The 226,673-nt window shown below is 58.2% G+C and carries 207 protein-coding genes, 6 tRNA genes and 5 pseudogenes (1 of these 218 running past the window's edge); 128 read left to right on the top strand and 90 right to left on the bottom strand.

All coding sequences use genetic code 11. The features are described from left to right. Window positions 1-371, bottom strand: partial view of a GNAT family acetyltransferase gene (locus tag ACYVDM_RS05005; RefSeq protein ID WP_009459619.1) — the 5' portion only. 238 nt of this gene lie to the left of the window's left edge; the window shows 371 of its 609 coding nt (coding positions 1-371); the start codon lies at window positions 369-371; the stop codon falls past the left edge of the window. A gap of 1 nt (window position 372) precedes the next feature. Continuing rightward, on the bottom strand, window positions 373-780 hold the full coding sequence (locus ACYVDM_RS05000; protein ID WP_009459611.1) for a ketosteroid isomerase-related protein: 408 nt from the start codon (window positions 778-780) through the stop codon (window positions 373-375). Window positions 781-934: 154 nt separating this feature from the next. Here ACYVDM_RS05000 and ACYVDM_RS04995 point away from each other — a divergent pair, with 154 nt between their 5' ends. Beyond that, window positions 935-1,840, top strand: coding sequence for a LysR family transcriptional regulator (locus tag ACYVDM_RS04995; RefSeq protein ID WP_009459605.1), 906 nt, complete (start codon window positions 935-937; stop codon window positions 1,838-1,840). A 150-nt stretch (window positions 1,841-1,990) separates the two neighbouring features. Here ACYVDM_RS04995 and uvrB read toward each other — a convergent pair whose 3' ends face one another. Both uvrB and ACYVDM_RS04985 read right to left on the bottom strand, forming a co-directional pair. Then, window positions 1,991-3,967, bottom strand: a complete 1,977-nt coding sequence (uvrB, locus tag ACYVDM_RS04990) for an excinuclease ABC subunit UvrB (protein ID WP_009459603.1) — start codon at window positions 3,965-3,967, stop codon at window positions 1,991-1,993. Window positions 3,968-4,341: 374 nt separating this feature from the next. Further along, window positions 4,342-4,803, bottom strand: coding sequence for a DUF488 domain-containing protein (locus tag ACYVDM_RS04985; RefSeq protein ID WP_235484278.1), 462 nt, complete (start codon window positions 4,801-4,803; stop codon window positions 4,342-4,344). Between the two features lie 462 nt (window positions 4,804-5,265). Here ACYVDM_RS04985 and ACYVDM_RS04980 point away from each other — a divergent pair, with 462 nt between their 5' ends. The 3 genes from ACYVDM_RS04980 to ACYVDM_RS04970 all read left to right on the top strand — a co-directional run bounded on the left by ACYVDM_RS04980 (window position 5,266) and on the right by ACYVDM_RS04970 (window position 9,282). After that, entirely contained in the window at window positions 5,266-6,207 is a 942-nt protein-coding gene (locus ACYVDM_RS04980) for a LysR family transcriptional regulator (RefSeq protein ID WP_009459599.1), read from the top strand. A gap of 466 nt (window positions 6,208-6,673) precedes the next feature. Further along, window positions 6,674-7,888, top strand: coding sequence for a glutathione-independent formaldehyde dehydrogenase (locus tag ACYVDM_RS04975; protein ID WP_009459598.1), 1,215 nt, complete (start codon window positions 6,674-6,676; stop codon window positions 7,886-7,888). A gap of 503 nt (window positions 7,889-8,391) precedes the next feature. Next, the gene (locus ACYVDM_RS04970) at window positions 8,392-9,282 is read left to right on the top strand and encodes a LysR family transcriptional regulator (protein WP_019726376.1); all 891 of its coding nucleotides are present in this window, start codon (window positions 8,392-8,394) and stop codon (window positions 9,280-9,282) included. Between the two features lie 22 nt (window positions 9,283-9,304). On the opposite strand, the gene ACYVDM_RS04965 is transcribed toward ACYVDM_RS04970, so the two are convergent. Next, window positions 9,305-9,598 (bottom strand): helix-turn-helix domain-containing protein, encoded by a 294-nt coding sequence (locus ACYVDM_RS04965; protein WP_009459591.1) that lies wholly within the window; start codon window positions 9,596-9,598, stop codon window positions 9,305-9,307. On the opposite strand from ACYVDM_RS04965, the gene ACYVDM_RS04960 reads away from it, so the two are divergent. Both ACYVDM_RS04960 and ACYVDM_RS04955 read left to right on the top strand, forming a co-directional pair. Continuing rightward, window positions 9,556-10,371 carry a substrate-binding domain-containing protein gene (locus tag ACYVDM_RS04960; protein WP_023095485.1) on the top strand — a complete coding sequence of 272 codons (816 nt, stop codon included), beginning with the start codon at window positions 9,556-9,558 and terminating at the stop codon, window positions 10,369-10,371. The two genes, ACYVDM_RS04965 and ACYVDM_RS04960, sit on opposite strands and share 43 nt — an antisense overlap. 118 nt (window positions 10,372-10,489) lie before the next feature. Beyond that, window positions 10,490-11,458 (top strand): Dyp-type peroxidase, encoded by a 969-nt coding sequence (locus ACYVDM_RS04955; protein WP_009459580.1) that lies wholly within the window; start codon window positions 10,490-10,492, stop codon window positions 11,456-11,458. A gap of 37 nt (window positions 11,459-11,495) precedes the next feature. Here the strand turns inward: ACYVDM_RS04955 and ACYVDM_RS04950 are convergent, their stop codons facing one another. From ACYVDM_RS04950 to ACYVDM_RS04940, 3 genes are all read right to left on the bottom strand, one after another. Next, entirely contained in the window at window positions 11,496-13,439 is a 1,944-nt protein-coding gene (locus ACYVDM_RS04950) for a tyrosine-type recombinase/integrase (protein WP_009459572.1), read from the bottom strand. Between the two features lie 226 nt (window positions 13,440-13,665). Beyond that, a tRNA-Gly gene (locus tag ACYVDM_RS04945) sits at window positions 13,666-13,741 on the bottom strand. A 203-nt stretch (window positions 13,742-13,944) separates the two neighbouring features. Continuing rightward, entirely contained in the window at window positions 13,945-15,192 is a 1,248-nt protein-coding gene (locus tag ACYVDM_RS04940; RefSeq protein WP_415789274.1) for an alpha-hydroxy acid oxidase, read from the bottom strand. 97 nt (window positions 15,193-15,289) lie between these two features. Between ACYVDM_RS04940 and ACYVDM_RS04935 the strand changes: the two genes are divergently transcribed. Then, on the top strand, window positions 15,290-16,180 hold the full coding sequence (locus tag ACYVDM_RS04935) for a LysR family transcriptional regulator (protein ID WP_415789272.1): 891 nt from the start codon (window positions 15,290-15,292) through the stop codon (window positions 16,178-16,180). Window positions 16,181-16,203: 23 nt separating this feature from the next. Here ACYVDM_RS04935 and ACYVDM_RS04930 read toward each other — a convergent pair whose 3' ends face one another. The 4 genes from ACYVDM_RS04930 to ACYVDM_RS04915 form a co-directional block, all read right to left on the bottom strand. Continuing rightward, the gene (locus ACYVDM_RS04930; protein WP_415789270.1) at window positions 16,204-16,896 is read right to left on the bottom strand and encodes a response regulator transcription factor; all 693 of its coding nucleotides are present in this window, start codon (window positions 16,894-16,896) and stop codon (window positions 16,204-16,206) included. Beyond that, window positions 16,889-18,463: a sensor histidine kinase gene (locus tag ACYVDM_RS04925; protein WP_415789268.1), complete on the bottom strand. Its 1,575-nt coding sequence runs from the start codon at window positions 18,461-18,463 to the stop codon at window positions 16,889-16,891. The genes ACYVDM_RS04930 and ACYVDM_RS04925 overlap by 8 nt, the downstream gene beginning before the upstream one ends. Before the next feature lie 77 nt (window positions 18,464-18,540). Continuing rightward, window positions 18,541-20,169 (bottom strand): ATP-binding cassette domain-containing protein, encoded by a 1,629-nt coding sequence (locus ACYVDM_RS04920; RefSeq protein ID WP_415789266.1) that lies wholly within the window; start codon window positions 20,167-20,169, stop codon window positions 18,541-18,543. Between the two features lie 50 nt (window positions 20,170-20,219). Continuing rightward, window positions 20,220-21,269 (bottom strand): DUF1611 domain-containing protein, encoded by a 1,050-nt coding sequence (locus ACYVDM_RS04915; RefSeq protein WP_415789264.1) that lies wholly within the window; start codon window positions 21,267-21,269, stop codon window positions 20,220-20,222. A 181-nt stretch (window positions 21,270-21,450) separates the two neighbouring features. On the opposite strand from ACYVDM_RS04915, the gene ACYVDM_RS04910 reads away from it, so the two are divergent. Then, window positions 21,451-22,443, top strand: coding sequence for a hypothetical protein (locus ACYVDM_RS04910; protein ID WP_415789262.1), 993 nt, complete (start codon window positions 21,451-21,453; stop codon window positions 22,441-22,443). A gap of 82 nt (window positions 22,444-22,525) precedes the next feature. Here the strand turns inward: ACYVDM_RS04910 and ACYVDM_RS04905 are convergent, their stop codons facing one another. The 4 genes from ACYVDM_RS04905 to ACYVDM_RS04890 all read right to left on the bottom strand — a co-directional run bounded on the left by ACYVDM_RS04905 (window position 22,526) and on the right by ACYVDM_RS04890 (window position 25,050). Beyond that, complete coding sequence (locus ACYVDM_RS04905) at window positions 22,526-23,446, bottom strand: DMT family transporter (protein ID WP_415789260.1); 921 nt, start codon at window positions 23,444-23,446, stop codon at window positions 22,526-22,528. An 80-nt stretch (window positions 23,447-23,526) separates the two neighbouring features. Then, entirely contained in the window at window positions 23,527-24,135 is a 609-nt protein-coding gene (locus ACYVDM_RS04900; protein ID WP_415789258.1) for an FMN-dependent NADH-azoreductase, read from the bottom strand. Continuing rightward, window positions 24,132-24,563 (bottom strand): carboxymuconolactone decarboxylase family protein, encoded by a 432-nt coding sequence (locus tag ACYVDM_RS04895; RefSeq protein WP_415789256.1) that lies wholly within the window; start codon window positions 24,561-24,563, stop codon window positions 24,132-24,134. Before ACYVDM_RS04895 ends, ACYVDM_RS04900 begins: the two co-directional genes overlap by 4 nt. Window positions 24,564-24,612: 49 nt before the next feature. Next, window positions 24,613-25,050, bottom strand: a complete 438-nt coding sequence (locus ACYVDM_RS04890) for a GNAT family N-acetyltransferase (RefSeq protein ID WP_415789254.1) — start codon at window positions 25,048-25,050, stop codon at window positions 24,613-24,615. Window positions 25,051-25,140: 90 nt separating this feature from the next. On the opposite strand from ACYVDM_RS04890, the gene pdxR reads away from it, so the two are divergent. Then, window positions 25,141-26,562 carry a MocR-like pyridoxine biosynthesis transcription factor PdxR gene (pdxR, locus tag ACYVDM_RS04885; RefSeq protein ID WP_415789252.1) on the top strand — a complete coding sequence of 474 codons (1,422 nt, stop codon included), beginning with the start codon at window positions 25,141-25,143 and terminating at the stop codon, window positions 26,560-26,562. Here the strand turns inward: pdxR and ACYVDM_RS04880 are convergent, their stop codons facing one another. Continuing rightward, on the bottom strand, window positions 26,563-27,315 hold the full coding sequence (locus ACYVDM_RS04880) for an IclR family transcriptional regulator (protein WP_415789250.1): 753 nt from the start codon (window positions 27,313-27,315) through the stop codon (window positions 26,563-26,565). It lies immediately after the preceding gene. Between the two features lie 105 nt (window positions 27,316-27,420). Between ACYVDM_RS04880 and ACYVDM_RS04875 the strand changes: the two genes are divergently transcribed. The 8 genes from ACYVDM_RS04875 to ACYVDM_RS04840 all read left to right on the top strand — a co-directional run bounded on the left by ACYVDM_RS04875 (window position 27,421) and on the right by ACYVDM_RS04840 (window position 36,159). Further along, a complete protein-coding gene (locus ACYVDM_RS04875) occupies window positions 27,421-28,410 on the top strand; it encodes a Bug family tripartite tricarboxylate transporter substrate binding protein (RefSeq protein ID WP_415789248.1) in 990 nt (329 codons plus the stop codon). 18 nt (window positions 28,411-28,428) lie between these two features. Further along, the gene (locus ACYVDM_RS04870) at window positions 28,429-29,934 is read left to right on the top strand and encodes a class I adenylate-forming enzyme family protein (protein ID WP_415789246.1); all 1,506 of its coding nucleotides are present in this window, start codon (window positions 28,429-28,431) and stop codon (window positions 29,932-29,934) included. After that, window positions 29,931-30,716, top strand: coding sequence for a citryl-CoA lyase (locus ACYVDM_RS04865; protein WP_415789244.1), 786 nt, complete (start codon window positions 29,931-29,933; stop codon window positions 30,714-30,716). Before ACYVDM_RS04870 ends, ACYVDM_RS04865 begins: the two co-directional genes overlap by 4 nt. Window positions 30,717-30,718: 2 nt before the next feature. Next, window positions 30,719-31,471, top strand: coding sequence for an SDR family oxidoreductase (locus ACYVDM_RS04860; RefSeq protein WP_415789242.1), 753 nt, complete (start codon window positions 30,719-30,721; stop codon window positions 31,469-31,471). Further along, window positions 31,468-32,310, top strand: coding sequence for an SDR family NAD(P)-dependent oxidoreductase (locus tag ACYVDM_RS04855; protein ID WP_415789240.1), 843 nt, complete (start codon window positions 31,468-31,470; stop codon window positions 32,308-32,310). Before ACYVDM_RS04860 ends, ACYVDM_RS04855 begins: the two co-directional genes overlap by 4 nt. 100 nt (window positions 32,311-32,410) lie before the next feature. Next, window positions 32,411-33,406 (top strand): Bug family tripartite tricarboxylate transporter substrate binding protein, encoded by a 996-nt coding sequence (locus ACYVDM_RS04850; RefSeq protein ID WP_415789238.1) that lies wholly within the window; start codon window positions 32,411-32,413, stop codon window positions 33,404-33,406. Between the two features lie 48 nt (window positions 33,407-33,454). After that, window positions 33,455-35,062 carry an amidase gene (locus tag ACYVDM_RS04845; RefSeq protein ID WP_415789236.1) on the top strand — a complete coding sequence of 536 codons (1,608 nt, stop codon included), beginning with the start codon at window positions 33,455-33,457 and terminating at the stop codon, window positions 35,060-35,062. A 122-nt stretch (window positions 35,063-35,184) separates the two neighbouring features. Continuing rightward, the gene (locus tag ACYVDM_RS04840; RefSeq protein ID WP_415789234.1) at window positions 35,185-36,159 is read left to right on the top strand and encodes a Bug family tripartite tricarboxylate transporter substrate binding protein; all 975 of its coding nucleotides are present in this window, start codon (window positions 35,185-35,187) and stop codon (window positions 36,157-36,159) included. Between the two features lie 51 nt (window positions 36,160-36,210). Here the strand turns inward: ACYVDM_RS04840 and ACYVDM_RS04835 are convergent, their stop codons facing one another. The 3 genes from ACYVDM_RS04835 to ACYVDM_RS04825 form a co-directional block, all read right to left on the bottom strand. Continuing rightward, a complete protein-coding gene (locus ACYVDM_RS04835) occupies window positions 36,211-37,464 on the bottom strand; it encodes a chorismate-binding protein (RefSeq protein ID WP_415789232.1) in 1,254 nt (417 codons plus the stop codon). 97 nt (window positions 37,465-37,561) lie between these two features. Next, window positions 37,562-38,176 carry a hypothetical protein gene (locus ACYVDM_RS04830; RefSeq protein WP_415789230.1) on the bottom strand — a complete coding sequence of 205 codons (615 nt, stop codon included), beginning with the start codon at window positions 38,174-38,176 and terminating at the stop codon, window positions 37,562-37,564. 154 nt (window positions 38,177-38,330) lie between these two features. Further along, window positions 38,331-38,981 carry a glutathione S-transferase family protein gene (locus ACYVDM_RS04825; RefSeq protein WP_415789228.1) on the bottom strand — a complete coding sequence of 217 codons (651 nt, stop codon included), beginning with the start codon at window positions 38,979-38,981 and terminating at the stop codon, window positions 38,331-38,333. Between the two features lie 83 nt (window positions 38,982-39,064). Between ACYVDM_RS04825 and ACYVDM_RS04820 the strand changes: the two genes are divergently transcribed. From ACYVDM_RS04820 to ACYVDM_RS04785, 8 genes are all read left to right on the top strand, one after another. Then, a complete protein-coding gene (locus ACYVDM_RS04820; RefSeq protein ID WP_415789226.1) occupies window positions 39,065-39,985 on the top strand; it encodes a LysR substrate-binding domain-containing protein in 921 nt (306 codons plus the stop codon). A gap of 116 nt (window positions 39,986-40,101) precedes the next feature. Then, a complete protein-coding gene (locus ACYVDM_RS04815) occupies window positions 40,102-41,370 on the top strand; it encodes an MFS transporter (RefSeq protein ID WP_415789648.1) in 1,269 nt (422 codons plus the stop codon). 255 nt (window positions 41,371-41,625) lie between these two features. Then, window positions 41,626-42,609: a Bug family tripartite tricarboxylate transporter substrate binding protein gene (locus tag ACYVDM_RS04810; RefSeq protein WP_415789224.1), complete on the top strand. Its 984-nt coding sequence runs from the start codon at window positions 41,626-41,628 to the stop codon at window positions 42,607-42,609. A 132-nt stretch (window positions 42,610-42,741) separates the two neighbouring features. Further along, window positions 42,742-43,650, top strand: a complete 909-nt coding sequence (locus tag ACYVDM_RS04805) for a LysR family transcriptional regulator (RefSeq protein WP_415789222.1) — start codon at window positions 42,742-42,744, stop codon at window positions 43,648-43,650. 1 nt (window position 43,651) lies between these two features. Beyond that, on the top strand, window positions 43,652-44,581 hold the full coding sequence (locus tag ACYVDM_RS04800; protein ID WP_415789220.1) for a LysR family transcriptional regulator: 930 nt from the start codon (window positions 43,652-43,654) through the stop codon (window positions 44,579-44,581). 194 nt (window positions 44,582-44,775) lie between these two features. Further along, window positions 44,776-45,030: an AbrB/MazE/SpoVT family DNA-binding domain-containing protein gene (locus tag ACYVDM_RS04795; RefSeq protein ID WP_415789218.1), complete on the top strand. Its 255-nt coding sequence runs from the start codon at window positions 44,776-44,778 to the stop codon at window positions 45,028-45,030. Continuing rightward, the gene (locus ACYVDM_RS04790; protein WP_415789216.1) at window positions 45,030-45,392 is read left to right on the top strand and encodes a type II toxin-antitoxin system PemK/MazF family toxin; all 363 of its coding nucleotides are present in this window, start codon (window positions 45,030-45,032) and stop codon (window positions 45,390-45,392) included. Before ACYVDM_RS04795 ends, ACYVDM_RS04790 begins: the two co-directional genes overlap by 1 nt. A gap of 5 nt (window positions 45,393-45,397) precedes the next feature. Further along, window positions 45,398-45,586: a hypothetical protein gene (locus tag ACYVDM_RS04785; protein ID WP_415789214.1), complete on the top strand. Its 189-nt coding sequence runs from the start codon at window positions 45,398-45,400 to the stop codon at window positions 45,584-45,586. 269 nt (window positions 45,587-45,855) lie between these two features. Here ACYVDM_RS04785 and ACYVDM_RS04780 read toward each other — a convergent pair. Further along, a tRNA-Gly gene (locus tag ACYVDM_RS04780) sits at window positions 45,856-45,931 on the bottom strand. Between the two features lie 113 nt (window positions 45,932-46,044). Beyond that, window positions 46,045-46,476, bottom strand: coding sequence for an Rrf2 family transcriptional regulator (locus tag ACYVDM_RS04775; RefSeq protein WP_415789645.1), 432 nt, complete (start codon window positions 46,474-46,476; stop codon window positions 46,045-46,047). Between the two features lie 87 nt (window positions 46,477-46,563). On the opposite strand from ACYVDM_RS04775, the gene ACYVDM_RS04770 reads away from it, so the two are divergent. Continuing rightward, complete coding sequence (locus tag ACYVDM_RS04770) at window positions 46,564-47,343, top strand: class I SAM-dependent methyltransferase (RefSeq protein WP_415789212.1); 780 nt, start codon at window positions 46,564-46,566, stop codon at window positions 47,341-47,343. A 90-nt stretch (window positions 47,344-47,433) separates the two neighbouring features. Here ACYVDM_RS04770 and ACYVDM_RS04765 read toward each other — a convergent pair whose 3' ends face one another. Continuing rightward, window positions 47,434-48,090: a response regulator gene (locus ACYVDM_RS04765; RefSeq protein ID WP_415789210.1), complete on the bottom strand. Its 657-nt coding sequence runs from the start codon at window positions 48,088-48,090 to the stop codon at window positions 47,434-47,436. Window position 48,091: 1 nt separating this feature from the next. Beyond that, entirely contained in the window at window positions 48,092-49,519 is a 1,428-nt protein-coding gene (locus ACYVDM_RS04760) for a cache domain-containing protein (protein ID WP_415789208.1), read from the bottom strand. Between the two features lie 304 nt (window positions 49,520-49,823). Here ACYVDM_RS04760 and ACYVDM_RS04755 point away from each other — a divergent pair, with 304 nt between their 5' ends. The 3 genes from ACYVDM_RS04755 to murB are packed head-to-tail and all read left to right on the top strand — an operon-like array spanning window position 49,824 to window position 53,265. Beyond that, entirely contained in the window at window positions 49,824-51,905 is a 2,082-nt protein-coding gene (locus tag ACYVDM_RS04755) for a carbon starvation CstA family protein (RefSeq protein ID WP_415789206.1), read from the top strand. 16 nt (window positions 51,906-51,921) lie between these two features. Beyond that, complete coding sequence (locus ACYVDM_RS04750; protein WP_415789204.1) at window positions 51,922-52,134, top strand: YbdD/YjiX family protein; 213 nt, start codon at window positions 51,922-51,924, stop codon at window positions 52,132-52,134. 33 nt (window positions 52,135-52,167) lie between these two features. Then, on the top strand, window positions 52,168-53,265 hold the full coding sequence (gene murB / locus ACYVDM_RS04745; protein ID WP_415789202.1) for a UDP-N-acetylmuramate dehydrogenase: 1,098 nt from the start codon (window positions 52,168-52,170) through the stop codon (window positions 53,263-53,265). 56 nt (window positions 53,266-53,321) lie between these two features. Here murB and dapB read toward each other — a convergent pair whose 3' ends face one another. Further along, window positions 53,322-54,113, bottom strand: coding sequence for a 4-hydroxy-tetrahydrodipicolinate reductase (gene dapB / locus ACYVDM_RS04740; RefSeq protein ID WP_415789200.1), 792 nt, complete (start codon window positions 54,111-54,113; stop codon window positions 53,322-53,324). Between the two features lie 383 nt (window positions 54,114-54,496). After that, window positions 54,497-54,889: pseudogene (locus ACYVDM_RS04735) on the bottom strand (outer membrane protein assembly factor BamE); the annotation flags it as partial. 203 nt (window positions 54,890-55,092) lie between these two features. Here ACYVDM_RS04735 and fur point away from each other — a divergent pair. After that, window positions 55,093-55,512, top strand: a complete 420-nt coding sequence (fur, locus tag ACYVDM_RS04730; RefSeq protein WP_415789198.1) for a ferric iron uptake transcriptional regulator — start codon at window positions 55,093-55,095, stop codon at window positions 55,510-55,512. Between the two features lie 70 nt (window positions 55,513-55,582). On the opposite strand, the gene recN is transcribed toward fur, so the two are convergent. Both recN and ACYVDM_RS04720 read right to left on the bottom strand, forming a co-directional pair. Beyond that, window positions 55,583-57,247, bottom strand: a complete 1,665-nt coding sequence (gene recN, locus ACYVDM_RS04725) for a DNA repair protein RecN (RefSeq protein ID WP_460475321.1) — start codon at window positions 57,245-57,247, stop codon at window positions 55,583-55,585. Window positions 57,248-57,258: 11 nt separating this feature from the next. Further along, window positions 57,259-58,158: an NAD kinase gene (locus ACYVDM_RS04720; RefSeq protein ID WP_415789194.1), complete on the bottom strand. Its 900-nt coding sequence runs from the start codon at window positions 58,156-58,158 to the stop codon at window positions 57,259-57,261. A gap of 128 nt (window positions 58,159-58,286) precedes the next feature. On the opposite strand from ACYVDM_RS04720, the gene hrcA reads away from it, so the two are divergent. The 7 genes from hrcA (at window position 58,287) to dnaJ (ending at window position 65,099) form a co-directional block, all read left to right on the top strand. Continuing rightward, window positions 58,287-59,294 (top strand): heat-inducible transcriptional repressor HrcA, encoded by a 1,008-nt coding sequence (hrcA, locus tag ACYVDM_RS04715; RefSeq protein ID WP_415789192.1) that lies wholly within the window; start codon window positions 58,287-58,289, stop codon window positions 59,292-59,294. Window positions 59,295-59,346: 52 nt separating this feature from the next. Continuing rightward, on the top strand, window positions 59,347-60,468 hold the full coding sequence (gene hemH / locus ACYVDM_RS04710; protein ID WP_415789190.1) for a ferrochelatase: 1,122 nt from the start codon (window positions 59,347-59,349) through the stop codon (window positions 60,466-60,468). A gap of 53 nt (window positions 60,469-60,521) precedes the next feature. Then, complete coding sequence (locus ACYVDM_RS04705) at window positions 60,522-60,767, top strand: hypothetical protein (protein ID WP_415789188.1); 246 nt, start codon at window positions 60,522-60,524, stop codon at window positions 60,765-60,767. Between the two features lie 85 nt (window positions 60,768-60,852). Further along, window positions 60,853-61,404 (top strand): nucleotide exchange factor GrpE, encoded by a 552-nt coding sequence (grpE, locus tag ACYVDM_RS04700; protein WP_415789186.1) that lies wholly within the window; start codon window positions 60,853-60,855, stop codon window positions 61,402-61,404. 11 nt (window positions 61,405-61,415) lie between these two features. Then, a complete protein-coding gene (locus tag ACYVDM_RS04695; protein WP_415789184.1) occupies window positions 61,416-61,796 on the top strand; it encodes a thioredoxin family protein in 381 nt (126 codons plus the stop codon). Between the two features lie 89 nt (window positions 61,797-61,885). Next, complete coding sequence (gene dnaK, locus ACYVDM_RS04690; protein WP_415789642.1) at window positions 61,886-63,844, top strand: molecular chaperone DnaK; 1,959 nt, start codon at window positions 61,886-61,888, stop codon at window positions 63,842-63,844. Between the two features lie 118 nt (window positions 63,845-63,962). Further along, window positions 63,963-65,099, top strand: a complete 1,137-nt coding sequence (dnaJ, locus tag ACYVDM_RS04685; RefSeq protein WP_415789182.1) for a molecular chaperone DnaJ — start codon at window positions 63,963-63,965, stop codon at window positions 65,097-65,099. A gap of 98 nt (window positions 65,100-65,197) precedes the next feature. Here dnaJ and ACYVDM_RS04680 read toward each other — a convergent pair whose 3' ends face one another. Continuing rightward, window positions 65,198-67,957, bottom strand: coding sequence for a M16 family metallopeptidase (locus tag ACYVDM_RS04680; RefSeq protein ID WP_415789180.1), 2,760 nt, complete (start codon window positions 67,955-67,957; stop codon window positions 65,198-65,200). 164 nt (window positions 67,958-68,121) lie between these two features. On the opposite strand from ACYVDM_RS04680, the gene ACYVDM_RS04675 reads away from it, so the two are divergent. Continuing rightward, window positions 68,122-68,679: a GNAT family N-acetyltransferase gene (locus tag ACYVDM_RS04675; protein WP_415789640.1), complete on the top strand. Its 558-nt coding sequence runs from the start codon at window positions 68,122-68,124 to the stop codon at window positions 68,677-68,679. Window positions 68,680-68,725: 46 nt separating this feature from the next. Here the strand turns inward: ACYVDM_RS04675 and ACYVDM_RS04670 are convergent, their stop codons facing one another. Beyond that, window positions 68,726-69,898: a vWA domain-containing protein gene (locus ACYVDM_RS04670; protein ID WP_415789178.1), complete on the bottom strand. Its 1,173-nt coding sequence runs from the start codon at window positions 69,896-69,898 to the stop codon at window positions 68,726-68,728. A gap of 1 nt (window position 69,899) precedes the next feature. After that, window positions 69,900-70,772 (bottom strand): AAA family ATPase, encoded by an 873-nt coding sequence (locus tag ACYVDM_RS04665; RefSeq protein ID WP_415789176.1) that lies wholly within the window; start codon window positions 70,770-70,772, stop codon window positions 69,900-69,902. A 154-nt stretch (window positions 70,773-70,926) separates the two neighbouring features. Between ACYVDM_RS04665 and ACYVDM_RS04660 the strand changes: the two genes are divergently transcribed. After that, window positions 70,927-71,268, top strand: coding sequence for a c-type cytochrome (locus tag ACYVDM_RS04660; protein ID WP_415789174.1), 342 nt, complete (start codon window positions 70,927-70,929; stop codon window positions 71,266-71,268). Between the two features lie 14 nt (window positions 71,269-71,282). Beyond that, the gene (locus ACYVDM_RS04655) at window positions 71,283-71,645 is read left to right on the top strand and encodes a c-type cytochrome (protein WP_415789172.1); all 363 of its coding nucleotides are present in this window, start codon (window positions 71,283-71,285) and stop codon (window positions 71,643-71,645) included. A 30-nt stretch (window positions 71,646-71,675) separates the two neighbouring features. Here ACYVDM_RS04655 and ACYVDM_RS04650 read toward each other — a convergent pair whose 3' ends face one another. Then, window positions 71,676-72,101, bottom strand: a complete 426-nt coding sequence (locus tag ACYVDM_RS04650; protein ID WP_415789170.1) for a DUF1841 family protein — start codon at window positions 72,099-72,101, stop codon at window positions 71,676-71,678. A 197-nt stretch (window positions 72,102-72,298) separates the two neighbouring features. Between ACYVDM_RS04650 and icd the strand changes: the two genes are divergently transcribed. From icd to ACYVDM_RS04630, 4 genes are all read left to right on the top strand, one after another. Then, the gene (gene icd, locus ACYVDM_RS04645) at window positions 72,299-73,555 is read left to right on the top strand and encodes an NADP-dependent isocitrate dehydrogenase (protein ID WP_415789168.1); all 1,257 of its coding nucleotides are present in this window, start codon (window positions 72,299-72,301) and stop codon (window positions 73,553-73,555) included. A 378-nt stretch (window positions 73,556-73,933) separates the two neighbouring features. Continuing rightward, a complete protein-coding gene (locus ACYVDM_RS04640; RefSeq protein WP_415789166.1) occupies window positions 73,934-75,070 on the top strand; it encodes a porin in 1,137 nt (378 codons plus the stop codon). A gap of 375 nt (window positions 75,071-75,445) precedes the next feature. Continuing rightward, window positions 75,446-75,724, top strand: coding sequence for a DUF4212 domain-containing protein (locus tag ACYVDM_RS04635; RefSeq protein WP_415789164.1), 279 nt, complete (start codon window positions 75,446-75,448; stop codon window positions 75,722-75,724). Further along, the gene (locus ACYVDM_RS04630) at window positions 75,724-77,805 is read left to right on the top strand and encodes a sodium:solute symporter family protein (RefSeq protein ID WP_415789162.1); all 2,082 of its coding nucleotides are present in this window, start codon (window positions 75,724-75,726) and stop codon (window positions 77,803-77,805) included. Before ACYVDM_RS04635 ends, ACYVDM_RS04630 begins: the two co-directional genes overlap by 1 nt. Window positions 77,806-77,816: 11 nt before the next feature. On the opposite strand, the gene ACYVDM_RS04625 is transcribed toward ACYVDM_RS04630, so the two are convergent. Genes ACYVDM_RS04625 through trxB form a run of 3 tightly spaced genes read right to left on the bottom strand, consistent with a single transcriptional unit; the run spans window position 77,817 to window position 79,820 of the window. Beyond that, window positions 77,817-78,146, bottom strand: coding sequence for a DMT family transporter (locus ACYVDM_RS04625; RefSeq protein ID WP_415789160.1), 330 nt, complete (start codon window positions 78,144-78,146; stop codon window positions 77,817-77,819). Continuing rightward, entirely contained in the window at window positions 78,143-78,874 is a 732-nt protein-coding gene (locus tag ACYVDM_RS04620) for a Smr/MutS family protein (protein ID WP_415789158.1), read from the bottom strand. The genes ACYVDM_RS04625 and ACYVDM_RS04620 overlap by 4 nt, the downstream gene beginning before the upstream one ends. Further along, entirely contained in the window at window positions 78,864-79,820 is a 957-nt protein-coding gene (gene trxB / locus ACYVDM_RS04615; protein ID WP_415789156.1) for a thioredoxin-disulfide reductase, read from the bottom strand. Before trxB ends, ACYVDM_RS04620 begins: the two co-directional genes overlap by 11 nt. Window positions 79,821-79,862: 42 nt before the next feature. Here trxB and ACYVDM_RS04610 point away from each other — a divergent pair, with 42 nt between their 5' ends. The 5 genes from ACYVDM_RS04610 to ACYVDM_RS04590 all read left to right on the top strand — a co-directional run bounded on the left by ACYVDM_RS04610 (window position 79,863) and on the right by ACYVDM_RS04590 (window position 86,192). Further along, entirely contained in the window at window positions 79,863-82,223 is a 2,361-nt protein-coding gene (locus ACYVDM_RS04610; protein WP_415789154.1) for a DNA translocase FtsK, read from the top strand. Beyond that, window positions 82,223-82,870, top strand: a complete 648-nt coding sequence (lolA, locus tag ACYVDM_RS04605; RefSeq protein ID WP_415789152.1) for an outer membrane lipoprotein chaperone LolA — start codon at window positions 82,223-82,225, stop codon at window positions 82,868-82,870. The genes ACYVDM_RS04610 and lolA overlap by 1 nt, the downstream gene beginning before the upstream one ends. A gap of 66 nt (window positions 82,871-82,936) precedes the next feature. Beyond that, a complete protein-coding gene (locus tag ACYVDM_RS04600; RefSeq protein ID WP_415789150.1) occupies window positions 82,937-84,277 on the top strand; it encodes a replication-associated recombination protein A in 1,341 nt (446 codons plus the stop codon). 41 nt (window positions 84,278-84,318) lie between these two features. Beyond that, the gene (serS, locus tag ACYVDM_RS04595) at window positions 84,319-85,668 is read left to right on the top strand and encodes a serine--tRNA ligase (protein WP_415789148.1); all 1,350 of its coding nucleotides are present in this window, start codon (window positions 84,319-84,321) and stop codon (window positions 85,666-85,668) included. A gap of 275 nt (window positions 85,669-85,943) precedes the next feature. Further along, window positions 85,944-86,192: a hypothetical protein gene (locus tag ACYVDM_RS04590; RefSeq protein WP_415789146.1), complete on the top strand. Its 249-nt coding sequence runs from the start codon at window positions 85,944-85,946 to the stop codon at window positions 86,190-86,192. A gap of 205 nt (window positions 86,193-86,397) precedes the next feature. On the opposite strand, the gene ACYVDM_RS04585 is transcribed toward ACYVDM_RS04590, so the two are convergent. Continuing rightward, window positions 86,398-86,715, bottom strand: a complete 318-nt coding sequence (locus tag ACYVDM_RS04585; RefSeq protein ID WP_415789144.1) for a virulence factor — start codon at window positions 86,713-86,715, stop codon at window positions 86,398-86,400. Between the two features lie 278 nt (window positions 86,716-86,993). Here ACYVDM_RS04585 and ACYVDM_RS04580 point away from each other — a divergent pair, with 278 nt between their 5' ends. Beyond that, window positions 86,994-87,191, top strand: coding sequence for a hypothetical protein (locus ACYVDM_RS04580; protein ID WP_415789142.1), 198 nt, complete (start codon window positions 86,994-86,996; stop codon window positions 87,189-87,191). A 42-nt stretch (window positions 87,192-87,233) separates the two neighbouring features. On the opposite strand, the gene ACYVDM_RS04575 is transcribed toward ACYVDM_RS04580, so the two are convergent. From ACYVDM_RS04575 to ACYVDM_RS04565, 3 genes are all read right to left on the bottom strand, one after another. Next, entirely contained in the window at window positions 87,234-87,938 is a 705-nt protein-coding gene (locus tag ACYVDM_RS04575) for a MarC family NAAT transporter (protein WP_415789140.1), read from the bottom strand. 183 nt (window positions 87,939-88,121) lie between these two features. Further along, window positions 88,122-89,522, bottom strand: coding sequence for a sensor histidine kinase (locus ACYVDM_RS04570; RefSeq protein ID WP_415789138.1), 1,401 nt, complete (start codon window positions 89,520-89,522; stop codon window positions 88,122-88,124). Then, on the bottom strand, window positions 89,519-90,232 hold the full coding sequence (locus ACYVDM_RS04565; RefSeq protein ID WP_415789136.1) for a response regulator transcription factor: 714 nt from the start codon (window positions 90,230-90,232) through the stop codon (window positions 89,519-89,521). The genes ACYVDM_RS04570 and ACYVDM_RS04565 overlap by 4 nt, the downstream gene beginning before the upstream one ends. A 157-nt stretch (window positions 90,233-90,389) precedes the next feature. Between ACYVDM_RS04565 and ACYVDM_RS04560 the strand changes: the two genes are divergently transcribed. Further along, window positions 90,390-90,842, top strand: coding sequence for a MarR family transcriptional regulator (locus ACYVDM_RS04560; RefSeq protein ID WP_415789638.1), 453 nt, complete (start codon window positions 90,390-90,392; stop codon window positions 90,840-90,842). A 176-nt stretch (window positions 90,843-91,018) separates the two neighbouring features. Here ACYVDM_RS04560 and ACYVDM_RS04555 read toward each other — a convergent pair whose 3' ends face one another. Beyond that, window positions 91,019-92,260 carry a Hint domain-containing protein gene (locus tag ACYVDM_RS04555; RefSeq protein ID WP_415789134.1) on the bottom strand — a complete coding sequence of 414 codons (1,242 nt, stop codon included), beginning with the start codon at window positions 92,258-92,260 and terminating at the stop codon, window positions 91,019-91,021. 192 nt (window positions 92,261-92,452) lie between these two features. Next, window positions 92,453-93,679 carry a Hint domain-containing protein gene (locus tag ACYVDM_RS04550; protein ID WP_415789132.1) on the bottom strand — a complete coding sequence of 409 codons (1,227 nt, stop codon included), beginning with the start codon at window positions 93,677-93,679 and terminating at the stop codon, window positions 92,453-92,455. 866 nt (window positions 93,680-94,545) lie between these two features. Here ACYVDM_RS04550 and ACYVDM_RS04545 point away from each other — a divergent pair. Continuing rightward, complete coding sequence (locus ACYVDM_RS04545; protein ID WP_415789130.1) at window positions 94,546-95,799, top strand: glycosyltransferase; 1,254 nt, start codon at window positions 94,546-94,548, stop codon at window positions 95,797-95,799. A gap of 14 nt (window positions 95,800-95,813) precedes the next feature. Here the strand turns inward: ACYVDM_RS04545 and ACYVDM_RS04540 are convergent, their stop codons facing one another. Next, window positions 95,814-97,928, bottom strand: a complete 2,115-nt coding sequence (locus ACYVDM_RS04540) for a TonB-dependent receptor (RefSeq protein ID WP_415789128.1) — start codon at window positions 97,926-97,928, stop codon at window positions 95,814-95,816. A 188-nt stretch (window positions 97,929-98,116) separates the two neighbouring features. Next, on the bottom strand, window positions 98,117-98,521 hold the full coding sequence (locus tag ACYVDM_RS04535) for a DUF2946 family protein (protein WP_415789126.1): 405 nt from the start codon (window positions 98,519-98,521) through the stop codon (window positions 98,117-98,119). A 208-nt stretch (window positions 98,522-98,729) separates the two neighbouring features. On the opposite strand from ACYVDM_RS04535, the gene ACYVDM_RS04530 reads away from it, so the two are divergent. From ACYVDM_RS04530 to ACYVDM_RS04515, 4 genes are all read left to right on the top strand, one after another. Next, window positions 98,730-99,275 carry a sigma-70 family RNA polymerase sigma factor gene (locus ACYVDM_RS04530; protein ID WP_415789124.1) on the top strand — a complete coding sequence of 182 codons (546 nt, stop codon included), beginning with the start codon at window positions 98,730-98,732 and terminating at the stop codon, window positions 99,273-99,275. A 2-nt stretch (window positions 99,276-99,277) separates the two neighbouring features. Continuing rightward, the gene (locus ACYVDM_RS04525) at window positions 99,278-100,288 is read left to right on the top strand and encodes a FecR domain-containing protein (protein ID WP_415789122.1); all 1,011 of its coding nucleotides are present in this window, start codon (window positions 99,278-99,280) and stop codon (window positions 100,286-100,288) included. Window positions 100,289-100,477: 189 nt separating this feature from the next. Further along, on the top strand, window positions 100,478-102,934 hold the full coding sequence (locus ACYVDM_RS04520) for a TonB-dependent siderophore receptor (protein ID WP_415789120.1): 2,457 nt from the start codon (window positions 100,478-100,480) through the stop codon (window positions 102,932-102,934). A gap of 29 nt (window positions 102,935-102,963) precedes the next feature. Further along, complete coding sequence (locus ACYVDM_RS04515; protein WP_415789118.1) at window positions 102,964-104,073, top strand: PepSY-associated TM helix domain-containing protein; 1,110 nt, start codon at window positions 102,964-102,966, stop codon at window positions 104,071-104,073. A gap of 184 nt (window positions 104,074-104,257) precedes the next feature. Here the strand turns inward: ACYVDM_RS04515 and ACYVDM_RS04510 are convergent, their stop codons facing one another. After that, window positions 104,258-105,073, bottom strand: a complete 816-nt coding sequence (locus tag ACYVDM_RS04510) for an APH(3')-I family aminoglycoside O-phosphotransferase (RefSeq protein WP_415789116.1) — start codon at window positions 105,071-105,073, stop codon at window positions 104,258-104,260. Window positions 105,074-105,178: 105 nt separating this feature from the next. Here ACYVDM_RS04510 and ACYVDM_RS04505 point away from each other — a divergent pair. Beyond that, window positions 105,179-106,254: pseudogene (locus ACYVDM_RS04505) on the top strand (transposase). 469 nt (window positions 106,255-106,723) lie between these two features. Further along, the gene (locus ACYVDM_RS04500) at window positions 106,724-107,179 is read left to right on the top strand and encodes an ArsR/SmtB family transcription factor (RefSeq protein ID WP_415789114.1); all 456 of its coding nucleotides are present in this window, start codon (window positions 106,724-106,726) and stop codon (window positions 107,177-107,179) included. An 11-nt stretch (window positions 107,180-107,190) separates the two neighbouring features. Here the strand turns inward: ACYVDM_RS04500 and moaA are convergent, their stop codons facing one another. From moaA to ACYVDM_RS04480, 4 genes are all read right to left on the bottom strand, one after another. Beyond that, complete coding sequence (gene moaA, locus ACYVDM_RS04495; RefSeq protein WP_415789636.1) at window positions 107,191-108,285, bottom strand: GTP 3',8-cyclase MoaA; 1,095 nt, start codon at window positions 108,283-108,285, stop codon at window positions 107,191-107,193. A gap of 62 nt (window positions 108,286-108,347) precedes the next feature. Next, window positions 108,348-108,656: a c-type cytochrome gene (locus ACYVDM_RS04490; protein WP_415789112.1), complete on the bottom strand. Its 309-nt coding sequence runs from the start codon at window positions 108,654-108,656 to the stop codon at window positions 108,348-108,350. A gap of 49 nt (window positions 108,657-108,705) precedes the next feature. After that, on the bottom strand, window positions 108,706-111,189 hold the full coding sequence (locus tag ACYVDM_RS04485) for an arsenate reductase (azurin) large subunit (protein ID WP_415789110.1): 2,484 nt from the start codon (window positions 111,187-111,189) through the stop codon (window positions 108,706-108,708). Between the two features lie 13 nt (window positions 111,190-111,202). Then, window positions 111,203-111,733, bottom strand: coding sequence for an arsenate reductase (azurin) small subunit (locus ACYVDM_RS04480; protein WP_415789107.1), 531 nt, complete (start codon window positions 111,731-111,733; stop codon window positions 111,203-111,205). 121 nt (window positions 111,734-111,854) lie between these two features. Here ACYVDM_RS04480 and ACYVDM_RS04475 point away from each other — a divergent pair, with 121 nt between their 5' ends. Genes ACYVDM_RS04475 through ACYVDM_RS04465 form a run of 3 tightly spaced genes read left to right on the top strand, consistent with a single transcriptional unit; the run spans window position 111,855 to window position 115,668 of the window. Next, window positions 111,855-112,784: a substrate-binding domain-containing protein gene (locus ACYVDM_RS04475; RefSeq protein ID WP_415789105.1), complete on the top strand. Its 930-nt coding sequence runs from the start codon at window positions 111,855-111,857 to the stop codon at window positions 112,782-112,784. After that, window positions 112,781-114,286, top strand: coding sequence for a sensor histidine kinase (locus tag ACYVDM_RS04470; protein ID WP_415789103.1), 1,506 nt, complete (start codon window positions 112,781-112,783; stop codon window positions 114,284-114,286). The genes ACYVDM_RS04475 and ACYVDM_RS04470 overlap by 4 nt, the downstream gene beginning before the upstream one ends. Beyond that, window positions 114,283-115,668, top strand: a complete 1,386-nt coding sequence (locus ACYVDM_RS04465; protein ID WP_415789101.1) for a sigma-54-dependent transcriptional regulator — start codon at window positions 114,283-114,285, stop codon at window positions 115,666-115,668. Before ACYVDM_RS04470 ends, ACYVDM_RS04465 begins: the two co-directional genes overlap by 4 nt. Window positions 115,669-115,824: 156 nt before the next feature. On the opposite strand, the gene ACYVDM_RS04460 is transcribed toward ACYVDM_RS04465, so the two are convergent. The 6 genes from ACYVDM_RS04460 to ACYVDM_RS04435 all read right to left on the bottom strand — a co-directional run bounded on the left by ACYVDM_RS04460 (window position 115,825) and on the right by ACYVDM_RS04435 (window position 120,290). After that, a complete protein-coding gene (locus ACYVDM_RS04460; RefSeq protein ID WP_415789099.1) occupies window positions 115,825-116,304 on the bottom strand; it encodes an ArsI/CadI family heavy metal resistance metalloenzyme in 480 nt (159 codons plus the stop codon). Window positions 116,305-116,426: 122 nt separating this feature from the next. Beyond that, on the bottom strand, window positions 116,427-117,176 hold the full coding sequence (arsH, locus tag ACYVDM_RS04455) for an arsenical resistance protein ArsH (RefSeq protein WP_415789097.1): 750 nt from the start codon (window positions 117,174-117,176) through the stop codon (window positions 116,427-116,429). A gap of 11 nt (window positions 117,177-117,187) precedes the next feature. Continuing rightward, on the bottom strand, window positions 117,188-118,444 hold the full coding sequence (locus tag ACYVDM_RS04450; RefSeq protein ID WP_415789095.1) for an MFS transporter: 1,257 nt from the start codon (window positions 118,442-118,444) through the stop codon (window positions 117,188-117,190). A 6-nt stretch (window positions 118,445-118,450) separates the two neighbouring features. After that, the gene (arsC, locus tag ACYVDM_RS04445; protein ID WP_415789093.1) at window positions 118,451-118,876 is read right to left on the bottom strand and encodes an arsenate reductase (glutaredoxin); all 426 of its coding nucleotides are present in this window, start codon (window positions 118,874-118,876) and stop codon (window positions 118,451-118,453) included. A gap of 8 nt (window positions 118,877-118,884) precedes the next feature. Further along, window positions 118,885-119,967 (bottom strand): ArsO family NAD(P)H-dependent flavin-containing monooxygenase, encoded by a 1,083-nt coding sequence (locus ACYVDM_RS04440; RefSeq protein ID WP_415789091.1) that lies wholly within the window; start codon window positions 119,965-119,967, stop codon window positions 118,885-118,887. Then, complete coding sequence (locus tag ACYVDM_RS04435) at window positions 119,964-120,290, bottom strand: ArsR/SmtB family transcription factor (protein ID WP_415789089.1); 327 nt, start codon at window positions 120,288-120,290, stop codon at window positions 119,964-119,966. The genes ACYVDM_RS04440 and ACYVDM_RS04435 overlap by 4 nt, the downstream gene beginning before the upstream one ends. Window positions 120,291-120,402: 112 nt before the next feature. Here ACYVDM_RS04435 and ACYVDM_RS04430 point away from each other — a divergent pair, with 112 nt between their 5' ends. Continuing rightward, window positions 120,403-120,825, top strand: coding sequence for an ArsR/SmtB family transcription factor (locus tag ACYVDM_RS04430; RefSeq protein WP_415789087.1), 423 nt, complete (start codon window positions 120,403-120,405; stop codon window positions 120,823-120,825). 131 nt (window positions 120,826-120,956) lie between these two features. On the opposite strand, the gene pstB is transcribed toward ACYVDM_RS04430, so the two are convergent. The 4 genes from pstB to ACYVDM_RS04410 all read right to left on the bottom strand — a co-directional run bounded on the left by pstB (window position 120,957) and on the right by ACYVDM_RS04410 (window position 124,842). After that, window positions 120,957-121,838: a phosphate ABC transporter ATP-binding protein PstB gene (gene pstB / locus ACYVDM_RS04425; protein ID WP_415789085.1), complete on the bottom strand. Its 882-nt coding sequence runs from the start codon at window positions 121,836-121,838 to the stop codon at window positions 120,957-120,959. A gap of 51 nt (window positions 121,839-121,889) precedes the next feature. Further along, entirely contained in the window at window positions 121,890-122,843 is a 954-nt protein-coding gene (gene pstA / locus ACYVDM_RS04420; protein ID WP_415789083.1) for a phosphate ABC transporter permease PstA, read from the bottom strand. 1 nt (window position 122,844) lies between these two features. Continuing rightward, on the bottom strand, window positions 122,845-123,774 hold the full coding sequence (gene pstC / locus ACYVDM_RS04415; RefSeq protein ID WP_415789081.1) for a phosphate ABC transporter permease subunit PstC: 930 nt from the start codon (window positions 123,772-123,774) through the stop codon (window positions 122,845-122,847). An 81-nt stretch (window positions 123,775-123,855) separates the two neighbouring features. Continuing rightward, window positions 123,856-124,842 carry a PstS family phosphate ABC transporter substrate-binding protein gene (locus ACYVDM_RS04410; RefSeq protein WP_415789079.1) on the bottom strand — a complete coding sequence of 329 codons (987 nt, stop codon included), beginning with the start codon at window positions 124,840-124,842 and terminating at the stop codon, window positions 123,856-123,858. A 370-nt stretch (window positions 124,843-125,212) separates the two neighbouring features. On the opposite strand from ACYVDM_RS04410, the gene ACYVDM_RS04405 reads away from it, so the two are divergent. The 4 genes from ACYVDM_RS04405 to ACYVDM_RS04390 all read left to right on the top strand — a co-directional run bounded on the left by ACYVDM_RS04405 (window position 125,213) and on the right by ACYVDM_RS04390 (window position 129,896). Then, window positions 125,213-127,456 (top strand): PhoX family protein, encoded by a 2,244-nt coding sequence (locus tag ACYVDM_RS04405; RefSeq protein WP_415789077.1) that lies wholly within the window; start codon window positions 125,213-125,215, stop codon window positions 127,454-127,456. 173 nt (window positions 127,457-127,629) lie between these two features. Continuing rightward, entirely contained in the window at window positions 127,630-127,992 is a 363-nt protein-coding gene (locus ACYVDM_RS04400; protein ID WP_415789075.1) for an ArsR/SmtB family transcription factor, read from the top strand. A gap of 11 nt (window positions 127,993-128,003) precedes the next feature. Continuing rightward, window positions 128,004-128,510, top strand: a complete 507-nt coding sequence (locus ACYVDM_RS04395; RefSeq protein WP_415789073.1) for an arsenate reductase ArsC — start codon at window positions 128,004-128,006, stop codon at window positions 128,508-128,510. Between the two features lie 105 nt (window positions 128,511-128,615). Continuing rightward, the gene (locus tag ACYVDM_RS04390) at window positions 128,616-129,896 is read left to right on the top strand and encodes an arsenic transporter (RefSeq protein WP_415789071.1); all 1,281 of its coding nucleotides are present in this window, start codon (window positions 128,616-128,618) and stop codon (window positions 129,894-129,896) included. Between the two features lie 276 nt (window positions 129,897-130,172). On the opposite strand, the gene ACYVDM_RS04385 is transcribed toward ACYVDM_RS04390, so the two are convergent. The 3 genes from ACYVDM_RS04385 to ACYVDM_RS04375 form a co-directional block, all read right to left on the bottom strand. Next, complete coding sequence (locus tag ACYVDM_RS04385; protein ID WP_415789069.1) at window positions 130,173-131,543, bottom strand: heavy metal sensor histidine kinase; 1,371 nt, start codon at window positions 131,541-131,543, stop codon at window positions 130,173-130,175. Then, window positions 131,543-132,232 carry a heavy metal response regulator transcription factor gene (locus tag ACYVDM_RS04380; RefSeq protein WP_415789067.1) on the bottom strand — a complete coding sequence of 230 codons (690 nt, stop codon included), beginning with the start codon at window positions 132,230-132,232 and terminating at the stop codon, window positions 131,543-131,545. Before ACYVDM_RS04380 ends, ACYVDM_RS04385 begins: the two co-directional genes overlap by 1 nt. A gap of 117 nt (window positions 132,233-132,349) precedes the next feature. Continuing rightward, a complete protein-coding gene (locus ACYVDM_RS04375) occupies window positions 132,350-132,691 on the bottom strand; it encodes a DUF4148 domain-containing protein (protein ID WP_415789065.1) in 342 nt (113 codons plus the stop codon). A 288-nt stretch (window positions 132,692-132,979) separates the two neighbouring features. Here ACYVDM_RS04375 and ACYVDM_RS04370 point away from each other — a divergent pair, with 288 nt between their 5' ends. The 6 genes and pseudogenes from ACYVDM_RS04370 to ACYVDM_RS04345 all read left to right on the top strand — a co-directional run bounded on the left by ACYVDM_RS04370 (window position 132,980) and on the right by ACYVDM_RS04345 (window position 141,034). After that, window positions 132,980-134,251 carry a TolC family protein gene (locus tag ACYVDM_RS04370; RefSeq protein WP_415789063.1) on the top strand — a complete coding sequence of 424 codons (1,272 nt, stop codon included), beginning with the start codon at window positions 132,980-132,982 and terminating at the stop codon, window positions 134,249-134,251. 19 nt (window positions 134,252-134,270) lie between these two features. After that, window positions 134,271-135,773, top strand: a complete 1,503-nt coding sequence (locus ACYVDM_RS04365) for an efflux RND transporter periplasmic adaptor subunit (protein ID WP_415789061.1) — start codon at window positions 134,271-134,273, stop codon at window positions 135,771-135,773. A 12-nt stretch (window positions 135,774-135,785) separates the two neighbouring features. Beyond that, complete coding sequence (locus ACYVDM_RS04360; protein WP_415789058.1) at window positions 135,786-138,965, top strand: efflux RND transporter permease subunit; 3,180 nt, start codon at window positions 135,786-135,788, stop codon at window positions 138,963-138,965. Between the two features lie 140 nt (window positions 138,966-139,105). After that, window positions 139,106-139,516, top strand: a pseudogene (locus ACYVDM_RS04355) (disulfide bond formation protein B); the annotation flags it as partial. Window positions 139,517-139,550: 34 nt separating this feature from the next. Next, entirely contained in the window at window positions 139,551-140,216 is a 666-nt protein-coding gene (locus tag ACYVDM_RS04350; RefSeq protein ID WP_460475319.1) for a DsbA family protein, read from the top strand. 185 nt (window positions 140,217-140,401) lie between these two features. Beyond that, window positions 140,402-141,034: a cation transporter gene (locus ACYVDM_RS04345; RefSeq protein WP_415789054.1), complete on the top strand. Its 633-nt coding sequence runs from the start codon at window positions 140,402-140,404 to the stop codon at window positions 141,032-141,034. A gap of 915 nt (window positions 141,035-141,949) precedes the next feature. On the opposite strand, the gene ACYVDM_RS04340 is transcribed toward ACYVDM_RS04345, so the two are convergent. Next, window positions 141,950-142,930 (bottom strand): arsenic resistance protein, encoded by a 981-nt coding sequence (locus tag ACYVDM_RS04340; protein ID WP_415789052.1) that lies wholly within the window; start codon window positions 142,928-142,930, stop codon window positions 141,950-141,952. Window positions 142,931-143,128: 198 nt separating this feature from the next. Between ACYVDM_RS04340 and ACYVDM_RS04335 the strand changes: the two are divergent. Next, window positions 143,129-143,494: pseudogene (locus ACYVDM_RS04335) on the top strand (ArsB/NhaD family transporter); the annotation flags it as partial. Between the two features lie 230 nt (window positions 143,495-143,724). Here the strand turns inward: ACYVDM_RS04335 and ACYVDM_RS04330 are convergent. From ACYVDM_RS04330 to ACYVDM_RS04305, 6 genes are all read right to left on the bottom strand, one after another. Continuing rightward, window positions 143,725-144,588 (bottom strand): phage integrase N-terminal domain-containing protein, encoded by an 864-nt coding sequence (locus ACYVDM_RS04330; protein WP_415789050.1) that lies wholly within the window; start codon window positions 144,586-144,588, stop codon window positions 143,725-143,727. Between the two features lie 504 nt (window positions 144,589-145,092). Further along, on the bottom strand, window positions 145,093-145,290 hold the full coding sequence (locus tag ACYVDM_RS04325; protein ID WP_415789048.1) for a hypothetical protein: 198 nt from the start codon (window positions 145,288-145,290) through the stop codon (window positions 145,093-145,095). Between the two features lie 21 nt (window positions 145,291-145,311). Continuing rightward, window positions 145,312-145,506: a hypothetical protein gene (locus ACYVDM_RS04320; RefSeq protein WP_415789046.1), complete on the bottom strand. Its 195-nt coding sequence runs from the start codon at window positions 145,504-145,506 to the stop codon at window positions 145,312-145,314. A 103-nt stretch (window positions 145,507-145,609) separates the two neighbouring features. Next, complete coding sequence (locus ACYVDM_RS04315) at window positions 145,610-146,779, bottom strand: STY4528 family pathogenicity island replication protein (protein ID WP_415789044.1); 1,170 nt, start codon at window positions 146,777-146,779, stop codon at window positions 145,610-145,612. Between the two features lie 193 nt (window positions 146,780-146,972). Next, window positions 146,973-148,169, bottom strand: coding sequence for a tyrosine-type recombinase/integrase (locus ACYVDM_RS04310; RefSeq protein WP_415789042.1), 1,197 nt, complete (start codon window positions 148,167-148,169; stop codon window positions 146,973-146,975). A 162-nt stretch (window positions 148,170-148,331) separates the two neighbouring features. After that, a tRNA-Ser gene (locus ACYVDM_RS04305) sits at window positions 148,332-148,421 on the bottom strand. A gap of 302 nt (window positions 148,422-148,723) precedes the next feature. Between ACYVDM_RS04305 and yaaA the strand changes: the two genes are divergently transcribed. Beyond that, window positions 148,724-149,494 carry a peroxide stress protein YaaA gene (gene yaaA, locus ACYVDM_RS04300; RefSeq protein WP_415789040.1) on the top strand — a complete coding sequence of 257 codons (771 nt, stop codon included), beginning with the start codon at window positions 148,724-148,726 and terminating at the stop codon, window positions 149,492-149,494. 14 nt (window positions 149,495-149,508) lie between these two features. Next, window positions 149,509-150,720: an MFS transporter gene (locus ACYVDM_RS04295; RefSeq protein WP_415789038.1), complete on the top strand. Its 1,212-nt coding sequence runs from the start codon at window positions 149,509-149,511 to the stop codon at window positions 150,718-150,720. An 80-nt stretch (window positions 150,721-150,800) separates the two neighbouring features. Here ACYVDM_RS04295 and ACYVDM_RS04290 read toward each other — a convergent pair whose 3' ends face one another. Beyond that, window positions 150,801-153,023, bottom strand: coding sequence for an FUSC family protein (locus tag ACYVDM_RS04290; protein ID WP_415789036.1), 2,223 nt, complete (start codon window positions 153,021-153,023; stop codon window positions 150,801-150,803). Window positions 153,024-153,484: 461 nt separating this feature from the next. On the opposite strand from ACYVDM_RS04290, the gene ACYVDM_RS04285 reads away from it, so the two are divergent. The 4 genes from ACYVDM_RS04285 to pssA all read left to right on the top strand — a co-directional run bounded on the left by ACYVDM_RS04285 (window position 153,485) and on the right by pssA (window position 157,718). Further along, window positions 153,485-155,200: an acetolactate synthase 3 catalytic subunit gene (locus tag ACYVDM_RS04285; RefSeq protein WP_415789034.1), complete on the top strand. Its 1,716-nt coding sequence runs from the start codon at window positions 153,485-153,487 to the stop codon at window positions 155,198-155,200. A 10-nt stretch (window positions 155,201-155,210) separates the two neighbouring features. Beyond that, window positions 155,211-155,702 carry an acetolactate synthase small subunit gene (gene ilvN / locus ACYVDM_RS04280; RefSeq protein WP_415789032.1) on the top strand — a complete coding sequence of 164 codons (492 nt, stop codon included), beginning with the start codon at window positions 155,211-155,213 and terminating at the stop codon, window positions 155,700-155,702. Between the two features lie 67 nt (window positions 155,703-155,769). Beyond that, window positions 155,770-156,786: a ketol-acid reductoisomerase gene (gene ilvC, locus ACYVDM_RS04275; RefSeq protein ID WP_415789030.1), complete on the top strand. Its 1,017-nt coding sequence runs from the start codon at window positions 155,770-155,772 to the stop codon at window positions 156,784-156,786. Between the two features lie 158 nt (window positions 156,787-156,944). Next, the gene (gene pssA, locus ACYVDM_RS04270) at window positions 156,945-157,718 is read left to right on the top strand and encodes a CDP-diacylglycerol--serine O-phosphatidyltransferase (protein WP_415789028.1); all 774 of its coding nucleotides are present in this window, start codon (window positions 156,945-156,947) and stop codon (window positions 157,716-157,718) included. Between the two features lie 63 nt (window positions 157,719-157,781). Here the strand turns inward: pssA and ACYVDM_RS04265 are convergent, their stop codons facing one another. Next, on the bottom strand, window positions 157,782-158,300 hold the full coding sequence (locus ACYVDM_RS04265; protein ID WP_415789026.1) for a ParB N-terminal domain-containing protein: 519 nt from the start codon (window positions 158,298-158,300) through the stop codon (window positions 157,782-157,784). A gap of 251 nt (window positions 158,301-158,551) precedes the next feature. On the opposite strand from ACYVDM_RS04265, the gene rpsO reads away from it, so the two are divergent. From rpsO to ACYVDM_RS04245, 4 genes are all read left to right on the top strand, one after another. Then, on the top strand, window positions 158,552-158,821 hold the full coding sequence (gene rpsO / locus ACYVDM_RS04260) for a 30S ribosomal protein S15 (protein WP_415789024.1): 270 nt from the start codon (window positions 158,552-158,554) through the stop codon (window positions 158,819-158,821). 90 nt (window positions 158,822-158,911) lie between these two features. Beyond that, window positions 158,912-161,071, top strand: a complete 2,160-nt coding sequence (gene pnp / locus ACYVDM_RS04255; protein ID WP_415789022.1) for a polyribonucleotide nucleotidyltransferase — start codon at window positions 158,912-158,914, stop codon at window positions 161,069-161,071. Between the two features lie 151 nt (window positions 161,072-161,222). Beyond that, window positions 161,223-161,948 (top strand): hypothetical protein, encoded by a 726-nt coding sequence (locus ACYVDM_RS04250; protein ID WP_415789021.1) that lies wholly within the window; start codon window positions 161,223-161,225, stop codon window positions 161,946-161,948. A 99-nt stretch (window positions 161,949-162,047) separates the two neighbouring features. Next, window positions 162,048-163,265, top strand: a complete 1,218-nt coding sequence (locus tag ACYVDM_RS04245; RefSeq protein WP_415789632.1) for a threonine ammonia-lyase — start codon at window positions 162,048-162,050, stop codon at window positions 163,263-163,265. 76 nt (window positions 163,266-163,341) lie between these two features. On the opposite strand, the gene ACYVDM_RS04240 is transcribed toward ACYVDM_RS04245, so the two are convergent. After that, window positions 163,342-163,890: a PIN domain-containing protein gene (locus ACYVDM_RS04240; RefSeq protein ID WP_415789630.1), complete on the bottom strand. Its 549-nt coding sequence runs from the start codon at window positions 163,888-163,890 to the stop codon at window positions 163,342-163,344. A 384-nt stretch (window positions 163,891-164,274) separates the two neighbouring features. On the opposite strand from ACYVDM_RS04240, the gene ACYVDM_RS04235 reads away from it, so the two are divergent. The 8 genes from ACYVDM_RS04235 to ACYVDM_RS04200 all read left to right on the top strand — a co-directional run bounded on the left by ACYVDM_RS04235 (window position 164,275) and on the right by ACYVDM_RS04200 (window position 173,895). Then, the gene (locus ACYVDM_RS04235) at window positions 164,275-166,155 is read left to right on the top strand and encodes a type VI secretion system Vgr family protein (protein WP_415789019.1); all 1,881 of its coding nucleotides are present in this window, start codon (window positions 164,275-164,277) and stop codon (window positions 166,153-166,155) included. A gap of 27 nt (window positions 166,156-166,182) precedes the next feature. After that, window positions 166,183-167,169 (top strand): hypothetical protein, encoded by a 987-nt coding sequence (locus tag ACYVDM_RS04230; protein ID WP_415789017.1) that lies wholly within the window; start codon window positions 166,183-166,185, stop codon window positions 167,167-167,169. A gap of 25 nt (window positions 167,170-167,194) precedes the next feature. Beyond that, window positions 167,195-168,199, top strand: a complete 1,005-nt coding sequence (locus ACYVDM_RS04225) for a hypothetical protein (protein ID WP_415789015.1) — start codon at window positions 167,195-167,197, stop codon at window positions 168,197-168,199. Between the two features lie 78 nt (window positions 168,200-168,277). Further along, window positions 168,278-169,300, top strand: a complete 1,023-nt coding sequence (locus ACYVDM_RS04220) for a hypothetical protein (protein ID WP_415789012.1) — start codon at window positions 168,278-168,280, stop codon at window positions 169,298-169,300. Between the two features lie 9 nt (window positions 169,301-169,309). Further along, window positions 169,310-171,937, top strand: a complete 2,628-nt coding sequence (locus ACYVDM_RS04215; protein WP_415789011.1) for a DUF2169 domain-containing protein — start codon at window positions 169,310-169,312, stop codon at window positions 171,935-171,937. Between the two features lie 10 nt (window positions 171,938-171,947). Then, window positions 171,948-172,991, top strand: coding sequence for a pentapeptide repeat-containing protein (locus ACYVDM_RS04210; RefSeq protein WP_415789009.1), 1,044 nt, complete (start codon window positions 171,948-171,950; stop codon window positions 172,989-172,991). A 68-nt stretch (window positions 172,992-173,059) separates the two neighbouring features. Then, entirely contained in the window at window positions 173,060-173,374 is a 315-nt protein-coding gene (locus tag ACYVDM_RS04205) for a PAAR-like domain-containing protein (protein WP_415789007.1), read from the top strand. Then, window positions 173,374-173,895 (top strand): hypothetical protein, encoded by a 522-nt coding sequence (locus ACYVDM_RS04200; RefSeq protein WP_415789005.1) that lies wholly within the window; start codon window positions 173,374-173,376, stop codon window positions 173,893-173,895. The genes ACYVDM_RS04205 and ACYVDM_RS04200 overlap by 1 nt, the downstream gene beginning before the upstream one ends. A gap of 83 nt (window positions 173,896-173,978) precedes the next feature. On the opposite strand, the gene ACYVDM_RS04195 is transcribed toward ACYVDM_RS04200, so the two are convergent. Continuing rightward, window positions 173,979-174,827 carry an HAD-IIA family hydrolase gene (locus tag ACYVDM_RS04195; RefSeq protein ID WP_415789003.1) on the bottom strand — a complete coding sequence of 283 codons (849 nt, stop codon included), beginning with the start codon at window positions 174,825-174,827 and terminating at the stop codon, window positions 173,979-173,981. Window positions 174,828-175,096: 269 nt separating this feature from the next. On the opposite strand from ACYVDM_RS04195, the gene ACYVDM_RS04190 reads away from it, so the two are divergent. Further along, window positions 175,097-175,252: a hypothetical protein gene (locus ACYVDM_RS04190; protein ID WP_415789001.1), complete on the top strand. Its 156-nt coding sequence runs from the start codon at window positions 175,097-175,099 to the stop codon at window positions 175,250-175,252. 37 nt (window positions 175,253-175,289) lie between these two features. Further along, window positions 175,290-177,533: a phosphocholine-specific phospholipase C gene (locus ACYVDM_RS04185; protein WP_415788999.1), complete on the top strand. Its 2,244-nt coding sequence runs from the start codon at window positions 175,290-175,292 to the stop codon at window positions 177,531-177,533. A gap of 111 nt (window positions 177,534-177,644) precedes the next feature. Here the strand turns inward: ACYVDM_RS04185 and ACYVDM_RS04180 are convergent, their stop codons facing one another. Then, a complete protein-coding gene (locus ACYVDM_RS04180; protein WP_415788997.1) occupies window positions 177,645-178,313 on the bottom strand; it encodes a GntR family transcriptional regulator in 669 nt (222 codons plus the stop codon). A 156-nt stretch (window positions 178,314-178,469) separates the two neighbouring features. Between ACYVDM_RS04180 and ACYVDM_RS04175 the strand changes: the two genes are divergently transcribed. Genes ACYVDM_RS04175 through ACYVDM_RS04155 form a run of 5 tightly spaced genes read left to right on the top strand, consistent with a single transcriptional unit; the run spans window position 178,470 to window position 183,891 of the window. After that, window positions 178,470-179,252 (top strand): SDR family oxidoreductase, encoded by a 783-nt coding sequence (locus ACYVDM_RS04175; protein WP_415788995.1) that lies wholly within the window; start codon window positions 178,470-178,472, stop codon window positions 179,250-179,252. A gap of 30 nt (window positions 179,253-179,282) precedes the next feature. Continuing rightward, a complete protein-coding gene (locus ACYVDM_RS04170; RefSeq protein WP_415788993.1) occupies window positions 179,283-180,416 on the top strand; it encodes a pyridoxal phosphate-dependent aminotransferase in 1,134 nt (377 codons plus the stop codon). Window positions 180,417-180,427: 11 nt separating this feature from the next. Beyond that, on the top strand, window positions 180,428-181,309 hold the full coding sequence (locus ACYVDM_RS04165; RefSeq protein ID WP_415788991.1) for an alpha/beta fold hydrolase: 882 nt from the start codon (window positions 180,428-180,430) through the stop codon (window positions 181,307-181,309). After that, window positions 181,306-182,550 carry a hydantoinase/carbamoylase family amidase gene (locus ACYVDM_RS04160; RefSeq protein ID WP_415788989.1) on the top strand — a complete coding sequence of 415 codons (1,245 nt, stop codon included), beginning with the start codon at window positions 181,306-181,308 and terminating at the stop codon, window positions 182,548-182,550. The genes ACYVDM_RS04165 and ACYVDM_RS04160 overlap by 4 nt, the downstream gene beginning before the upstream one ends. A 27-nt stretch (window positions 182,551-182,577) precedes the next feature. Continuing rightward, window positions 182,578-183,891: an MFS transporter gene (locus tag ACYVDM_RS04155; RefSeq protein ID WP_415788987.1), complete on the top strand. Its 1,314-nt coding sequence runs from the start codon at window positions 182,578-182,580 to the stop codon at window positions 183,889-183,891. 133 nt (window positions 183,892-184,024) lie between these two features. Here the strand turns inward: ACYVDM_RS04155 and ACYVDM_RS04150 are convergent, their stop codons facing one another. Then, window positions 184,025-184,390, bottom strand: a complete 366-nt coding sequence (locus ACYVDM_RS04150) for a DUF2784 domain-containing protein (protein WP_415788985.1) — start codon at window positions 184,388-184,390, stop codon at window positions 184,025-184,027. A gap of 96 nt (window positions 184,391-184,486) precedes the next feature. Between ACYVDM_RS04150 and ACYVDM_RS04145 the strand changes: the two genes are divergently transcribed. The 8 genes from ACYVDM_RS04145 to ACYVDM_RS04110 all read left to right on the top strand — a co-directional run bounded on the left by ACYVDM_RS04145 (window position 184,487) and on the right by ACYVDM_RS04110 (window position 192,527). Then, window positions 184,487-185,428, top strand: a complete 942-nt coding sequence (locus tag ACYVDM_RS04145; RefSeq protein ID WP_415788983.1) for a LysR family transcriptional regulator — start codon at window positions 184,487-184,489, stop codon at window positions 185,426-185,428. Between the two features lie 171 nt (window positions 185,429-185,599). Next, the gene (locus ACYVDM_RS04140) at window positions 185,600-186,808 is read left to right on the top strand and encodes a CaiB/BaiF CoA transferase family protein (protein WP_415788981.1); all 1,209 of its coding nucleotides are present in this window, start codon (window positions 185,600-185,602) and stop codon (window positions 186,806-186,808) included. Between the two features lie 76 nt (window positions 186,809-186,884). Further along, window positions 186,885-187,841 carry a Bug family tripartite tricarboxylate transporter substrate binding protein gene (locus ACYVDM_RS04135; RefSeq protein ID WP_415788979.1) on the top strand — a complete coding sequence of 319 codons (957 nt, stop codon included), beginning with the start codon at window positions 186,885-186,887 and terminating at the stop codon, window positions 187,839-187,841. Between the two features lie 50 nt (window positions 187,842-187,891). After that, on the top strand, window positions 187,892-188,809 hold the full coding sequence (locus ACYVDM_RS04130) for a hydroxymethylglutaryl-CoA lyase (protein ID WP_415788977.1): 918 nt from the start codon (window positions 187,892-187,894) through the stop codon (window positions 188,807-188,809). 154 nt (window positions 188,810-188,963) lie between these two features. After that, a complete protein-coding gene (locus ACYVDM_RS04125) occupies window positions 188,964-189,929 on the top strand; it encodes a Bug family tripartite tricarboxylate transporter substrate binding protein (RefSeq protein ID WP_415788975.1) in 966 nt (321 codons plus the stop codon). A gap of 23 nt (window positions 189,930-189,952) precedes the next feature. Beyond that, window positions 189,953-190,738, top strand: coding sequence for a GntR family transcriptional regulator (locus ACYVDM_RS04120; RefSeq protein WP_415788973.1), 786 nt, complete (start codon window positions 189,953-189,955; stop codon window positions 190,736-190,738). A 14-nt stretch (window positions 190,739-190,752) separates the two neighbouring features. Next, window positions 190,753-192,015 (top strand): 3-isopropylmalate dehydratase large subunit, encoded by a 1,263-nt coding sequence (locus ACYVDM_RS04115; protein ID WP_415788971.1) that lies wholly within the window; start codon window positions 190,753-190,755, stop codon window positions 192,013-192,015. Beyond that, window positions 192,012-192,527, top strand: a complete 516-nt coding sequence (locus tag ACYVDM_RS04110; RefSeq protein WP_415788969.1) for a LeuD/DmdB family oxidoreductase small subunit — start codon at window positions 192,012-192,014, stop codon at window positions 192,525-192,527. The genes ACYVDM_RS04115 and ACYVDM_RS04110 overlap by 4 nt, the downstream gene beginning before the upstream one ends. A 26-nt stretch (window positions 192,528-192,553) precedes the next feature. Here the strand turns inward: ACYVDM_RS04110 and ACYVDM_RS04105 are convergent, their stop codons facing one another. Next, window positions 192,554-193,552 carry an AraC-like ligand-binding domain-containing protein gene (locus ACYVDM_RS04105; RefSeq protein WP_415788967.1) on the bottom strand — a complete coding sequence of 333 codons (999 nt, stop codon included), beginning with the start codon at window positions 193,550-193,552 and terminating at the stop codon, window positions 192,554-192,556. Window positions 193,553-193,849: 297 nt separating this feature from the next. Between ACYVDM_RS04105 and ACYVDM_RS04100 the strand changes: the two genes are divergently transcribed. Further along, window positions 193,850-194,026, top strand: coding sequence for a 3-isopropylmalate dehydratase small subunit (locus ACYVDM_RS04100; RefSeq protein ID WP_415788965.1), 177 nt, complete (start codon window positions 193,850-193,852; stop codon window positions 194,024-194,026). Window positions 194,027-194,110: 84 nt separating this feature from the next. Here the strand turns inward: ACYVDM_RS04100 and ACYVDM_RS04095 are convergent, their stop codons facing one another. Further along, entirely contained in the window at window positions 194,111-194,752 is a 642-nt protein-coding gene (locus ACYVDM_RS04095; RefSeq protein WP_415788963.1) for a DedA family protein, read from the bottom strand. Window positions 194,753-194,965: 213 nt separating this feature from the next. Between ACYVDM_RS04095 and ACYVDM_RS04090 the strand changes: the two genes are divergently transcribed. Continuing rightward, on the top strand, window positions 194,966-195,121 hold the full coding sequence (locus tag ACYVDM_RS04090) for a hypothetical protein (RefSeq protein WP_415788961.1): 156 nt from the start codon (window positions 194,966-194,968) through the stop codon (window positions 195,119-195,121). 46 nt (window positions 195,122-195,167) lie between these two features. On the opposite strand, the gene ACYVDM_RS04085 is transcribed toward ACYVDM_RS04090, so the two are convergent. Then, window positions 195,168-195,252 (bottom strand) — tRNA-Leu (locus ACYVDM_RS04085). 7 nt (window positions 195,253-195,259) lie between these two features. After that, window positions 195,260-195,349 (bottom strand) — tRNA-Ser (locus ACYVDM_RS04080). Window positions 195,350-195,471: 122 nt separating this feature from the next. On the opposite strand from ACYVDM_RS04080, the gene ACYVDM_RS04075 reads away from it, so the two are divergent. The 6 genes and pseudogenes from ACYVDM_RS04075 (at window position 195,472) to ACYVDM_RS04050 (ending at window position 200,070) form a co-directional block, all read left to right on the top strand. Then, on the top strand, window positions 195,472-196,449 hold the full coding sequence (locus tag ACYVDM_RS04075) for an NAD(P)H-quinone oxidoreductase (protein ID WP_415788959.1): 978 nt from the start codon (window positions 195,472-195,474) through the stop codon (window positions 196,447-196,449). Window positions 196,450-196,550: 101 nt separating this feature from the next. Further along, window positions 196,551-197,297 carry a triose-phosphate isomerase gene (gene tpiA / locus ACYVDM_RS04070; protein WP_415788957.1) on the top strand — a complete coding sequence of 249 codons (747 nt, stop codon included), beginning with the start codon at window positions 196,551-196,553 and terminating at the stop codon, window positions 197,295-197,297. Between the two features lie 19 nt (window positions 197,298-197,316). Beyond that, a pseudogene (secG, locus tag ACYVDM_RS04065) lies at window positions 197,317-197,769 on the top strand (preprotein translocase subunit SecG); the annotation flags it as partial. Between the two features lie 266 nt (window positions 197,770-198,035). Further along, a tRNA-Leu gene (locus ACYVDM_RS04060) sits at window positions 198,036-198,120 on the top strand. An 877-nt stretch (window positions 198,121-198,997) separates the two neighbouring features. Beyond that, window positions 198,998-199,663: a DUF433 domain-containing protein gene (locus tag ACYVDM_RS04055; RefSeq protein ID WP_415788955.1), complete on the top strand. Its 666-nt coding sequence runs from the start codon at window positions 198,998-199,000 to the stop codon at window positions 199,661-199,663. Then, on the top strand, window positions 199,660-200,070 hold the full coding sequence (locus tag ACYVDM_RS04050; protein WP_415788953.1) for a PIN-like domain-containing protein: 411 nt from the start codon (window positions 199,660-199,662) through the stop codon (window positions 200,068-200,070). The genes ACYVDM_RS04055 and ACYVDM_RS04050 overlap by 4 nt, the downstream gene beginning before the upstream one ends. 304 nt (window positions 200,071-200,374) lie before the next feature. Here ACYVDM_RS04050 and ACYVDM_RS04045 read toward each other — a convergent pair whose 3' ends face one another. Both ACYVDM_RS04045 and ACYVDM_RS04040 read right to left on the bottom strand, forming a co-directional pair. After that, complete coding sequence (locus ACYVDM_RS04045) at window positions 200,375-201,352, bottom strand: Bug family tripartite tricarboxylate transporter substrate binding protein (protein WP_415788951.1); 978 nt, start codon at window positions 201,350-201,352, stop codon at window positions 200,375-200,377. A 61-nt stretch (window positions 201,353-201,413) separates the two neighbouring features. Continuing rightward, window positions 201,414-202,295: a beta-keto acid cleavage family enzyme gene (locus ACYVDM_RS04040; RefSeq protein ID WP_415788949.1), complete on the bottom strand. Its 882-nt coding sequence runs from the start codon at window positions 202,293-202,295 to the stop codon at window positions 201,414-201,416. A gap of 186 nt (window positions 202,296-202,481) precedes the next feature. Between ACYVDM_RS04040 and ACYVDM_RS04035 the strand changes: the two genes are divergently transcribed. Beyond that, window positions 202,482-203,243: an AraC family transcriptional regulator gene (locus ACYVDM_RS04035; RefSeq protein ID WP_460475317.1), complete on the top strand. Its 762-nt coding sequence runs from the start codon at window positions 202,482-202,484 to the stop codon at window positions 203,241-203,243. Between the two features lie 50 nt (window positions 203,244-203,293). Here the strand turns inward: ACYVDM_RS04035 and ACYVDM_RS04030 are convergent, their stop codons facing one another. The 3 genes from ACYVDM_RS04030 to ilvD form a co-directional block, all read right to left on the bottom strand. Continuing rightward, window positions 203,294-204,667 (bottom strand): FAD-dependent oxidoreductase, encoded by a 1,374-nt coding sequence (locus ACYVDM_RS04030; protein WP_415788945.1) that lies wholly within the window; start codon window positions 204,665-204,667, stop codon window positions 203,294-203,296. Window positions 204,668-204,717: 50 nt separating this feature from the next. After that, entirely contained in the window at window positions 204,718-206,004 is a 1,287-nt protein-coding gene (locus tag ACYVDM_RS04025; protein WP_415788943.1) for an MFS transporter, read from the bottom strand. Window positions 206,005-206,076: 72 nt separating this feature from the next. Beyond that, window positions 206,077-207,786 carry a dihydroxy-acid dehydratase gene (gene ilvD / locus ACYVDM_RS04020; protein ID WP_460475316.1) on the bottom strand — a complete coding sequence of 570 codons (1,710 nt, stop codon included), beginning with the start codon at window positions 207,784-207,786 and terminating at the stop codon, window positions 206,077-206,079. A gap of 228 nt (window positions 207,787-208,014) precedes the next feature. Here ilvD and ACYVDM_RS04015 point away from each other — a divergent pair, with 228 nt between their 5' ends. Both ACYVDM_RS04015 and ACYVDM_RS04010 read left to right on the top strand, forming a co-directional pair. Beyond that, window positions 208,015-208,722, top strand: coding sequence for a FadR/GntR family transcriptional regulator (locus ACYVDM_RS04015; RefSeq protein ID WP_415788941.1), 708 nt, complete (start codon window positions 208,015-208,017; stop codon window positions 208,720-208,722). A gap of 214 nt (window positions 208,723-208,936) precedes the next feature. Then, window positions 208,937-209,779 (top strand): alpha/beta fold hydrolase, encoded by an 843-nt coding sequence (locus tag ACYVDM_RS04010; protein WP_415788939.1) that lies wholly within the window; start codon window positions 208,937-208,939, stop codon window positions 209,777-209,779. On the opposite strand, the gene ACYVDM_RS04005 is transcribed toward ACYVDM_RS04010, so the two are convergent. Then, entirely contained in the window at window positions 209,756-210,718 is a 963-nt protein-coding gene (locus tag ACYVDM_RS04005) for a LysR family transcriptional regulator (RefSeq protein ID WP_415788937.1), read from the bottom strand. The two genes, ACYVDM_RS04010 and ACYVDM_RS04005, sit on opposite strands and share 24 nt — an antisense overlap. A gap of 147 nt (window positions 210,719-210,865) precedes the next feature. Between ACYVDM_RS04005 and ACYVDM_RS04000 the strand changes: the two genes are divergently transcribed. From ACYVDM_RS04000 to ACYVDM_RS03980, 5 genes are read left to right on the top strand one after another with little or no spacing between them, the layout of a single operon-like run. Next, window positions 210,866-212,224 (top strand): acyclic terpene utilization AtuA family protein, encoded by a 1,359-nt coding sequence (locus ACYVDM_RS04000; RefSeq protein ID WP_415788935.1) that lies wholly within the window; start codon window positions 210,866-210,868, stop codon window positions 212,222-212,224. A gap of 2 nt (window positions 212,225-212,226) precedes the next feature. Further along, complete coding sequence (locus ACYVDM_RS03995; RefSeq protein WP_415788933.1) at window positions 212,227-212,553, top strand: AtuA-related protein; 327 nt, start codon at window positions 212,227-212,229, stop codon at window positions 212,551-212,553. 9 nt (window positions 212,554-212,562) lie between these two features. After that, on the top strand, window positions 212,563-213,480 hold the full coding sequence (locus ACYVDM_RS03990) for an SMP-30/gluconolactonase/LRE family protein (protein ID WP_415788931.1): 918 nt from the start codon (window positions 212,563-212,565) through the stop codon (window positions 213,478-213,480). Window positions 213,481-213,508: 28 nt separating this feature from the next. Continuing rightward, window positions 213,509-214,480, top strand: a complete 972-nt coding sequence (locus ACYVDM_RS03985) for a Bug family tripartite tricarboxylate transporter substrate binding protein (protein ID WP_415788929.1) — start codon at window positions 213,509-213,511, stop codon at window positions 214,478-214,480. Window positions 214,481-214,487: 7 nt separating this feature from the next. Next, window positions 214,488-215,618: an SDR family oxidoreductase gene (locus ACYVDM_RS03980; protein WP_415788927.1), complete on the top strand. Its 1,131-nt coding sequence runs from the start codon at window positions 214,488-214,490 to the stop codon at window positions 215,616-215,618. A gap of 117 nt (window positions 215,619-215,735) precedes the next feature. Here ACYVDM_RS03980 and ACYVDM_RS03975 read toward each other — a convergent pair whose 3' ends face one another. Beyond that, entirely contained in the window at window positions 215,736-216,212 is a 477-nt protein-coding gene (locus ACYVDM_RS03975; protein ID WP_415788925.1) for a hypothetical protein, read from the bottom strand. A gap of 97 nt (window positions 216,213-216,309) precedes the next feature. Here ACYVDM_RS03975 and ACYVDM_RS03970 point away from each other — a divergent pair, with 97 nt between their 5' ends. Beyond that, the gene (locus tag ACYVDM_RS03970) at window positions 216,310-216,603 is read left to right on the top strand and encodes a YciI family protein (RefSeq protein ID WP_415788922.1); all 294 of its coding nucleotides are present in this window, start codon (window positions 216,310-216,312) and stop codon (window positions 216,601-216,603) included. Between the two features lie 108 nt (window positions 216,604-216,711). On the opposite strand, the gene ACYVDM_RS03965 is transcribed toward ACYVDM_RS03970, so the two are convergent. After that, window positions 216,712-217,617 (bottom strand): aldo/keto reductase family oxidoreductase, encoded by a 906-nt coding sequence (locus ACYVDM_RS03965; protein WP_415788920.1) that lies wholly within the window; start codon window positions 217,615-217,617, stop codon window positions 216,712-216,714. A gap of 136 nt (window positions 217,618-217,753) precedes the next feature. Between ACYVDM_RS03965 and ACYVDM_RS03960 the strand changes: the two genes are divergently transcribed. Continuing rightward, window positions 217,754-218,716 (top strand): LysR family transcriptional regulator, encoded by a 963-nt coding sequence (locus ACYVDM_RS03960; protein ID WP_415788918.1) that lies wholly within the window; start codon window positions 217,754-217,756, stop codon window positions 218,714-218,716. A 66-nt stretch (window positions 218,717-218,782) separates the two neighbouring features. Here the strand turns inward: ACYVDM_RS03960 and ACYVDM_RS03955 are convergent, their stop codons facing one another. Together ACYVDM_RS03955 and ACYVDM_RS03950 are read right to left on the bottom strand one after the other, a co-directional pair. Next, window positions 218,783-219,751: a Bug family tripartite tricarboxylate transporter substrate binding protein gene (locus ACYVDM_RS03955; RefSeq protein WP_415788916.1), complete on the bottom strand. Its 969-nt coding sequence runs from the start codon at window positions 219,749-219,751 to the stop codon at window positions 218,783-218,785. A 53-nt stretch (window positions 219,752-219,804) separates the two neighbouring features. Then, entirely contained in the window at window positions 219,805-220,668 is an 864-nt protein-coding gene (locus ACYVDM_RS03950; protein ID WP_415788914.1) for a TauD/TfdA dioxygenase family protein, read from the bottom strand. A gap of 88 nt (window positions 220,669-220,756) precedes the next feature. On the opposite strand from ACYVDM_RS03950, the gene ACYVDM_RS03945 reads away from it, so the two are divergent. Next, a complete protein-coding gene (locus ACYVDM_RS03945) occupies window positions 220,757-221,590 on the top strand; it encodes an IclR family transcriptional regulator (RefSeq protein ID WP_415788912.1) in 834 nt (277 codons plus the stop codon). 7 nt (window positions 221,591-221,597) lie between these two features. Beyond that, on the top strand, window positions 221,598-222,419 hold the full coding sequence (locus ACYVDM_RS03940; protein ID WP_415788910.1) for an arylamine N-acetyltransferase family protein: 822 nt from the start codon (window positions 221,598-221,600) through the stop codon (window positions 222,417-222,419). Between the two features lie 69 nt (window positions 222,420-222,488). Here ACYVDM_RS03940 and ACYVDM_RS03935 read toward each other — a convergent pair whose 3' ends face one another. Then, window positions 222,489-223,442, bottom strand: coding sequence for a LysR family transcriptional regulator (locus tag ACYVDM_RS03935; RefSeq protein ID WP_415788908.1), 954 nt, complete (start codon window positions 223,440-223,442; stop codon window positions 222,489-222,491). A gap of 175 nt (window positions 223,443-223,617) precedes the next feature. Here ACYVDM_RS03935 and ACYVDM_RS03930 point away from each other — a divergent pair, with 175 nt between their 5' ends. Continuing rightward, the gene (locus ACYVDM_RS03930) at window positions 223,618-225,279 is read left to right on the top strand and encodes a GMC family oxidoreductase (protein ID WP_415789626.1); all 1,662 of its coding nucleotides are present in this window, start codon (window positions 223,618-223,620) and stop codon (window positions 225,277-225,279) included. Window positions 225,280-225,320: 41 nt separating this feature from the next. Here ACYVDM_RS03930 and ACYVDM_RS03925 read toward each other — a convergent pair whose 3' ends face one another. After that, entirely contained in the window at window positions 225,321-226,313 is a 993-nt protein-coding gene (locus tag ACYVDM_RS03925) for a Bug family tripartite tricarboxylate transporter substrate binding protein (protein ID WP_415788906.1), read from the bottom strand. 137 nt (window positions 226,314-226,450) lie between these two features. Here ACYVDM_RS03925 and ACYVDM_RS03920 point away from each other — a divergent pair. After that, the coding region (locus ACYVDM_RS03920; protein ID WP_460475315.1) for a helix-turn-helix domain-containing protein at window positions 226,451-226,673 on the top strand (223 nt) is incomplete at its 3' end.

Here is a 226,673-nt window from a genome sequence, read left to right as displayed (position 1 = left end):
TCGCGTTCGTCAAAGAAGCGATGGCCCAGGCCAAGGCCCCGAAAGGCTGGGAGCAGGACTGATTCGCCGCAGTAAAACACTGCCTCCATCGGGATTCCTCGATCGGCGAACGGTACCTGGAAGGCCGGCTCCGTATCGCCGAGCGGCAACCCCGTGGACGCACCCACAACCACGTCATCAGCGAGCACGAGCACCAACAGGCTGTCTGCCGAACGGGCGTACATGGAAAGGTAGTGCTTCTCGTATTCGATGTCGCCCTCGTACAGGTATGGAAAGCTGCGGAAGACCTTCGCCCGCAGATGTGCCACGGTGTCGAACCATTCGGCAATGTCCGGCCCACGACGAACCAGCACCTGCACGTCGCTGGTCATTTCAGGCGTCCCCTCCGACCTGTGCGATCCAGTCGCCGAGGTTGTAGTAGTTGGTGACACGAGCGATCTTGCCATCGCGGATCTCGAAGAACGCGCCACCCGGCAGCACGTAGCGCTGGCCCTGGGCGTCCGGCAGCCCGTCGTCCGTCACCTTGTATTCGCCATGCACCACGTACTCCGCGCCTGCGCGCAGGCCGTCGGCGCTGACCATCACCACGATCCCGCGGAGTTGCTCGCCATAGCAGCGGTCCATGCGCTGCAGGAAGGCGCGGAAGGCTTCGCGACCGACCTCACGAGCGCCCTGGTTCAAATCGTGCGCGACGTCATCGGTCAACATTGACAGCATGGCCTCGCGGTCACCGCGGTTGAAGGCGTCGTAGTAGGCAGTGATGAGAGTCGCAGCGTTCATTCGCGTTCCTTGTTGGGTTGTTCGGAGCGGAGCATTCCGGGGTGCTGTCAGTCTGGGCAACCGCGCCTCCCTTGTATATGGAATTGTTGCGATTTTATAATTCCACCATCTGGAACAATTAACGAGCGGCGAAACCGACCATGAGGCGTGCGTCATGAACAAGGAAATGGAACTACTGCGCATCTTTCGGGTGGCGGCCGAAAGCAGCAGTTTTCGCGATGCAGCCGTCCGGCTGGGGACTTCTCCGCAAGGTGTCACCCGTGCCATCCAGCAACTGGAGCAACACTACGGCGAGGTGTTGTTTCATCGAAGCACGCGCCAGGTGCGCATCACCGCCTTCGGCGAAGGGCTGTTAGACCAGGTGCGCCCGGCATTGGAGCGGTTCGAGGATCTGTGGCGAACGCCTGGCTCCGACCAGCAGGCATCCCTGTCCGGTACGGTTCGCATCACCGCACCGCACAGCTTGGGCACCAGAGCGGTGCTGCCGGCACTGGAGCGCGTGGCCGCGCGTCATCCCGACATCACGCTGGATGTGCGCCTGTCCGATCGCATCAGCAATACGGTTGACGAAGGGATTGACGTCGGAATCAGGGTCGGATTCATGCGTGATAGCCGCTTCGTCGCACGCAAGGCAGCCGACATGAAACTTCCGATCGTTGCCGCTCCGCGCCTGATCAAGAAAGTGGGCGTACCTGAAAACATCGATGCGCTAAGCAGCCTGCCAGCTACCGTGGCCTTGGATATCAATACCGGCCGTCCCTGGCCTTGGCACTTCAAGGCGGGACGCCAGTGGACACCTGCCGCACCCACTCTCGTCGCCGACAATGCCGACATGGAAATGGGAGCGGCGCTGGCCGGGATCGCGTTCGCGCAACTGGCGGACTACATGGCCGCCCCCTACATTGCCAGCGGGAAGCTCGTGCGAGTGTTGGAGAGCGAAGAACCTCCGGCATGGGGGTTGTACGTCTATCGGCCTCAGCGTGGCCCCATTCCGGGAAGGGTTCGAGCGGTATTTGATGAAATGCTGGTCGCCGTTGGATCGTTGCCAGCTTTGCGCTGACACGTCGCAAGACACTGAAAGGCACACGCCCTGGAAAGCGGGGCACTGAGCCTTGGCGGCTCGCCCCTCCGGTTGAATGATGAGCCGACCGTCTGCCCGCTTGCGCCAGGTGCAGATCGGTCGGCCATGCAACCCTATGCCGGCAAACGATTAGATGTAAATGAATTGCCGGTACAAACCATCCAACTGACGACGAATATCTTCGACGCGCTGCTCGTCACCGGTATCGGTAAATTCGAGTAGCTGCTGTTCCTTGGCAGTGATCTGATCGCAAAGGTCGGACAAATTCTCGCAGAAAGCCTCGGAGTGAACGGTGGGCTCCTCCGTATTCGTCTCTTCTCCTGCTAGTTTTCGCACAGACGAGGCCGGAGAAATCCCATTTTCCTCGTTAAAGGCAATTTGAAGCTGCCTGCGCCTATTGGTTTCATCGATCGCCTGTTTCATCGCCGGAGTCACCGCGTCGGCGTACAAGATCGCCTTGCCGTTTTCATTCCGAGCGACTCGACCTATCATCTGAATGAGAGCATGGGCCGAACGCAAGAATCCTGCACGGTCTGCATCGAGAATAGCAACCAATGATGCCTCTGGAATATCCAGCCCTTCGCGCAAAAGACTAATCCCAATCAAAACATCGAACTCTCCTGCGCGCAGGCCATTGATGATCTCAACACGATCCTCCGCTTTTATGTCCGAATGCATGTAGCGCGCTCGAATCCCGTTGTCCGTCAAGAAATCCGTTAGCTCTTCTGCACTGACCTTCGTCAGCGTAGTCACGAGCACGCGATTTTTCTTCTTCACGCACTTCGATATTTCGGCAAGCAGGTCATCTATGTATCCGTCCGCTTTCCGCACCTCAACCTTGGGATCAAGCAGTCCCGTTGGTCTGATAACTTGTTCGACAACCCTGTCTTTCGACACCCTCAGCTCGTAGTCTCCCGGAGTAGCGGAAACAAAGATGGTCTGAGGCTTGACCTTCTCAAATTCACCAAAGTTCAACGGGCGATTGTTCTTAGACGAAGGCAAGCGGAACCCGTAATCTATCAACGTCTCCTTGCGCGCCTGATCCCCCCGGTACATTGCGGATATCTGTGGCACCATGACGTGGGATTCATCGACGAACAGAAGCCCATCTTTCGGCAGGTAATCCAGCAATGTGATCGGAGGCGAGGCCGGGTCCCGTTCGCTGAAGTAGCAGGAATAATTTTCCATGCCCGAACAATAGCCTACCTCGCGCATCATCTCCACGTCATGCGTGATCCGCTCGTACAGCCTGTTTGCCTCGACCAAGCGATTATTCCTGTTCAGCTCGGCAACCCGCTCTTCCATATCAGCGAGTATCTTCTTGGACGCGGAATCTATTTTATTCGTGGGCGGTGCAAAAAGCGTCTTTGGCGAAACCAAGTAATGGTCAATTGCCCCAAGCGTTTTACCTGTAACAGGGTCTAGCCATTGAACAGACGCAACAGAGTCATCCAGCAGTTCCACCCGAACTGCCCTATGCTCGGAATCAGCAGGAAAGATATCGATCACATCACCTTGAGCGCGAAACGTTGCACGTTTGAGAGTGCGCTCAGTGCGATCATATTGCAGCAGAGCCAAACGACGAATCAGCTCTCTCTGGTTTAGTTTGACCCCAGGGGACAGAGCGATCTGCAACGCTCGGTACGCCTCCGGGTCACCCAGGCCGTAGATTGAAGACACCGAAGCGACGACGATCACATCGCGGCGCTCAATCAAGGATTTGGTCGTGGACAGGCGTAGGCGCTCAAGGTGATCGTTGATGGCCGAGTCCTTTGGAATGAAACGATCGGTGCCCGGCATATAAATCTCGGGCTGAAAATAATCGTAGTAGGAAACGAAGTACTCGACAGCATTCTCAGGAAAGAAGTGCTTCATTTCACCATAAAGCTGCGCGGTCAATGTCTTGTTAGGAGCCAAGATCAACGTGGGCCGCTTCAGACGATGAATCACATTGGCCATCGTAAAGGTCTTACCAGAGCCGGTGATACCCTTCAGCGTCTGGTGTGTCGCACCTTCTTCTATGTCCGATAGCAGGCGCGCTATCGCCTCTGGCTGGTCCCCCGCCGGCGTATAGCTGGAGTGCAGAATGAACGTACCGGTTGACATTAGATATCTCCTAATTGAGCTACTTCAATTTGTCCTGATGTATCGGCTATTTCGGAAGACCTATAGCAGTACCAAACTGGGGTGTAAATGACGGCGATCCTGCCACGCCCCACCTGGGCGTAGGCGTCGCCAACATGATAGCCCAACACACGGGCGGGCTTCCCAGTGCATATCCGCCGAGCGCCACGACGTCAGCCAGCGGCCCGTCTGCCAATGCACCTGGAGCTACTCGCCTCGTTCAGCGCCGACATCGAGTCGTGGCGGGCGAGATTGCTCTGTACGCCCCATGTGTGGCGGCGGCTCCCGCCGATGCGCGCCTTTGCCTCTCTCAGCCATCAAGACGAGACGCCGGAGGCGTGGAGCTACGTCACCTGCTAAAGATGCACGATCTCAACATTCGGCCATTTGCCTGCAAGGTACTCGGCCACTAGCCTCCGATGGCAGTGATGGGGCTTGTCTTCGCTGCAAAGCAGGCAACTGTTATCAATCTTTTCTTTATCGATTGACTCAATCTTTCGGGACGACATTAAATCCAGAAACTTCCTCGCGTAGATATCCCAATCTCCCCCTTTTATTTTATATGCCTCGAACATGTCCTTGGTTGGAGCAAGTGCTGGCAGGTGCTCATATTCCATCCCACACAACGCCTCGGAAAAATACCGAAGATCCTCGCGCTTTGCGAAGCCGGCCAATTGCGAAACATTATTCAGACGAACATCGACTAGGCGTTTGGCACCAGAATCACCTAATTTGGTGAAGAAGGATCGCGCGGAGGTCTTAGTGAATCCAATCGTGAATATCTTCATCTGCCTTACTCCACTCGTTCCTTCATCCATAAATGGCTGTTATTGATCTGCCGCCAGGTACGCCCGTCAATCGCAGCCAAGGAAACGCCGGGGGCATGGCGTACTAGCTACTCCACAACGGCCACGGCAGGCTCCATTCTCTGGCCGCTTCAACGACTCGCGGCCACGACCCGAGCAGCTCAAGAGCTTAGCACCGCCTTTTGCGGTTGCGTGCTTCACCACTCCCGCTTCTTCCCTTCCAGAACGCGCCAACTGCTAAGCTACATGAGGACGACTCGCCCTACAGCGCGAAGCACCTGTGTTCGCGCTATTGGCTGTCCCGTGCGTTGTGGTGCTGGCCGCCGATGACGAGCCGAGCCTACTGAATGGGCACTGCGCACAACAGCCTTTCATGCGTGCCACCTGCGTGATCAAGGTTGAACGCAGATCGAAGCGTGCACAGGTTTTTTCATAAAAGTATAAAATTCAATCAACTCTATCAGAAGAAAATCTATGATCGTAAGAAACTTTGAATACTTGCTTGCTTTGCACCGTGAAGGCCATTTTGGCAACGCGGCAAAAAGCTGCAATGTTTCTCAGCCGACACTCTCCGCGGGCATCAAGCAATTGGAGGAAGACATGGGTGTCGAGATCGTGCGTCATGGCCGACGCTACGACGGGCTCACTTCTGAAGGAATGCGCGTACTGTCTTGGGCTCAGCAGATGTATGACGACTGCAAAGGACTGGAGCGAGAAATCTCCGCACTACGGCGGGGTATAGAGGGGAAATTCCGGCTAGGGATACTCCCAGGAACTGCCGGCGTAGCACCCACATTAAGCATCGCCCTTGCCGAAAAAACACCTTTACTTCAACAATCAATTCTGGTCTCCGGCGCTTCTTCCCTGCTGCAGGCGATTCGAGAAAACAATCTGGATATCGCACTCATGCATTTGGAGGATATTCCAGGGGAAGACTTCGATACTCACCTTCTGTACCGTGAACGCATTTTCCTTTTTCACGCCGCTAGAACACAGCAACCCCGAAGCACAACGTGGGACCATGTTCTTAATAGACAACTGTGCCTGCTGAACTCGGCAGTACCTGAATCCATTCAAGATAGACTGACGCAATGTACCGCACAGACTATTCGCACTGATTCAATTGACGTGCTATCGGCACACGTGGCGACAGGAAAATATTCGGCAGTTCTTCCGCAATCTCTCGCCGGCCAACTCGCACACATTCCGAATCTCCACGCAATCGGTATCAGTGGACCAATGTCACACTCAAATGTCGGATTCGTTGCTGGGAAAAATGCGTTCGAGGCACCGTCATCGCACGCATTGCTCGAAATGGTGCACACCCCAGAACTGGCCGCCGCTCTTCAATCCGTTATATCGATCCATCGTCGGTTCCAGCCCAAAGCAGACTCATCCCAAAGCCCCTTGAAATAGCGAGTCTCGAAGAGCAACGCTGTATTGCTTCAACCAGGCAAAGATGGCAGGCACGCCGTGTGCGCCGCTAACAGGCGCCACGTGCTGAGCAACCCATCGAAGGCCACCAGGTCTAGGGGCAACACGGGCGACAGGAGTACCTGCTGCATGCGGCCTCCTCATGTCTCGCTGGGTCAAGCTGACTATTCCTAGATCAAGCTAGGAGGCGCGATGTAGTGATGATCGTTGTCCTCTCCCAGCTAGGAGACGAGCACGGCTCGACGAGCCCGTGTAGATAGATCGTGTCTATCTGCACATAGATTATTCCAGTTTGACCACTTCTGAGCTTGATCCGATGCTGTCAAGACCGCAGAAGGAGACGCGGCCAACGGCTAGGCAGTACCACGATCGTTCTTCTTGACAGCGGTAAGTCTCGTTTCCCACTTCGATTTAGAAGATGGAAACATTAACGCACAGAGGTGACGAAATGACTCCGACCGGTAACCGAATCGTGACTTTCGAGAAGCCCTTGGAAATGAAGGTCAACACCTTCAAATTTCCAGAGCTGATAACCCCTCAAGGGAAAAGTGCACCCCACGGCGCTATCCTCAAAATAGTTACCACAAATATCTGTGGCAGCGACCTTCACATTTATCGCGGTTCGTTTGCTGTTCCCAAGGGAATGACCATGGGCCATGAAATGACCGGCGAAGTGATCGAAGTGGGATCAGACGTCGAAGTCGTGAAGAAGGGCGACATCGTTTCCGTCCCCTTCAATGTGGGTTGTGGGCGTTGCTACAACTGCAAGCATATGCGCTCCGATGTATGCGAGAACACCAACCCCGAAATCGACTGCGGAGCCTACGGGTTCAACCTCGGTGGCTGGACGGGGGGCCAAGGTGATTATCTCTTCGTACCGTATGCGGATTTCAATCTCCTGCGCTTTCCTGACAAGGATGCCGCCATGGAAAAGATCCGCGACCTGACCCTTCTCTCTGACGTACTACCCACAGCTTTCCATGGGTTCGCTGGCCCTGATTGGCCAGCCGCACCGGCCTACGTCGTCGGCGAAAACATCCTGATCTTCGGTGCCGGGCCGGTCGGCAGAGCGGGTGCCGCCTGCGCCAGACTTCTGGGTGCAGGCGCCATCATCGTTGCCGATTACATTCAAGAGCGGCTGGACCTTCTCAAGCCACACGGCGTGGAAACCATCAACCTTTCCGACGGCGTGCCGATCGAGGAACATCTCGAACGCATTACCGGGCACAGGGAGGTGGATCGCGTCATCGACTATGTTGGTGTGGACTGCCGCGGGTTTGGCGCGGAGGCTGACAAGATCGTGGAGAGCGCTGTTACCAACGCAATGCTCAAATATGTCCGCTTCGGCGGAATGACCAGCACGGTCGGTGTGTACTGCGCAAACCCGATCTCGAAAGACCCGAAAGCCAAGAAAGGCCATATGGATCTGGAATGGTCCAACGCCTGGATCAAGTCGCCGCGAATGTCGGCTGGTCAATCCCCGACGGCCAATTACAACCACGCGTTAATGCGGGCGATACTGAACGATCGCATGCCTTACCTTTCGCCGATGATGAACACTAAGTTCATCAAGCTCGAAGACGCGCCCGCCGCGTACAAAGAGTTCGACGCGGGTTCTGCATACAAGTACGTCATCGACCCGCATGGTTCAGTGCGGCAGTAAGTATCCGGCGCGGGCTACGCATCAGGATGTCTCACACTTTCTGGTGAGAGACATTCTGGCTCCTCTAGTCTCCGGCCAGCAACTGAAGCCGGCGAATATTTTCGCCGGCATTTGTCTGCTGCCCCAAGGCGTTGTGATTTTGACGGGGTGCTTGCCTTGGCTCGGGCCAGGAGCAGAACCTCAGCAATCCGCAGGTGATGATCAACCGCAGGCGTGTTCGAGCGCCTGGTTCGCAATCGGTCAAGGGTCGGACGGAGAAGATGCGCGGCATCCATTGATGTGCGTGGCTGAACATAGCCTTCGCCTGATCCTGACCACCCCACGGACTTGATCAGTCTCGCCTGGTGTTGTGCCGGCCTCGGGCCATCGCACGATCAGCCCAGCCCTGGCTCATTTAGCCAGAAGTTTCCAAAGACGTGGCCGAACTCGCCGCCGCCGAAATGGCAGTCACTTCTATAGGGAGATAGCACAGTGTTGGATAAGTCGGAACGGGAGGGTGGCCTATGGAGCTGCGCCATCTTCGCTGCTTCGTAGTTCTTGCTGAGGAGCTACATTTCACGCGGGCGGCTGAGCGCTTGCATATCGAACAACCACCGCTATCACGAGCCATCAAGGAACTTGAGGACGAGTTGGGCGTAGTGCTCTTCGACCGAAACCGACGAGGAACAGTTCTGACGGCGGCGGGTGCGGTCTTCTTGCAAGATGTACGCCGTCTATTCACTGTGCTGGAACAGGCTCGTGAAAATGCCAAGGCTGTGGCATCGGGCTTGCGCGGTAGCCTGCGCATCGCAGTATCAGATGGAGCTATCGATCCACGACTGTCGGCATTTCTGGCTCGTTGTCGCGCCGAGGAGCCGGAGATCGAAATACGCTTGTCAGAAGTGCCTCTGGCAGAGCAAGTGCGCGGTTTGCGCTCGGGCGACTTCATGATCGGGTTCGCGCACACGGCCGATGTCGGCGACGGTATCGCTGCCGAGGCAATCTGGCACGACCCGCTGGTGATTGCTGTGCCAGCTCGGCACTCATTGCTCACCTACAAGGAGGTGCCACTTCAAGAACTCCAAGGCCATCCACTTGTCCTGTGCGACCCGCAGGTATGCGAGGGTTATTGCCGCGAACTCAAGCGGCTGCTCAACACGTTGGAGCACAAGCTGAATGTTGTCGAGGAAGTATCCTCACTGGACATGATGCTCACCTTGGTCGGCGCCGGCTACGGCATCGGCTTCATGACGGCGACCAAGATTCCCATCTCTCAACGGCCGGATGTGGTGATCCGCCCCTTGGCGATGGATTCTGCCGTGATCACGACCTACCTGCTTCGGCCCGACGGCAGCAATTTATCGGCTTCGGTAGAGCGATTTGTCGTTCGCCTACGCGACTCATCGGACGGTTGACGGAGCCTGGCAAGCCAGACACTCAGGGATCGGTGTCGGCACGCAGATTGCGTTCGGTCGCCGTCATCAGGTCAGCCGCGCTTATTCCGAGTGCCGTAGAAATTTTCAGTATGAGCGGAAGCGTGGGCACGTGCTCACCACGCTCGATCTTACCCATGTGAGAACGCGAAATGCTTGCCCGAGATGCGAACTCGTCTTGCGCGACTCCTTGAGCGACGCGCGCAGCGCGCACGGCCTGTCCGAAGGCTAACGCCGACTCGGATTCATACGTCGATGTGCCAGAAGGACGGCCTGGCTGAATTGTTGATTTCTGCATTAGCAGAAGCGTCAAACAATCTGCCACAATTAACCACGTTAAAGATAACGACGTTAAACTTCACTCTTTACTGCGACGCTGGTTTGCCTTTCTGGACAGATCGCTTATTGGGGGCCCTCATGCATGACGCCACCAGCCAGTTTTCCCATTTCAGGCTTGCTATCGCACCTGGAGTGCCATCCTCTTGCCTCATAACGCTTCTTGCCCTTCAGCGCGCAGAGGAGCCTGAAGTCACCATCGCGTTCTTTGAGACCTCGGGCGACGACCTGATGACGGGCCTTGAGGAAGGCCGCTACGACGCCGGAATCTCGCTTCGGAACGCTGGTGCTCCAGCCGTGAAAAGCCAGCCGCTCTGGGTCGAGAACGTGGCCGTTGCAATGCCGCTGGGGTCCCCCTTACTTGCCCAGGCGAAGATCACGCTTGCCGAGCTTCTGGACTATCCGGTGTTTCGCTGGCCGGCGGAGGCATGCCTACTGCTCGATCAGCGACTGTCTTCCCTTCCGTTGAGCCAACAGAGCGTGCAGCATGTGACTTCGTTCGAGATGATGGCGCTTTGGGTCACCGCTGGCTACGGTGTGGGGCTCTCGGCGCAATCGCGCATGGAGCGTGCCCATGCGTGGGGGATCACTATGCGACCGCTTTCAGACGGCCCCTACGAGATCGTGACATACCTGCAGCGGCCCCACGGACGAGCCAATGCTGTTTCTGAGCGGTTCGAGCACAGGGCAATGCTGGTTGCCAGGGATAGGGCGGCTTGCTCGAATATCCCATAGCCCGCTCTCGCCGAGGCTGCGTTCGGGTAATTACCGCGGCACGCACCTGTTAGCGCGCCAGTGATAGCGCTTCCATCTTTGGCAATATGATGAATTAACATGGTCTTTGGAGGCACGAATGGTTGGAAGTGGTTGGGACCGAGTACCAATTGACTCGCAAAGCATCGATGCGCCGCTGTCGCGCGCGGCGGTGTTTCTCACGTTGACGGTCGCCGAGGGCCACGAGGCCCTTCAGGCGGTCGCCGGCATCTTGGACGGGCTGGACGACCTGATCAAAACGGTGGGCTTCCGCGATCTCAACGGCCGGCTGTCGTGCATCACTGCGCTGGGATCGGCGCTATGGGACCGTTTCCAGACCGGGAAGCGCCCGAAGGAACTACGGCCCTTCGTGCCCATCGAGGGTGCCAAGCACACCGCGCCTGCCACGCCCGGCGACCTGTTCTTTCACATCCGTGCCGAACGTGAGGATCTCTGTTTTGAATTCGAGCGCCTGCTGCTGGACCAACTGGGCAGCAGCGTGACGGTGGCCGACGAGGTGGTCGGTTTTCGCTACTTCGACTCCCGCGACCTGCTTGGCTTTGTCGATGGCACGGCCAACCCGACCGGGCACGACATCGGCGCCTCGACGCTGGTCGGCAGTGAAGATCAGGCGTTCGCCGGCGGTAGCTACTTGGTGGTGCAGAAGTATCTGCACCAAATGCAGCCGTGGGCTCGGCTCGCCAAGGACGAGCAAGAGCGGATCATCGGCCGGGAGATCGTCAGCAATGTCGAATTGCCCGACGCGACGAGCGGCCAGAAATCGCACAAGACCCTCGCCACAATCGTGGACGACGACGGCACCGAGCACGACATCCTGCGCGACAACATGCCCTTCGGCCGCCCCGGCCAGGGCGAATATGGCACCTACTTCATCGGCTACTCCAGGCATCTGTGGGTGACGCAGAAGATGCTGGAGCGCATGTTCCTCGGCGATCCGCCAGGCATGCACGACCGCCTGCTCGATTTCTCGACGGCGCACACCGGCGCCGTGTTCTTCGCTCCCGCACCGCGCACGCTGAGCGAACTCGTGGAGGCGGTGCAAGCGTAATGCAGGGGCCACAAGGCCCCTGCAAGGTTTGAGAGCCCTATGCTCCGTCTAGAACTACTGCGCTATCCACCAGCCGACGAACGCTTTGCCGCACATCCTCGGGGATGGGGTAAGGGGCAATGGCCTCGGGCATATCCGCATGGTGCTGGTAGTCGCCCATGATGACCCGGATGATCGCCGGCACGTTGGTCGGCGTGACCGCATCAATGGCCGCGCGGTCCCCCAGGTCAGGGTGCGGCTGGGTCAGCATGCGGTACAGATCCCACGAATCCGCGTGCAGGCACTGGTTCATGAGCACCTGGGCCAGCTTGTGCTTGAGCGGCACCAGTTGCCAATCGGGAACACGCTGCCCCCGATTACCCAAACTGATGGACAGCAACTTGCCCGCTTTCAGTTCGCGGTTGATCTGGTCCTTGGACTTTCCAGCCAGCTTGCCGAACAGCGGGACCGGCAAGCTGCTTGGAGACTCGTAGATGGTCAGCATTTCCTCGCGCTCGCGCTGGATCGCGGACACTTCCGGCTCTGGGGCATGCGTCGGAGGCGGCGGCACCTGAGACAGCCGCTGGAACGTGATCCCGCCGCTGCTCGGGGTTACGACAATAGGCGTGGCCACGACGGGCGGGACGCCGGGAGGAGTGGGCTCGGCCATCGTGAGGGTCGCATCCATCGTTTCCTCCACTTCTGCCATTGCCGGCACCCCGTCGATACGGATGGTCAGGTGCGCGCTCGCGGCTTCCACTTCGCCCTGTTCGAGCAGGTCGAGCCGATCGGCCCAGTCCTGCATCATCCGACGGCGCGGCTCAACGTACTTGGCGTGGTTGTAGGACGAACTCACCTTATTGGGGTCGGAATGGGAAAGCTGCGCGTCCACCCAAATCTTCGGGTAGCCAATCTCGTTGAGCGCCGTCGAGATGGTGCCGCGGATGCCGTGGCCGGTCAGGCGCCCCTCATAGCCCATGAGCTGCACGGCCTTGTTGAGGGTGTTCTCGCTGATGCGCTTCTTGAGTTCGCTGCGGTGTGACAGCAGGTACCTCTGCGCCGGCCGCATCACCCCCAGAAGATAGCGCACGATCTCGATGGCCTGCAGGGATAGCGGCACGATATAGGGGGGCACATCCTGCGGCCGCTTCCCTGCCTTGCGCATTTCATCCTGGAGCTGCTTGACGATCTGCGGCGGGATGATCCACAAGCCCCTGTCGAGGTCGAACTGTTCGGGTTCGGCCAACCGCAGTTCGCCGGTGCGCACCCCGGTCAGGAACAGCAGCCGGACGCCAAGCTGGGTCTGCCAGCCACGGGGGTTGTAGAGCCGGAGCTTCTGGAGGAACTCGGGCATCTCGGGCAGGTGCAAGTAGGGGTTGTGGGCTACCGGGGGCTTGGGTTCGGCTACCACGTCCAGGTCTGCGGCCGGGTTGACCTCCAGCCCCTCGGCGATGACCAGGGCATAACGGAACATCTGGTTGAACCAGGTGCGGACCTTTTCCGCAGTAGTGAACGCCTTGCGCTTCTCGATCGCCGCCAGGACGCCCAGAAGCTGAGGGCGGCGAATGTCATAGATCGACATCTTCCCCAGAGTGGGCAGCACGTCTTTGTTAAAGATGCGCAGGATCTGGGAAAGCGTGCTCTGACGGCCTTCCTTGAGTTCCTTACGGCGATGCTCGACCCAAGCATCGAAGACGGTCTTGAAGGTGTATTCGCCCGCCAGCTTGGCCGCGTGCCGTTTCTGGTCGCGCTCGACCTGGGGATCGATCCCCCTGGCAAGCAGGGCCTGGGCCTTGTCTCGCTCGGTCCGGGCTTCACGCAGGCTGAGGGCAGGATAGCCGCCCAGGCACAGGCGCTTTTGCTTGCCCAGCCAGTAGTAGCGGAATTGCCATGACTTGCCGCCTGCGGCTGAGACCATCAGGCCCAGGCAGTCGTTGTCGGAGAGGGTGTAGCGTTTTCCGGTGGTCTTCGCCTGCCGGACGGTCAGATCAGAGAGCGCCATTTCGAGACTCCTAAGTAATGACTTAGGCCCTATGCTCGTCATGGTTCCCGCTCAGCCCCAGCAACTATCCGGTAGCCGCCCCACCCGTATTCTTGTGCCTTATTTGGTCACTCAAAAACGGTAGCTGTGGGTGGATTTCCGTGGCACTCGCTGGAATGAAAAAAGGAGCCGAAGCTCCTTTTTTCAATGACCTACAGACCCCAGTAGAAGTCTGTGGATCAAAATTTGGAGCGGGAAACGAGTCTCGAACTCGCGACCTCAACCTTGGCAAGGTTGCGCTCTACCAACTGAGCTACTCCCGCATTTTTAGTAAACCAGAGCTGGCCACCAAAGACCAAAATTATAGCAGGCTTTTATGCGATCGTGCAAATTCTCGCGTTGACCATAGAAACTCAGCCTACGAAGGTATCAGGAAAATGTTCTGAAAGTCCGAGGTCGTGAAAGATCGCGGCCTCAGCAGGTCTTGTATGAGACTGGCCTGAATAAGGACCAGCGACTGAGCGGGTTAACTGCCGTGACGTCGCCGCAGATGCTGTGGCCCTAATTCAGACGGGCTAAGTACGCCTAGCAGTGCCATATTGCGCGCCATTTCGGTGGCAAGGATGCCGATGGCATGCGTGATGCCGGCTTGCCCCGCTACCGTGCCTGCATAATTGAAGGGGCGGCCAACGAACACGAATTTCGCGCCTAGCGCGAGCGCCATGAGTACGTCGCTGCCGCGTCGAAAACCCCCGTCTATCATGACGGGATAATCTGGGCCGAGCGCGCGTACCACCTGTGGTAGCGCACGTAGCGGTGCAATGGCGCCATCGAGCTGTCTACCGCCGTGGTTAGACACAATGATGCCGTCGGCGCCATATTGCCGTGCCATTTGAGCGTCCTCTGGGGAGAGAATGCCTTTGATGACCAAGCGGCCTTTCCATCGGTCGCGTATCTGTTGGACATGTGTCCAGTTCAGATGATCCCGGGCACCGAAATCCCGCATCACGCTTGATGCGATGATGGGTGCGCCGCGCGTGGCATGAGAGTTCTCGAAATGCGGAACGCCGTGGCGCACGATGGTTCTAAAAGCCGTGCCGAATAGCCAACGCGGGTGGGTGATGCCATCCCAGGCCAGTCGCAGGCTAGGGCGCAGCGGGGTGGTGAAGCGCGCACGAATATTGTTCTCGCGATTACCCGACACAGGGACGTCGGCTGTGACGACAAGTGTCTTAAACCCTGCGGCAGCGACGCGGTCTACCAAGGCATCGATGCGCTCCGGTTCACCGGGGACATAGGCTTGAAACCAGGCTTTGGGGTTGGCGGCGGCGATATCTTCCAGGCGAATGAGCGACGAGCCGCTCATGATGGCGGGAATCTGTGCCGCCGCGGCGGCCTGGGTCTGGATGAAATCTCCGCGATAAGCCGATAATGCGCTCACCCCCATGGGCGCAATGCCAATGGGAGCCGCCCAGCGTTCGCCGAACAGCGTCGTGGAAAGCGACCGATGCGAGGTGCTGATGAACGCACGAGGAACCCAGTCGTAGTCGGCAAAGGCGTCCTCGCTACTTCGTAGTGCACGATCGGTTTCACATCCACCGCTAATGTACGCAAAGATGGGCGCAGGCAGATGACGACGAGCGGCCTCTTCGAAGTCCGCCAACGACAGTACGCGCTGCAGGCGTTTCGGCACCTGCCATCCCCCCTTGGCGGACTTGCTGGGCAAGGTATGGCTGGCGATGGGATAGTCCTGTAGGCGGAGTGGGTCTTGCATGAAAATTCCGGAAAAAGCGAGGAAGGTCACATGCTAGAGCGATATGCTTAAGTGATGGGCGATAATTCGTCGTTCGATAAGCAAGAGTTTCTTGACAATGAAACTGCAATATTTGGCCACGCTTTCTGCCGTTGTGGCGCATGGCAACCTCACCGCCGCTGCCGAGCAGGTCAATCTGACGCGCAGCGCGGTTAGCCTGCAGATGAAACAGCTAGAGGCGTACTTTGGCCAGCTGTTGTTTGACCGTTCCGGGCGTCATGTGCAGCCCACGGCATTTGCGCGAGAGGTGGTTCGTACCGTCGATCGCGCCATTGCCGATATCGAAGCATTGCGCAGCCACGCGGCGCGTGCCCCAGGTGGGCTGGTCAGGTTGGGTATTACCGACTCTGCACAAACCACGCTTTTGCCGTTGGCTTTTGCGGATTTGCTACGCAATGCACCGCAGGTCGAATTACAAATTGAACGAGGTTCGACACCTATCCTGCTGGATGAATTGAAAGCGGGCAGGATCGATGTAGCGGTATTGATTCGCCCGCCCACCGGGGGATCCAGCCGGCTCATGTGGACCGAGCTACTCAATGATGAGTTGGTGCTGGTCGTGCCAAAGGGCTTGCGAGCTGCGCCGCCAGCGCAGATTCTGCGTGAGCAGCCTTGGCTTCGCTTTGACCGACGCATGGTTGCCGGGCGGATGGCGGCGCAGTTCGTGGAAAAGCTGATACCCCAACGGCATGCATTGATCGATTTGCCGTCAATAGACGCGATTGTCGCCATGGTCGGGGCTGGCGTCGGCGTATCCGTGTTGCCACGGTTGCGTGTCGAGCATTTGCATGCGCATGCCGTGCGCGAAGTAAGCCTGGGGCCGAATGCCCCAGTGCGCACGCTCGCGATGGTACGTCGCAAAGCCGAGTCGGATCATCGGCTGCTGGATATTGTGCAGTCGTCTTTTGTGGAGGCTGCCCGGCAACTGGGCAAATCAGTACCAACGTGAGGGTGCCAAAATGGCATAGTGCCCTAGTCTGGATCTGCACTGATCATGTAGCCAAAGCCGCGTACGGTGCGCACTAGCGGCGCCTCGCCATCATGCTCGATTTTGCGTCGCAGGTAGCGGACGTAGACGTCCACTACTTTTGTACCGGGATCGAAATCCATGCACCAGACATCGCGCAGTAGTTGGGCGCGACTGATGACGGTGCCAGCATGTCCCATCAGGTATGCAAGCAGCGCATATTCCTTAGCGGTCAGGTCAATACGCCGCTCACCGCGATACGCCGTTTTGGCTGCAAAATCGAGCTGCAGATTCCCCACGCTGAGCACCGTGGCAGCGCCACGGCTTTCCTGTTTGCGGCGCAGCAGCGCCTGCATGCGTGCGACTAGCTCGTCAAATGAGAATGGCTTGGTCAGATAGTCGTCTGCCCCGTGCTTCAGGCCTGCGATGCGGTCTTGCAATTCGGCCTTGGCCGTCAGCATCAGAATCAGGCAGCGGCAACCATCGGCACGCAACCGGGTGCATACGTCCAATCCTTCGAGCCGCGGTAGCATGCGGTCCAGGATGACGAGGTCGAAGTCCCCCTCTCGCGCTGTTTCGTACCCGTGTTGGCCATCGCGCGATACCTCAACGTGGTAACCCTCGGCTTGCAGGCCGCGTTGCAAGAAAGAAATGATGCGCGGGTCATCCTCGACCAGCAATACTCTGGCGCTATACACGGTTATCCCTCAAAGGTAATCGGATGGTGAGGGTCGAACCCTGTCCAACACGGCTGCTGAGTCCGATCGTGCCTCTATGTTTGTCGACGATCCAGCGGGCGATGGACAGCCCCAGGCCGGTCCCGGCGGCGTAGCGCTCGCGGGCGACCGCACCGCGGTAAAAGCGGTGGAAAATGTGGGGAAGATCTTCAGGCGCGCATCCAATACCCTGGTCGCGTATGGTGATTTCAGCCATGCCGTTGTTGCGTTGCGCCGAGATTTCGACCGTCGTGCCGGGAGCAGAATATTTGATGGCGTTATCCAATGCGATCATGGCGGCTTGTTTCAGCCGAACCTTGTCACCGTAGGCGGGAACCGTGCCGGTCTGGGGGCCGCCACGCAAGGTCAGTCGCACCTCGTGCTGCTTTGCCAGTACGTCGGTGTCTTGCATCGCCGTTACAACAACCTCGTTGAGATCCATCGGGGCCACCTCGAAGTCGATGTCGTCGCTTTCTGAACGCGCAACGAACAATAGGTCTTCAATCAGGCGACCCATTTCTTCGGCGCGGGCCACGACTGCCGTCAGGGCTTCGCGGTATACGGTTTCCTGGGGGGTCTTGCTGCGCAGCGCGATCTCGGCCTCGCCGCGCAACGCCGTCAAGGGGGTACGCAATTCGTGGCTAATGTCGGCCAAAAATCGTACGCGCTGATGGTCGAGCTGAGTCAAGCGGCGATTGGCCTGTGCTAGGTCTCGGGTGCGTTGCGCGACATCGTCTTCCAGTTCACTCTTGGCGATCATCAGCATGGTGTGCTGTGAGTGTAGTTGCGCGGCCATGGCGTCGAAACTACGTGACAGCACGCCCAGTTCATCGCGCGCCTGACTGCCGATGCGGTGCTGTAACGTGCCTTGCTCGATGGCGCGGGTGCCGGCGGCCAGCGCTCGGATGGGTCGACCGATCGAGTGCGCCAGAAAATAGCCGGAAAAGAACGCCAACGCCAATAATATCGCCAGCAATGCCAGTACGGTGGCGGTCACCATGTGTCGCAATTGTTCAGAGGCTGTTTCCAGTTTCAGGACTTCGCGCTGCTTGGATTTCACATTCTCGGCGACGAGGTGCTCGAACTCGGCGTCCAGGCGGTTCTCGATCTCGGTGCGGAATAAGGAGATGGCTTCATCGCGCTTGCCTGCGGAATAGAGTGTCAATAGACGCTCCACTGAGCGGTCGATACCGTCTATCAAAAGGCGCATGCGGTCATATCGAGACGGTGCAACGTCCTGCGGGCTGGATGATCCGTTGGCGAGATCCCTGCGCTGTATGAGTGCGAACGAGTTGTGCAGGTCCGCGCGGGCGTTTTCGAAATCGGGGAACTCGCTCGGCCCCATCAAGATGAGTTCGGCGATCTGTTCCGAATAACGATTGGCGTCGACGGCCAGGCGCGTTGTCATGGCCAACTCTTTTCGGGCGCCGGTGACCCGGTCGGCATAGTGCTGGGTCATCCTCATGGCGATAATGGAGGTGGCCGCCATCGCGATGACGGCAAAAGCGACGATGGATTGAAAAATCCAGATCCGAGTTTTGATACTCAACTGATCCTCATACACTCGGAAGACATAAACGATCTGTGCACGGGACCGGCCGGTTGTGCATCGCAGTGGGCGTTCTTTTACAGATTTATCACCGAGCACTCATTTCTTGATGCGAGCAGTTGTTTCGTATTTTTATGAATTTGTAGGTTGCCCGATCGCAATTGCCAAACCGCGTCGGCGGTCGCTAGCCATTGCGGATCGCTCGTGACCACCAGGATGGTGGGACCGCCGCGGCGCAGCACCTGTGCCAAAGTGTCGGCGCGCACGGCGTCGAACATGGCGTCGGCGTCATCGATCAGCAGCAGGCGCGGATTGCCCATGATGGCCCGTGCGATGACCAAGCGTTGCCGCAGGGCTGCGGGGAGATCTGCGCCGCGTTCTGCGATCCGGCTGGCTAGACCGCGCGGTAGCGCTGCGATAGTTTCCTGCAGTCCGCATAGTCGCAGAGTGTGGGTGATTTCGGCATCGGTAGCTGAGGGTGCGCGGTAGGTTAGATTGCGCCGGATCGAGCCGCGCAGCAGGGGTAGGTCGGGAGAAATGGTCCCTATCGCCTGTCGGGTGGACGTGAGCTCATGTTTATTCAGAGGCTGTCCATCCAGGCGCACGACGCCTTGATCCGGATCGAACATGCGGGCAGCTAGAGCCAGCAGCGTTGATTTGCCCGACCCGCTGTCGCCTGTGATGGCAATCAGCGCGCCAGCAGGTGCTTCGGCGTTGACGTGTTCAAGCACATGGCCCACTGAGATGTCCTCCAGTTCCAGGCGGCCAGGGCCGGGAGCGAGCGGCGGGAGTTGGGGGTCATGTGCCAGGGTGGGTAGTCGCAAGAAACTGCCGAGGACGTCTCGGGCGGCGCGGTAATTCTGCCAGAAGACAAAGATGCGGCCCAGGTCGCGTAAGGGTGAATCGAGCAGGTTGACCACGAGGATCGCAGCCAACAAGGTACCCGTGCCGGCTCTTTCCGTTTGCAGCAGGCCGGTGATGAGCACCAGGGCAGTCAGCAGGGTAGAAACGGCATCCGGCACCGCGCGCAATAGGGCGGCTAGACGCGTTTGCGATACGGCGGCTTCGGCCAACTGCCGGCTCTGTTTTTTCAACCGAGAGCGCTCGCCTCGCGTGCGTCCAAATACACGCACGGGCGAGAGAGCTCCCAACTTTTCTCCGAGATTGGCGGCCAGGCGACCGCGTATGCGGCGCAATTCGCGCACGCGCCGGTACAGTGGGGCGCCCGTTGCGACCAACAGCGCCAAGGCCGCCGCGACCACCACGCCCACGCAGGCCGCGATGACCCAGTCCAGCCAGGCTAATAATGCCAGTGCCGACACGATAGTGATAGTCGAGACGACGAGTCGGGCCAATCCGCGGCTGGCCCAGTCGTTGAGTGCGTTGAGATCGGCAACGAAACGAACCATCATGATGCCCTGCGCACGCTTTTGAAGGACGCGGCTGGACAGGTTGTTCACGTGATCGAATAGCCGCAGGCGCATCGCTGTCAGGTAGCTTTGGCCCAATCGCTCTGCGGTAGTGCGCTCGGCCGTGCGTAGCCACATCAACGCCAAGCCGAGCGCGGCCACGGCCGCGGCATGAGCCAGTACCCATTGTGACGCGCCGGCGGAGAGCGGCAGACCGTCAAAGCCCCGCCGCGTAGCCAGGGCAATACCCGCCATGGCAGCTGCCTGCACGATCCCGTTGACGAGTAAGCGGGCCATCAGGCCGCGCCGGCTACCTGCCAGGATCGGAGGAAGCGGCGCGCGGGCCGTCACTGATTGACCACCCGTGCCAGTTCCGTGCTGGTTAGCTCCTCCAGCGTGACGGGATCCATGAGTTCGTTGCAACCGAGTACCGGCAGCCCGACCGCTTCGGTGGCTTCTTGGATGGCAAGCGGCGCGATGGTGATGATGCCGCTAAGCGCGACGACCCGCAGTCGCTGGCGGGTCAGCCAGTCTACGCCTGCCTTCGCGCCCAGCGCGTCTCGCGCAGCGAAGAAGACGCCATCGACGAGGTCCTGGAACTCGCGCGATTGCAGCAGTGCCGCGGTTTCTTGTTGATACAGTCCGTCGGCCACTTCTAGCACCAGGACATCAATGCCAGAATTCATGGCGTGACTGGTTAGTGTGGAGAAGATGCGCAGCAACTGATCGCGGTCCACTTTGTACGTCGAGACGACGCCTGCGGACGTGAAGTCCAGTGCTGGTCGCGCGCCAGCGTCCATCATCCGCCAGACGTCGCCGCCCGCTCCTGTACCCGTCACCTTGGCGGAGCCGACACGGTAGCCTGCGGCGATGAAGCCACGAATAAGGCTTACCGCGGTGGTGGTCTTGCCAGCGTTCATCGATGAGCCAATCACTGCGTATACACGGGCGCTTTTGGCTGCGCGTAAAGGGGGTAGGGCGGCGTCAGCCACGTTGAATACTTTCCCCTGGCGGTTCGTCAGTAATCCAATTGGCGCAATGCGCGTGGCGACACCAGTTTTCTCGCTGCGCGAGAGCACGTTGGACGCGAGGCCACCCGCTGCAACCAGGTCGCAAGGCTCGAGGTCGCCGCGTATTTCCGCCTCGAACTGATCCGGGGCATAGCGATGACCGTAGGCCACCACAATCTCGTCCCCGACGAACAGGCTGGCACGTCGGCCATCGCGCAATTCCAGGGCCTTGTGATGGCCGATCTTGCGGACTTCGGCGAGCACGAGATCCCCGGCGCGGGGCGTCGTGGTGGTGTTCAGGTCAGCCGCTTCCGACAAGTCAATGTGACGGGTCGTGTACGCAGTTTTGCAACGCAATAGTCGCTGGTGCAAGTCGAGGTTGTGCATGAAGTTTCTCTGAAAGCACTTGGAGCGTTCTACAGTAGCAACGCGGCGCGCGGCGTAATTGAGAAATAGAAAAGCACAAGATTAAAAGCAGGTAAGTGCACCGATGTCGCGCGTCGCGCGTGTTACAACGACGAGAACTCACGGGCTATCGGACCGCTGCGCCACGATGGGACAACACGATTTGACTCTGCAACATGTTTCTGATGTCGGGCATTTGCGCCGCTTGTGGCTGCGCGACGGCCTGGCTGGTGTATATATCAGCGACAGCTCGCTGGACGAGATTCAGCCCGACGCACGTCGCGCGGTGCTGGTGGTGCATGGCATCGAGCGGGATGGGCATCGATATTGGAAGGCTCTCGCTCGCGCGGCGCGACGGGCGGGGGCGGATGTGCGGGCCGAGACTTATCTGATGGCTCCGCAGTTTTTCACACGCAAGGAAGTTCGCATGCGCGGGCTGGGCGCGGACACGCTCGCCTGGGCGTCACAGGCGTGGAAGCAGGGCGACTTGTCTCGCAATGGTGGTGGGGTGAGCGCATTTGCTGTCGTCGATACCATGATCCAACGGCTCTTGCACCGCGATTGCTTTCCGCGCCTGGCGCAAATCGTCATCGTCGGGCATTCGGCGGGTGCGCAGTTTGTGCAGCGCTACGCTGCGGCTAGCCGCAGCGCTGCACACGCGAGAGCACAAGGCGTCGCGCTGCGCCATATAGTGGTTGGACCGTCTTCTTATTTATACCTGGATGACACGCGGCGCGGTTTCGGGCCGGTCGCCGGGTATGGTCGCCCATGCCGGCACACGGTTTTACGCTGTCCTGGGTATGACCACTATAAGTATGGACTGCGGCAGGCCAATGCCTACGTCAGCGGCATCGGAGCGTTGGAGATTCGCCGTGAGTATGCCGCTAAAGAGGTGGTGTATCTGGTTGGGGAGCATGATAACGACCCCGATGACCAGCACCTGGATCGTAGCCCTGCGGCCATGCTGCAGGGGCGCGACAGACTAGACCGCTGTCTGGCCTATCGTGATCATCTGGCGCGATTGTATGGTGGTGTGCCCTCTACCCATGTATTCCAGGTGGTGCCCGGGATGCGGCATCAGGGTGCTCGCATTCTGCGTTCGCCCATCGGGTTGCGTTGGCTGTTCGACGTGGATTTCCAGTCTACCCGTCTTTAGCCTTTATCGATGCCCTGCCATCGGACGTTCCTATTTAGCGTTGAAAATTCCCCTGGGTTTTGGGGTTGCAATTCACCGGTTACTACTTTGTAGGACTACCGCGACGATCTCGTCGCATCACCAGATAGATCCCTGCCGCGGCCAGGCACATGCCCGGAATCGCCAGCGCGGGGAGTGTTTCCTGCAGTACGACAAAGGCAATGATGGCCGTCATGGGAGGCACCAGGAAAAACAGGGCGGAAACCCGGGAGGCTTCGCCGCGCCGGATCATGGCCAGCAGTAGGGTAATCGCCAGCAGCGAGTTGCATAAGACCAAGTAAGCCAGCGAGCCAAACAGACCCGGACGCCATTCAATGTGCATCGGTTCGAGCCAAAAAGCGAGTGGGGCCGTGACGAGCAGTCCCACGCTGTACTGGACCATGTTCATAGTCAGCACGTCGGCTTTTGTGCCAAAACGTTTTTCCCATAGCGTGCCGCCCGTCAGGCTGAGCAACGCTAGCAAGGCGAATCCCAGCCCTGCCATGGATGTTGTCGCGATCGAGGATGTGGAGGCAATCACGATGATGGCGCCAGTGACGCCCAGGATCAGGCCGATCCATCTGCGTAGCCCCACGCTCTCGTTGGCGACAAAGGGGACGAGCAGTCCGATCAGGATGGGCTGTTGCGAGGTGATCAAGGCAATCGTTCCGGCAGACGCGCCGAGTTTCAGACTGAGGTAGGTAAAGGCGAAATAGCCGGCCTGGATGAGCAACCCGGTGACGATCAGGCTGACCCATTCTTGGCGTTGCAGGCGAAAGCTTGGTCGGCGCCAGAGGCAAGCCAATACGAGAAGCCCGACGACACAGGCGTAGCGCAACGCCAGGAATGTCAGCGGATCGGCGTATTGCAATCCGGCTTTCAGGAATACGAATCCACTCGACCAAAGCAGCAGGAAGAGGGCAGGAGAGATGGCGACCCAAAATGAGGTCGATGACGTTGCCTTGCCCACTTCGGTCTGTTGCACCGCCATCCTCCACCTTGTATGGCTATTCGAGCCGTCGGAGGAGAGTAACAACCTTGCTCTGGAAAGACCACTACGTCTCTTCAAACTCCTGTGCGCAACGTGTCGAGCAGGATTCCTTGCTGCGTGGCCAATTGTGACGGGTCCAGGAATGCCGTGCCTTGCAGCGCCAGGAATTGCAGTTTTTTTATGCCTACGCACCCCAGGATAGCAGCGAGATAAGGCGTCAGAAAATCAGGTTGCTTGGCTTTCTCACCGGTGAAAAAGCCTCCCGAGGCGATGCCGATATAGACGGGCCGGTCTTGCAGCAAGCCGATTTTCTCTCCATTCGGCGACGGCGCAAAGGTACGACCGACTCGTACGATTTGGTCGATCCAGGCCTTGAGTGTCGAGGGGACCGTGAAGTTGTTCATCGGCGTGCCGATGACCAGCGCGTGGGCGCTTTCCAGTTCTTGAATCAATTGCTCTGATCTCTGCGTGGCTCCATTTGCTAGACCGCTGGCCAGCGCATCAGCGGTGGACAGGGCCGTCGCGTAATCCGAGTCGGTATGTGGGACAGGTTCGTGACCGAGGTCCCGACGGGTGATTTGTGCGCCAGGATGATTCGATATCAGCCGCGTCACCATGGCGGCGGAAAGCTGGCGGCTGTAGGACGTTGTCCTGGGACTGCAATCGATATGCAGAACGTTCATTGGCGCATCCCGATGGCCAAGCGATTGAACGCGCTCATGAGTGCAATGGCAAAGGTCAGGTCCGAGATGTCAGCGTCGCTGAAGTGAGCTTTCAGCGGTTCGAAGTCCTCATCCGGCGCGTGGGTTTGGTCGACATGGGTCAGGGCTTCGGTCCATGCCAATGCAGCGCGCTCTCGCTCGGTAAAGCGTTCGCTGACACGCCATCCTGCCAGGCTATCCAGTTTGGCATCAGCGACACCGTCCGTACGCAGCGATTTGGTATGCATTTCCAGGCAAAACGCGCAGCCGTTGATCTGCGACATACGCAGCCAGACCAGATCGATCAATGGTTGTCCCAGGCTGCTTTTTTGTAAGGATTTTTTGGTGGACATGAACCCTTGGTAGGCTTCGGGAGAAAGGCTCCAGTAGGGGAGACGCAGAATGCTCATGATGATTTCCAGTATGAAATGATAAAGACGGTGGCCTGTACGGCCGAGGTCATCGCGATAGGGGCTGACAGAAATGCAGTCCTTTGGACAGCAGCCCCTGACGAAAATAAAAGCGTTGCGCCAAGTCATTGGCCAACCCGGTATCCAGGACGAAGTGCGCGCAGTCGCGCTGCTTTGCGGTGTTGCGTAAGGCCTTGATCAGCGCCTCTCCTACCCCATGGCCCCGTGCCTGGGCAGTGGTGACCAGATCATCGACGTAGAGGAACCGGCCATAAATCAGGTTTTCCTGCAGACGATAACCGGCCAAGCCTAGTGCCTGGTCATCTTGCCATGCGGCCAGCAGGCGATATCCCTGGTCGGCCTGACGGCGCACTTGCGCAATAAAGGTGGTGAGATCGGTGAGATGCGGGCGCAGTTCCTGCATTACCGGAAAGCAGGCTTGCAAGTCCTGTTCGCTGTCGATCGGGCGTAGTTCAAAAGAGGTCATGGGATTTCCTTGTGGCATACCCTGTAATTTAGGAAAATCATGTCCCATGGGGTAGGTGCAAGATTTGTATAAATTAATAGGACATCTCTGATGGACTTGCAACGTCTGAGGCCGAGTCGGGAGCATGGCTCGCCGATTTATTTGCAACTGTATGAGCGCTTTCGAGAGGCCATCGAGGCGGGTCGGATTCTTCCCGGGGGGCGAGTGCCCTCTGTGCGCAGTTTGGCGAGTGAGTTGAATCTGGCGCGCGGTACCGTCGAAGCGGCGTATCAGATGCTGGTCAGCGAGGGCTATTTTGTGGCGCGAGGCGCCGCGGGGACCGTGGTGTCGCCGCATTTGGGCCCATTGACTGGATCGCATGGGTTCGCTGCCGTGCCAACTGTCCCGGTGCAACCTCGCCCGCCCGGTATCACGGGCGATGAGGCGCCGTTCAAGTTGGGGTTGCCCGCATTGGACGCATTCCCGCGTAAAACATGGGCTCGTCTGGCGGGCCGCAGCCTGCGCACGTTGACGACGACGGCCATGACCGCTCCGGACCCCGCCGGCTACGATCCATTGCGGTGCGCGATTGCTACCTATTTGGGTATTTCACGCGGTATTGCTTGTTCGCATGAGCAGGTGTTTGTGACGACGGGCTATCGGGGAGCGCTGGCTCTGGTCTGTCGCACCCTGCTGAACGCCGGGGATGCAGGGTGGTTCGAGGATCCGGGTTATCTCTACGCGCGGCAATTTTTACTGCGTGCCGGTTTGCGCCTCTCGCCTGTACCGGTTGATGAGGAAGGGTTGTGCGTCGATGCCGGCAAGCGGCAGGTCGCCGACGCGCGTTTTGCGGTCGTGACGCCGACCCATCAAAGCCCGATGGGCATGGCGCTGTCGTTGCCCCGCCGACTCGCGCTGCTGGAGTGGGCGAGCGACCGCCAGGCATGGATTATCGAGGACGATTACGACAGCGAGTTTCGCTATCACGGCAAACCCCTGCCCGCCTTGAAAAGCCTGGATCGAGACGATCGGGTGCTGTACACCGGGACCTTCAGCAAGGTCCTGTTTCCAGGATTGCGATTAGCCTATCTCGTGGTGCCGGTGTCGCAGGTGAGGCGCTTTCGGGACAGCGTGGAGCACACGCCGGGCGCGGGTTCGATTTTGCCCCAGGCGATGGTCGCCGATTTTATGGCGCAAGGATATTTTGCCCGGCATCTACGTAAAATGCGTTCGCTCTATGCCGAAAGGCGTGCCTATCTGGTCGATGCGCTGACCCAAACGTTGGGCAGTGAACTGCACGTCGAACCACAGGCGGGCGGCATCCAGGTGTTGGCGCATCTGAAGCGTGCGCAAAACGATAAACGCATCGCCGCGGCGGCCGAGGCCAGCGGGCTCGCGATTGCCGCGCTGAGCGATTGGCGGATACGTCGATCTACGCAAACGGGTTTGCTGATGGGGTTTGCCAACTTTGCGAACGTCGACGCGGCAGGCGACGCCGTTCTGCGTTTGCGAGCGGTACTCGCCGACTGCTAGCTAAGCCGCCTCGCCAATCTCGCGGCGGATGAGATCGGCGATCGAGCGCTGGCGTGCGGCCGGCATCCGGTCAAGAATGCACGAGACGCTGATGGCCAGGCGGGGGTAACCGGAACGATCCCGCAGCGCGACACCCACCCCCAGGGCGCCCGACACGGCAGTGTTGCCTATCGTGGCCCAGCCACGGTCGCGCGAGGCCTCAACGAGCAGTCGCATATGTGCCGCGGTCATGTTGCCATACGATCGGAGCGTCTCCTGATTTTGCCGGATTACTGCCTCCGCCTCGTCGGCTGGCAAGGCGGCCAACAGCGCCAGGCCGGCCGCGCCCACACCCAGCGGTTGGCGATGGCCGATGGTCACGGACAGGACTTGCAGGGGGTAGTTGCCGATTTCCCGGTGCAGGCACAACGAGTCGGACCCGACCCGACAGATTAGAAATGACGAGTCTCCCGTCTGGTCGCTGATACGACGCATGGCCGGTGCCAGTTGTGCGATGGAAAGCGTTTGCTCGTCCGCCAATTCGGGGGAGACCAGGACCGCACGATAAAGACCTGTCTGCGAATCGCGAATGGCATAACCCTCTTCGATCAATACGGAAACGTAGCGGTACACGCTAGTGCGCTGCATCTCCAGTGCACGGGCGATGCCGTTGATATCCAGACCGTCTGGCGCGCGCCGCAGTGCCGCAAAAATATGCAGGCCCCGTCTCAGCGTGCTGGCGCCTTGGCTACTGTTTTTGGGTTTTTTGTTCATTATTCGGACATAGGAGCTTTGCTATATAAGCAGTGATGGTGATCATATACCGCACAGGACAAAATTATATTGTCCAAATAATGAACATACACATTGGAGACTGAAATGCATATTGCTATGCGACGTTTTGCCGGATGTTTGACCATCGGATTGGCAGGGTTTGGCTTGGGATCGACCGCTCAGGCGGCGGACGCCTATCCGACACGCCCGATTACCTTTGTGGTCGGTTACGCGGCAGGGGGGGCGACGGACATCGTGGCTCGTCTGGTTGCCAAGTCTGTGTCGGACTCGTTGGGCCAACCCGTCGTGGTCGAAAACCGTCCGGGCGCCAACGCCAATATTGGCGCCGAGGTGGTTTCCCGCGCCAAGCCCGACGGATACACACTGTATGTGGGATCGATTGCGAATACGATCAATCGTACCTTGTACGAAAAATTGAACTACGACTTCAAGAAAGACTTCACGCCAGTGGTGTTGCTGACCACGATTCCCAATGTCCTGGTGGTGAATCCGGAACTGCCCGTCAAGTCGGTGCAAGAGTACATCGCCTATGCCAAGAGTCACCCCGGCAAGCTGACCTGCGCCTCGTCCGGCAGCGGCTCGTCCATTCACCTGTCATGCGAGCTCTTCAAAATGGATACCGGCACTGACATTTTGCATGTGCCATATCGCGGCAGCGGCCCGGCCGTCGCGGATCTGCTGGGCGGGCAGGTGAACTCGATGTTCGACAACCTGCCGTCTTCTTTGCCGCACATCCAGGCGGGTAAGCTGCGCGCATTGGGCGTGACGTCGCCGGAGCGTGCGCCCTTTCTGCCTGATGCGCCGACGTTAGCCGAATCGGGGCTGGAAGGGTTTTCCGTGCAGTCCTGGTTTGGATTGATGGCGCCTGTTGGCACGCCACCCGCCATTGTCGAAAAGCTGAATGCTGCGATTAACAAGAGCTTGTCTGGCGATGAATTGAAAACGTCCTATGAAAAGGCTGGATTCGTGATGCCCCCCCAGCCCAATACTCCCGCGGCGCTCGGAAAATTCATCGACAGCGAAATCGAAAAATGGGGCAAAGTCGTGACCGCGGCCGGCCTCAAAGTGCAATAACCCAGTCAGGAGTAGTTTGTGTACCCAATAGATTTTTTCCTGCGGGCTGCCGCTCGTTTTCGTGACCGCATTGCGCTCGATACCCCGCAAGGCACATGGACCTATGAGCGGTTGCGACGCGAATCGCTGGCGTTAGCCACTGCATTGCAGGCGTTGGACCCGACGCCACAAAGCCGGGTTGCCATTTGTGCGGGAAATACGGCGCAGCATGTCGTCGCGCTGCTCGCTGTGATCGCCTCAGGAAAAATCTGGGTACCGTTGAACTACCGTAGTACCAAGCCGGAGATCGCGCGTATTCTGGGCGCAACCGAGCCAAGCATCGTAGTGACCGATAGCACCGGAGATGCCTTGATGGATTTCGGGCAGACGACGCATATCCGTTTGGAAGCCCAGACTGGCGAGCACGCGCTTGCCAGTCTGTTGCGCGCCTATGAGGGTCGCAGCCCCGTACGTTGCGAGCCAGGTACGGATGCGACGCAGGCAATTAAATTCACCGGTGGCACGACAGGTCTGCCCAAAGGCGTGATGCAGCCGTACCGCGCCTGGACGGCCGGTATCGTCAATCAGATCCATGCGTGGGGATTGACGAGCGAGGATCGTTACGTGGTCGCCGCACCGATCACGCATGGTACCTCGACGTACCTGATGCCTGTGCTGGCACAGGGCGGCACGCACGTTTTTCTGGATACGTCGTCACCCGCCACGATTACAGAGGCATTTCGCGAGCGTGGCGGGACGCTATCGTTTATGCCACCTACGCTGATCTATATGATCATGGCGCAACCCGGTGTTTCGCGTGCGGATTTTCCCAAACTGCGAAATCTGATTTACGGTGGCGCACCCATGCCCATCGAGAAATTCGAGCAGGTGCGTGCGTTCTTTGGTCCGGTGGTGGGGTCTACCTACGGTCAGACGGAATCGCCGCAGATCGTCACGGCCATCACGCCGGCCGACTTCGAGGATCCGGCGAATCTGGGGTCAGTTGGTTGCGTGACGTGGTTCTCCGAGTTCGCCATCATGGATCGCGATGGTCGGATTCAGCCGGCTGGGCAGGCCGGCGAAGTCGTCGTTCGTGGCGATCTCGTCATGACAGGGTATTGGCGCCTGCCTGAGAAAACCGCCGAAACGCTGGTCGATGGCTGGTTGCATACTGGCGACGTGGGGGTGGTCGATGAGCGCGGCTACTTGTATATCAAAGACCGTTTGCGCGACGTTGTCATCACGGGGGGATTCAATGTCTATCCCATTGATGTCGAGAACGCGCTGGCGCAGCATCCGGCAGTCTACGAGTGCGCCGTGTTTGGCATCCCCGACGACAAGTGGGGAGAGGCCGTGCAGGCCGCTGTGCAGTTGCACCCAGGCGCTACTACCGATGCGCAGGATTTAATGATGTTTGTCCGGGACAGGCTTGGCCCGGTGCAGACACCGAAACGTATTCATTTCATGGACAGTCTGCCGCGTTCGTCGGTGGGCAAGGTCCTTAAAAATGTTGTCCGGGATTCCGTTACCAAGGAGATCGCATGAACCGCCCAGTGACCCGTCTATGTGCCCATCACCTCGAGGGCATGTCTTACCGCGATGCGGATCTGGTCGAAGACCTGATTGGTAAAAAGACTTTTTCGGAAGTGATGTTTTCGCAAATCGTCGGACGAGATGCGCGCCCCGTGGATCTGCGCATTGTCGACGCGGTGTTGATCACCTTGATGGAGCATGGCTTTACGCCCAGCGCGATTGCCACACGCGTGGTGTACATGAGTGCACCGGAAAATTTGCAAGGCGCCGTCGCCTCGGGCCTGATGGCTGTAGGCAGCAGTTTCGTCGGCACGATGGAAAACTGCTCCGTGTTGCTCGACCGTCTGCTCAAGGCCGAAGATATCGAGGCCGAGGCGCGCACGATCGTGCAGGGGTATCGCGATGCCAAGAAGCCGCTGCCCGGATTTGGCCATCATTTGCACAAGCCGGATGATCCTCGCGCACTCAAACTACTGGAACTGGCGCGTGCCGAGTCCGATCTCGACGGCAAGTGGGTGGCCGCGTTGGAATTGCTCGCGCGTACGGTCGATAGCGTTTATGGACGGCACATCACGATCAATGCCACGGGCGCTGTCGCCGCGCTGCTGGGCGAAATCGGTATTCCTACCAATTTGATGCGCGGCTTTGCCGTCATTTCGCGTGCGGCCGGTCTGGTGTCGCATATTGCCGAAGAGCAGCAATGTCCTACGGGTCGCTTTATCTGGGAAACGATTGATCGTGAGATTCCCTATGTCGGCGCGGGCAAGTCGGATCATCATCCGCAGGAGAAATGATCATGGCAGCTTCTGACGCCACACAACATGCATCGCGTACGGTACTCGTGACCGGCGGCAGTGCAGGCATAGGTCGCGCCGTGATCGAGCGTTTGTTGCAAGACGGCTATGACGTCGTGAATTTCGACTTGAAGGCCCCCGTCGAATGTTTGCCCGGCGAAACCCACATTACCGTCGATCTCGGTGATGTCGATGCCACTCGTCAGGCCGCCGCCGCATTAACGGCCGAACGCGATATTTTGCGTTTGGTAAACAACGCGGGAACTGTCCGTCCGGCTTTGCTGGAGGATGCGACGCCGGACGACCTGGCGTTCGTCATGGCGCTGAATATCCAGACCCCGATGGTGCTGATGCAGGCATTGTTGCCCGGGATGCGTCGCAGCCAGTTTGGCCGCGTCGTCAATATTTCGAGTCGTGCGGCGCTGGGCAAAACGGAGCGCACGGTCTATGCCGCGACCAAGGCCGGCTTATTGGGCATGACAAGAACTTGGGCGCTGGAAATGGGCGGCGACGGTATTACCGTGAATGCTATTGGGCCTGGCCCGATCGCAACGGAGTTGTTCGAGCGAGTCAACCCGCCGGGAGCGCCTCAAACCGAAAAAATTCGGGCAAGCATTCCCGTACGGCGAATGGGCACGCCAGCCGATGTGGCGCACGGCGTGGCGTCGTTTCTGGATGACCGGGCGGGATTCATTACCGGGCAGGTTCTGTACGTATGCGGCGGCATGACCGTGGGATTGGGGAACGCCGCATGAGCAGCAACATGAACGAGCTACAGGCCGTATTGCCTGCAGCCAGCACGCGACTGGCCGGCAAGATTGCCCTGGTCTCGGGTGGCGGATCCAGTGGTCCCGGTTGGAGCATAGGCAAGGCCAGTTGCGCCGTGTTGGCACGTCACGGCGCAACCGTGTGTGTCCTGGATAACAACCTCGATGCCGCCCGCGATGCATTGGCCACGGTGCAGTCGTTGGGCGCACGGGGTCTGGCCGTGCAAGCTGACGTGGCCGACCCCGACGCCATGGAGCAAGCCGTACAGGCCGTGATGGCCGAGTACGGCAGGATCGATGTCCTGCAAGCCAATGCAGGCATAGGCAAAGTCGGTGGCCCCGAAGATATCGCATTGGCCGACTGGGAACGTATCCAGAAAGTGAACGTCGACAGCCTGCTTATCGCCAGTCGTTTGATCTTGCCCATCATGAGCAAGCAGGGTGGGGGCGCGATCGTGACCGTATCGTCGGTCGCCGGCCTGCGCTATTTGGGCTATCCGCACCTGGCGTACAACGTGACCAAAGCCGCCGTCATTCAGTTTGCCCGCATGATCGCGCAGCAATACGCAGGGCAGGGTATTCGCGCGAACACCGTGGTACCCGGCTTGATCGATACGCCACGGGTGCGCACCAATGTGGCCCGCATGTTTTCGCCGGACGATTTCGAGGCCGCCAAAGCCGCACGCGATCGACAAGTGCCGATAGGGCGCATGGGCACCCCTTGGGAAGTCGCCAATGCGGTGGCTTTTCTCGCGTCGGACGAGGCGAGTTATATCACCGGCACTGAGCTGGTCGTCGACGGTGGATTGATCGGGAAGTATGCGTGATTTTCAGGTGACGTCGTAGCGCGTACGGCGCTACGCGTCGTGAGTACGTGCGTTTACTTTACAAGTTATTTGTTCACGGCATCTATCAAGGGAGTTTGAAATGTGGAATCACCGCAGTATCAAGTCGTTGATGAGCTTGACCGCCATGGTGGCGGGTTTGAGCGCTGCAGTCCCTGCGTTGGCTGAGACGACTTACCCGCAACGTCCGGTGACTATCGTGGTGGCCTTTGCCCCCGGCGGCGCGACGGACGTGCTGGCTCGCAAGCTGGCGCAAAAGCTCGGTGACCACTACAAGCAGTCGTTTGTCGTTGAAAACAAGCCCGGCGCGGGCGGGAATATCGGCACTGCCTACGCGGGCCGCGCAAAGCCCGATGGCTATACGCTTTATCTCGGCACGGTTGCCTCGCACGGTGTTGCGCCCAACTTGTATAAGAACGTGGGCTACGACCCGGTAAAAGATTTCACACCCATCGGCTTGATCGCGGCGAGCCCTCAAATCGTCGTGGTGAACAAGGACTCATCGATTCAATCGATTGGCGATCTGGTGAAGCACGGCAAGAGCGATGCGGCGACCTACGCATCCTCGGGTGCGGGCACCACCATTCACTTGGCCGGCGAGATGTTCAATCTTAAAGCGGGTACCAAGATGGAACACGTGCCGTTCTCGGGTAGCGGTCCTGCCGTCAACGCATTGCTCGGCGGGCACGTGGACGTGCTGTTCGACGACATGCCATCGTCGGCGCCGCACGTTAAAGCAGGCAGTTTGCGTGCCCTGGCGGTAACCGGCACGACACGTTCGCCACTGTTTCCCGAATTGCCGACATTATCGGAAGTCGGCAAGCCGTATGGCCTGGAGGGATTTGATGTGTCCGCCTGGTTCTTTCTGGGTGCCCCAGCAGGTAGTCCAGACGACATCGCCGACTCTCTGAACAAGACGCTGAACACGATTTTGGTCGAAGACGATATGAAGCGTTATGCCGCCGAACGCGGTGCCCAGACGTTGCCCGGCACGCATGATCAAGCCCAGGAATTCATTGTGGGCGAGCTGAAGAAGTGGAACGAGATCATTACCGAGGGCAACATCCCGAAGTTGTGATTTTCCGAATTTTTCACGTTTCGATCAGCGCGTTCACAGGAGAGGGTGGTGGGCAATTTTTCAGACGGCCGTAGCGAAATCATTGTGAAATGGCATGGCGTGGCCGAACGCCTGACAGCACAAGCCGGCACAGACCTTGGTCTGATGCCGACTTCGATGGCTGAGGCATTGCATGCGACGGCACATACCGAGTCAAACGATGGCAATGCAGACGAGACATCGTTGGCTGAGCCAGGTTGGCAGGACTGGTGGGAAAAGCGCGAAGGACTCGCGACACGTGCGATCAGCGTGCAAGATCTCGCAGAGGTTTCGTTAACGCGGTTGGCACAAGCCAATACGGCAACGAACGCATGTGTGGAGCTGTTGCGCGAGTTCGCAATGGGGCAAGCCAGGCAATTGGACCAGCGTCTGGCTGCCGGCGATGCGCTGGGGTTGCTGGGCGGCATGCCCTTGGCCCACAAAGACTTGGTACATCGTACCGGATACCACGTGGGTTACGGGTTGGGGCAATCCGCCCAGCTCAAGGCCACGTCCGACGCCACGGTATTGCGTCGTTTCGATGAGGCGGGCGCCCTCCATTTGGCGCGTTTGCAGATGACGGAACTGGCATTCGATCCGTCCGGGGCCAACGAAATGGCCGGTCATTGCCGTAACCCGTGGTCGGTTCATCGCATTCCCGGAGGATCCTCCAGCGGTTCAGCGGCGATGGTCGCCGCAGGGGCCGTAGACGGCGCGCTGGGCAGTGATACCGGGGGCTCCATTCGTATTCCGGCGGCGTTGTGTGGAGTGACAGGGCTGAAGCCGACCTATGGCCTGGTTAGTCGCGCCGGAGCCATGAGCCTGAGTTCCTCGCTGGATCATTTGGGTCCCATCGCACGTAGTGCGCGGGATTGCGCTCTTATGCTGCAAGCCATTGCCGGCTACGACATTGCAGATGCCGGCAGCGTAGGTGCGCCGCGAAACGATCGCTATATTGATCGGCTGGACGCCTCAATCCGTGGGCGCCGTATTGGTGTGCCACAGGGGTATTTCTCCGATGGTCTGGATCCCCGAATACAGGCGGTGGTTGCGCAAAGTCTGGAATCGTTCCGCACGCTGGGCGTCGAGATTCGGGAGGTTCCCGATTTTCCTTACGATGCCTTGAACGAGCTGGCCATTTTGATGATACGCGCCGAGGCGACGTCGTTATACGAAAGTGTGATGTCCGAAGACGCCGCGACGATGTTGGGGGCGTTCACCCGGGCCAGATTGCAAGAGGGTACGCAGATCCCGGCATCGCTGTATTTGCGGGCAGCCGCCATGCGTGGCCCCCTGCTGCAGCGGTTTGCGCATACGGTTATGGCGGATGTTGACGTATTGCTGGCGCCCGTGTTTCCTTCGCAGACACCGTGCGTCGACGTTTTCGACACGATCAGCGATGAGTCGAGCCGTTTGCGCGGGGACTTGACGCGTCTTACACGCCCCCTTAACTACCTGGGCGTACCGTCGCTATCGCTGCCAGGCGGCGCATGTGTACCGGATGGCGAGTCTGTTGCGTTGCCGGTGGGCTTTCAGTTGATCGGGCGTCCGTATAGTGAAGCCCTGTTGTTGCAGTTGGGGCACGCCTACCAGAAAGCGACAACGTGGCATTTGCGCAAGCCGCCGCTGGCCGCATGAGGATATGAGGGATAGGCCACCGGGCGGATGTGTCGATCATCTCGGCGCATCCGTCGCTGTCCGGGCGAGTTAAACTCGGCGACAGTCGAGACTTCAGAACAACAGCACGGAGAGACAGCGTTATGCGTAAATTTTTACGGACGGCCTTGGTTGCCGTTTTGCCATTGACCGCACTGGCCAGTGTCGCACAGGCGGCTGATTGGCCGACCAAACCTTTGACGGTGATTGTCCCGTTTGGCCCGGGCTCGAGCCCTGACACGATGGTGCGGGTGGTGGTGGAGCAGGCCAGCACGACGCTGGGCCAGCCCATCGTGGTGCAAAACAAACCCGGTGCCAGTGGCAACCTCGGCACGGCGGCGATCGCCAAGGCCACACCCGATGGCTATACGTTCGGGGTGTCGATCACCGGTCCGATGGTCAATAACACGGTGTTGTATAGCGACCTGCCGTACGATCCGAAGAAAGACATCGATCCGTTGACCTTGGGCGTGCACCAGCACAACATTCTGGTCGTGCCGGGTGACTCGCCGATCAAGTCATTCGACGACTTGCTCAAGGCCATGAAGTCTCAGGACAAGCCTTACAACTTCCCCTCGACGGGGGCGGGTACGGTTTCGCATTTGTCGGTTGAGTTGCTGCTCGAGCGTACGGGGGGCAAGGCGGTGCATGTTCCTTACTCGTCCTCGCCGGCGGCGGTGACATCGTTGTTGTCGGGCGATACGGACTTTGCGGCACTGCCTCCGATTTCCGTCATGCCCATGATCAAGGACGGTCGCCTGCGTGCGCTGGCAGTCGTCTCGAAAGAACGGATGAGCTTTCTGCCGGATACGGCGACGATCGAAGAGCTGGGCGTGCCGGGTATCGAGGGGTCGGCGTGGATCGGTTTCGTGGCACCCGCAGGCATTCCCGCGGATATCAAGGGCAAGCTGGTGAGCGCATTGACCGAGGCGATCAAAACGCCCACGGTGCAAGAGCGTCTGAAGAACCAGTTTATGGAGCCCGCCGCAGACGGCCCCGAGGCGTTCGACAAATATATGGACGACGAACTCAAACGCTGGGAGCCGCTGATCAAACGGCTGAACTTGAGCGTCAACTGACGTTGCGCGCGGCCCGGCGATGACCGCCGGGCCGGCGTGGCCACGCGGTGGCTAGCTGATGGCCCGCATGAAGGTTTCCATCTTGGTGGCCGTTTCGGCGATCTCGCTGTCGGGGTCCGAGCCGGCGACAGTACCTGCACCGGCGTACAAGCGCAGGTTGCGATCACCCGTTTGCAGGGCACAGCGCAGGCTCAGCGCCCATTCCCCATCGCCGTTGGCGCGTTGCCAGCCCACCAATCCGGCGAAATACTCACGCTCGAACTGTTCCAGATCGCGGATATGGCCAAACGCCAGGTCGGTCGGATGACCGCAAATGGCCGGCGTCGGGTGCAGGGCGCACGATAGATCCAGTGCGGTGACCTCGGGGTCACGCAGCGTGCCAGTGATGTACGTCGATAGATGCCACAAGGCATCTGTGCCAATGACGGAGGGACCATCAGGTACGTCGAGCTCATCACAGTAGGTACGCAAGATGCGCACAATGTCGTTGACGACATAGCTGTGTTCGCGCAGATCCTTCTCTGAAATCGCCAGGCCTTCTTTACGCGCACGATCCACGTCTGGATCGGAATGGCGACCGATGGAGCCGGCTAGCGGATTTACATAAATACGGTTGCCCTCTCGGCGTACCAGTAGCTCGGGACTTGCGCCGACCATGGTCCCGCTCGGTGCGGGGGCCGCCGTGTCGGACGTGTGTGCCGCGTCGTCAGCCTGATGTGATGACGTAGCCGTCAGGCCCCACGCGGGAACGGCAAAGGTATAGCCGTGCGCATTGCGAGCCAGCAGGTCGGGCAATAGCCGCTCGTAATCGATCGGCCGATCCAGAACGACGTCCATTGCGCGCGACAGCACGATTTTCTTGACATCGCCTTGTGCGAACAAGTCCAGGGCCTTGCGCACCATGTCGCCGTAGACTTCCGGGGCGGGCACGGGCTTGCGGCTCATGACCTTGGGACGCTGCGTATCCGCTGCGGCGTCACGGCGTTGGCCCGAGGCGGGCGTATCCTGCGGCGCCTGGCGTTCGGGAACGAGAGCCTGTTGATAGCGTGCGGGAATCGTCAGGCTGGCGGGATTGGCGGAGTCGAACGGAACCAGTCCGAACATCACCGCGTCCGTAATATTGTGTTGTGCAGCGCGTGCAAACAATGCCTGCACGGCGTCGCGCGTGGCGGGTTGATAGGCCGTCAGTGTGTCGGCACCTCCGCGTGCGCGGAACTGAGTCGTGGGCGACGCGAAAAATATATCGCCGATACTGAAATCGTCCAATAGCCAACCGGCAGACGCCGGCACAGATTCCTTGCTCATTGTTGTCTTATTTCCAAAAAAAACTAGCCAATGACGGTATCAGAAAAATGGCGTGAGGGCAGCAGGGATGACGCGTTCAAGGAAACAACAATGGGATTTAGCGTTTATCGATACCCTGCCATCGCAGATACGCTGAACGGGTCACGGCAGACACTGAATCCAGGACCTTCTGATGATTGACCTGATGCCGCAGCATCAGACGTGCATCGGCCACGGCGCGGGATTTGCAGAACCAGTGGCAGCTATGTTGCAGTAGATATAACTCTGCCGAGAGGTGGTAAGCGCGGGTCTTGGGATCCCAATGGCTTTCGTTGTCCACGACATGGCGCAGACCGGTCGCATGGATGTGCAGCAACTCACGAAAATCTCGCGTCAGAGCGGGAGCAAAACGTTCCACATAAGGAATACAGAAGGTCAACACACCCATACTGGTGGCCGGCAGGGTTTCCTTTTGCATGGCGCTGGCCAGCGACTGTATTTGCCCCGCCACAGCGCGTTCGGTTTGTGCAAAGGTTTCCAGAACTTGGAGTTGGCGTGTTTCTTCTTTCTCGCTGATGGCGCGGGCGTAGCCCTGCGTCAGGGTTTCCATGTGGCGCTCAAGTTGCAAGCTGGCCAAATGGTGTCCTAGTAAAGCAACGTGCGTGCGCTGGTAACGTATGCGCAGCACCTGCCATGCCGCGACGACCACCAACAGGATTAATGCGATGTCCATTGCCTATATTTCCATACTGCTTATCCGAAACGGCGATGCCAAAACAAAGGCCCAAACTGAAGTCTGGGCCTTTGTGAAGCTAGGTGGTGGTCACCTCGCTAGTTGCACCGACATACTATGTCAGCTTGTTAGTATACCGAACAGGATTAACCGGTCAGCCGTCCAGCGACACCGCCTCGGCCCGCAACACGGCCTGCACGGCCGGCCGCTCGACTAGCGCCGCACTGATGGCGCTCCAGGCCGGATAATCGGCGTGCATGTCCAGCCCGATCCGGTTGCCCCAGCGGTACAGCACCAGCAAGAACGGATCGACCACCGAATAGCCGCCGGCGAGCGCCCAACGCCTGCCGTCGGCCAGTTGCTTGTCGATGGCTCCGTACGCGTCGATGACTGTGCGCCGGCCTTGGGCGCGGATGCGATCGTAATCCGAGGCGTCGTTGCTGAACCGTTCCGGCCGCCAGATGGCACCAAAGCCGGCGCTGTGCACCCAGCCCGACAGCCAGTTCAGCCATTCCTGGCAACGGGCGGTGGCGAGCGGATCGTCCGTCGGCAGCAGCTCGGCTGTTGGATGCTGTTGCGCCACATACATCAGGATAGCGGGCAGTTCGGTCAACACACGCGGCTGACCCGCGATGCCCAGCGCCGGCACACGCGCCTTGGGGTTGATGGCCAGGTATTCCGGGCGATAGTGGGCGCGCGCTGACAGATCGACGAGCTCCAGTGTAAAGGGGGCCTGCACTTCCTGCAGGGCGATGTGCGCCGCCATGGAGCAGGCGCCGGGCGAATAGAAAAGTCGGTAGGTCATGTGGCCAGTCTAGGGGCGTGGCACAGCTTGCCGCAAACCATGATTTGTGAGGGCTGGGTATTAGTGATATTAATGGGGGAATCATGGCCGATCGACACCTTCCTCCCTTGCAAACGCTGCGCGCCTTCGAGGCGGCCGTGCGGCTGCGCAGCTTCACGCGCGCGGCCGATGAACTGGCGCTGACCCAGGGTGCCGTCAGTCAGCACATCCGGCGGCTGGAATCGGCATTGGGAGTGTCATTGTTCACGCGTGAACACCAGGGGGTAGCGCCGACGGCGCGCGCGCAGGCCCTGGCCTTGCAGGCGCGGCAAGGCCTAGCGCTGCTCGAGCGCGCTTTCGGCCGTGCCGATTCTGTCCCGCGGGTGCCGGCCGCCGCGACGCCGCCGCAGCGGCTGGTGTTGAGTGTGTTGCCGGCCTTTGGGCAACGCTGGCTGGCGCCGCGCGTGCCGCGCTTTGTGGTGACCCATCCGTCCATCGAGCTCGAGCTGCGTCCCAGCAACGCGCTGGCCCGGTTGAACGGCCGCGATGGCATCGACCTGGCGTTGCGATATGGGCCCGGCGCGTGGCCAGGCCTGAAAAGCGAACGGCTGATGGATGAAGAGGTGTTCCCGGTTGCCAGCCCCGCCTACCGGCGCGGCCGTCGCCTGCACGCGCCGCGCGATCTGGCGCGCTGCATCTTGCTGCGGCATGCGTGGCAACCCTGGGAGCCCTGGTTTCAGGCGGCGGGCCTGGACATGGTCGAACCGGACGATACCCCGCAGTTCGACGACACCGATGCACTGCTGCAAGCCGTCACGGATGGGGCCGGCGTGGCGTTGGCACGCCGCTCGCTGGTGGCCCACGATCTGGCGGCCGGGCGGTTGGTACGTCTATGGGATATCAGCATTGCCGATGTGCATGCTTATTATCTGGTGTGGCGACCAGACAGCCCCAGGCTGCCGGCCATCGCCGCGGTGCGCCGCTGGCTTCAGGATGAAGCTGCGGATGACCGCACGGCGCGCTAGTCGGCTGCCACTCTTATATAAGAATGGCACAATAGCGCATACGCCTTCATGCTTCCGATCCGGTGTTGCCGGTGGCGAGCAATGTTCCGATTTCCCGGCCCGGTTTTTCCGACTTCATGCCTGCTTCGTCTTCCGGCGATTTCTCTGCCTTGTTCCGTCAACCTTCCGGCTTCATTGCCTTTCTGCTGGCCCGCGTGCTGGCTGTGGGAGCCACGCAGATCCAGGCGGTGGTCGTCGCCTGGCAGGTATATGACCTGACGCGCGAACCCATGGCCCTGGCCTACGTCGGCCTGGCCCAGTTCCTGCCCATGTTGTTCCTGCTGTTGCCGGCCGGCGACCTGATCGATCGGCTGCCGCGCAAGCACATCCTCAGCGCCAGTTGGAGTGTCGGCGCGGTTTGCAGTGCCTTGTTGTGGTGGTTGTCGGGCCATGGGCACGCGGGTGTGTCCAGCATTTATGCGGTCCTCGTGCTGTTCGGCGCATCGCGCGCGTTCTCCGGGCCAGCCATGCAAAGCCTGTTGCCCCAGTTAGTGACTCGGGAACAACTGCCCCAGGCCATTGCCACCAACAGCATGGTGATGCGTAGCGCTGCCATCGGCGCCCCCTTTCTGGGAGGCCTGCTGTACGCGGCTGGGGGTAGCTTTCTTACCTACCCAATTTGCCTGGTCGCCTTTGCCGGCGGTGCCGTGTTGCTGCAGAAGGTGCGTGTGTTGCCCGCGGAATCCCGGGCGGGGCAGGCGGGTGCACCGCAGGCGGTCAGCACCAATATCTGGCAGCGCTTTGGTATCGGCATCCGATTTATCTTCGGCCGCCCCATGATCCTGGGCACGATTTCTCTCGATTTGTTTGCCGTGCTGCTGGGGGGAGTGGTGGCCCTGTTGCCCATTTACGCGCAAGAAGTCCTGCATGTGGGTCCCCAGGGGTTGGGCCTGCTGCGCAGCTCGATCGCGGCCGGCGAGGTGGCCGCGGGCGTGTGTCTGAGCATGTTTCCCTTTAACGCCAAAGTGGGGCGGCGCATGCTGTTGGCGGTGGCGGTGTTCGGCGTGGCCAATCTGGTGTTCGCGCTATCGCACTGGATGTGGCTGTCATGCCTGGCGCTGGCCGTGGCGGGCGCGGCCGACATGGTCAGCGTCTATGTGCGCGGCGCATTGCTGCAGTTCGCGACGCCCGACGAGATGCGCGGGCGCGTCAATTCGGTCAACATGCTGTTCATCGGCTCGTCCAACGAGCTCGGCGAGTTCCGTGCCGGGTCCAGCGCGGCCTTGCTGGGGGCCGTACCGGCCGCCATTGCTGGCGGCCTGTGCACGCTGGTCGTGGTGGGTCTGTGGAGCTATCTGTTCCCGGCGCTGCGTACCGTCAACCGATTTGAAAATGCGCAGCGCTGAGAGCGGGCAGGTGCGCTGAGGCTCAACGCCTACCGCAGGTGCCGCGTATCAGTCGCTCGGCCACGGCCGCCACCTGAGTCGCCTGTTCATCGCGCCAGACGCAGGGATCGCTTTCGTCGCTATTCGCCCAATACCTAGGGGTAAACGCGAGCAATACATACCAATTTGGAATTTTTTTCGTCGGAAAAAATTCAGTTTTCTATCGTTCGTGGTGTCGATAGACTGCCGCTACTCATGAATAAAAAGGGGCACGCAATGATTTCACGTCGCAGCATTTTGAAGCTGGGCTATGGTGGTGTTCTGGTGGCGGGGGCGGTGGGGCGCGTACACGCCAATTCGGCACCTGTCAGCATCGTTATTCCGGGACCCCCGGGAGGCGGTGCGGACGCGATGGCCCGCATTGTGGCGGACAAACTAGGCGCGAAGATCAACCAGACGGTCATCGTTGAGGCACGCCCCGGAGCCAGTGGCCTGATTGCGAGCAATTATGTGAAACGCCAGGCCCCGGACGGCAAGATGCTTTACCTGAGTTCGTCCATGCTGGTAACCGCGCCTGCTGTGTATCCCGACATCCAGAAGCTGGATCCCGTGACCGATTTCACGCCGTTGGCCAGGCTCACTGTGAATACCTACCTGTTCCTGGCCCGCAATGAGCTGCCCATTTCCAACGTACGCGAGTTTGTCCAGTATTGTCACGCGAATCCCGGGAAAGTCACGATAGGGACCGTGGGGCAGGGATCGTCGAGTCACCTTGCCGCCGCGTATTTGGTCAAAGCTGAAAATCTGGACGTCACCATCGTGCATTACAAGGGCTCGGCGCCCGCGAACCAGGACCTGATGGGAGGTTTCATCGACGCGAAGTTCGAGAATCTGGCTGGCACTCGTGTGACGCTTGATTCTGGAAAGGTCAAGATCCTGGGTGTGTCCAACGCAGAGAGGTCGCCGTTGTTCCCAGATATACCAACGGTCAACGAGTCGGTGCCGGGTATGGTGGTCGATGACTTTTTCGTTATCGTCGCACCGAAGGGGATGGACAAGGCGCAGGCGCAGGTGCTCGGCAAACATTTGGCCGACGTGGTGCAGATGCCGGATGTGCAGCCGAAGCTGCGCAGCCAGCTCGGCGCCATTTCCGCGCCGCTCAATCCCGACGAGACCGTGGGCTACATGCGCGAGTCGTTCGGCAGGACAAAGACCTGGGTGGCCGATCTGCTTGGGCAGGGTGAGCTAGCAGGCAGCTAGTATCGGGAAATCCGGGAGAATGCCTCTTTCAGTGGCCGCAGGATTGTCCGCATGCCAAAAAATTCTGAAAAGAGATATTTGTTGATGTGGGAAAATCCCGTTTGAGTTTGAAAGCTTGGGGTGTTTCCTAGGATGACCACGTTCCGCGAACTCGAGGCCTTCGTCGCCGTTGCGGACATGGGGTCTTTCGAAAAAGCCGCACACAATCTCGGTACCTCGCAATCCGGTATTTCACGTTTGATCCACGAGTTCGAGCAAGGCTTCCCAGAGCCGCTGTTCAATCGTGATCGACGCTCAGCGAGATTGACGACGAAGGGCCAGGAGGTGTTGTCGCACGCGCGGATAATCCTGCGCCAACGAATGCGTTTGACGGAACGCTTCGAGGCCTCGAATCTGTTCACGCCCATGCTGCGGCTCGGGGTGACCGAGTTATCCGCCGTCACCTGGCTTGGATCTTTCATTGCAAAACTGAAGGCCCGCTACCCGGGGCTACGCCTGGACTTGAAGGTAGGGTCATCGGTTGATCTGCATGCGCTGATGCAGGATGGGTTACTGGACGCCGCGGTGGTCCTGGAGTCCGTCCGTACGCACAATATGGCCCGCGTGCCGATTGGCGTTGCCCGATGCGGCTGGTTTTGTGCCGTGGATGCACCGCTGCCAGGTTTGTTGAAACTGACAGAATTCGAACGCCAGACCCTGCTGCTGCAAGGCCGCGCACAGGGAGGCGGCACTCAGATCGAGAACTGGCTGCTAGAGCGCGGCGTCAAGCTGGCCAATTCAATACAGAGTGACAGCCTTGCCGCTCTCGCCGGAATTTGCGCCGCAGGCTTGGGGATCGCGAGCTTGCCGCGTGCAGTCGCTGCCCAGAACATGGACTCCGGCTTGCTTCGAGAGGTGAAGATTCCCATTGGCGCCCCGAGCCTGAACTACATGTTGATTATGCGGGGTGGCTCCTTGACGGAATTCCATACCGCCGTTGCTGGCCTCGCCAGGAAGACTTGCGATTTCAATAAGGCGCTCGTGCCGCACAAGGCGAGTTGACATGCTCACGATTAAGCAATTGCAGGCGTTCTACTGGGTGGCCAAGCTAGGCACGCTGAACAAAGCAGCCGAAAAGCTGCACATCACGCAGTCCGCAGCCACGAAGCGACTGCAGGAGGTCGAGGCAGCCGTGGCGGGGCCGGTTTTCGCAGGGGCAAGCCGCAAGAATCATTTGACGCGACTGGGTCGGGAACTCGAGATGGAGTGTGAACATCTTTTTGACCAACTCCAGGCGCTTGAGCAGTTGAAGCGTTCCGGTCATCCCCCCGTGCGGACGCTGAAAGTCGGGTTGACTGAAGTCGTCGCCCTGACGTGGTTCCCGGATTTCCTCAAGCGGATGAAGGCTTCCTACCCGTCGATCATCGTTCAACCCGAAATCGATTTTTCCCTGGCGTTGCAGGAAAAACTGGAGTGCGGCGACCTGGACTTCACCATTTTGCCCAACCATCATGCATCGGAAGCCGTCTTGACGGTCAGCGTCGGCGAAGTGAAGTTCGGATGGTTTGCCGCTCCGGGAATGTTCGCCGCGGACGTTTCGCACCCGTTGCACGAGCTTGCGTCAAAGCCTGTCATTGAACAGTCCGAGAACTCGGTCATCACACTTGTTTGTAGCCGGCTTTGGGAAAGTGAGGGTGTGCAGCCTGAGCGCATCTATGGTGGCAACAATATTCAAGCGTTGGCCGGTCTGGTGGCGGCGGGTGTCGGCATCAGTTGCTTGCCCGTGCAGCTCTTCCGAAGTGAACTGCGTTCCGGAAGCCTCGTACTGGTCAAGACGCCAGCTCCCGGACCTACTGTCGGCTATTCCTGCTGTTTTCTCAAGCATCCGGCCTCCGACCTTGGACGCAAGGTGGCGGAAGTCGCACGCCAATCCAGCACTTTCGTTCGGCGCGATGTAACTGGCAAGCGAGCTAGTCCGGCGCGGCGGCCGTAGCCTCGCGCAAGAACGCCGAACGTCCGTCCTATAGCACCATTTCCTGGAAGGGTATTTCGACGATGCTGGTGACTTAACAAGCGTACTTGCGCGGCGGACACCACCTTTCAATGCACAGGCGTTATGTATAGACGTGTTGATACATCGCGTTGTCACGTATATACTTGTTGATACATTACAGGAGGTTTGGCATCATGGCAAAGACCGCAAAGCTTACGATCCAGCAGTGGGGAAACAGTTTGGCCGTTCGAATTCCTGCGGCAGTCGCGCGTTCGGCGCATTTCGAGGCGGGCCTCGAGGTAGAGGTGACAACGGATGAGATCGGTGTCACCGTGAAGCCGGTTGGGCCGCGCAAACTCACTCTTGCGGAAAAGCTTCAGAAGTTCGATCCGGCTAAACACGGCGGCGAGGCGATGGCGGTCTCCCCTGTAGGCGCGGAGACCCTTTGATGGCGAAGGCAGCTTGGGCGCCAGATCGTGGCGACATTATTTGGATCGACTGTAATCCTCAGGTTGGTCGGGAGATGAAGAACATGCATCCTATGTTGGTTCTATCTCCTATGGCGTTTAATGAGAAGACGAGTATTGTTATCGGTTTACCCATGACGACGGCTGAGTACAACGATAGCAATCCTTTCGCGATCAAGTTCAAAGGCCGGAAGAATGTCACGAGTTATGTTTTGGCGCATCAGCCCAAATCATTCGATTGGCGTGCAAGAGGTGCTAAACCTCATCCATGGAAGCACGCCCCCCAAGACGTATTCCTGGCCGCGTGCGAACAACTAAACCAGATCATTTCGATTGGTGAGTAAAGAGGGTGTACGTACTAGGGCTGGCTATCGGCAATATTGAAGTTGGTCGTGGCCGTGCGTTGCAAGGTATTCTGCGAGTAGAGCGGCGAGAGTCCATATTGGCGGCCGTGCTGGGGGCGGGCGATGAGGAGCGCGGCGCACTAGCCCACGAGGCCGATGGCGGTAGCCCAGCACGGTCCGGCGTCCCGCCGTAATCACGGCCAGGCCGCCGGGTTCGAAGCGATAGGTCGTCCAGGGTCTGGTCGAGTCCTTCGTCCCGGTACCAACGCCACAAGCGGTTGCGGACTAGATCCGACCGAGCATAAGCCCCATCGGCAGGGGGGGCATCCATGTGAAATGGAGCGCCGTCTCAATGCTTATTCATTTGTTCTGGATTCCGGCGGCTCTTGCTGGAATGAAAAAAGGAGCCGAAGCTCCTTTTTCAACAACTTACAGACGCCAATGGAAGTCTGTAATCATAAATTGGAGCGGGAGACGAGTCTCGAACTCGCGACCTCAACCTTGGCAAGGTTGCGCTCTACCAACTGAGCTACTCCCGCGTTGCAGCTAACGGTGCGTCAGCAGCAAAGAAGCGAGATTCTATATGACTTTTTTTGGGTGTGCAAGTGAGTGTGGATCGCTTCACTACCACCCGCGGAAATGCTGTTCGAATTTAGTGCGCGGCGACGTGGCGCGTTTCGAGGCCGCGGCTTAATTCGGCGAGACTGATCGCGCCCAGTCGTTTGATCAGCAGTGTCTCAGCATCGCGCAGGGCGTCCTCCAGTGCTTCGTTGACGAGTTGCTCGATCGCGCAGCCTGGGCTGGATGGTTCGTTGCCGATCGCAAATATCTTGGGTCCACCAACCGCACGATGGATGTCCAGCAGTGATATGCGCTCAAGATCGCACGTGATAATCCAACCGCCGCCATGTCCTTTATCCGAGCGAACATAGCCGGCGTCGCGCAAGCCGGCCATGGTGCGGCGGACGACGACCGGGTTGGTCTTGAGCATCGCGGCGATTGCCTCTGACGTCATTGGTCCGTCGTGCCGAGCCATATGGAGCAGCACATGCAACATCCGGGAAAGGCGGCTGTCGTTTCGCATTCTTTTATCCTTCGCATGCCTCTCGAGGTTGGCAAACACGCATAATCATGATACTTATGATGTTACGTGATTTGTGGAGATTATGAAATGAAAGAATACGAAAACGCGGATCATTGGGACAAGGCTGCCCGCACGTATCAACAGACCGCGCATCGGTTCACCGCACGCTTCGCAGAGGCGGCGCTCGCTCGTATTGCGCTCACGCGCGAGAGCGATGTGCTCGATGTGGCAACCGGAACGGGTGCGCTTGCGCTGGCGGCGGCGCGTACTGGGGCGAAGGTGCTGGCAACGGATTTTTCGCCCGGCATGATTGCGTGCGTCGCCGCTGCGGGGTTGCCTAATGTCGACACGCGGGTGATGGATGGACAGGCGCTTGATTTGCCTGACGAGAGTTTCGACGCCGTCTTTTCGATCTTCGGCGTGATCATGTTCCCCGACTGGCGCAAGGGTCTGGTAGAGATGCGGCGGGTGACGCGACCCGGCGGCTACGGCGTGGTGGCGACGTGGCAGAGCCAGGGCGCGGCGACTTTCCTGCTGCTTGGTCAAATACGGCAGAAGCTATTTCCCGAACTTGCGGGAATGACCATGCCTGAGGCTGTACAGGCGTTAAATGATCCAGGGGATTTCGCGCGCGAACTGATCGCGGCGGGCTATCACGATCCACAAATTGAGGCGGTGACCCACGACTATCTGCTGGAAATCTCGGCGCTCGACGAGCCCGATACGCTATTCGGCATGTCCCCGGACTGGACTAGCCTGAGCGATGTAGACAAAGCGGCGGTGATCGCGGAGGTACGCCAACGGGCGGGTGATCGATCAATTCTTCCGATTCCTTCAACCGCACTCATCGCCGTGGCGAAACGTTGAGAATGAATGGCTCCCCACAAAGTCGGGCGTCACTGCATAGGGTGTTCGACTTGGTGGCTGTGGCGGGTTTGAATCGTTGACCTGGCGACGTCACAGATTCCGGTGTTCAACCACGTATTTGATCAACTCGGCCTGGCCTTCGATATTGAGTTTGCGCTTGATATTCAGCCGGTGGGTTTCAATGGTGCGTACCGATAGATTCAGGTCCTGTGCAATCTGCTTGTTTGCATGGCCGCGCGCGATGTGCCGCAAAACGTCGCGTTCGCGCTGGGTCAGCAGGATGGCTGGCGCATTGGTTTCCGATAGGTGGATGGTGGCCGAGGCGCTGAAGTACATCCGGCCCGCCATGATCGCGTGGATGGCCGTGACGATTTCCTGGGCAGGTTCGTCTTTAAGCAGATAGCCGCGAGCGCCGGCCTTGACGGCCTGGACGATGTATTCGGCGCTATCGTGCATGGACAACACAAGGACGGCGATCTGTGGGTATTGCTCGTGCAATTGCGCGGTCAAGGCCAGGCCGCCCATGCCGGGCATATTGAGGTCCATCAGGATCAGGTGAGGCAGGGTGTTGCCCTGGGGATGCCCAGCCAGACATTCTTGCAGGAAGGCCAGGGCGGCCGTGGCGTTTGCGGCTTCGCCGATGACTTCCAGTCGTGGCACGGTTTCCAGACGCAGGCGTAGTCCGTCGCGCACCAGAGGATGGTCGTCGATCAGTAGTAGTCGGATGGTGTCGGAGGCTTGGGTCATATTAGGCCTGCAGGGCCGCGCTAGCGGCGGCGGAGGGTTCTCCGGCGGGGAGGGGGAGCCAGGCTTGAAGGACGGTGCCCTGGTCGCTGGCGTGGCAGGTCAACGTACCGGCCAGTAACACCATGCGTTCGCGCATGTTGCGCAGGCCGATGCCGAATTGGGGATCTGCCTGCTCGTCCGGGTAATCGAAACCGACGCCATTATCGGCGATGGTCATGCGCACGCTTCGCTTGTCGTAGTCGAGTGTGATGTCTGCGCGTGTGGCCTGTGCATGCCGGATGACGTTGGTCAGGGCTTCCTGCGTGATACGAAACAGCGCCGTGGCGTGCGATTCGGGCAATGGGCGTACTTGACCCGTCATGTGCAGTTGGACATCAAGCGGCGGCTCGCCGTTTTCATGAAGCGCCGCAAATTCACGGCCCAGGTGGTCCAGGGCGGCGGGCAGTCCGAGATCGTCCAGGAGTCTTGGGCGCAGATTATGCGAGATCCGGCGGACCTCGCCCACGGCGGTGTTCAGGCGATCCAGCGCACCGGACAGCGGTCGATCAATCAGCGTCAGGGTCTGTGGGTCCAGCGTGTGGGTTTGTAGACGTTCGCGGGCGGCCTCTAACGAGAGTTTGATAGAGACCAATATTTGGCTGATGCTGTCGTGCAGCTCGCGAGACAGCCGGGCCCGTTCGTCTTCTTGTGAGCGCACCACTTGCTGCGCCATGAGTCGTAGCTTGGCATCTGCCTGACGGTGGTCGCGGATGTTCAATGCCAGGCCGAAAGCGGTGATCCCCAATATCGACGCGGCGACAATGGCGCCTACCCAGATCAACATATTGCGGATGTTGGCTTGAGCGGCCGCGTCGATGCGTGTCAGGGCTTGTTCGACGTCGTCCAGGTATATGCCCGTGCCCAGCATCCAGCCCCAGCGGTCCATGATGCGAACGTAGCCCAGCTTTTCCATGGTCTGGTGGGTGGAAGGCTTTTCCCATTGATAACGGATGGCCTGGCCTTCGTCACCGCCTTGGCGAGCTGCGGCGAGTAAGTTCTGGATCACGGGGCGCTCGTCGGCGTCACGCAGGTTCCAGAGATCGCGCCCAACCAATTCGGGCTGGCGGGGGTGCATCAGGTTTTTACCCTGCAGGTCATAGACGAAAAAATAACCATCGTGGCCAAACTCCATTTGTGCCAGCAGGGCCAGGGCGCGCGCCCGGGTCACGTCGTCGTTGCCCGATTCCTGGAGCGGTGCAATCGCACTGTAGGCCAGGCTGACATAGTGGCGCAGTTCACTTTCTTTGCTGGAGAGCCAGGCTTGTTCTACGACCTGTTTTTCGCGTTGCGCTAGTTGTAGCCCTTGGACATAGACTGCTGCCGTGATTGCGGTGACGGCGATCAGCAGGGGTACAACGGCCAACAGCAGTATTTTCAGGCGTAATTTCATCGAGGTGCGAAGAACAAATTTGATGCGATGCACAACACTCGGAGAGCCTTGTCATCTGGGCATACTGTTTGATGGATTTTAAAGGTTTGGCCGAATGCTGCTGCGGTGCGATCCGTAATAGTACGTAGTTAATTTACGTAGTACTTCGCTTGTTCAGCATGAATCCAATTGAAATACTACCGCCTGCGCCGATAGGGCGCAGGGGCGTGCGCACATGCACGCCCAGCAACAACACAACGTCTGCCCACCCACAAAGCCTTGGTACGACTGCGCTTTGCCTTGGCGGGGGCTAGAGGAGCAATGTATGAATACCAGCAGTAAAGGGCTAGGTCATCACCTGGCCTGGCTGGCGATTGCCGTCTTGGGCGCATTTGCGCTGGGTACGGTAGCGCTGTCTCGTGGCGAAACCATCAACGCGCTGTGGATCGTGATCGCGGCCGTCTGTGTTTATCTGATCGCCTACCGCTATTACAGCCGTTTTATCGCCAACAAGGTGTTGAAGCTGGACGCTACCCGGATGACGCCGGCGTGGAAACATAACGACGGGCTCGATTATGTGCCTACCAACAAGCACGTATTGTTTGGCCACCACTTCGCCGCGATTGCCGGAGCGGGTCCGCTGGTCGGGCCGGTACTGGCTGCGCAAATGGGCTATCTGCCGGGCATCCTATGGTTGCTGGCCGGCGTGGTGTTTGCGGGCGCGGTTCAGGATTTCGTCGTGCTGTTCATCTCGATGCGGCGCGATGGCCGCTCACTGGGAGAACTGGTCAAGGCCGAACTGGGTAGCGTGGCGGGCGTCATCGCCCTGTTCGGCGCTTTCATGATCATGGTGATCATCCTGGCCGTGTTGGCATTGATCGTGGTCAAGGCGTTGGCCCACTCGCCATGGGGTACCTTCACGGTGGGCGCCACTATTCCCATCGCGCTGTTCATGGGGGTGTATTTGCGATATCTGCGGCCGGGCAAGATCGGCGAGGTGTCGATCATCGGTTTCGTGTTGTTGATGGCTGCGATTGTGTTTGGGCAAGACGTGGCACAGCACCCGGTGTTGTCCGCGTGGTTTGATTTCGATGGCAAGGCCTTGACCTGGATCCTCATCGTCTACGGGTTTATTGCCGCCGTGTTGCCTGTGTGGCTGCTGCTGGCGCCGCGTGACTATCTGTCGACGTTTCTCAAGATCGGCACGATCGTGGGGCTGGCGATTGGTATCGTGGTGGTTGCCCCTCAACTGAAAATGCCCGCGCTGACTCAGTTTGTCGACGGTAGCGGTCCGGTATGGTCGGGCAATTTGTTTCCGTTCTTGTTTATCACGATCGCGTGCGGCGCGGTATCCGGTTTTCACGCGCTGATTGCGTCGGGCACCACGCCCAAGCTCATCGAAAATGAAATGCAGGCTCGCTATATCGGTTACGGCGGCATGTTGATGGAGTCGTTTGTTGCGGTGATGGCGCTGGTGGCGGCTTGCGTGATCGAACCGGGCGTTTACTACGCAATGAATAGCCCGGCGGCATTGATCGGCACGACGCCCGAGCAGGTCGCACAGGTAGTCTCGAGTTGGGGCTTTGTGGTGACGCCGGCTGATTTGATGCAAACGGCGAAAGACGTCGGTGAAAATACCATCATTTCGCGTGCGGGCGGCGCGCCAACATTGGCCGTCGGGATGGCGCAGATTTTGCACGAGGTGGTTGGCGGCGAAGGCATGATGGCCTTCTGGTACCACTTCGCCATTCTGTTCGAAGCGCTATTCATTCTGACCGCCGTTGACGCGGGGACGCGTGCCGGCCGATTTATGCTGCAAGACTTGCTGGGTACCTTTGTGCCGTCGTTCAAGCGCACAGGATCGTTGCCCGCCAGCTTGATCGCGACGGGATTGTGTGTGGCCGCCTGGGGCTTCTTCTTGTACCAGGGTGTGGTGGATCCGCTGGGGGGGATTAATACCCTGTGGCCGTTGTTTGGTATTGCCAACCAGATGCTGGCCGCCATTGCGTTGACGCTAGGTACGGTTGTGTTGTTCAAGATGAAGCGTGACCGCTATGCATGGGTCACGGTGCTGCCGACGTTGTGGTTGCTGGTGTGCACGATGGTGGCTAGCTGGCAGAAGCTTTTCGACGCCGATCCCAAGGTTAGTTTCTTGGCGCATGCCGCAAAATACAACGCGGCGATCGACCAAGGACAAGTCCTTGCACCCGCTCACTCGCTGGATGAAATGCGTCGGGTGGTGTTTAACGATTACGTCGATGCTGCGCTGTGCGGCCTCTTCATGTTTGTCGTAGTCAGTATTGTGGTGTTCGGTATTCGCTCGGTGTTGCAGGCTCGCGCTCAGCACTCCGCGTCGTCGCACGAAACCGCGTACGAGCCGCTGCCCGCCGTGGCAGGCGGCAACTGATCCACGGAGACGCCGTATGCTGTTTACAAACCTGGGCGCGGCGGCCGGCTCTGCCGGTCGCTATCTGGGCCAGACATTGCGTTTGATGGTAGGGGTGCCCGACTATGAAAACTATGTCGAGCACATGCGGCGTACGCATCCCGACCAAGAGCCCATGACGTACGAGGCTTTTTTCCGAGAGCGTCAGGATGCCCGCTACGGCGGAAAAAAACGGATAGGCTGCTGTTAACATTGGGTGCGCTCTCAGCCCTCACTTGTTTTCATGCCCGATTTTTCTCAGGTTTCGCCTGAACCCTCCCTCACGCCGTCCGGCCAGGATCTTGCCCCGTTTAATACGCTGGGCTTGCCGGCCCGAGCCGATGCTTTTGTGACCTTGCGTTCTGTGGATCAACTGAACGCATTGTCCGATCTGGTCAGCCAGTATCCGGGCCTGCTGGTGTTGGGCGGGGGCAGCAATATGGTGCTGCCGACCCATATCGACAGTCTGGTGGCCCGGGTGGCCTTGGCCGGTGTACACCTGATTGAGGCGCGATCGGATGCCTGGATTATCGAGGCGGGGGCGGGCGAAAATTGGCACGATTTTGTCGCCAAGTGCGTGGAACACGGCTGGGATGGCCTGGAAAATCTGGCGTTGATTCCGGGTACTGTAGGCGCGGCGCCTGTCCAGAACATCGGTGCTTATGGCGTTGAGCTGGCGGATCGATTTTCGGGGCTGACCGCCTGGCACGTGCATCAGCGCCAGCTCGTGGAAATGAGCGCGGCGCAGTGTGGCTTTGCGTATCGTGATAGCGTTTTCAAGCACGATGCGCCCGGTACCTGGATCATTGTGTCGGTTCGTTTTGCGTTGCCGCGACCATGGCGAGCCGTATTGGAATACCCCGACTTGCAGCGTCATTTCGGTCTGGCGGGATCCGGGCGTGCCGGCGCGTCAACGTCCACGAAGGGTGTTACGCCGACCGCGCGTTCTGTTTTCGAGGCCGTCTGCCAGATCCGTCGCGACAAGCTTCCCGATCCAGCGGTGGTGGGTAATGCCGGCAGTTTTTTTAAGAATCCCCTGGTGGATGCGACGGCTCGCGATGCGCTGTTGGCACAGCATCCCGGGCTCGTGTCGTATCCGCAACCCGACGGCCGATACAAGCTCGCCGCAGGCTGGCTGATCGATCAGTGTGGATGGAAGGGCAAGCAACTGGGGCGTGCGGGCGTTCACGACAGGCAGGCCCTGGTGCTGGTCAATAAAGGCGGCGCGACGGCCACCGATATCATGGACCTGGCGGCTGCTATCCAACGCGATGTCGCCGCGCGCTATCAGGTCACGCTGGATCCCGAGCCCATCGTGTGGCGCGATAGTGGAAAAAAATAAGGGCTTCAGATCGAAGCCCTCGGGTGCAGCACAATGCTTTGGCTGGCGTTAGTGCGCTAGAGCCCCAGCACCGCCTGCATATCGAACACGCCTTTACTTTTGTCTTGCAGAAAGCGTGCCGCATGCAATGAGCCTTCGGCATAGGTGGCCCGGCTCCCCGAGCGATGCGTGATTTCTATGCGTTCGCCCGCGCCGCAGAAATACACCGTGTGATCGCCCACGATGTCGCCACCGCGTACGACAGAAAAGCCGATGGTGCCGGGTTGGCGTACCCCGGTGTCGCCATGGCGAGTCCAGGTCGCGACATCCGGTAACGCAACGTCCCAGGCCGAGGCAATGGTTTCGCCCATTTTCAGGGCCGTGCCGGAGGGCGCGTCGACCTTGTTGCGATGGTGAGCCTCGAAGACCTCGACGTCGTAGCCGGACTTCAGAATGCGCGCGGCCACGTCGAGCAGCTTGAGCGTTGCATTGACGCCGACGCTCATGTTGGGAGCAAACACGATACCGATTTTTTGTGCCGCCACATCAATGGCGGCACGGCCGTTGTCATCGAATCCCGTTGTGCCGATGACGATACGGGTGCCGTGTCGCAGGCAGGCTTCCAGATGGGCCAATGTCGCTTCGGGACGGGTGAAGTCGATCAGGCAGTCGGCATTGGCCAGGGCATCGAGTTGATCCGTAATGACGACGCCCGTGTCGCGTCCCAGAAAGGCGCCCGCATCCTGACCGATGGTGGGCGAACCGTCGCGGCCAAGTGCAACAGTGAGTTCCATGTCCGGCGCGTTCAGGACGGCTTCGACCAGCATGCGGCCCATACGGCCGCCAGCGCCTGCAATAGCAATACGCATGTTCTTTCCTTGTGCGGCAGGGATCAACGTAGCGGCTCGGCGCCGCCGGTGGGTTGATTGCTTGAGTTCACGGAATCAGACGGCTGATTGATTCGTAACTCTCGTCGCTGAGGTGCGGCGGGCTCCGGCTGCGACGCTGCACCCGGAGCCGACATTTCGGAGCCCGACATGCCGGGCGCGGTGATACCGCTGCCGGCATCCGGCGCAGACTGGGGCGCGGCGGTATCGGGAGCGGGCTGAGGCGCGGTGGCACCGGCATCGGGCATGGGCTGGGAGACGGTGGTGTCGGCGTTTTCGGCCGGCAGAGCGCCCCCCGGGGGCGTCCCCAATGCCGGCAATTGCGCGGCATCGGCGGGCTGGGACGATTGGGGGATTTCGGCGTTTTGACGCGCGGTTTCCGCGTCGATCTGCTCGTCAGTTTTTTCCTGGGGCTTGCCCTCGGCATCCAGCTGGAACGGTTGCAGCTCAGGTTGCTTGTCGCCTTCCCAGCGCGCCAGCAGGTCGTTCTCGAACCAGACCGTGAACTTGCGCTCGCTGGGTTCGCCGTAGCCAGGCTTGAAGTAATACGGGTAGTCCCAGCGATCCGCGTGCAAGACGCTGGTCAACGTGGGGCTGCCCAGGGCAAAGCGCACCTGTTCACGCGTCATGCCAGGCTGCAGCAGGGCGACTTGTTCTTGAGTGATCCAGTTGCCCTGCTGAACGGGCGCCCTGTACGGAAAGCCCCATTTGTCGGACGAGCAGCCCGCCACTGCGGCGGCAACGGCGGCGGCGGCCAGCGCGGTTTTCAGGAAACGGGTCGGAATACGTGCAATGTTGGACACCAAGCGCCCCTATCTGTGATTTAAAGCGGGTAAAACCGTTATCATAAAGGTTTCACAATGCGGTAGCTCCGTGGGCAGCGGAAAAGGGCGGTGCGCTGCTTACAGTTTCGCGCCGCAATCCCCAGCCCCAGCCACCGCGGAAAGAGAGCGATTACACCATGACAGACCAAAGTGAACTGAAAAACATGGGTTTGAAGGCGACTTTCCCTCGCCTGAAGATCCTGGACATTTTTCGCAAGGCAGACCAGCGGCACTTGAGTGCCGAAGACGTCTACCGTGCGCTGATCGGCGAAAACGTCGAAATCGGCCTGGCGACCGTATACCGTGTGCTGACGCAATTCGAGCAGGCCGGCATCCTGAGCCGCAGCCAATTTGACAGCGGCAAGGCCGTCTTCGAGTTGAACGACGGCGATCACCACGATCACCTGATCTGCACGAATTGCGGCAAGGTGCTCGAGTTTTCCGATGCCGACATCGAAAAGCGTCAACACAAAGTTGCCAAAGACAACAATTTTGTCCTGGAAAGCCACGCCATGGTGCTCTACGGGATCTGCAGCGACTGCCACAAGACGCGTTAAAGCCTTGGCGATGGGGGCGTTCCTGCCTGTGGGCTTTTCAAGCCTGTCAGGCACGGCCAGCGGTTGTTATCTAGCATGACGGCTGGCTGGCCAGTCCCCCTAGCATTTCACGCGCATGGTCGCGTGTGGTGGCGGTGATTTTTATCCCGCCCAGCATGCGGGCAATTTCCTCGACCCGCTGATCGGGGGCCAGCTCTGCAATCTGCGAGCGCGTAGTGCCCCTCGTTTCCTTTTTACTGACGCGATACTGCGCGTTGCCGCAGGCCGCGACTTGAGGCAGGTGGGTGACGCACAAGACCTGATGCCGCTCACCCAATTCCTTGAGTAGTTGACCGACGACTTCGGCGACAGCGCCGCCCACGCCACTGTCGACCTCGTCGAAAATCAGGGTGGGAACACGTGCGGCGCGGCTGGCAATCACAGACAGCGCCAGGGAAATCCGGGAGAGCTCGCCGCCCGAGGCGACCTTGCCCAGCGGACGCGCCGACGTCCCGGCATGGCCCGCTACCAGAAACTCGACGTGGTCACTGCCCTGTGCGGAAGGGGTGCCTGGTGAAACGACGGGTTCAAAGCGTCCGCCTTGCATGGCAAGCGTTTGCATGGCCTGGGTGACTTGCTTGCCCAGGTTTTTTGCGACTTTGGCGCGCGCGCCAGATAATTGACGGGCTGCTGTGTCGTATTGCGCCGCTGCCGCTTCGGCGCGCGTACGCAGGGTGTCGATGTCGGCCGCCGCTTGCAGATCGGTTAATTGCGTGTGCACTGTTTCGCGCAGCGCGGGCAAAGCTTCGGGATCGGTCTTGTACTTGCGCGCTGTATCAAATATGGCGCTCATGCGGGTATCGACCTCGGCCAGGCGTTGGGGATCGAGCTCGACGCGGCTGACGTAGTTGTTCAGATCGGAGATGGCTTCGGCCATCGCAATGCGCGCGGATTCGATCTCGTCGGCAATGCCATGCAGCCCGGCATCGTGTCGCAGCATGTGCTGCAAGCGATGCTGCGCGCTATTCAAGCGTTGCAGCGCCGAGTCATTTTCGCCATCGAGGGCTTCCAGGATTTGTCCCGCATCATCCAGCAGCGATTGGGCGTGTGCCAGGCGCGATTGCTCGGTCTGCAAGGCGTCCCATTCGTCGGGTTGCAGCGCCAGTCGATCGAGATCTTCGGCCTGCCACTGCAAGCGCTCGCGTTCGGCGGCGAGTCCGGCGGCGTCTTTTTCCGCCAGGTCGAGTTGGCGCGCGAGCGCTCGCCAGTCTTTCCAGGCCTGGGCGACGGCCTGACGCAGCGGGGCATGACCGCCGTGGGCGTCGAGCAGTTCGCGTTGCGCGTCTGGCCGCATCAGGCTTTGGTGGGCGTGCTGCCCGTGAATATCCACGAGGTTGTCACCCAGTTCGCGCAATTGCGTCAGGGTGGCCGGCATGCCATTGATGTACCCACGACTGCGACCCTGGGCGTCAATGACACGGCGCAGGGCTAGTTCGTCGCCTGTGTCCAGGTCGCGTTCGGCCAGCCAGCCGCGCAGCCCGTCGGGGATTTCGAACAGGGCCGTGATATCGGCGTGCGTCGCGCCCTCGCGCAATACCCCCGCGTCGGCGCGGCCGCCCAGCGCCAAGGCCAGGGCATCGATCAGAATGGATTTGCCGGCGCCAGTCTCGCCTGAAAAAACGGTAAAACCTGAGCCGAAGTGAATCTCGGCCTGTTCGACGATGACGAAATCGCGAATATGCAGGATGCGCAACATAGCTGGTACGGTTATTCCACGCTGTCGGATGCCTGTGGCATTAAATTCCAATGCAACTTGCGACGCAGGGTTGAAAAGAAGCTATAGCCCTCTGGGTGCACAAACCGGATCGTGTACGGCGCGCGCTGTACAGAAATACGGTCCCCGGGCTGCAAGTCAGACCAGGTCTGCATGTCGAAATGCACACTGGCACCGACCTCGACCCGACCGATGGCGGTCAGGGTCATGCTGAGCACGCCGTCGCCAGGAATCACAATCGGCCGATTGGACAGGGTCTGCGGCGCCACCGGCACCAGCACCATGGCATCCAGCCCCGGATGCAGAATCGGACCATTGGCCGATAGCGCATAGGCCGTTGACCCCGTCGGGGTCGCGATGATCAGGCCGTCGGCGCGCTGGCCATACATAAAGCCGCCGTCGACTTCGACGCGGACTTCGATCATGCCGCCGCGTCCCGCGCGGTTAAGCACCACGTCGTTCAGCGCGGTCGCGGAGAACATCAATTGATCGCCGCGCCAGACACTGCCCTCTAGGAGCATGCGGTCTTCGGCCTGGTAGTTGCCCTCGATGACACGGGACAGCGCGTTTTGCGCTTCTTGCAGGGGGATGTCGGTAATAAAGCCCAGGCGGCCGTGGTTAATGCCGACCAAGGGCACGCCATAGGGCGCCAATGTGCGGGCGGCGCCGAGCACTGTGCCATCACCGCCCATGACGACGGCCAGCGAGGCGGTCTCGCCAATTTCCTTCAAGCTGGCGTTGGGGTAGTCGTGCATGCCCGTGTTGTTGGCGGTGTCGGCCTCGATCAGCACCCGACGACCGGCTTGCACCAGCGTCTCGGCCAGGATGCGCAGCGGCGCGTCCAGCCCGGTATCCTGATATCTGCCAATCAGAGCGACGATGGGAAAATGCATGGTGGAAAGGAACGATTATCGATAGGGACGGCACGATGGCCGAGTAGATTTGCCGATTATATGGGGCGGCCTACCCAACTGTTGGACAAAAATCACCCATTTCTGAAAGTTTCCATACAATAGCCCACATGGATGACCGTGCCCGCGCATTACTTAAAGCCCTGATAGAACGCCACATTGCCGATGGGCAACCGGTAGGGTCGCGTACGCTATCCAAAATCTTTGATCTTTCTCCCGCCACGATACGCAATGTCATGGCCGATCTCGAGGACCTGGGCCTGATTCATAGCCCGCATACCTCGGCTGGGCGTGTGCCGACGCCGCGCGGCTATCGCATGTTTGTCGACTCGCTGCTGGCCGTACAGCCCTATGAGCTTCAGTCACCGCATTTTGGTGAAACGCCGTTGACGGCGACCGAGCCCTCTCGGGCCGTCAGCGCGGCGGCGGCGCTCTTGTCCAACCTGACGCAATTTGCTGGCGTGGTCTTGACGCCTAAGCGCGCCCAGGTGTTTCGCCAGATTGAGTTCATCCGTCTGTCGGATCGGCGCGTGTTGCTCATCATTGTGACGCCGGACGGCGACGTCCAGAACCGCATCCTGACCGTTCAGCGCGACTACGCCGAAGCCGAGTTGATTGAGGCTGGCAATTTCTTCAACGTGCATTTCGCGGGCAAGTCGTTCAATGAAGTGCGCCGCACTCTTGCGACCGAGTTGGCACAGTTGCGCGACGATATCTCACGCCTGATGCAGGCGGCGGTGGACGCCGGGACCGAGGCCGCCGAAGACGGCGATGACATGATTATTTCGGGTGAACGCAAGCTGCTCGACGTGACCGACATCGCCTCGGACATGGATCGCTTGCGCAAGATGTTCTCCCTGTTCGAGCAGAAAACCGACCTGTTGCAACTGCTGGATACTTCCAGTCGTGCGCAAGGGGTGCAAATCTATATCGGCGGCGATTCGCAGTTGCTGCCGATGGAAGAAGTGTCGGTTATTACTGCTCCCTATGGCGTAGACGGCAGGGTGATTGGCACGTTGGGAGTCATCGGTCCCACGCGCATGGCCTACGAGCGCGTCATCCCGATTGTTGATATCACCGCGCGTTTGCTATCGAACGCGTTCAGCCACAACCACTAGATTTGTAGCCGGGCCATCCTCTTCGCAGGAAGGCGCCTAGAGAGGTCTTGACGTGTTTTTGCGCTTGTTTAAGTATTTATGGCCCGAGCGCTATCTGCCTGAACCCACTCAGGCAGACCCCCTGGACGAAAATCCGCCGCCCCGGGAGGTAGGCCCTGTCGGGGTCATACTCGTCAATCTGGGAACGCCAGCGAGCCCTGCGCCACGCGATATTCGTCGTTACTTGGCCGAGTTTTTGTCTGATCCGCGCGTCATCGAGATCCCCCGCTATTTGTGGATGCCGATCCTGCACGGCTTGGTGCTCGCGCGGCGGCCGCAGCGTTTGCAGCCCCGCTACGCCGAAATCTGGATGGACGAAGGCTCACCCTTGATGGTGTATAGCCGTCGTCAGGCCGAGGGAGTGCAACGTGCGCTGCAGGCGCGTGGCATGGCCGTCCAGGTTGAACTGGCGATGCGCTACGGCGAGCCATCGATCAAGCAGGCCATGACGCGCTTGCGGCAGCAAGGGTGTCAGCGTATGTTGACGGTGCCGCTGTATCCGCAATATGCGGCCAGTACCACCGCGACGGTCGTCGACGCCGTGGCCGCGCATGCCGCCAGACTCCGCGATCAGCCCGAGCTACGCTTTGTCAAACGTTTTTATGACGAGCCGGGCTATCTGGATGCCCTGGCCGGTCAGGTTGCCGATTATTGGCAGACAAATGGCCGCCCGCAAAAGCTGGTGATGAGTTTTCATGGGTTGCCTCGCTACTCGATCGAACTGGGCGACCCCTACTACCGCGAGTGCCTGGAGACCGCGCGCCTGCTGCGCGAACGTCTGGGTTTGGGGCCGGAGCAGGTCGAGGTCACGTTCCAGAGCCGTTTTGGCACGGCCCGTTGGTTGGAGCCCTATACCGAGCCGACACTGAAAACCTTGGCGGCTCAAGGGGTGACCGAGGTGGACGTCGTGTGTCCCGGGTTTGTCGCAGATTGCCTGGAGACCCTGGAAGAGATCAGCAAGGAATGCCGCGATGCTTTCCTGTCGGCAGGCGGACGCCAATTCCGGTATATCCCGGCGCTCAATGATGATCCGGCCTGGATCGACGCGTTAACGGATCTGGTCGGCACTCACCTGCAAGGCTGGATCTCGAATACGGAGAATGGTCGTACACTGGGCATGAAGGTGAGTGCCTAGGCGTGATTTGGCGTCAGGCTCGTGACTGAATGAAAATTTTCAGGAGATTGAGCATGAACACATCCGTGAAGCCAGGAACCGGCGCGTCGTCTGAGTCGCAGGTGAACCGTCCCGCGGAGAATGCGGCCGATGGCGAGCTCGACAAAGCCCTCGAAGACACCTTTCCGGCGAGTGATCCCCCCGCCGTGACACCGGGTTCCATCTCGTCGGATGAGTGTGAAGACGCTCTCGACGAGGCGCTGGAAGAAAGCTTTCCTGCCAGCGACCCGCCCGCACCGGTCCAGCCCGGAAAAAAGTAGCCCTATTTGTCGCATGGCCTCTTGAAAACGTCGGGTTGACCCCCATTCTTGGGGTCAACGCTATTGTTTTTTTGGAGGAACCCTCATGACGGCATCTCAAGAGCCTGTCGACCAAGCCCCCGAGTCCGAAGATCAAGGCGCCTACGCGCCCGTCACTATCGAAGCGCTGCAGGCAGAAATCGCTGCGTTGCGCGCCGAGCTCGAGGCCGCCCAGGCCACCGTCACCGGACAGCAAGACCAGTTGTTGCGTACCCACGCCGAGGCGGAAAACGTCCGCCGCCGTGCTCAGGATGATGTGACCAAAGCGCGCAAATTCGGCATTGAGTCGTTTGCCGAAAGCCTGGTCCCTGTCAAAGACAGTCTCGAAGCGGCATTGGCTCAGCCCGATCAAACCCTCGACGCGTTGCGCGAGGGCGTCGACGTGACGCTGAAGCAACTGACCAGCGCCTTTGAGCGCAACGCGCTCAAAGAGGTCGCACCGGTCCAGGGTGACAAGTTTGACCCGCACCTGCATCAGGCAATTTCCTCCGTGCCGTCCGAGCAGCCGGCCAACACCATTGTGCAGTCCCTGCAAAAGGGCTATGTGATCGCCGACCGCACCCTGCGGCCCGCGCTGGTCATTGTGTCGGCAGGCTGAGCATCATCCTGATGACCGACCCCACCACCTTCGATCCGGCCCAGGTATTTCGGGTATTCGCCATGCGGCCGGTCGCGACCACCGATTTTGATCAGGTAGTGGTCAACGCGCCGGGTGATGACCTGCGCTGCGTATTTCTGTGGGGTCAGGATTGTTACAATTGCAATTTATTCAAGCAAGCTGCTTTGCTGCATCAGCAGGCGTTGCGGGATCTGGGATTGACCTGGTTTCAGGCTGACGTTTATGCGGACGAGCCCCTGGGACGGCGCTTTGGCCTGCACGGTGTGCCGACCTTTGTGTTGTACCGGGGCGGCAAGCGCCTTGGGCGCATCACGGGGTGGCCCGGGCTGCCCCAGTTTGTCGCCGCGATCCGTCGTCAGCAGGGGCCGTAATCGCGGGATGAGCAATCCATACACGGGTCTTGAAAAACCCCATTGGCGACCCCAGTTAGGTTGAGACGAGATCTTTTTCTCTAATTTCTATATCTGCAAATCAATATCAAGGCATTCCAACCATGAGCAAAATCATCGGCATCGACTTGGGCACGACCAACAGCTGTGTGGCTGTCATGGACGGTAACCAGGTCAAAATCATCGAAAACGCCGAGGGCGCCCGCACGACGCCCTCCATCATTGCCTATATGGATGATGGCGAAACGCTGGTCGGCGCACCCGCCAAGCGTCAAGCGGTGACCAATCCTACCAACACCCTGTATGCGGTCAAGCGTCTGATCGGTCGCAAGTTCGACGAAAAGGCCGTTCAAAAAGACATCGACCTGATGCCGTACAAGATCGTCAAGGCTGACAACGGCGACGCCTGGGTCGAGGCACGCGGCAAGAAAATCGCGCCTCCTCAAGTGTCGGCCGATGTGCTGCGCAAGATGAAGAAAACCGCCGAGGACTATCTGGGCGAAGAAGTCACCGAAGCCGTCATCACGGTGCCGGCCTACTTCAACGATAGCCAGCGCCAGGCCACCAAAGACGCCGGCCGCATCGCTGGCCTGGAAGTCAAGCGCATCATCAACGAGCCCACCGCGGCCGCGTTGGCGTTTGGCCTGGACAAGTCCGAAAAGGGCGATCGCAAGATTGTGGTGTATGACCTGGGTGGCGGTACGTTTGACGTTTCCATCATCGAAATCGCCGACGTCGATGGCGAAAAGCAGTTCGAAGTATTGTCGACCAACGGCGATACCTTCCTGGGCGGCGAAGACTTCGACCAACGCATCATCGACTACATCATCGCCGAGTTCAAGAAAGAACAAGGCGTTGATCTGTCCAAAGACGTCCTGGCCCTGCAGCGCCTGAAAGAAGCCGCCGAAAAGGCCAAGATCGAGCTGTCGTCCACTCAGCAGACCGAAATCAACCTGCCGTACATCACGGCCGATGCGTCGGGTCCCAAGCACTTGAACCTGAAGGTCACTCGCGCCAAGCTCGAAGCCCTGGTCGAAGAGTTGATCGATCGGACTATCGAACCCTGCCGTGTGGCCATCAAGGACGCCGGTATCAAGGTATCCGAGATCGACGACGTGATCCTGGTCGGCGGCATGACTCGTATGCCAAAGGTCCAGGAAAAGGTCAAAGAGTTCTTTGGTAAAGATCCGCGCAAGGACGTCAACCCGGACGAAGCCGTGGCCGCAGGTGCCGCGATTCAGGGTTCCGTGTTGTCGGGCGACCGCAAAGACGTGCTGTTGCTGGACGTGACGCCTCTGTCGCTGGGTATCGAAACCCTGGGCGGCGTGATGACCAAGATGATCCAGAAGAACACCACGATTCCGACGCGTTTCTCGCAGACGTTCTCGACTGCCGACGACAACCAGCCGGCCGTGACGATCAAGGTATTCCAGGGCGAGCGTGAAATCGCCGCGGGCAACAAGAGCCTGGGCGAATTCAACCTCGAGGGTATTCCGCCCTCGCCACGTGGTTTGCCGCAAATCGAGGTCACGTTCGACATCGACGCTAACGGCATTCTGCATGTGTCTGCCAAGGACAAAGGTACCGGCAAGGAAAACAAGATCACCATCAAGGCCAACTCGGGCTTGTCCGAAGACGAGATCCAGCGCATGGTCCAGGATGCCGAGGCAAATGCCGAGGAAGATCACCGTGTTGCCGAGCTGGCGCAGGCGCGTAACCAGGCCGATGCACTGGTGCACGCCACCCGCAAGTCGTTGACCGAGTATGGTGACAAGCTCGAGGCTTCCGAAAAAGAAGCCATCGAAACTGCCATCAAGGAACTCGAAGACGTGCTGAAGGACGGCGACAAGGCGGCGATCGACGCCAAGGTCGAAGTCCTGTCGACGGCTTCGCAAAAGCTCGGCGAAAAAATGTATGCCGATATGCAAGCAGCCCAGGCTGCCCAGCAACAAGAGGGCGGTGATGCCGGCAAGCCTGCCGATGACAATGTGGTCGATGCTGACTTCAAAGAAGTCAAGCGCGATCAATAAGTCGGGCAATAGCGGCCGTCTATGACGCCTGAGTGCGCCCGGTACCCGGAAATCCCGGTTACCGGGCGAATTCGTTCTGTATCACCAAGGTTATAGCTCGTTCTCGAGCCCATTCAATATGGCAAAACGCGATTACTACGAAGCCCTCGGCGTGGCAAAAAACGCCACGGACGATGAGCTGAAAAAGGCCTACCGCAAGCTGGCCATGAAATACCATCCGGATCGCAATCCGGACAGCAAAGACGCCGAAGAGAAATTCAAAGAGATCAAGGAAGCCTACGAAATCCTGGGCGACGAGCAAAAGCGAGCCGCTTATGATCGCTATGGCCACGCGGGGGTTGATCCCAACGCGGCGGGCATGGGCGGCGCTGGGATGGGCGGGGGTTTCGCTGACGCTTTTGGCGATATCTTCGGCGAGATTTTCGGCGGCGCGGCCGGTGGCCGTCGCGGCGGAGGTGGTGGTCCACAGGTGTACCGTGGCGCTGATCTCAAATACGCCCTCGAGATCACGCTCGAGCAGGCGGCCCAGGGTTTTGATACCGAAATCCGCGTACCCAGTTGGGAGCACTGTGACACCTGCCACGGCAGCGGCGCCAAGCCCGGCACCTCGCCCAAGACCTGCCACACATGTGGCGGGGCGGGGGCCGTGCGTATGCAACAGGGCTTCTTCAGCGTGCAGCAGACCTGCCCGACTTGTCACGGTAGTGGCAAAGAGGTCACGGATCCATGCGCGGCTTGCGATGGCGTGGGACGTATTCGTCGCAACAAAACCCTGCAGGTCAAGATTCCCGCCGGCATTGATGACGGCATGCGTATTCGCTCCAGCGGCAATGGCGAGCCCGGCTTGAATGGCGGACCGTCTGGCGACCTGTATGTCGAAATTCACATCAAGCAGCACAAGATCTTCCAGCGTGACGACGACGACCTGCACTGCGAGCTGACGATTCCGTTTACGACGGCCGCCTTGGGGGGCGACTTGCAAGTGCCCACACTAGGCGGCAAGGCCGAAATCTCGATCCCGGAAGGCACGCAGTCGGGCAAGACGTTCCGTCTGCGTGGCAAGGGGATACGCGGTGTGCGTGCCAGCTATCCGGGCGATTTGTACTGCCATGTGGTCGTCGAGACGCCGGTGCGACTGAGCGACGAACAAAAAGACATTCTGCGACAGTTCGAGGCGTCGCTCAGTGATGGCGGAGAACGCCATTCGCCGCAAAGCAAGTCCTGGACTGATCGGGTCAAAGAGTTCTTTAGCTGATCCTGACTGCCTTGTCCGCCCCTTGGGGCGGCCTCGCCGCAAAAAAAGGAAAGGCCCCTTGTCACAATCACATGACAAGGGGCCTTTGCTCGTGAGGGTCAGGGCGTCTTTTTGTGCTTGGCAAAGTCTCCGGCGACCGCGGTGCTGAAGGCCGACGGCTGCAAGTACTTGCGCAGCGCGGCATTGACAGCGTCCGGCGTCAGGGCGGCGATCTTCTCGTCGATCTGTGCCGACCATTCAAACGTGCGGCCCCGGTCCAGGTAGCTGATCCAGGCCGACGCCAATACGCTGTCCTGCGCCCGGGAAAGCTTGCGGTAGTTCAGCAGTGCGGCAATGCCATCCTTGATTTCCTCGGACGTAAAGCCGTCTTTGACAGCTCGGGCGAGCTCCTCTGTGATGGCGGTCTCCAGCCGATCCCGGTTTTCGGGGGCATAGATGGCATAGACCGTCCAGCTGGCCGTGGGCTCGTACGACGATACCGACAAGTTGCTGCGCACGTTATACGACAGGCCCTCGGTTTCGCGGACCCGGTTCCACAGGCGTGAGGTTTCCGAGGTGCCCAGCAGGAAATTCGCTAGATAAAGCGCCGGATAATCCGGGTTCGTATCCTGGATCTTGAGCGGCATGCGCGAAATATAGAACGCATTCGCCTTGTCGGGCGTTTCTATATCGAAGTTTTCCGCCTTGATATCCCGATAGGGCTTGCTGAGCCGGGTATAGGCGGGTGCTTTTTGCCATCCGTTCAGCCCGGTGGTCAGTGCCTGCTTGACGGCATCCGCCTGAAAGTCACCCACCGCCGAGAACTTGATCGCGCCTGCGCCGTAAAAGCGCTTGTGGAACGCTACCAACGCGTCGCGTTGGATTTGCTCAGTTTGAGCCAGCGACTCGTCAAACGTCGGTACGTAGCGTACGTCGTCAGCGGGCCATGGATTGTTCTGCCGCGCCAGGGCGCGAGAGGCCAGGCTGGTCGGCTCGGTCATGGCACTACGAATCGACGTCAGAGTTTGACGCTGATATTCCTCGACTTCAGCCTGCGGGAAGCTGGCATTGCGTACGACGTCCAGCACCAGGCCGATCAGGGCGGGTAATTGATCGCCTGCCGCGGACATGGCCACGGTCAGATCAGTGTCGGCGCCACTGAAGGACACCTCGGCCTGCATCGCATCGAAGCGATCTTGAATTTCCTGGCGCGATAGCGTGGACGTGCCGCGCTCGAGCAGGTCGGCAACGGCGGCCGCGTTGATACGCTGGCCTCGCAGGCTCTCGGCATCGCCAAAGTGAATCAGCAACTCCGCCTGTACGCGACCGCCCCGGGTATCTTTGGGCAACAGTGCGAGCTGTACCGCCCCATTGGGCAGGTCCAGGCTGCTGCGCTGGGTCAGCGCATCGATATTGGCGGGCGAGGGGTCAAACGCATCGGTCTGCTTAAAGTTGGGATCTCCCTTGTAGTCCTTTAGCGTTTCGGTCAGGTCCGGGCGTTGCAACAGGGGCGCTCGTTGCGGTTTTTCCGTGGGGATATAGCGGCCTTCGGTGCGGTTGCTGGGGATCAAATACTGGGTGGCGATACGTTGTACATCTTCGAGCTTGGCCTGTCGTACCTGGTCACGCATCAAAAAGAGCAAGCGCCAATCTCCCCCCGCAATGGCCTCGGAGAGCGCGACGCCGATTTGTTCCGGGTCGGCATAGAGTTGCTGCCATGACGTCAGCCACTTGCTGCGGGCGCGGTCCAGTTCTGCCTGGGTAAATGGTTTTTCACGCAGCGACTCCAATGTCGTCGTGAGGGTTTTCAAGGCCTTGTCTTGATCCATGCCCGGTTGCAACTGCGCCCCAAACATTCCGACACCGGGATCATGTTGATCCATGGTGAAACCAAATACGCCCGCCGCCAGCTTGGTCGGGACTAGCGCGTGGTACAGGCGGCCGGAGGGCGTGTCGGACAGAATGGTGGCGGCCAGATCGAACGGAATGTAGTCTGGACTGCCCGCAGCCGGGATGTGGTACATGGCCGCGACCAGGGGGGTACCGCCTGCGCGTCGCAGGGTCACGGCACGCTCACCGTCTTGAACGGGCTCGACGGTGTATTCGGGGGGCAGCGTACGTTGCGGTTTGGGGAGCTTGCCCAGCGTGTCGCTGATCGCATTGAGCGTGGCCTGGGGGTCGAACTTGCCGGACACAATCAAAACGGCGTTGTCCGGTTGGTAGTATTGATGATAGAACGCGCGCAATTGCCCGACGTCGACGTTTTCCACATCGGTGCGCGCGCCGATCGTGCTTTTGCCGTAGCTATGCCACTGGTAAGCGGCCGCCTGCATTTTCTGCATTAACACACGAAATGGATTGTTTTCGCCGCTCTCCATTTCGTTTCGCACGACCGTCATCTCAGAGTCGAGATCCTCTTTGGCGATCAAGGAATTGATCATCGCATCCGCTTGCCAGCCCAGATACCATTTCAGGGTATCGGGGTCAGAGGCAAAGCTGGCGAAGTAATTGGTGCGATCGGTGGAGGTCGAGCCGTTGGCTTGCAGTCCGCGCCGGGAAAACTCGCCCAATGCATTTCGGATGGTGGGCGTGCCTTTGAACAACATGTGCTCAAGCAAATGCGCCATCCCCGTCTGACCGTAATTTTCCTGACGCGAGCCGACCAGATACGTCATATTGACGGTCGTCGTGGGTTTAGAGGCATCCGGGGCCAGCAGGACACGAAGCCCATTAGACAGGCGGTATTCGGTGATGCCCTCGACCGAGGCGACTTCTGAGGCCCCTGACGGCAGGGTCGTTGCCCCGGCCTGAAAGGCCAGAAACGACGTGATCAGCAGGGCGTTCAGGCGGCCGGGCAACTTCGGAAACGAAAAACGCATAGCAAGTATCCATATAGCGGGCGAAAGTCGTTGGAGTGTATACGCAATGGATGGTTCCTATGGCCGGCGGCAGAGTCGGTGTGGGCTCGATGTTTCTTCGCCTTGCGGCCAGCGCTGGCTCCCGCGGCACAAGAGGTATCGGGCTGTTTGGCTACAATTTGTACATGGAAAATCATCGATCCCAAGTTTTGCCCCGCGGCGCCGTGGCGGTGGACTGCTCACACGCGCGTCATGCCCCGGCCATCCTGACGATTTTCAACGACGCCATCCTTCATTCCACGGCCTTGTATGACTACGAGCCGCGTACCCTGGAGACGATGCAGGCCTGGTTCCAGGCGAAAACGGCGGGTGGCTTTCCCGTCCTGGGACTCGAGAATGCGGCAGGCGAACTCATGGGGTTTGCCAGTTATGGCGCATTCCGGGCCTATCCGGCCAACAAATACACGGTGGAGCATTCGGTGTACGTCGATGGCCGGTTTCGCGGACTCGGGCTTGGCGAGGCGCTGATGCGTCTCTTGATCGATCGCGCACATCAGGCTCAACTGCATGTGCTGGTGGGCGGCATTGATGCGACGAACGCGGGCAGCATCCGTTTACATGAAAAATTGGGCTTTGTGCACGCCGGCACCATCCGTCATGCGGGATTCAAGTTTGGCCGTTGGCTGGATCTGGCGTTTTATCAGTTGTTGCTGGATACGCCCGTCGCGCCCATCGACGGTTGAAGTGACAGGCGGCGTGCCCCGAGCATCCGGCAGGCACGCCGACGCATTACTTCGATAATTGGCGCATGGCCTGTTCCAGGCCCGACACGGTCACTGGATACATGCGCTTTTGCATGATGTCGTTCAGCAAGGCGATGGATTGACGGTATTGCCATGATGCGGTGGGCTCGGGATTTAACCACGCGGCCTTGGGCCAGGCATCCAGCAGCCGGCGCAGCCAGACGGCACCGGCTTCTTTGTTGTAATGCTCGACAGAGCCTCCGGGCTGCAGGATCTCGTAGGGGCTCATGGTTGCGTCGCCCACGATGATCAGACGCCAGTCGGGGTTGTACTTGCGCAGCACGTCCCAGGTATCAAAGCGCTCGCTGTTTCGGCGGCTATTGCTCTGCCACAAGCTTTCGTAGGGGCAGTTATGAAAATAATAGACCTCGAGGTTGCGGAATTCGGTGCGTGCCGCCGAAAAGAGTTCTTCGACACGGGCAATGTGATCGTCCATGCTGCCGCCGACATCCAGCAGCATCAATACTTTGACCGTGTTGTGGCGCTCGGGCACCAGTCGCAAATCGAGATGGCCGGCATTGCGCGCGGTGCTGGCGATCGTGTCATCCAAGTCCAGTTCGAGCTCAGCGCCTTCGCGCGCAAAGCGTCGCAGTCGTCTTAGCGCCACTTTGAAGTTGCGCGTGCCCAGCTCAATCTGATTGTCGTAGTCGCGAAACTGACGCATGTCCCAGACCTTGACTGCCGTGCGATTGCCGGCCGAATCGCCACCCACGCGAATGCCTTCGGGATGATAGCCACCATTGCCGAAGGGGGATGTGCCACCCGTGCCGATCCATTTGCTGCCACCCGCGTGGCGCTCTTTTTGTTCTTCGAGACGCTCTTTAAAGAGCTCCATCAGCTTGTCCAAACCGTGCTTCTCGATAGCGGCTTTTTGTTCGGGCGTCAGGCTTTTTTCGAACTGCTTGATCAGCCAGTCGATGGGGATCTCTTTGCCGGCGGGCAAGGCGGCCTCGATACCGCGATAGTACGCGCCAAAGGCGGCATCGTAGCGGTCGTACAACGACTCGTCTTTCACAAGCGCGGTGCGCGCCAGGAAATAGAAGTCATCGAGGGTGGGCGACATGATCTGTTGCTGCAGCGCCTCCAGCAAGGTCAGGTATTCCTTGACCGACACGGGCAGCTTATGGGCGCGCAGATGGTAGAAGAAATCGATCAGCATATCAGCGCCTGACGTTGCCGCGGGTCATGGCCGCGAGTCGCTCCAGCAACTGGACGTCTTGTTCGTTCTTGAGCAACGCGCCCGCCATCATCGGGACCGACGCTGCCGCATGGGCGTCGATTTGTTCCGCGGTGGCGCCCTCGGCCAGCAGCAGTCGCAGCCAGTCAAGGAGTTCGGAGGTCGAGGGTTTTTTCTTCAGCCCGGGCGCTTCGCGCAACATAAAGAACGTATCCAGCGCGGCACGCAGGACGTCCTGTTTGAGATCGGGAAAATGCACGTCCACGATGTCGCGCATCGTCTCGCGGTCGGGGAAGCGAATGTAGTGGAAAAAGCAGCGGCGCAGGAAGGCGTCAGGCAGGTCTTTTTCGTTGTTGGAGGTGATGATGACCAGCGGCCGGTGACGCGCGGAAACCGTTTCGCGCGTTTCGTAGACATGGAACTCCATGCGATCGAGTTCGCGCAACAGGTCATTGGGAAACTCGATGTCGGCTTTATCGATTTCATCAATCAGCAACACGACGGGTTCGTGGGCGTCGAAGGCCTGCCAGAGCGTGCCTTGCATGATGTAGTTACGAATGTCGCGGACTTTTTCGTCACCCAGTTGCGAGTCGCGCAAGCGCGAGACGGCATCGTATTCGTAGAGGCCTTGGTGCGCCTTGGTCGTGGATTTGATATGCCATTGCAGCAACGGCCGCCCTAACGCCTGTGCGACTTCTTCGGCCAGCATGGTCTTGCCCGTGCCCGGTTCGCCCTTGATCAACAAGGGGCGTTGCAACGTGAGTGCGGCATTGACGGCCAGCTTGAGATCATCGGTCGCGACATAGCTGTCGGTTCCTTCGAAGCGGGGAGAGGCAGAGTTCTGGATAGCAGTCATGGGCAATGGTGACGAAAGTGGGGCGAGGGGGATCCACGCTCGGGGTTGGTATGGCTTGGCAACAATTATCGTACAATCGACCGGGTTTGTAGCTGGGCTGCGGCCCAGTCGCTCATCCCGAGCACAGTTTTCAGCCTGACAAAGAGCCATTCCAATGAAGTTGAAAACCTATCTGTCCTCGCTGGTTGTAGTGATGTCCTGTGTGAGCGCGGGTCAGGCAACTGCTGCTGACGCAGCACCGACCGGCAATGTCGAGGATGCCAAAGATAAAATCTCCATGTGCATTGGGTGCCATGGTATTCCTGGCTACAAAGCCAGTTTTCCCGAGCTTTATCATGTGCCGATGATCGCAGGCCAAAACGCCGAGTACATCGTAGCCGCCCTCAATGAGTACAAAAAAGGCGCGCGGAGCCATCCCACGATGGACGCTATCGCCGGCAGCCTCAGCGATCAGGATATCGCTGATCTGGCTGCTTACTACGCCAATCTGAAATGACGCGGGGGCACACGATGAAACGCTATATGTTGGCCCTGGCGGGCGTCATTCTGGCTTCGGTCGGTGGCGTGGCGCAGGCTCAAGACCTGGCCGCCGGCAAGGCGGTATTTGATAAATTCAACTGTGCTTCGTGTCATGGGGCAGATGCCAGGACCTCTGTCGATCCGTCCTACCCCGTGTTGGCTGGCCAGCACGAGGACTACCTGATCCAGGCGCTAAAGTCCTACAAGCGTGGGGCGGCCGGTATGCCGGCCACGGCAAACGTGCGCAAGAATCCCATCATGGGGGCCTTTGCCGCGCAGCTTTCGGATCAGGATATCGAGCACGTTGCGGCATGGTTGGCTGCACAGCCCAGCGATCTGGGTGTGCGCAAATAAGGCAACGCGCTTAACGTAAAACGCCTAGCGTTAACGTTCAGCGCGTTGGCGAATCAACTCGATATACGTATCGCTATCCAGCGGCGTGCCTAGCCGCTGGGATTCCCAGACCACCTGACCCAGACAATCCATGATGTCGTGGGCGGCTTGGTGTGCATCGCTGCGGGCGACCAGTCTTTGGTATGCGGCGCGGATACCCCGTGGGTGATCGATAGATAGCTGTTCAGCAATGGCCAGGTGCATCGACAGGTGCAGGAACGGATTCGTCCGTCCTTTCTCGACCGGATATTCCGCCGTCATGGCCTCCGGGTGTTCGAGGTCCCCGTGATATTCGGGATGCTCAATGATCCAGTCCAGCGCCATGACCTCTAGTGGGGTTAGAACCTCGGCGGCGCGGTGCTTGCGCCACGTTTCGATAAAGAACTCGCGGACTTGGTCCCGGGATGGGTTGAACATGAGGCGAAAACACTTGAAAAAATATTGAAATAGAACGCTATTTTAGCGCTCGTGACGTTCGCGCCCCGGCACGTGCTGCGCAATGGCGGCTAGAATTGGCAAGAATTCGCTTTTGACCCGGTCGCCGTGTGTTTGACGCAGCTAGCGCAACCTTATCGGCGGGCGTGCAAAAAGTATCCGGAGCAACAGGAGTATTCATGTCGTACCAACACATCACGGTTCCCGCCGAGGGTCAGAAAATCACGGCCAACGCGGATTTTTCGTTGAACGTGCCGGACCAGCCCATTATTCCCTTTATCGAGGGCGACGGTGCGGGCGCTGATATTACGCCCGTGATGATCAAGGTCGTGGATGCTGCGGTCCAGAAGGCCTATGACGGCCAGCGCAAGATTCATTGGATGGAAATCTACGCTGGCGAAAAGGCTACTCGCATTTATGGAGACGACGTCTGGCTTCCTGAGGAAACGCTCGAGACGGTCAAAGACTATTTGGTCGCGATCAAGGGCCCATTGGCCACGCCGGTGGGTGGGGGCATACGTTCGCTGAATGTCACATTGCGTCAGCAACTCGACTTGTACGTCTGTCTGCGCCCCGTACGTTACTTCAAGGGTGTGCCGTCGCCGGTTCGCGAGCCTTCAAAGACCAATGTGGTGATCTTCCGCGAAAACTCCGAAGACATCTATGCCGGGATTGAGTATCCAGCAGAAAGCGAGCAAGCCAAAGAGCTCATCCAGTTTTTGCAAACCAGGCTGGGGGTGAAAAACCTCCGGTTCCCGGACACCTCGGCGATCGGGATCAAACCGGTGTCGCGCGAGGGTACCGAGCGCCTGGTGAGCAAGGCCATTCGTTATGCCATCGACCATGACCGTTCGTCGGTCACGCTGGTCCACAAGGGCAACATCATGAAGTTCACCGAGGGTGGCTTCCGTGATTGGGGTTACGCGTTGGCGCAAAAAGAATTCGGCGCGCAATTGATTGATGGCGGCCCGTGGTGCAAGGTCAAAAATCCCAGAACGGGTCGCGAGATCACGATCAAGGATTCAATCGCCGATGCCTTTTTGCAGACGATCCTGCTGCGTCCGACCGAGTGCGACGTCATCGCGACGCTGAATCTGAACGGAGACTATTTCTCCGATGCGCTGGCCGCCCAAGTCGGGGGAGTGGGTATTGCCCCGGGTGCCAACATGTCCGATTCGGTGGCTATTTTCGAAGCCACGCATGGCACGGCCCCCAAATACGCAGGCAAAGACTACGTCAACCCGGGCTCTGAGATTTTGTCGGCCGAGATGATGTTGCGCCATATGGGCTGGACCGAGGCCGCGGATCTGATTGTCTCCAGCATGGAAAAGTCGATCTTGTCTAAACACGTTACTTATGACTTCGCTCGCTTGCTCGAAGGTGCGACCCAGGTTTCATGTTCGGGGTTCGGCCGAGTCATGATTGAAAATATGTAGGTAGCATATTATTACCCGGACATATTGCAGCGAACTGCCCCTTATTCGCGAGGATCTGCAGCGAAATGGGGCGAAAATCATCACCATAGGTGTTTACCGCTGGGGTGCGATATGCAATAGGGTTACCCCTGATTTGTTGTTAAGACGCAATAAATCAGCCATTATTGAATGTGAACTAAGTAACTCAATGTATTTATAACGATTAGTGATTTGTATAAAAATCAAAGACTTGAGTATTTTGTAAGATACATTTAGATTCATTGTGTTGTTCCTGGATTTGGAGCTGACACAGGCTTTCCCTAATGTATAGGTTCTGGCAGTCTCCGCGGGTGGGGACTAGCGGCTTTCTCACTACTCTCTACTGATCGGGATGAGGACATGAAACTAACAAAAACTCTGCTAGCTGGCGCGATTCTCGCTGGCATCGGTGGCACCGCGGTCGCGGAAACCTCCGTCACCTTGTACGGTTTGATTGACGTGGGTCTCACCTATCAACGTGGCAAAGTTGGCACTGATGACGCCAACCGCCCCTTGTACCAAGGCAACTATCAATCTCGTATCGGCATGACCAACGGCATCCAGAGCGGTTCGCGCTGGGGTCTGCGTGGCACCGAAGATCTGGGTGATGGCCTGCAAGCTGTGTTCGTGCTGGAAAGCGGTTTCGGCGCCAGCAACGGTAACAGCAGCCAAGGTGATCGCCTGTTTGGTCGTCAAGCCACCATCGGTCTGCAAAGCGAAAGCTGGGGCCGTCTGGACTTGGGTCGCCAAACCAACATCGCTTCGAAGTACTTCTCGAGCATCGATCCCTTCTCGCTCAGCTACTTGAACTCCACCATGGGTTCTGCGTTCAGCGCCGCTAACACGGTTCGCTACGACAACATGGTGATGTATCAAACCCCGTCCTGGGGTGGTTTCCAAGCCGGTATCGGTTACTCGTTCAACGTGGATGATGTAGACCGTCCGGGCGAATTCGAAACTGGCGATAACAGCCGTGCAGTGACCGCTGGTGTGCGTTACAACAACGGCCCGCTGAATGTCGCTTTGACGTATGACCAGCAGTTCCTGTATCCGAGCCAACCGCAACCCAAGCAATTCATCTTGGGCGCAGCCTACGACTTCGAAGTCCTGAAGCTCTCGCTGGCTTATGGTCGCACTCAAGACGGCGTGTTCCTGGGTCAAGACTTTGACCTGATGGGCGGCCTCGTCAACCCCAACACCCCCGCTAAGGGCCAAGGCGGCACCAACGACGCCTTCACGTGGGATGGTCTGAAGATCAATTCGTACCTGGTCGGTGTTAGCGCTCCTATCGGCGGCGCCAGCAACGTGTTCGCTTCGTGGCAACGTGCTGATCCCAACAAGGATCTGGAAGCAATGGACATCTACAGCGTGGGTTACACCTACGATCTGTCCAAGCGCACCAACTTGTACTCGGTTGCTTCGTATGCAGACGCTGCTGCTTTCGTAGACGGCAACAAGATGCTGACCGTCGGCGTCGGCTTGCGTCACCGCTTCTAAGTATAGGTACGGGTTGCCCTTTTCCGAGCGGAGTCGGGGCACCTTGTTCTTGGGCCACCCACTATGTGGGTGGCTTTTTTTAGTTTTCAAAAGCACCATTTTGGTGCATTCAAACAGATGTTTTTGCGCCACCCTAGGGCATTCCCCTAGTGTGACAATCCCATTCATGGTGCACAATCTTTGTCATGCAGGTGAGGAGACAAATAGCCTCGAAAAGAGGCAACCGGCGGCACCGGTATAAATAACCTGGCAGTACCCAAATAAAAGCAAATCGCACAACGGCTGACACCTCGGTGTCAGCCGTTGTCGCATCCGGCCCGAGCAAGTCAATTTCTTGCATAATGGCTAGTCGCGGCACCGAATACAAAACCAGACATGCCGGATTCTCGTGTAACCACTCCCCCTGCCATGCGGCGTTATTGGCACCGTAATCTAATCCTGATCGGCACGCTCATCGTTTGTTGGGCCGCGCTGACTTTTATTCCAGCTTTCTTCGCCCGCGATCTGTCATTTGGATTTATCGGATGGCCGTTCTCATTCTGGATGGCGGCGTACGGTGCCCCGCTATGCTATTTGGTGCTGATTGGGATCTATGCGTGGGTCATGAATCGCGCGGATGCACGGGCTCGCCGAGACGGCGAGCAGGGTGATTAATGCCGTTTTCCGGTGGCAATCCCCGCGAGTTTGAAATCCGGCTGCGCCGTATCTATGTGCTTTACACGGCAGGTTTTGTTTTGCTGATCGTGTTGCTGGCGTTGGCTGAAGTGGCAGGCATGCCGCGCGATTGGATCGGCTACGCTTTCTTGCTGGTGACTGTCAGCTTGTATGCCGGCATTGGCATTGTGTGCCGCACGTCAGACCAAGTGGAATATTACGTGGCTGGCCGGCGTGTTCCCGCTGTGTATAACGGCATGGCCACGGCGGCTGACTGGATGTCGGTCGCGTCGTTCATTGGTGTAGCCGGTACGCTTTATCTGACCGGATACGGAGGGCTCGCCTACATCATGGGGTGGACCGGCGGCTACGTATTGGTGGCCCTGTTGCTGGCGCCCTATCTGCGCAAGTTCGGTCAATACACGATTCCTGATTTTATGGGCGCGCGCTATGGCGGCAACCTGGCTCGCCTGGCTGGCGTGGCATGTGCGGTGTTGTGCTCGTTTACCTATTTGGTCGCGCAGATTTATGGCGTGGGGATCATCACGACGCGGATGACCGGTATTTCGTTCGAGTTGGGTATCTTCGTGGCGCTCGGTGGGATGCTGGTGTGTTCTTTCCTGGGGGGCATGCGGGCAGTGACCTGGACGCAGGTCGGGCAGTACATCATTTTGGTGGTGGCTTATCTCGTACCGGTCGTGTGGTTGTCGATCAAGCACACGGATATGCCGTTGCCACAACTCTCGGCCGGCATCGTGTTGCAAGAGATCACCGAGCGCGAAGCACAATTGGGCAAGGATGTCTCAGAGTTGCAGGTGAGGCAGTTGTGGAAAGCGCGTGCGGATGAAATGACCCAGCGACTCCAGGCGCTGCCTCAATCGCTCGCGCAGGAAAAAGACCGGTTGCGCAGTCGCCTGGCGCAGTTGAGCGCGACCGAGGCGTCCATGATCGATATCCGGACGCTGGAGCGCGAGCTCGAGACGTATCCCGCCAGTGTCGAAGAGGCTCGGGCGGCGTGGTCACAGGCGCGCGCGCTTTACGAAGCGCGCGGCTCACCGCCGGTGCCGCATGCCGAAGCCTTCCCTGCAAAAGACCCCAAGGCTCGCCAGGATATGCGGACCAACTTCCTCGCGTTGGTGCTGTGCCTGATGCTGGGGACGGCTGGCATGCCGCACATTTTGATGCGCTCTTACACGACCTCGTCGGTGGTGGAGGCACGGCGTTCTGTCTGTTGGTCGTTGCTGTTTATTTTGTTGCTGTATTTCATGGCGCCGGCGTTGGCGCTGCTGATCAAGTACGAGGTGTATACGCAGGTCGTGGGATCGGACTTTGCCGCTTTACCGAGTTGGGTGCATGCCTGGAGCGCCGTCGACGTCAACTTGTTTGATCTTGTCGACGTAAATCGTGACGGCAAGGTGCAACTGGGCGAGATCAGTATGGGAGCGGATGTCGTGGTGTTGGCGATGCCCGAGATCGGCGGTTTGCCCTATGTCATTTCGGGTTTGGTCGCCGCCGGCGGGCTGGCAGCCGCTCTGTCGACGGCCGATGGCCTGTTGCTGACGCTGTCGAACTCGCTGTCGCACGATATGTGGTACCGGGTCGTATCGCCCCGGATGTCGGCCGCGCGCCGGGTGATGGTGTCAAAGATATTGCTGCTGGTCGTGGCCTTCGGCGCCGCCTGGGTGGCGGCGCGCAAGCCCGCGGATATTTTGTTTATGGTGTCTGCCGCATTCTCGTTCGCGGCATCGTCCTTTTTCCCGGTGCTGGTCATGGGCTTGTTCTGGCGTCGAGCGAACAAATGGGGGGCAACCTCAGGGATGTTTGTCGGCCTGGCGGTGACGTTCACCTATATGGCCCACACGCACCCCTGGTTGCGCGAGTGGGTTTTTGGTATTGACCGCGCACAGGCGGTGAACCTGTGGTGGGGGATTCAACCTATTGCAGCCGGCGTCTTTGGCGCGCCTGCGGCGTTTTTGACCATCATCGTGGTGTCATTGCTCACCCCGCCACCCGACAGTGCAACGATCCAGTTAGTGCAGTATTTGCGCGAACCGGATGGCAAGCCACCGACACTGTCTTGATGGTGCCTCAATCAGTGGCTGATGGATTTCGAGAAGACGTTCATGACCACCACGCCGGCGATGATCAGCACGATACCCAGAATCGCGGGGGCGTCCAGATGTTGTTTAAAAAGCAGGGCGCCTACCAACGAAATCAAGACAATGCCTACGCCCGACCACACGGCATAGGCGATGCCAACCGGTATTTCACGCAGCGTCAGCGACAGGAAATAGAAAGACACGGCATAGCCCGTCACCGTAATGACTGACGGCAGCCAGCGAGTGAAACCCTCGGCGCTCTTGAGCGCGCTCGTGGCCAGGATTTCGGCGACGATGGCAATCCCCAGGTAGACCCATTTCACGTGTTTCGAACTCCTGTTTGGCGCAGTAAAACCAGCAACGCGCCGGCTCCGCCTTCGCGTTCGGGCGCTTGAGAGAACGCCATGACCTCGGACTTCTGGACCAGCCAGGTGCGCACCTTGTCTTTGAGTACGGGCTCCAGGCCTTGCGAGCCGTAGCCCTTGCCGTGCACGATGCGTACGCACCGGATGCTGTTCTCCAGGCATTCGTCCAGAAAGGACAGCACAGCGTGGCGGGCTTGTTCGACTCGCAGGCCGTGTAGATCCAGTTCGGCGCCGGCCGGCCATTGGCCCCGGCGCAGATTGCGGGCGGTATCGGGCGCGGTGTCGGCGCGTACAAAGGCCGTGCCGCTCTCGGAAAGCAGATGCGCAACTTCTCCGCCATCAGAGACGCCGGCATCGGCGCGGGTCGAGGTTTCTCCCGTGGCGGCGGCGCGACGCATGGCGACGGCGAGACTGATGGAGGCGGGCCCCGATGCGACGGGGCCGCGCTGTGCGGCGGACCGCGCTTTGTCTGGCGCGGGCACGCGTCGTCCGGTTTGTTTCAAGGGGGTGACGGCCAGCATCGCGCGGCGAAACGCGGCGGGATCATCGGCCTCTGTCGAGGCCGTGGCCTTTGCTGTGGCCTTCGGCTGTGCGATCCGCGCGGCTTGCTCGGTGCTCGCACGGTTTTGTTGTGCGACTTGGTGCAAGCGTTTCAGGTCAGTCAGCCCCTTTTTGTTACTCTGCATTCTCCAGCCATCGCTGTGAGTCCAGCGCAGCCATGCAGCCCGTGCCGGCGCTGGTGATGGCTTGGCGATAGACGTGATCCTGGACGTCGCCGGCGGCAAACACACCCGGTACCGAGGTCATGGTGGCCATGCCCGACAGACCGCTCTTGGTGATGATGTAGCCGTCCTTCATGTCGAGTTGTCCCTCGAAAATCCCGGTGTTGGGCTGGTGGCCGATCGCGATGAATGCGCCCATGACCTCCAGGTCCTCGGTTTCGCCGGTCTCGGTGTGACGAATGCGTACGCCTGTCACGCCACTGTCGTCACCCAGCACCTCGTCCAGGGTATAGAAAAGCTTGAGCTCCATATTGCCGTTGGCGACCTTGTCCATCATCTTGTCGACCAGAATAGGCTCGGCGCGGAATTTGTCGCGGCGATGAATGACCGTGACCTTGCGGCAGATATTGGACAGATACAGGGCCTCTTCGACGGCAGTATTGCCACCGCCGACGACGACGACGTCCTTGTTGCGATAGAAAAACCCATCGCAGGTCGCGCAGCCGGAGACGCCGCGGCCCATGAAGGTTTCTTCGGAGGGCAGGCCCAGATATTTGGCCGAAGCGCCCGTCGCGATGATGAGGGCATCGCAGGTATAGGCATTGCCCGTATCGCCCGTCAGCGTAAAGGGACGCTGGGACAAGTCCACCTTGGCGATATGGTCAAAAATCATCTCGGTATCAAAGCGCTCGGCGTGCTGCTGAAAGCGCTGCATCAGGTCGGGACCCTGTACGCCCGCGGCATCTGCTGGCCAGTTATCGACATCGGTAGTGGTCATTAATTGACCGCCTTGGGCCAGTCCCGTAACAAGAACCGGGGCCAAATTAGCCCGTGCGGCATAGACGGCAGCGGTGTAACCAGCCGGGCCGGATCCTAGTATCAAAACTTTAGCGTGTTTGGGCGTGGACATAGGTCAGTATCTTTAGATGGATGCCCAATTATAATGAGGCATATGCCACGTATTTCAACTGCCTCTCCGCGCGCCTCGCGCAACACCCGTAACGGCCCTTCGCCGCTGCAAACGCGTATCTCCGCTTTGCTTCGCGAAGCACGCTGGATACTGTTTGCCGCTATGGCGGCCTGGTTGACGCTGGTGCTGGCCACTTGGTCTCCATCAGACCCTGGTTGGTCGCATTCCGTTACCAATGGCGTCATCCACAATCAAGGAGGCACCCTCGGGGCATCCTTGTCGGACATCTTGCTGTACCTGTTCGGCTATTCCGCCTGGTGGTGGGTCATATTGCTGTTGCATCGCGTACGGGCAGGCTATCGCCGTTTGGCGAGTCAGTTACGTGCGGATAACAAGCAGCCCGAGGTCCTGCCACGCGTTCACTGGGAAGAAGGCATCGGTTTCTTCCTGGTGCTGATCGGCTCTCTTGGTATCGAGGCATTGCGCCTGTATAGCTGGGGCATGCATTTGCCCGGCGGCACCGACGGCGCGAGCGGCGCGGGCGGCGTCATCGGCCAGATGCTGGCCGGGGTCTTGGCGCAGAGCCTGGGCTTTACGGGCGGCACCCTCGTGTTACTGGTGCTGTTGGCGATCGGCCTGAGCTTGTTCTTCTCATTCTCGTGGTTGCAGGTGGCCGAGCGCGTCGGGGCCTGGGTAGAGGGCCTGGCACGACGGGTGCGCGATTCGTACACGGCCCGTCAGGATCGCAAGGTCGGAGAGGTCGCCAAGGCCGTGCGTACCGAGCAGGTCGAGGCCAAGCACGAAAAGCTGACGCACGAGCAACCCGTACGCATCGAACCCGCCATTACCGTGGTGCCGCGCTCTGATCGTGTCGAAAAAGAAAAGCAGCAAACCCTGTTTGCGCCGCCGGCAGGCGAGGGCGATTTGCCCGCAATCAGTCTGCTCGATGCACCTGCACAGAGTCTGGAAACCGTATCGGCCGAAACCATCGAGTTCACCTCGCGCCTGATCGAAAAGAAACTAGCTGATTTCGGGGTGAATGTGACCGTTGTCGCGGCACAGGCCGGCCCGGTGATTACGCGATACGAAATTGAGCCTGCTACCGGGGTCAAGGGCAGCCAGATCGTCAATCTGGCCAAGGATCTGGCGCGCGCGCTCAGTCTGGTCAGTATTCGCGTGGTGGAAACCATCCCTGGCAAAAACCTGATGGGCCTAGAGTTGCCCAATCCGCGTCGCCAGATGGTCAAGCTCTCCGAAATCCTCGGGTCGCAGACCTATCACGCCAGCCATTCCGTGGTGACCATGGCGCTGGGCAAGGATATCGCCGGTAACCCCGTGGTGGCCGATCTGGCCAAAATGCCTCACTTGCTGGTGGCGGGGACGACCGGTTCGGGTAAGTCGGTGGGGATCAACGCCATGATCCTGTCGCTGCTGTATAAGGCCGACGCCGCCTCGACGCGCCTGATCCTCATCGATCCCAAGATGCTCGAAATGAGCGTCTACGAAGGCATTCCCCATCTGTTGGCGCCGGTCGTCACCGATATGCGCCATGCCGCCAATGCACTGAACTGGTGCGTGGGCGAAATGGAAAAACGCTATCGCCTGATGAGCAAAATGGGCGTGCGTAATCTGGCGGGTTACAACGCCAAGATCCACGACGCGATCAAGCGCGAGCAACCCATCCCCAATCCGTTCTCGTTGACGCCCGATCAGCCCGAACCCCTGTCGCCGTTGCCCACGATTGTGGTGGTGATCGACGAATTGGCCGACCTGATGATGGTGGTGGGCAAAAAAATCGAAGAGCTCATCGCGCGCCTGGCACAAAAAGCCCGAGCGGCCGGCATCCATTTGATTCTTGCCACACAGCGTCCCAGCGTCGATGTCATCACCGGCCTGATCAAGGCCAACATTCCCACGCGTATCGCCTTCCAGGTATCGTCGAAAATCGACTCGCGCACCATCCTGGATCAAATGGGGGCGGAAACCCTGCTCGGACAAGGCGACATGTTGTATATGCCATCGGGCTCCGGTCTGCCCGTGCGGGTGCACGGCGCGTTCGTGCACGATGACGAAGTCCACCGTGTCGTTAATCACCTGAAGTCACAGGGCGAGCCCAACTACATCGAAGGCCTGCTCGAAGGGGCCCTCGAAGGCGAGACCGGCGATGGCGTAAGCAGCGTCACGGGAATGGCCGATGCCGAAAGCGACCCCATGTACGACCAGGCGTGCGAGGTCGTGCTCAAGCATCGTCGCGCCTCGATTTCACTGGTGCAGCGTCATCTGCGAATTGGTTACAACCGTGCAGCCCGGTTACTCGAGCAAATGGAGCAATCGGGTATGGTGTCGGCAATGCAATCCAACGGCAACCGGGAAATCCTGGTGCCGTCCAAAGAGGAAGCCTGATGCCCGGTTTACGTCGTTCCTGGACCGCCGCCATCGCGACGGCCACCACGGCCGCGCTATTGGCGCTGAGCCCTCTGGCAGCCCTGGCTGCTGATGCACGAACACAACTCAAGGCCTTCGTTGCCGAGGTCCACAGTGCGACAGGCAAGTTCACCCAAGCCACCACAGGGCCACAGGGGACAACGCAGCGCGCCCAGAGCGGGACTTTCGCCTTTCAGCGTCCCGGCAAATTCAAGTGGGCCGTCAGCCAGCCGTACGAGCAGTTGGTGGTGTCTGATGGGCAACAGTTGTATCAATACGACCCTGATCTGGCGCAGGTCACGACACGGCAGGTGGATCAGGCCATTGGTACGTCACCCGCTGCCATTTTGTTTGGTTCCGGCGATCTGGAGCAGGCCTTTGATGTGACGGCGCTGCCCGCTCGCGATGGCCTCGAATGGTTGCGAGCCAAGCCCCGCACGGCGGATGCCGGCTTTGCCCAGGTCGATATCGGGCTGAACAAGAATCTGCCCGTACGGGTCGAGTTGCTCGATGCATTTGGACAGACCACTCGTGTCGAGCTCTCCGGCATTCAGTCAAACCCGTCGTTGTCCGCTGACGAATTCCGTTTCACCCCGCCGGCGGGCGTCGACGTCGTCAAGATGTAGCGTGCCGCCGCGTCATGGTGTAATGCTTGTTTTGGCCGCAAAGCGGCCCGCTGTGATTTCGCCGCCATGAGCAACGATCTGTTTGCCGCCGATCCCGCGCACCGGCCCTATGTTCCACTGGCCGAGCGTCTGCGGCCGCGCACCCTTTCCGATGTTGTTGGTCAGTCGCACCTGCTGGGGCCCGATAAGCCGCTGCGCGTCGCCTTTGAGTCCGGCCGTCCGCATTCGATGATTTTCTGGGGGCCACCAGGCGTGGGCAAGACCACGCTGGCCCGGCTGATGGCCGATAGCTTTGATGCGCAATTCATCGCGATTTCCGCGGTATTGGGGGGCGTCAAGGACATCCGCGATGCCGTGGTCACCGCCCAGGTTGCCCAAGGCCAGGGGCGCCGCACCATCCTGTTTGTCGACGAGGTGCATCGATTCAACAAGGCGCAGCAGGACGCGTTTCTTCCCTATGTCGAAAGCGGTCTGTTTACCTTTATCGGCGCGACCACCGAGAATCCGTCGTTCGAGGTCAACTCGGCCCTGCTGTCCCGCGCACGCGTTTACGTGCTGCAATCCCTTAACGCCGAGGAACTGCAGCAACTGCTTGATCGCGCGATCCTGGCGCTCAACGATGGGCACGAAGACTCAGCCGCGGTGCGCATTACACCTGACGCGCGCGAGCAGCTCGCTGCCTGGGCCGATGGCGATGCGCGCCGTCTCATCAGTGCCGTCGAAGTTGTCGCCGAGTCCGCCCAGGCAGCGGGTCGTGACCAAATCGATGCCGAGTGGCTGGAAACATCGCTTTCGCAGAATCTGCGTCGCTTTGACAAGGGCGGCGATGCGTTTTACGACCAGATCAGCGCCTTGCACAAAGCCGTGCGCGGCTCCAGTCCCGACGCCGCGCTGTATTGGTTTTCGCGCATGCTCGACGGCGGCGCCGATCCGAAATATCTGTCGCGCCGATTGGTGCGCATGGCGATCGAAGACATCGGTTTAGCCGACCCGCGCGCGACCGAGCTGGCGGTGCATGGCGCCGACATCTACGAACGCCTGGGTTCGCCCGAGGGTGAGCTCGCCCTGGCGCAAGCCGTGGTCTATATGGCCTGCGCCGCGAAATCCAACGCGGTGTACAACGCCTACAATGCGGCTCGCAAGTTCGCCGCAGAACATGGCAGCGCGCCCGTGCCGCTGCATCTGCGTAACGCGCCTACAAAATTGATGAAACAGCTCGGCCACGGCCACGCCTATCGTTATGCCCATGACGAGCCGCATGCCTATGCCGCTGCAGAAGACTATTTCCCCGATGGCGTGAAAGCTTCCTTCTACCGGCCAACCGATCGCGGCCTAGAGGCTAAAATCCAGCAAAAGCTGGCGTTTCTGCGTGAGTTAGATGCTCAGGAACGCGCCAAGCAACGATAGCCGTTGCGCCACCATTCTTTTCAACCTTACTCCTGCCGCCCATGCTAGACCCGATACTGCTGCGCAAAGATCTGCAAACCGTCGTAGACCGCCTCAAAACCCGTGGCGTCGAATTCGATACGCAACGGTTCAACGAGCTGGAGTCCCGCCGCAAGGCCGTTCAAACGGAAACCGAAACCCTGCAGGCACGCCGCAACGCATTAGCCAAACAAATTGGCCAGCTCAAGGCAAAAGGCGAGGATGCCTCTGCTGTCCTGGCAGAGTCGCAGGCGATTCCTGTCCAACTCAAGCAACTCGAAGACGATCTTACGGTCGTGCAACAGTCGCTCAGCGAGTGGCTGATGGCCATTCCGAACCTGCCCCACGAGAGCGTGCCCACGGGCGGCTCGGCCGACGACAACGTCGAAGTTCGTCGTTGGTTGCCCGGCCAGCCCGCCGCCGATGGCAATCCGCCACCGTTGGCATTCGAGCCCAAAGATCATGTGGCGCTCGGCGAGCCGCTGGGCCTGGACTTTGATTTGGCCGCCAAATTGTCCGGCGCGCGTTTCTCGTTCATGCGGGGTCCGATCGCTCGTTTGCATCGCGCGCTGGCGCAGTTCATGCTGGATCTGCAGACCGGTCAGCATGGCTACACCGAGTGCTATACCCCTTACATCGTGAATAGCTCCACGCTGTTTGGCACCGGCCAACTGCCCAAATTCAAGGACGACATGTTTTTTGTCTCCAAGGGCGGCGAAGACGATGATCCCAAGGTACTGGACGATCGCGGCAACGAAGTTGTCCGCGAAGACCAATACCTGATCTCCACCTCGGAGATCACGCTGACCAGCACCGTGCGCGACACCATCGTGGCTGGCGCCGATCTGCCGATACGCCTGACGGCGCATACGCCGTGCTTTCGTTCCGAAGCGGGCAGCGGGGGGCGCGACACGCGCGGCATGATTCGCCAGCACCAGTTCGACAAGGTCGAAATGGTGCAGATCACCCATCCCGATGCCTCGTACCAGGCACTGGACGAAATGGTGGGGCATGCCGAGCGCGTGCTGCAATTGCTCGAGCTGCCTTATCGGGTCGTGCTGCTGTGTACCGGCGACATGGGCTTTGGCGCGGCCAAGACCTATGACCTCGAGGTGTGGCTGCCCGCCCAGAATACCTGGCGCGAAATCTCCTCGGTCTCGAATTGCGAAACCTTCCAGGCACGCCGCATGCAGGCACGTTTCCGTGTTGGCCAGGGCAAGCCGGAGTACCTGCATACGCTCAATGGCTCTGGCCTGGCGGTAGGGCGTGCCTTGGTCGCGGTGCTGGAAAACCACCAGCAGGCCGATGGCAGCATTGTCGTGCCGAAGGTATTGCAACCGTACATGGGTGGTTTGACCATTCTGCAACCCTGATCTCGCCAAGGCCCGTTGCTGCTTCATTCAAGGCATAGACGGGCCGTCATTGCCTGCCTTACCCAGGCATCGTCAATTAGCGAATTTGCATATAACTATTTCGCTGATCGATTGCCACATCGTTGTCGCATTTTCCCGTTATCCTTCGAATCATTCTCTGATCTTTGATGTCAGTAAATGTGATCCACTAAAATAGGGTCGCATCTTTAGGGCACAATATGCCCGACCCGATATAAGCGGGTATTGTTATCAACGGTTAGGGGGAGGTAATAAAGATGAGTTCCAGGATGATCGGTGATTTTCGTGTACGTTGCGACATCGTTGAAGACGATGGGCAAGGCTTCAAGGTACGAGTCTGGACTCGCCGCATTGGAGGCAACGCACCTGAGAAGAGCTGGCTTGTACCGGGCCAGTCGCCGTTCCCAACCCGCACCGAAGCCGAGCAGGGCAGCCTGCAAATCTTCGAGGGCATCAACGGAGTGCGATTCAATGGTGAACCAGAGTTCGCGCACGCGTCCGCATAATGGCTGGTGGCGTGCCCCCAGTACCCCGCGGCGCTTGCCTAGCAAGCCCACACCGGTCACGGACCGGCCGGCAAACTAAATCAAGGCGGCATTGCGTCGCCGTATAGACGCCGGTGGCATTTTCCATCCGGCATCACACCAATAAAAAAGGGCGACCCTGTCAGGGCCGCCTTTTTGCCTTTTTGTCTAGGCACCGAACGACGCTTTAATCATCGTGGTAGCGATGGCCGCGATGGTGTCTGCGGTGGTGATGATGTCTGTGCTTGTGTCCCTTCCAATGTTTGTGACCCTTCCAGTGGTGGCGGTCGCCGTAGTAATAGCGCGGACCGGATCTTACATAATAGGGACGGTGGTACACCATCGGGGGCGGTGCAACATAGACCGGTTCTGGTACTACGTATACGGGAGCCGGATAGACCACGCCAGGAATCCCGATAGAGACGCCGATGTCGACGCGTGCCATGGCGGCGCTCGAGATCAGCAGCCCCGCGGCGCTGATACCGGCAATAAACCATTTTTTCATGTGCACCTGCCTGCTGCACAAAGCAGCTGAGTTGATAGGACGGTTCTATTTTCGGTGTTTTCGGCAGCTAGAGCATGACCGTACCCGCCGCAATAGCGACAATCCGCAACACGCCAGCCGAGCGGATAAATGAAAATGCTGTGGTGCAGCAATCAATTTGCCACTGACCGTCAGAGGGGGCGCAGAATTTGTGTAATCGACTGAAATTTGGTGGATTTCCGCTTGCTTCAGTGCGGCGGTTACACTCGTACACCAAGGTTTGTCGATATACTGAGCCTATGGAACCGAAACTTCACGATCTCAAGCCGGGTTACTACTGGTACACCATCAAGGAAGACCCTTTGGCGGTCATCCATATTCATGATGATGGTGGCGCCACCTTGATGGGCACCGAATACCGGATGCACGCCCAAGACGTTGCCGACATGGTTCAGCAGGGCGAACGCTTTTTCTGGATCGAGCCTCCGGCACTGTAGCCACACACGGGTGCCTACCGCGCGGGTGGCCTGTGTCGGCCCTTAGACCGGCATGGATTTTCCCGCGAGCTCGAAAATCCCGTTAATGACAAACTGCACACCCATGCAGATCAGCAAAAAGCCCATCACGCGCGATACGGCATCAATGCCCGATTGACCGAGAAACCGGTTAATGCGCTCGGCGCTGCGCATGCAGATCCAGAAAATCCCGGCGACGAGTACGGCGACGGTGATTACCGCCAACTGCGCGCTGATCTGCAATCCGTGCGTACTGTGTATGGTCGTCGCGTTGCTGATGATCAGTGCAATCGTGCCGGGGCCCGCGGTGCCTGGCAGAGCCAGCGGAATAAATGAAATATCACGAGGTGGTGGCCGGCGCGGTCCGTGTGGCGCGTCGACATGAACACGCGGCTCGTCCGGCGCCATCTCGATTTGGGCCGAGGCTTCGCTCTGGCTGGTCGCCGGAAACAGCATGCCAAAGCCGATATAAGCCACGATCAGGCCCCCCGCGATACGGAGCCCGGGGATCGATATGCCGAACCCCGACATGATGGCGTTACCCGCGTAAAAGCACACCAGGATGATGCCCAGTACATACAGCGTAGCGCGGTCGACCTGGCGATTGCGCTCTTCGTGCGTATAGTCCTTGCCTAGCGCCAGCAATAGCGTGACGCTGGTCAATGGATTGGCAACGGGTAATAGCGTGAACAACCCCAGTCCGACTAGCTTCAGAAAATCCAATAGCAAGCGATATCTCCAGAAAAGGACTACAGGCCGGGTGTGAACACAGGATGCTAAGCAGGAAACCTATTAAGCCGTGATTTCCTCAGCGCAGCAACGCCTCAGAACAGAAATCCAGAGCATCGTAGCACTGTCGCGACGAGAAATGACGGTCATCGTCGTCTCGTTCGTGTTGGTGGCGCAGCGCGCTTATTGGCTATCCATGTTGGCATCTAACCCTGACGGAAAGAGCAACTGCACACGTAGTCCCGGTTCGGCATTGCTTAGCGTCATTTGACCTCCATGCAGTCGGACGATCGCCTTGACGGTTGCCAACCCCAGCCCGTGGCCCGGAACCTGTCGATGGGCGCGATAGAAGCGCTCGCCGATACGTTCGATTTTGCCGGGTGGAATACCCGGCCCGTTATCAGTGACCGTCAGTAGGGTTTCTTTTGTGGTTTGCGCCGTTTCGATATGGATGCGTGCGTCGTCGCCGGCGTACTTCAGTGCGTTGTCCACCAGCGTGGCGATCGCGCCGGCCAACAGGTCCGGGTCACCCCGCAACGGCGCATCTCCGTGATTCTGAAGGGTCAGTTGTGCCTGCTGTTCCTCGGCCACCGCTTCATACAAGTCGACGACGTCTTGTGCGATCGCGTCCAGGCGCACCGATTCAAAGCGCCTGCGTCGTGCGCCGGACTCTAACTCGGCGATCTGCAAAAGTTTTTCCGAAACTTTAACGAGATCCTCCAGCTCGGCCGATAAACGATCAACGTTTGCACGAATGTCTTGTCGTGGCGCAGTGTCCCAATCCATCGTACGCAGCCGCATCAGCATCCGCGTCAACGGCGTGCGCAAATGATGCGCCACCGAGTCCGAGACATTGCGTACGCCGTGCATGAGCCGCTCGATACGATCCAGCATACCGTTGATGTCGCTCGATAGCAGCGCAAATTCATCTTGCCGTGGATGTGCCGGGATGCGTTGTCCAAGCTTGCCTGCGCCGACTTGGTTCGCGGTACGTCGAATGATCTCTACGCGTCGTTGCAGTACGCGGCGAAACAGGACCGCCCCCAGTAACACCAGCAGGGCAATGACGCCGGTGGCGGCCAGGCTGACATTCCGAATCAATTCGGTCAGATCGTAAAGGTCTCGCAAGTCGTGACCGATAATCAGCGTGGAGCCATCCCGCAGCTTGCGTGCGACCAGATAGCCATGAGCGGGTTGGCCCCGCAACAGTACCGAACGCATGACGCCGCTGCCGCTGAGCGGCGCGTCAATAGGATCCCACGCGATATTGCCCGCCAACATCCGGCCGACGGGGTCCAGCAGCATGAACATTTCCGTATCCGTATTCACGTGATCCGCCATTTCCAGCGAGATCTCGCGCGTCAGCCCGGCAAGCCCGCCTTGTTCGAAATGCGCGTTCATGCGCTGGGCCGTCATCTGTACCTGACGAGAAAACTGTGACTCCAGAATTTTGACGCTCTGGTAATGCACAAACATCAATGACAACAACGACGTCAGCAACGCCAGGATGCTGTAGTTGAGTGTCAGGCGAAAAGCCACCGAGCTCCAGATGCCGCTTAGCATCCGACGCAGGCGTTGAATCATGGCTGGCCTTGTTTGCCAGCGTCGGCTTGCGGTTGCGCGGCCAGTCGATACCCGACGCCGCGTACCGTATGAATCAATGGCGTATCCGCCTCGCCATCGATTTTCTGGCGTAATCGGCTGATGTGTACGTCGATAACGTTGGTTTGCGGGTCATAGTGATAGCCCCATACCGTGGCCAACAACATCGTGCGTGTCAGAACTTGGCCCGCATTGTTCATCATGTAGGCCAGTAACTTGTACTCGCGTGGTTGCAGCGTGATGGTTCTGCCGCCGCGTGTCACGTGCCCGCTGACCAGATCCAGCGACAAGTCTGCGACGGTTAATTGACGCTGCTCGTACTGCGGAGAGGCGCGGCGGATCAGCGCCTCGACGCGCGCCGCGAGCTCCGGAAAGGCAAAGGGCTTGGTCAGGTAGTCGTCGCCGCCCGCCTTCAGGCCGCGCACGCGTTCGTCCAAGGCAGTCAGCGCGCTTAGCACCAGTACCGGTGTTTTCTTGCCCAGCGCTCGCAACGACCACAAAATCGACAGTCCATCCACGTCGTTGGGCAACATGCGGTCCAGGATAATGGCGTCCCAATGGTCGGTCGTCGCACGTTGCAAAGCCGTCGGGCCGTCCATGCTGATGACCGGGTCATAACCCAGCTCTTTCAGCCCGTTGGCGATATAGCGGGCATTGTCGGCGTCGTCTTCGACAATCAGGCAGCGCCACATAGTCATCCCCCAAAAAATAGGCCAACCCTGTAGCGGCGAATTCTAACGTACGCGAGAGCGGACGCCTGTCGACATGCGTAGCGATAGCCAACATTGCCGATTGTTAATGATTTCGTAATGCCCATAATGCGCGAGCGTGCGTACCATGATTAACGCCATGGACGCCGTCATACTCCCTACACCCTCTACCGCTCATTCATCCGGTCAGCGCGCTGCGCTGCAGCCGTCGGATTTCGCTATGCTGGCGGACTTTCGTTATGAGTTGCGCCGATTCGCGCTGTTTAGCGAGATCGAGGCGCATGCCCAGGGGCTGGCGCCTCAACAGCATCAGGCCCTGTTGGCGATCAAAGGCCAGCTCTTGGCGCCCACCGTTACCGAGCTGGCACAGCGGCTATGCATCAAATCCCATAGCGCGACTGAACTGGTCAACCGCCTCGTACAAATGAATATGTTGACCCGCCAGGCTGATCCGAATGACGGCCGTCGCGCGCTGTTGCACCTGACACCGCTGGCCGAGCGTACCTTGGAATCACTGTCATCCGTCCATCAGGAGCAGTTGCAAAACATCCGCCCCTTGTTGGTGGAGCTGCTGGGGAAATTCAGCAAATAGGTGTTTTGAGGGCGCTGGATAGACGTCTCTGCTGCGCGATCCCAATACGCTGTCGTGCCTCGAGGGCGCCAGCCGTAGAATGCAAGCTTCCCACGCAAATATCGGATATCGGTACAGGGTGGGAAGCCGGTTTCCATTCATAGCGGCGCCACAGGCGCCGCTTAGCGTGATGCCGATCAGCCGTAGGCGATCACCGGCTGCGCGTCCTGCTCTTGTTGCAGTTGCTCGGCGCGAGCGGCATACATGCTTTGCAGACGCTCGACTTCAGGGCCTTTACGCAGCGCGACAAAGCCCGGGCGATCCGCGCGACGACGCTGGCGATCTTCCGGACGCAGTGTCGTGACGTCGGCATTCTGGAAGTAGTCGCGGTTGCCACCGTCGGCCCACGACTCGGACATCAGGCCATGAGCGCTGATCACGTCGAACTGATCGAGTTCAACGTGAAAATATTCATAGCTGACGTGGTGCGTTTCTTGATAGATCGTCTTGCCGTTGACCAGGTCTTGCGTGCGGACCAGCTTGCCTTCGACCAGGACATGGTGCCCGGGCGAAACCACGATGTCCTTGCTGGGGACGTTATCGGCGATCGCGTCACGCACTATGCGAATAGGCATGTGTTCAGCACGGCGATCGGGGGCGATCTGTTTGGTGAATGTCTTGCGAAAACCGACCCATTTGACCGTGCGCTCGCCGGATTGACCAATGACGGTATCGCCCGGGACGAGATCCTCGACGGCGACTTCGCCTTTCGCTGTCTGAATCAGGGTGCCACGCAGAAAGCACACTGGTGAGATGAATTCGCCAAAACCGGTGTTGCTGCCGCCATGTAAAAAAATTATCTCTTCGTAGTCGTCTTGCGTCAGACCATGGATCTCGAATGCCACGGTTTCCTGACTGCCACCCGAGCCGCCGTAGGTCAAGGTGGCTACGCTCCTCGTAGCATCGTACTCAAAAGAGCCGTTCGTACGCGATTCCACCCAAATCGCATCGCCCTGACTAAGGTTGGTCACCTCGAATACTGTCGTTTCTTCTTCTGGTCCCGACTCACCCGGGGCGTAGAGGAATGTGCCACCGCCTTCGCCAGTGAAATCAATCGATTGTGGCCCAACGAAGCCAGCCTGGCTGAGAGAGCCATTAAGGGTCATCTCGGAGCCGTCGCCAACCTCGTAGTTGATGCCGTCCAAGCCGAAGAGATTGGCCTGCCCAATATTGACCGTCAAGTTTCCGTCATTGATAAGAGCAAAGGTGGGCGTGCCTGCTGCTGCTGCGTCCGGATCGATATCAGCGATTGCATTGACATTGTCCACGGTCAACGTGTTGCTGCCCAGCCCAGTCAGCTCCAACGTATCGCCGGCGTTTAAGTCGCCTTGATCGACTGTGTAATCGTCCGCACTAATATCAACGGGAATAACCGCCATGACGTTCTCCGAGATGAGCGTTAAGAAAATTTAGTAAAGCATAACCACAGAAAATGACGAGGATTTAACCATCGCGGTAAAAAATATCGAATCGTAAAACGCAAAACTTCCCGCCAGATACCGTATCCGGTATCTGGCGGGAAGTCAGCTCCTAGCAATAGCGGCGCCACTGGCGCCGCCTAGCGTGGACGATCAGCCGTAGGCAATCATCGGCTGTGCTTCTTGCTCTTGTTGCAGTTGCTCAGCGCGAGCGGCATACACGCTTTGCAGACGCACGACCTCAGGGCCTTTACGCAGGGCGACAAAGCCCGGACGATCGGCACGGCGACGTTGGCGATCTTCCGGACGCAGTGCCGCCACGTCGGCATTCTGGAAGTAGTCGCGGTTGCCACCATCGGCCCAAGACTCGGACATCAGGCCATGGGCGCTGATGACGTCGAACTGGTCGAGCTCAACGTGGAAATACTCATAGCTGATGTGATGCGTTTCTTGGTAGATCGTCTTGCCGTTGACCAGGTCTTGAGCGCGAACCAGCTTGCCTTCGACCAGGACATGGTGTCCGGGCGAAACCACGATGTCTTTGCTGGGGACGTTCTCGGCAATCGCGTCACGCACAATGCGGATGGGCATGTGCTCGGCACGGCGATCAGCGGGGATCTGCTTGGTGAACGTCTTGCGGAAACCGACCCACTTGACGGTACGCTCGCCGGATTGGCCGATCACGATATCGCCAGCAACGAGGTCTTCGACGGCCACTTCGCCTTTGGTCGTTTCGATCATGGTGCCACGCAGGAAGCACACCGGCGAAACGAACTCGCCGAAACCGCTGTTGCTGCCACCATTATCAGCAATGATGGCGTCGTAGTCTGCTTGACTCAGATTCTGGATATCGAACGTCACGGTTGTGGCGCCGAGCAGCCCGCCGGGGTAGGTCAAGGTGCCGGTGCTCGACTCAGCATCATAAGTAAATGTGCCGTTGGTTCGCGTTCCTACTGCAATCGAATCGCCAACTCCGAGGTTGGTCACCGCGAATGTCGGGGCACCTAGTGTGCCCGGATTGTAGGCAAATGCACCACCGTCACCGGTGAAATCGATCGATTGCGAACTAACCAAGCCGACCGCAAGGGTAGGGCCATTGACGGTTACGGAACCATCGCCAACTGCATAATTGACGCTGGACAGCGCGCTGAGATCTGCCAATCCGGAGTCGATCGTCAAGCTTCCGCCATTGATGACAGCGTAAGTGGGCGTCGCTCCTGCGCTTACGCCCGCAACACTCTCGATCGTAGCGTTTACACCGTCCACCGTCAGGGTGTGAGACCCAAGCGCGGTGATGTCGATGGTGTTGGAAGCGTCGGGCGCGTTCGTGGAGTCGATTGTTTGATCAGAGTTACCCAGATCGAGGTCGATAAGAGCCATGCTAGTTCTCCAAGGATAAGAAGCAAAACGTTCTAGCGTGCCGGCGGGGGAGGGACCCACCTTGCCGGTTGCTAGCTAAGAAAATTTCTGTAGTAAATGACCAGATTGTGCTAGGCGCAAAAACTCTCGCTATCGAATCGATAGCATCAAATCATTCAAAGCAAGGGGGCGTGCGGGAGGATTTGCGGAACTGCAAAAGAGAACTGCAGGGCGCGTGCAACAACGACATCATCTTTCTCCCATAAGGAAAGCTTGGCGTCTTACAGATGGGAAACAGCATCCCGGATTTAGTAACTCAAAAACACGTAACACGACGAGACTTGAGTGGTTCCGTCGAATCGTATCTATCAAAGTTCCTGTTGTGATTTCTAATTGTAAATTATATGACGTTGTTGACTTAAAGCTTAACGATAAATAATGCATGTAACTCTAAGTTAAAAATAATTAAATTCCGCTAAATGCTTGTTCCGAATCAAAGAAATTATAGTTACATTATAAATAATAAGTTACTATATTCGAGCGAAAATTTGGTTTTCTTGCACCAAGTGACACTTTTTTTACTCGTTATCGTTTCGATATGTTGCGCTGCAGCGTTAGTTTTGTTGTCTCACAAAGTTCGTTAGTTACGATGGTGTTATGACTGGACATATTTGTAGGGACACGGTTTCTTTTTTCTTGTTATCAGCGAGCGGCCGTAATGAATTGTGCGGGCCGCAACTGTTCGATTCGTCGGTACGACATTTTTGTGGAATGCTATGGGCTAGCCCGTCCCGGTATAGGGGCGGGCAACGACACGTGGCGGCTATCCTGACCTGTTTGGCGGCCGGCACTGAATAAAATCACTTAGAGTCTGTTGTTGGCAAACTATGGCATTTGGAATCGTTAATTCCCGCGTTTATAGCAATCCATATCAAAAATTGCTGTATAGGTCGATCGGTTCCAGATACAGGATTGCATCAGGCTCTATCGCCACGTCTATTGGGCAACTGAATCGACTCGGGAAGTCCATCCACCACATTCACTGGGAAGAAGCGCTTTTCGCAAAGTGCGAATCTGCATCCCAGGCTGGCAAGCTGCGTCGGGATTACATCGCCCGACTCAAGCACTATGTCGATCTGGGTGGCAAGGTCGTATGGACGGTCCATAACATCAAGCCGCACGAGTGGCGGTTCACCGGCACGTTTCTGTCATTACGCAAGGATCTCGCCGCGCTATCGAGTCTTATCCTGGTTCACAACCAACATGCGATGTCGATGTTGCAGGAGCAAATCGGGTTGACTGATTTGTCCAAGATGCGTGTCCTGGCGCATCCGACCTATTTCGACGTTTACGAGCCTGCCGAGAAAACGATTGAACTTGCCGGGCAGCCGCCGGCGCATCCGCGGACGTTGCTGTACTTTGGCTTGGTGCGTGCGTACAAAGGCATCCCCGAAATGCTGCGCAAGCTGCCTCATGACTTCATGGTCAAGCACGACTTGGCGCTGCGGATTTGTGGCAACCCGATTCGGGCGGAATCTTTTCTGGATGATTTGTTGGCGCAATGCGAGGCGCGTCCCGAGATCGAGTGTCGCTTGGCGTCCGTCCCTGCGCCCGAGGTGGCGGACCTATTGCGGTCTTGCGCGGGGTTGGTTTTGCCTTATCACAAGGTACTGACGTCGGGCGTGGCGGTCCTGTCGTTGACCCTGGGGGTGCCGACCGTAGCCCCTAGAACGCCCACCATGGAAGAGCTCTTTCCGGAGTCGTCACATCATTTGTTGTTCAACCCACGCTCGTCCAATGACTTGCGTCGCGCCGTATTGGCGCTGGCGAACATGTCTCCTGAAATGCGGATGCGGATTTCGCAGGACTATCTCGAGCGGGCACAGGCTTGTCACCCCAGAATCATCAGTCGCAGGCTCGGTGCAATTTACGACAAGCTACTGGGGATAAAGCCCAACAAAAAGCCGGCGGCGGGCGGCAACGCCAAGCCGGCAGCGCAGATTGCGGCACCCCCGGCCGCGGCCAGCCAAGCGACAGACGCTCATCAAGGTGAGCGTCTGCAACCGCAATCGCAACCGAAGCCGCAACCGCAACCGAAGCCTAAGCCGCAATCGCAACCGAAGCCGCAACCGCAACCGTAGTCGCAGCCCCGGCTTTAGAACCGATGATTGAGTGTTAGCTCAAACCGGCGGCCCGGTCCGTACAGCCATTGCGTGTCTGTGTAGTAGGCCGTCGTGAAGTACGCGCGGTCGAAAATGTTATAGCCGCGGGCGGTAATGGTAGTGTCGCGGTTCACGTCCCACCGCACGGCCAGGTCGGTGGTGGTGTACGAGGGGAGCTCAAGCGTGTTGGCGTTATCGGCGTAGCGCTTGCCCACATAGCGCAGGCCCCCCATGACTGTCCAGCCGGGTTGAAAATTCCAGCTTAGCCATAGGTTGGCCAGGCGCTGCGGCACGTTGGGCGGGACTTGGCCCGCGCGAGACACTGCCGCGCCACCGTCGGATTCCGTGAAATCGTCGTATTTGGCCCGCAAAATGGCTGCGTTGGCTTCGACCTTCCAGCCGGGCGCAAATGCGAGCGCCATCGAGGCCTCGAGCCCCCGCGAGGATTGTTCACCGATCTGCACGCGCAGATCAGGGTCGGTCGCGTCTCGAGACAGCAGGTTGGATTTGCGTATGTGATAGGCAGCCAGTGTCCATTCGCCTCGGTTGTCCCAGAATGCCTGTTTCAGGCCGACCTCGATCTGTTTGCCTTTGGACATATCGAACCCGGCATTGGCCGGGCTGAGCATCAGCAGGCCGCTCACGGGGTCGGCCGCTTCGGCGTATTGCGCGTATACCGCCAGGTCCGGGGTGACGTCGTAGACCGTGCCGATGCGCCAACCCACGTCAGAATAGGTTGTCGACAGCGCGCGTTCGTTGGCAACCAGATCGTCACGCGTCACTTTGGCATGGTCATAGCGCAGGCCGGCGACGACAGACCATTTGTTTGTCAGTGCCAGCCTGTCCTCGATGAACAGGGCGAACTGGTCGGCCTCGTTGCGATAGCGCGGAATGTTGGGCACGTCGCTGTTGAATCGGCCGGGATCCGGGTCATACGGATCGACCGGCCCGGAACTGCCTGCGTAGGTATTGTTGATATGCTTGAAACGCGCGTGGTTCACGTCAAAACCCAGCGACACCGTGTTGTCCAACCCTGCCAGCGTCCCCTTGAAGGCCGCATCCATGGTCAGGCCGGTCTGCGTCTGGTCGTGCGTGATCTGCGTATTGTCCGAACGGTCGATCAGGCCGGTATCGGGGTTATAGACATAGCGCTCGGCATTGCGCCAGTCGCGGTCGCTTTGCACGTGGTAGAGGCGTGCGCGCAAGGTTGTCGCGTCATTGGGGGTCCAGACGGTATCCAATTGGGTCCACTGATCGCGAAAGCGCATGAAGCTATCACTGACGTTGTAGTTCTTTTTGCGGATCGCCTCGTTTTGTTCGCCATCGATCAGTGGCGTACCGAAATATCGCATGGGGCGCTGATAGCCGTACGCGTAGCTGAGCGTGAAATTCAGATCGGATGTTGCGTCCCATCGCAAGGCGCCCGAGAACGTGGCGTCGCCCGACTGGCCCTGGTCCACCCAGCCATCGGTATAGTTTCCGCTTAAATCCAGCCGATAGGAAAGCGTGTCGCTCAGTGAGCCACCGCTGCCCAAGCCTAATCGTGCGGTGTCCTGCGTACCGATGGTGGCCTGTATCTCGTTTTCAATCGGCCCGTGCGTCGGATGCTTGGGGATCACATTGACGACGCCACCGATCGCGCCGTCGCCGTAGATCACCGAGGCCGGTCCGCGTAACACCTCGATGCGCTCGACCGACCACGTGTCGAACGGAAACGTCACGCCCACGCCGCCGTATTGGCGCAGCCCGTCATACAGTCGCATGACCGAGGTGCTATCGGTGAACCCGCGAACTGACAATGCACTATTGCCATTGCCAGGATGGGTCATGGCCGAAAAGCCGCTCGCACGAGTGATGGCGTCGGTGACACTGATATCACCACGCTCCTCGATCTGTTCACGCGTGATGATATCGACGCTGGCAGGCGTCTCCATCAGTGTGAGTCCAAGATTGGAACCCGTAGTGGCCTCGGTCGCGAGGGCTGTTTCGGGCCCTGCAAAAACCGTAATGGGGGCTAGCGTAGCGGGGGCGGGTTGCGCGGCGGTATTGAATGCGGCCAGGACGAGGGGAATGCCCAGGTAGGGGCCTGAACGAATAATGGTCAACATGCTCTCTCTTCAGTAGCTTCTGTCTGGGTCTGGCATCGACGTAGGGCACGATGGCAGATCCGGGGCGAAGAGAGGCGGGGCGTGGTCGTAGACCGGGCGCGATCACGCCAGGTCTGTACCCATTACGTTGCGGATGAACCCACCTGCTCTTCGCGGTCGTGGGCGGCGCAATAGACGCCGCTGTCGGATCAGGCAGATAGAGAAGGCGGTGCGCGTGAGCCTAGCGGCGGCCCAAGCGGGGGCAGTGCCGGTGCCGCGTGATAGACCGCAATGTCAGGCACCGTGCGGGCCTGTGCGGCGGAAAGCACCGGGGCAAGAATTGTCTCTGGCAATACGACATGTGCCGCCAGGGCGCCAAAGGCGCAGGTGTCTGCCGGGACGTGCTTGTCGTCGGATTGCTCTGGCACATCAAGCGTGATGTTCAGGGAACCCGCGGCGCTACACAGCGCGAGGGTGAAGTTGGATGTCGACGGCGCTGCCATGAACCCGTTGGGAATGACGGCGCGAAGCACAAAGGCGGCCAGGGCCAAGCAGATCAGGATCCGCCAGGGCAGGCCACGAGGCTGGTTCGTAGAATCCCGGATTCTAGGCATGCGGCGGATTTTAGTACACAAAGCCTCGGGTATTGTTGGGATATGGCTCCGGCCAGCGTCCAGTGTCTGTGGCAGGTGCGTAGCGATCGTCGCGCGGGTCCGTCTCGCACGACAGGCATTGCTCGAAGCCAGCGACTTCAGTTATAAACAATAATTATTCCTATTTCTATTGGGCTCGGCTTGTTTGCTGCGCCAGGGTTTTCGTCCGATGTCTGTCGCCATGCCTCCTGTGCACTCAGATTTGTGCGCGCTATATCGCGATCATCACGGTTGGCTGCAGGGATGGCTGCGGCGCCGGTTGGGTAATGCGGCAGACGCCGCCGATCTTGCGCATGACGCCTTCCTGCGCCTGATCCAAAGGCCGGCGCCCGATGGCTTTGCCACCGCGGGCGCCGCGCGGGCTTATTTGCGCGCCATGGCGCAAGGGCTATGCACGGATCTTTGGCGGCGGCGGGAAGTAGAGCAGGCCTGGCTGGAAAGCCTTGCCGCCCAGCCTGTCGCCTACGCGTCTTCCCCGGAGCAGCAGGCGCTGGTCATCGAAACCCTACTGGAGGTCGGCGAGTGGCTCGGTCGCCTGCCGGAAAGGGCGCGCACGGCCTTCATTCAGGCTCAGATACATGGGCTTTCCACACGGGAGATCGCCGATCACATGGGCGTGTCCGTACGCATGGTGCAGAAGTACCTGGCTCGGGCCATGCTGCATCTCGCGTTGATCGACGCCGGGTTGGCCTCTTCCAGTGTCGATAGGGGCTAGTGATGACCGCGTCGCCTCGCCCGATTTTTGCGCAAGACCTCCCGGTGCAAGCAGATTATGAAAGCCTGAAAGTGGCGGCTGAGTGGTATGCGGTCTTGCAGGATACCGAGGCCGACTCCCGGCAGCGTGCCGCCTGGCAGCATTGGCTGGATGCGCGGCCGGAACATCGCCGCGCCTGGGCGCACGTGGAGGCTGTCAGCCGGCGCTTTACGCTGCTGCGTAATGACGGCGAGCGCGAAGCCGCGGAGAAAGCGGTACAGGTCGCCTCCCGTCGCGTACCGTCGCGGCGCCAGGCTGCCGGCCGTATCCTGGCGTTGGGTGGCGTGGGCATCATGGGCTGGCTGGCCTGGCGGCACACGCCTTTGCCAGCCGTCGTGACCGCTTGGCGGTCCGACTATGCCACCGGCATTGGCGAACAACGCGACATCGTCCTGGCCGACGAGACCCGCGTCTGGCTCAACACCCGCAGCGCCATCGACGTTCATTTCAGCCAGGATCAGCGCCTATTGACGTTGGCCGACGGCGAAATCCTGGTCGAAACCGGCAAGGACGCCCGGCAACGACCTTTCTTCGTCGATACCCGCTACGGCCGGTTGCAGGCGTTGGGTACCCGTTTCACGGTAAGGCAGTCGGACGATGATGTCCTGTTGGCGGTTTATGACGGGCAAGTGCGCATCCAGAATCTTGCCGGCCGCGTGGCGCTCGTGCGTGCCGGGGAACAAACACGTTACACCGCCGACGCCATCTCCATGGCCAACCCGGCTGATCCCGCGCGACAAGCCTGGTCTCGCGGCGTGATCCTGGCGGAGAACCTGCCCCTCGTCGATCTCATCGCGGAACTGGGTCGCTATCACGCCGGATATACCGGTGTCGATCCCCGCGTCGCCGACCTGCGTGTCGTCGGCCGTTATCCGGCCAACGACAGGGATCGCACGCTGGCCATGCTCGAACGGGACCTGCCGATACGTGTCCAGCGCACGCTGCCGTGGTGGGTGACGCTCGAGCCCAGGTAAGCACGTTCCCGAAAAGAATTTCACGCCACGGTTCGTTTTTTCTCTGCTCGTTCGATTAACAGGGGAAGAGGACCCCGTGGATCCGTGCCGAGTCCATACGGCAAAACCCGTCCGTGACGGCCGGCGATATCCCATGGCTGCAAGCGGTGGACCTCTTCTTGCCCACCCTCATTCCAAGGAAAGCGTTCCATGCGCCGCCTGCCGCAACCTGCCCACCCGGGACTGTCCTTCTCTCTATTGCCGCGCCCTGCCGCCGTGGGCCGCGTGGCGCGCAAGGCTCTGTTGGGCGCGATTCTGATGACAGGCGCGGGTGTCGTCTCGGTCCATGCGCAAGCCGCCGGACGTGCCGCAGCAACCGTCCCTATCCACGCCTACGACGTCCCCGCCGGCTCTCTGGCGGGTGCATTGAGCCGCTTTGCCGACCAGGCCAATATTCTTCTCAGCGTGCCCGCGACCATGACGGCCGGTAAAACCAGCCCCGGCGTACGCGGGGCATATACCGTCGACGGTGCGTTCCGGGTGCTGCTCGATAGCACCGGCCTGGAGGCCGTGCGCCAGGCCGACGGCGGCTACTCGCTGCGCACGGCGCTCACGTCTGCTGCAGCGACTTTGCCCGCCGTGTTGGTCACTGCCTCAACCGCGGCGGCCGACGAGCCCTACCCAGGCGGTGAGGTAACGCGCGGCGCCAGACTTGGTCTGCTCGGAGATAGGGATTTTCTCGACACGCCCTTCAGCGTGACCTCGTACACGTCCACGCTGATCGAGAACCAGCAGGCGCAGAACATTGGCGACGTTCTGGTCAATGACCCTTCGGTGCGCAATACGTATTCGCGTGGCGCGGGGCGTGACGAGTTCAACATCCGCGGCTTCACGCTGTTCAATTACGACGTTGCCTACAACGGCCTCTACGGCATCTCCCCGCGCAACGCCACCTCGCTGATCGGCATCGAGCGCGTCGAGGTACTGCGAGGGCCCAACGCGCTACTCAATGGCATGGCGCCGTTCGGCTCGGTCGGCGGCTCGATCAACCTGGAGCCCAAGCGTGCCGGCGCCGATCCCTTGAACCGTGTGACGCTGTCTTATATCGAGAATAGCCAGTTCGCCCTGCAGGCGGATATCGCGCGGCGGTTCGGCGAAGACCAGCGCACCGGCGTGCGTCTGAATGTGCTGGGCGGTGGTGGCGATATGAATATCTCTGGTGCCGGCGAGGATATGGGCGCCTTCGCGCTTGGCCTGGACTATCGCGGCGATCGCTTTCGCATCGAGGGCGACATCAATTACCAGAATCGCACGACCGACGCGCGCAGCGGGCTGCTATTTCCCCCCTCTTCGGGCGAGGACATCGGTCATGCGCCGGATCCGGAGCGCAACTTCTTTCCCGACTGGACATATTGGAAGGCGAAGGAGTGGACCGGCGACGTGCGGGCTGAATATGACTTCTCCGACGACTGGACGGTGTACGGCGCGCTGGGCGCGCGCCAGCACGATTTTGAAAGCCTGCAGACCACTTGGCTGATGCTCGATTCGGCCGGCACGATAGGCTCAGTCCCTGCGCGCCTGAACGAAAAACTGTGGAGCAAGACGGGCGAGGTCGGCATACGCGGTCGTTTCGATACCGGCCCGATCAAACACGAGCCCGTGCTGTCGGCCAGCTTTCTCGATATCGACTATTCGTCGGCGCGCGTGCGTTCTTCCACCACGGTGTTCTCCGACCTGTACGACCCCGCGGATCTGGCCAAACCGTCCATCGCCAAGCCCCATGATTTAGGCAAGACCAGCGAGACGCGACTGTACAGCGTTGCGCTGGCCGACACGCTGTCGGCGATGGACGGCGCGGTGCAACTGACCGTTGGCTTGCGCCAGCAACGCGTGCAATCGGTGAACTACAACCCGGCAACCGGCGAGCGCTTATCGGACTATGGTAAATCCGCCGTCACGCCGGCGGTCGCACTGACGGTGAAGCCAACCCGGCAATTGGCACTGTATGGCAACTACATCGAAGGCCTGAGCCAGGGCGGCACCGCACCGGCCGAGGCCGTGAACGCCGGTGAGACCTTCAAGCCGGACGTATCGAAGCAGTTTGAGGTCGGCGTCAAGTACGACTTTGGCACTGTGGCGACCACCTTGAGCGCGTTCCAGATCGAGCAGTCCAGCGCCTATCTGGACCCGGTTACGCTGCGTTATCAGGCCGCGGGTAGGCAGCGCAACCGAGGTCTGGAATTCCTGGTGCAGGGCGAGCCGATGCGACACGTGCGGCTCTTGGGTGGCGTGGCCTACACCGCTGGCGTCCTGACCAAGACGGAAGGTGGCGTGAACGACGGCCGCGTCGCACCCGCCGTGCCGCGCTGGCAGTTCAACGCCTCGGCGGAGTGGGATACCCCTTTCGCGCAAGGCCTGACCTTGACGGCGCGCATGCTGCATACCAGCACACAGTATGTCGACGCGGCAAACACGCAAGAACTGCCGAGCTGGACTCGCTTTGATGTGGGCGCGCGCTATGCGACCAACATCAACGGTACGCCGGTGACCTTGCGGGCGATGGTGGAGAACGTGTTCAACAAACAGTACTGGCAGTCGGCCGCGCGTGAAGGCCTGACGGTGGCCGCGCCGCGCACGATTCTGCTGTCCGTCACTGCGGAGTTCTAGTGCGGCGGTCCGCAGGAGACTCGCCGCCCGTGAGAGCGGTGCGTAGCAAGACCTGGTATCTGGTCCACAAGTGGACCAGCCTGGCCTGTACCGTCTTTATGCTGGTGGTCTGCGTCTCTGGCTTGCCCTTGATCTTCCGTGACGAAATCGTGGATTGGCTGGACGCGCCACCGTCTTGGCCAAGTGTCGTGCCGAGCACGCCTGCGCCGTCTCTCGACGGCTTGGTCGCCCAGACGCTCCAGCGTTACCCTGCGCACCGGATCGTAGAGATCGACGTCGCCAGCGACTCGCCCAGCATCATCATGGCGTTGGCGCCCAGCCACGAGGCCCCGTCCGGCACATCCTCGATCCGGCTGCAGTACGATGCCCGCAGTGGCCTGTTGCAGCAGGCCGTCCATCATGCCGACGAAGGGTTGGGTACCCGCATCATGACGGTCATGATTCGCTTGCACATCGACCTCTACGCCCGCCTTCCCGGTCAGTTATATCTGGGGTTCATGGCCGTGCTTTTCGCGGTGGCGGTGATATCGGGCGTCGTCCTCTATCACCCCTACATGAAGAAAACCCCATTTGGCACTGTCCGCACCGAGCGCGCTTCGCGCCTGAAGTGGCTGGACTTGCACAACCTTCTGGGGATTGTCACGCTGGTCTGGGCGCTGATGATGGGCGTCACTGGCGCCATCCACGAACTGGCGGTTCCGGCATTCCGCTATTGGCTGTCTAACGATGTCCAGGCCGCTGTGGCGGTGGATGCCGATGCGGGCCTCGGTCCATCGCCACAGGCCTCAGTGCAACAGGCCTACGCCACCGCGAAGGCAGCCGTCCCCGGTCGGGTCGTGGAGTCCCTGCGTTTTCCCAACGCCGGCCTGGGTTTGCCCCATCACTATCTGTTGTGGGCGAAGGGTGAAACTCCCCTGGGCGCCCACCTCTTTGACGGTGTCCTGGTGGACGCGCGCACGGGCCGATTGACGGCGGTCCTGGAAATGCCTTGGTACCTGCGCGTGCTGCAGTTCTCGCGACCGCTGCACTATGGCGATACCGCTGGCCTACCACTCAAGATCATCTGGGCCGCGTTAGACCTGATCGTGATCGTTATCTTGGTTAGCGGCCTGTATCTTTGGCGCAAGCGCAAAATCTAGGGGGCGAGGCGACCATCGATCCTGCTCTGGGCAAAAATTCCCGCACACCAGACCAAATAAAAAAATGGGGTAGAGCCGGGCCGAAGCCGATGAAGCAGAGAACTACACCTACGCTATAGCCCTCCATGCTCCTCCTAAATGGGATGCACTGGCGCCCTAATCGCGAAAGCCGCCGTCCTCGGCTTCAGAAAAGCTCGTCCAACATCAGATGGAATTGCAGCTTGCGTTGATCGAGGTCGGCGATGCCATATTGCAGAAGGAACCTCCTCTGTAGCGACGGGCCAAACTCGCCGAGACAATTCCAGAGTATGGCAATGTCCTGGTATCGGTCAGCGATACCAACCCGGCCAACGTCGATGCAGCCCGCTACCTCGCCTTGATGAATCAGAAGATTATCAAGCGAGAAGTCGCCATGTGTCACGACCGGATCAGGTGTGAATGGCAGAAGGCGCTGCAGTGCCTCCCAGACCTGTTCGGCGGTCCAACCGTCCCGCTCCTCATCGAAATCGTCGACATCGACTAGACCCGCATCGATACGTGTCCGTGCGCGGGCAAGTCTGAAAGCGTGATCGCTGTTGAAGGGACACTCCCCAACCGGGATCGCGTGCAGCCGGCGCAGGAACGCTGCCAGAGCGTCGACAACTGCGGGGTGAGCATCGGGGCTTGATTTCAGCACTTGGTAGGCTGTTCTTCCATGCACCGCTGTCATCAGCAGCCATGCCTGACCAGGCGTGCGAACGAAGTGCGCGACGGCGGGTACGGGGATGTGTCCCGCCAGCCAACCCAGCCTTGCCATCTCGTCGGTGATATCGTCAGCAACGGCATCTTTGCCGTGTTTCAGATACAGATCTGGGGCGCGAGCCTTACCGTGTAATCGATAGACGGCACCGCCGGACTCACCGATAGCGTCGCGCGCCCACTCATACCCCGCCAGCACGGCTGACATACTTGCGGGGAGCGGTACGGCTGGGCAAGCTTGTTCCGACTCGGCATGGATCATTCAATAGTCTCCGTACGGCCGCCATGTCTGCATATGGCGGCTCTACATCATAAACGGGGGGATACCGACATTCATTAGACTTGTTTTTGCGAAGAAACACGTTTAATGGAGGCAATGCCCATGTCCCCAATCGATTCTATCTTAGGGATCAGAGATTTAGTAGTTCAGCGCGTCGAGCGGCGTCGAGACATTCACGTCTGGGCCAGGCCCACCAAGCGGCCTGTGTGCGAGTACTGTGCGCATGAGGTTGTGCGTATTAAAGCGACACATCAACGTACCCTCAAGCACACTCGGCAGGGTAATCAGTTGATGGTGTTGCACCTGAGCGTGCCCAAGTACCACTGCCCCGACTGCAATCGCTATTTCCGGCATCGGTTTTCTGGCATCCGCCCTCGACTACGCGCCACCGAGGCCTATCGGCTGGAAGTATTTGAGGCGCACGAGGGCGGGGTCAGCCAACGCAAGCTGACGGTCACCCACAGCATAGGCAGCGCGACGGTCGAGCGCTGGTATCAATCGTTCGTGAAGCGACGTGTGTCAGAACTCTCGAGCCGGGCTTGCCCGCAGGTGCTGGGCATCGACGAACACTTTTTCAGTCGTAAAAAAGGCTACGCCATGACGCTGGTGGATTTAAAGAACCATAAGGTATTCGATGTAGTGCTGGGGCGCTCAGAGTCCAGCCTGCACGGCTATTTGAAGCGTTTGCCGGGCAAGGAGCACGTGCGGCTCATCGTCATGGATTTGTCCGAGACCTACCGCCGAATTGCTTAGCGGTATTTCCCCAATGCCATGATTGTGGCCGACCGTTTTCATGTCATTCGGCTGGTCAACCAACATTTCCTCAAGCTGTGGCAACAGCACGATCCCGACGGTCGCCGGAACCGTGGGCTATTAAGCCTGATGGGCCGCCATCACTGGAAACTGACCGCCTTGCAGAAGGCCTGGCGTTGATCCGGCAGTTCGAGCAAAGTCCGGCCAAGGCGCTGGCCGCGACGTTACTATCGTGGCTGGAGCCGATCGTACGGATGTGGCGTTTCACCAAGTCCAACGGGATCACCGAGGGATTCCATACGAAGATGGAGATGCTCTCGTGTCGTGCGTTTGGGTTCAGAAATTTTGAGAATTACCGCATGAGAGTCTTGGCTCAGTGCGGTTGGAATGGCGTTATTAACCGGGTCTGATGAGTGTTCATCCCCCGTTAATGGGGTAGAGCCTGGGCTTCTATGGATTTCTGTAGAACTCAAACTGGCGGGAGGGTGGGATTCATATTTCTGTTTTTTAACATACAAATCAATTGGATAGATTTAATAAGAGAATAAATACCGTTAAAAATACCGTATTCCATACAACGTGTGTCGAATACAAGCAGGAGTTCCCCCTCGGGAGGCTTTTTGTTTAACTCCGTTTTGTTCTTCGTCCAGATCAAAGAAACCGAATTGGTTATCGTCGTTAAACCAATGAGGGCTAAATTCATCCCGAATATCGACGCGAACTAGGTGCTGTTCTCTCAAGGTCGCCAAAGCGTGGATCGATATCAATCGAACACGGGGTGATTCAGAATGGTTGCTGGATTGTTGCTGACACTAATTTGTCATGAATACGATATAGTCTGTCCGGATATACAGAACCAATGACGCTATTTGCGCCGATATGCCTACAGTAAGCACCCCATCGCCGGCCGTTGTCAGCCATTTCAACCCTGATCCTCCGCTGGGGGAAATGTCTTTCCAGCACGCATTGAGCGCTTTTCATGCGCTGTCTCAACCGACGCGCCTGGAGATCTTTCGCCTGCTGATGGAGCGTGAGCCCGAAGGCGCCGCAGCTGGAACGATTGCAGAGCTCGTGGATGGGCCTCACAACACGGTGTCGCAACACCTATCAGTGCTGGCGCGTGCTGGCCTGATCTGGGGTGATCGACAGGGGCGCAGCATCGTCTATCGGGCTGACGTTCGTGTGATGGGCGCTTTGATGTCCTTCATGCTGACAGATTGCTGTCACGGTCACCCCGAGGCCTGCGCACCGATTATCGCGGCACTGACGGGGCATTGTGACTGCGAGATTGTCGTCAACAAGAAAAAATCACAGCTGAAAAAGACCAAGGCCTGACCACCATCAAGCTAGCCGCCGATGTAGCTCATTTCAATCTTGCGTGAGCGTGGCTGGAGATGGCGAATTTCCGAATAGCGATCGTTGCGGCGGTGCCAAGCTGATTCAATGGTTTGCCTTAAGCTGACATCATCGTCTGCACCGCGCAGCAATTGCCTCAAATCGATCCCACTCTGCGCGAACAAGCAGGCATAGAGCTTACCTTCAGCGGATATCCGGGCTCGCGAACAGTCCCCACAAAATGGGCTGCTCACACTGGAGATAACACCGATTTCTCCTGCGCCGTCCTGGTATCGCCAGCGTCGGGCGACTTCACCCGTTATCGCGGGCTCCATGGGCTCCAGGCGAAAATCTCTATCGATCCTTGATAAGACTTCGGTCGATGGCACCACCGCACTCTGGCTCCATCCGTTCGTCGACCCTACGTCCATGAACTCAATGAATCGCAGTACATGACCGGAATGCCGAAAGTATCTGGCCATCGGCAGGATTTGATGGTCGTTTAGGCCGCGGCGAACCACCATGTTGACTTTGATGCTCTTGATCCCGGCCTTAGAGGCCGTGGCAATGCCTTCAAGAATCTGGTCGACAATTATCGGTGTATCCGTCATTCGTTGGAACGTGTCTACGTCCAATGCGTCGAGGCTCACATTCAGTCGCTTGAGGCCAGCTCCGGCGAGAGCGGATGCTTTGTGAGCCAAAAGCGCACCATTGGTGGTCATGGCCAGATCTACCGGAAATCCCGTTGTCGTTTTGAGACCCGCAAGGCGATCAACGAGATCTTCAATTCCCTTTCGTAGCAAAGGCTCGCCACCGCTAATACGAATCTTGCGCACGCCTAATGCGACGAATAGCCTCGCCAGGCGCTCAATTTCGTCGAAGCTGAGCAATTGATCGCGACGTAGAAACGCATAGTCGGTACCAAACACGTCCCGCGGCATGCAATAGGAGCAGCGGAAGTTACATTGGTCGATGACGGATATGCGCAAATCGTGTAACGGCCGGCCCAGTCGATCATGTAGCGGTTTCCCACGATCGTCTAAAGCCGATCCCAGTGACCAACGGGCTCGTCGTGTGCGGCAATCAAGCAACGGGGCTTCAAGCATATCGAAATATGAGCAACCGATTGACAGGCACGCGGCAGCAATGCCGCGTGCCTGCATATTATCTATTCTGGTGCGCCGGCGAGTATCCATTCAACCACCTGGCGGGCGTCTTCCTCGGAAATTCCCGGGTTGGGAGGCATGGGTACAGGCCCCCATGTTCCCGCGCTACCATTCTTGATTTTTCCAACGAGAAGATCTTTCGCGTTCGGTTCATCTTTGAATTTTTCGCCCACAGCCCGATAGGCGGGACCCACAACTTTCTTGTCGATAGCGTGGCAGGCAAGGCAATTATTCTTCGTCAGAATAGAAGTGACTATTTGATCGGGTGCTGCCACAGCAGTCACCGAGGCCAGCATAAGAACTGCGGACATGCACAACTTGTTTACACGCATAACGCTTGATGCTCCAGTCAGATGAAAACTATGCGAGAGTGAAGCGCCGGCTCTTGAAACTCACCGTATTCTTGAACTCTTCGACGGAGCCCACTTTGCGAATATTCCCCCAGGCTCCCTTGTAGTACGGAATGATGTTGCGATCCGTCCAATCGGTGGTGACGTCCCCCTGGATGCCGTTGACATAGCCGAACATCATGAATGTCTGGCCGCGCTTGATCTCCGGGACCGGATAGACCATCGCATAGGTCGATCCGAAATCGTTGTACACCTCGACAATGTCGGATGCCTCCACTGCGAGTTCCTTGCAGTCGTCGGGGTTGATTTCGATGTAGGCCATCGGGTAGCGGTCTTGAGCAAAGCTACTGTATTGATCGTGATACGCCGTTTGCCAGATCTCGTTATTCCGTCCGTTGTTCAGCCAGAATTTGAATTTCTTTCTCTGGGCTTCGACGATCTCTGGAAGTCCGTTCCACTGTGCGGGCTTGAAATGAGCCTTCCCGTCATCGGTATCGAATTTCCCGTCGGTATAGAGCATCTCGGTGCCCTGTAGATGCCCATCCGCATATGCTTTGACCGGCAACTGTACCCCATTGTTGCCCGCCGCTTTTAGGCGCTCATACGTGACCAGGTGGCCAGTATTCCCGCCCTGGCTATCGATAGCTGGCGCTCCTTGTTGGCCTGCTCGTCGGAATCCATCGTTAAAGGCGTCCTCCTCAGTCTTCCAATCAAAGCCGGAAAAGCGTTCGACCATCGCGGCGTTGCCTTCCTTTTCGTACAGCGTCTTCAGTGTATTGGCGATGCGGGCAGCAATAAGGCAGTCCGCCATAGCCTCGCCAGGAGGGTCCATGAATTTTTCGGATAGGCGTATCCGCCGCTCGCCATTCATTGACGTCAGGTTTGTTTCGCCGGGATGTGCGGCAGGCAACAGCAAGTGAGCGGCTTCGGCAAGTTTCGTGGGGTACAGATTGATGCTGGCGACAAAGAGGCCACCTTTCGTTGTCGCGTCGTAGATGATGTCGACGAGCTCTTCGGTTGACGCGCCGCGCGCCTTTAGCATTGCATTTTTTACGATCGCCGAGCGCTTGAGAACTGCCTCGCGCAGCGCTTGAGCATTATTGCTGGTCTGGAAGTTATTGGATCCCCACCAGGTCATGATCCGGCCGTTACCTTTGATGAGCTCCTGATCGATATAGATCTTTTTGTCCCCGGGATAAGGAGGTCTTGCGTAGCCTTCCTGATGCCCTCCCATGCGAACACATCCCGTGCCGCGCCGACCTACATTGTGAGTGGCGATGACTAAATCCAGAAGCGCCGACTGGATCATGTAATTGTCGTTGCCCCAGATGATCCCTTTTTCGTAGGCATGCATAGTGCGAGGCAGTTGGCCGCTTTGCTTGGGTTTGTAGGACCATTGCGCTGCCTTCTTCAGATCATCTATAGATACACCGGTGATCTTGCTGCACTCTTCCAGCGATAGGCGATTAGTCTTGACCGCTTCGTCAAAGCCTGCGGTGTGTTCCTTGATAAATGCTTGGTCGATCCAGCCCTGCTCGACGACATAGGTGAATAAGCCATTGAACAGGGCAGTGTCAGTACCTGGCTCGATGGCCAAGTGCAGGACGCGGTCTTTCCCCGCGATTTGGCGGGCAATGGAAATAGAGGGTGTATCGCGTGGGTCAACGAAAACGATTCGGGTGTCTGGGAGGTCTTCCTCTAAGAATCGTTCCTTCTTCTTGGCCGTCGTCTGTCCGTACAGATTCGGCACCCAGTGGTTGAGGAAGTAGTTTGTTTGCGACTCATAGGGGTTGTTGCCGATCGACCAGAGAACATCAGCGAGTTCGGCGTCTTCATAGGCGTTGTTCAGTTCACCAATGCCCATCTCGCGGGTAGCGTGGCACTCGGAGTTGTAAGCCGGCCGATTGTGGATGCGTACCATCGGGGTTTGCAGGGCAGAGAACATCAGCTTTCCCGACGCCCACGTGTTTTCAAAGCCTCCGCCAGCACCACCATGATCAAAACAGGAGAAGACGATGCCTTCAGGACCGTCGCTGTCAAGCACCTTCTTCAACAGCCCTGCGTACAGCGCCAAGGCTTTCTCCCACGGGACATCAACCCATTGATCGGCAGCGTACAGTCGAGGCTGTTTCAGACGAGCTTTGCCATCGCCGTCGGGCGTGTACATATAGCTGGCCATTCTGCCGCCCCGAGTCGAGCTCAACCCACTGTTGACCACGCATTCCCGGTCGGGGACGATCATGATGTTGTGGCGCGAGCCGTCGCGTTGTGTGATGACATTGGTCATCGCGGGCGTCAGCGTGACAGCAAAAGGTGGGAGCTGTTTGCGAAAGTCCAGCCCGAGGGCGTTCTGCTCCGGCGCTCGGCCCCCTTCTCGTTGCTCGGGCCATTTGTAAACATGGTAGCCGCAGCCGACGATACAGAAGTGACAGGTTAGGTTAGTCCGTGCAGCATCCTTGGGCGGCAGCGCGATACGATCTTTTGTCTTGGCCATGAGTACCTCCGTTTCAGAGAACGTTGGCCTGACGGCCATAGATCAGGCCTTCGACGCCGACCGCGGCAATGGCATCGGTGCCAGTGTCATAGCGCAGAAGAATCCTGGGGAGGTTCTCCGTTGCCTGTCCACATATCATCTGTCCCGCCCGCTCGGCGTCGAATTCGCTGAAGTGGCACGGGCACTTGAACGTCTTGGTTTTTCCGTCGAACACCGTAGGGCAACCCATATGCGTGCACAGCGTGCTGTATGCCACGACGTCACGCTCAGGGCCAACGCCGCCCGGGGTTGGACGTCCGAGTTTGACTGCTACGCAGGGCGACCCCTCATCTGGATAGGTGAACTGCAGCGGCGCTTCGACAGTGAGTTGCTTTGCCGCTCCAATGGACTTTTCAGGATAGGGTAGGGATACACCCGTTGCTGTGGGCTCGGCGGGCTGGGCGTGAACCGAAGCGATAGGAATCAGCGCCGCAGCGGCTGCCACTCCGCCTGATCCACTGACCTTGAGAAAGCCGCGTCGGGTCAAAATAGGGGTCTCTGACATGTCGTTAATTCCGGTTGAAACGAAATGACGGTTTCAGTACTCTGTACCTGCTATAAGCAAAGGATGTGCCAATTCCGAAAGGATCAGGTGTACAGAGACAAATAACCAGGAGATGGGTGCGATGTCGTTCCAGCTAGGTAACATTGGCCCGGCGGCGCCGCGCCCTGCGTTACCGTTTGGTAACCGCCGTAGGTACCTTATTGGCGGTATGGCAGCGATTGCCTGTTGCGCCACAGCCAAGTTGAGTCAGGCGGAGACGCCAATCCGTTTGGGTACTACGCCTGTCTTCCTTGATGATCAGCTCCAACTGCTCGAGATCTGGCGTGCAGACCTACAGGCCTCATTAAGGCGAGATGTTCAATTCGTTCAGCGCCGTAGCTATGGTGAAATCGTTGATTTGCTGCTGCGAGGGCACATCGATGCTGCCTGGATTTGCGGATACCCCTATGTACTCAATGCGGATAGATTGCGTCTTTTGGCCGTGCCGCAGTACAGGGGAGAGCCGCTCTACCAGTCCTATCTGATCGTGCCAAAGGCAGATGATGATACGCAGGATGTTAGAGATCTCCGTGATCGTGTTTTTGCCTACAGTGATCCGTTGTCGAATTCAGGTTTTCTTGTGCCGAGGACTGAGTTGATATCCACTCACTTCGATCCTCTGAGTTTCTTCCGTAAGACGTTTTTCACTTTTGCCCATAGCAAAGTTGTCGAAGCCGTATCAGCTGGGCTCGCCAGTGGTGGGGCAGTGGACGGATATGTGTTCGATAACATCGCATTGAGGTTTCCCGCACTCTCGGAAAACGTCCGCGTGGCCTGGCGATCGCCGGATTATGGCTTCCCCCCCATCGTTATTAGTAATACCGTGGCCTCGGATACCGTTGAGGCATTACAGGAAGCGCTATTGAAGATGCACAACCGCCCGGATGGCCGGCTTATCCTTGACCGTCTGATTTTGGATAGATTCGTGGAGAGAGGAGATTCTCTGTACGATGGAATTCGGCGCTTGGTACAAGTATCTGCTGGCGACCAAGCCGGCTCGGAGGCCACATGAACCTGAGCCGTTGGAGTCCTTGGTCACGGGTCAGCTATCGCTATAAGGTTCCACTCGCTCTGGCGGCAGCGATTATTCTGACTGAAGTTGTCGTGACCTTTACGCTGCTGCGGACTGTGTATGTCGGCATGCTACGCGACACACACCAAAGTGCATTGGCCCTGATCCAAGTTCTGTCTCTTTCCGTGCGTGAGCCTTTGGTACGAGATGATCTATGGCGCGTCTATGAGGCGCTGCGCATTCCGATGGCAGCCGGAGATGGCGGTTCGGGATTAAAGGCGATCATTGTGATCGACCCGCGTATGCGGGTATATGCCGCATCGGATCCAAATCGGTATGCTGTTTTGTCCTCCATTGCAGCACTCCCCCCGGCGTTGCGCGCAACTGCGGAAACGCTGCGAGAGGGGAATGAGACGTTTCTTTTCAATGCAACAGACCGTTTTGAAGACTCGCTTGCGGTAGCTGGCGCGGCCATCACATCGGAAGATGCGGGCTTGGCCGGATATGTACTGGTTGCGTATGACCTTCGAGTTTGGCGGCAGCGCCTGAATGGCCTCGTCAGGCAGGTGCTGCTTATCAGCATACCGGGCTTGCTGCTGTTGTTGCTAATCGGCTGGTGGTGGGGGAATAAGATCGCTCGCCCACTACTGTCTTTAGCGCACGTGACACAGCGCGTGGGGCGTGAGCCGATACAGAATATTGATCTGTCGATTCCGAAAGGAGGTAGCGACGAGATTGCAGTTTTGGGGCGTAGCTTCTCTTCAATGCTGGCTCAATTGGAACACCAGGAGGCCCTTAAGCGAGACATGGTGGCTGCCGAGCGGCTGGCGGCGGTAGGACGAGTCGCCGCTGGTGTCGCACATGAAATCAATAATCCGCTGGGTGGAATGCTCAATGCACTGGATACCCTAGAGAAGCATGGTCAATATGATGAATTGACCGGTAGGACCATTGGACTGACGCGCCGCGGCCTTCAGCAGATTCGCACTACGGTCAACGCGTTATTGGTGGAGGCTCGGTTGGACTCGTCGTCGATAACTCCAGCCGACTGGCAAGATTTGAGGATGTTGATAGAGCCTCAGCTCGTTGATAAACACGCCCTATTGCTTTGGAATGTTCCTATCAGCCAAGTATTATCGTTGCCATCGCATTTGGTTCGACAGTTGACGCTGAATCTGCTGATTAACGCCAAGAATGCAGTTGAGCCCGGAGGCAGTGTGAGCTGCGCAACAACGGTTTCGGACAAGGTGCTGAGGATAGAAATTGCCAACTCTGGGACCGCTATTCCCCAAGAGGCCCTTGCTCATCTTTTCGAACCCTTCCGCGTTGACAATCAGAGCGGAGGAAAGACCCGAGGTTTGGGGCTGTGGGTGACTTACCAGATAGTGACGCAGATGCAGGGCACCATCGAAGTGTTGAGCGAGCTGGATTACACCGCATTCACTGTGACACTGCCACTTTACGAAGACAAGCAGGTATCGAGCAAGGAGGTGCAATCATGAGCCAGCCCCATGTTTGTTTGATTGAAGATGACGTCATCATGGGGGAGTCTATCGTCGAGCGTTTTCGCCTGGAAGGCATGCAAACGGATTGGTTTGCCTGTGCAGTACAAGCCAAGGCGGCGATCAAGGCCAACGCCTATTCCATTATTGTCAGTGATGTGAGATTACCCGATATTGACGGTGACGAACTCTTCTGTCAGATGATTGCTGAAGGCTGTACCGTGCCCCCTTTTATCCTGATGACCGCCTATGCGACGGTTGAGCGAGCGGTCAGTCTGCTGAAGCTGGGCGTCAAAGACTACGTCACAAAGCCGTTCGATATCTCCACGCTGGTCCAGAGGGTACGTGACTTTATGCCGCCCGATCTGGTGTATGCCGAGAGCATAGAGCTAGGGGTGTCCCAAGCGGCACGTGACTTGTACCGGCTTGTTCCCAGGGTCGCCGGTCGGGCGTCCGCCGTTTTGGTGACTGGCGAATCAGGCGTGGGCAAGGAAGTGCTGGCACGCCTGATCCACCGCCAAGCCAGCGCTGAATCAACGATACGGCCTTTCGTCGCCGTCAACTGTGGAGCTATCGCGCCCACGCTGGCTGAAGCGGAGTTCTTCGGCTACGAGCGAGGTGCTTTTACTGGCGCTGAAAAAAGCAAAAAGGGGTTTTTCGAGCAAGCTCACGGTGGAACTTTATTTCTGGATGAGGTGGGTGAGTTGTCGCTTGCATTACAGGCTGCACTGTTGCGGGCGATACAGGAAAAGCACATTCGTCGTTTGGGTGCCGAACGCGATACGTCAACGGTGTTTGACCTCATCTGTGCCACGAATCGAGCTCTGCCAGATATGGTCGCTAATCGTGAGTTTCGGGAGGATCTTTACTACAGGATCAACACCATTACTCTGCAGGTAGAGCCATTAAGGAAACGGCCTGAGGATATCTCGTGGTTAGCCAAGCGATTTGCAAGTAGTATCGCGCAACGGCTTGGCGAGCCGGTGAAATCTCTCCATCCATTGTCGTTGATGAAGATGCAAACATACGCATGGCCCGGCAATATTCGCGAGCTCCATAATCGGATAGAGCGCGCTTGTCTGGTCAGTCAAGCAGATGTCTTGCTGCCGGCAGATATCTTCCCAGACCAGGCAGAGACGGGTACTGGCACACAGTTTGCCATGTTACCGCAGGGCGAAGCCACGTTAGTTTCTTATCAAGAAACCTGTGAACGGTTGTACATCGAAGAGGCATTGCGCCGCCACGGTGGACGGATACAAGAGACGGCCGACGCGCTGCAAATTTCCCGAAAGAACCTTTGGCAGAAAATGAGGCGACACAGCATTGAAGGGAAGGGCCACATTAGTGGTAAAGGCCTAGATGAGCTCAAGGCAGGATCATGACGGCCTTTTGAATGTCAATGTCGCGTGGTTCGCTTGAGCCATGTCCAACAATGCCAATAGTGCTTCTGGACGCAGGTGCGTAAGGTTGTAATCGACCACAATTTTGTTGAACATGGCTGGCTCCTCTGCGATGAAATATCTATCGCATTGACGTTCCTAACAACAGTGCTTTGCCCGAGTCGTTTCTCGACGTGTATTGAACGTGCCCGCCTGCCCCGAGTCAGAGGCGCAGCACGCCGCTGTGCTGGTTTTCTCTTCGCGGGCGTGGAAGGTGGGTATGCTGCCGAGTGTGTGGTACGTTTCCCATGCGACGCCGGCTGGGTCGGTAGTCCAGTGCTTGTTAGAGCGGGCATAACAGCACCCTATTTGAGACTCCACACGAAAGCCAATGTCGGCAACTTCGAGTCGGCTGCGCAAATCCAGCAGTTCTTCTTCCGAATCAACCTGGAGGCCGAGGTGATCAACGCCAACTGTTTCTCCTCGCCGAGAAATAGCGAAATTGATGCGAGGATCGTCCAGCATCCATTTGGCGTAGTCGGCCTTGACGACCGACGGAGCTTGGCCAAAGAGAGTGGAATAGAACTGGACGCTTTTGTCCAGGTTTTCTACCGATACGTGTACATGGAACCGCTTCATGGCCTGTCTCCTGAAATGAGGTTTGAGGCTGGACGTTAATTCCATACGTTTTTGATATATGGAATTAATCAAGCTTCGTCAAGTCCCAGACGTTACTGCTTAGCGTGCAGAGATAATTCCACTCACTGGGCTGCCGATTCATGCGCCATGGCTTGGCGACCGAGTCGAGCGATGTCCTCCGCCATCCCCTTGCGTTCGCTATATCGGTCGGTCAAGTAATCGCTACGATCACGAACAAGCAAGGTGAATTTGTATAGTTCTTCCATGACATCGACGACGCGGTCGTAATACGGGGACGGCTTCATCCGGCCTGCCTCATCGAATTCCTGGAATGCCTTGGCCACAGAGGATTGGTTCGGGATGGTCACCATCCGCATCCAACGTCCCAGAACGCGCAACGAGTTGACTGCGTTGAATGATTGAGAGCCGCCCGACACCTGCATGACAGCCAGAGTACGCCCCTGCGTGGGACGGACACTTCCGGTCTCCAATGGCAACCAATCGATCTGGCTCTTAAAGACACCAGTCATATTCCCGTGCCGCTCTGGGCTACACCACACCTGTCCTTCGGACCAAATGGACAGCGCCCGCAACTCTGCCACCTTTGGATGGTCGGCTGGTACGCTATCGGGCAAAGGCAGGTCGCGAGGGTCAAAAATTCGAGTTTCTGCACCTAAGCGAGTCAGTATGCGGGCGGCCTCTTCGGTAAGTAGGCGACTATAGGATCGCTCACGCAGTGAGCCGTACAGCAGCAAAATCCGGGGTGCGTGATCTGAGCCGCTCGATAGTGCCAACTTCTCATGAGTCGGGATATCGAGCAATGCCTCTTCCAGGCCGGGCAGTTCGAGATCGGAGGGGGAGGAGTAAGTCATTTTAAACACGCTTAGTCATGTGCAAGTTCAAGAGTAGGGCGGCTGAGCCAGGCGGCGAACCAAAATGCCGTAGCCAAGACAAATGCCACTGCAAGGATGGCAGCGAGCACGCTGGCGTAGGACGAACTAAGCCCCCATAGCGCGGCGGCGCCCAGTGGTGCGGCAGCCCGTGCAAATGTCATGGGCACGGTGAGCAGACCGTTAATAGCGCCGTAGGCGTGCCGGCTGAGCATTTCCGGAACCACCATGCCGCGAACGATGGTAAAGATCCCGTTAGCTGCGCCGTAGGTCACGCAGATCGCGGCAACAGTCAGAAAGTCGAGGTTCAGAAACGCCAGGGCGCCAAAGGCTAGCGGGAATACGGTCACCACGGCTGTACCGACCATACGCATTGATGCGCGGGCTGCAAACATGCTGACGACGATGCGGCCGGCGACTTGGGCTGGGCCGATCAACGCAATCGCTTGTACGACTGAGGCGGTATCGAGACCGCGCTCGAGCAGCAACGGGTACATATGAAAAGTGAACGCCGAAAACATTGCCGCGTACGCGGTCAGTGATAACAGCAGCGCCCAGAAAACGGGGCGTTTCAACGCTGCTTGGACAGCATCCTTGCTTTGTTGTCGCTGGTGGCCAGGATCGATATCGCCCTCTGGCTGGGCATCACGCGTCGGTTGGATAAAGATCAGATAGGCACCGGTACAAATGATGCCGTTGACCGCCGCTAAGGCGATCAGCGCCTCGCGCCATCCCCACTCGTTGAGCAGCCATTGCACCAGTGGGATGAACGCCGTACTGGCAAATCCGCCCCACAATGTGAGCGCCGTTATTCCGCTGCGGGACTGGCTTGCCCCCATTCTTCGGGCAATGACTGCGAATGCGGGTTCGTACAGCGTCGCGGCCTGTAGAGCGCCTATTCCAGCTACCAGCACATAGAAGGCGACAAGCGAGGTCACTTGTGACCAGAGCAGCAAGAGCACCGCGGCGAGTAAAGACGACAGCCCCATGACCCAACGGCCGTGCCCTCGATCCACCGCGACGCCGACCGGGTATGCCGCCAGCGCGGCGAGGACCAGGCCGAGCGTCGCCGCGCCATACAAATCAGGTTTGCTCCATCCAAGTTCGGCGCCCATTGCCTCCGCGATCAACGGAAAGCTGTAATAAAGCGACCCCCAAGAGCATATCTGACCCACCCCGAGGGCGGTAATCAGTCCATGCGCCTTGACGGGAGAGGAGCCGCCGTTGATTGCCGCAGAGGATGGCATCATCGTCGCTTAGCTGACGCGCTTTCCGTTCTCGTTGATGACGGCCTCGCCATCTTCTTTCACGAAGGCGCCTCGTTGTGGCTGTTCCAGAATGTCCAGAACCAACTCGGATGGCCGGCATAGCCGTACGCCCACCGCAGTGACGACAAAGGGACGGTTGATGAGGATTGGGTTGGCCAGCATGGCATCGATGAGCTGTTCATCGGACAGTGCCGGATCATCCAGGCCGAGCTCGGCATAAGGCGTGCCCTTTTGCCGGATGGCTTCGCGCACCGTCAAACCGGCGCGCGAGATCAAATCGATCAGGGTCGCGCGGTCTGGCGGGGTTTGCAGATACTCGATGACCTGCGGCTCGACGCCGGAATTTCGGATCAGCGCGAGGGTGTTGCGGGAGGTCCCGCACTGGGGATTATGGTAGATGGTGACGTCGCTCATGATAGTCCTCAAGGTGATAGGAGAGAAGGGGTGTTGATATGGGCAGTAACCTCTACCGCAGTAGACTTTGCAGTACGCATTACGCCAACAAGCGTGGCCGAAGCAAACCCAGTCCATTCGCCGTAGCCAACAAGCCAAAGGCCTGGGGCCTCCACGGCTTGGGTGCCATGAACGCGCACTTTGCCGTCCGGATGTACGATTCCCAGAGGCTCCAGGTGATCCAGAGCGGGTCGGAACCCTGTGCACCAGATCACCGCGTCTATGGCAGTGGACGTACCGTCTTGCCAGATGACACCTTCGGGCGTGAACCGGATGAATGGCCGCACGGATTGCAGTACGCCTCGAGCACGGGCCTCACGCACGGGTGGGACCATGACCACATCGCCAAAGCCCCCCGGAAGGTTCTCAGGAGCCTTGCCTTGTTGCAGTGCTTGCCAGCGCGCCGTAGCTCGCTCAAACAGGACGCGACCGTCGACATCGTCTGGCAGAAACAAGGGCTCCGCTTGCGTGACCCAGGTCGTTTGCGCGACTTGCGATACTTCCGCCAGGATCTGGGCGCCCGAGTTGCCCCCGCCCACGACGAGCACTCGCTTTCCGGCGTATGGAGTAGGGCAGCGGTAGTGCGCGGAATGAATCTGTTCCCCGTTGAAGGTCTGTATACCCTCAACGGGGGGGATATAGGGCGTACTCCAGGTCCCAGTTGCACTGACGACGGCCCGGCTGCGCCATTGCCCGTTGACAGTTTCTATAGCGAAATCAGAGTCCTCACGTCGAACCGCCGTGACCCGCACCGGGCGTTCCACGGCAAAACCGTATCGGTCCTCGTACCGGGATAGGTAGTCAACCACCTGGCCACGTGTCGGATAGCCTTGGGTGGCAGGCATGGGCCAGCCAGGCAGCGAACTCCATTGGCTAGGTGAGAATAGATGCAAGGATTCCCAACCAAGGCGCCAGGCGCCACCAGATTCAGGCGCAGCGTCCAGCAACACAAATGTCAGATCGGTGCGCTTCAGGAAATACGCGACTGCGAGAGCACTTTGTCCACCACCAATGATGACGACATCGGCGTGCCGAGCATCTTGGGCGTTCATGGCACACATCCCTCAGCGTCATCTACCGAGGCAGCACTCAAACCCGTACAGCATTCGGCCGTCAGATATTCCACTAGACCGTACATCAACGCGATGTCGGCCCGATAGCGCATATAGCGGCCCTCCTGTTCGACCGTCAGCAGTCCGGCCTGGGTCATTGCCTTCAGGTGGAACGAAAGATTGGTGGGCGGCAGGTGTAATTCGCTGGCGATCTGGCCGGCGACGCAGCCTTCGGGAGAGGCGCGTACAAGCAGGCGAAAGATGTCGAGCCGTACGCTCGAGGCCAACGACTCAAAGATAGGAATGGCGGTGTTTTTATCCATATCTCAATACTACAACAATAGTTGAATAATTGTAGTAACAGAAATACGACTGTCATAAATTTGTCATGTAAGGATTGCATTATGTCTGTAATTCACGACATATGGAATGGTAATGGATGCGATAGATATTCCCGCAAGCCGGGCGCAAGCGACAGTCAGCGCTATCGATATTCCGATTTGCTCACGGTCGGAGAATCTGGATGTTGCCGCCGCATTTGGCGCCATCGGTCACACGACCCGCCTAGGCATTTTGCGGACTCTTATTCAACAGGAGCCATACGGTATCGAGGCCGGCAAACTGGCGTCTTTGGTCGGTGGACCGCGGAGCACGGTTTCTCAACACCTGGCCAGCTTAGCCAAAGCCGGCTTGGTTGTAGGCGTGCGGACACAAGAGGAAGTACGGTATCGCGCTAACTTGGAGGGCCTCTACGGCTTGCTCGAGCTGCTGTTGCAAGACTGCTGCAGGGAAAACGATGGCGTATGTATCCCGAACGATAGGCACTCGTCTGGCGCTTTTGGTTTTGGTGCTCGTTGATTGAGTATCGATAGCAGAAATGGGCGCCCGCTGAGAAGGCCTGCGCCGATAGCTGTGGCAATCGATCCGTCGCACGTAGTTGCGTCGCAGCGCAGAAACGCATCCATTGCCGTTCTCGCCGCGAGCCCAATTCAACCGAAGCGGCCGGTGATATAGTCGCCGGTCATTGCGTGCCTTGGCTTGAGGAAAAAATCATCCGTCGGTCCGAATTCAACCATTTGCCCCAAGTGCATAAATGCGGTGTAGTCGGAAATTCGCGCGGCCTGCTGCATGTTGTGTGTGACGATGACGATGGTGTACTGATTTCGAAGGCTATTGAAAAGATCTTCGATTTTCGCGGTCGCGATTGGATCCAGCGCTGATGTCGGCTCGTCAAAAAGAATTATTTCCGGGTTAGGAGCAAGCGTACGTGCGATGCATAAACGCTGTTGTTGGCCGCCTGAGAGCCCATAGGCAGACAAATGAAGCCGGTCCTTTACTTCATCCCAGAGCGCAGCTTGGCGTAGCGCCGATTCAACGCGTTCATCCAGAATTGAACGGTTGGTGATGCCTCGTACTTTTAGTGCCGCGGCGACATTCTCGTATATGGATTTGGGGAATGGATTGGGTTTTTGAAACACCATGCCAATCCGTAGTCGAATCAGAATCGGATCGGACTTGAGGTCGACCAGGTTGCTTTGCTCGGGTAATAAGTTGATCTGCCCGCCATAGCGAGTTCCGCGATACAGGTCGTGCATACGATTGAAACACCGCAGCAAGGTGCTTTTTCCGCAGCCAGACGCTCCAATAAGGGCGGTGACTCGGTCTTTTGCTATAGGAAGATTGATGTCCTTCAGTGCTTGGAATTCGCCGTACCAGAATGATAAGTTCTTCGCTTCCGCCCGTAGCGGTACCGTCGGGGGCACTAGTATCGAATTAACAGGCGTGGTGGGGACTGCGGTGGCCGCAGAGCTCGGGCTCTTGATCACGACCGGTGCATCAACGGGTTGGCTCTGCATAGTGAGGTCATTCATTGAATATTCTCGGCTTAGGAGGGAGTCCTGATCGCTAATCAGCGATATCAGCTAGTTCATTGTGTGACGGCGCAAACGGTAACGGATATAGATCGCTAGTGCGTTCATGACCAGCGTCATCGCAATGAGGACCACGCCGGCCGCAGCGGCATTAACGTGAAACTCGGACTGTGGGCGAGACAGCCAATTGAACATCTGAATTGGCAGGAGGGTGAAAGGAGCTTCAAGCCAGTCGAAGTTGATGAACGGAAATCCGGCTTGGATGGGGGACGGTGGCAGGAACGCAATATAGGTCAGCGCGCCGATGGTAATCACCGGCGCTGTTTCGCCGATCGCACGCGAGAGTCCAACGATTGCGCCGGTCAGGATTCCCGGCCGGGCTGCTGGCAGGATAAAGGAGGACATCGTTTGCCACTTATCGGCGCCGATGCCGTACGCGCCCTCTTTGACTGTCTGAGGAATGCTGCGGACAGCCTCGCGCGTGGACACAATGATGACGGGAAGGATAAGTAGCGCCAGCACGGCGCCCGCGACAAAGATAGTTTGTCCTAGTCCCAGCATATATACAAACAAGCCGAGGGCGAGAAGGCCATATATGATCGAAGGAACACCAGCAAGATTTCCTATGTTGATCTCAATGAGCGTTGTAATCAGATTTTTGGGCGCATACTCCTCCAGATAGAGGCCGGCCATCACACCCATGGGTACCGCTAACGCTGCCGTTACCACCATGACAAGCGTAGTCCCCACCCAAGCGGAGAGAATGCCGGCGCTCCCAGCCCGGCGAGAAGGAAAGCTAGTCAGGAATTCGTAGTTGATGCGGCCCGCGCCATCAAGCGCCAGGTCAAGTAACAAAGCGATCAGCAAGGCCATCGACACAATCAGAATCGCCACACCCGCCAACCCAAATATGAAATCAGACCGCTTGGCGGTTCGACCGACGCGGGCCGCGAGCTGCGGGTCGTACTCTACGGCCGTGCTTTTCGACATCAGTGGACGATTCATTTCAGTAGATTTCCCGAAAACGCTGGCGCAATAGGTGGCCGAAGAAATTGAACGCGAAAGTAATGATGAACAGCACTAGGCCGACGGCGAAGATGCTCTGGTAAGCCAAGCTCCCATGCGGCAGATCGCCCATGCTCATTTGTACGATGTATGCGGTAATGGTGGCAGCGCCTTCACGTGGGTCGGCGGTCAGATTGGGATTTTGACCTGCGGCGACGGCTAGTACCATCGTTTCGCCTACTGCCCGCGACATGCCCAGTATGTATGCGGCGGTGATGCCCGAGAACGCACCGGGTATTACGACACGGATAGCGGTCTGGACTCGCGACATTCCGAGGGCATAAGCGCCCTCACGCATCGAACTCGGTACGGCGCGCATGGCGTCTTCACTTACCGATACGATGTAAGGCAGAATCATGATGCCGAGCACGATGCCAGGGACCAACAGGTTGAACCCGCCAAGACCCGGGATAAAAGTCTGAAAAAACGGTGTCAACAGCAGGAGTGCAAAGTAGCCGTACACGATAGTCGGAACGGCTTCCAGCATCTCCAGGCAAGGCTTTACAACCTCTTTTACTGATGGGCGCGCAAATTCACTAAGATAGACGGCCAGCACAGTGCCCAGCGGGATGGCAATGATCAATGCAATACCTGCGGCCCAAAGCGTCGCCGTTAGCAAAGGCCAGATTCCGAAGCGCGGGTTCTCGAACATCGGGGTCCACTGAGTGTCGGTGAGGAAGTCCCAGATCGATACCTGGGAGAAAAAGCCCCACGACTCCGTGACCAGGATGTACACAATTCCAGTGGTGATAAGTACTGAGGCTCCCGCGGCGAGGAACAATAAAACCCGAGTTACAGCGTCGACAGTGCGTCGCCGAGTGCGATAGGCTTGGCTCGGTATGAAACGTTCTTTGTCGGCAACGACGGACATTGGCGTTCCTATGGATTCCTGAGGGCATCGTGGGGCCACTATGCGTGGCCCCACGATCCGGACTCGCTAACTGTGAGCGGATTAATTTACGAGATCGGTCATCTTGACGCCGATCTTGGAGCCGCCTTCAAAGTGAGAGCCTGTCTTGCGCGCATCGAATTTGGCCTTCGCGGAATTCGCGATTTCAGCGGGCAGGGAGACGTAGCCGACTTCCGAAACGAGTTCTTCTTGGTTCTTCGGGTCAAATGCGAAATGAATGAAATCCACGACATGTTTCTTGTCGGCCTTCGACTTGTCCACATAGTAGAAAATCGGCCGTGTCAGCGGTTGATAAGTACCGTTGACCGCGTTTTCCACCGACGGGAGCACGCAAGAACCATCATCCTGCCGAATGGCGACAGCCTTGATCTTGTCCTTATTATGTTCGTAGTAGGCCAATCCCAAAAAGCCAAGAGCGTTCTCGTCGCGGGCGACGCCCTGGACACTCACGTTGTCGTCTTCGGTTGCGGTGAAGTCGCCGCGACTGGAGTGCTCTTTCCCCACAACGGCGAAAGTGTAATAGTCATAAGTGCCCGAATCGGTGCCGGCGCCGAATAGAACCAGCGGTGCGTTCGGGAACTTATCATTGATCTGGTTCCAGTTGGTCACCTTGCCTTGCGCTTCAGGCGCCCACATCGTCTTCAGCTCTGGGATCGACAAGCACTCTGCGAAGGTATTTGAAGGATTGATGATCGTGGCCAGTGCATCGATAGCGACAGGCATTTCGATATACTCTACGCCGTGCTGCTTGCACAGTTCCATTTCGTCTTTACGGATGGGGCGCGAGGCGCCAGTGATGTCCAGCTCGCCTCGGCAGAATTTTTTGAAGCCACCGCCCGTTCCCGAAACGCCCACCGTTACGCGGGTTTTGCCTTGTTGCGATTTTTGAAACTCTTCAGCGACGGCCTCCGAAATCGGAAATACGGTGCTGGATCCGTCTATGAGCACTGTCGGCACGTTCTGTTGCGCGTGAGCATTGAGGCCCGCACATGCGATGAATAGGCTTGCGGCAAGGGTCGACAACTTCATTTGTTTCTCCTGAGATAAAAGGGGCAGTTCAGGCCGGGGAGGCTGTTTTTAAATAATTCTTCATCTCCATGCATCATGAAATGCAGACATGACAACTTCATGACATAAGCTACAAACGAACCGCGACTCGCCCATCGAGCCATTAGGGCTCTAGAGGGCCAAAAATTTCATTAATAGTCGGGTCTGGGAAGGGGAGCGATAGTGGAGGTGGGGGCCGGTTCACCCACAGCCAAGCTCAATGCGCGGACTGTAGTTGTGCCATGGATCAACCAACGTGGTCGCTTCGACAATGTTGCGTTTGTGTCGTCATGAAAGAGTCATCAGCGTCGCATACATTCCTTACTTCGTTAAATCCAGACAGAAGGACGATATGAAGACCAAGACGAACACGCCCAAAGTCGACTTCAATGACGAAGATTCGAATACATCGAATAACCCAACATTCGATTCGGTGTTGCAAACACGGCTGAGCCGACGCGGGATGCTCAAAGGAGGTACGCTCACTCTTGGTTCCGTCCTCTTCGGCGTAGGCGGTCTGGCCGCCTGTGGAAGCAGTAGTGATGACGATGATGACAGTCCCGAAACGCCGCCGACTTCACCTTCGGAAACGCTGCTTGATTTCACCGCCGTACCCAAGAGCTTGGCCGATGCCGTCATCGTGCCCTCGGGATATACCGCTCAAGTGCTATACGCCCTGGGAGACCCGCTCTCAGCGGGTGTGCTGGCCTACAGGAATGATGGTACGGACATCGACTTTGAGAACCGTGCCGGAGACCATCACGACGGCATGGAGTGGTTTGGACTGGGCGCAGACAACCGGCCTTCGGCCAGCTCCACGGATCGAGGGCTTCTGGCCGTCAATCACGAAGCCACGACGAACGAGAGTTTCAGTTCGTTCTTCTTGCACCAGGACGGTGGCACCAACACGTTGCCACGGCCAGCCGCCGAAGTAGATAAGGAAGTGGCTATTCACGGCATTTCGGTTGTCGAAATTCAGAAGACCGGTAATTCCTGGGCGACTATGTCGGAATCGTCTTTCAACTTTCGTCTGACGGCACTGAGTGAAATCGAAATCGCAGGCCCGGCTCGCGGCAATCCACTACTCGTGACGAAGTATTCGCCCGATGCGACCCGTACACGCGGCACGTTGAACAATTGCGGCACAGGGAAGAGCCCCTGGGGTACGTTCTTGACGGGTGAAGAGAATTGGTACGGCTACTTCACCCGCGACAGCGCCGATGACGCGGCTCGGGGTAATGATAAATCTGTGACTTCGCTTCTGCGCTACGGGCGTAGTCAGGGTGCCGGCTCGCGCCACGGATGGGAGTCCGCCGGTGCGGATGATCGCTATGCTCGTTGGAATATAAGCCAATCAGGAACGTCGGCTGATGGTAGCGACGATTACCGCAACGAAATGAACGGCCAAGGCTACATCGTTGAGATCGACCCTTATGACCGTAGCAGGAAAGCAAAAAAGCGCACGGCCCTGGGGCGTTTCGCTCATGAAAGCGCAGCGTTCCGCAAGGCCGTTGCAGGGCAGCCTATTGTGGTCTATATGGGCGACGATGCTCGTGGCGAATACATTTACAAATGGGTCTCGGCCGCCAACTGGGATCCCGCGGATGCCGATGCGATCAGTCGCATGTCCGCAGGTGACAAATATTTGGACAACGGCAAGCTCTATGCTGCCAAATTCTCCGAAGACGGGACCGGTTCCTGGTTGGAGCTGTCGCTGCAAAACCCGGTTGTTAGCAGTTCCGCGACATATCCGTTTGCCGACCAGGCCGATGTTGCCATCAATGCTCGTCTAGCCGCAGATGCGGCGGGTGCCACGAAGATGGATCGCCCGGAATGGTGTGGCGTGAATCCCGCCAACGGCGAGGTGTATTTTGCTTTGACCAACAACACCAGCCGTCGCATTGATCCGACCGGTTCACAGTATGCGCCGGATGCGGCTAATCCGCGTGTGTACACCGATATGAAGAATGGTACCGCCCAGATGGGCAACCCCAATGGTCACATTCTCCGTGTCAGAGAGTCCTCCGCTACGGGCAGCGGCGATCAATTCGATTGGGACGTGTATTTATTCGGTGCGCAAGCTGACGCGGATGCCGGCACTATCAACCTGTCAAACCTCACTGATGATCAAGATTTCTCGAGCCCCGACGGCTTGGTATTCAGCGAGGCTACGGGACTGTGCTGGTTTCAGACCGATGACGGTGCCTATACCGACGTGACCAATTGCATGATGCTGGCGGCACGGCCTGGCCAGGTTGGTGATGGCGAGAAAAAGTCCCTCAATTACACGAAAGCTGATGGCAGCGCACTTACCGTGGATACCTATGTAGGGCAACCGCCGGCGGCTGAACAGCTCAAGCGCTTTCTCGTCGGGCCTGTCGGGTGCGAGATTACGGGCTTTTGTGAAACTCCAGATGGCAAGGCGATTTTTGTCAATATCCAGCATCCAGGCGAGAACACCAGTCAAGCTGATATTGCCAATCCATCGAAATACACCAGCCAGTGGCCGAGCAATTTCGGGTATGGGGCAGGAGTTCGGCCGAGGTCCGCCACGATCGTGATTACCAAGGACGACGGGGGGCGCATCGGGACGTAAGGAAGTCAAGTAGGGAAGTAGAGTAGTAGAGTAGTACGTCAGAAATCGTCGATGGTTGACGAATTTAGGGGCAATGCCGATCCGGCATTCGCCCCGCCTTTTTATGCGGAGCTCGACGTCGCAAACAAGGTAAAGCGCTTTACTGGTTTTGATTATTCTAATATAGTCGAAATATGGAAATAAATGACGCAGTCAAAGCACTTGCCGCAATCGGTCAAGAGTCTCGCTTGATTATCTTTCGCCTCTTGGTGCAGGCGGGACCTGACGGCATGGCTGCTGGCCAACTATCGGAGAAGAGTGGCATTCCGCCGTCGTCGCTCTCATTTCACCTCAAAGAGCTCGTATATGTCGGGCTATTAGGATCTCGCCAGGAAGGGCGCTTTGTGATTTACGAGGCTCGCTTCGAAGCGATGGCAGATCTTCTCACGTACTTGACTGAGAACTGCTGTGGTGGCGGATCTTGTGCTCCCATGCCGTCGATTGCTAAATCAAAACCTGCGCCTGCTCGGGCGGCGCGTTCCAAGAAACCTATCTGAAGAGGCGCAACATGTCTGACAAGGTCTACAACGTTCTTTTCCTTTGTACGGGAAATTCGGCTCGAAGCATTATGGCGGAAGCGCTACTAAACACCTTGGGAAAAGGGCGCTTTCGTGCCTATAGCGCCGGCAGCCATCCCGGAGGCACAGTAAATCCGTTCGCGATCGATAAGGTCCAGATACTGGGCTATCCGCTCGAAATCCTGCGCAGCAAGAGCTGGGATGAGTTTGCCGCGCCCGACGCACCGCAGATGGATTTCATTATCACAGTATGCGACAACGCCGCCGGAGAGGTCTGTCCGGTTTGGCCTGGCCAACCTATTTCGGCGCATTGGGGGTTCGAGGATCCGGCCGCGGTTCAAGGAAGCGATGGAGCGAAACGTCAGGTGTTTGACAAGGTGTTCCGCCAGATTTCGGCCCGGATAAATATTTTTGCGAATTTGCCCCTGGCCACCTTGGACAAGGCGGCTATCCAGCGCGAACTGAAGGATATCGGTGCGCAGTTTTCCCAGTCGTGAGAACTTCGCGGGAGCGGATTTCCCGCAGAGCATAAGGAAGGGTATGTGCCAATACGGCGCATCCTTTCTTCTTCAAACTAAGAAAAATCATACGAGTAATTTCCCATGATCGCAGCTGTCGCAATCTTCGTCTTGACCTTGATTTTGGTCATTTGGCAGCCCAGAGGGCTTGGTATTGGGTGGAGCGCCGCCTTTGGTGCCATCGTGGCCTTGTTGGTTGGCGTCGTCCACCTGACAGATATCCCCGTGGTTTGGGGCATCGTGTGGAATGCGACGGCCGCGTTCATTGCTGTGATCATTATTAGCCTGCTGCTTGATGAGGCGGGGTTCTTTGAGTGGGCGGCCTTGCACGTAGCGCGATGGGGAAGAGGGCACGGCCGTGCGCTGTTCGCCTTGATCGTGCTGCTCGGTGCGGCTGTGGCGGCTTTTTTCGCGAATGACGGCGCAGCGCTTATCCTGACGCCGATCGTCATGGCGATGTTGATGGCGCTGGGCTACAGCTCCACAGCCACCTTGGCCTTTGTCATGGCGGCCGGATTTATCGCCGATACGGCCAGCTTGCCTTTGATTGTTTCGAACTTGGTCAACATCGTTTCGGCGGATTTCTTTGATATTGGCTTCAACCGGTACGCCGCAGTCATGGTGCCGGTCAACATCGTGTCAGTTGCCGCTACGCTTGTCGTATTGCTGCTCTACTTTCGTAAGAGTATCCCGACTTCCTATGACGTGACTCAGTTGAAAGATCCGGCTACCGCGATTCGAGACCCTGGGACTTTCCGGGCCGGATGGGCGGTCCTGGCCTTGTTGCTCGTCGGGTTCTTTGGTCTGGAACCGCTCGGGGTGCCGGTCAGCGCGGTTGCCGCGGTGGGGGCTGCCGTTTTGTTACTTGTCGCCGGTCGAGGTCATATCATCAGCACCCGCAAAGTCGTACGTGAAGCGCCATGGCAGATTGTGATCTTTTCACTGGGTATGTACTTGGTGGTTTATGGGTTGCGCAATGCCGGCCTGACACAATATCTTGCCGACATGTTGTCGGGATTGGCAGAGCAGGGCATGTGGGCCGCGACATTCGGCACAGGTTTTCTGGCAGCCTTTCTTTCCTCTGTCATGAACAACATGCCCACCGTATTGATAGGTGCATTGTCCATTGATGCTAGCCAAGCCGACGGAGTAGTGAAAGAGGCCATGATCTACGCAAATGTCATTGGTAGCGATCTGGGACCGAAGATCACGCCCATCGGAAGCTTGGCCACGCTACTCTGGCTGCACGTACTCGAGCGCAAAGGCACCGTCATCTCCTGGGGGTATTACTTCAAGGTCGGTATAGTGTTGACACTGCCAGTGCTCGCCGTAACACTTGCGGCCTTGGTTTGGCGGTTAGGGTAGGCAACGTCGATGCTGCACTCGGAGTTGATGAGGTCTTGGCGACGTTTACGTATATCCTCACATCTGACGTCGTTGCGACATATGTCTACAAGGATCGAAAGTGCCTGGCCATCGCTTGATCCTATTCGCTTCCAAGCCTGCCTTGGTCAAGATCGCAGCGAGGCCGCGTGCACCGTGCAGTACGCGCATAATCGTTGCGGTCTTATCGTCAGGTCGATAGTAGATGGCGTAGACGCTGTGGAAGACTACACACAGATCAACGGCAAACATCTGACTCTACGCAATGCTGTCGCTATCCGAGATTTGTCTCCCTTGTTGCTCGGCGACTTGAGTGCGAAAGCCTATCGTTGTGTATCGCCCAGAAGATCTCGCAAAGGTATCGCCGCCATGCATGCGGGCAATGGCGGATACGATGGCAAGACCCAGTCCATGATGGTTAGCATCAAATTCCCGCGCGCTATCGCTACGGTAAAAGCGGTAGAACAGGCGTGGTAAATGTTCGGGTGAAATCGGCTCGCCTTCGTTGCGAACCGCTACCGTCAGTTCGCCCGCAGCGGTAGAAGATATAGCGATCTCTATAGTGCTACCTGCACTGGCATAGCGAATAGCGTTGGACAACAAGTTTGATATTGCCCGTTGAAATAAAGGACGGTCGATTTGAGAAGCGGCGTCACCCACCACTGCGAGCACCACGCCTGCCTCCAGTGCTTCCGCTTCGTGATATTGACTTACCTCTTGCACGATCGCCGACACGCTCGGCTCCCATGCCCCTCTGACTCTAGCACCTCGATCAGCTTGCGATAGAAATAGCATGTCCTTTACGATACTTGATAAGCGTTGCAGTTCTTCCAGATTTGATCCCAGGATGTCCAGCAGCTCTTCCTGATCGAGCCGCTTATGTAGGGCTAACTCAGTTTCGCCAATCAAGGTGGTCAGCGGTGTGCGCATCTCATGGGCTACGTCGGCGTTGAATCCCTCCATTTGGACGTAGGCCCTTTCTAGCCTCTGCAATACGGCGTTGAACTGGCGTACAAGAGGCAGGATCTCCCTTGCCTGCCCTTTCTCATCGAGGCGTTCACCGATGCGATCTGGTGATAGTTTAGCCGCCTGCTGTACGAGTGAGTCCAACGGCGCCAATGCCTTTCGCACCGTCACAGTTCCCATAGCGGCGACAACGACGGCGCCAAATAGCGCACAAGCGAACAACGTCCCAGCCAGTCCCTTGCGGAGACGGATATCGTCGGATATGTCCAGGATCAACTCTGCCGTCAGTGAGTCGCCGGGCGTTCCAGGATACGGCAATGTGAATGAGATGCGGCGTTCTCGGGTGGGGTCGTTGTCAATGGGATTGCCGAAAACCACACGTTGCCCATCGATTTCCAGAACCAGGGTAAACTCTGGGCGACCGTAGAAGAAGTCCTCCAGCTTATGCCGCATTCTTGCCGCATCATCGTCTGCACCGTTCTCTTCAACTACGTGCCGTACAACTTCAACTTTTTGTTGTATTAAGGCCTCCTGACGCCGGGCTAGATTAAGGTTCGTAGCGTAATAGACCGCCACGCACACGAGGCTAAGCGCCATAAACGTCTGGATGGCGAGCCACCACGAAAGCCATGCTCTTAGCGATTCCGGTCGCTTTATTGCCATCAGGGCTCCCGAATCTCTAGCACGTAGCCCATCCCGCGTACGGTATGCAGAAGCTTTCTCTCAAAGGGATCGTCCACCTTGCCTCTCAAACGCCGGACAGCGACTTCCACCACGTTGGTGTTGCTATTGAAATTCATATCCCAAACTTGTTCGGCTAAATCCAGCCTGGACAGCACCTCTCCTTGTCTACGCATCAATAGCGCCAGAAGCGTGAACTCTTTAGCCGTGAGGTCCAAGCGCTGGCCATTACGGCTTGCTCGCCGCCGCAGAAGATCAAGTTCGAGGTCTCCGACCCGTAGTAAATTTGGGCCATCTGTTTGGGGGGGGTGTAAGCCGCTGCGCCTACCCAGAGCGAGAACTCGAGCTAACAACTCGGACATGGCGAACGGTTTGGATAGGTAATCGTCGGCCCCTTCATGCAGCCCATGAACACGGTCCTCAAGCTTATCCCTTGCTGTAAGCATCAACACAGGAACGCGACTGCTCCTGCGCAACTCCTTCAGAACGCTCAGGCCGTCCATTCCTGGCAGCATAATGTCGAGCAGTATGAGGTCGTACTGGATTTCCTTCGCAAGATGCAGGCCGGCAAGACCGTCGGCCGCCACGTCCACGATATAGTTGTGGTCGCTAAGTGCCCGCCGTAGGTACTCGGCGAGTTTCTTCTCGTCTTCAATTACCAGAACTTTCATGGGCATCGTGTAAAGGAAATGCCAAGAATGGCGATGTAGACATATTCTAGTCCAGGCATTTCCCGGGGTTGCCAACCCCGCAGGGTCAGACGGAGATTTGACCGTATATAACGAGCCTTAGCTGGGCGTATAGATCTCCTTGAGCCGAGCTCGTTCGTCTTCGCTCATTGCCTCTGCTTCCGCCCGGACCTCTGCTCGGGTACGCCCACTACCTTGCTGAGCCGACGCCGGCAGGGGTAGGCCCCTGTACTGCAATGCCCATGCACGCTTGTCGGCTTTGGCCTCCGCAAGTTCTGCCCGAACTTGCTCAGCTGTCTTCCCTCCCGTGGCGTGACTGGGGGCAGTCTCGTAACCGATTTCAGTGTCAGTTTGGTGCCAGGTCTCCGACGATTGGGCGATGGAAGGCAGAGTGAGCGCGGCACCGAGTATCAGTACATTGCGGGTGTGACGAATCAGCATAAAAATCTCCATGTTCCGTATGCTGCAGGCGCGCGGCTGCGTCGCCTACACGCTTTTCGTTAAGCGTTGGTGACACTCTACAAAATGAACCTCGTCAATTCGCAAACACCCTGATTACGAATTCGTAAAGTTCCGAACATTACGGAATTGTCATTTTTCTGTCGAGATATTGACGAGGCGTGTTAGCTACAGTGCCGGCTATCTGCCTGTGATCCCGCCGGTGAAACATGGCCCGACCTGATCGGTCCAGCTAAGTCCTCGCCAAGCCTAAATTCCTTACGGTAAAAAATGCGTCTACTCTCGCCGCCGCTGGCCATCGCGGCCCTGTTGCTCGTCACTTCGACGCAGGCCAAAGAGCCTGCGAAACTCGACTCATTTCTTGCTAAAGCGGCGCCTATAGATACGGTAAGCGTTGATGGGCGCTTGCTGACACTCGAGCAGGCGTTGAGCATGGCGCTGGAGCGCAATCCGATGCTTGCCGCGTCTAAATATGAGGCTGCCGCAGGCGACGGTCTTGTTACCCAGGCTGGACTTATGCCAAATCCGTCCCTCGATATTGGCGTCGACGATACTCAGGAGGCCACGCGTACGACGACCGCCTTGCTCAACATGCCCATCGAGCTCGGCGGCAAACGTGCCGCGCGCGTCACTGCGGCGGAGCTTTCGCGTGACATTGCAAAGCAGGACGTAAATAGCGCCCGAGCAACGCTGCGCGCCGCCGTAATCGCTGCATTTTTCGATCTGGCCGTAGCGCAAGAATCAGTGCGCGTTGCGGACGATAATGTTGAGATTGCGGCCAGTGCGCTGCGCCTAGCAGAGCGTAGGGTCGCTGCAGGAAAAGCTCCTCCTTTGGAGAGCAGCAAGGCCGGAGTGGCATTGGCAAACGCTCGGATTGAGACGCGAGCGGCGAAAGAAAACTTGCTGAATGTCCGCCGAAATTTAGCCGTTCTCTGGGGGGAAAACGATCCAAAATTTGATTCGGTAGAGGCAGACATCGATCTACTTCCGGCGAGAGGGACCTTGGATGCACTCCGCGCGGAGTTAGCGGGGTCGCCTATTTTGCAGTCGGGTCGGATGGCGGTCGACTTGGGACAGGCGTTAATCGAAGTCGAGAAGAGTAAGCGCTATCCAGATATCACGGTCAGCGTAGGTGTTGCTCGTGACAATGAGGTCGGACGCAACAAGCCGCAGATCGGTATTTCCATCCCTCTACCTATCATCGACAGAAATCAAGGCAATGTGTACGCCGCCTCAATGCAGGCTTACAAGGCCCGGGACACATATCGGGACTTGCAGGCACGACTGACGGCAGACTTACTAAAAGCTGTTTCTCAGTTCGATCTTGCCGTCGCGGCGGCGCGTGATTACCGAGGGTCGGTTATCCCGGGAGCCTCGCAAGCGTTTGAGTCAGCCAGCAAGGGATTTGAGGCAGGGAAATTTGGATTTCTCGACGTGTTGGACGCGCAACGTACATTATCAGACGCAAACATCGCATACCTCAGGGTAGTGGCATTAGCATACCAAGCCCATTCTGAAATCCAGCGGATCCTTGGACGTTGAGTCCAGTAGAGAAAACAATATGTTGAACAACGGATATTCGAGCATCGCAAAGCATGTCAAGTACGCGGTAGCGATTTTTGTGCTGTTTCTTACGGGCTCTGGCCCTCTGTACGCTGCTCAGGATGAACATGACCATGAAGAGCACGAGAGCACTCCTGCAAGCCCCACCAAAATGGCCGAGGCCGCCGGCCCAAATGGCGGTACGCTCACGTCCGTCGAAACATTTGGGGTGGAACTGCTGCTTAGCGAAGAGGGAGGAGAGCCTCGCCTGAAGGTTTGGGGGTATGCCGAAGGGCAGCCGATTGCAGTAGAACCAGGGGAGGTGGTTGCGAAGTTGACGCGTCCGAATGGAGAAGTGGAGAGCCTCACATTTCGCAAAGAAGGTGGCGATTTGGTTAGTGTGCAATCCATCGCGGAGCCCCACTTCTTTAAAATTGAAGCCGACGTCCACTTATCTGATCAACAGGTCGTCCGCGCTTCTCTAGAGAAAGAGGAGGGCAGGATTTCCCTATCGCCGGAGCAGGTCAAGACTGCTGGTATCAAAGTCGCGGTGGCGGGCCCTGCACCTTTGCCGACGTCTGCCCAATTCCCCGGGGAAGTCAAGTTCAATGCCGATCGTACCGCGCACGTAGTGCCGCGGATGGCGGGTGTGGTGGAAAGCGTTTCAGCCGACCTAGGGCAACAAGTTAAGAAGGGCCAGCTTCTGGCCGTGATTTCCAGTGCGTCGTTATCGGATTTGCGCAGCGAGTGGCTGGCTGCCACAAAGCGACGAGAATTGGCCGCACAGACGCATGCCCGAGAGAGGCGCCTATGGCGCGAAAAGGTTTCCGCAGAGCAGGATTACCAAATCGCACGTGCGGCATTAAACGAGGCCGAAATCGCCGTGGAAAATGCTACGCAGAAATTGAGCGCAGTGGGCGCACTCCCGCAGACGAAAGATCTCGCGCTGTTGGAGGTTCGCGCACCATTTGATGGAATGATAGTGGAGAAGCACATAGCACTTGGGGAGGCACTTGCAGATAACGCCAGCATATTCACAATCTCGGACTTAAGCAACGTCTGGGCGGAGTTTGTGATTGCTCCCAAAGATCTGGCCTCGGTACGCATCGGAGAGGACGCCATCGTGTCATCCACTGCGTTCGAGGCAACTGCACAGGGCAAAGTCTCCTACATCGGATCATTGCTCGGTCAGCAGACGCGCACGGCGACGGCACGCGTTACTTTGAACAACCCGGCAGCCGCCTGGCGACCGGGCCTCTTTGTGACGGTGCAGGTGATTACCGACGACTCGGAGGTCGCGGTCGGTGTCGACGCAGATGCCGTTCACACAGTTGATGGACAGTCCATTGTGTTCATCGAGGTCCCCGGTGGCTTTCTGGCGCAGCCGATCACGGTTGGAAAGAGTTCCAACTCGATGGTTGAAATAACGCGAGGCCTGGAGCCTGGCGTTCGCTACGCTGTTGAAAACGCTTTTACATTAAAGTCGGAGCTCGGCAAAGCCAGTGCCGATCACGCACATTGAAGCGGAGAGACCATGTTTGAGCGCCTCATCCGCTTTGTAATCGAGCAGCGTTGGATGGTTCTATTCCTGACACTTGGAATGGCCGCCATCGGTGTATATAACTATTCACGCCTTGCAATTGATGCGGTTCCCGATATCACCAACGTGCAAGTACAGATCAACGTTGGGGCACCAGGCTATTCTCCGCTGGAAACTGAACAAAGAATCACTTATCCGATTGAAACTGTCATGGCTGGCCTTCCGGGGTTGGAGCAGACGCGATCATTGTCACGTTATGGTCTTTCTCAGACGACAGTAATTTTTGAGGATGGAACGGATATCTATTTTGCAAGGCAGTTGGTAAACCAGCGCCTGCAAGAAGCCAGGGATAGCCTGCCGGCCGGAATAACTCCTACGCTCGGGCCAATTTCGTCAGGTTTGGGCGAAATCTACTTGTGGACCGTAGAAGCGGAGCCTAATGCCCGAAAAGAAGATGGTTCCCCGTATACGCCAATGGATCTGCGTGAGATACAAGATTGGGTCATTAAGCCACAATTGCGTAATATCCCCGGCGTGACCGAGGTTAATTCCATTGGTGGCTTTGCGAAGGAATACCAAGTCGCACCTAGCACCGAGCGGCTTGCATCATATGGGCTCACACTCGCCGACGTCATGACGGCGTTGGAAAGCAATAACGCCAACGTTGGTGCGGGTTATATCGAGCGCAAGGGCGAGCAATACCTAATACGCGCGCCAGGTCAGGTCAAGTCCATCGAAGATATCGGCAATATCGTGCTGACTTCGGTCAACGGGCAAGCAATTCGCATACGGGATGTTGCCGACGTAGGAATTGGCCGCGAATTGAGAACGGGCGCGGCTACGGATAACGGTCAGGAAGTCGTGCTCGGCACGGTGTTCATGCTCATTGGGCAGAATAGTCTTGCCGTCTCCGAAGCAGTGTCGGAAAAGCTAGATTCCATCAACAAAACCCTACCGGACGGCGTTAAAGCTGTCACGGTTTATGACCGGGCGAATTTGATTGACAAGGCGATAGCCACGGTCAAGAAAAATCTGCTTGAAGGGGCGGCGTTGGTCATAGTCGTCTTGTTTGTATTTCTTGGGAACATAAGGGCCGCGCTTATTACAGCGGCGATCATCCCACTTTCCATGCTGTTTACCTTCACGGGGATGGTCACCTATAAAGTCAGTGCCAATTTGATGAGTCTTGGGGCGTTGGACTTTGGCATCATCGTAGATGGCGCAGTCGTAATCGTGGAGAACTGCGTGCGACGTTTGAGCCACGCTCAAGCTCTTCAGCAGCGGGCACTGACGCGCTCTGAACGCTTTCACGAGGTTTTTGCGGCTGCGCGGGAGGCGCGCCGGCCTTTGCTCTACGGGCAGTTAATTATCATGGTGGTTTACCTGCCAATTTTTGCGCTGAGTGGTGTAGAAGGACGGATGTTTCATCCTATGGCGTTGACCGTGGTCTTCGCGCTGCTGGGCGCTATGATTCTATCCGTGACCTTTGTGCCGGCGGCAGTGGCACTCTTTATGGGAAACAAAGTATCAGAGAAAGAAAACCGCTTAATGACGTGGGCGACACGTCGATATCAGCCTCTGCTGGAGGGCACGCTGCGCCGCACTCCAATTGTGCTGGCCGCAGCAACTATATTGGTTATCGTTTGTGGCGTGCTTGCTTCTCGTCTGGGTAGCGAATTTATTCCGAACTTGAACGAAGGGGACATGGCGATCCAAGCCCTTCGCGTTCCCGGAACTAGTCTCACACAGTCGGTCGAAATGCAAAAGCAAATCGAGAGCCGGCTTAAGGAGAAATTTCCAGAAATTGAACGGGTATTCGCGCGCACGGGGACGGCGGAAATTGCTTCGGATGCCATGCCGCCGAATATCTCAGACGGCTACATCATGCTTAAGCCTATAGATCAATGGCCAGCGCCACGGAAGTCACATGCTGAACTGCTGGCAGCGATTCAGGAAGAAGCAGCACAAATTCCGGGTAATAATTACGAGTTCTCGCAACCCATTCAATTGAGATTCAACGAGCTGATCTCGGGGGTTCGCAGCGATGTGGCGGTAAAGGTTTTTGGCGATGATAACGAAGTCCTGAACGCGACAGCCACGGAGATCGCGGAAGTTCTGGAAACAATCCCTGGCGCTTCTGAGGTGAAGGTTGAACAGACTACGGGATTGCCGATGCTTACTGTCAACATCGATCGTGCGCGTGCAGCACGGTATGGACTGAGTATGGCTGCGATACAGGATACGTTGGCTATTGCTGCGGGCGGTCGCGAGGCTGGGACGTTTTTCCAAGGGGATCGACGCTTCGACATCATAGTGCGCTTACCGGAAAAAGTGCGGGAAAACATTGCGGAGCTTCGCAATCTGCCAATTGCACTGCCTGCAGCGCCTGATTCAAAGACGACCTATATTCCGCTAAGTGAGGTAGCAGACTTTGATCTTTCGCCAGGTCCTAATCAGATCTCACGAGAGGACGGCAAGCGCCGTATCGTTGTGAGTGCCAATGTGAGAGGACGCGATTTGGGCTCATTCGTGTCCGAGGCAACCAGCGAGATCGAAGCACGGGTGAAAGTCCCTTCTGGCTACTGGACTTCCTGGGGAGGTACATTTGAACAACTCCAGTCCGCAGCCAACCGGCTCCGAATAGTGGTCCCAGCTGCGTTGTTGTTAGTGTTCGGATTGTTGTTTGCCATGTTTGGCAACGTTAGGGACGGCTTGATCGTCTTTACAGGCATCCCATTTGCGCTTACCGGCGGTGTAGTGGCATTGTGGTTGCGCGGTATTCCGCTGTCGATCACAGCCGCGGTTGGCTTCATTGCACTCTGCGGCGTCGCGGTACTGAACGGCTTGGTATTGCTGTCGTTCATCCGTTCGATGCGCGAAGCTGGCAGATCTGTGGACCAGGCCGTACGGGAGGGTGCGATCAGCCGGCTGAGGCCGGTTTTAATGACGGCTCTGGTAGCCTCGCTTGGCTTTGTGCCTATGGCAATCGCAACGGGGACAGGGGCAGAAGTGCAGCGGCCCTTGGCGACAGTAGTGATTGGCGGAATCATATCCTCAACGATCCTCACCCTGCTCGTGCTTCCGGCGCTGTATCGGCTGGTCCACCGGCACGACAGAGAAGAGATGGAGCTGGAAGAGGTGTCTGAACAAGCCAAGCATGCACCCGCTGTATGAAGGTTTTGGCCGAAATGTCGGCCAAAACCTCCGCTGATGTACGACGACCTTGCTAACTGCTGAAGGGCCGCATGCGCCGCAATCTACACGAGGCATTCAGCTTGCGTAGTAACGCGCAGAACCGTTAGGGAGAATGCTTCGTGATCGTCGCCGCTGCTTCAGAAGGGAACCACAATCGACGCTCCTGGGCCGGCCTGGTTCTGGCATGGGCAACTGCGCTGGGCGCAACATTATCTGCCCTTTTCATTGGCGAAGTGTTGGGGCAGACCCCCTGTGTATTGTGTTGGTACCAGCGGATATTCATGTTTCCGCTCTGCTGGATACTAGGTGTCGCCTGCTATCGTGAGGATTATGGGATCTGGCGTTACGCCTCACCCTTGGCGCTAGTCGGCGGTGGGATCGCAGGTTATCACACGCTGTTGTACTGGCATGTGATTGAGCCGGAGATCTCCGTTTGTTCGGCGGATAGCTCCTGTTCAGGTGCCGCCATGACGATCTTTGGTTCTGTACCCTTGCCGTTTCTCTCACTGCTTGCGTTTACTATGATCGTAGCCTCCCTTTTCACGGCCCGACACTATTCCAACAATGAATCGACGTCTGCTTATCATCACCATCGGTGCAGCTTCGCTTATCGTATTTGCTGTCGCCGTCCTATCTGTACGGTTAACGGGTGCGCCGGAATCGAAAACGATCCAGCAATCCGTCGCGCGTAAGGGCGGAGCACTGCTAGTGCGCTTTCATTCCCCTGTGATTGGGCGGTTCGATGCGCCTATAACCATCGTCGAGTTCTTTGATCCTTCGTGCGAAGGCTGCCGTGCTTTTTATCCACACGTTAAAAAACTCTTGAAGAAGCACCCAGACGACGTCCGCTTGGTGTTGCGCTATGTGTTGCTTCACAAAGGATCCGAGCCAGTGGTGAGAATGCTCGAGGCGGCTCGTAAGCAGGAGCTCTTTCTCCCGGTTTTAGAGGCAGTGCTGAACGCGCAGCCAGAATGGCATGACGATCCAAACGTCGCTGCTGCATGGAGCGCTGCGGCACGCGCGGGCCTGAATGAAGCGAAAGCCCGCGTTGATATGCAGGACGGAGCCGTCAGCGCAATCATTGAGGCCGACGCGAAAGACGTCAACGCTGTAGGTATAAAGGGCACTCCCACATTCTTCGTCGAGGGAAGCCGACTTGACAAGCTTACGCCCCAGGAGCTTTCAAATGCAGTCGGAGAAGCAGTGGGCCGCCACAAACGGCAGCAGTAACGTGTGATGGGCAGCTTTGTTCTGCCTCATATTGAATGGTTCAAATACCGACGCCTCAAGATTAATCGTTGTTGATTTATGAAGGCATCCCGATTCGGTAGGCGTTTTCGGAGGTTTTGAATTCCGCCACTGCTTAGGCGAATCACTCAAGACCTTTAGTTCATCCCTTTGAAACTATCTGGGCATTGTCAATGAACGACAGCAACGGCAGTGATGAGAGCGACAAATTTGATGACCGCTCAATGGGCGATCGTAAGATCTTGTTGCTTGTTTTAATTATCAACCTGAGCCAGTGCTTAGTTGGGGTCGTGGTTGGAATGTGGGCTTCTTCAACTGCACTAATTGGAGCTGCCCTGGATAATCTGGCCGACGCGTCCGTGTACGGCGTCAGCCTCTATGCGGTTGGACGTTCACAGGCGATAAAAATCCGAGCCGTCCGTCTCTCGGGCTGGCTGTTGATTGCCTTGGCGGCGATGCTGGCAGCTGAGGTCCTTCGGCGGTTCTTTGGTGGCGAGGCACCAGTGGGTCCGGCAATGATGGCGATGGCCGCAGCGAATGCGGCACTCAATATCATCTGCTTGAGATTGCTAAAGCGCCATCGCGGAGAGGACGTCAACTTTAAGGCGTCAACTATCTTTACGAGCAACGACTCGGTCGTCAACCTCGGAATTGTCCTTTCAGGTGCCCTGGTATTGGGGCTGGACTCCAATCTGCCGGACCTCATTCTTGGCTTGGTTGTGTCGGTTATCGCGGCCAAAGGTGGTCGCGAAATTCTGGGCGAGGCTAGCAAGGCCGTGGAGAGTGCCAACTCGGCTTAGACACCGCGACACTTGTCCGTCAGGACCATGCCTGTCGACTAATAACCCGCCTGCTGCCTTTCAGCAGGCGGACAATGAGGCCCTAACGCCAGAGGCGAGCAGTAACTCGGTGGAATGGTCTCCGGCTGACCGCGGGACTCCGGCGATAGTCTGCGTGCAACCACGATGATTGCTGGATTGTTGCTGACACCAATCTGTCATGTTTGCGATATGGTCTGTCTGGATATACAGAATCAATGACGCTATTTGCGCCAATATGTCTACAGTACGCCCTACATCGCCAGCCGTTGCCAGCCATTTCAACCCTGATCCTCCACACGGAGAAATGTCTTTTCAGCACGCATTAAGCGCCTTTCACGCGTTGTCTCCGCCGACGCGCCTAGAGATATTTCGCCTGCGGGTGAGCCGAGAGCCCGAAGGTGCCGCAGCAGGAACGATTGCAGAACTCGTGGGTGGACCCCACAACACGGTATCGCAGCTGGCGCGCGGGCCTAGTTTGGGGGGCCGACAAGGGCCTAGCATTATTTACCAGGCTGATGTTGCCTTGATGGGCGCTTTGATGTCCTTCATGTTGACCGATCAGGCGGCCAGATGCTCAGATTTCACCGGATTTATGTGTGCCGGCGGACTCATTGAAATGAGCGCGATTGGCGACATATTTACCAATTCGAAGCAGCAGCAAACCTCTGACTAGATTACCGGTCGTTTCGGATAGACGCGCGTTTGCGAGCAAACTCTTGCATACGAGGTTGAAGCCTCAATTTTATGGACTTAGAAGGGGGCTATCTCGGCGATCTGTCGCGCTTCCACGCAGTCTCGATCCACCGCCCCTGCGGGACTGGACGAATCTGCCAGCAAGCCCAGTGCGCCGTGACATTGACGGGAGGGGTTGACTTCAGACGGTAACCTACGCGGCTACTCTCGCGCTAGCTTCGGCCCTGCTCCCATACGCGGAAGCAGCTTCACGTAGACCAGTTCACTGATGAGCTCAACTAGCGTCTGCGCGACGATCACCGCAGGAATCAAGGGAACGGCGCCTGGAATGGCCATCCCGAGCGGCAGAACCACCAGCGAATTGCGGGTGGCGGCGCTGAATGCCACGGCACGCCCTTGGGCGGTGGGCAGCCGCCAAGCACGCGCCACGTACCAACCCAAAAGCGGTCCAGTGATAGCAAAGACGACATAGATCGGCACAACAGTACGCACGACACCCAGTGCATGTCCAAGTTGCGGTGTCGTTGCGGCTACGACGACGAACAACACCGCCGCGGTGGCTGGCACCGGTAGTAAGCCCAGCATGTTCACGATATCCTGGCCCGGTCTCCCGCGCGATGCCCAGGCTTGGCAGGCAGCGGCCAGGACCAGCGGTACGGCAATCAGCCAGATAAAGGCATGCATGAATGGCTCCCATTTCACCAGGTCAGCTGCCGTATGGTCCAAGAGCCATCCGAGGAAGATTGGTAGGAGCAACATTTGCCCAATCAACAACACAGGCGTGGAGGCCAGCAGTGGCCGAGCGTCAGCGCGCCCCAAGTGTGCGAAGGTCACGACATAATCGATGCATGGTGTCAGTAGTACCAGCAGGACGCCTATGCGTAGCAGCGGATCAGCAGGCAGCCAGGGTAGCAGCACGACAACTAGTAGCGGTACCGCTATGAAGTTCGCCGTTAGCAGCGCGCCCAGGAAGCGTACGTTCGATAGAGCCTCCCGCAACTCCGTCAGAGGTACCTGCAGAAAGGTCACAAAAAGCATGAAGGCCAGCAGAGGATCGATAGCTGGCGCCAGCGCCACTGTTCCAGGCAATTGCCACGCTAGGCACAAAGCCACTATGACGGCCGCGAAGTAGACGAAGATCTGCCAGGATTCCAGGCGTTCGCGATATTTGGCTAGGGACACGGTAAATCCTGGAAAAGCGATGGTATGCAGCGCGATGAAGCACATCGCCACCGCCTATATGGGTACGGGTTTGGCCCTATAGATACCACAAGAATCGTTCAAGTACGACGGCATCGGGCCAGGACGGTACCCATAAATTCCAAACTAAGAAAAGCCATACGAATAATTTCTCATGATAGCAGCTGTCGCAATCTTCGTGCCGACATGTTGTCGGGATTGGCAGAGCAGGGCATGTGGGCCGCGACGTTCGGCACAGGCTTTCTGGCAGCCTTTCTTTCCTCTGTCATGAACAACATGCCCACCGTATTGATAGGTGCATTGTCGATTGATGCTAGGCAAGCCGACGGAGTAGTGAAAGAGGCTATGATCTACGCAAATGTCATCGGTAGCGATCTGGGGTCCAAGATCACGCCCATCGGAAGCTTGGCCACACTACTCTGGCTGCACGTACTCGAGCGCAAAGGCACCGTCATCTCCTGGGGGCATTACTTCAAGGTCGGTATCGTGTTGACGTTGCCAGTGCTCGCCGTGACTTTGGCTGCCCTAGTTTGGCGATTAGATTAGGTCCTACGTCAGCTACACCAGGGGCTTGACGCGAGCTCTCCTCCCGCGGATATGTGGAATGATCGCTGTGCGAGTCCCCGGCTCGGACGCACACGATCAACTCTTAATTCAGTACATTGTTTTTTTCAAAAAAAATGCCTGGAATTGTAGCCAGCCTCTGGTCGGTTGGCGCAGCACTGAGCGTCGGTACTGGTAAATCTTTTGCCCCCATTGTTTGTTCAGAAACCGAGCTACCTCCCGAGGTAGGTAGCGGTGACTTGTGCTCTTTCATGCCCCAGCTCCTGGCTAATGGTTTGCCGCGCGTGAGCATCCTGCACGCGCTGCGCAGACGTCAGGAGCTTCGTTGACAGTCCGTCCGCCGCAGGGGCTTTCCAGCCGGTCAAGACCTCATAGCGGCTTTGCGCATACTGATGACGTAGCCCATGCATATGACTTAGGCCCGCTGCCTTGCACTGCCCATCGTAGACGTGCCGCTGCTGGATGTAGTTCTTGTGCGCCGGGATCAATGACCCGGTTCCCGCCAGACGGTGCGCCGCTTGCAGCACCTCACGCTGGGCAGGCGTGGTAATTGGTACGATTCGCTCCCTTCCACCTTTCGTCCATGAGCCTTTCAGGGCGAGATGGTCTCCTTTGTCTGCATAACGGGGCTGGAAGAGGAGCGATTCTTTCCGGCGCAATCCAAAGGCGGCCTGTAGCTGAAGGCTCATACGCACGTGGGCATCGGTAACGTGAGCAAGACCTGTGCCCAGTTCGCGTGCCTTGCTGACATTGGTCACATAGCGGCGCTCGGCCACGCCCAGTTGCGTGTTGTCCGCCGGCAGGATGCCCGCCTTGCCGATCTTCTCGGCCCACCAACGCAGATGCGAAAGTCGATTCTTGATGGTGCCAGCGGACAAGCCTTCAGCTTGCCAACGTTCTAAAAGGGCTTCGACATGCTTTCCCTTGAGCGATGGGGCCTTCATCTGTCGGAAACCGGCCTCGCGCAGTTGCCGCGCAACCAACGTCAGCGAGCGTGTGCGGTCGGCCTGGGTGGTGTGACTGCCGTCGCGGTTGCGCTGGCAAAGCTGGCGCAGGGTATAGGTCAAGTCATCCATTTTTCCGTCTCTGGGTGAACGTGTTGTCGGTACTGTCGTGTTGTCCTGAAACTCAATGGTTAGTGTTAGTGCCAACTCGCTAGGCGAGATCCCGTGAGGGCAAGGGCATGGTGTTCAGGAGACACCAGAGCCTCGGATGAGGCGTCCGTCTTGCTTCCTGTTGGAAGACCGGACGGAGGAACTACAAGATGAAAACGCGATACGTGTGGATGAATCCTCCTTTGAAAGTGAGTGGGATAAGAAAGCCGCTGCAACCCTACGCATTACGCGCAAGATATGGCCGCGAGGGACAGTGCGCCGTGGGCGCGAAAAAGGATGAGTACGAACAGATGAAAGAAGGCTCCGCCCCATGGGTAGGGGCCGGTATGCAGCAGGAGCCTGGGCATACCTGGGTGGGTTCCGCCCTGACGGGCCAGCGCTTGAAGGAACCCGCGCTGCTGGGGGGGCCGATGTATGAAGCCCATCGGTCTTGGCAACTGTCCGGTCAGTGTAGGACAGCCATCATCATGTATGCCGCACACAATAGGATTCGGTTTTGCCCGTATTGTTGCTGGGGTGCGTGGGGCCGTCACTGCGGCGTGCAGTGACGGCCCATGTCGCGGCATCGGTGCCGTGCTGCGGCAAAAAGCGCTGCGGCAGCGTTCGCGCTAGCCCCTTACCTGCGGCACTGACGCGGCCTTCGGCCTTGTCGGCTACCTGCACAGGGATGCCATGGTTCCCATGTCACGCCTGCACAGGCAGCTTGCGTGCAAAGCCACTGCGGCAGCCTCCACACAGATGGCGTGCATCGGCCAGGGCAGCCGGCGCGTAGTGGGGGTCAATGGCGGGCGCACAAGCCGCAGCGGCGCGCAGCCGCAGGCGAGCTCCGAACGGGTGAGCACCCGGCGTAAGCGCACCATTGGCGCCCACGCAGCGCATCAGCCTGTCGGCTGGGTGCAGGGGATGTTTGTCCCCCCGCACCCTTGCCCTTCGGCGAGAACGGTGTTCCAAGAGGCCGCGCCTCTTGGTCAAGGCCCGAGCCCTAGGCAGGACGCGGCCGCCAGCCCTTGGCCTGCACCACTTGCGTGGCAAGCTCGCCCGCATGCTCCGGCATATTCAGCGTCTTGCGCAGGTGAGCGAGGTACGCAAACGCGGTTTCGCGCGATGCGGGCTGCATGGGTGGCTCTGGACGGGTGCCCAGACGCGGGGTCGCCGCCGTTGTACTCGCACCGGGCTGTTGTGGCAGGCTGGCGGGTTGCTCCGCCTTGCGGCCCGCCCACAAGCGAAATTCTCCGGCAAGCACCCGCTTGATCAGGCCAAAAAAGTAAGCAATGACATTGCGCACGGTGCCGCTCTGGCTGCGTGCCTGCAGTTCGTCCAGCACCTCTTGGCGATGCGTAGGCGGCAGCCGACGCAAGGCGGCCTGCACATCTTTTTGCTGATCGGTTTTAGCGTTCCTCAGGCAAGGCGGCAAGGCCACAGGGGAGGATACCGAGCCGCCCTCCTTATACGCGCGTGCGCGGTACGTACGTTTTTTATACATATACGTCTTATACGTACTGTCTTGCTCAGGCGGCATCTGGTGGGCGTGGCCGGTCTGCAGCGGACTCTCCATGCTGCTGACGGAATCCTCCAACGCCGGTGTTTGGGCAGCGTCCTGGTCCGCTGGCGATGGCGACATGGGTCCGGGCGGCTCGTCGTCGTGGCTCGGCTTGCGAGCGTCGTTATCGCTCGCCGTGGGCGTTTGCTCCAACGTTTCCCGGATGTGCATGGCGACGCGATCCACCTGGTTGTCTTCGCCGTCGACGGACTCGTGCAACAGTTGCGCCAAGCCAGCATCCCGCTCGCAGGCCTGTGCAAAACTCAATGCGAGCTCATGCACCTGATACCGCTCGCTCAGAACATGGCCCGTCATGGGGTCCCGCTGCTGCCCCACCAGGCTGATCCAACCGGTCAGGCGCAGCACGACGAGCACGCGTCGCGCGGTCAGGTAGCCCGCACGCAGCCCCAAGGGCGTGGTGGTCAGATAGCGGCGCAATTGCCCCAGGCTCGCCAGTGGGCTCACACCGTCGGCACCGCGTAGCATGCGCAGGACTTGCCAGGCATTGCGCTCCAGCGGCGTGAGCCGGGTATCGAGCATGAGTGCGGCGGGCGTGGCAAACAGGGCAGTGTGCCCCGGTGGGTCGTAGTGGTGATGATGATGGTCTGACATGAGAAGCCTCCAAAGGTCGGGCCACAGCGGCCCGTTACCTCCCATCTCATCGCAGTCTCGCTGACAGGTCAGGCGACAATGCGATCTGCTCCATACCCGTATTGATCGGTGCGTAGATCGCACGGTTATCACCTCGAGGGCTGGCCCGTTCACGGATCCATTTTTCCACCGCACTCGTTACGAGCAGCAAGTATCAACCCGCCGTGCGCATAGCGACGACCTTGCTCATACGCAGCCTACCTACGTGGTCCGCCCAGGCCTGCATCATCTTCGCCCGGGGCGTCAGATACAGCGCATGGTTGTAGGCGGCGCTCACGTCATCGCGCTCCTGATGCGCCAATTGCAGTTCAATGTGGGCGTGAGGCCAGCCTTGCTCATGCAAAATAGTGGACGCCATGCCGCGAAAACCGTGGCCGGTCATGCGGCCTCGATAGCCCATGCGATACAGCGCGTAAAGAATCGTGTTGTTGCTCATGTGCGTGGGCTTGCCGGTATCGGCGGGAAAGACGTAATCGCGCCCGAAGGACAGCGCCCGCAGCGCTTTCAACACAGCAATGGACTGGCGACTGAGCGGCACGATGTGGGGCGTACGCATCTTCATCCGTTCAGCCGGAATATTCCAGCGCTTTCCAGGCAGATCAAACTCGCTCCATGTTGCGCCGATCAGTTCGGATGTGCGCACGAACGTCAGCACCATCAATTGCAGTGCCAGCCGGGTATGTTCGCCGCCCACGTAATTGTCAATGTCGCCAAGCAATTGCGGCAGCTCTTTAGCGTCCAGCCTGGCATAGTTGCGTTTTTTGCGGGTGGGCAGAATATCTGCCGGCTGCACATCGGCCACCGGATTGCGCTCGGCAATATCGTGGGCTACGGCATAGCGCATGATCTGGCTGCATTTCTGCAATTGCCGCTTGGCAATATCCAGTGCGCCGCGTTGTTCGATGGCTTTTACGCAGTCCCGCACATGGGCAGTAGTCAGTTCCGTGACGGGCTTGTCGCCAATGGCGGGAAAAACGTCAATCTCCAGGCGTCGCCAAACATCGGTATCGTGTTTCGTGGTTTTGCCGATTTTCCACTGTTCGCGCCACTGCTGCGCCACCTTGCGAAACGTCAGGCTGGCCACCTGACGTTCTTCCTGACGCTCGGCCATCGGATCGATACCGGCCTTTAACTGGCGTTTGGTCTGAAGGTGTACATCGCGCGCTGCCGCCAGGGTCAGGACCGGGTACACCCCATAGGCCACGGTCTTGCGCTTGGCGCCGAAGCGGTAGTCGTAGCGCCAATACTTGCCCGCCCGGTTGACCAGCAGATAGAGCCCGGAACCATCAGCCAATTTATAGGGCTTATCCTTCGGCTTGGCCTGCCGTACGGTGATATCCGATAACGCCATGACGGTATCTCTCCTGACGGTCGTTCAGATACCGTTCAACATACCGTCAGAGTCTTGTAGCTGTCAACAGATCAGCCTGGATGTCCAGATAACAAAAAACCCGCAGAACCTAGTGTTCATGCGGGTTTTGTGGACTTCTATGGATTTCTGTAGAACTTAAACTGGCGGAGAGGGTGGGATTCGAACCCACGATACGCCTAAACGTATACCGGATTTCGAGTCCGGCGCATTCGACCACTCTGCCACCTCTCCGGCGGTGCTGTACGGGTTTGATCAAACGGCACCATGGTCGCGCGCCGATATACGTAGAGCAGCAAAGCCAAGTATTGTACCTGAAAATTTTGGAAGAAGACAAGCGTAGGTATACCCCCAATGCGGGTGTGGCTCAGGTGGGTTGTCCCGGGTTGGGCAGGTAAACTTGAGCCCGGTCTTGCCAACTGGTTGCAACCCGATTGGTGGACAAGACAGTGCAATCGCTCAAGGGCGGCCGGACGGCACGTTAAGCATTCACACAAAATATCTTTCTATAAGATCAGATCAAGGAGCTTTGGCATATGTTGTTCTTGCTTTCCCCTGCCAAAAAATTGGATTACGACACGCCGGTTCATATCGAAACCCACACGCAACCCTTGTTCGTGGACCAGGCAGCGGGGCTGATCAAAGGTCTGAAAAAGCTGTCGGCATCGGAGGTCTCTGGTCTGATGAGTCTCAGCCCGGCCCTGGCCGAGTTGAACGTCAGCCGTTATGGCGCGTGGACGCGTAAATTCACGCAGCACAATGCGCGTCAAGCGGTGTTGGCATTCAATGGCGATGTCTACGAGGGCTTGCAAGCCAGTAGCTTGTCACCGGCCCGTCTGGCGTGGGCGCAAGAGCACGTGGCCATTCTCAGTGGCCTGTATGGCGTGCTGCGTCCGCTCGATCTGATGCAGCCGTATCGTCTGGAAATGGGTACCCGCCTGGCAACGTCCAAAGGCAAAAATCTATACGAGTATTGGGGCAGCACGATTGCCGATTATCTGAACGAACGGCTGGCTGGCGAAAAAACACCCGTTGTGGTGAATTTGGCATCGGAGGAATACTTCAAGGCCGTTGATAAATCGGTACTGAAGGCGCGCATCGTGCAGTGCGTGTTTCAGGACTGGAAAAACGACGCCTGGAAGGTCATCAGCTTTTATGCCAAGCATGCGCGCGGGTTGATGGCGCGTTATGCCATCGAGCATAAGGTCTCCAAACCCGAAGGCCTGCGCAAGTTCGACGTTGAGGGCTACGCTTACGACGCCTCGGTGTCCAGCGCCGACAAACTGGTGTTTCGCCGCAAGATTTAACGCGTGGCATATTGATGTCTGCCGGACTGCGCGTCTTTCTGTTTTTCTCGCTGGGGTACCTGGTTTCGTACCTGTTCCGCGGGGTCAATATTGGTTTTGGGCCGATTCTGACCCAAGAGCTGCATCTGTCCGCATCGGATCTCGGTACGTTGACGAGCCTGTATTTTCTGGGCTTTTCGCTGATGCAGATTCCCGCAGGGATTTTCCTGGATACCTGGGGGCCAAGGCGGGTCAACGCGATCATGCTGCTGGTGGCCGCGGCAGGTACCCTGGTGTATGGATTGTCCGACTCTCTGGCTGGCCTGATGGTGGGGCGGTTGCTGATCGGCGCGGGGGTATGCGTGTGTCTGGGGGCGGCTTTTCAGGCGCTGGCGCAAACGCACCCGTTATCGCGTTTGCCCATGATCAATGGCTTGGTAATGGCCATCGGAGGCCTCGGCGGCGTGCTGGTCGGATCGCCGCTCTCCTGGGCGCTGGGTTATACGTCATGGCAGGTGATCAGTATGGGCTTGGCGGTCGTGACCGTCGTCGTGTCCGTACTGATCTGGTTTGGCGCACCGCGCGAGGGGACTCGTCACCGCCAAGCGCCGAGCCTGGCCTCGCAGTTGCGGGGCACCTGGGCCTTGCTGTGCGACGCGCGGTATTGGCGCCTGGTGTCTCTGCCCGCGATGGCCGGTGGTGTGTATTACGGCGTGCAGTCTCTCTGGGTGCGTCCCTATCTGACTGACGTCAATGGGGTCGATGTCGAGCATGCCGCCCGGTTGGTATCGCTGTTGGGTTTTTCCATGATGGCGGGCAACGTCGGCCTGGGCATCATGGCGCGCCGTATGGAACGCTGGGGCTTGGGGCTGTATGGATTTGGTGGCGTATGCCTGCTGCTGTATCTCTTGACGCAAGCCTTGATCGTGTTGCGTGCGCCGATTCCGCTCGAAATCCTCTGGGTCTGCTATGGCGTGTTTGGATCCGCCAATATCCTGGTCTACGCATTGTTGGCGGGCGAGTTCCCGCCAGAGTTGTTGGGGCGCGTCGCGTCGACGACCAATTTGGTGATGTTCCTCATCATCTTTGCGTGTCAGGTCGGCATGGGGTGGGTTGTGGATTGGTGGCCGGGGCAGGGCGGCGTCTATCCGCCCGTCGCGCATGTGACGGCGTGGGGCGTTGTGCTGGCGCTGCAAGTCATCGCGGCGGTCTGGTATTTTTGGCCAGGCGCGCACCGCCGCCGCTGAGGGGGTGCCTTGCTCGGTCGCGAGTGGCCCAGCCATGTACGGGTCGGCATGGGCTGGGCCGGTGCAACCCGATAAACGGCCTATGCGGCGGCTGCCGTCGCCGGCCGGCTTTGGGGTGGATCGGCGACCCCGGCCATTTCCCGCCGTATTTGCGTCGACGCTCGCAACATTTGTTTTAGTGGATAGGCCAGCGCGGCCATGTCCCCCGTCGTATCGAATTGGTTCGGTAAGTCGATCGGTGCAGGGCTCTTGTCATCCAGCAAATCCACCATGCCGGTCAGCGCCTGCTGCATCGCAGCGGGGGTTTCTTTCAAGCTTGCCAGCAGCGGAATGGCCGCTGTGATCTGCGAGGCCATGATGTGATTCTGGATCAACAGGTTGTTGTACTCCGGCACATTCAATTGATGTGATTGAGGTTCGCTCATCATTCGGTAGAAGGCTTCGGCGTAGTTGCTGAATGCGATATGCACGTTTTTGCGCGCGAGGCGCCAGGCAATCTCAGTCGGCTCTGCCGTGGATGACTCGGCCACGGGGGTACCCGCTGCGTTGGCGGCCTGCATGGCTGCGGCATAGCGCAAGCCCGTGGACAGGTATTCGCGGTTGGCATTGGTGGCCGCCCGTGCCAATGGCTTCATATAGCGTGCCTCCCACCATGGCAGCACGTAGCTGCATATCAGGGCGATCGCGCAACCCAAGGCGGTATCGATCGCGCGTTCGCCAATGACCGCCATGGACACCGTGCCCGGCGCGACAAAGTGAAAGACCATCACGACGAACAGCGTGTTAAAGATCGCGCTGGCCATGTAGTTCAGCTGCAGCAGACTGTTGCCCATGATGCAGGCCACAAGCAGCACAGCGAATAGAGCTTCGGGACGGCTCGTGATCCGGAAAATCAGCAAGGCCAGAATGCAGCCGATCAACGTGCCCATCAGACGCCAGCCGTTGCGTTGGCGGGTCAGCGCAAAGCCGGGCTTCATGATGATGATGATCGTCAGCAACACCCAATAGCTATGGGCGGCAAACAGTTGTGGCGTGATCAGTTGCCCAACAATTCCCAAGGCGATGGCGGCGGCCAGCGCGACGCGCACCGCATAGCGAAAATAGGGCGAATCCAGGCGTAGGTTGCTGGTGAGCATTCCCAGGCGTAGTTCCTGGCGTGACATGAACTGTGTGAGGGATTTGTCGATACGCAGTTCGCTCGTGGGCTCGGCATCCCTGCGTGCCGCTGTGTGATCGGCGAGCTTACCTACAATGCGCGAGGCATTGCGCAAGCGTCGCAGGACTTGCACGATCAGGGCTAGTGTTTCGGGCTCGCGTTCGCCCATGCCTTGTTGCTTGAATTGCTCAATCTCGTACTCGATGGCGCGCAGTTCCGCTTTGGTGCTGCTGCGGTGCTGCGCCGTCTTGCCGCGAGAGACATCCAGCGCAATGCGATCGACTTCGACCGACATTTTGGCCAGTGCGTCACGCATGAAGAGCAAGCAATCATGGCCCGCCAGCGCGCGCCGCAACAGGGCATAGTCCGTATGCGACGCGACGAGCGTATCGAGCAACTGCAGCATGTTGACGAACATGTTCCACAACATGATCCGTTCATTGTCGCCATGCCCGCCTCCGCGTGGCAGGGTACGCAGCACAATGTCGCGGGCCGCTTGATGTTTTTCGGTCATGATGGATTGCGACTGAATCAAGGCCCGATACGAATCGTCCAGATCCGTGGTCTCGTCATAAAACCGGCTGCGCGCGGCCATATAGTCGGCGGTGGCAAACAGCGCCACCGACATGGCCTGGCGTTCTTCGCGCAGCCAGAGCAGACGGCTGAACGTCAGGCTGAAGGCCAGGTAAAACAGGGCGCCCCCCAACGTCGCTAGCGAGTGCGCCAGCACTTGTTCGGGCGCCAATGGGGAGTGCATGGTCAGCGTCATGATCAGCATCCCGCCAAATCCGATCAGCCCGCCGCGTTTGCCGAACACGGAAAACATCGAAAACACGAAACACTGGGCGATAATCGCCAACCACAACAACAGCGGGTAGGTCGAGGCCGCTCCCGTAATGGTGACCGCGGCGGTCGCCAACAGGGCGCCGCCCAGCATTTCGTTCATACGGTGTCGCTGCGGGCCGCCCGGCTGGTCGATGATCGCCAGGCACTGCGCCCCAAAGGTCGCGACCAGGCCAATGCCATACTCGCCAAACACGCCACCCAATATCAGCACAGGCAACAGCATGCCCACGCCCTGCCGCACGCCGCCAAAGAAGTAATGGCTATAGAGAAAGCGGGGAATGCTGGCGATGCGAAAGTCCATGAGCGGAGGCATTTTCAGGGGCGATTTCGCCAGTATAGAAACATGTGGAGGGTTTTGGGGCCGGATGACTGTGGGAAATATGCCAACGCCCGATTTGCTCGCAATGCCGCAACGCGGTAAATTCGCTCTCTTGCGCCGGTCTGCCTATCCGATACCGGCGCTCAGGCAAGCGGGCCGCCCGGGCTACATTCCAGGCGTTCCGCCCCAGTGATTATCTGCTGTTTGGCCGCGTCACAAGCGTGTGTTGCCAAAGCTTCCATTTCGACCTCCAGCGTCCCCCAGGGACGTTTGCGCTGCGTTCCCGACGAACGCGTGCCGGGTCGGCAGGGTGTCTGGGTGGCGAGGTTCCGTGAATCTCAAAGCGCCAGATCATGTTGTCGACGTTGGCGCCAGTTCGGTTGCTGCCGTATCAGGGCGTGCAACAGTCAGGAAAACAGGGCCGGTACTGAAAGGAATACAACATGGAAACCATAGGCGCCGACATTCTCGTGCGCTGCCTGGCCGAAGAAGGCGTGGAACACGTTTTCGGCTATCCCGGCGGCGCCGTGCTGTACATTTACGACGCAATTTTCAAGCAAGACAAGTTTCAGCATATCCTGGTGCGTCACGAGCAAGCCGCCGTGCACGCCGCCGATGCCTATTCGCGCGCGTCGCAAAAGGTCGGGGTATGTCTCGTGACCAGCGGCCCGGGCGTGACTAACGCCGTCACCGGTATCGCCACGGCCTACATGGACTCGATTCCGATGGTCATCATCAGTGGGCAAGTCCCCACTGCGGCGATCGGCGAAGACGCGTTCCAGGAATGCGACACCGTTGGCATCACCCGTCCGTGCGTCAAGCACAATTTCCTGGTGCGCGACGTAAAAGACTTGGCCGATACGATGCGCCGCGCCTTTTATATTGCCCGTACCGGGCGGCCCGGACCCGTGCTGGTCGATATCCCCAAAGACATCAGCCTGCAGCCATGCAAATATGCTCCGCCCAAGGGCGAGATCAGCATGCGTTCGTACGCGCCGGTCAACAAGGGGCACCAGGGCCAGATCAAAAAGGCCGTGCAGATGCTGCTGGCCGCCGAGCGGCCCATGATCTACGCCGGTGGTGGGGTTATTCTGTCCAACGCATCGGACGAGCTGCGACGTGTGACCGAGCAATTGGGCGCCCCTTGCACCAACACGCTGATGGGCCTGGGCGCGCTGCAAGCCAGCAGCCGACAATTTGTCGGCATGCCGGGCATGCACGGGACCTACGAGGCCAACATGGCCATGCAGCACTGTGACGTCTTGCTGGCCGTGGGCGCGCGTTTTGACGATCGTGTTATCGGTAACCCGCGACATTTCGCCCAGAACGCTCGCAAGATCATTCACATCGATATCGACCCGTCCTCGATTTCCAAGCGCGTGCGCGTCGACGTGCCTATCGTGGGCAACGTCAAAGACGTGCTGATCGAGCTCTTGGCGCAATACGACGCCGCCCGGGCTGACGCCAAGCCGGCTTCGCTGGACAAATGGTGGCAACAGATCGAGACCTGGCGCGGCAAGGAATGCCTGAAGTACGCCGGCTCCGACGAAGTGATCAAGCCGCAGTATGTGGTGGAAAAACTCTGGGAAGTCACCGGCGGCGACGCCTTTGTAACCTCGGACGTGGGTCAGCACCAGATGTGGGCCGCGCAGTATTACAAGTTCGACAAGCCGCGTCGCTGGATCAATTCCGGTGGCCTGGGCACCATGGGCGTGGGGTTGCCGTACGCCATGGGCGTGCAGATGGCGAACCCGGGGGCGGAAATCGCCGTCATTACCGGCGAAGCCTCGATCCAGATGAACATCCAGGAGCTCTCGACCTGCCAGCAGTATCACCTGACGCCCAAGATCGTTTGCCTGAACAACCGTTTTCTCGGCATGGTCCGGCAGTGGCAACAGATCGATTACGGCTCGCGCTATTCCGAGTCGTACATGGATTCTCTGCCCGATTTTGTGAAAGTCGCCGAGGCCTACGGTCACGTCGGCTTGCGCATCGAGCGTCCGGCCGATGTCGAGCCCGCATTGCGCGAAGCATTCAAGAAGCACAAGGATCGCCTGGTTTTTCTGGACTTCATCACTGACCGCACCGAAAACGTGTGGCCCATGGTGAAGGCTGGTCGCGGGCTGACCGAGATGCTGCTCGGTTCCGAAGACCTGTAAGGAGGCGGTCATGAAACATGTGATTTCCGTGCTCATGGAAAACGAACCCGGCGCGCTGTCGCGCGTGGTCGGCTTGTTTTCGGCACGAGGCTATAACATCGAAACGCTGACCGTGGCCCCCACCGAAGACGCGACGTTGTCGCGCCTGACCGTGGTGACGGTTGGCTCGGACGAAGTGATCGAACAGATCACCAAGCACCTGAATCGCCTGGTCGATGTGGTCAAGGTCGTCGACCTGACCGAGGGTGCGCACGTCGAGCGCGAGTTGATGTTGATCAAGGTGCGGGCCGTCGGCAAAGAGCGCGAAGAAATGAAGCGCATGGCCGATATCTTCCGCGGCAGCATCATCGACGTGACCGACAAGACCTACACCATTGAACTGACCGGCACGCAGGACAAGGTGCAGGCATTCATCGACGCGCTGGATCGCAGTGCCATTCTTGAAACCGTGCGCACCGGCGTGTCCGGTATCGGGCGCGGCGAACGGATCCTGAAAATCTGATGGGGCCGGTGTCCCATCTGCCCTTATCCCTGCATTAACCTGAATTCAAATATATCCGGAGTACAACATGAAAGTTTTCTACGACAAAGACTGCGACCTCTCCCTCGTTAAAGGCAAAACCGTTGCCATCATCGGCTACGGCTCGCAGGGCCACGCTCATGCGCTGAACCTGAATGATTCGGGTGTCAAGGTCGTGGTGGGCCTGCGCAAGGATGGCGCTTCGTGGAACAAGGCCGCCAACGCCGGCCTCGAAGTCAAAGAAGTCGCCGAGGCCGTCAAGGCCGCCGACGTCGTCATGATGTTGTTGCCCGACGAGAACATTGCCTCGGTGTACCGCAACGAAGTGCATGCCAACATCAAGGCCGGCGCCGCTTTGGCTTTTGCCCACGGTTTTAACGTGCACTATGGCCAAGTCGTGCCGCGTGATGACATCGACGTCATCATGATCGCTCCCAAGGCCCCCGGCCACACCGTGCGTTCGACCTACGCGCAAGGCGGCGGCGTACCTCACCTGATCGCCGTTTACCAGGACAAGTCCGGTTCCGCCCGTGACGTCGCCCTGTCGTATGCCAGCGCCAACGGCGGCGGCCGTGCCGGCATCATCGAAACCAACTTCCGCGAAGAAACCGAAACCGATCTGTTCGGCGAACAGGCCGTGCTGTGCGGCGGTACCGTCGAGTTGATCAAGGCGGGCTTTGACACGCTGGTCGAGGCGGGCTACGCGCCCGAAATGGCCTATTTCGAGTGCTTGCATGAACTGAAGCTGATCGTGGACCTGATCTACGAGGGCGGTATTGCCAACATGAACTACTCGATCTCGAACAACGCCGAATTCGGCGAATACGAGACCGGCCCCAAGATCGTCACCGAGCAAACGCGCCAAGCCATGCGCCAAGCGCTGATCGACATCCAGACCGGCGAATACGCCAAGAAGTTCATCCTGGAAAACGCGGCCGGCGCCCCCACGCTGACCTCGCGTCGCCGTATCAACGCCGAATCGCAAATCGAACAAGTCGGTGGCAAACTGCGCGCGATGATGCCCTGGATCGCCGCTAACAAGCTGGTCGACAAGTCCAAGAACTAATCGTGCTTTTGCACACGGCTCGCCCGGGAGGGTGGGCCGATGCGCTGTGTTGCGGCATCTCCTCGCGGGGATGCCGCATTTGTTTTGTCTCCTGCGCACGACTCAAGCCCCGCGGGATGAGTTAACCTCTCAGCTATTCGTTGCCATTTTCTGTAAATATGTCCAATTTTTCTATGCGCGACCCTGAAAACCGTCATCGCAGCATCTATTTGTTGCCTAATGCCTTCACGACCGCGGCTTTGTTTGCCGGGTTCTATGCGGTCGTGCAGGCAATGAACAATCAGTTTGAGACGGCCGCGATCGCCATTTTCGTCGCCATGGTGCTGGATGGCATGGATGGTCGCGTCGCCCGGCTGACCAATACGCAGTCGGCGTTTGGTGAGCAATATGACTCTTTGTCGGATATGACGTCGTTTGGCGTGGCACCCGCGCTGGTGATGTATGAGTGGGTACTTAATGACCTGGGGCGCTGGGGCTGGCTGGCGGCTTTTGTCTATGTGGCCGGGGCGGCCCTGCGGCTGGCACGCTTCAATACCAATATTGGCGTGGTCGACAAGCGCTATTTTCAGGGGTTGCCCAGTCCGGCCGCTGCTGCGCTGGTGGCGGGCTTTGTCTGGCTGGCCATTGACAACAAGCTCCCCTTACAAGACGGCGTGATGGCCTGGGTCGCCTTTGGTTTGACCATGTATGCCGGCGTCAGCATGGTGTCCAATGCCTCGTTCTTCAGCGGGAAGAACTTTGCCCTGGGCCGTAGCGTGCCGTTTTGGGGAATCCTGCTGGTCGTCGCTGTATTCGTGTTTGTGTCCAGCGATCCCCCCGTGGTGCTGTTCGGCCTGTTTGTCCTGTATGGCTTGTCCGGCTGGGTCGTCATGGCCTGGCGCTGGAATCGCGCCAAACGGTTTCAACAAGGGCGCCGTTCGCACAGCGAGTGACGGCCCGAATCAAGGGGGCGCGCTGATGGGCCGGCGCCGATAGGTCGCTGGACCCACGCCGCCTTAGCGCCAGGGCAGTTCCTCGTCGTACATGGGATCCGGCCCCGGATGAAACCGGGTCAGCGCGTTGCCATCGCGGCCCAGGTACACGTACATCAGCGAGTTCCAGACCTGCGACTGCTTGTAGCGGTACGCCCAGACGACCTGGCGTACGCTGGGCAGGCCGACTTCCGAGATTTCTGCCGGTGGACCGAATTCGCAGAGGATGCGGTCGCTGGTCCAGGTGCCGGTGCGCAGCACCTCGAAATGCGCGTCAGTCAAGATCGGCACGACCTGATCTACGCGCCCGTCGGCGCTGACATTGCCGCCCCAGGCGTATTGCCCGGAGGGCTGCTGGGTCCAAATGACGCGACGCACGCCGTCAGGCAGCGTGCACTCGAAATTGGGGTGGCCAAATTGCGCGGTCACGTCGGCCAGCGGGGTATTCGGCGGCAACTGGTTGAAATTGGCACAGGCCGACAGTGCGCCCACGGCGGCCAACGCGGCGACGCGGCTTGCCAAGCGGTAGGAGGGACGTGGCATGGCGGTTCTCCAATGCGGCGGCGGCCGAGTGGGGGCCGGAGCCAAAATAGGACGGCCAGACAACACCTTGAGCGGCCGAATAGGGCAATTCTAGCGAATCGGCTATAATCGTCTTCGTTATTTGCCCGGCTATCGTGCATAGCTGGGCAAATTAACATCGAACGTAGCAATTTGTATTGCTGATAACCGCATTGTTAATAACCCCACGGTAGGGCACCTCGGCCCTGCCGCCAGTCCAAAGAGGTCATTCCATGTCCGTAGCTGACATTAAAAAAGCCGACATCGTCGCCGAGTTTCAACGCGCCCAGGGCGATACCGGTTCCCCCGAAGTTCAAGTGGCTCTGCTGACCGCCCGTATCAATGAATTGACTGGTCACTTCAAAGAACACATGAAGGACCACCACTCGCGCCGCGGTCTGCTGCGCATGGTCAGCCGCCGTCGCAAACTGCTCGACTACCTCAAGGGTCGCAAGCCCGAATCGTATCGCGCCCTGATCGAAAAACTCGGTCTGCGCAAGTGATCGACGGGGTTGGCACCCCATGACACAACCGTGGTCGTTGCGGCGTTGGTCGCAGCGGCCACGGTTTTTCATTTGTAAGGAATCCTCGTCATGTTCAATAAAGTGACTAAATCGTTCCAATACGGCCAACACACGGTCGTACTGGAAACCGGCGAGATCGCGCGCCAAGCTTCTGGCGCAGTGCTGGTGTCGGTGGACGACACCGTTGTGCTGGCTACCGTTGTGGCAGCCAAGAAGGCCAAGCCCGGTCAGACGTTCTTCCCTCTGACGGTCGACTACATCGAGAAAACCTATGCCGCGGGTCGTATCCCCGGTGGGTTCTTCAAACGTGAAGGCAAACCGTCCGAAAAAGAAACGCTGACCTCGCGCCTGATCGATCGCCCGTTGCGTCCGCTGTTCCCCGAAGACTTCTACAACGAAGTCCAAGTCGTGCTGCACACCGTGTCGGTCAACCCCGACATCGATCCCGATATTCCCGCCATGATCGGCGCGTCCGCCGCCTTGGCGATTTCGGGCATCCCCTTCAATGGCCCGATCGGCGCCGCTCGTGTTGGTTATATCGATGACCAGTACGTGCTGAACCCGACCGCTGCGCAACTGCCGTCGTCCAAGATGAATCTGGTCGTCGCCGGCACCGAAAACGCCGTGCTGATGGTCGAGTCCGAGGCCAAGCAGCTGTCCGAAGACATCATGCTGGGTGGCGTGGTGTACGGTCACGAGCAATTGCAGGCCGCCATCAACGCTATCCATGAGTTGGTGCGCGAAGCCGGCAAGCCCGATTGGGATTGGCAACCCGCTCCCAAGAACGAAGCCTTGATCGCCGCGGTGAGCGCGGCAGCCCAAGACGGTTTGGTGGCTGCCTATCAAGTTCGCGAAAAGCAAGCGCGTACGACGCAATTGCGCCAGGTGTATAGCGATGTGCACGCCAAGCTGGCTGAGCAGGCAACTGCCGCCGGTCAGGCCGCGCCCGACTCCGTCGAAGTCGACAACCTGCTGTTCAACATCGAAGCCGGCATCGTGCGCGGCCAGATCCTGAACGGCGAGCCCCGTATCGACGGTCGCGATACCCGCACCGTACGTCCCATCAGCGTGCGCCTGGGCGTATTGCCGCGCGCGCACGGCAGTGCCTTGTTCACCCGTGGTGAAACGCAGGCGCTGGTGGTGGCCACGCTGGGCACCAAGCAAGACGAGCAGATCATCGACGCGCTCATGGGCGAGTACCGTGACCGCTTCATGCTGCACTACAACATGCCTCCCTTTGCGACTGGCGAAACCGGCCGTATCGGCGTGCCCAAGCGCCGCGAGATCGGCCATGGCCGTCTGGCCAAGCGTGCCTTGGTGTCGCTGCTGCCCGCACATGATGAGTTCCAGTACACCATTCGTCTGGTCTCCGAAATCACCGAATCCAACGGCTCGTCGTCGATGGCATCGGTGTGCGGTGGTTCGCTGGCCATGATGGACGCCGGTGTGCCCCTGAAAGATCACGTGGCCGGTGTGGCCATGGGCTTGATCCTGGACAACGGCAAGTTTGCCGTCCTGACCGATATCCTGGGCGACGAAGATCACCTGGGCGACATGGACTTCAAGGTTGCCGGTACGCAAAACGGTATCACCGCGCTGCAGATGGACATCAAGATCCAGGGCATCACCAAGGAAATCATGCAGGTCGCGCTGGCCCAGGCCCGCGAAGGCCGTCTGCATATCCTGAGCAAGATGACCGAGGCACTGGACGGTTCGCGTGGCGAATTGTCGGCCTTTGCTCCGCGCATGTTGACCATCAAGATCAACCCCGAAAAGATCCGCGACGTGATCGGCAAGGGCGGCGCCACCATCCGTGCGTTGACCGAAGAAACCGGTACGCAGATCGACATTTCCGATGATGGCACCATCGTGATCGCCAGCGTCGACGAAACTCAGGCTAAAGAAGCCCAGCGTCGTATTGTCGAACTGACTGCGGATGTCGAAGTCGGCCAAGTCTACGAAGGCGCGGTATTGCGTCTGCTGGACTTCGGCGCCATCGTTCAGGTGTTGCCGGGTCGTGATGGTTTGCTGCACATCTCCGAGATCGCCAACTACCGCATCGCCAACATCAACGATGTGCTCAAGGTCGGCCAGCAGGTTCGCGTCAAAATCATCGAAGCCGATGACAAGGGCCGTCTGCGTCTGTCCATCAAAGCCATCGGCGGGATCGAGCAACAGCAGCAGCCCGCTGCCGATGCCGCTCCTGCGTCGGAGCCGCAAGCTGAATAAGCTTTGCGTTTCTTGAGCAAAAACGGCACCGAAAGGTGCCGTTCTTGTTCCGAATTACGGTAAATTGCGGAACGCAGCATTGACGCGGGGACACAGTGACCCTGCCGCGACGCGACGGAGTCCGCATGGCCAGTACAGGAAATCACCCGATATGAGGTGCCCGCGATGGGCGGGCTGGATTGTTGCCAGCGCGAGTTTGCTGTGGGGCACCGGCTGCACCTTCGGTCAGCCAGAGGCGGTGGGGCCGCGCAGCGAGGACATGTCCATGGACCAGTTCGCGCAGACCGACTTCAATCGCACCGTCACCCTCGAGATCCGCGACAACCTGAGCAGCCTGTACAGCTTGCTCGACAAACTTTATCGCCGCAATCCCCGCGAATGGCGCAAGGCCGGCGTTGCCGATCAACAGGCTGCCGTCGCCCGGGTGCGCAAAATGATCGAAACCCGTACGCCGCCACCAGGCCTCAGTGGATTACAAGACATCCAGATTTTGGCGGTCTCCCTGGATCCCGCTTACTCACGCGATCGCGTCGCGGCTTTTATTTACGGTCTGGCTGACACCGTGATCGCCGCGCATAACGGTAAAACTCGTCTCTATGTTTCGGATATTTTGCACGGACAACGGATCTACAACGCCGCGCGCAATGTTGAGGCTGCCGCCTGGCTGCTGGCGTCGCGTCGCGACAATACCGGCGAGCTTCTGCTATTGGCCAACGAAATTTCGCCGACTGCGACGAACCTCAGCTTCGAGCGCGAGTTCGGCGCCATCATTGGCCGCCTCGATTTGATCGCCAACCTCTTGGGCGAGAATAACCGGCGCGTCGGCATCAATTACGCCCAGGGCTTGCTGTTCTTTAACTTCCTGCCCGTACGCTGACGTTTTACACTGCCAGGGTGCCCCGGTCATTGTCGGCACGGAATGTGCGTCCCTTTACCGTCCATGGACGTGGCGACGCTCTTATTACTGGATTCGCACGTGATCGATCTCGCCACCATTCAAGCCGCCCGCGCCCGCCTGCAAGGGCAAGTTCTTAAAACGCCTTTCACGCATTCGCGCACGCTGTCCGATATCCTGGGCGCAGAGATCTGGCTGAAATTCGAAAACCTGCAATTCACCGCCTCGTTCAAAGAGCGCGGGGCGCTGAATCGTATGCTGGCGTTGACTCCCGAAGAACGCCTCAAGGGCGTGATCGCTGTGTCGGCCGGTAATCATGCCCAGGGTGTCGCCTACCACGCGCAGCGCATGGGGATACCCGCCGTCATTGTGATGCCGCGCTTTACACCGACCGTCAAAGTCGCCAATACCCGTCGCTTCGGAGCCGAGGTTGTACTGCACGGCGACACGTTTGATGACGCGCAGGCACGAGGCTACGAGTTGGTGCGTGAGCGTGGCCTCATCATGATTCATCCCTATGACGACCCCGCCGTGATTGCCGGGCAGGGGACGCTGGCGCTGGAAATGCTGGAAGACCAGCCCGATCTGGATGCCATGGTTATCGCGATTGGTGGCGGCGGCCTGATTGGCGGCATTGCGACTGCCGCGCGGGCCATTAAACCCAATATTGAAATCGTGGGCGTACAAACCGAGCGCTTTCCGTCCATGTATGCGGCCCTGAAGGGCGCTTCGATGGCGTCGGGCCACTACACCATCGCCGAAGGCATTGCGGTGAAATCGCCTGGCGTGCTTACGCAGGAAATCGCGCGGCGCCTGGTCGATCGCGTCGAGTTAGTGAGCGAGGGCGACATCGAGCACGCCATCGTGGTGCTACTGGAGATCGAAAAAACCGTGGTCGAAGGGGCGGGAGCTGCCGGGTTGGCGGCCTTGCTGCGCGACCAGGCAGAGGGGCACCAAGGTTTTCGCGGCAAGCGGGTGGCCCTGGTGCTGACCGGGGGGAATATTGACCCATTAATGCTGGGCGAGTTGATCGAGCGAGGCATGGTTCGGGCGGGCCGCCTGGCGCGTATTCGGGTCGATCTGCGCGACTTGCCCGGCGCCCTGGCGCATGCCACCAAGCTTATCGCGGATGCGCAAGCCAACATTACCGAAGTGCATCACCAGCGCGCTTTCACGGCCCTACCTGTCCGTAACGTCGAGGTGGATTTTGTCCTGCAGACACGCGGTGCGGAGCACATTCAGGAAGTCATCGACATCCTGAATGCGGCGGGTTTTGCGGCGAGTAATCATGACCATTGAGTGATTGCTCTGATGCAACGGGACGAACGGCCATGCCACGTCCGTTACCTGGACTCTGGGCAGGCAACCGCGGCGGTTATATCCCGTCGCGAGCGACCAGGGCCTTGAGTCGGTACAGGCGCTCGCGATGCAGCGTAGCTGCCAGGGGTTCAGGGTCTCGCCCCAGGGCGATATAGTCGGTCGGGACCGCGCGAATCGACTCACGCAGTAGATCCGCGTCCTCTTGCCACCACTGCGACAGGAGGCGGTCCGGATTAAATACATCCAGACCCTGGCGACGCAATTCCGACCGGTTAAAGTCCTTCAGGTTCCAGGTGGCCACCAGTACCTGGGGCGGCTGCTGCAGCCCACAGCGGGCACGTCGCGCCAAACCGGCCGCGATAACGTGAAAATCTTTGGGGTCGCTGTAACGTAACCCGCTCTCGTAGACCTGCAGATCGTCTTGCGCTGCATGCGGAAAGCGTTCGTTCATCTCTGCCCATTGCGTCTCCAGCACGTCCACCGGGATCGCCCATAGTCGCCCCGCATTCCGACGCCATTCCTCGCCAATGCGCTCGCTCCAGACAGGTTGGTAGATGCCACGCGCGGCCAGATGCAGCATGAGCCGCCGCACAATGCCAGACATCAATACACAGGCATCCAAAACGACAAATGGGCGGGAAGAGGGGGGAAGAGCAGGCACAGTCATGACGCCGTCTTGGCGCCCTAAAAACAGCAGAGGTCACACTGTAACAGGTACCTACGGCGCAACGTGTCCCCACTTTATCGTAACAAAACGCATCTTCGGGATGGATCGCGAGTAAGGGAAGGGTTTTCCCGTCGTTTCAGATAGTTATAGATTCACGATAGCTATCAGGGAAAACCGCATTGAGGCCCCGTGGGTATTCGAGTAGTTTGCGAAGAGACCTATACAGGGTTATTTTGCCTTGTCAGCGTGTCATTTTCATGACGACCATTCAGCGACAGCCGCATGCTTGAGTCGGTCGACGAGCTCCCCCGGAGATTGTTTGTGGATATCCCTAGCTTCTTTCAGACCCGTCCCATCATTGCCCATACTGCCGTAGACGGCCTGAAATTCAGGCAAATGGCGGGCTATGAGGGCTTGTCACAGCTATTCGAGTTCGACGTCGAGCTGCTTGCGGAGAACTTCAACCTGGATTTGAAGCAATTGCTGGGCAAGCCGTTGAGCCTGGAGCTGGCGACGTCGGCGGCGACACGCTATCTGAGCGGGCAAGTGGTCCGTTGCGTTATGGTTGGCCGCGAAAACAGCGTTTCACGCAACTATATCTATAAGGCCACGGTAAAGCCCTGGCTCTGGTATCTGACGCAGACGTCGGATAACAAGATTTTCCAGCAAAAGAACGTCCCCGACATTATCAAAGAAGTGCTTGGGGAATACGGCTATCCGTTTGAGATCAAGCTGACGGGCAGCTACCGTTCGTGGGAATACTGCGTTCAATATCAGGAAACCGACTTTGCCTTCATCAGTCGCCTGATGGAGCACGAAGGAATCTACTACTACTTCAAGCACGAAAAAGACCAGCACACCCTGGTTCTGACGGATGATATCGCCTCGCACAGCCCGATGCCGGGCTACGACACGATTCCGTACTACGGTCCGGATCGCACGGCGACCCCTCAGGAAGAATACGTTTCCATGTGGGAAATCTCGGCGCAGGTCACGCCGGATGGTTACGCAACCGTCGATTATGACTTCACCAAACCGGGCGCCAGCCTGGACGCCATGTCCAGGCGCAAGGGCGGCTCGGAGCCCGGTAATTTGGAAATGTTCGAATGGCAGGGTGGCTTTCAGGAAGCGCAGCACGGCGAGCAATATGCCCGTATCCGTCTCGAAGAACTGCAAAGCATCCAGGAACAAAACATGGGCCTGAGCAATGCTCGAGGTCTGGCGGCGGGCCATTTGTTTACGCTGCGCAATCATCCCCGTAACGCGGAAAACCGCGAATACCTGGTGGTGATGGTCAACTATCGGATGAGTGTTGGCGGCTATTCCTCGGGTGGTGGCCTGGAGGAGTTTTACGAAGCCTCATTCTCGGTATTGCCGTCGAACGTCCAATATCGCGCACCGCGCATTACGCCGATTCCCCGTACCTACGGACCGCAAACGGCCCGTGTCGTCGGGCCGGCGGGCAAAGAGCTCTGGACCGATAAATACGGCCGCATCAAGATCCAATTCCACTGGGACCGCTACGGCCAGAAAAACGAAAGCAGTTCGTGCTGGGTGCGCGTGTCGAGCCCGTGGGCGGGGGGTGGTTTTGGTGGGCTGCAATTACCGCGGATTAATGACGAGGTTGTCGTTGATTTTATTGGTGGATGCCCGGATAGGCCGATTGTGCTGGGGCGCGTTTATAACGCGAATAATATGCCGCCGGTGGAATTGCCTGCGGGTGCTAACCAGAGCGGTTTCCGTAGTCAGTCGGTATATGGTGATCCGACGATGTGCAATAAGATGCTTTTTGATGACACGCTGGGGGCTGAGTTAGTGCATCAGCGGGCGCAGAAGGATCATTGTCATGAGGTGGTGAATAACCATGATCATACGGTGGGCTGCAATTACAGCGTAGATATCGGTGCGCATTACAGCATCAAGGCGAAGACACTGACGGTAGAGATCTGCGAAGAGACCAACGTCACGCTTAACGGGCCCACCACGGTGAACCGGAAGGCTTATTCCGCCGATACCCAGGGCACCGTGCTGGAGACCACAACTGGCGATGTCACCAAATCGACCACGGGCATATTGGTTGACACGCAGACGGGCGTACAGACGCTGACTAACATTGGCGCCGTTGGGCATTTTTTGCTGGGCGCGTCCGGTTCGGTTCAGGTCGGTAATTTCAAAAAAACGATTTTCGGCAACGTAGGCTGATAGCCGAGGCTTTAGGGGTCACTGTATATGCCGAATCTGGCCGAGGATATCATTGCTGCTGTCAATGAGGAGATCAATAATCTGGGCGGATCAGCATCCCCCGAAGTCGTCGAGGAAATCGTTGTTCGACACGCCAAGACGGGCGCAGGCGATGATCCGGTCTTGCAGCAAGAGGCTGCGGAACTCGCCCGCAATCAGCTCAAGACCGGGATGGATCCCGATGCAGCGGCGGTATCCGCTGCGACCCAGACCTATCAGAAAGGCCAGAGCCAGCTTCCCAGTCTAGAGGATAACGGCGATGAGCTATTGGGATATCGCCCCGCGGGAAGCAAGGGCACACCTGGGAAAAGCGAGATCGACAAGTATCTGGAGAATCACGATGCCCCGATGACGTCCGCTCAGCGCGAAATGCTATCGGAGACGACCTCTGCAATGAACGACGCGGGCATGTCTCCCGAGTTGGCCGCCCCGGCTCAGGCTGCGATTATCAATGCGACGCAGGACGGTACCTTGATGCCGGCTGGCATCGACATTCATGAAAATCTGACCGCCGTCGTGCACGACAAAGTCACTCTTGATTTGCAGAACAGCCAAATCAAGACGACGAAGGGAGCGGTGGAATACAACCATACGGCAGGCGATTTTCACCTCACGGCCAAGGACGTCAAGTTGACGGCGGAAACGGTAGCGATCCTCGCTTCGGAGACGGAAACCAACATCGTTCATAACCATAAACGTTCGTCACGGAGCGTTTACTCTGTCTCTCTGGGTACGACGACCGTGACGACGAATCCCTTAGTGGATCTGACCCTGACAGGGGTCGGGGTCGATCTCAATCTCGTCAATGCCAGCTATGGCACCGTGCGGGTTGGCTCTGCACTGCGCATGGATACTTGGGGGGCCGGACGTATTGGGTTCAAAGGCGTCTCCCATGAGACGGTACCGAACAAGTACATGGAAAAATTCAACAGCCGTCTTATCAAGACGGTGATTGCCTTGATCATTCTGCCATGATGATTTTGTCCAGGGGAGACTATCGATGAGTGGTGAGATTCCGTACGTCCGCCCCGGCTCTAAAGCGGCACAAGCTGTCGATGAAGTCGGCGGCTATTTTGCCAATCATCCCAATCCCACGCCCGCCGAATTAGAGGCGATGGTCAAGGCTCGCATCATGAATCATGGGGGGGATCCGGTGACGGCCGCGGCATCGGCCGCAACGGCCAGAGAGCTGGCCAGCCGCAGTCCCGGACAGGAGCAGGCGGTGGCCGAGCAATTGGTCGGCGTGACGCTGGCGGATCCTGCCAGAGCCGGCCAGTCTGTGATGCAGGACACGCGCAATGCCTGGCAGGCGGCCGAGCAAAGTGGTGGAGAGGTCGACAAAGCGGGAATCGCTCGTGACCAGGGGAAACAGGCGCTTGCCGATGCTGGCGCCATGGACACTGCGTCTTCTGCGCTATTTGATACTAAATTTCAGGGATACCTGGATCAAGGTATCAGCCCCGACATGGCCGCCGCTCAAGCCGTGGCAGCGGTGCTCGCCCAGTCCACTCCCCAGGCGGATTCGTTTTCGATCTATGGTTATTTGACGATGCTCGTGCATGGCAATACGGACTACTCTTTCAATAATGCAGAGCAAGTCGACATTAAGGGCAGCGCGATACATACCAATTTTTCGACGACCACCTACAACATGGGGGGCCATGACTTCCTCGTCGATTGCGATACGATCAAAACGAAAAGCACGGGGGAGGATGTGCGCACCCATAGTGGTCATGCCATCGGTCGCTACGAACGCACGTATTATTCGACAGCCTTGTCGTCGGTGTCTGGGTACTACTATCGCCACAAATTCGGTACGTTGAGCAAGGCCGTGTCCGGAGCATCGTTCATAGGGAGTGGGGGACGCGTTTATTTGGCCGGGTTGGATTCCGATCTCGTGCTGTGGAAAAACAAGGGGTCTGCCAATGATATTCGTTGGACGGTGCTGGACCTGGTGATTTTTGGGGTGCTGATGACTACTGCCATTTCTCATCGTATTAAGTGATGATGCGTTCTGTTTGCCATTCCTGGTTGTGCCAGAGGCGTTTGAGCTATCACGTACCTTTCCTCAGGACGATGCGTCATGTCTGACCTTCCGACCATTGGTTTTACTCCCATTCCTGGATCCAGCGCCGCTGACGCCATGGCTCGGGTGAGCGGCATCGCACTCGACGAGAGCAATATTCAGAGCAGCGTCATGGATGTTTTGCTGGATTCGGGAGTCGATCGAATGACAGCATCGGCGGCAAGCGAAACGGCCGCGCAGATTGCCTCGAATAATCCCACCATTCGTGATCCGAACACCGGTGAGATTACCAAGCAGGGCGTTGATTTGCAGAATCTGGCCCAGAACCTGGTGGGTAATACGGTCGCGGACCCGCGAGTGGCTGCGAATGGCGCCGCGTCGCGCGTCGATAAATTGCCTGCTTCGCTGTCCGACCAGGAGCGCGCCGACCAAGCTATTGCCATCGCGGGAGAAGAGGCTGCCAGGGCTGGGGCGAGCAGCAGTGCCGCCGAGGACAAGACGCGAGAGGCGCTGGCGGCCGGCATGTCGCCACGTGATGCGGCCCTGGCGGGAACTGCCGCGGCGGTATCGATCGCAGTTGCCGATAACCCGAGTCCCTCTGGATTGGAAATCTTCGGCTATTTCAATGCCATGGTTCAGGGGCTGGTCACGGAGACCTACCTGGGAAAAGAAACCAGGCACATAAACAATGGTTCCGTGTGGACAGTGGATAACAGTTTTATCCAAACGACATCTGGCGCGCTCACGATCAATTGCGCGCACTATCGGGCCACGGCCGATCACGACGAAAGTATTGCGGACTATTCTGTGGGTATCTATAGCGGCGGCTACGAAATGTATGCGTTGCTCCCCTTGACGGCAGTCGGGGGTAGCGCCAGCGGTGCACTGCTTTCTACGTCGCTTACTTGGGCGAAACTCTCGTCTATCGCCCCTCTCAAAGAGATTGGTTTTGGTGGCGATTTCTATGTGACGCTACTGACTACTGAAGTGACCGAGGATCAACGGGCGAATGCTCGAAAGAAAATTCAACAGGCAGGTATCGCACTCTGGAAAGCGTGCAAGAAACTCAAATTCGGATAACAAGCAGCGATGAAGACAGTCAAACCGCTGCGCCTGATGGCGTTGCCCAGGCCTTATCGGTGGCGCAATGAGATCCATCTGGCGGTGACAGTGGCCGCCTTGGTTGAGCAAAAAGAAGGCCATCCCCGATTGATGCCCGAGCTTACGCTCGTGCAGGAGATACTTCCCGAGCTCGATGCTGACGAAATACTGGATTTCGTCATGCCCAAACCGCATCCGGAGTACATGGTGAGCGGCTATGCATACACGCATCAGCAGGAAGAAAAGAAGTCCTGCATGGTGAGCGTGCGCGTCGACGACAAACGCAAAGATGGGTTGGTTCTCGGTAATAGGTATTGGACCGGAAACACCATGTCCGAGCCGATGCCATTTGAATGCATGCCGTTGACCTGGAGCAATTCCTTCGGTGGGCCCAGCAATCCGGACAATCCGCTAGGAACCGGTCTGGAAGAGATCGAAGTCGAACCCGGGTTGCGTGCGGTACGTCTACCCAATCTGGAGTCACCGACAGAACGCATCCATGACCGTGGGCAACAGGTACGGCCATTGAACTTCGGGCAGATACGGATCGACTGGCCACATCGTGCGGAGAAAATGGGGACCTACGATCAAAAGTGGATAGAAGAGGTAGGCACCGGTTTTTTTGATGATATGCAACCCTCCTTGTTCAATGCTGCTCCGCCCGACCAGGTATGGAACGATCGCGATGCGTTGCGCATGGATGAGTCGTTCGAGATATGGAACATGCATCCCGAACTCGAGTGTTGGTCGGGCGTGCTGCCGCCGCTAAAGGCGCGTGTTTTCATCGAGCGCCGTAGCCATCAGGGCATGTTGGACGAAATCTCTATGCGTCCGACTACCGTATGGTTCCTCCCTCATCGCTGCAGCTATGTGCTGCTGTTTCATGGATCTATACCGATCGAGGAGGATGACGCTTACGATGTGACCGCCTTGATGGCAGGCCTGGAACGCATCGGAGAGCCCCGCGACCAAGCGCATTACCTGAAAACCTTTCAGACCCGCTGCGACCATGAAACGGCGGCGCTCGTGGCATTGCGGGACGAGGACTTGCTGCCCGTCGATTTGCTGGGTCCGTGGTTTGAAACGCAGCCTCTCGACGATCATGCCATGCTGGCGAAGATTCGACAGTACATGGAGGGCGGCCCCGATGGCGCGACTGGCAGCTTCGTCGGACCTATAAAGCCGATGTATTTGTCCGACTTGCCCGCCATGGTTGAGCGTAATAATCACGAGCTGGAAGAACTGCTGGCCGAACATGAACGCGAGCGCCAGGACGTACTGGCAGGAAAGCCGCCCGCGGGTGTTCCCGAGGAGTCGGAGTTCGAGCGCTCCCTCAGACGCAGTGTGTACGAGCGGGCGGACATGAGCAGTTCGTCCGGCCGCCCGCATATTGCACGCAGCGGCCCGCCGAATGCTCTGTTGACAGGCCTTGACATGAAGTCGGTGGACACGCGTCGGACGTTGCGCGGCATCGCCGCAGGTTCGCCTGAGGCTGGGCAATCCACGCTGGGCGAAGTTTATGATTTTGCACGTCAATCGCTCAACAAGATGTACCTATATTCGGTTCAGTTTCAGGACGGTGTGGCTCGAGTGGATGAGCATCGCGCCGTCGTCTTGCGACGACGCATCCTGGCGCGCTATGAGAAAGGCCGTAATCTATCCGGCATGAATCTCACCGGGGCCGATTTGTCCGGGATGGATTTGCAGGGCGCTGATTTTTCCGAATGCTGGCTGGAAGGAGCGGATCTATCGGGTTGCAACTTGGCGGGAGCAATTTTCAGGGAAACGGTGCTTGCGCGGGCGAATTTTCAGGGCGCCTGCCTGGACCGCACAAGAATGGAGCAGGCGAATATCAGCGAGGCGCGTTTCGACGGCAACAGTCTGGCTGGCGCCTATATTGGCAACATCATTGCCCGTACGCCTGTGGTGTTCCGTGATTGCCGATTTGCCGAGGCGACGCTGGAGGATTTCAATGCGGAGGATATGGCGTTCGACTCCTGCGTACTAACGGAGACGAACGTACGCCACCTTCAGATGACGCGCATGACACTGCGCAACTGTCGTTTCGAGACGTGTACGCTGGAGAAAATGGATCTCGATGCAGGACTCTTCGAAGATGTGACCATGATCGACTGCACGCTGACCAGTTGTGATTTTGATCAGACTCAGTTGGTGCATTGGGAAATGCAGAAGTGCCGGGTAACCAAACTGACGCTCGACGAAGGCATGGTCCTGGCTCAGCCGGTGTTTTCGGACTGTCATTTTGTCCAAAGCCTGTTTCGGGAGGTGCGGTTCGAGCACGCTAATTTCGTCGACACGATACTCGAACAGTGCGATTTCTCTCTGGCGATCCTGGAAGCCTGCCGCCTGCATCGGGTGCAGACTCCTTTGTCGTCCTTTGTGCGAACCAATTTTGACCAGGCTAATCTGTCGGGCAGCAACCTGATGAATGGCAGCTTCCAGAAAGCCAGGTTTATTGGCACCAATTTGTCGCGGTGTAATCTCTTTAGGGCGGACATGTCTGAAACGCTGCTGGATGCATCCACCATCATCGATCAGGCCTATATCGAACGTACACGTACTGTGCCAAAACGGCGCAATCTACCGTTGAGTTGAGGAGGCATCGATGAATAAAGCGGACATACTGGCCAAAACAGCCTCGCTCGACACGTTGATCGGGGTGAACGTTGCGGGTGAGTCATTCGGTGACGAGTACCTGGAGGGTATGCTTTTCCGGGGTGCCGATTTTTCCGACGTACGTTTCGCCGGCACTCACTTAAAAGACAGCTTTTTTTCTCATTGTCGTTTTCCGCGCGCCCGCTTCTCAGGTGCCGATTTGTCAGGCTGCCGATTCGATCAGTGCGAACTAGAGGGCGCCGTATTCATGGACGCCAAACTCAGCGACCTCAAGCTGCTTAATTGCATGATGCGTGGCTCGACATTTGGCAATTGTTCTGCTGACGATCTGGCACTGGTCGACTGCGACGCACGAGATTCCAAATGGCAGGGGCAAGTGCTGACCGCTGCCGACTTCATGGAGACTCAACTCGAGGGTGCGGATTTTAGCGATGCGGATTTATCCAAGGCTTCTTTTTTTCAACTCGATATGCATGGTTTGAATCTCAAGGGGACCATTCTCCGCGAGGTGATGTTTTCGGGTTGCAAGCTGTCGGGTTATGACTTTTCCGGGCAGGATATCTCGGGCGCGCAGTTCAATGAGGCGGTTCTGGAAGAGGTCGATTTTTCGGAGTGCGACATGGCTATGTGCAATTTCACGGACGCCAAGCTACAAAAATGCCGCTTCGATTATGCGAAGGCCGTCAGTAATTTGTTTATTAATACGGAAATAAATGACACCAGCTTCACGGGGGCTGTGTTCAGTCAGTCTCTGTGGAATGGGGCGCGGGTGCAGGACACCAACTACTCGGATACACGGCTCGATATGAGCAGTTTCGGAAAAGCGGTGATAGAGCGTTGTAATTTCGCGCGTGCCGATCTGCGCTATTCCGATCTATCCTATGCAGTGTTGCACCGTTGTGATTTTGCAGATGTAAAGTTGGAAAAAACACGCTTTCACCGAGCGGTATGCGACGATGAGTCGATCAAACGACGCTTGGGAGCTGTAGAACGCGACGACGAGTTGTTCGAAGCGGAAATCTGGAGTGCCTGACAAGGAGAGCCACTATGCCATTCTGGGGATGTATGGGCAGCGGGCGCAGCATCGGACTAGGACCCTATATGACTGGGGTTTCGAAGAACGACATGCTGAGCTGCATGAAGCTACCAACCACTAACGTGTTTATTCAAAACAAGCCGGCGCATAATCTGTATTCGATTGCGCCCCTGACTATAGACATGCCATCAGGCGTTCTTGGCGTGGCCTCCGGTACGCTGTTCATGCTGGGTACGACCATTGCTTTGTTCTCTTTTACGGTGGTGGCGTCGGGGGGAATGGTCATTCGCTGGCTGTGCCTGGCATTACAAAATCTATGGAATACCCTGGGCATGTATCTGAAAATGGACCAGAAAAAAGTCTTGGTCCTGGCGGCTTGATGCCACGCAGCCGCGTAGCATCGAAGATGCGCGCCTACCTGTTTACAACACTGGGGGCGCCTATTTTCATGCTGCTAGGGACAGCCGCATTCATTGGCTGCCTGATTTGCCTTGCCATGGGAATATGGGAAGAAGATGTAATACGTGCCATGCTGTACATAAATGGGGCGATTACCGTGTTCATGGTGGGCTGCGGATTGATCGTCTACCGGAGTGCCGTGCTCACCGATATTGCTCAGGATCTGCATGACAATGGCGCTCAAGGCACCGCTACGATTCTCGAGGCGGAATATAACGGTAGGCTTGAGGTGGAGCGCCACAAGCAATGGTATGAGCTCAAGCTGGCGGTGCGGCCGGACGACGTTGGGTTGCCGCCATTCACGGTCGATATCGAGCAGATGTTCCATAAGGAAGCCGTGCCCATGCTAACGGTCGGAAGTAACGTTCCCGTGCGGTTTTCACCCGACAGCGAGATATTCGCGTTGGTGATGATCGAGAGGTCTTACGCTCGATTGAAATAGACGTTCTTTCAGACATCACGCCGTTACGGCGTGAGTCGGCTCAACGATTACTTCCCCTTCCGAGGGTTCCGTTTGGCCAAGCGTTACTGACCCTCGTCGCCCTCTGCAATGCCCTCAGGTAGCGCATGCCGACGTACGCACTCGATCTCAAGCAGCCGCGCCACGTCCGGCGCATCCGCATGCGGTGCACTGCCGACCAGCAGATAGCCCATTCCCATGCGTGTCGCGCCTAGCGCGTCGGTACGCACGTTGTCGCCGATGACTGTGACATCCTCCGCCGACAGCTTCAGCCGGTGCAATCCCTCTTTGAACAACATGGCTGACGGCTTGCCGAGTATGTGCGGGTGGACGGCGGGTACGCAGGCCAGTACCGCTCGTAGCAACGCGCCGGTCTCCGGCACCACTGACCCTTTGGGGCCGGGGTGGGTGAGGTCCCCATTGCTGACCATCAGCGTTGCGCCCCGCATCAGTTCACGGGTCACGGCCTGCAGCCTGGCATAGTTGAAGCCGACGTCGCGCGCCAGCAGCACGACGTCCGCGTCTCGGGACACCAGCACTAGGCCAAGGCCTGCCGCGCATGCCTGCAGATGCTCGGAGCCGCACAACATCAGCTTGCAGTGCGGATAGCTGCGCGCGATATGGTGCACGGCTTGTTCTCCGGCCAGAACCACGGAGCCAGCCTCGACCGGCAAACCCAAACCCTGCAGTTGCGGCGCCAGACTGGCCGCCGTGTCCGTGGAATTGTTGGAGACGATGACATAGCGGTCAGACCAGCAGGCCAGCAGTTCCCGAGCGCCGGGGATCACTTCGTGTCCCCGGATCAGCGTGCCGTCCAGATCCAGGATCAGGCCGCGCGAGCGCCGTGTCCAAGGCGACTCGGCTAATGGGGAGACCGACGGGGCTAACAGAGATGCGCTGGCAATGCAGGTCATGGATCGGCGGTGGGGCGCGCGGGCGCGGATTGACGTTGAGGGGAGCGCCGCGGCTGAATCCAGCCAGCGGCCGGGTGAAATTCTATATGAATAAAATTCAAAAATGTATTTTTTTGAATTGAGTGTTTTTCATTTGCCTGTCATGTACGACGCCTAATCTGCGTTCCGGACCTGATCTGAACTTGTGCCGCATTCTCGATCAGTAATGCGGCGTCCTTATGGCTTTGCTGCTATCCAGACCCGGCAACGTTCCCTAACCAGGAGTATTCATGACCTCGTACTTTGCACCGGGCCGCGCCCTCGTTGCGGCCATCGCTCTGAGCTTGACCCTTGCCGCTTGTGGCAGCGGTAACGACGACGACGATGACACGCCATCGCCGCCTAACCCCGAGCAGCCCGAGCCCCAGTTGCGCTGTGCGCCTTAAACGCCCGTCCCGTCCAACCTAACGCAAGAGTCGCTCCATGACCAAGATCTCCAATTCGCATTTACCTGATTTGCCAGGACGTCGGCAGTTTTTTCGCGCATCGGCCAAGACGGCCGGCGCGCTGTCGGCTTTGGCTTTGCTGCCAGCTTCCATTCAGCGCGCGCTCGCAATTCCCGCCGCCGTCGATACCGGCACCATTAAAGACATCAAGCACGTCGTGATCCTGATGCAGGAGAACCGTTCGTTCGATCACTACTTCGGTACGATGCGTGGCGTACGGGGCTTCGGTGATCGTTTCCCGATCCCGCTGACCAACGGCAAGTCGGTATTTTTCCAGCCAAACCCGAGTGGCGGCGAGGAAATCCTGCCTTTTCACCGCGACTCGCGGACCAGCAACGCGTTGATCGGATCCGGTACGCCCCATAATTTCCCCGACCAGCAAGCGGCGTGGAACCAAGGAAAGATGGATACCTGGATTCAGTTCAAGAACCAGGCGACGATGGGCTACTTCACGCGCCAGGACATTCCGTTCCAGTTCGCGCTGGCCGATGCTTTCACGATCTGTGACGGCTATCACTGTTCTATTCTCACCGGCACCGATCCGAACCGCATTATCTTCTGGTCAGGTTCCAACGCCAATCCGGAACTGCTCAAGCGGGGTATCAACTGCACCGATACTGACTCCGAGCCCGTCAACTCGCGCTGTTGGCCGAACCCGTCGAACTGGGCAGCGGGTCGGGCGCAGCAGCCCGATGGCTCGGGGCAAATCGATCCCGAGACAGGCGCCTACAACTACAAGTACACAAATAGCGCCTTCAAATGGGACACGTTGCCGGACGTGCTAGAGCGCGCGGGCGTGAGCTGGCATATCTACCAGAACATGAACAACAACTGGACGGGCGCCATGCATGGTTGCCTGGCCTTCGAGAGTTTCCGCACCGCTCAGCCGGGTTCACCAATCTATGAGCATGGGTTGACGGGCGGTCCCGAGAAGGACGACGGTGCCGTCAATTTCCTCGCGCAACTCAAGAAGGACGTAATGAATGGCACCCTGCCGGAGGTCTCTTGGGTGCTGCCCACGCAGGATCTGGCCGAGCATCCGGGCAGCCGTGAGGGCGTGGCCGGGGCAGCCGATTTTGTCGCGGACGTGTTGGATGCGCTGACGTCCAATCCCGAAGTCTGGAGCAAAACCGCTGTTTTTGTGACTTTCGACGAGAACGATGGCTTCTTCGACCATCTGCCGATGCCGGCGGTGCCGTCCTATGATGCCAACGGCGCTTTGATGGGCAAGTCCACCGTGCCATTGGATGGCGAATATTTCGATGCCTCCGTGGGCAATTATCTGTCGGCCGATGATCCCACCAGCGGAACAATTCGTCCGTGGGGCCTGAGTTCACGCGTACCGATGTATGTGTTGTCTCCGTGGAGCAAGGGCGGTTGGGTTAATTCGGAAGTGTTCGATCACACCTCGGTGGGCCGGTTCCTGGAAACGCGCTTTGACATCACAGTGGACGCCATCAGCCCATGGCATCGTGCGGTCTGCGGCGATCTCACTTCGTGCTTCGATTTCGTCAGTCCGAATGATCCGGTTGTGCCCAAATTGCCCGACACGAGCAACTTTGTCGCGATCAATGAGGCGCAGAGATTGTTGCCCACGACGGCGGTAACCCAGGCGCCCGCGACGCCGCAGCCGCTGTACCAGGAGACTGGCACGCGTCTGTCGCGAGCACTGCCCTATGAGCTGCACACCAGCGCCAGGATTGGGCAGGACGGTGCCGTGGAGCTGCTGTTCAGTAACACGGGCAGTGTTGGGGCAGTGTTCCATGTTTACGACAAGCGCAACCTGGATCTGATTCCCCGCCGCTACACCGTCGAAGCGGGCAAGACGCTATCCGACACGTGGAACGGTGGCGATTACGATCTGTGGGTCTACAGCACCAACGGGTTCGTTCGGACGTTCTCTGGCAATACGCAACGGGGCGTGGCTCTGGAAGTCCAGGTTTGCTATGAGCTCGCCGGCAACGCGGTGTACGTGAAGGTGAGCAATCATGGCACGGCTGTGGTGCAGGCCTCGCTGCAGGCCAATGCTTACCGCACGGATGGGCCATGGACCTTGGCGGTTGAGGCGGACACGGTGGCAGAACACCATTGGTCCATCGAGGACAGCGGCAATTGGTATGACTTCAGCGTTGTTGCCGAGGGCTTCGAGCGCCGCTTCGCTGGACGGATGGAGAACGGCAGCCACGGCGTCAGCGATCCCGCTATGGCGCAGCATCTCTGATGATTGAGGCATGAACGGCTGGGCGCGCATTACGGTGCGCGCCCAGCCGTTTGGAACAACACCCGATCAATGTGCTGATGAAGCACACAGGCAATGCTGGCTGCCTCCTACTCAAGCACCCTGGGCGTTTTCCGGAAACAACGCAATAAAGTCCAGCAGTTTCTCCCCTAGCAAATTCACATGGTCCGCCATTTCGCGATCAGCCAGATCTTCGTCACCTTTGATGATGGCATTTAACACGGCAGCGTGCTCCGTCAACGAATCGACTCGCCGCCGCCGCCGATGCGTGACCAGCTTTCGATAGGGCGCGACCCGGTTTCTCAAGCCACGCGTCTGCTCTGCCAAAAATTCATTCTGACTGGCTTCGTAGATCGCTTCGTGAAATTCCCGGTTGATTTCATAGAACAGATCCACGTCTTCGCTGTCGGCGACAGCCTCTAGCCGTTCGTGCGCTGCTTGTATACATGCAATCTGCTCGGCCGTCGCCCGTCTGGCGGCTAGCCGCGCGCACATTCCTTCCAGCTCGGCCATTACCTGGAACATCTCGATCAGTTTGCGCGCCGACAGCGCCGACACCTCTGCCGGCTGTCGTGCGCGTACTGTGATCAACGACGCTGCCGCCAATTGTCGCAACGCCTCGCGTACCGGTGTGCGAGAGCAACGAAAACGCGCGGCCAACTCTTCTTCTTCGAGGCGAGTTCCCGGGGAAAGGACGCCCGAGAGGATCTCCTGCTCTAGGGTTTGTTGGATTGACGCGGCAAAGGTGACGGCTTCTGTCAAAAAGGGGACTCCCAGTTTCAGTTTGACGTGATTGTAACGTGATCGTCTCTTCTTAAAGCCTGTTAAGTATTAACCCTGGCTTTTTATGTATACAAGAAATGCCTATTATGTATACACAAAGAAGATTCAGGTGCTTATAAAAGGGAACTGGAAAATATGGATTTGCAGTTGAAAGGGAAGAAAATTCTCATCACGGGCGCGTCGCAGGGCATAGGAGAAGGGCTGGCGTACGCTTTTGCCGAGGAGGGGTGCGATGTGCATCTGACGGCGCGTTCGGCTGACAAACTGGCAGAGCTGCGTCGCGAGATCCAGGAACGCAGTCAGGTCGCCGTGACCGTCTCCGCCATAGACATGACCCTGCCAGATGCCTGTGAACAGATCGTGGACGATGCAGGCGATATCGATGTGTTGGTGAACAACGCTGGGGTGATCCCCAGCGGCACGCTGTTCGACCTCGACGGTAAAAAATGGCGCGATGGCTGGGCTTTAAAGGGCTTTGGGTACGCGGACATGATGCGCTTGGTGTACCCACGCATGAAGCAGCGAGGCGGTGGCGTCATTCTCAACAACATCGGCAATGGGGGTGAAGTCTGCGATCCCAACTACATCGAGGGCGCTGCCGGCAATGCGTCGTTGATGGCGATGACCCGCGCGTTGGGGGGCTCTAGTCTGGATGACAACATTCGCGTCGTGGGTGTGAACCCAGGCCCCGTCGATACGAGCCGTATCTACAACATGCTCAAAAAATTCGCGGAGAACCGGCTTGGCGACGCGGATCGCTATGAGGAGTTGCTCGAACGATATCCGCTAGGGCGTCCGGCCAAAGTTCACGAGATCACCGATTTGTTCTTGTTCCTCGCCTCATTTCGCTCTGGCTACACGTCGGGCACCGTGTTCACGGTTGACGGGGGTATTGCTTCGCGCCGTGCCGTCGTGTGACGACGGTTTATTCGCTATCTATAAATTGCCATGAAAAACTTTCAAATCCGTAATCAATATTTTGATCAGCTTTGCAATACGCCGGGCTTGATGTGGCTGGGGCAAAACACCAACCACTATCCTCCACATGACTCTGTCCGAGAAGCGGTAATCCAAGCCCTCGATAGTGGCGAATATCATGCGTATGCGCCGCCAGCCGGCTTTGAAGAGTTGCGTGAACTGATCCGCGTGGACATGGGGACCCCCGACGCCGCTGTGCTGGTGACGGATGGCGCGGTCGAGGCGCTCTATAACGTCTGCAGCAATGTGTGCGCGCCCGGGACGGATTTCGTGACTACTGATCCCAGCTGGGCATGGCCGATTCATTTCGCCAAGAAGGCCGGTGCGAATGTGATCGAACTGCCGATTTACAACGCGCAACAGCATTACAAGTTAACAATAGAGCAACTGCGCGCCGCCGTTACGGAAAATACCCGCGTCATTTACCTCGTTGACCCCAACAATCCTCTGGGCACTTGCCATACGGAGGACGAGATCAAGGCATTTGCCGAAATCGCCAAGTCGGTCGGCGCGTATTTGATTCACGATGCGACCTACAGCAGTTTTGCCGAGCACTTTACCCCGGCGTTCCGGTTCTATCCGGAAAAGGCTATCCAGATCTATAGCTTCTCTAAATGGTTGGGCCTGGCCGGTATGCGACTGGGGGCTGTGTTGGCGCACGAGGACTTGGTCGAGAGGTTTGCGTCTGCCCCCCCGAACAACTTGGGTAGCAATGTTCTCTCTCAGAGAGCCGCCATTGCGGGGCTCAAGAGCAAGGCCCAGTGGTTTCCGGAGATCTGGCGACGTCAGCGTCGCAACCAAGAGGTCGTTGCCAAGGCGGCATTGGGTATCCCGGGTTTTTCGGTGCCCGTTTATCCGTCCCAGGCAAACCTGCTGATTATCGAAACGGTCGGCGCCGGCATCAAGCCCGAAGCGTTGGTCGCCGCCTATCAGACCAAGGGCATCATGATCCGACAAGGCTCGTATCACACCAAGCGTTTTGGTCATCGCTTTGTCAAGGTCAGCATCACGGTGCCAGAAGCCTGGGCCGATCGTTTTAGTGAGCTGCTGCCCGACATGGTAGAGCTGGCTCGTACGATCGACGTCCCCGAAAACCTATTCTGACTGGAGCACATATGCCGATCATCAAGACTACCGATGATGTTCAACTGGTTTACGAAGAAGCCGGGGAGGGCGAGCCCATTGTCTTTGTGCACGAATTCGGTGGCGATATGCGTAGCTGGGAACCTCAGATGCGCTATTTTTCGCGGCGTCACCGGTGCATCGCGTTCAATGCTCGTGGCTATCCGCCTTCGGATGTTCCTGAAAATGTGGAGCAATATTCACAGCGTCAGGCGGCACTCGATATCGTCAGCGTGTTGGATGCGTTGAATATCCAGAAGGCGCACATTGTCGGACTTTCTATGGGGGGCTTCGCGACCGTTCATTTTGGGCTGATCGCGCCGGAGCGTGCCTTGTCGCTCGTCGTCGCCGGCGCGGGCTACGGTGCGGAAAAGGAGCACGAAGAATACTTTCAAAACGTATCGTTGGAGGTTGCCGCCCAGTTCGAGAAGCAAGGATCGAACGAGTTTTCGAAAACCTATGCTTTGGCGGCGTCACGTATCGCCTTTTTGCTTAAAGACCCGCGAGGCTGGAAAGAGTTCGCCGAGCATTTGTCGCAGCATAGCGCGAAGGGAGCGGCGATGACGATGCGCGGAGTTCAGGCGCGTCGACCTTCTTTATATGATCTCGAGGATCAACTGAAGGCCATGTTCGTACCCACGTTGATCGTGGTGGGTGATGAGGACGATCATTGTCTGCAGCCAGGGATTTTTCTCAAGCAGACCATTCCCGCATCAGGATTGGCAGTGTTGCCCAAGTCTGGCCATACGCTGAACCTCGAGGAGCCTGCGTTGTTCAATCAGTTGGTCGCAGATTTTCTCGCGACGGTGTCGCAGGGCCGGTGGCTGCCGCGCGATCCGCGTGCCATGCCGTCGCAAATTATGAAGACATCATGAGCAACCTGACTTCTGCGCGAGTATCTCAGCAACGTCTGTGGGATCGCCACGAGTCACTCGCACGCATTGGTGCAACCCCAGGTGGTGGCGTCAATCGACAAGCCTTGTCAAAAGAGGACATTGCCGCCTGCCGTCAATTGATTGATTGGGGAAACACTATCGGGTTGCAGGCATCTCGTGATGAGGCCGGAAACATTTTCCTGCGCCTGGAGGGCACAGACTCTCTGGCCGCGCCCGTTATCTCGGGCTCGCATCTGGATAGCCAGCCGACAGGTGGCAAGTACGATGGCGCATACGGGGTGTTAGCAGCGCTGGAGGCATGCCAGGCTATTGTCGAATCGGGGGTTCGTCCGGTCCGGCCTATTGAGGTCGTTGCCTGGATGAACGAAGAAGGCTCGCGTTTTGCACCCGGCATGATGGGCGCATCCGTGTTCGGGGGGGCGCGCAGTCTGGATCAAATCACGTCGATCCGAGATCCGCAGGGCATCTCGGTAGGCGATGCCCTGCGCGATGCACAACAAGCGATGGCAGATATCCCACAGCGAGACCTGGGCCGGCCGACCTTCGCCTACGTTGAGGCGCATATCGAACAAGGACCGCTGCTCGAGCGCGAGCACAAGGCGATAGGTGTGGTAAGCGGTATTCAGGGAAAACGCACTTTTATGGTCAACATAGAGGGCGAGGCATCGCATGCGGGAACGTCGTTGCGCAGCGAGCGCCGCGATGCCTTGCTTGCCGCGATGCGTATTATTCAGGCGCTGACCATACACATCCATGACGAACACGATGTCGTGAAATTCACCATCGGCCGTTTTGATGTGACACCCAATGCACCATCGGTTGTGCCAAGTCGCGTGCGCTTTTCTATCGACCTGCGTCATCCTGACTCCAATGTGCTGGCATCGTTGGGCGATGCCATCGCAGGCATTTGTGAAACGCATGCAGCACCTTGTCACGTTCAGGTCGATGAACTCTCTAGCGCCATGTCGTTGGAGTTTCCGCAGGACATGAGGCAACGCATCCGTGACGCTGCCGATCTGTTGGACATTACTCGGATGGAAATCCTGTCAGCCGCCGGGCACGACGCGCGATATCTCCATCCGATTTGTCCGTCTGCAATGCTTTTTATTCCTTGTCATGAGGGGATTACTCACAACGAGTCTGAATCGATTACAGCGGCCGATGCGGCCGCTGGAGCACGCGTATTGACCGAGGTCATTATGAGTTTGGCTGGTTCATAGTTCACACGAATAAAGCAAGGGGAAACCATGAATAATGCTGTACTGTCATCACCTGTCGCGTTACCTGTAGATGAGGAAAAACGCCTGTATCGAAAGATTACTTGGCGCCTGATTCCTTTTTTGATGTTCTGCTACGTGGCGGCGTATATCGATAGGGTAAACGTTGGCTTTGCCAAGCTGCAGATGCTCGATGAGCTGAACTTCAGCGAAACGGTATATGGGTTGGGTGCGGGGATATTTTTTATTGGCTATTTCCTGTTAGAAGTGCCTAGCAACCTGATTCTGCGCAAGGTCGGTGCACGAGTCTGGATTGCCCGGATCATGCTGACGTGGGGAGTAATCTCTGCCTCCTTTGTCTGGGTTACGACACCGACGCAATACTATGTTTTACGTTTCTTGTTGGGCGCGGCCGAAGCCGGGTTCTACCCCGGCGTGATTTATTACCTGATGTCCTGGTATCCGTCCAACCGACGATCGCAAATCATCGCGTTGTTTATGGTGGCGATCCCTGTCGCGGGTATGCTGGGCGGCCCGATTTCTGGGTGGATCATGTCGGCGTTTCATCATACTCATGGCTATTCTGGTTGGCAGTGGATGTTTTTTCTCGAGGCGCTTCCTTCCATTGTGCTGGGGATCGCGACGTTGTTCGTCTTGGACAGCTCTCCGGATAAAGCCAAGTGGTTGACGGACTCTGAAAAAGCCCACATCGCAAAGCAGTTGGAGGTGCCACCGAACCTCCATGCCCAAGTGCTGTCGTCCGTCGGACATATGTTTAGAGATCCTCGCATGCTGCTGCTGTCGTTGATCTATTTTTGCGTCATTATGGGTCAATACGGGTTGACGTTCTGGATGCCCACCTTGATTAAAGCCTCGGGCGTTACCGGTGTGTTGAATATCGGTTTGTTGTCGGCGGTGCCATATATCGTGGCGATCGTTGCCATGTTGAGTTTTGGGCGTAGCTCGGATCGTACGGGTGAGCGTCGATGGCACGTGATCATCCCCATGCTCATGGGGGCGGCGGGATATCTCGTCGTAGCGATGGCTGGGCATAATGTGCCCTTGGCGTTGCTGGGCCTGTCGCTTGCCGCTGCGGGCGTCATTACGCCGGGACCGCTATTCTGGGCCATGCCATCCGCCTTCCTGGTGGGTAGCGCCGCCGCCGCAGGCGTCGCAGCGATCAACGCGTTCGCCGGGCTTGCCGGGTTTGTCAGTCCGTACTTTATTGGATGGCTACGCGACTTGACGCAAAGCTCGACCATCGCGATGTACGTATCCGCGGTCGTACTCGTTGCCGGCGCCTTGCTGGTCTTGACGATTCCAGCCAAACTCGTCAATCGATGAAGGTTTCGTCTCTAAAGGCCGTATAAAACGCCGGCACTGCGTCACGCAGTGCCGGCGTTTTTTCGCATGGTGATCCGGATCTTATAGACCCGTCTGTTTGCGGCATCCTCATGACGGGACTCGTTCGCTACTTTTATCTCTTTGGCCGTCGCGCATAGATCCAACTATAGATGCCCGCATTGACGATAAGCAGCCCTGCCGCCAGCCCGATCTGAATTTCTCGCGTCAAGCCCGATGGATAAATCAGTCGAAAGACATAATGCTCTATAAAGCCGCCGGCGTAGCCTTCTTGTCCGGCAAACTGGCGCAACATGTTTTCCAGTGGCGTGAGCGGGCAGATCCATCCCATGCTTATGATGAGCACACCCCATGCCAAAGCCGCCAAGTGCCAAGGCATCAGGGCGCGTTTGTACAATACGAGCACGCCGCCGATGGTGACAAAAATCACGAAAGCGGCATGAATCAGCAGAACCACATCGGCTAAGGCACGATAGATCACGGTTGATGGCTTCGGATAATCCGGACGGCCCAGCCTTTGGCTTGACGAGCGTTATAGGCCGCAATGTAAGAAGGTCTTGATCATGAAATGTATCGCATGGCTATACCCATCGCAATGAAACCCGTTACGCCGATCCCTTCGCTTTCGCGTGATCTCGACCCCATTTCGCTCCGTCTTTTCGTCGCTGCCTTGGAAGAAGGTAGCCTTGCCCGCGCCGCAGCCCGGGAAAACATCGTCCCGTCGGCCGTCAGCAAGCGGATGTCGGAGCTTGAAGAAACACTCGGCGTGCTTCTGCTCGAGCGTGGCGTCAAAGGTGTCCAGGCCACCGTCGCGGGCGCCGCACTTGCCATTCATGCGCGCTTGCTTTTGCAAGGCATGGATCGTATGCGTCAGGAAATGGCCGGCTTTGCCACAGGCATACGCGGACATATTCACCTTGCCGCCAGCGTCGCCGCGTTATCGGGTGAGCTTCCCGCGTACATTCAAGCCTTTCGCCGCGCTCATCCACAAATCGATCTTTCCCTGCTCGAATACACGACTCAGGAAGCATTCCGCGCCGTACTCGAGGGCTGGGCGGATATTGCGGTCGGCTCGGACTTTGGCCATGACGGCTTGCAAGTATTCCCGTGGGGCCATTGCGAATTAGTCGCGGTCGTGCCCAGCCAGCATTTACTCGCCGACTACGACATACTGGACTATGCCCAGCTGTTGCCATTCGAGCAGATTGAGTTGAACCGCGAAAACGGTATTAGTGGCGTGCTGGAAAAAACGGCGAGAGAGGCCGGGGTAACGCGGCGTATTAGTGCGCGGGTCAGTGCTCACGAGACGATTTGTATGTTGGTCGCGCGTGGGTTAGGCGTGGCGGTCGTTCCTCGTTATCTTCAGGCGCGTCATAGTCATCTGGATATTCGTTTTATTCCTTTGTCAGGTCCCTGGTCCAGTACGCCCATATGCATTGCGGTCAAGGATCTGGATGCGCTGTCACCTCCCGTACAGACATTGTTGAGCCATTTGGGGATTCCCACCCCGGCTGCGTGATGTTCCGCGATTAGGGTTAGTACGAACATTCCGAAACGAGAATGCCTCGTTCTAAAAGAGTGCTACCCACATTACGCTAGGGCCCGCGATCATTGCACGATTATTCGTTGATGGGGCCTCATGGTCCTGAGAGCCGCCACATAGTCGTATTGCAAGCACGGGGAAGCATTGATGACAGCAGCACCAGATTCGCTCTTCATGGACCATGCCGAATTGCCATTGCGTGGCGTTAAGGTTCTGGAACTCTCTCATATGATCATGGGCCCGGCGGCGGGCTTGTCGTTGGCCGATCTGGGGGCCGAGGTGATCAAGGTGGAGCCGATCGATGGTGATCGCACGCGTCGCCTGAAAGGATCCGGTATCGGATATTTCCCAGTATTTAATCGCAATAAGAAAAGCCTTTCGATCGATCTGAAAAAACCGGAAGGCCAAGCGGTCGTGCGCCAATTGGCGCTGCAGACCGATATGTTGGTGGAAAACTTCCGCGATGGTGGCCTGAAACAGTATGGCCTGGATTACGAGTCGCTGTCCGCCGAGAATCCCGGACTGATCTATGTGTCCCTGAAAGGTTTTTTGTCGGGGCCTTATAAGCAGCGCACCGCGTTGGATGAGGTGGTGCAGATGATGGGGGGCTTGGCGTATATCAACGGCGGGGCAGATTCGCCTCAGCGCGTGGCGCCGTCCGTTAACGATATCCTGGGCGGCACCTTTGGCGTCGTGGGTGCGTTGGCCGCACTGCATGATCGTCATAAAACCGGGCGCGGAAAACATGTGCGCGCGGGCTTGTTCGAGAACAATTTACTGCTCGTGGCGCAGTTTATCGCCCAGTATCAGTTGACGGGCCAGGCGCCTGAGCCGTTCGGTGCAAAGCGTGCGCCTCCCTGGGGCGTGTACGACATTTTCGATACGGCGGACGGACGCGTGTTTGTGGCGGTGGTCAGTGATGCGCAGTGGCGCACATTTGCGCAGAAGTTCCTGCCTCCCGAGTGGGCTGCGGATTCGCGCCTGGCGACGGCCGTGGACCGCGAGGCGGCACGGGCCTGGTTGGTGCCCGGTGTCGGCGAGATTCTGAAAAAGTGGAAGACCGACGAACTATGCGCGGCATTAGAAGCTGCGAATCTTTCGTTTGGACCCATCCGCCAGCCGCATGATCTGTTGGACGATGCGCATTTGAATGTCGGTGGCGCGCTGCTTAAAACGCGATTGCCGGATGGCGGAGAGGTCTCCACCGCGGCGCTACCTATTGAGTTCGACGGGCTCAAGGTAGGCAAGCGTACCGATCCTCCCGCACAGGGCGGCGATACGTTGGCGATTTTGCACGGGCTAGGTTTGGACGCGGCGCGTATCGAGGCTTTACGTGCCGCGGGAGTCATTGCGTGAGGGTGCGTTAAGACTCATGCGCAGCGGAGACGGATATATACCGTCCATCTATTTCATAATAATGGAGACAAATTAAATGATCCGTAAACTATTCGCGGTGGCTGCAATGACGGCTGCCTGTCTGGTGCAAGCCCAGGACTATCCCAGCAAACCGATTCGCATCATCATCCCTTCGACGCCCGGCGGCGGGACAGACTTTATCGGGCGCTTGATGGGTACCAAGCTGCAAGAGCTGAATGGCTGGGATGTGGTGCCGGAAAACAAGCCGGGTGCGGGTACTGCACTGGGTTTGGCCGAGGCGGCGCGTTCGCCGGCGCAAGGGTATGACCTGGTGATTGGTCAATCCGATAACGTTACGTTGATTCCGCTGCTGATGAAAGTGACCTACGATCCCATCAAGGATTTGGCGCCCGTTGCATTGGTGGGAACGACGCCGATGGTGTTGCTGGTGTCCGATAAGTCGCCCTTCAAAACTCTGCCGGATGCGATCGAGGCCGCGAAAAAAGCGCCGGACACGATTTCGTATGGGACGTCGGGCACGGGCGGTGGTGTGCACATGGCGATGGAGATGCTGCAGCACGAAGCCGGCTTCAAAATGCAGCACGTACCGTACAAAGGATCGTCGCCTGCGTTGGCAGATTTGATGGGCGGGCACTTGCAGTTTGCGGGCTCGTCGATTTCGTCGGCAGCATCGTTGATCAAGTCCGGCAAAGTCCGGGCCCTGGCCGTGACGTCACCCAAACGCAATCCTGCATTGCCTGATGTGCCGACGGTGGCCGAGCTGGGTTACCCCGATTTCAGCGTGGTGACGTTTTATGGCGTGTTGGCGCCCGCCAAGACACCGACCGACGTGTTGACGCGTTTGAATACGGATTTCAATAAGCTCCTGTCGCGTAAAGACGTGCAAGACGCGCTGGCATCGCAGGGCCTGGAAGCCAACCCCATGTCTCGCGAACAGTTTGCGGCGCTGATCCAGGCGGATATCAACAAGGCGAAGCAGACGATCAAGAGCGCCGGCATCAAGGTGCAATAGGCCGGCGACACACAATTGCCGACCAACAAACCATAGCGAAGCGATCAACGATGACCCAAGACATCAGACTTTGTGAGGTAGGGCCGCGTGATGGCCTGCAAATGGCCAAGGGCATGATGCCTGCCGCGGACAAATCACGCTGGATCGCGCAGTTGGCGCAAGCCGGCCTGCGTGAGATCGAGGTGGGCAGCTTCGTTTCACCCAAACTGGTGCCGCAGATGGCCGATACGGGTACGGTGTTGTCAGCGGCTTTGGCGATTGAGGGTCTGACGGTCTGCGCATTGGCGTGCAATCTCCGGGGGGCGATTGCCGCCTACGAGGCTGGCGCGCACGTGCTGGCGTTTCCCATCTCTGTTAGCGAGACGCATAGTCACGCTAACGTGGGCAAGGGGACCGATGCGCAGGTGGACATGATGGCATCTATTGTGGATTGGGTACGGGCGCAATCGCGACCCATGCGTATTGACGCCGCGGTGGCGACGGCTTTTGGTTGTTCCCTGGAGGGCGTCGTGCCGGTGTCGCGAGTAGCTGCTGTCGCGCAAGCCGTGGCTTGTACCGGCGTGGATGAGATTGCGCTGGCAGATACCGTGGGCTACGCCCATCCGGCACAAGTGCGTGATGCGGTGCGTGCGACGCAGGATGCGATCGGGACACGCCTGACCAAACTGCACCTGCATGACACGATGGGGCTGGGACTCGCCAACGTACTGGCAGGGTTGAACGAAGGCATCCGCGCGTTTGATTCGTGCCTGGGCGGGTTGGGAGGCTGTCCGTTTGCGCCTGGGGCGTCGGGCAATATCGTCACCGAAGATTTAGTATTCATGCTCGAGAGCATGGGCTATCGAACGGGGGTGGATCTCTCCAGGCTCCTGGCCGCGCGTGAAGTCCTGGCGCAGGCGTTGCCCAGCGAGCCGCTGCGTAGCGGGGTTGCCGCTGCGGGGATTCCTAAAACATTTCAGCCGCACTGAGCACGAATATGCGCGGGCGATTAATGCTCGCGCCTAGATGCCCGGAGTTCGCGCGGCGGGAGGCCTGCCGCGTGTGAATATTTTCAACTTGCCGTGTCGGGATCAGTGTCTATACACTTGTCTTATTATCAATACAACATAACAGGAGACTGCCATGCAACGTTTGCAACGTTGGGCTATTGGCTGCGCGCTGCTCAGCACGCTGATGGTGCCTCTGGTACCGGCGTCAGCGCAGAGCGACACCATCAAGTTGGTCGTGGGCGCACCGCCGGGCGGCACCACTGATACGGTTGCCCGCAGTATTGCCCAACAGATGTCGCTGGACCTGAAGCGTACCGTGCTGGTCGAGAACAAGCCCGGTGCCGGCGGCAATATTGCGGCCGACTACGTAGCCAAGAGCAATCCGGATGGCAATACGTTGCTGGTCACGTTCACGAGCTTTTCGATTAACGCGTCCCTGTATCGCAATTTGCCGTTTGATCCGCTGAGCGACTTCACGCCGATCAGTATGTTGGCCAACGTGCCCAGCGTGCTGGTGACCCGCAAGGATTTTCCGGCCAAGACGATGCCCGAACTCATCACGATGGTAAAGGCTGACCCCGGTAAATACACCATGGCGCTGGGCGCTATTGGTTCGTCGTTGCACATGGCCGGCGAACGCCTGAAAATGATGACGGGCATGGATATCCTGAATGTGCCTTACAAGGGCACGGCGCCCGCCATCACGGATTTGCTGGGTGGCCAGGTGGACATGATGTTCGCCAGTTCGCTCAATGCGTTGCCTCACATCAAGCGTGATTCCTTAAAGGCGCTGGGCGTGTCGAGCCCGGAGGTGTTGCCGCAATTTCCAGGCGTGCCTCCTATTAGCGATAGCGTCAAAGGCTTCGAGTCGAATGCGTGGTTTGCGTTATTCGGTCCGGCCAAGCTTTCGGCGCAGACCCTGGCGACCTTGAATGCCGCGGCGCGTAAGGCGGTCAGTGCGCCCGAGTTCAGTCAGTTGCTCGAACGTGAAGCGGCCATCGCCGTAAGCAGCAGCCCCGAAGAACTGGATGATTTTGTGCGCAAAGACATCGAACGATATGCCGAGATCGTCAAGTTCACCGGCGCGACGGTGAATTGAGTCCGGTCGATAGGAGATTTGTCGTGCCTGCGAGTCCCTTGCCGCTTTATCACAAGGTCTATCTGTTGCTGAAGCAGCGGCTGCAGATCGGTGGGTTCGCGACGGATAGCGCCATGCCGGGCGAGAATGCCCTGGCCACGGAGTACGCCGTATCGCGACTGACGATACGGCGCTCGCTGCAAGCGTTGGAGTCCGAAGGATTGATCGAGCGTCGCCAGGGGCGGGGCACGTTTGCCCTGCAAGGCGCCGCGCTGTCGGCGACACAGCATAGTTCGGATATCGATGCGCTGATGGCGCACTTGGCCAATATGGGCATGCAAACGCAGGTGAGTCTGCTCGAGCTGGAGGCCATGCCCGCAGCGGCGTATGTGGCGACGCGCCTGGAACTGGAGATCGGCACCCTTGTGCAGCGGTCGGTGCGGGTGCGCCGCTATCGGGGGCAGCCGTTTTCTTGTTTGACCACCTATGTGCCGGGCGATATCGGCCAGCGCATACGGCGGGAGGATTTGGCGTCCAAGCCGTTGCTGGCAATTTTTCGCGATTTAGGTATACACGTGGCGCGTGCCGAACAGTCGATCTCCGCGTTGCTCGCCGAGCCCGTGGTTGCCGGGCTGCTGGGCGTGCCGGTCGGGTCGGCGTTGCTTAGCCTGCATCGGTTGGTGCGCGATGTGTCAGGTCGACCGGTGGAGTGGTTGCATGCCCAGTACCGGCCCGACCGTTACGAATACCGTATGGATATGCAAGCCCACGACTTGCCCGGCGAACCATCATGGCTGCCCGCCGGCATGCCGGTCCGGGCGCGTGCCTGAAGGAAATTTTCACCATGACTAGCCAAACTCTTGCTCAGAAGCTGCTGGCCGCCGCGTCCGGTCGTGAGGCCGTGCGTGTCGGCGATATCGTTACGTGCCAGGTCGATCTGGCCATGTTTCACGACTCTAGTGGCCCACGCCGGCTCAAGCCGATGCTCGAAGAGTTGGGCACCGGTTTGTGGGATCGGTCCAAAGTCGTGCTGGTCATGGATCACTACGTGCCCGAGTCCGATGATGAGTCGCGTCGCATTGTTCGTATCGCCCGCGATTGGGCGCGCGAACAGGCGTTGCCCCACGTTTATGACTCGGTCGGGATCTGCCATGTCGTAGTGCCCGAGCATGGCCATCTGCGCCCCGGCATGTTCTGCGTCGGCGGCGATTCGCATTCGCCGACTGGCGGCGCTTTTGGTGCCTACATGTTTGGCGTGGGCAGCACGGAAATGCTGGGTGTAGTCACCAGCGGCGAAATCTGGATGCGCGTTCCCGAAACGCTGATGATGCGCTGGAATGGCCGCCTGGCCGATGGCGTGATGGCCAAAGACATGATGTTGCACATGATAGGGCGCTTTGGGATGAACGGCGGTCGCTACCAGGCCGTGGAGTTTTGCGGCGAGACCGTGCGTGCGCTTTCCATGCAAGAGCGGATGACACTATCGAATTTGTCGGCGGAGTTGGGCGCACAGGCGGGGTTGGTGGCGCCCGATGAGACGACGGTCCGCTACTTGCACGACGTCGGCGCGCCTGCCGTGGATGTCAGCCACTGGTACTCCGATCCGGATGCCGATGCGCAATGGCATGATTTCGATGCCCAGGAGCTGGATCCCCAGGTCGCCGCGCCCCATAGTCCGGCAAATACCGCGCCGGTGCATGCTTATCCCGATACGCCGATACAGGTGGCCTATATCGGCGCTTGTACCGGCGCCAAGCTCGAAGACCTGCGGGCGGCCGCACGTGTACTGCAGGGGCGTCGCATCGCCGCGGGCGTCAGCCTGATGGTGGCGCCCGCCAGCCAGCGCGAGCAGGCGGCGGCCGAGGCCGAGGGGGTGTTATCCGAGCTGACGCAGGCGGGGGCCACGTTGCTGCCAACTTCATGCGGTGCGTGCTCCGGCTATGGCGGCTCTATTCCCGAGCATGCCAATGTCATTGCGACGACGGCACGCAACTTCAAGGGGCGCATGGGATCAGCCAGTGCCCAGGTCTATCTGGCCTCTCCGTATACCGTGGCGGCATCCGCCCTGGCCGGTCGGATCGCCGACCCGCGCGAGGTGCTGCAATGACGACAATGCATAAAGCCTGGTGCGTGGGCGACGATGTCGATACCGATCAACTTGCACCAGGCGCCTATATGAAGTTTGGCATTGCAGACATTGCCCGCCATTGTCTGGAAGGCGTACGGCCCGATTTCGCTAGCGGTGTGCAACCGGGCGATGTGTTGGTGGCAGGTCGCAATTTTGGGATCGGATCCTCGCGCGAGCAGGCTGCCGCTGCATTGGTCGAGCTGGGCCTGTGTGCGGTGATTGCCCCGAGCTTCGGTGGCCTGTATTTTCGCAATGGCTTTAACGTCGGGTTGTTGTTGCTCACGTGCGAACGCGCTGGTGAGATCGCTGAAGGCGAGTCCATTCGTATTGACCTGCCTCGTCATTGCATCGTGCGGGCCAATGGCGTAACGCTACCGTGCGACCCGGTGCCCGATTTTCTGCTCGATATGGTGCAGGCGGGAGGTTTGCTGATGCAAATCAAACGCCGGTTGGCCAATGGCTCGTTGCCACGACATCCGATGAAGGCTTGAACACCCCCACGGTTTAGCAGGTCCGGTCATCTACCGCGTGTTTGTTGTGGTGTTTCGCCGAAAGCCTGCCGGTACGCCCGCGAAAACTCGCCTAGGTGGGTGAAGCCAAAGCGTGTTGCGATTTCACTGACTTTGCTCGCGTCATCGGCTTGCAACAAGGTCTGTCGGATCGATTGCAGACGCTGCATACGCAGCCATTGCAATGGCGATTGTCCGCATTCATTCTGGAACAGCGTTTGCAAGCGCCTGACCGACAGACCGCAATGGCTGGCGACCATGGCCACCGGCAGGCGTTCGCCCCGGTGTTCAAGCATATAGGCTTGCGCGCGTCGGATAGTCTGAGGAGAGGAGGGCGGTGGTGCCGGCCAGAGGTGCTCCGCCATGCTGTGCGGTTGGTGCAGTAGCAAGGTGGTGGCGACCAGCATCTCGGTTCGGGCCAGCAGGGCCGCGTGGGTGGTGTTCTGACCTGGGCCCAGGCCCGAGCATCGCACCACCCATTGCAACATGGGCAGCAGCGCTTGCCAGCCGGCCGTATACAAGGGAATGATCGCATCGAAACAGATGTCGGGCGCCTGTTCTTGTCCCGTCAGACGCTGCCAGGCATCGGCGATGGCCGAGCGGTCCAGACGCAGCAGAACCTGTTCGTAGTCGTGGCTGACGCTGAAGTAAAACCGCCTGTCGGGGCTGATGAGGAACGCTTTATTGGGCGCAACCTCTATGCGGCGTCCATCGAAATGAAACTCCGCCCGCCCCTGTGTGGGCAGCACCAGCAGGTAATAGCCATCCAGGCCGTGACAATCGGGATCAATGCTGATGTCTGCCCCGTATCCATGCCTGCTCTTGAGCAACGACAGGCGCCCGCAAGGGACCACGTCCAGCCGGCTGTGGAGGATGCGCCCGCGAATGACTTGCAACCGGTACGAATTGAGTATCTGACCTATCTGCTGCCGCGCTTGATCGGGATCGGCGGTGTTCACGATCCGATACTGCTCGAATGGCACCTGGGCAAATAGAGAGGCGATCATCTGATTTCACATGGGCTGGGTGTCTACATACTAATGGACAACCATCGCGAAACAATAAAAAAGTGCGTTTTTCCGATAGTCAGTGACGTGAAACCGATAGACGGCCGAGGGGGGCACGCATAACCATAACGCGCTGTGCATACCTTTGCGACAGTAGGGACAGCGCCGGTTGCGGCGGTTGCCCCGTGTTGACCACCCATGTTGTTTCCCACAATAAGAGGCCCTCATGAAAGGCAGAACAAAGCGCGCCATGCTGCGTATGTTGATGTCGCAACCCCGTGCCCGAGTTTCACGCAAGTGTGCGAACGCGCCGGTGACATCGCCGAAGGTGAGTCCATTCGTATCGACCTGCCTGACCATTGCATCGTGCGGCCCGATGGCGCAACGCTATCGGGCGACCCGGTGCCCGATCTTCTCCGCGATATGGTGCAGGCGGGCGGTGCTCATGCAAATCAAGCGCCGGTTGGCCAATGACGCGACGCGATAAAAAATGCGCTTTTTCTTTGGTTAACTTTTGGACGTGTGACTGCGGGCCTGCAGTTGTTCGGCGGAGAACAATCAGTCGCGTCCAGTGCGAATGCGTTCGGCTGGCTGACGCCTGCGCATAAAGGCCACCAGCAACCCGCCTCCCAGCAGTACGGAGGCGGCTGTGCCGATCATCAGGCCCATGTGTTGAGAGCCTTGCATCGCCTCCATGCCGCGCGCGGTGATGAACCCCGGCGCCAACATGATCGGCAGCCAGGCCACCGCCGACAAGACATTCGCCAACTGAAAACGCACGTGCTTCATCTTCATCAGGCCCGCCACCGTCGGAATGGTCGAACGGATCGGCCCTAAAAAGCGTCCGACGAATACTGACGCAAAACCATATCGGAAGAAGAACAAACGCGCACGCGCGACGGCCGTGCGTTGTTGCCTGAACGGCCAGCGGCGAAGCATGTCCCGGCCCAGCCAGCGGCCCAATCCATACGACAGCGTATCGCCGATGATCGCCCCGGCAATACCCCAGACCAACACATTCCAGGGCGACAGCGTACCGGCGCCAATCAGGCCGCCTGTGAGCAACATCAATGCGGTCGCGGGAATGACCAGCCCGACGACGATCAGCGATTCGCCGAGGGTCAACAGAAAAACAATCGGCCCGGCCCAGTCCTGGTTGGCCTGAATGAACTGGCCGAGTTGGTCGATATAAGCGTCCATGCGAAGATAGTGAGCGATAGATGGCAAACATCTTAACGCAAGGGGTAGGCGTTAAGTAAGGGTTTTCCCGATTGTTTAGCCGGTTTGTAACTCAATCCCTTCCTACCCTGCTGGGCTAGGGCGGGGCGGGCCTACAGTTGGTAACTGCGGATAGAACCTTGTTTCAGATTTCGGCAATACACTCCGCGCACATCATCAACTTTGTGTTTGGATATGAAAATTCTCTGTAGTCTGGCCCTGATGGCCTCTTTGCTTACCGGTTGCGCGGTGTATACGCCGGATGGTGCCATCATCGTTGACCCGCATGGCGGCGGCGGTGGTGGTGGCGGATTCTGCCCTCCGGGGCAGGCAAAGAAGGGGAACTGCTAGTTCCCGAGAATGGGGCGTCCTGTCATTGGGCGCACCTTGTTTTTATTGGTGCACCCAGCCGGAATCGAACCGGCATGCCTTGCGGCGAGGGATTTTAAGTCCCTTGCGTCTACCAATTTCGCCATGGGTGCAACTCATTGGCGGAAGCGGTGGGATTCGAACCCACGGAGGGCGCAAACCCTCGCCGGTTTTCAAGACCGGTGCCTTCAACCGCTCGGCCACGCTTCCGTCCTGTGCTGCGGATGATACCGCAGCTCGGTCGTCCAATCCGCGGACAGTGATGTCACACAAACGGTTTGGATCTCCCGTAAAGGGCGCAATAATAATCTATTTAACCGAAGAGGCGTGCGATGCGAGCAATAGAAATCTCTCAACCCGGTGGTCCCGAGGTATTGGTTCCGACGGAACGGCCCGTGCCAGAGCCCGGCGTGGGCGAGGTGCTGATTAAAGTTGCCGCAGCTGGCATCAATCGTCCTGACGTGTTTCAGCGCAAGGGTAACTACGCCCCGCCTCCCGGTGCGTCGGATCTGCCGGGCCTGGAAGTCGCGGGTGAAATCGTGGGCGGCGATGTGGCCGCGGGTGGATTTGCGATCGGCGACAAGGTCTGCGCGCTGATTGCGGGCGGTGGCTATGCCGAGTACTGCGTTGCGCCCGCCGTGCAGTGTCTGCCCATTCCCAAGGGGCTGTCCGAAATCGAAGCCGCTGGTTTGCCCGAGACCTATTTCACCGTCTGGAGCAACGTGTTTGATCGTGGCGCCCTGCAGGACGGCGAGTCGTTGCTGGTGCATGGCGGCGCGAGTGGTATAGGGACGACGGCGATTCAGTTGGCGCGTGCCATGGGCAACCCGGTCTACGCCACCGTGGGCAGCGACGAGCGCGCCCGTGCGGTCGAGACGTTGGGTGCGGCCAAAGGCATCAACTACAAAACGCAAGACTTTGTCGAGGTCGTGCGTGAGGCGACGGGCGGCGCCGGCGTCAATGTGATCCTGGATATGGTCGCAGGCGACTACATCAATCGTGACATGAAATGTCTGGCCGACGATGGTCGTATCGTGGTCATCGCGTTGTTGGGCGGAGCGCGTTCCGAGGTGGACGGCAATCAGATCCTGCGCCGTCGCCTGACCCTGACCGGGTCCACGCTGCGTCCCCGTCCGGTGGCCTTTAAGGGGGAAATTGCCAAGGCCCTGCGTGCGCGCGTATGGCCGTTGCTGGAGCAGGGCAGTATCAAGCCGATCGTGCACGCTACATTGCCGCTGGAACAGGCCGCGGCGGCGCACGCCATGATGGAAGCCGGCGAAAATATCGGCAAAATTATCCTTACGGTGTAACGCCTGCTTTCACAGAACGGCGTAATCTCCGGTAAACAGGATACAATCTTGGGTTTGACCCGGATTTTGGTCCGGGCCTCCCAACTTCTCCGTTTTGCGCCATGACCTCTGTTGAAAACCGCGCCCGTCTCGTGCTGGGCAACTGGAAGATGCACGGCAACCTGACCGAGAACGCCGCGCTGTTGGCGGCGTTGCGTGCAGCCGATTCGGCTTCGCATTGCGAAATCGGTGTTTGCGTGCCGTTCCCGTATCTGGCCCAGGCAGCTTCCGCCCTGGACGGCAGCACCGTCTCTTGGGGCGCGCAAGACATCAGTGCGCACACCAAGGGCGCCTTCACGGGCGAGGTATCCGGCGCCATGCTGAAAGACTTCGGCTGCCGTCTGACGCTGGTTGGCCACTCCGAGCGCCGCACGTTGCACGGTGAAACCGATCAGCTTGTCGCTGACAAGGCCCGTGCCGCCCTCGACTCGGGTTTGACACCCGTGGTGTGCGTGGGCGAGTCGCTGGCCGATCGCGAGAACGGCAATACGTTGGGTGTGATCGAACGCCAACTTGAGCCCGTTCTGGCGTTGGGCGTCGAGGCGTTGTCGCGTATGGTGCTGGCTTATGAGCCCGTCTGGGCCATTGGCACCGGCCTTACTGCCACACCCGAGCAAGCCCAGGAGGTTCACGGCGCAATTCGCGTCGCCTTGCGTGGCTTGGGGGCAGGCCAAGTACGCGTGCTCTACGGTGGCAGCGTCAAGGCCGCCAACGCAGCCACTTTATTTGCTATGCCGGACATCGATGGCGCGCTTGTAGGTGGCGCATCCTTGGTGGCCGAAGAATTCCTGCGCATTGCCGCAGCCTAAGTTTTCGGAGTCTCTCTTAATGTCTTCTTTGCCACTTACCATTTTGCTGGTCGTACAGGTAGTGTCCGCCCTGGGGATCATCGCGCTGGTCCTGCTCCAGCAGGGCAAGGGCGCCGACATGGGTTCGGCGTTCGGTAGCGGTTCGTCCGGCAGCCTGTTCGGTGCTACCGGGGCCGCCAACTTTCTTTCGCGCACGACCAAGTGGGCGGCTGTGGTGTTCTTTGCCTCGACCTTGGGCCTGGCATACCTCAGCCACCAGGGCACGTCGAACTCTGGCGCCATGGACTCCGGGGTAATGCAGAGTGTCCCGGCTGACCGTTCGGTGCCTCAAGTCCCGGGCTCGAGCAGCGGTTCGTCCTCCGTGCCGCCATCGACGTCGGCCCCGACTCCAGCCCAGCCTGATGCCTCCGTGCCTCAAGCGCCCGCTACACCTTCGGCCCCGGCTCAGCCCGAGTCCACGCCGCCGGCCGATGTGCCCGCTGCACCGACCGCACCGACCGCACCGACCGAGCAACCTGCTGCTGAACAGCCTGCTACTGAGAAGCCTGCTGCCGAGAAGCCTGCCACTGAGCAACCTGCTGCTGAGAAGCCCGCCGCTGAGCCTGCTCAACCCGAGCAACCCAAACCCGCTCAATAGCGAGTGGTAGATTGATGCCTCAGTCGGTTGGCTGAGGCATCAAATTCGTGCTAGAATGCCCGACTTTCCTGGGGAGCTTATAGCGCTTTCCGGAATGTGAAGCCGACGTGGTGGAATTGGTAGACACGCTATCTTGAGGGGGTAGTGGCGAAAGCTGTGCGAGTTCGAGTCTCGCCGTCGGCACCAAGGATTAATATCAGGTAGTACACAGAAGTCTACGGAACCCGCGATTCTCCTGAGTGAGCGCGGGTTTTTTGTTGTCTATGCGTCTACGTCGTATCGCTGAAGGCGGCCATCGGTCAAGGTGGGGACTTTCCAGAAAACGTCCGATACTAATGCGGCACTCTCGGCCGCTCCTACTCTTTTCGTCAAGGCACCGGGCCCGTCGATGATACGCAATGGATCTGTTTCAAAAATCCACTGCATTTGCATGAGTGAGTGAGCAGTTGCCCATTCCAAGGCAACGGGATCTGATATGCCTTTCCCTGCTGTGTCGAACTGACAGGAGATAGAGAATTGCTGCGCGCTATAGGCGATATTGCCGGCGGATTCGGCTAGAGATCCGAAATTTTGGCGAGCATTCCGACAAGTGCGTAGGTGGGCACAGATAGAATTGGACCTTAGCTATACGTTGCCGATCCCTTCCCTAGCGATTAGCTAGGGAAGGGTGGTCGAAGAACGACCGCTAGGGGCAAAAGAAAACCGTCCTAAGGCGGTGGCGTTGTGCCGAGTGATTGGCTTGGCCGGCTATAGCAGCACTGCCCTAGAGCGGGCGGTGGCATAGAATGAGGTCTCAGAATAGTTCGAGGATGCCCGCATGATTTCTGGAAACCTTCCCCGCTTTGTTGCCGTCGCAATTCTGATTGTCGGCCTGGCAGGATGCGCGCATAAGAACGAAGCAGGCCAGACGGAGGGGAGTGTGGTGGAGATGTACGGCACGGTCGATGTTGGCGTTGGAAGCACATCAACACGATAGGCAATAGAAAACCGCCCGAAGGCGGTTGTGGAAGGGATGGCAACCGCTGCCCACTGTGGTACAAACACTGCTGTATGGAAGGTACCCATGAATTTGATCGGCCAAGGCCTCTACACCCCGAACCAAGCAGCTGCAATCACGAAATCATCGGTTCGTGAGGTAAGCCGCTGGCTGTTTGGTTATAAGAATAAAGGCAAGGCACTTCCTCCTCTATGGCGGTCCCAGTATGCAGATACGGGTGAAAAAGTTCTGGGATTCCGGGACTTGATGGAGCTACGAATCGTCAAGGCATTTTCCGACAGCGGGCTGCCGACTCGCGTTATCAGGGCTGCTATCGAAAGCTCGCGAGTTCTATTCAAGACCCCATATCCTTTCACTACGAACCGATTTTTAACAGATGGGAAGTCGATATTCTATGAGGCAGTAAGTTCTGATGGAGAACTCACTGACCTGGTCAAGCGGCAATTGGTGTTCGAGCACATAATCCGTCCAAACCTTTATGCCGGCATCCTTTTTGACGCCGATGGCGCGGCGCTGCGGTGGCATCCGGTAAAGAACAGCCGGGTGATCGTGTTAGACCCTGAGATTGCGTTTGGTCGCCCCGTCTTGTCAAGGCATGGCATACCCACTGATGTGATTGCTCAGGCTATGCATGTCGAGGGCGACAACAAAACCGTAGCTGCCGAGTTCGACATCACTCCCGCTGAAGTTAATGCGGCAGTGAAGTACGAAAGCCAGCTCTTGGCCGCTTGAAGTTCTTCTTCGATAACAACCTTTCCCCGTACCTTGCTGCGGGAATCCGCGAGCTCAGCAAGGGCTCGCGCGGTATTGCTTCCGAGATCATACATCTCAAAGAGAAGTTCCCTCCTGCGACGCCGGATCATGAGTGGATCCAGCCGCTCGGACGGGAAGGAGGATGGGCGGTGATCTCGCAGGACGGTCTACGCAAAAATGATTTGGAGCGTGAGGCGCTGAGGAAGTCAGGCCTAATGGTTTTCGTGCTGAGCAAGCAATGGTCAGACCACAAATACTGGGACAAGGCCCAGAACCTTGTGCGCTGGTGGCCGTCGATAGAGGATTACGTAATACGGATCCAGGGCGGCGCAGCAGTGAGGGTACCATGGCGAATGAACGGCAAGTTCGAACAAATTCGACTTTAAGCATCCTCATTCATCAGCTTCTCGGTGGGGTGGGTTGGGGAGCACTCAATAATGGCAATGCACAGTCCCGGCTTTTTTGTCCATGTGGCAGCACTTCCCCGGCGGAGAGTCTTTCCTGCACCCACCGCCGTGGGAATAGGCTTGTCTATGAAATTCGAGTCTCGCGGTCGCACCAAGGATGAATTAATCCAAGGATGTCTTGGATAGGATAAAAAGCCCGTACGAATTACTTTCTGACGGGCTTTTTGTTGTTCGGAACAAGTAGGAGTGGCTTCTATTCAATCTGCCGTGTCTTCCCTATGCGTCAGTCTACCTTGGCGCCAGAATCATGCACGGCGGTTGCCCATTTTTCGATTTCGGCCGTGACAAAAGGGTGGAATTGGTCCGGTCCCTGCGCAGTGACTTCCATTCCCTGGGCTGCTAACGCGTCCTGCGCATCCTTGTTCTTCAATGCTGCGAGTGTGTCGGCTGCGATTTTCGCGACTACTGGCGGAGGTGTCTCGGCCGGCGCGAACAAACCGTACCAGAGGTCCGCCTGGAAGCCCGGATAGCCTTGCTCCGCCATTGTGGGAATCTTGGGCAGGAAGGGCGATCGTTGTAGACTCGTCACCGCCAGGGCCTGCAGCTTACCTGACTGCAAGAGTGGCATTGCGGCGGCGATTGGCACGAACATCGCCTGCACCTGGCCGCCCATCAAATCTACGACGGCTGGACCGGTACCGCGATAGGGCACGTGCGTCCATGATATGTGCGCTGCCTTCTTGAATATTTCTCCTGCCAGGTGTGCTGTGCTACCGCTGCCAAACGATGCATAGTTCAGTTTGCCTGGCTCAGCCTGAGCCAGCTGCACCAGGTCGGCTACGCTGTGTATGTTCAGATTGGGACTCACTGCCAGTACGTGTGGGCCCGTGCTGATGTAAGCCACGGGAATGAAATCCTTGACAAGGTCGAAGGACAGGTGTTTATACAGACTGGGGTTTACCGCATGGGTGGCTGTATTGCCCAGGATTAGCGTGTAGCCGTCAGGTTTCGCGTGGGCGACGTATCCCGATCCGACATTGCCGCCGGCGCCACCCTTGTTCTCGACAATAACTGATTGCTTCCATTTCGCGGTGAGCGTCGTGGAAATCACGCGTGCAACGATATCTGAACCGCCTCCGGGCGGGAAAGGCACAATCATTCGCACTGGCTCGGAAGGAAAATTATGGGCAGGCGTGTGCGCTGCATGAGATGCCGCACACATGACGGTCGCACTTGCTAACGCGATGGCGAATTTTTTCATGATGTCTCCTCGTTGATGGGATCGATGTTGGGGGCAATGTTCGTGTTATGGTGGATCGCGATCAGGACATGCCGAGCATGGCCCGCGCCTCTTGCGGAGTGGCTAGTTCACGGCCCATCGCGGCCGCCAGGCGCGCGAAGAATCGAATGACTTCACCGTTGGTGGGTGTGCCCATTTCTGGATATACGTAGTCGCCTAGCCCGACAGCCATATGGCCACCCTCTTCGATGGCTGCTGCTGCTGGTGCGATCAGGTTTCCGATCTTGTTGCACACGGTCCACTCAATGCGACGGCCAGGTGGAAGAAAGTCGACGTGAGCGCGCAGGCCGCGCACAGTGCCCGGATGACCGCCGCGTATGCCGGAATCGGTCATTTCGAAAAGAAGGTAAGCGGGCTCGTCGGCGATGCCCATGTCCATGAAAGCATCCAGCGTGCGCGTGAATGGTACTGTCCATGAAATAAACGCTGGCTTGACTCCAAGTTCGCGTAGCCGCGTCGCGAACACTTGCAGCGTGCCCGTCGAATTCAGATAGGTGCGATCTGTGGTCTCGTAGAACTTGTGCTCGTCGTCATAGCGGTCAATATTGGTGCTGCCTAGATCGACGGGCGCGAAGTCCGGTTTCAAGGCAGGATCTAGGCACAGCCGCTCGATGTGTGCGAGTCTGGTGGTCTCTCCCGCCAGCGTGATTTGCCCCAGGGTAGGATGCACGAGGATGTCACTGCCGGCACGGATGAGCCGGATTGTCTCGGCGTAAGTCTCATAGTCATGGGCAGGTGAACCGTCACTGCGTCGCACATGGAAATGCACGATGGCAGCGCCAGCCTCGCGCGCCTGGGTGGCTGCGTCCGCTATTTCTGCAGGGGTCCAGGGGACGTGCGGATTGCTGTCTCGCATCATGTATTCGTTGATGCGGGCTTCCAATATCAGTTTGCTTCTAGTCATGGCCGCTCCATGACTGCAGTGCTAATACCAATAGGGGCATCGAAAATGTCCTTTTGAAGATGTAGGGATGACGGACCGGCACGCTGGCCGGAAACTCGTACAAGAAGTCTAGACAAGCTTGTGTGTCCTTCCTGTGCTGTGTCGGCCATTCACCGTCTAGAATTGGACAACATGGAATTCGTCATCATGCCTCCGCTGAACGTCGCGAAAGGCGCTCGCACTATCTCCGTCGTCGTCAGGACTCTGCCGGCGCGCGCATTGGTGCCTCGTCATGCCCACGATCACGCCCGCCTGATCTATGCTGTACAAGGTGTAATGTCGGTCTCTACCGCACAGGGGAGCTGGGTTGTGCCACCAGAGCGCGCGATCTGGGTGCCGCCTCATACTGACCATGAGATCCGCTCGTATGGTGCCGAGGTCATGATGCGCAGTCTGGATCTGGCTCCGCGCGGTTTCCCGCGTCTGCAGAAGTCGAGCTGTTGCGTCGTGGGGGTGTCGCGACTGATGCGCGAGCTGGTCCTGCGGCATGCGGAACTGGCGGGCCAGCCGCCTTCGCTCGCGCTGCGCCTGATCCGCGAATTGATGGCGCTGGAATTGCGTCAACTACCTGTGTCGGCGCTGCACCTGCCCATGCCCCGCGATGCTCGCCTGCGGGAGGTGTGCGAACGTATCGTGCGCAATCCGGGGGACCGATTGACTCTGGATGACTGGGGGCGGCGAGTAGGCGCGAGCTCGCGTACCCTGGCCAGACACTTCGTTGCCGAGACGGGAATGAATTTCCAGCGCTGGCGCCAGCAAGCCAGGTTGATGGAGGCTCTGACGAGGCTGGCATCGGGGCAAAGCGTCACTGCGGTGGCGATGGACTTGGGCTATGACAGTCCCAGCGCCTTTACTGCTATGTTTCGGCGCACCCTTGGTTGTCCACCACGCAGCTATTTCGTCAACTGAGTGTTCGCCGTCGCATGTCGTTTGATGAAAGCGCTTGGCCTCACAGCACCTTACAGCGCACTCCCCAATGCCTGCATCGTTGTGCGTACTTCCTGGCCCGGGATGTCGCGCAAGCGTCGGCCGGTATCGATCGACAACACGGCTGCGACGGCGGCTGCCTGACCGTACTCGAAGCATTGGGCGGTAACCCGCGCCGAGGCGAGTGCTTCGTGTTCGGCGCTCAGGCAGCGGCCGGCGACAATCAGATTCTCGCCTTGTTCAGGGACCAGGGCCAGATAGGGCACCTCGTAGTAGTCATCCAGCAACCAGTGCAGCTTGGGTTTTTCACCCGCATGTAGCTCGATCGGCCACGGTACTCTGCAGATGCCGTCATCGCGCTTGCGGCAGGACAGCACGTCGTCGTTGGTCAGCGTCTCGACACCCACGATGCTGCGGGTCTGGCGCACACCGACCTGCGTGCCGGTATCCACCACGTAGCTGGCTTCGCAGCCGGGGATGTTGTGCGCGAGGAAGGCCGCATACTCACGCACCTGGCGGCGTCCGGCGATCTCGGCTTCGGTGAAGTCTTCTGGATCGATGACGTTAAGCATATGGCCGTCACGGGCCGTCAGTCGGGTCGCGTTGACCAGCAATTCGCTGGGTCGGGTGGTTGGGAATATCCAGATTTTCTTGCGAGGCAAATCGTAGTGCCTGTCGGCATCGGCCTGCTGAATCGCCTCGCTGACCTTGGGCGGGTTGATGGTGTCCTCGCCCCAGTAGGCCAGAAATCGCGGCATGTCGATCTGGCCGAGCCTGAAGAACATAGTCGGATTCTGGATCTTTCCGTGATCGCCGAAGACATACCCGTAGCCGGCGCGCGCGATGACGGCAGCATCGCCCGAAGCGTCGATGATGCGCTTGGCTAGGATGACGGAACGTCCTGCGGCCGATTCGACGATCACGCCGGTGCACGCGTCGTTTTCCACGATGACGCCGGTCACGCTGGTATGGAAGAGTGTTTTGGCTCCCGCATTCTCGACGAGTTGATCCGCCGTCTCACTCCACATGAGTGGATCGTGCGTAACCGTCCAAGTCTTGCCGTAGCGCTGCGGTGTCGTGACACCATTGCGGCGGGCCAGCTCGGTTCGAAAGCGTTCGGTGAATCCTTGCACGACTTGGCGGGGTTCTGTGTGGACATCGCTTGCCAGATACATGCCGCAGATCGTCCCCGACATGCCGGCCACGGCCGCGCCGCCAAAAAAACCGTAGCGTTCTATCACCATGGTCCGCTTGCCGTGTTCGGCCGCCGTCGTCGCCGCAGCTACGCCGGCGGCGCCACCGCCCACCACCAGCACATCGACCTCCGCCAGAACGGGCAGGTCGGGTACGGCGTCGTAGCGGCTTTCGAGATGCCAGGCCGGGAAATCAGTGTTGTTGCTGTTCATGGTGTCTCCTTGATTGGCGCGAGCCGCCGTTGACGGCGGTCGCCCCTACGTCAATCGATGTCTTTGTGCACGGTTTCAGGCCCCAGTGCGAGCGCAATCATGGACAGGATACCCATGGCGCCCATGTACACGACGATGGGCCACCAATGCTGATAATAGGTGTAGAGCGCCGTCGCGATAAAGGGTGCCAGACCGCCCGCCAGCAGCGACCCGAGTTCTCGCGAGAAGGCGAAGCCTGCGAGACGGAACTCGGTGTCGAAGAGCTCCGCGTACCAGGCCGCCTGCGGCGAGAGCATCGCGGGGTAGGCGATACCCAGGCCGACCACGAAGCCCAGAACCACGGCCCAGAAGGCCTGCACGTCTAGCAGCATGAAAAAGGGCGCCAGCCATAGTACCGAGAGAATGATGCCGCCCAAGTAGACTTTCTTGCGACCGATGCGATCGGACAGTGCGCCGTAGAACGGAATCGTCACCAATTGGATGGCCGATGCAATGATCACAGCCCACAATGCCATCGATTTTTCCATCTTGAGCGTTGTCACCATGTACGACACGCAAAATACCGGGTAGAGGTAGGCAAAGCCGTTCTCGCCCATACGCGAGCCGATGACGATGAAGAAGCTGCGCGGATGATGCTTGATGGCCGAGAACAGACCGATCTTCTTTGTCTGTAGCGACTGCTGGGCTTTCTCGAAGGCCGGCGGCTCCTCGATGTTGCGCCGGATAAGGTAGCCGACTAGTACGCAGACAGCGCCGAGCAGAAAGGGAATGCGCCATCCCCAGGCCATGAACTGCTCTTCGCTCAGCACGCTCAGGAAGAAGAAGAACACCGCGTTGGCCAGCAGCGTGGCGGCGGCAAAGCCTAGCGGCGCCCAGGCACCAGCCGCGCCACGCTTGCCTTTTTGTGCGTGCTCGACCGACAACACTACGGCCCCTGCGTATTCGCCACCCGCGCCAAAACCCTGGATCAAACGCATTAGCACCAGCAATGCCGGCGCCCATAAACCGATGCTGTCATAGCCCGGCAGCAGGCCGATGGCGGTGGTTGCGCCACCCATCAGGAATAGCGTCAGTACCAGTACCGTCTTTCTGCCGACCTTGTCGCCCAGATAGCCGAGAAAGAGCCCGCCCAGGGGACGGGCGAGAAATCCCACCGCATAGGTGGCAAAAGCGGCCAGGGTGCCGACCAGCGGGTCACTGTTCGGAAAGAAAACCTTGTTCAGTACGATGGCCGCCGCGGTGCCATAGATGATGAAGTCATACCATTCCAGAACGGTGCCGATAAATGCTGCGAGACCCGCTTTCCTGGATTTCTGTGCCTCTGTTTGCGTAGACATGATGGGTTGTCTCAGTGTGTCGTTGTTATGGTTTGGCCGGCGCGGATGCCCAGGCAAGGGCACCCGCACGGGTCAAGAGATGTGCGCATGCACCTTGCGTTTGCCCAGCACCGCGCCCTGCTCGATGGGCTGCACCAGTTGGGCATACTGCAGGAGATAAGTACTGCTGCCGCCGCCCAGTTCGAGTTCGCGGGGACGCCATTCACCCAGGCGGCGGGCGATCTCATCCTGTGGGACATCCATGTCGATCTTGCGGTTGACGAAGTCGATATGGATAGTCTCGCCCTGCCTGACCACGGCAAGCGGGCCGCCGGCTGCTGATTCCGGCATCAACTGGCCGACAATGATGCCCCGGTTCAAGCCGGACAATTCACCGTCAGTGACGACAGCCACGTGCTCGGCGATACCGGCGCCATTGAGGGCTGCCACAAAGCTGCAGGCGAACACCGTGCCTGGTCCGCCGCTGGGGCCCATATTGCGCAGTACGATCACGTCGCCCTTATTGATTTGGCCTTGACCCAGGGCTGCAATGGCTTCGTCCTCGCCTTCGTAGATATTGGCGGGACCGGAAAACTCAGCGCGTTCGCCCGGCACGGCGGACAACTTCACAATGGCGCCGTTGGGCGCCAGGTTGCCGCGCAGAATGCCGACGCCAGGCCGCTGGCTGACCGGGTCGGCCAGAGACCGGATGATCTTGTCGTCTTTAACGCGTGCATCGCGAATGTTCTCGCCCACGGTCTGACGTGTGACGGTCAGTGCGTCCAGATGCAGATGCTCGCGCAACTGACTCATGACGGCTGGCGTGCCGCCGGCCGCTTCCAGGTCTTCGGTGCGGAAGGGGCCGTTGGGACGCACGGCCGTCAGCAGCTTGATGGACTTGCCATAGTCCTCATACAGCTTCACTACGTCCAGCGGTAGCTCGGCTTCGGTGGCGATGGCGGCAATGTGACGTACCGTGTTGACTGAGCCTCCGACGGCCAGCACCATCATGACGGCATTGCGGATCGCTTCTTCGGTAATGATCTTGCGCGCCGAGATTCCGTGGCGCGTCAATTCGACGATCTGGCGGCCGGCGGCTTGTGCGTATTCGTTCAGGCGGCGGCCATTGGCCCAGATGGGTGAGTTGCCGGGCAAGGTCATGCCCATGGCCTCTGCCACGATATGCATGGAGTTCGCAGTGCCCAGGCCGGCGCAGACGCCGGGTGACTGGATCGCCACATCCGTCATATCGGTGAGATCCTTGAGTGTGATCGTGCGGGTCGCCAACGCACCGATTTGCTCGTAGACATCGTCGATGTCGAAGAACTGATCCTCGAACTTCTCGTTGGAGCACTTGCCACCGATCTGATAGCCACAGGTCAAGAGCAGGGAAGGGACGTCCAGGCGCGCCGCCGCCATCAGATGGGCAGGTGTGGTCTTGTCGCAAGAAGACAGGCAGATCATGCCGTCCAGAACCGCGCCTTCCATCATGCATTCCACCTCGTTGACCATCAGGTCGCGGGTTGGCATGAGATAGCGCGCTTTTTTACCGGCGCTGGTGACGAAATCGCTGGGCGCAACGGTGCGCACTTCGAAGGCCAGGCCACCGGCATCGCGGATAGCTTGTTGGACCAGAGCGCTGATGGCATCCAGATGGATATAACAGCACGAGAGCTTGTTTGAAGTATTGATGATGGCGATCTTGGGTTTTTCCATGTCCTCTTCACGGATGCCCATGCTGCGCCACTGGCTGCGCCGGACCGCCCAACGGGTAGATCCGGGTTCAAAATTGCTTCTGTACATCGCTGTTGTCTCCTGGTTTTGCTGTCCGCGCGCAATTCACTGCCCACGGGTAAGTTGACTAAGTGGAATGCTATCTGATCAATAGTGGTCTGACAACTATCCAATTTAACCATATTTACCCTAATTGACCGGCGATAAGAGGCAAGGTATAGAAAGTGGACGGACCATTTTGCCGAAGAATGGTAAAGTTCCGAGTCCCCTATTTCGGATCTTCGGCATCGAGCCCACATGAGCAAGCCCCGTTTTTCAATGCTTCCCATCAAGCGCACAGACATCTTCCAGGAGGTCTGCCAGCAGCTCGAGAATCTGCTTAACAGCGGCCAATTCCAGGTCGGCGACAAGCTGCCCTCCGAACGAGAGCTGTCCGAGAGTTTTTCCGTGAGCCGTTCTTCGATCCGCCAGGCGCTCAAGGTGCTTGAAGCTGCTGGACGTATCGAGACTCGTGTGGGCAGCGGTACCTACTTCGTCGAGAAGCGGGCCGTCGCCACCAGTGGCGATGACTTGAATGCGCTGCTGGGGCAGGGTGTAAACACGGAATTCATGCAGCAACTGATCGCAGCGCGCACAGCAGTCGAACGCGCGGTTTTCGAGGCCTATTCCGTCAAGGCCAACAAAGGCAGCATTCGGGCCCTGAAAGAACTGATTGACGAAAATGCCCAGGACCAAACGGCGAAAGACGAGTTTGAGGAGAACGCCGGCCTGGATCTGAGCTTCGAGGCCAAGGTCGCCGAGTTGGCAGGCAATCCCATCCTTTCTGCCATGCAGCGGCAGATCCATCAGCTATGGACGCAGGCCTGGAGGGTCTACGGTTTTGTACCGGAAAGCCGCGAAACGCTGCACCAGGAGCACTGCGCGATCATCGAGGCGTTGGCATCGAAGAACACGCCACGTGTCATCGATCTGGTGGTCCAGCACGTGGACAAGGAAGTCCAGTAGCGCTTGCCCAAATAAACTCCGTATTCAGCAGTACCCAAAATCGAGCCCGCGATCCTCTATCGAGACGCGGGTTTTTGTTGTTAGTATGGGCTGAGATTTATCGCCGCTAGTCGCGCGTTGCTTGTCGGGCAGCAGGTATCGTGGCCATTACCTGCGTTGCAGCGATAGCAGTTGCAAAGGCCAAACCTCGTAAATCCTCTATAGGAGGTAGCAAATGAGCAGCGAATTCATCAAGACCAAGGATGGCGCCGAGATTTTCTACAAGGACTGGGGCCCCAAGGAGGCTCAACCAATCGTGTTTCATCACGGTTGGCCTCTTTCATCGGATGACTGGGATACCCAGATGTTGTTCTTCCTGGCGAACGGCTACCGTGTCGTTGCGCACGACCGGCGCGGCCATGGCCGTTCCTCGCAGATCGCCACCGGCCATGACATGGATCACTATGCCGCCGATGCCTCGGCAGTGGCCGAATTTCTCGATTTGAAGAACGCTGTCCACATTGGCCATTCCACCGGTGGTGGCCAGGTGGCCCGTTATGTCGCGCAGTATGGCCAACCGCAGGGGCGTGTCGCCAAGGCCGTGCTGGTCAGCGCGGTTCCCCCTCTGATGGTAAAGACGGAAAATAATCCGGAGGGGACACCGATCTCGGTTTTCGACGGCTTTCGTTCTGCGCTCGCGGCCAATCGTGCTGAATTCTTCAGCGCGGTTGCCTCGGGCCCGTTTTATGGCTTTAACCGGCCGGACGCCAAGGTCTCGCAAGCGGTCATCGACAATTGGTGGCGCCAGGGAATGATGGGCAGTGCGCTTGCCCATTACGAAGGGATCAAGGCTTTTTCTGAAACAGATCAGACTGAGGACCTCAAGGCCATCACCGTTCCGACCCTGATCATGCAAGGCGACGACGATCAGGTCGTACCTTATGCCAACGCCGCATTGAAACAGATCGAGCTGGTGCAAAATGGGACGCTGAAGATCTACAAGGGCTATTCGCACGGCATGCTGACCGTCAACGCCGATACCATCAACCCCGACCTACTGGCCTTTGTGCGGGCGTAGATGTCGCATAGGGATTGGGGCGCTTTCCTTTGGAAGCTCGGCAATGACCTGCTGCAACATAGCAATAAACTGCAGTGCCGCTGCTGACAAAGAGCGCCGTTTTTTCACCAGGATTCCGATTTCCCGCGTAGCGCTAGGTGAATGCAACGCCACGCTTCCTAGTCGTGTCGTATCCATTAGCCTCAGCGCCAGTTCTGGTACGGCGGCCACCCCAATTCCCTCTGCCACCATGGCGCCGACGACTGAGATGTTGTCGGCCACGTAGTGCGCATCGGGCAGTCGACCTGAAGCTGCCAGTATTCGATCCGTAACGTGTCGAATGCTACTGGCCGGCCCGCTTGCGATGAAGGGCCGCGTGGCGAATACGCTCCAATCTACTTTCCGCTTTTTCGCCAGCGGATCATCGGCTGGGCAAATCAATACAAAGTTTTCTTGTAGCAGAGCGGTGAACCCCACATCAGCCGGCTGATCTGCTATTTCGATCGAAATACCGAGATCCGCTTTACCCTCGGCCACCGCCTGAGTGACTTGGCGTGCAGAAGCGGCCTGGATGACCAAGCGCACTTGAGGGTGTGATTGCTGGAGTGCCCGGGCCGCGGTGGGCAGGACGGCGGCCGCCACGGATGGCAGCGCCCAAATGTTCACATTACCGCGCCGACCGGCAATGAATTCGGACAGATCGCTGAGCGAATCTCGAAACTCTGAGAGCATGCGCTGCGCGATAGGCGTCAACTCGGCACCGGCATCGGTCAGTGCCACGCTATGTTTGTCGCGATCGAAGAGCTTGGCGTTTAGCTTTTGCTCGGCTGCCAGAACCCGCCTGCTAAGTGCCGGTTGCGATATGTGAGCCCGTTCGGCCGCCATGCGAAAGTTAAGCGTTTCGGCGACGAGCAGCACGGCCTCCAGTTCGTAGATCGTCAATGTTAGTCGCGTGCTCATGATGGTGATGCAAAAAAGTGATTACCGAGATTTAAATATATCATTTTGAGTATTACTGGACGACATTCATACTCCGAATTGGATTCCCATTTGGGCGAGGTGGTCGACGCGTCGTCGATGGGACACACGAGCACATGGCGGACAAGTATGAATAACGAGGGTATGCGACTGCGTGTCGGCGTGGGGGCAGGAATGGCTGATGATCGTATCGGCCCGGCGTTGCAGTTGCTGGAGCACGCTGAACTGGATTACCTGGTTTGCGAATGCCTGGCAGAACGCACGATTGCGCGAGAGGCTCTTACACGCCGGCATGATAGTGCCCGAGGCTACAACCCAATGCTAGATGAGCGTATGCGGGCCTTTCTGCCATTGTGTCAACAAAATGGGGTGCGCTTGGTGTCCAACATGGGCGCCGCGAATCCGATTGGTGCCGCGCAGGCTGCTCTGAACATCGGCCGGGAATTAGGATGGCAAGCGCTTCAATGCGCTGCTGTAGTCGGTGACGACGTGATCGACCGCGTGCGCTTGCATCCTGAGTTATTGTTGATGGATCGTGGCTTGCCTTTGGAAGAAGTCTTGCCTCGTCTGGCTTCGGCCAACGCTTACTTGGGTGCCGATGTCGTCCGCGATGCGCTGGCCACGGGTGCGCATGTCGTGATGACGGGGCGCGTAGCAGATCCATCCTTGTTTTTGGGCGTGGCGCTACACCATCACGGGTGGGCCTATGACGATCTGCCGCGCCTTGCCGCCGGCACGATAATGGGGCACTTGCTGGAGTGCTCTGCCCAGGTCACGGGTGGCTATTTTGCCGATCCCGGCAAGAAAGATGTACCGCGTCTGGCGGAATTACCTTATCCCTATGCGGACCTTTACGGTGATGGCGGGCTGATCATTGGCAAGCCGGAAGGCTCAGGCGGCAGGTTGGATCGCATGACGTGCTCTGAGCAGGCCATGTACGAAATTCATGATCCCAGCGCCTATATCACCCCTGATTGTGTCCTGTCGCTGCAGGGCCTGCATTTTGAAGAGCTGACGCCAGACCGCGTGGCGGTACGCGGTATCAGCGCTCGTTCACGCACCGATAGCTACAAGGTGGTGGTCGGGTACCTGGATGGCTGGATCGGCACAGGCGAGGTTGCCTATGCTGGCATCAACGCTGTCGCTCGTGCCCAGTTGGCAGCCGAGACAGTGAAAGAGCGCTTTCGCTTAGATGGCGGCCAGGCCAGCGAGTTTCAGGTCGACTTGATAGGCATCAGCAGCCTGCACGGGGAACACTCGGCCGCCATGGTGAGCGATCCCTACGAGGTGCGCTTGCGCGTCGCTGCGCGATGCGCAGACAAGAAAAGCGCTCATTTGCTGGGCGACCATGTCCGACAGTTGAATATGCAAGGACCTTATGGTGCGGGCGGACCCGTCAACGTAGGCACCAAGGAGATCATCGCCGTGGACGCAGTACTCATTCCCCGCGACTGGGTCCACCCCGAAGTGATGACGGTAGGAGCATAGCGATGGGAACTTTGGTCTATGACCTTGCGCATGCGCGCGCTGGCGATAAGGGCAACACGTCCAGCATAGCCGTTATTGCGTATGACGATGCGGGCTGGCGAACGCTGTGTCGCGAGTTGACCGCGGAACGCGTTGAGCAGGCATTTTCACACCTGGGCGCGGGGTCGGTTCGGCGCTACGAGGTCGAGAGTTTAAAGGCCCTGAACTTTGTCATTCCCAATGTTCTGGCGGGCGGCGTGACGCGTTCGCTGCGCCTGGATCCCCATGGTAAATCGCTAAGCGCGCTGTTGTTGGGCATAGAGTTGCCGGACAACCCGTTGACATCTTGAGAGGCCGATATGTATCCCCCCGCGGAACTATTGCAAACCGAAATTTTTGCCAAGCTGCCTGAATCCCTGTATCTAACCGATCAGCCTTCCTCTTGGCTCGCTGCGCGCCACACGAAGATGCATTCATTTCTGGAGGGTCCGGCTTTTGATCGCGCGGGTAACCTGTGGTGCGTGGATCTGGCGCATGGCCGCATCCTGCGGGTCGATCCGAAAGGCAATTTCGAAGTCATTGTCAGCTACGCTGGCGAGCCTAATGGCCTGAAAATTCATCAGGATGGCCGAATTTTTGTAGCGGATCATCTTCATGGTTTGATGCTGGTTGATCCACAGGCGAAGACGATACATCCCTATCTGCAGCATGTGCAGCGCGAAGGGCTGCGGGGCTTGAATGATTTGCTCTTTGCATCGAATGGCGACCTGTATTTCACCGACCAGGGTGAGAGCGCGCTGAATAATCCCACCGGCCGTGTATTCCGACTGCGTAGCGATGGGCACGCTGTGGACTTGTTGATGGATGGGCTCGCCGGGCCCAACGGCCTCGTGCTGAACAAAGCAGAGAACGTGCTGTACGTAGCCATTACCCATGACAACGCTATTTATGCTTTGAGATTGGAACCTGACGGCTCCATGAAAAAGGCGAGTCGCTTTATTCAGTTGTCCGGCAGCACGGCGGGGCCGGACGGTCTGGCGCTGGACGAAGCCGGCAACTTGGCGGTTGTGCATGCCCAGGCCGGTACCGTTTGGTTGTTCAGTCCGCTGGGCGAGCCGCTACACCGCATACGCTCGTGTGCGGGCATGCGCACCACTAACGTTGCTTTTGGTGGGAAAGACGGACGCGATCTCTACATCACCGAAGCCGAACAGGGCGTCATCCTTCGAGCACGTCTGCCTCATCCCGGCAGACCGATGTATTCCCACATCAACTAACTACAACATACCTCTCAGGAGACACATCATGATTCTGCATCGATTGATTGCTGGCCTTGCGCTGGGCTTGGTCGCCATGACCGCGGCCCAAGCAGCATCTAACTGGCCTTCACGCCCAATCCGTCTTATTGCGACCTATGGTCCGGGTAGCTCCATTGACATTATTGCGCGCCTGATAGCCAAGCCCTTGTCTGAGCAATTGGGCCAGTCCGTCGTCGTGGAGAACAAACCGGGTGCAGGTGGGGATCTCGGCACCGACTTTGTCGCCAAAGCCGATAAGGATGGCTACACCATTGGCTTTGCTTCGGCCGGACCCATCACCGTGAATCCGAATGCTCGCGCCAAGATGCCTTACGACGCTATGAAAGACCTGGCACCGGTTGCGATGGTTGCTACGGGTCCCAATGTCTTACTGGTCAACCCTTCGCTGCCAGTGAATAATTTGCAAGAGCTGATCGCCTATATCAAGGCCAATCCGGATAAGGTGAGCTTTGCGTCGGCTGGCATGGGGACCAGCGGCCACATCGCCGGGGAAATGTTCCAGCATTTGTCGAAAACCACAATCCTGCATGTACCGTACAAAGGCAATAGCGAAGCCATTACCGATACGCTGGGTGGCCGCACTTCTATGGTGATCAGCGGCGTGCCTCCCATTCTGTCCTTCGTGAAATCCGGTCAACTGCGTGCGATCGCCGTGGCTGACGTCAAGCGTTCCCCCTTGCTGCCTAACGTGCCAACGGTCGCCGAGGCTGGCTTGCCGGGCGCGGAAAGTGTTGCCTGGTATGGCATCGTCGCGCCGGCGGGGACACCTCCCGAAATCTTGGACCGCTTGCATGACGAGATAAACAAGGCGGTTAACACCCCTGAGGTCCAAGAAAAATTTTCGAACCTCGGTATTGTCGCGGCTTCGGATTCCCGCGCAGACTTCGGCAAGCGAATGATGGATGAGCATGCTCGCTTCAAAGAGTTGTTCAAACAGATCAACCTTGTGATGGATTGATAGAACCATGTCACGTACCGTACTCGTCACGGGGGCCAGCGGGTTGGTCGGAACCGCCACTGTTGATTCATTCTTGAATGCGGGCTGGGATGTCATTGCGGTGTCGCGGCGGCGCCCCGAGGTCTTTAGCACCAAGGGCTTCACCCACCTGGCGGTGGACTTGCAGGATCCCCAAGCCTGCCGCGAGGCTTTTTCATCGTTGCCCCAGGTAACCCATGTGGTCTATGCCGCAGTCTACGAAAAGCCGACGTTGATATCGGGTTGGCAAGACCCGGAGCAGATGTCCACCAACCTGACGATGATCAAGAATGTAATCGAGCCGTTGTCGCAGGTCGCACATCTGCAGCATGTGACCCTGTTGCAGGGCACTAAGGCCTATGGTGTTCACCTGCATCCCATTCGCACCCCCGCGCGTGAGCGGGAGCCGCGCGATGATCATCCCAATTCATACTGGTTTCAAGAGGACTACCTGCGCGAAAAAGCAGCCAAATCCGGGTTTGGTTGGACGATCTTCCGGCCCACGATCGTGCTTGGCCCCAATGTGGGCGTCGCCATGAATACCATACCTGTCATCGGCATCTACGCGGCGCTATGCCGGGAAGAGGGAACGCCATTCTGTTATCCGGGCCATATTTCATATCCGCGCGAAGCGGTGGATGCTCGCCTGATTGGCAACGCGACCGTTTGGGCTGCAAGCGATGCGAACGTTTGGGGCGAGCATTACAACCTGACCAATGGTGAGGTGTTCAGTTGGAGGGACCTATGGCCAGGCCTGGCTGAGTTTCTCAACGTTGAGCTGGGTCCAGACACACCGTTGTGCCTGGCCGAGTACCTACCTAGCCGAGCCAGTATGTGGGCGAATCTCGTTAAGAAGCACGGATTGAGGCCGATGAGCATGGACCAGTTGCTTGGCCAATCGCATTACTCAGCGGACGCGCGATTTGGATACGGGTTGACTTCGGCTCCACCCCCAGCGTTTGTCAGCACCGTCAAGGTCAAACAGGCGGGCTTCACGCAAGTGCTAGACACCGAGGAGTGCGTGAAGCACTGGCTTCAAGTGTTAGCTGAGAGGAAAATTATCCCGCCGCCTGTCCTCGGTGGGGAGCGTACATCGCATCTTCCGGCCGGAACGGCTTAGCGATCAGGTCACGCCTCAAGAGTAGCCCATGCCGCCGTGCGTCAGGATGGCGCGTTCGCAGGCGCGAAATCCGGCTTCCGCCGCCAACAGTACGCGCTCGGAGTTCATCCCCGCGCTTTAGTATCGGCCCGCGGGCAAGGTGTCGTCGAGGTAAGCGCGCGCATCGGGCTTGGCGGTCAGCATGTGTCGCACCCACGCGTTACGCTCGTGTGCAGTGACCACCAACTCCCAGACGCAGGCCAGCGCCGGTGCACTTACTGGCGTGAAAATGTCCGGCTGCGTCAGCGGCGCGGACAGCATACGCTGGCACACAATGCCGCCTGAGATCCACCAGTCCACCAATAGCCATACGGCTTCCTGACCTACGTGCACGATGCAGAATCCTAGGCCATGGCCGCGCGCATCGGTAGAATGCTCGTCAAGTACGGCATACACAGCGGTGCGTACGGAGGCGACGACGGCATCGGACAGGATAGGGCCCGCCAAGTACGGATCGTGATGGATGCCGTAGATCTTGACCGCATAGCCGGCGTTGCGCCAGGTGTCGATGTGAGCGATGTGGCGGGGAACGTAAGGTTCGGGTTGAGGCGCCATGATGAGGAACACGTGAAAACCGTTGCCCCAGTTTAGCCGCTGCCCGTGCTTGACTGGATTCTTTATCAGGCCAACGACTCTTTGATGAGGTGGCGTAATGTTGTTCGCAGTCCGTTTCTACGACAGACCCGACCGGCTTGATGTGCGCAAACGCTTGTTAAACGCGCATCTTGAATGGCTCCGCGTGCACAGTGAGGTAATTCTTGTCGGTGGCTCTCTACGGCTGGACCCAGAATCTGATGCCATAGGGGCATTGTGGGTCGTTCAATGCGACAGTAAAAGTGTTATTGAAGATTTGCTTCGCACAGATCCATTCTGGTTGCATGGACTGCGGGAAAAATATGAGATTCACTCTTGGCATAAGGCTTTTTCTGAGCAAACCGCCATTTGAAATAAACGACAGTGGCTGTGCGTGACAGGACGGTCCCGGCCTGAAACGGAGCCGCGCAGCCCACCGCCAGCGCGGTCACGACACGCGTACAATCGGGCAGAGATCGCCTCAATAAGCATCCGCTTTCCCGCTGCTCGTGGTTCCAATTTTATTCAGTACCTCCAACGTCTCCTCTGATAGCGCCACCGAGGCGGCTGCGAGATTCTGATGGAGATGGGCGATCGAGGATGTCCCCGGAATCAGCAGCACATTTGGTGATCTCTGCAGTAGCCAAGCCAGCGCGACCTGCATTGGCGTCGCACGAATCTCGGTCGCCACGGCCAATAGTGCATCCGACTGTAGGGGAGAGAAGCCGCCCAGCGGAAAGAACGGCACGTAGGCCACGCCTTCGCGAGCCAGTTGGTCGATCAGCGCATCGTCGTCCCGATGCGCGACGTTGTATTGGTTCTGTACGCAGACGATGTCGCAGATGCGTCGCGCATCGTCGATCTGCTTGGCGGTTACGTTACTCAGGCCGATATGGCGAATCAACCCCTGGTGTTGTAGTTCTGCCAGCGCGATCACTTGCGGTTCTAGAGAGCCTTCCTTTGGCTCATGGACGTCCAGCATGCTGCGCAGGTTGACCACATCCAATCGGTCCAGTCCGAGATTGCGCAAGTTATCGTGAACTTGCTGCGTCAGTTCCGCAGCGGATTGTGCGAACAGCCAAGAGGCATCCTCGCCGCGCCGAGCGCCGACTTTGGTGACGATCGTCAGCTCGTCAGAGTAGGGGTGCAGTGCCTCGTGAATGATCTGGTTAGTGATGTGGGGCCCATAAAAGTCGCTGGTATCGATATGGTTGACGCCCATATTCACCGCCTCGCGCAGTAGTGCGACGGCCGCTGCTCGATCCTTCGGTGGGCCGAAGACGCCAGGGCCCGCGAGTTGCATTGCACCATAACCGATGCGTTTTACGACGCGCGTGCCGAGCCGATACGTACTGGCGAACGCAGAGGGATTGCCGAGATTGCTCATGTAGTCTTTCCTTGAGAATTTGACCGATGGGTCGTCGTTGGAAAGACTGTATGCGCCGCTTGTCTGTACGACAATACTGTATATTTTGTACAGGTCGTACGTAATTTCGTACAGTTGGTTTTCTGCGGAGACAGCATTGCACGAAACAAAGGGAGATGAGGCGCGTGGCATTGCTAATTTGAGTGCTCTGGCAGCTCTTGGCGATCTGGCCGCGTTCTTGGCGGTAGCCCGGGCAGGTGGTTTCCGCGAGGCGTCGAGACAGGCGGGTCTGAGTGCCTCTGGGCTGAGCGACGCTATGCGACGGCTGGAGACCCGGCTCGGCGTGCGCCTGCTCCATCGCACCACCCGCAGTATCGCGTTGACCGAGGCCGGCGCACGGCTGATGGATCGACTTAGCCCGGCGCTTGATGAAGTTGAGGCGGCGTTGGACGTTGTCAACGGATTCCGCGATCATCCGGCCGGCACGCTTAGATTGAATGTACCGGCGAGTGTCGCACGGTTGGTGCTGCCCGCGATCGTTCCGGAATTCATGAAAGCCTATCCAGACATCATGCTGGATGTCGCCGTCGAGGAGTCCTTCGTTGATGTACTGGCCGCCGGTTGTGATGCCGGCATCCGTTACGAGGAGCGGCTTGAGCAAGACATGATTGCCATCCCCATCGGTCCGCGTCGGCAACGGATGGCGACCGCCGCTGCACCCGCCTATTTGGCTGCGCGAGGCGTGCCTCTGCAGCCGAGCGACCTGCTGCAACACGCCTGCCTACGTGGCAGATTCCCTAGCGGATCGATGTCAGCATGGCAGTACGAGCGTGACGGGAAGATCGTCACCATTGAGCCCACTGGTCCGCTGGTGGTCCGTTTGGGCGGCGGCGTAGAGCTGGCGATCGAAGCCGCTGTAGCCGGCTGTGGCGTGATCCATCTCTTCGAGGATTGGCTGCGTCCGCAACTGGACAGCGGGGCACTGGTTCCTATCTTGGAGGAGTGGTGGGGCAGCTTCTCCGGCCCATTTCTTTACTATCCGGGACGCCGCTACCTGCCGGCGCCGCTACGCGCCTTTGTCGAGTTCGTGAAGGCCCGCCAATCAGACATTGAACGTTAATCAGTGTTCGGGAGTCGCGGGGTCTTTCGTTGTCGACGATGAGTATTCAACGCTGATGTTTTTCGTTCATTCAAGCGTGATGCCGCTTTCTTGAACGACACGTTGCCACTTGGCTACCTCGCTTTTTAGAAACTGGTTGAAAATTGTTGGTGGCGATGAGACCACGACCATTCCCAAGTCGGCAAGTGAGGCACTGACTTTCGGGGACTTGAGTACCTCTGCTGAAGCCCTGCTGATGGCCTCTACCGTGTCATGGGGGACTGCAGCCGCGGTGACTAATCCAAACATGCTGCCGACAACGTATCCTTTGACGGTCTCGTTAATGGTGGGGACATCCGGAAAGGCGGGATCACGCTTTGATGACGCCAAGGCGATCACTTTCAGGCGACCTGACTTGACCATGGGTAATGCAGATTGCATGACATCGAACATCAGGTCTACTTGACCACCGATCAGATCGGTTTGAGCGGGACTGCTTCCCTTGTAGGGAACGTGGATGAGCTTGATGCCCGCCATCTTATTAAAAAGCTCGCCCGCCAAATGCGTTGAGGTGCCAGCGCCTGGCGACGCGTACGTCAGCTTGGCAGGATTCTTTTTTGCAATTTGAATGAGCTCTTCTACCGAGTTGAACGGCGCATCAGCGCGCGCGACCAGGACAAGGCTTGACTCTGCAAGTTGTGTGATGCCTTGTAGATCCTTCAGCGTGTCGTATGGCATCGCCTTGCGGACCGACGGATTTATCGTGAACGCACTAATCACGATGCCAATTGTCTGGCCGTCAGGCTTGGCCTTGGCGACGTGGTCGACACCGATGATCGTGCCTGCGCCTGGTTTGTTCTCGACAATCACGGGTTGCTTCCATTGGGCTTGCAAACCGTCAGCCATCTTCCTGGCCAGCGTATCCGTGGGCCCGCCAGGGGGAAAAGGCACGATAAGGTGAACGGGCCCTGGAGGATAGGCCTCGGTACCCCATGCGGGTATGGAGGCCACCAGGGTGCCGACGGCTAATGCCACCGCAATGAGCGCGTTCTTCATTGATGTCTCCTCATGCCGCTTCTGCGGCTTCATTTTTGGTATTTGATGGATTTTTATTCGGCGCGTGTTTCCAGCGTCGTCGTGCGGCGAAGCTCTCTTCTGGCTGATAGATCAAAGGGCCGCCCACGATGGAGCGTGCTCCGGTTATCCCACATCACTAAATCCCCGGGCTTCCAGGCGTGCCGATAGATAAATTGAGGTTGGGTAGCGTGTTCGAGAAGATCCATTAAAAGCAAGCGGCCTTCGGCGATAGACAACTCGACGACGTGACTGGCATGGGAGCCAATGAATAGCAATGATCGGCCACTCGTCGGGTGAACACGCACTAGGGGCCAAGCAACAGCGGGAATGGCCTGCCGTTGTTCTTCGGTGTAATCCGTGTCGCCAAGCAAGAACCTTGAGTGCAGGGCAAAGTGCTGAGCATGAAGCCCTTCCAACTGCCGCTTCTTGACGTCAGGCAGTGCGTCATAGGCAGCGCGCACATCCGCAAATTCGGTTTCTCCACCGTCGCTAGGCAGGACGACGGCGTGGAGCATTGAATAGCGGGCAGGAGGCGTTTGGAAGGAGCTGTCGCTATGCCAGAGTTGATTGGCCAGATTCCCGATAATCTTCCGATGGTTTCTGTCGGCGACCTTTCCAGTTGCGTCAACGTTGGAGATATCCAGAACCGCGGCATGGTTCAGTCTATCTGGTGATTTCGATATTTTTTTGAAACCAAGGTCCAGATTTCCAAAATTCTCGGCAAAACGCAGTTGAGGCTCGGGTGAGAGGTCCTGATCGCGAAATACCAGAACCGCGTAGTGATCCATCGCTTTATCAATGGCTTCCACTTGCTGTTTGTTGAGTGGTTGCGACAGGTCGAGATCGAACACCTCTCCGGCAAATTCGGGCGTGATCGGTGATACCCGTAAACTCATAATGGCCTCCATTTAATGGAATGTAATTTCATTATAATGATTAACTATGCGGCCGCAAGATTTTTCGTAAGTCGGTAAAATTCGCTCAATGGACTTTAATTTCAAAAACGGCGTTGATCGGAAAATGAACGAGGCAACTTCTGTTGAGACTGTGGATGGTGAGGTGACTGCGCTGGCGCGTGGCCTGGCTGTACTGCGATGGGTTGCGGCGAGTGAGTCAGCGCTGACGCTTAAGGAGGTTTCTGAGGGCACATCCATTCCAAAGCCGACTGCTTTGCGTCTAATCAGTACATTGCTGACCTCGGGGTTATTGAGGCGCGTTCCAGGGTCTGAGCGGTACGCGTTGGGTCCCGGTGTCATGGCTTTAAGTCATTCGTACTTGGGGAGATTGGATATTCGAGCCGAGGCGCGACCCCACATGCGCGAATTCGCTGAGGAGTCCGGCGTGACCGCACACCTCGGCACGCGGGACCAGCTCGACATGGTTCTTCTAGAAACCGTCCGCCCAGTGTCGGCAGCACTGGTGATGAGGATTGGCGTGGGGGATCGATTGGGGTTGGCGACATCGGCGTCGGGCCGTGCCTATCTTGCGGCACTGACCGACGATGAACGAGAACCATTGATTCAAATGCTCCGCGTGCAATTTGCGCAGCAATGGCCTGCGATGGCATTGCCGCTTCAACAGGCCATAACTCAGTATCAAACGCTGGGGTACGTGTCCTCGCTCGGAGATTGGCACGAGGACGTCAATGCAATAGCCGTCCCTTTGGTCATGCCCAACGGCGAGATCTATTCAGTAAATTGTGGTGGGCCGGCTTTCAAGCTCGGCCCCGAAATCCTCGCACGCGAAGTTGCACCATCTTTGTTGCGTTGTGTGCGTGCCATTCAAGAGGCCACCGGCGCCACCCTTCCGGGAGCATAGTGTCAGTATGGAAAGAAAAATCGATATTTCGCCCTACCTGGATCTTATTCATTATGACGGCGTACTTGCGCCGTCTTTTGACACGCTTTACCAACTGCACTTCCGACATACGCAGACTATTCCTTTTGAAAATCTGTCACCGTTCACGGCAATGGAGATGCGGCTTGACGTGGCTTCCCTACTGGAAAAGTTCACCGTTCACGGGCGCGGCGGCTATTGTTATGAACACAATATCCTGTTTCAGTACATATTGGAGCAGGTTGGTTTCAAGACGACCGGCTTGGCTGCACGCGTTCGGTTGAACGTACCCGATGACGTTATCGCGCCGCGTACTCACATGCTGCTGTTGGTGGAGGCGGATGGTCAGCAATGGATTGCCGATACCGGTTTCGGCGGCATGACCTTGACGGTACCCATACGCTTTGCCATGGATGAAGTCCAGGATACGCCGCATGGACAGTATCGCTTGACTCGCGACAACGGGGTCTATCGCCTTGAAACAAGAGTTCAAGAGGCGTGGCGGATTCTCTATGCGTTTGATCTGACGCCGAACTATTTGCCAGACTATGAGGTCAGCAACTGGTACGTATCGCGCCATCCCGCTTCACACTTCGTCACCCATCTAGTGGCCGCCCGCGCCGCCAAGGAGGGGCGCCATGTGCTGCATGACACGCTGTATTCTTTTTATCCGCGAGCGGGCGAGATGGAAAAACGAAAGCTCCATTCCATTGACGAAATCAAGGGCCTACTTGAAAACACATTTCATATTGGGATCGCTGAGGTCGTCGGACTGGATGCGCGGTTGGAAGCACTGATAGTCGCGGACTGAACAGCGACGTTGAAAAAGCAAAAGGCACCGTTATCGGTGCCTTTTTAGTACTGCAGATCCGGACACCATTTACAACCCGCCTTGTGCGAGTACAGCTTTCGCTGTTGAATTCCATATCTTGCCAACCGTGTCGAAGGCCGCTGTTATCGCGGGTTCCGTCGCGCGCTCGGCGCGGCACACAAAGCTGAGTTCACATTCAAGCGACACCTGGTCGGCAATCACTAACCCCCGTGTCTGCGACTCGTGGGTGGCTATTGAATCGCGTACCAGCGATAGTCCCATGCCACTGCGTACGAGATCGAGCATCGAAGGCTCTTGATCCACCAGTGCAACACGATGGGGCTCCAGGCCCGTGAGTGAGTCTGGCCCAAATACCCGTCGTTGCAAGCGATGATGGACACTAGACGGTGGGGTGGCGATCCATGGCAGTGTTGCCAGTGTTGCCCAGTCTTTACCTCGGACTTTGTCTTCCCATCCGGCGGGCGCCAGCACGCGATAGACGAAACGCGTCAGCGTTTTACGGATGATTGATTTGCTCGCCAGCGCATCGGGGGGATTGAGGTAAAAGCCGACATCCAGTTCGCCGCGTTCAACACGGGCCAGGACTTCACCACTCACTTCCTGCTGTAGCGTCGTCTCGATCTGGGGGAAGGATTTGGCGAGGCTGAGTAAAAAGGAGCCGATGCGGGTGAATTCGGGATCAAGGATGGTGCCAATCCGTAATTGTTCACGAGCAGTGGTATGTAATGCGGCGACGGCGCTTGAAAACTCGGTCAGGGCGTTGAGCACTTTGTCCGCTAGGGGAAGTAGGGCAGCGCCCTCGGATGTGAGCACCATGCCTTGGTGCGTGCGATGAAACAGTTTGAGGCCAGTGGCCTCGTTCAGGTTCTTGATTTGCAGGCTGATCGCGGGCTGACTTCGATGCAGGCATTGCGCGGCACGGGTGATGTTACCGATGCGCGCCACGGTGGTGAACGTGCGTAGCGCTTGGGGATCAATAGGCAGATGGACGGGGCTCGGCATAGCTCTTATTATTTGTGATACTTATAAAGGTGGCAAGCATTTCTCATTGGATCATGTCGTTTCTTGTCGTCAAACTGAGCGCTTGATCGGAGAGGGGCATTAACACCGTTGATGTGAATCTCTACGACATAATAATTATCTGCGGGTATGACGAGACATGGGAATGAAGAAAAGAATGGCGGACAATGCCTTCGATTACGTCATCATCGGGGCTGGCACAGCGGGTTGCTTGATGGCGAATCGCTTATCGGCTGATGGTCGCAAGAGCGTGCTGCTCATTGAGGCGGGGGGTAAGGATAACTATCACTGGATACATGTCCCCGTCGGTTATCTCTATTGCATAGGTAACCCCCGTACCGATTGGCTCTACAACACGATGCCTGATCCTGGGCTGAACGGCCGGTCGCTGCGCTATCCGCGAGGTAAAACGTTGGGTGGGTGTTCCAGCATTAATGGCATGATCTATATGCGAGGCCAGGAGCGCGATTACAACAGCTGGGCTGACAGTACGGGAGAGGCCGCGTGGTCGTGGGAAAACTGTTTAGCGGATTTCACGCGGCACGAGGATCATTATCGACTCGATGGCAACCGAACCGATCGTGAAAGCAACTCTGATTTTGCGCGCTTTCACGGTAACGGTGGCGAATGGCGGGTGGAAAAGCAGCGGCTTCGCTGGGATATTCTCGATGCCTTTGCGCAGGCTGCTCAGCAGGCGGGGGTTCCTGCCTCCGACGACTTCAATCAGGGGAATAACGAGGGCGTCGGGTATTTTGAAGTGAATCAGAAGGCGGGCTGGCGCTGGAACGCCGCCAAGGCGTTTCTGCGACCGGCGTGCATGGCGCGTGCCAATTTCTCACTCTGGACGCACACGCAGGTTGTGCGCCTGGACTTGGGGCGCGCCAGCGATGGCGGATTGGCTTGCAAGGGTGTCGATGTGATTCGTGCGGGTGCCCGGCAGCATGTCCAGGCACGATGTGAGGTTATCCTCGCCGCGGGTAGCATTGGTACACCGCAATTGATGCAGCTCTCGGGTATCGGCCCAGGTGCATTGCTTCAGCAAAATGGGATTGAGGTGCTACTGGACAAAGCCGGTGTAGGGGCGAATCTGCAAGATCACTTGCAGATTCGGACGGTTTATAAAGTAGACGGCACTCGCACACTGAATCAGATCGCTAGCACCTTGTGGGGAAAAGCGAAGATCGGGCTGGAGTACGCCTGGCGTCGCAGCGGCCCGATGAGTATGGCGCCTTCGCAACTGGGGGCTTTCACGCGCAGCGATCCTTCGAAGCTTTATCCGAATATTGAGTTCCATGTTCAGCCCTTGAGTCTGGACGCTTTCGGGGAGCCTCTGCATACCTTCAATGCTTTTACGGCCAGCGTGTGCAATCTGAATCCCACCAGCCGGGGGACGGTACAGATACAGGGACCGGATCCCGCGCAGGCACCTGCCATCCGGCCCAACTACCTCAGTACCGAAGAGGATCGTAAGGTGGCTGCGGATTCGCTGCGGATTACGCGCAATATCGTTAATCAGCCCGCCTTGGCCGGCTACCAGCCGTTTGAATACAAACCTGGCACGCAATTTCAGACAGACGAAGAGCTTGCCCGGCTTGCCGGTGATATCGCGACGACGATCTTTCATCCCGTCGGGACTGCAAAAATGGGCCGTGCCGATGATCCCATGACCGTCGTTGATCCGCATCTAAAGGTACACGGGGTGTCAGGGTTGAGAGTTGTCGATGCGAGTGTGATGCCGACGATCATCAGCGGTAACACTAATAGCCCCACGCTCATGATCGCAGAGAAGGCGGCAAGCTGGATCCTGAGCGGGCGCTAGAAGGTGGCGACGATGGCGGCCGCAAGCGGCCGCCAGTTTAATCACGACGGCGTAATGCCGGCCGCCTCTACATAGCCTTTCCAGCGTTGTTTGTCGTGCTTGACGAAGGCATCGATTTCCTCTGGCGTGGCAGGCGGATAGGTCAAAAAGCCTTGTTCCGCAAACGTCTTTTTTATTTCGGGTTTGTCGAGCGACCTCTGAAATTCCTTGTTCAATAACGTGACGATGTCGGCAGGAGTTTTGCGCGGGGCGAATACGGCATGCCAAGTGACGACGTCATAGTCGCTATGGATGACGCTGGCGAGCGTAGGGAGTTCTGGCGCCCAAGGCAGTTGCTCGCTGCTGGAGACGGCCAGTGCTACCAGCTTACCTGCTTTGACCATCGGGGCAACGGCAGACCACGCATCGATATGAAAGGTGTTGCGTCCAGCAGCCAGGTCGGCCATTGCCGTCATGTCCTTGTAGGGGACATGGAGGACGCCTGAAGCATCGATTTTCTTGGTGAAGATCGTCCCTGCGATGTGGCTGGATGTGCCGACACCATATGAACTGAAGCTGCAATTTTTTTGGTTCTTGCGTAGATAGTCGACGAACTCCGCAGCCGTCTTGATACCCAGGCCGGCATTGGCGACCAATACCAGCGGCAGCTTGGCAGTGCGCGAGATCGCCGCGAAGTCATTATCGGGATCGAAGGGCAGGGTACGGTAGACGTACGGATTAATGCAGAAAGGCGTTGCGGTGGAATACAGCAGCGTTTTGCCATCGGCAGGAGAAATGGCGACCTGGCGGGTGCCAATGTTGCCTGCCGCCCCGGGCTTGTTCTCGGTGACGAAGTTGCCGCCCAGACGCCCAGATACATCGTTGACAAGCAGACGGGCGACGATGTCAGTGCTGCCGCCGGCGCCATAGGGCACGATGACGTTGACCTGACCTGATGGGTAGGACCCGGACTGCGCCAGCGCAATACGGGGCAAGGCGGAGCCTGCGCACAAGACAGAAAGCGCTTTCAAGGCATTGCGACGTTGTGTGTTCATCCATTGCTCCGTGAAACCGCGGCATTGATACCGGGAAGGAAAGAGGCGCAGCCGTCAGGCTGCAGGATTGGTCTGATTTGAGTCGATGCTTGGATGAATATCCAGTTATTGGATTTGGCGCGGATAGCATCTTGGGCATGCAAACCAAACGCGCCTACCGATTCCGGTTCTATCCCACGCCCGAGCAAGCGACCACGCTGGCTCGCACGTTTGGTTGTGTGCGCGTGGTCTATAACCACATGCTTAATCTTCGCTCGACGGCTTGGGCCCAGCGGCAAGAGCGCCTGGGATATCACGCGAGCTCGGCTGCGCTGACGGCGCTGAAAAAGACGGCGGACCACACCTGGTTGAACGAGGTTA

The sequence above is a fragment of the Bordetella tumulicola genome (assembly GCF_054779135.1).
This window is presented reverse-complemented; position numbering and strand designations above follow the sequence as displayed.

Excerpts from the sequence above, each read along its gene's own strand:
- ACYVDM_RS05000 (WP_009459611.1), bottom strand. The coding sequence starts at position 780 with ATGAACGCTGCGACTCTCATCACTGCCTACTACGACGCCTTCAACCGC.
- ACYVDM_RS04995 (WP_009459605.1), top strand. The coding sequence starts at position 935 with ATGAACAAGGAAATGGAACTACTGCGCATCTTTCGGGTGGCGGCCGAA.
- uvrB (WP_009459603.1), bottom strand. The coding sequence starts at position 3,967 with ATGTCAACCGGTACGTTCATTCTGCACTCCAGCTATACGCCGGCGGGG.
- ACYVDM_RS04985 (WP_235484278.1), bottom strand. The coding sequence starts at position 4,803 with ATGGATGAAGGAACGAGTGGAGTAAGGCAGATGAAGATATTCACGATT.
- ACYVDM_RS04980 (WP_009459599.1), top strand. The coding sequence starts at position 5,266 with ATGATCGTAAGAAACTTTGAATACTTGCTTGCTTTGCACCGTGAAGGC.
- ACYVDM_RS04975 (WP_009459598.1), top strand. The coding sequence starts at position 6,674 with ATGACTCCGACCGGTAACCGAATCGTGACTTTCGAGAAGCCCTTGGAA.
- ACYVDM_RS04970 (WP_019726376.1), top strand. The coding sequence starts at position 8,392 with ATGGAGCTGCGCCATCTTCGCTGCTTCGTAGTTCTTGCTGAGGAGCTA.
- ACYVDM_RS04960 (WP_023095485.1), top strand. The coding sequence starts at position 9,556 with ATGTGCCAGAAGGACGGCCTGGCTGAATTGTTGATTTCTGCATTAGCA.
- ACYVDM_RS04965 (WP_009459591.1), bottom strand. The coding sequence starts at position 9,598 with ATGCAGAAATCAACAATTCAGCCAGGCCGTCCTTCTGGCACATCGACG.
- ACYVDM_RS04955 (WP_009459580.1), top strand. The coding sequence starts at position 10,490 with ATGGTTGGAAGTGGTTGGGACCGAGTACCAATTGACTCGCAAAGCATC.
- ACYVDM_RS04950 (WP_009459572.1), bottom strand. The coding sequence starts at position 13,439 with ATGGCGCTCTCTGATCTGACCGTCCGGCAGGCGAAGACCACCGGAAAA.
- ACYVDM_RS04940 (WP_415789274.1), bottom strand. The coding sequence starts at position 15,192 with ATGCAAGACCCACTCCGCCTACAGGACTATCCCATCGCCAGCCATACC.
- ACYVDM_RS04935 (WP_415789272.1), top strand. The coding sequence starts at position 15,290 with ATGAAACTGCAATATTTGGCCACGCTTTCTGCCGTTGTGGCGCATGGC.
- ACYVDM_RS04920 (WP_415789266.1), bottom strand. The coding sequence starts at position 20,169 with ATGGCCCGCTTACTCGTCAACGGGATCGTGCAGGCAGCTGCCATGGCG.
- ACYVDM_RS04915 (WP_415789264.1), bottom strand. The coding sequence starts at position 21,269 with ATGCACAACCTCGACTTGCACCAGCGACTATTGCGTTGCAAAACTGCG.
- ACYVDM_RS04900 (WP_415789258.1), bottom strand. The coding sequence starts at position 24,135 with ATGAACGTTCTGCATATCGATTGCAGTCCCAGGACAACGTCCTACAGC.
- ACYVDM_RS04895 (WP_415789256.1), bottom strand. The coding sequence starts at position 24,563 with ATGAGCATTCTGCGTCTCCCCTACTGGAGCCTTTCTCCCGAAGCCTAC.
- ACYVDM_RS04890 (WP_415789254.1), bottom strand. The coding sequence starts at position 25,050 with ATGACCTCTTTTGAACTACGCCCGATCGACAGCGAACAGGACTTGCAA.
- pdxR (WP_415789252.1), top strand. The coding sequence starts at position 25,141 with ATGGACTTGCAACGTCTGAGGCCGAGTCGGGAGCATGGCTCGCCGATT.
- ACYVDM_RS04880 (WP_415789250.1), bottom strand. The coding sequence starts at position 27,315 with ATGAACAAAAAACCCAAAAACAGTAGCCAAGGCGCCAGCACGCTGAGA.
- ACYVDM_RS04875 (WP_415789248.1), top strand. The coding sequence starts at position 27,421 with ATGCATATTGCTATGCGACGTTTTGCCGGATGTTTGACCATCGGATTG.
- ACYVDM_RS04865 (WP_415789244.1), top strand. The coding sequence starts at position 29,931 with ATGAACCGCCCAGTGACCCGTCTATGTGCCCATCACCTCGAGGGCATG.
- ACYVDM_RS04860 (WP_415789242.1), top strand. The coding sequence starts at position 30,719 with ATGGCAGCTTCTGACGCCACACAACATGCATCGCGTACGGTACTCGTG.
- ACYVDM_RS04855 (WP_415789240.1), top strand. The coding sequence starts at position 31,468 with ATGAGCAGCAACATGAACGAGCTACAGGCCGTATTGCCTGCAGCCAGC.
- ACYVDM_RS04850 (WP_415789238.1), top strand. The coding sequence starts at position 32,411 with ATGTGGAATCACCGCAGTATCAAGTCGTTGATGAGCTTGACCGCCATG.
- ACYVDM_RS04840 (WP_415789234.1), top strand. The coding sequence starts at position 35,185 with ATGCGTAAATTTTTACGGACGGCCTTGGTTGCCGTTTTGCCATTGACC.
- ACYVDM_RS04835 (WP_415789232.1), bottom strand. The coding sequence starts at position 37,464 with ATGAGCAAGGAATCTGTGCCGGCGTCTGCCGGTTGGCTATTGGACGAT.
- ACYVDM_RS04830 (WP_415789230.1), bottom strand. The coding sequence starts at position 38,176 with ATGGACATCGCATTAATCCTGTTGGTGGTCGTCGCGGCATGGCAGGTG.
- ACYVDM_RS04825 (WP_415789228.1), bottom strand. The coding sequence starts at position 38,981 with ATGACCTACCGACTTTTCTATTCGCCCGGCGCCTGCTCCATGGCGGCG.
- ACYVDM_RS04820 (WP_415789226.1), top strand. The coding sequence starts at position 39,065 with ATGGCCGATCGACACCTTCCTCCCTTGCAAACGCTGCGCGCCTTCGAG.
- ACYVDM_RS04815 (WP_415789648.1), top strand. The coding sequence starts at position 40,102 with ATGCCTGCTTCGTCTTCCGGCGATTTCTCTGCCTTGTTCCGTCAACCT.
- ACYVDM_RS04810 (WP_415789224.1), top strand. The coding sequence starts at position 41,626 with ATGATTTCACGTCGCAGCATTTTGAAGCTGGGCTATGGTGGTGTTCTG.
- ACYVDM_RS04805 (WP_415789222.1), top strand. The coding sequence starts at position 42,742 with ATGACCACGTTCCGCGAACTCGAGGCCTTCGTCGCCGTTGCGGACATG.
- ACYVDM_RS04800 (WP_415789220.1), top strand. The coding sequence starts at position 43,652 with ATGCTCACGATTAAGCAATTGCAGGCGTTCTACTGGGTGGCCAAGCTA.
- ACYVDM_RS04795 (WP_415789218.1), top strand. The coding sequence starts at position 44,776 with ATGGCAAAGACCGCAAAGCTTACGATCCAGCAGTGGGGAAACAGTTTG.
- ACYVDM_RS04790 (WP_415789216.1), top strand. The coding sequence starts at position 45,030 with ATGGCGAAGGCAGCTTGGGCGCCAGATCGTGGCGACATTATTTGGATC.
- ACYVDM_RS04775 (WP_415789645.1), bottom strand. The coding sequence starts at position 46,476 with ATGCGAAACGACAGCCGCCTTTCCCGGATGTTGCATGTGCTGCTCCAT.
- ACYVDM_RS04770 (WP_415789212.1), top strand. The coding sequence starts at position 46,564 with ATGAAAGAATACGAAAACGCGGATCATTGGGACAAGGCTGCCCGCACG.
- ACYVDM_RS04765 (WP_415789210.1), bottom strand. The coding sequence starts at position 48,090 with ATGACCCAAGCCTCCGACACCATCCGACTACTACTGATCGACGACCAT.
- ACYVDM_RS04760 (WP_415789208.1), bottom strand. The coding sequence starts at position 49,519 with ATGAAATTACGCCTGAAAATACTGCTGTTGGCCGTTGTACCCCTGCTG.
- ACYVDM_RS04755 (WP_415789206.1), top strand. The coding sequence starts at position 49,824 with ATGAATACCAGCAGTAAAGGGCTAGGTCATCACCTGGCCTGGCTGGCG.
- ACYVDM_RS04750 (WP_415789204.1), top strand. The coding sequence starts at position 51,922 with ATGCTGTTTACAAACCTGGGCGCGGCGGCCGGCTCTGCCGGTCGCTAT.
- murB (WP_415789202.1), top strand. The coding sequence starts at position 52,168 with ATGCCCGATTTTTCTCAGGTTTCGCCTGAACCCTCCCTCACGCCGTCC.
- dapB (WP_415789200.1), bottom strand. The coding sequence starts at position 54,113 with ATGCGTATTGCTATTGCAGGCGCTGGCGGCCGTATGGGCCGCATGCTG.
- fur (WP_415789198.1), top strand. The coding sequence starts at position 55,093 with ATGACAGACCAAAGTGAACTGAAAAACATGGGTTTGAAGGCGACTTTC.
- recN (WP_460475321.1), bottom strand. The coding sequence starts at position 57,247 with ATGTTGCGCATCCTGCATATTCGCGATTTCGTCATCGTCGAACAGGCC.
- ACYVDM_RS04720 (WP_415789194.1), bottom strand. The coding sequence starts at position 58,158 with ATGCATTTTCCCATCGTCGCTCTGATTGGCAGATATCAGGATACCGGG.
- hrcA (WP_415789192.1), top strand. The coding sequence starts at position 58,287 with ATGGATGACCGTGCCCGCGCATTACTTAAAGCCCTGATAGAACGCCAC.
- ACYVDM_RS04705 (WP_415789188.1), top strand. The coding sequence starts at position 60,522 with ATGAACACATCCGTGAAGCCAGGAACCGGCGCGTCGTCTGAGTCGCAG.
- grpE (WP_415789186.1), top strand. The coding sequence starts at position 60,853 with ATGACGGCATCTCAAGAGCCTGTCGACCAAGCCCCCGAGTCCGAAGAT.
- ACYVDM_RS04695 (WP_415789184.1), top strand. The coding sequence starts at position 61,416 with ATGACCGACCCCACCACCTTCGATCCGGCCCAGGTATTTCGGGTATTC.
- dnaJ (WP_415789182.1), top strand. The coding sequence starts at position 63,963 with ATGGCAAAACGCGATTACTACGAAGCCCTCGGCGTGGCAAAAAACGCC.
- ACYVDM_RS04680 (WP_415789180.1), bottom strand. The coding sequence starts at position 67,957 with ATGCGTTTTTCGTTTCCGAAGTTGCCCGGCCGCCTGAACGCCCTGCTG.
- ACYVDM_RS04675 (WP_415789640.1), top strand. The coding sequence starts at position 68,122 with ATGGAAAATCATCGATCCCAAGTTTTGCCCCGCGGCGCCGTGGCGGTG.
- ACYVDM_RS04670 (WP_415789178.1), bottom strand. The coding sequence starts at position 69,898 with ATGCTGATCGATTTCTTCTACCATCTGCGCGCCCATAAGCTGCCCGTG.
- ACYVDM_RS04665 (WP_415789176.1), bottom strand. The coding sequence starts at position 70,772 with ATGACTGCTATCCAGAACTCTGCCTCTCCCCGCTTCGAAGGAACCGAC.
- ACYVDM_RS04660 (WP_415789174.1), top strand. The coding sequence starts at position 70,927 with ATGAAGTTGAAAACCTATCTGTCCTCGCTGGTTGTAGTGATGTCCTGT.
- ACYVDM_RS04655 (WP_415789172.1), top strand. The coding sequence starts at position 71,283 with ATGAAACGCTATATGTTGGCCCTGGCGGGCGTCATTCTGGCTTCGGTC.
- ACYVDM_RS04650 (WP_415789170.1), bottom strand. The coding sequence starts at position 72,101 with ATGTTCAACCCATCCCGGGACCAAGTCCGCGAGTTCTTTATCGAAACG.
- icd (WP_415789168.1), top strand. The coding sequence starts at position 72,299 with ATGTCGTACCAACACATCACGGTTCCCGCCGAGGGTCAGAAAATCACG.
- ACYVDM_RS04640 (WP_415789166.1), top strand. The coding sequence starts at position 73,934 with ATGAAACTAACAAAAACTCTGCTAGCTGGCGCGATTCTCGCTGGCATC.
- ACYVDM_RS04635 (WP_415789164.1), top strand. The coding sequence starts at position 75,446 with ATGCCGGATTCTCGTGTAACCACTCCCCCTGCCATGCGGCGTTATTGG.
- ACYVDM_RS04630 (WP_415789162.1), top strand. The coding sequence starts at position 75,724 with ATGCCGTTTTCCGGTGGCAATCCCCGCGAGTTTGAAATCCGGCTGCGC.
- ACYVDM_RS04620 (WP_415789158.1), bottom strand. The coding sequence starts at position 78,874 with ATGCAGAGTAACAAAAAGGGGCTGACTGACCTGAAACGCTTGCACCAA.
- trxB (WP_415789156.1), bottom strand. The coding sequence starts at position 79,820 with ATGTCCACGCCCAAACACGCTAAAGTTTTGATACTAGGATCCGGCCCG.
- ACYVDM_RS04610 (WP_415789154.1), top strand. The coding sequence starts at position 79,863 with ATGCCACGTATTTCAACTGCCTCTCCGCGCGCCTCGCGCAACACCCGT.
- lolA (WP_415789152.1), top strand. The coding sequence starts at position 82,223 with ATGCCCGGTTTACGTCGTTCCTGGACCGCCGCCATCGCGACGGCCACC.
- ACYVDM_RS04600 (WP_415789150.1), top strand. The coding sequence starts at position 82,937 with ATGAGCAACGATCTGTTTGCCGCCGATCCCGCGCACCGGCCCTATGTT.
- serS (WP_415789148.1), top strand. The coding sequence starts at position 84,319 with ATGCTAGACCCGATACTGCTGCGCAAAGATCTGCAAACCGTCGTAGAC.
- ACYVDM_RS04590 (WP_415789146.1), top strand. The coding sequence starts at position 85,944 with ATGAGTTCCAGGATGATCGGTGATTTTCGTGTACGTTGCGACATCGTT.
- ACYVDM_RS04585 (WP_415789144.1), bottom strand. The coding sequence starts at position 86,715 with ATGAAAAAATGGTTTATTGCCGGTATCAGCGCCGCGGGGCTGCTGATC.
- ACYVDM_RS04580 (WP_415789142.1), top strand. The coding sequence starts at position 86,994 with ATGGAACCGAAACTTCACGATCTCAAGCCGGGTTACTACTGGTACACC.
- ACYVDM_RS04570 (WP_415789138.1), bottom strand. The coding sequence starts at position 89,522 with ATGATTCAACGCCTGCGTCGGATGCTAAGCGGCATCTGGAGCTCGGTG.
- ACYVDM_RS04565 (WP_415789136.1), bottom strand. The coding sequence starts at position 90,232 with ATGTGGCGCTGCCTGATTGTCGAAGACGACGCCGACAATGCCCGCTAT.
- ACYVDM_RS04560 (WP_415789638.1), top strand. The coding sequence starts at position 90,390 with ATGGACGCCGTCATACTCCCTACACCCTCTACCGCTCATTCATCCGGT.
- ACYVDM_RS04555 (WP_415789134.1), bottom strand. The coding sequence starts at position 92,260 with ATGGCGGTTATTCCCGTTGATATTAGTGCGGACGATTACACAGTCGAT.
- ACYVDM_RS04550 (WP_415789132.1), bottom strand. The coding sequence starts at position 93,679 with ATGGCTCTTATCGACCTCGATCTGGGTAACTCTGATCAAACAATCGAC.
- ACYVDM_RS04545 (WP_415789130.1), top strand. The coding sequence starts at position 94,546 with ATGGCATTTGGAATCGTTAATTCCCGCGTTTATAGCAATCCATATCAA.
- ACYVDM_RS04540 (WP_415789128.1), bottom strand. The coding sequence starts at position 97,928 with ATGTTGACCATTATTCGTTCAGGCCCCTACCTGGGCATTCCCCTCGTC.
- ACYVDM_RS04535 (WP_415789126.1), bottom strand. The coding sequence starts at position 98,521 with ATGCCTAGAATCCGGGATTCTACGAACCAGCCTCGTGGCCTGCCCTGG.
- ACYVDM_RS04530 (WP_415789124.1), top strand. The coding sequence starts at position 98,730 with ATGTCTGTCGCCATGCCTCCTGTGCACTCAGATTTGTGCGCGCTATAT.
- ACYVDM_RS04525 (WP_415789122.1), top strand. The coding sequence starts at position 99,278 with ATGACCGCGTCGCCTCGCCCGATTTTTGCGCAAGACCTCCCGGTGCAA.
- ACYVDM_RS04520 (WP_415789120.1), top strand. The coding sequence starts at position 100,478 with ATGCGCCGCCTGCCGCAACCTGCCCACCCGGGACTGTCCTTCTCTCTA.
- ACYVDM_RS04510 (WP_415789116.1), bottom strand. The coding sequence starts at position 105,073 with ATGATCCATGCCGAGTCGGAACAAGCTTGCCCAGCCGTACCGCTCCCC.
- ACYVDM_RS04500 (WP_415789114.1), top strand. The coding sequence starts at position 106,724 with ATGCCTACAGTAAGCACCCCATCGCCGGCCGTTGTCAGCCATTTCAAC.
- moaA (WP_415789636.1), bottom strand. The coding sequence starts at position 108,285 with ATGCTTGAAGCCCCGTTGCTTGATTGCCGCACACGACGAGCCCGTTGG.
- ACYVDM_RS04490 (WP_415789112.1), bottom strand. The coding sequence starts at position 108,656 with ATGTCCGCAGTTCTTATGCTGGCCTCGGTGACTGCTGTGGCAGCACCC.
- ACYVDM_RS04485 (WP_415789110.1), bottom strand. The coding sequence starts at position 111,189 with ATGGCCAAGACAAAAGATCGTATCGCGCTGCCGCCCAAGGATGCTGCA.
- ACYVDM_RS04480 (WP_415789107.1), bottom strand. The coding sequence starts at position 111,733 with ATGTCAGAGACCCCTATTTTGACCCGACGCGGCTTTCTCAAGGTCAGT.
- ACYVDM_RS04475 (WP_415789105.1), top strand. The coding sequence starts at position 111,855 with ATGTCGTTCCAGCTAGGTAACATTGGCCCGGCGGCGCCGCGCCCTGCG.
- ACYVDM_RS04470 (WP_415789103.1), top strand. The coding sequence starts at position 112,781 with ATGAACCTGAGCCGTTGGAGTCCTTGGTCACGGGTCAGCTATCGCTAT.
- ACYVDM_RS04465 (WP_415789101.1), top strand. The coding sequence starts at position 114,283 with ATGAGCCAGCCCCATGTTTGTTTGATTGAAGATGACGTCATCATGGGG.
- ACYVDM_RS04460 (WP_415789099.1), bottom strand. The coding sequence starts at position 116,304 with ATGAAGCGGTTCCATGTACACGTATCGGTAGAAAACCTGGACAAAAGC.
- arsH (WP_415789097.1), bottom strand. The coding sequence starts at position 117,176 with ATGACTTACTCCTCCCCCTCCGATCTCGAACTGCCCGGCCTGGAAGAG.
- ACYVDM_RS04450 (WP_415789095.1), bottom strand. The coding sequence starts at position 118,444 with ATGATGCCATCCTCTGCGGCAATCAACGGCGGCTCCTCTCCCGTCAAG.
- arsC (WP_415789093.1), bottom strand. The coding sequence starts at position 118,876 with ATGAGCGACGTCACCATCTACCATAATCCCCAGTGCGGGACCTCCCGC.
- ACYVDM_RS04440 (WP_415789091.1), bottom strand. The coding sequence starts at position 119,967 with ATGAACGCCCAAGATGCTCGGCACGCCGATGTCGTCATCATTGGTGGT.
- ACYVDM_RS04435 (WP_415789089.1), bottom strand. The coding sequence starts at position 120,290 with ATGGATAAAAACACCGCCATTCCTATCTTTGAGTCGTTGGCCTCGAGC.
- ACYVDM_RS04430 (WP_415789087.1), top strand. The coding sequence starts at position 120,403 with ATGGATGCGATAGATATTCCCGCAAGCCGGGCGCAAGCGACAGTCAGC.
- pstB (WP_415789085.1), bottom strand. The coding sequence starts at position 121,838 with ATGAATGACCTCACTATGCAGAGCCAACCCGTTGATGCACCGGTCGTG.
- pstA (WP_415789083.1), bottom strand. The coding sequence starts at position 122,843 with ATGAATCGTCCACTGATGTCGAAAAGCACGGCCGTAGAGTACGACCCG.
- pstC (WP_415789081.1), bottom strand. The coding sequence starts at position 123,774 with ATGTCCGTCGTTGCCGACAAAGAACGTTTCATACCGAGCCAAGCCTAT.
- ACYVDM_RS04410 (WP_415789079.1), bottom strand. The coding sequence starts at position 124,842 with ATGAAGTTGTCGACCCTTGCCGCAAGCCTATTCATCGCATGTGCGGGC.
- ACYVDM_RS04405 (WP_415789077.1), top strand. The coding sequence starts at position 125,213 with ATGAAGACCAAGACGAACACGCCCAAAGTCGACTTCAATGACGAAGAT.
- ACYVDM_RS04400 (WP_415789075.1), top strand. The coding sequence starts at position 127,630 with ATGGAAATAAATGACGCAGTCAAAGCACTTGCCGCAATCGGTCAAGAG.
- ACYVDM_RS04395 (WP_415789073.1), top strand. The coding sequence starts at position 128,004 with ATGTCTGACAAGGTCTACAACGTTCTTTTCCTTTGTACGGGAAATTCG.
- ACYVDM_RS04390 (WP_415789071.1), top strand. The coding sequence starts at position 128,616 with ATGATCGCAGCTGTCGCAATCTTCGTCTTGACCTTGATTTTGGTCATT.
- ACYVDM_RS04385 (WP_415789069.1), bottom strand. The coding sequence starts at position 131,543 with ATGGCAATAAAGCGACCGGAATCGCTAAGAGCATGGCTTTCGTGGTGG.
- ACYVDM_RS04380 (WP_415789067.1), bottom strand. The coding sequence starts at position 132,232 with ATGAAAGTTCTGGTAATTGAAGACGAGAAGAAACTCGCCGAGTACCTA.
- ACYVDM_RS04375 (WP_415789065.1), bottom strand. The coding sequence starts at position 132,691 with ATGCTGATTCGTCACACCCGCAATGTACTGATACTCGGTGCCGCGCTC.
- ACYVDM_RS04370 (WP_415789063.1), top strand. The coding sequence starts at position 132,980 with ATGCGTCTACTCTCGCCGCCGCTGGCCATCGCGGCCCTGTTGCTCGTC.
- ACYVDM_RS04365 (WP_415789061.1), top strand. The coding sequence starts at position 134,271 with ATGTTGAACAACGGATATTCGAGCATCGCAAAGCATGTCAAGTACGCG.
- ACYVDM_RS04360 (WP_415789058.1), top strand. The coding sequence starts at position 135,786 with ATGTTTGAGCGCCTCATCCGCTTTGTAATCGAGCAGCGTTGGATGGTT.
- ACYVDM_RS04350 (WP_460475319.1), top strand. The coding sequence starts at position 139,551 with ATGAATCGACGTCTGCTTATCATCACCATCGGTGCAGCTTCGCTTATC.
- ACYVDM_RS04330 (WP_415789050.1), bottom strand. The coding sequence starts at position 144,588 with ATGGATGACTTGACCTATACCCTGCGCCAGCTTTGCCAGCGCAACCGC.
- ACYVDM_RS04320 (WP_415789046.1), bottom strand. The coding sequence starts at position 145,506 with ATGCGCTGCGTGGGCGCCAATGGTGCGCTTACGCCGGGTGCTCACCCG.
- ACYVDM_RS04315 (WP_415789044.1), bottom strand. The coding sequence starts at position 146,779 with ATGTCAGACCATCATCATCACCACTACGACCCACCGGGGCACACTGCC.
- ACYVDM_RS04310 (WP_415789042.1), bottom strand. The coding sequence starts at position 148,169 with ATGGCGTTATCGGATATCACCGTACGGCAGGCCAAGCCGAAGGATAAG.
- yaaA (WP_415789040.1), top strand. The coding sequence starts at position 148,724 with ATGTTGTTCTTGCTTTCCCCTGCCAAAAAATTGGATTACGACACGCCG.
- ACYVDM_RS04295 (WP_415789038.1), top strand. The coding sequence starts at position 149,509 with ATGTCTGCCGGACTGCGCGTCTTTCTGTTTTTCTCGCTGGGGTACCTG.
- ACYVDM_RS04290 (WP_415789036.1), bottom strand. The coding sequence starts at position 153,023 with ATGGACTTTCGCATCGCCAGCATTCCCCGCTTTCTCTATAGCCATTAC.
- ACYVDM_RS04285 (WP_415789034.1), top strand. The coding sequence starts at position 153,485 with ATGGAAACCATAGGCGCCGACATTCTCGTGCGCTGCCTGGCCGAAGAA.
- ilvN (WP_415789032.1), top strand. The coding sequence starts at position 155,211 with ATGAAACATGTGATTTCCGTGCTCATGGAAAACGAACCCGGCGCGCTG.
- ilvC (WP_415789030.1), top strand. The coding sequence starts at position 155,770 with ATGAAAGTTTTCTACGACAAAGACTGCGACCTCTCCCTCGTTAAAGGC.
- pssA (WP_415789028.1), top strand. The coding sequence starts at position 156,945 with ATGTCCAATTTTTCTATGCGCGACCCTGAAAACCGTCATCGCAGCATC.
- ACYVDM_RS04265 (WP_415789026.1), bottom strand. The coding sequence starts at position 158,300 with ATGCCACGTCCCTCCTACCGCTTGGCAAGCCGCGTCGCCGCGTTGGCC.
- rpsO (WP_415789024.1), top strand. The coding sequence starts at position 158,552 with ATGTCCGTAGCTGACATTAAAAAAGCCGACATCGTCGCCGAGTTTCAA.
- pnp (WP_415789022.1), top strand. The coding sequence starts at position 158,912 with ATGTTCAATAAAGTGACTAAATCGTTCCAATACGGCCAACACACGGTC.
- ACYVDM_RS04250 (WP_415789021.1), top strand. The coding sequence starts at position 161,223 with ATGAGGTGCCCGCGATGGGCGGGCTGGATTGTTGCCAGCGCGAGTTTG.
- ACYVDM_RS04240 (WP_415789630.1), bottom strand. The coding sequence starts at position 163,890 with ATGTCTGGCATTGTGCGGCGGCTCATGCTGCATCTGGCCGCGCGTGGC.
- ACYVDM_RS04230 (WP_415789017.1), top strand. The coding sequence starts at position 166,183 with ATGCCGAATCTGGCCGAGGATATCATTGCTGCTGTCAATGAGGAGATC.
- ACYVDM_RS04225 (WP_415789015.1), top strand. The coding sequence starts at position 167,195 with ATGAGTGGTGAGATTCCGTACGTCCGCCCCGGCTCTAAAGCGGCACAA.
- ACYVDM_RS04220 (WP_415789012.1), top strand. The coding sequence starts at position 168,278 with ATGTCTGACCTTCCGACCATTGGTTTTACTCCCATTCCTGGATCCAGC.
- ACYVDM_RS04215 (WP_415789011.1), top strand. The coding sequence starts at position 169,310 with ATGAAGACAGTCAAACCGCTGCGCCTGATGGCGTTGCCCAGGCCTTAT.
- ACYVDM_RS04210 (WP_415789009.1), top strand. The coding sequence starts at position 171,948 with ATGAATAAAGCGGACATACTGGCCAAAACAGCCTCGCTCGACACGTTG.
- ACYVDM_RS04205 (WP_415789007.1), top strand. The coding sequence starts at position 173,060 with ATGACTGGGGTTTCGAAGAACGACATGCTGAGCTGCATGAAGCTACCA.
- ACYVDM_RS04200 (WP_415789005.1), top strand. The coding sequence starts at position 173,374 with ATGCCACGCAGCCGCGTAGCATCGAAGATGCGCGCCTACCTGTTTACA.
- ACYVDM_RS04195 (WP_415789003.1), bottom strand. The coding sequence starts at position 174,827 with ATGACCTGCATTGCCAGCGCATCTCTGTTAGCCCCGTCGGTCTCCCCA.
- ACYVDM_RS04190 (WP_415789001.1), top strand. The coding sequence starts at position 175,097 with ATGACCTCGTACTTTGCACCGGGCCGCGCCCTCGTTGCGGCCATCGCT.
- ACYVDM_RS04185 (WP_415788999.1), top strand. The coding sequence starts at position 175,290 with ATGACCAAGATCTCCAATTCGCATTTACCTGATTTGCCAGGACGTCGG.
- ACYVDM_RS04175 (WP_415788995.1), top strand. The coding sequence starts at position 178,470 with ATGGATTTGCAGTTGAAAGGGAAGAAAATTCTCATCACGGGCGCGTCG.
- ACYVDM_RS04170 (WP_415788993.1), top strand. The coding sequence starts at position 179,283 with ATGAAAAACTTTCAAATCCGTAATCAATATTTTGATCAGCTTTGCAAT.
- ACYVDM_RS04165 (WP_415788991.1), top strand. The coding sequence starts at position 180,428 with ATGCCGATCATCAAGACTACCGATGATGTTCAACTGGTTTACGAAGAA.
- ACYVDM_RS04160 (WP_415788989.1), top strand. The coding sequence starts at position 181,306 with ATGAGCAACCTGACTTCTGCGCGAGTATCTCAGCAACGTCTGTGGGAT.
- ACYVDM_RS04155 (WP_415788987.1), top strand. The coding sequence starts at position 182,578 with ATGAATAATGCTGTACTGTCATCACCTGTCGCGTTACCTGTAGATGAG.
- ACYVDM_RS04145 (WP_415788983.1), top strand. The coding sequence starts at position 184,487 with ATGGCTATACCCATCGCAATGAAACCCGTTACGCCGATCCCTTCGCTT.
- ACYVDM_RS04140 (WP_415788981.1), top strand. The coding sequence starts at position 185,600 with ATGACAGCAGCACCAGATTCGCTCTTCATGGACCATGCCGAATTGCCA.
- ACYVDM_RS04135 (WP_415788979.1), top strand. The coding sequence starts at position 186,885 with ATGATCCGTAAACTATTCGCGGTGGCTGCAATGACGGCTGCCTGTCTG.
- ACYVDM_RS04130 (WP_415788977.1), top strand. The coding sequence starts at position 187,892 with ATGACCCAAGACATCAGACTTTGTGAGGTAGGGCCGCGTGATGGCCTG.
- ACYVDM_RS04125 (WP_415788975.1), top strand. The coding sequence starts at position 188,964 with ATGCAACGTTTGCAACGTTGGGCTATTGGCTGCGCGCTGCTCAGCACG.
- ACYVDM_RS04115 (WP_415788971.1), top strand. The coding sequence starts at position 190,753 with ATGACTAGCCAAACTCTTGCTCAGAAGCTGCTGGCCGCCGCGTCCGGT.
- ACYVDM_RS04110 (WP_415788969.1), top strand. The coding sequence starts at position 192,012 with ATGACGACAATGCATAAAGCCTGGTGCGTGGGCGACGATGTCGATACC.
- ACYVDM_RS04105 (WP_415788967.1), bottom strand. The coding sequence starts at position 193,552 with ATGATCGCCTCTCTATTTGCCCAGGTGCCATTCGAGCAGTATCGGATC.
- ACYVDM_RS04095 (WP_415788963.1), bottom strand. The coding sequence starts at position 194,752 with ATGGACGCTTATATCGACCAACTCGGCCAGTTCATTCAGGCCAACCAG.
- ACYVDM_RS04090 (WP_415788961.1), top strand. The coding sequence starts at position 194,966 with ATGAAAATTCTCTGTAGTCTGGCCCTGATGGCCTCTTTGCTTACCGGT.
- ACYVDM_RS04075 (WP_415788959.1), top strand. The coding sequence starts at position 195,472 with ATGCGAGCAATAGAAATCTCTCAACCCGGTGGTCCCGAGGTATTGGTT.
- tpiA (WP_415788957.1), top strand. The coding sequence starts at position 196,551 with ATGACCTCTGTTGAAAACCGCGCCCGTCTCGTGCTGGGCAACTGGAAG.
- ACYVDM_RS04055 (WP_415788955.1), top strand. The coding sequence starts at position 198,998 with ATGAATTTGATCGGCCAAGGCCTCTACACCCCGAACCAAGCAGCTGCA.
- ACYVDM_RS04045 (WP_415788951.1), bottom strand. The coding sequence starts at position 201,352 with ATGAAAAAATTCGCCATCGCGTTAGCAAGTGCGACCGTCATGTGTGCG.
- ACYVDM_RS04040 (WP_415788949.1), bottom strand. The coding sequence starts at position 202,295 with ATGACTAGAAGCAAACTGATATTGGAAGCCCGCATCAACGAATACATG.
- ACYVDM_RS04035 (WP_460475317.1), top strand. The coding sequence starts at position 202,482 with ATGCCTCCGCTGAACGTCGCGAAAGGCGCTCGCACTATCTCCGTCGTC.
- ACYVDM_RS04030 (WP_415788945.1), bottom strand. The coding sequence starts at position 204,667 with ATGAACAGCAACAACACTGATTTCCCGGCCTGGCATCTCGAAAGCCGC.
- ACYVDM_RS04025 (WP_415788943.1), bottom strand. The coding sequence starts at position 206,004 with ATGTCTACGCAAACAGAGGCACAGAAATCCAGGAAAGCGGGTCTCGCA.
- ilvD (WP_460475316.1), bottom strand. The coding sequence starts at position 207,786 with ATGTACAGAAGCAATTTTGAACCCGGATCTACCCGTTGGGCGGTCCGG.
- ACYVDM_RS04015 (WP_415788941.1), top strand. The coding sequence starts at position 208,015 with ATGAGCAAGCCCCGTTTTTCAATGCTTCCCATCAAGCGCACAGACATC.
- ACYVDM_RS04010 (WP_415788939.1), top strand. The coding sequence starts at position 208,937 with ATGAGCAGCGAATTCATCAAGACCAAGGATGGCGCCGAGATTTTCTAC.
- ACYVDM_RS04005 (WP_415788937.1), bottom strand. The coding sequence starts at position 210,718 with ATGAGCACGCGACTAACATTGACGATCTACGAACTGGAGGCCGTGCTG.
- ACYVDM_RS04000 (WP_415788935.1), top strand. The coding sequence starts at position 210,866 with ATGAATAACGAGGGTATGCGACTGCGTGTCGGCGTGGGGGCAGGAATG.
- ACYVDM_RS03995 (WP_415788933.1), top strand. The coding sequence starts at position 212,227 with ATGGGAACTTTGGTCTATGACCTTGCGCATGCGCGCGCTGGCGATAAG.
- ACYVDM_RS03990 (WP_415788931.1), top strand. The coding sequence starts at position 212,563 with ATGTATCCCCCCGCGGAACTATTGCAAACCGAAATTTTTGCCAAGCTG.
- ACYVDM_RS03985 (WP_415788929.1), top strand. The coding sequence starts at position 213,509 with ATGATTCTGCATCGATTGATTGCTGGCCTTGCGCTGGGCTTGGTCGCC.
- ACYVDM_RS03980 (WP_415788927.1), top strand. The coding sequence starts at position 214,488 with ATGTCACGTACCGTACTCGTCACGGGGGCCAGCGGGTTGGTCGGAACC.
- ACYVDM_RS03975 (WP_415788925.1), bottom strand. The coding sequence starts at position 216,212 with ATGGCGCCTCAACCCGAACCTTACGTTCCCCGCCACATCGCTCACATC.
- ACYVDM_RS03970 (WP_415788922.1), top strand. The coding sequence starts at position 216,310 with ATGTTGTTCGCAGTCCGTTTCTACGACAGACCCGACCGGCTTGATGTG.
- ACYVDM_RS03965 (WP_415788920.1), bottom strand. The coding sequence starts at position 217,617 with ATGAGCAATCTCGGCAATCCCTCTGCGTTCGCCAGTACGTATCGGCTC.
- ACYVDM_RS03955 (WP_415788916.1), bottom strand. The coding sequence starts at position 219,751 with ATGAAGAACGCGCTCATTGCGGTGGCATTAGCCGTCGGCACCCTGGTG.
- ACYVDM_RS03950 (WP_415788914.1), bottom strand. The coding sequence starts at position 220,668 with ATGAGTTTACGGGTATCACCGATCACGCCCGAATTTGCCGGAGAGGTG.
- ACYVDM_RS03945 (WP_415788912.1), top strand. The coding sequence starts at position 220,757 with ATGGACTTTAATTTCAAAAACGGCGTTGATCGGAAAATGAACGAGGCA.
- ACYVDM_RS03940 (WP_415788910.1), top strand. The coding sequence starts at position 221,598 with ATGGAAAGAAAAATCGATATTTCGCCCTACCTGGATCTTATTCATTAT.
- ACYVDM_RS03935 (WP_415788908.1), bottom strand. The coding sequence starts at position 223,442 with ATGCCGAGCCCCGTCCATCTGCCTATTGATCCCCAAGCGCTACGCACG.
- ACYVDM_RS03930 (WP_415789626.1), top strand. The coding sequence starts at position 223,618 with ATGGCGGACAATGCCTTCGATTACGTCATCATCGGGGCTGGCACAGCG.
- ACYVDM_RS03925 (WP_415788906.1), bottom strand. The coding sequence starts at position 226,313 with ATGAACACACAACGTCGCAATGCCTTGAAAGCGCTTTCTGTCTTGTGC.